General features: G+C 37.7%; 219 protein-coding genes, 15 tRNA genes, 6 rRNA genes, 5 riboswitches and 1 other annotated feature (2 of these 246 running past the window's edge). Of the genes, 59 read left to right on the top strand and 181 right to left on the bottom strand.

The window, feature by feature from the left end:
- Positions 1-600, bottom strand: partial view of an ABC transporter ATP-binding protein gene (locus AAJG31_RS17590; RefSeq protein ID WP_066037077.1) — the 5' portion only. 150 nt of this gene lie to the left of the window's left edge; the window shows 600 of its 750 coding nt (coding positions 1-600); its start codon is at positions 598-600; the stop codon falls past the left edge of the window.
- Between the two features lie 104 nt (positions 601-704).
- Between AAJG31_RS17590 and AAJG31_RS17585 the strand changes: the two genes are divergently transcribed.
- The 6 genes from AAJG31_RS17585 (at position 705) to AAJG31_RS17560 (ending at position 4,058) form a co-directional block, all read left to right on the top strand.
- Positions 705-1,118, top strand: a complete 414-nt coding sequence (locus AAJG31_RS17585; RefSeq protein WP_048391747.1) for an HIT family protein — start codon at positions 705-707, stop codon at positions 1,116-1,118.
- A gap of 148 nt (positions 1,119-1,266) precedes the next feature.
- Complete coding sequence (locus AAJG31_RS17580; protein WP_259949846.1) at positions 1,267-1,803, top strand: tryptophan transporter; 537 nt, start codon at positions 1,267-1,269, stop codon at positions 1,801-1,803.
- 134 nt (positions 1,804-1,937) lie between these two features.
- The gene (locus tag AAJG31_RS17575) at positions 1,938-2,333 is read left to right on the top strand and encodes a YtxH domain-containing protein (protein ID WP_048391751.1); all 396 of its coding nucleotides are present in this window, start codon (positions 1,938-1,940) and stop codon (positions 2,331-2,333) included.
- A gap of 157 nt (positions 2,334-2,490) precedes the next feature.
- On the top strand, positions 2,491-3,051 hold the full coding sequence (locus AAJG31_RS17570) for an HTH-type transcriptional regulator Hpr (RefSeq protein ID WP_004230760.1): 561 nt from the start codon (positions 2,491-2,493) through the stop codon (positions 3,049-3,051).
- Between the two features lie 205 nt (positions 3,052-3,256).
- Positions 3,257-3,802, top strand: coding sequence for a DUF3267 domain-containing protein (locus tag AAJG31_RS17565; RefSeq protein ID WP_016992098.1), 546 nt, complete (start codon positions 3,257-3,259; stop codon positions 3,800-3,802).
- A gap of 70 nt (positions 3,803-3,872) precedes the next feature.
- Positions 3,873-4,058, top strand: coding sequence for a hypothetical protein (locus AAJG31_RS17560; RefSeq protein ID WP_008173337.1), 186 nt, complete (start codon positions 3,873-3,875; stop codon positions 4,056-4,058).
- A gap of 245 nt (positions 4,059-4,303) precedes the next feature.
- Here AAJG31_RS17560 and AAJG31_RS17555 read toward each other — a convergent pair whose 3' ends face one another.
- Complete coding sequence (locus tag AAJG31_RS17555; protein WP_004230765.1) at positions 4,304-4,408, bottom strand: YjcZ family sporulation protein; 105 nt, start codon at positions 4,406-4,408, stop codon at positions 4,304-4,306.
- Positions 4,409-4,551: 143 nt separating this feature from the next.
- Between AAJG31_RS17555 and AAJG31_RS17550 the strand changes: the two genes are divergently transcribed.
- On the top strand, positions 4,552-5,532 hold the full coding sequence (locus AAJG31_RS17550) for a peptidylprolyl isomerase (protein WP_048391754.1): 981 nt from the start codon (positions 4,552-4,554) through the stop codon (positions 5,530-5,532).
- Between the two features lie 62 nt (positions 5,533-5,594).
- On the opposite strand, the gene AAJG31_RS17545 is transcribed toward AAJG31_RS17550, so the two are convergent.
- From AAJG31_RS17545 to AAJG31_RS17530, 4 genes are all read right to left on the bottom strand, one after another.
- The gene (locus AAJG31_RS17545; protein ID WP_279496118.1) at positions 5,595-6,899 is read right to left on the bottom strand and encodes a HAMP domain-containing methyl-accepting chemotaxis protein; all 1,305 of its coding nucleotides are present in this window, start codon (positions 6,897-6,899) and stop codon (positions 5,595-5,597) included.
- A gap of 165 nt (positions 6,900-7,064) precedes the next feature.
- Positions 7,065-8,000 (bottom strand): 3'-5' exoribonuclease YhaM, encoded by a 936-nt coding sequence (yhaM, locus tag AAJG31_RS17540; protein ID WP_048391758.1) that lies wholly within the window; start codon positions 7,998-8,000, stop codon positions 7,065-7,067.
- Positions 7,997-10,885 carry an AAA family ATPase gene (locus tag AAJG31_RS17535; protein WP_279496121.1) on the bottom strand — a complete coding sequence of 963 codons (2,889 nt, stop codon included), beginning with the start codon at positions 10,883-10,885 and terminating at the stop codon, positions 7,997-7,999. The genes yhaM and AAJG31_RS17535 overlap by 4 nt, the downstream gene beginning before the upstream one ends.
- 4 nt (positions 10,886-10,889) lie before the next feature.
- Complete coding sequence (locus tag AAJG31_RS17530; protein WP_066037075.1) at positions 10,890-12,104, bottom strand: DNA repair exonuclease; 1,215 nt, start codon at positions 12,102-12,104, stop codon at positions 10,890-10,892.
- A 259-nt stretch (positions 12,105-12,363) separates the two neighbouring features.
- Here AAJG31_RS17530 and AAJG31_RS17525 point away from each other — a divergent pair, with 259 nt between their 5' ends.
- Complete coding sequence (locus AAJG31_RS17525) at positions 12,364-12,549, top strand: YhzD family protein (protein ID WP_036075853.1); 186 nt, start codon at positions 12,364-12,366, stop codon at positions 12,547-12,549.
- 52 nt (positions 12,550-12,601) lie between these two features.
- On the opposite strand, the gene AAJG31_RS17520 is transcribed toward AAJG31_RS17525, so the two are convergent.
- Complete coding sequence (locus AAJG31_RS17520; protein ID WP_048391764.1) at positions 12,602-13,384, bottom strand: enoyl-CoA hydratase; 783 nt, start codon at positions 13,382-13,384, stop codon at positions 12,602-12,604.
- Between the two features lie 138 nt (positions 13,385-13,522).
- Between AAJG31_RS17520 and AAJG31_RS17515 the strand changes: the two genes are divergently transcribed.
- Positions 13,523-14,494, top strand: a complete 972-nt coding sequence (locus AAJG31_RS17515) for a rhodanese-related sulfurtransferase (RefSeq protein ID WP_066037074.1) — start codon at positions 13,523-13,525, stop codon at positions 14,492-14,494.
- Here AAJG31_RS17515 and AAJG31_RS17510 read toward each other — a convergent pair.
- Both AAJG31_RS17510 and AAJG31_RS17505 read right to left on the bottom strand, forming a co-directional pair.
- Positions 14,483-14,623 (bottom strand): hypothetical protein, encoded by a 141-nt coding sequence (locus tag AAJG31_RS17510; RefSeq protein WP_279496124.1) that lies wholly within the window; start codon positions 14,621-14,623, stop codon positions 14,483-14,485. The two genes, AAJG31_RS17515 and AAJG31_RS17510, sit on opposite strands and share 12 nt — an antisense overlap.
- A 13-nt stretch (positions 14,624-14,636) precedes the next feature.
- On the bottom strand, positions 14,637-16,286 hold the full coding sequence (locus AAJG31_RS17505) for an FAD-binding dehydrogenase (RefSeq protein WP_048391767.1): 1,650 nt from the start codon (positions 16,284-16,286) through the stop codon (positions 14,637-14,639).
- 404 nt (positions 16,287-16,690) lie between these two features.
- Positions 16,691-16,932 (top strand) — a binding site (T-box leader).
- Between the two features lie 159 nt (positions 16,933-17,091).
- Here AAJG31_RS17505 and serA point away from each other — a divergent pair.
- The 3 genes from serA (at position 17,092) to AAJG31_RS17490 (ending at position 20,218) form a co-directional block, all read left to right on the top strand.
- Positions 17,092-18,705 carry a phosphoglycerate dehydrogenase gene (serA, locus tag AAJG31_RS17500; RefSeq protein ID WP_279496126.1) on the top strand — a complete coding sequence of 538 codons (1,614 nt, stop codon included), beginning with the start codon at positions 17,092-17,094 and terminating at the stop codon, positions 18,703-18,705.
- Between the two features lie 105 nt (positions 18,706-18,810).
- Positions 18,811-19,305, top strand: a complete 495-nt coding sequence (locus AAJG31_RS17495) for an RNA polymerase sigma factor (RefSeq protein ID WP_066037072.1) — start codon at positions 18,811-18,813, stop codon at positions 19,303-19,305.
- Entirely contained in the window at positions 19,295-20,218 is a 924-nt protein-coding gene (locus AAJG31_RS17490; RefSeq protein ID WP_115674058.1) for a hypothetical protein, read from the top strand. The genes AAJG31_RS17495 and AAJG31_RS17490 overlap by 11 nt, the downstream gene beginning before the upstream one ends.
- A gap of 44 nt (positions 20,219-20,262) precedes the next feature.
- On the opposite strand, the gene AAJG31_RS17485 is transcribed toward AAJG31_RS17490, so the two are convergent.
- The 5 genes from AAJG31_RS17485 to AAJG31_RS17465 form a co-directional block, all read right to left on the bottom strand.
- The gene (locus AAJG31_RS17485; protein ID WP_048391774.1) at positions 20,263-21,051 is read right to left on the bottom strand and encodes an HAD family hydrolase; all 789 of its coding nucleotides are present in this window, start codon (positions 21,049-21,051) and stop codon (positions 20,263-20,265) included.
- A gap of 132 nt (positions 21,052-21,183) precedes the next feature.
- Positions 21,184-21,432 (bottom strand): DUF3006 domain-containing protein, encoded by a 249-nt coding sequence (locus AAJG31_RS17480; RefSeq protein WP_048391776.1) that lies wholly within the window; start codon positions 21,430-21,432, stop codon positions 21,184-21,186.
- Positions 21,419-22,606 (bottom strand): MBL fold metallo-hydrolase, encoded by a 1,188-nt coding sequence (locus AAJG31_RS17475; RefSeq protein WP_259949872.1) that lies wholly within the window; start codon positions 22,604-22,606, stop codon positions 21,419-21,421. Before AAJG31_RS17475 ends, AAJG31_RS17480 begins: the two co-directional genes overlap by 14 nt.
- A 69-nt stretch (positions 22,607-22,675) precedes the next feature.
- Positions 22,676-24,022 carry a GntP family permease gene (locus AAJG31_RS17470; RefSeq protein WP_259949875.1) on the bottom strand — a complete coding sequence of 449 codons (1,347 nt, stop codon included), beginning with the start codon at positions 24,020-24,022 and terminating at the stop codon, positions 22,676-22,678.
- Complete coding sequence (locus AAJG31_RS17465; RefSeq protein WP_048391783.1) at positions 24,023-25,162, bottom strand: glycerate kinase; 1,140 nt, start codon at positions 25,160-25,162, stop codon at positions 24,023-24,025. It abuts the gene before it with no gap.
- A gap of 165 nt (positions 25,163-25,327) precedes the next feature.
- On the opposite strand from AAJG31_RS17465, the gene AAJG31_RS17460 reads away from it, so the two are divergent.
- Entirely contained in the window at positions 25,328-26,419 is a 1,092-nt protein-coding gene (locus AAJG31_RS17460; RefSeq protein ID WP_279496131.1) for a sugar diacid recognition domain-containing protein, read from the top strand.
- Between the two features lie 22 nt (positions 26,420-26,441).
- On the opposite strand, the gene AAJG31_RS17455 is transcribed toward AAJG31_RS17460, so the two are convergent.
- Positions 26,442-27,947, bottom strand: a complete 1,506-nt coding sequence (locus AAJG31_RS17455) for a coproporphyrinogen III oxidase (RefSeq protein ID WP_279496133.1) — start codon at positions 27,945-27,947, stop codon at positions 26,442-26,444.
- Between the two features lie 165 nt (positions 27,948-28,112).
- Here AAJG31_RS17455 and AAJG31_RS17450 point away from each other — a divergent pair, with 165 nt between their 5' ends.
- Complete coding sequence (locus AAJG31_RS17450; protein WP_279496136.1) at positions 28,113-28,511, top strand: hypothetical protein; 399 nt, start codon at positions 28,113-28,115, stop codon at positions 28,509-28,511.
- Positions 28,512-28,561: 50 nt separating this feature from the next.
- On the opposite strand, the gene AAJG31_RS17445 is transcribed toward AAJG31_RS17450, so the two are convergent.
- From AAJG31_RS17445 to AAJG31_RS17430, 4 genes are all read right to left on the bottom strand, one after another.
- Positions 28,562-29,473 carry a copper amine oxidase N-terminal domain-containing protein gene (locus AAJG31_RS17445; RefSeq protein ID WP_112116643.1) on the bottom strand — a complete coding sequence of 304 codons (912 nt, stop codon included), beginning with the start codon at positions 29,471-29,473 and terminating at the stop codon, positions 28,562-28,564.
- A gap of 119 nt (positions 29,474-29,592) precedes the next feature.
- Positions 29,593-30,255, bottom strand: a complete 663-nt coding sequence (locus AAJG31_RS17440) for a ribonuclease H family protein (protein ID WP_048391789.1) — start codon at positions 30,253-30,255, stop codon at positions 29,593-29,595.
- 141 nt (positions 30,256-30,396) lie between these two features.
- Positions 30,397-30,744 carry a YlbF family regulator gene (locus AAJG31_RS17435; protein ID WP_004230811.1) on the bottom strand — a complete coding sequence of 116 codons (348 nt, stop codon included), beginning with the start codon at positions 30,742-30,744 and terminating at the stop codon, positions 30,397-30,399.
- Between the two features lie 15 nt (positions 30,745-30,759).
- Positions 30,760-31,902, bottom strand: coding sequence for a DUF445 family protein (locus AAJG31_RS17430; protein WP_048391791.1), 1,143 nt, complete (start codon positions 31,900-31,902; stop codon positions 30,760-30,762).
- Between the two features lie 208 nt (positions 31,903-32,110).
- Here AAJG31_RS17430 and AAJG31_RS17425 point away from each other — a divergent pair, with 208 nt between their 5' ends.
- The 4 genes from AAJG31_RS17425 to AAJG31_RS17410 all read left to right on the top strand — a co-directional run bounded on the left by AAJG31_RS17425 (position 32,111) and on the right by AAJG31_RS17410 (position 35,744).
- The gene (locus tag AAJG31_RS17425; protein ID WP_048391848.1) at positions 32,111-32,314 is read left to right on the top strand and encodes a YheE family protein; all 204 of its coding nucleotides are present in this window, start codon (positions 32,111-32,113) and stop codon (positions 32,312-32,314) included.
- A 171-nt stretch (positions 32,315-32,485) separates the two neighbouring features.
- Entirely contained in the window at positions 32,486-32,902 is a 417-nt protein-coding gene (locus tag AAJG31_RS17420; protein ID WP_259949882.1) for a hypothetical protein, read from the top strand.
- 455 nt (positions 32,903-33,357) lie between these two features.
- Positions 33,358-34,650, top strand: coding sequence for a hemolysin family protein (locus tag AAJG31_RS17415; RefSeq protein ID WP_231595601.1), 1,293 nt, complete (start codon positions 33,358-33,360; stop codon positions 34,648-34,650).
- A 191-nt stretch (positions 34,651-34,841) separates the two neighbouring features.
- Positions 34,842-35,744, top strand: coding sequence for a cation diffusion facilitator family transporter (locus tag AAJG31_RS17410; protein ID WP_279496141.1), 903 nt, complete (start codon positions 34,842-34,844; stop codon positions 35,742-35,744).
- A gap of 17 nt (positions 35,745-35,761) precedes the next feature.
- On the opposite strand, the gene AAJG31_RS17405 is transcribed toward AAJG31_RS17410, so the two are convergent.
- A complete protein-coding gene (locus AAJG31_RS17405; protein ID WP_048391797.1) occupies positions 35,762-36,499 on the bottom strand; it encodes an effector binding domain-containing protein in 738 nt (245 codons plus the stop codon).
- A gap of 65 nt (positions 36,500-36,564) precedes the next feature.
- On the bottom strand, positions 36,565-37,491 hold the full coding sequence (locus AAJG31_RS17400; protein WP_279496144.1) for a YafY family protein: 927 nt from the start codon (positions 37,489-37,491) through the stop codon (positions 36,565-36,567).
- Positions 37,492-38,046: 555 nt separating this feature from the next.
- Here AAJG31_RS17400 and AAJG31_RS17395 point away from each other — a divergent pair.
- Complete coding sequence (locus AAJG31_RS17395; RefSeq protein WP_103118812.1) at positions 38,047-39,168, top strand: response regulator; 1,122 nt, start codon at positions 38,047-38,049, stop codon at positions 39,166-39,168.
- A gap of 48 nt (positions 39,169-39,216) precedes the next feature.
- Here the strand turns inward: AAJG31_RS17395 and AAJG31_RS17390 are convergent, their stop codons facing one another.
- Both AAJG31_RS17390 and AAJG31_RS17385 read right to left on the bottom strand, forming a co-directional pair.
- Positions 39,217-39,864, bottom strand: a complete 648-nt coding sequence (locus AAJG31_RS17390) for a response regulator transcription factor (protein WP_054548661.1) — start codon at positions 39,862-39,864, stop codon at positions 39,217-39,219.
- Between the two features lie 12 nt (positions 39,865-39,876).
- On the bottom strand, positions 39,877-40,992 hold the full coding sequence (locus AAJG31_RS17385; protein WP_054548662.1) for a GAF domain-containing sensor histidine kinase: 1,116 nt from the start codon (positions 40,990-40,992) through the stop codon (positions 39,877-39,879).
- A gap of 188 nt (positions 40,993-41,180) precedes the next feature.
- Between AAJG31_RS17385 and AAJG31_RS17380 the strand changes: the two genes are divergently transcribed.
- Positions 41,181-41,606, top strand: a complete 426-nt coding sequence (locus AAJG31_RS17380; protein WP_048391807.1) for a disulfide oxidoreductase — start codon at positions 41,181-41,183, stop codon at positions 41,604-41,606.
- 54 nt (positions 41,607-41,660) lie between these two features.
- Entirely contained in the window at positions 41,661-42,500 is an 840-nt protein-coding gene (locus AAJG31_RS17375) for an RluA family pseudouridine synthase (protein ID WP_054548663.1), read from the top strand.
- Positions 42,501-42,542: 42 nt separating this feature from the next.
- Here AAJG31_RS17375 and AAJG31_RS17370 read toward each other — a convergent pair whose 3' ends face one another.
- A complete protein-coding gene (locus AAJG31_RS17370; protein WP_279496148.1) occupies positions 42,543-43,373 on the bottom strand; it encodes an aldo/keto reductase in 831 nt (276 codons plus the stop codon).
- 79 nt (positions 43,374-43,452) lie between these two features.
- Positions 43,453-43,623, bottom strand: a complete 171-nt coding sequence (locus tag AAJG31_RS17365; protein WP_004230831.1) for a hypothetical protein — start codon at positions 43,621-43,623, stop codon at positions 43,453-43,455.
- Between the two features lie 391 nt (positions 43,624-44,014).
- Between AAJG31_RS17365 and AAJG31_RS17360 the strand changes: the two genes are divergently transcribed.
- Positions 44,015-44,860 (top strand): VOC family protein, encoded by an 846-nt coding sequence (locus AAJG31_RS17360; RefSeq protein WP_054548665.1) that lies wholly within the window; start codon positions 44,015-44,017, stop codon positions 44,858-44,860.
- Positions 44,861-44,897: 37 nt separating this feature from the next.
- On the opposite strand, the gene trmL is transcribed toward AAJG31_RS17360, so the two are convergent.
- Both trmL and queG read right to left on the bottom strand, forming a co-directional pair.
- Positions 44,898-45,371: a tRNA (uridine(34)/cytosine(34)/5-carboxymethylaminomethyluridine(34)-2'-O)-methyltransferase TrmL gene (gene trmL / locus AAJG31_RS17355; RefSeq protein WP_004230835.1), complete on the bottom strand. Its 474-nt coding sequence runs from the start codon at positions 45,369-45,371 to the stop codon at positions 44,898-44,900.
- Positions 45,372-45,555: 184 nt separating this feature from the next.
- On the bottom strand, positions 45,556-46,686 hold the full coding sequence (gene queG / locus AAJG31_RS17350) for a tRNA epoxyqueuosine(34) reductase QueG (protein ID WP_103118816.1): 1,131 nt from the start codon (positions 46,684-46,686) through the stop codon (positions 45,556-45,558).
- A 59-nt stretch (positions 46,687-46,745) separates the two neighbouring features.
- Between queG and AAJG31_RS17345 the strand changes: the two genes are divergently transcribed.
- The 3 genes from AAJG31_RS17345 to AAJG31_RS17335 all read left to right on the top strand — a co-directional run bounded on the left by AAJG31_RS17345 (position 46,746) and on the right by AAJG31_RS17335 (position 49,844).
- Complete coding sequence (locus AAJG31_RS17345; RefSeq protein ID WP_048391818.1) at positions 46,746-47,435, top strand: phenylalanine--tRNA ligase beta subunit-related protein; 690 nt, start codon at positions 46,746-46,748, stop codon at positions 47,433-47,435.
- Between the two features lie 15 nt (positions 47,436-47,450).
- Positions 47,451-47,960 carry a hypothetical protein gene (locus tag AAJG31_RS17340; RefSeq protein ID WP_048391820.1) on the top strand — a complete coding sequence of 170 codons (510 nt, stop codon included), beginning with the start codon at positions 47,451-47,453 and terminating at the stop codon, positions 47,958-47,960.
- Between the two features lie 297 nt (positions 47,961-48,257).
- Entirely contained in the window at positions 48,258-49,844 is a 1,587-nt protein-coding gene (locus AAJG31_RS17335; protein ID WP_259949891.1) for a catalase, read from the top strand.
- Positions 49,845-49,887: 43 nt separating this feature from the next.
- Here the strand turns inward: AAJG31_RS17335 and AAJG31_RS17330 are convergent, their stop codons facing one another.
- Together AAJG31_RS17330 and AAJG31_RS17325 are read right to left on the bottom strand one after the other, a co-directional pair.
- Entirely contained in the window at positions 49,888-50,289 is a 402-nt protein-coding gene (locus AAJG31_RS17330) for a cytidine deaminase (protein ID WP_048391850.1), read from the bottom strand.
- Between the two features lie 14 nt (positions 50,290-50,303).
- A complete protein-coding gene (locus AAJG31_RS17325) occupies positions 50,304-51,209 on the bottom strand; it encodes an LD-carboxypeptidase (protein ID WP_054548667.1) in 906 nt (301 codons plus the stop codon).
- A gap of 121 nt (positions 51,210-51,330) precedes the next feature.
- Between AAJG31_RS17325 and AAJG31_RS17320 the strand changes: the two genes are divergently transcribed.
- Positions 51,331-52,230: a DMT family transporter gene (locus AAJG31_RS17320; protein WP_103118818.1), complete on the top strand. Its 900-nt coding sequence runs from the start codon at positions 51,331-51,333 to the stop codon at positions 52,228-52,230.
- 20 nt (positions 52,231-52,250) lie between these two features.
- On the opposite strand, the gene nagB is transcribed toward AAJG31_RS17320, so the two are convergent.
- The gene (gene nagB, locus AAJG31_RS17315; protein ID WP_279496157.1) at positions 52,251-52,964 is read right to left on the bottom strand and encodes a glucosamine-6-phosphate deaminase; all 714 of its coding nucleotides are present in this window, start codon (positions 52,962-52,964) and stop codon (positions 52,251-52,253) included.
- A gap of 186 nt (positions 52,965-53,150) precedes the next feature.
- Between nagB and AAJG31_RS17310 the strand changes: the two genes are divergently transcribed.
- Positions 53,151-53,897 (top strand): arylamine N-acetyltransferase, encoded by a 747-nt coding sequence (locus AAJG31_RS17310; protein WP_112116655.1) that lies wholly within the window; start codon positions 53,151-53,153, stop codon positions 53,895-53,897.
- Between the two features lie 38 nt (positions 53,898-53,935).
- Here the strand turns inward: AAJG31_RS17310 and AAJG31_RS17305 are convergent, their stop codons facing one another.
- Together AAJG31_RS17305 and AAJG31_RS17300 are read right to left on the bottom strand one after the other, a co-directional pair.
- Complete coding sequence (locus AAJG31_RS17305; RefSeq protein WP_279496160.1) at positions 53,936-55,021, bottom strand: S-layer homology domain-containing protein; 1,086 nt, start codon at positions 55,019-55,021, stop codon at positions 53,936-53,938.
- Between the two features lie 82 nt (positions 55,022-55,103).
- A complete protein-coding gene (locus tag AAJG31_RS17300) occupies positions 55,104-55,463 on the bottom strand; it encodes a VOC family protein (protein WP_048391834.1) in 360 nt (119 codons plus the stop codon).
- 176 nt (positions 55,464-55,639) lie between these two features.
- Here AAJG31_RS17300 and AAJG31_RS17295 point away from each other — a divergent pair, with 176 nt between their 5' ends.
- Genes AAJG31_RS17295 through AAJG31_RS17285 form a run of 3 tightly spaced genes read left to right on the top strand, consistent with a single transcriptional unit; the run spans position 55,640 to position 57,750 of the window.
- On the top strand, positions 55,640-56,236 hold the full coding sequence (locus AAJG31_RS17295; RefSeq protein ID WP_066038296.1) for a TetR/AcrR family transcriptional regulator: 597 nt from the start codon (positions 55,640-55,642) through the stop codon (positions 56,234-56,236).
- A complete protein-coding gene (locus AAJG31_RS17290; protein WP_259420062.1) occupies positions 56,237-56,938 on the top strand; it encodes an SGNH/GDSL hydrolase family protein in 702 nt (233 codons plus the stop codon).
- A 2-nt stretch (positions 56,939-56,940) separates the two neighbouring features.
- A complete protein-coding gene (locus tag AAJG31_RS17285) occupies positions 56,941-57,750 on the top strand; it encodes an SDR family NAD(P)-dependent oxidoreductase (protein WP_279496167.1) in 810 nt (269 codons plus the stop codon).
- 40 nt (positions 57,751-57,790) lie between these two features.
- Here the strand turns inward: AAJG31_RS17285 and AAJG31_RS17280 are convergent, their stop codons facing one another.
- Complete coding sequence (locus AAJG31_RS17280) at positions 57,791-58,465, bottom strand: ABC transporter ATP-binding protein (protein WP_048391842.1); 675 nt, start codon at positions 58,463-58,465, stop codon at positions 57,791-57,793.
- A gap of 2 nt (positions 58,466-58,467) precedes the next feature.
- Positions 58,468-59,499, bottom strand: coding sequence for an ABC transporter permease (locus tag AAJG31_RS17275; protein ID WP_103119109.1), 1,032 nt, complete (start codon positions 59,497-59,499; stop codon positions 58,468-58,470).
- 390 nt (positions 59,500-59,889) lie between these two features.
- Here AAJG31_RS17275 and AAJG31_RS17270 point away from each other — a divergent pair, with 390 nt between their 5' ends.
- Positions 59,890-60,090 (top strand): hypothetical protein, encoded by a 201-nt coding sequence (locus AAJG31_RS17270; protein WP_227744950.1) that lies wholly within the window; start codon positions 59,890-59,892, stop codon positions 60,088-60,090.
- 463 nt (positions 60,091-60,553) lie between these two features.
- On the opposite strand, the gene AAJG31_RS17265 is transcribed toward AAJG31_RS17270, so the two are convergent.
- The 34 genes from AAJG31_RS17265 to AAJG31_RS17100 form a co-directional block, all read right to left on the bottom strand.
- Positions 60,554-61,261, bottom strand: coding sequence for a LytTR family DNA-binding domain-containing protein (locus AAJG31_RS17265; RefSeq protein ID WP_131521058.1), 708 nt, complete (start codon positions 61,259-61,261; stop codon positions 60,554-60,556).
- Between the two features lie 2 nt (positions 61,262-61,263).
- Positions 61,264-62,403, bottom strand: coding sequence for a GHKL domain-containing protein (locus AAJG31_RS17260; protein WP_193767372.1), 1,140 nt, complete (start codon positions 62,401-62,403; stop codon positions 61,264-61,266).
- A 223-nt stretch (positions 62,404-62,626) separates the two neighbouring features.
- Entirely contained in the window at positions 62,627-62,779 is a 153-nt protein-coding gene (locus tag AAJG31_RS17255) for a cyclic lactone autoinducer peptide (RefSeq protein WP_131521057.1), read from the bottom strand.
- Entirely contained in the window at positions 62,779-63,342 is a 564-nt protein-coding gene (locus AAJG31_RS17250; protein ID WP_193767371.1) for an accessory gene regulator B family protein, read from the bottom strand. The genes AAJG31_RS17255 and AAJG31_RS17250 overlap by 1 nt, the downstream gene beginning before the upstream one ends.
- Positions 63,343-63,503: 161 nt before the next feature.
- A complete protein-coding gene (locus AAJG31_RS17245) occupies positions 63,504-64,043 on the bottom strand; it encodes a hypothetical protein (RefSeq protein WP_131521055.1) in 540 nt (179 codons plus the stop codon).
- Positions 64,044-64,102: 59 nt separating this feature from the next.
- Entirely contained in the window at positions 64,103-66,484 is a 2,382-nt protein-coding gene (locus tag AAJG31_RS17240; protein WP_131521054.1) for an ABC transporter permease, read from the bottom strand.
- Positions 66,477-67,244, bottom strand: a complete 768-nt coding sequence (locus AAJG31_RS17235) for an ABC transporter ATP-binding protein (RefSeq protein ID WP_131521234.1) — start codon at positions 67,242-67,244, stop codon at positions 66,477-66,479. The genes AAJG31_RS17240 and AAJG31_RS17235 overlap by 8 nt, the downstream gene beginning before the upstream one ends.
- A gap of 10 nt (positions 67,245-67,254) precedes the next feature.
- Entirely contained in the window at positions 67,255-69,102 is a 1,848-nt protein-coding gene (locus AAJG31_RS17230) for an ABC transporter ATP-binding protein (protein ID WP_193767369.1), read from the bottom strand.
- A complete protein-coding gene (locus AAJG31_RS17225; protein ID WP_131521052.1) occupies positions 69,089-69,601 on the bottom strand; it encodes a hypothetical protein in 513 nt (170 codons plus the stop codon). Before AAJG31_RS17225 ends, AAJG31_RS17230 begins: the two co-directional genes overlap by 14 nt.
- A gap of 2 nt (positions 69,602-69,603) precedes the next feature.
- On the bottom strand, positions 69,604-70,095 hold the full coding sequence (locus AAJG31_RS17220) for a MauE/DoxX family redox-associated membrane protein (protein WP_131521051.1): 492 nt from the start codon (positions 70,093-70,095) through the stop codon (positions 69,604-69,606).
- A 482-nt stretch (positions 70,096-70,577) separates the two neighbouring features.
- Positions 70,578-70,811: a hypothetical protein gene (locus AAJG31_RS17215; protein ID WP_131521050.1), complete on the bottom strand. Its 234-nt coding sequence runs from the start codon at positions 70,809-70,811 to the stop codon at positions 70,578-70,580.
- 394 nt (positions 70,812-71,205) lie between these two features.
- Positions 71,206-71,445: a hypothetical protein gene (locus tag AAJG31_RS17210; RefSeq protein WP_131521049.1), complete on the bottom strand. Its 240-nt coding sequence runs from the start codon at positions 71,443-71,445 to the stop codon at positions 71,206-71,208.
- Between the two features lie 75 nt (positions 71,446-71,520).
- Complete coding sequence (locus AAJG31_RS17205; RefSeq protein WP_279496177.1) at positions 71,521-73,248, bottom strand: asparagine synthase-related protein; 1,728 nt, start codon at positions 73,246-73,248, stop codon at positions 71,521-71,523.
- Entirely contained in the window at positions 73,245-73,667 is a 423-nt protein-coding gene (locus AAJG31_RS17200; RefSeq protein ID WP_227744937.1) for a lasso peptide biosynthesis B2 protein, read from the bottom strand. The genes AAJG31_RS17205 and AAJG31_RS17200 overlap by 4 nt, the downstream gene beginning before the upstream one ends.
- Complete coding sequence (locus AAJG31_RS17195; RefSeq protein WP_145983808.1) at positions 73,660-73,932, bottom strand: PqqD family protein; 273 nt, start codon at positions 73,930-73,932, stop codon at positions 73,660-73,662. The genes AAJG31_RS17200 and AAJG31_RS17195 overlap by 8 nt, the downstream gene beginning before the upstream one ends.
- Before the next feature lie 880 nt (positions 73,933-74,812).
- Positions 74,813-74,893: transfer RNA gene (locus AAJG31_RS17190), tRNA-Leu, on the bottom strand.
- Positions 74,894-74,940: 47 nt separating this feature from the next.
- Positions 74,941-75,014: transfer RNA gene (locus tag AAJG31_RS17185), tRNA-Cys, on the bottom strand.
- Between the two features lie 8 nt (positions 75,015-75,022).
- Positions 75,023-75,097: transfer RNA gene (locus tag AAJG31_RS17180), tRNA-Gly, on the bottom strand.
- A gap of 5 nt (positions 75,098-75,102) precedes the next feature.
- Positions 75,103-75,177: transfer RNA gene (locus AAJG31_RS17175), tRNA-Gln, on the bottom strand.
- A 4-nt stretch (positions 75,178-75,181) separates the two neighbouring features.
- Positions 75,182-75,257 (bottom strand) — tRNA-His (locus AAJG31_RS17170).
- A 12-nt stretch (positions 75,258-75,269) separates the two neighbouring features.
- A tRNA-Trp gene (locus AAJG31_RS17165) sits at positions 75,270-75,343 on the bottom strand.
- Between the two features lie 13 nt (positions 75,344-75,356).
- A tRNA-Tyr gene (locus tag AAJG31_RS17160) sits at positions 75,357-75,440 on the bottom strand.
- A gap of 9 nt (positions 75,441-75,449) precedes the next feature.
- A tRNA-Thr gene (locus AAJG31_RS17155) sits at positions 75,450-75,525 on the bottom strand.
- A 12-nt stretch (positions 75,526-75,537) separates the two neighbouring features.
- Positions 75,538-75,610 (bottom strand) — tRNA-Phe (locus tag AAJG31_RS17150).
- 15 nt (positions 75,611-75,625) lie between these two features.
- Positions 75,626-75,701, bottom strand: a tRNA-Asp gene (locus AAJG31_RS17145).
- A 3-nt stretch (positions 75,702-75,704) separates the two neighbouring features.
- Positions 75,705-75,779 (bottom strand) — tRNA-Met (locus AAJG31_RS17140).
- Between the two features lie 26 nt (positions 75,780-75,805).
- Positions 75,806-75,881, bottom strand: a tRNA-Val gene (locus tag AAJG31_RS17135).
- A gap of 15 nt (positions 75,882-75,896) precedes the next feature.
- Positions 75,897-75,971, bottom strand: a tRNA-Glu gene (locus AAJG31_RS17130).
- 24 nt (positions 75,972-75,995) lie between these two features.
- Positions 75,996-76,087 (bottom strand) — tRNA-Ser (locus AAJG31_RS17125).
- 5 nt (positions 76,088-76,092) lie between these two features.
- Positions 76,093-76,169, bottom strand: a tRNA-Asn gene (locus AAJG31_RS17120).
- Positions 76,170-76,185: 16 nt separating this feature from the next.
- Positions 76,186-76,301, bottom strand: a 5S ribosomal RNA gene (gene rrf, locus AAJG31_RS17115).
- A 112-nt stretch (positions 76,302-76,413) separates the two neighbouring features.
- Positions 76,414-79,341 (bottom strand): 23S ribosomal RNA (locus AAJG31_RS17110).
- Positions 79,342-79,522: 181 nt separating this feature from the next.
- Positions 79,523-81,074 (bottom strand): 16S ribosomal RNA (locus tag AAJG31_RS17105).
- Together the 16S, 23S and 5S rRNA genes with 15 tRNA genes alongside form the textbook arrangement of a ribosomal RNA operon.
- Before the next feature lie 349 nt (positions 81,075-81,423).
- On the bottom strand, positions 81,424-82,311 hold the full coding sequence (locus AAJG31_RS17100; RefSeq protein ID WP_016994017.1) for a nucleotidyltransferase-like protein: 888 nt from the start codon (positions 82,309-82,311) through the stop codon (positions 81,424-81,426).
- A 149-nt stretch (positions 82,312-82,460) separates the two neighbouring features.
- On the opposite strand from AAJG31_RS17100, the gene AAJG31_RS17095 reads away from it, so the two are divergent.
- A complete protein-coding gene (locus AAJG31_RS17095; protein ID WP_048394737.1) occupies positions 82,461-82,811 on the top strand; it encodes a YgzB family protein in 351 nt (116 codons plus the stop codon).
- Between the two features lie 22 nt (positions 82,812-82,833).
- On the opposite strand, the gene perR is transcribed toward AAJG31_RS17095, so the two are convergent.
- From perR to bcp, 3 genes are all read right to left on the bottom strand, one after another.
- Positions 82,834-83,277 (bottom strand): peroxide-responsive transcriptional repressor PerR, encoded by a 444-nt coding sequence (gene perR, locus AAJG31_RS17090; RefSeq protein ID WP_004230508.1) that lies wholly within the window; start codon positions 83,275-83,277, stop codon positions 82,834-82,836.
- A 121-nt stretch (positions 83,278-83,398) separates the two neighbouring features.
- A complete protein-coding gene (locus AAJG31_RS17085) occupies positions 83,399-84,343 on the bottom strand; it encodes a D-2-hydroxyacid dehydrogenase (protein WP_048394740.1) in 945 nt (314 codons plus the stop codon).
- Entirely contained in the window at positions 84,340-84,816 is a 477-nt protein-coding gene (gene bcp, locus AAJG31_RS17080) for a thioredoxin-dependent thiol peroxidase (RefSeq protein ID WP_048394742.1), read from the bottom strand. The genes AAJG31_RS17085 and bcp overlap by 4 nt, the downstream gene beginning before the upstream one ends.
- A gap of 129 nt (positions 84,817-84,945) precedes the next feature.
- On the opposite strand from bcp, the gene AAJG31_RS17075 reads away from it, so the two are divergent.
- The gene (locus tag AAJG31_RS17075) at positions 84,946-86,232 is read left to right on the top strand and encodes a glutamate-1-semialdehyde 2,1-aminomutase (protein WP_259420330.1); all 1,287 of its coding nucleotides are present in this window, start codon (positions 84,946-84,948) and stop codon (positions 86,230-86,232) included.
- A 135-nt stretch (positions 86,233-86,367) separates the two neighbouring features.
- The gene (locus tag AAJG31_RS17070) at positions 86,368-87,456 is read left to right on the top strand and encodes an aromatic acid exporter family protein (protein ID WP_279496182.1); all 1,089 of its coding nucleotides are present in this window, start codon (positions 86,368-86,370) and stop codon (positions 87,454-87,456) included.
- Between the two features lie 124 nt (positions 87,457-87,580).
- Here AAJG31_RS17070 and AAJG31_RS17065 read toward each other — a convergent pair whose 3' ends face one another.
- From AAJG31_RS17065 to mutY, 18 genes are all read right to left on the bottom strand, one after another.
- Positions 87,581-88,615 (bottom strand): toxic anion resistance protein, encoded by a 1,035-nt coding sequence (locus AAJG31_RS17065; RefSeq protein WP_279496184.1) that lies wholly within the window; start codon positions 88,613-88,615, stop codon positions 87,581-87,583.
- 22 nt (positions 88,616-88,637) lie between these two features.
- Positions 88,638-90,269 carry a YceG family protein gene (locus AAJG31_RS17060; RefSeq protein WP_269897855.1) on the bottom strand — a complete coding sequence of 544 codons (1,632 nt, stop codon included), beginning with the start codon at positions 90,267-90,269 and terminating at the stop codon, positions 88,638-88,640.
- A 95-nt stretch (positions 90,270-90,364) separates the two neighbouring features.
- Positions 90,365-91,177, bottom strand: a complete 813-nt coding sequence (locus AAJG31_RS17055) for a hypothetical protein (RefSeq protein WP_279496188.1) — start codon at positions 91,175-91,177, stop codon at positions 90,365-90,367.
- An 11-nt stretch (positions 91,178-91,188) separates the two neighbouring features.
- On the bottom strand, positions 91,189-92,289 hold the full coding sequence (locus AAJG31_RS17050; protein WP_279496190.1) for a cysteine protease StiP family protein: 1,101 nt from the start codon (positions 92,287-92,289) through the stop codon (positions 91,189-91,191).
- Positions 92,286-93,644 carry a phosphoribosyltransferase family protein gene (locus AAJG31_RS17045; protein WP_279496192.1) on the bottom strand — a complete coding sequence of 453 codons (1,359 nt, stop codon included), beginning with the start codon at positions 93,642-93,644 and terminating at the stop codon, positions 92,286-92,288. Before AAJG31_RS17045 ends, AAJG31_RS17050 begins: the two co-directional genes overlap by 4 nt.
- The gene (locus tag AAJG31_RS17040; RefSeq protein WP_279496194.1) at positions 93,625-94,818 is read right to left on the bottom strand and encodes an HpcH/HpaI aldolase/citrate lyase family protein; all 1,194 of its coding nucleotides are present in this window, start codon (positions 94,816-94,818) and stop codon (positions 93,625-93,627) included. Before AAJG31_RS17040 ends, AAJG31_RS17045 begins: the two co-directional genes overlap by 20 nt.
- A 321-nt stretch (positions 94,819-95,139) precedes the next feature.
- A complete protein-coding gene (locus AAJG31_RS17035) occupies positions 95,140-95,715 on the bottom strand; it encodes a TerD family protein (protein WP_016994007.1) in 576 nt (191 codons plus the stop codon).
- A 34-nt stretch (positions 95,716-95,749) separates the two neighbouring features.
- The gene (locus tag AAJG31_RS17030; RefSeq protein ID WP_048394760.1) at positions 95,750-96,331 is read right to left on the bottom strand and encodes a TerD family protein; all 582 of its coding nucleotides are present in this window, start codon (positions 96,329-96,331) and stop codon (positions 95,750-95,752) included.
- 30 nt (positions 96,332-96,361) lie between these two features.
- A complete protein-coding gene (locus tag AAJG31_RS17025; RefSeq protein WP_048394762.1) occupies positions 96,362-96,979 on the bottom strand; it encodes a TerD family protein in 618 nt (205 codons plus the stop codon).
- 277 nt (positions 96,980-97,256) lie between these two features.
- Entirely contained in the window at positions 97,257-98,153 is an 897-nt protein-coding gene (gene nikC, locus AAJG31_RS17020) for a nickel transporter permease (protein ID WP_054549024.1), read from the bottom strand.
- 12 nt (positions 98,154-98,165) lie between these two features.
- A complete protein-coding gene (locus AAJG31_RS17015) occupies positions 98,166-99,170 on the bottom strand; it encodes an ABC transporter permease (protein ID WP_048394767.1) in 1,005 nt (334 codons plus the stop codon).
- Positions 99,171-99,395: 225 nt separating this feature from the next.
- Positions 99,396-101,012 (bottom strand): ABC transporter substrate-binding protein, encoded by a 1,617-nt coding sequence (locus AAJG31_RS17010; RefSeq protein WP_054549023.1) that lies wholly within the window; start codon positions 101,010-101,012, stop codon positions 99,396-99,398.
- Positions 101,013-101,042: 30 nt separating this feature from the next.
- Entirely contained in the window at positions 101,043-102,023 is a 981-nt protein-coding gene (locus AAJG31_RS17005; protein WP_259951033.1) for a dipeptide ABC transporter ATP-binding protein, read from the bottom strand.
- A complete protein-coding gene (locus AAJG31_RS17000; RefSeq protein ID WP_103118833.1) occupies positions 101,998-103,011 on the bottom strand; it encodes an ABC transporter ATP-binding protein in 1,014 nt (337 codons plus the stop codon). The genes AAJG31_RS17005 and AAJG31_RS17000 overlap by 26 nt, the downstream gene beginning before the upstream one ends.
- A gap of 296 nt (positions 103,012-103,307) precedes the next feature.
- Positions 103,308-105,053 carry an ABC transporter ATP-binding protein gene (locus AAJG31_RS16995; protein ID WP_305193654.1) on the bottom strand — a complete coding sequence of 582 codons (1,746 nt, stop codon included), beginning with the start codon at positions 105,051-105,053 and terminating at the stop codon, positions 103,308-103,310.
- Positions 105,054-105,232: 179 nt separating this feature from the next.
- The gene (locus AAJG31_RS16990) at positions 105,233-105,784 is read right to left on the bottom strand and encodes a DUF402 domain-containing protein (RefSeq protein WP_004230486.1); all 552 of its coding nucleotides are present in this window, start codon (positions 105,782-105,784) and stop codon (positions 105,233-105,235) included.
- Between the two features lie 318 nt (positions 105,785-106,102).
- Positions 106,103-106,282, bottom strand: coding sequence for a gamma-type small acid-soluble spore protein (locus AAJG31_RS16985; protein WP_004230485.1), 180 nt, complete (start codon positions 106,280-106,282; stop codon positions 106,103-106,105).
- 77 nt (positions 106,283-106,359) lie between these two features.
- The gene (gene mutY / locus AAJG31_RS16980) at positions 106,360-107,409 is read right to left on the bottom strand and encodes an A/G-specific adenine glycosylase (RefSeq protein WP_048394777.1); all 1,050 of its coding nucleotides are present in this window, start codon (positions 107,407-107,409) and stop codon (positions 106,360-106,362) included.
- Between the two features lie 197 nt (positions 107,410-107,606).
- Between mutY and AAJG31_RS16975 the strand changes: the two genes are divergently transcribed.
- The gene (locus tag AAJG31_RS16975) at positions 107,607-108,593 is read left to right on the top strand and encodes a metal-dependent hydrolase (protein ID WP_054549020.1); all 987 of its coding nucleotides are present in this window, start codon (positions 107,607-107,609) and stop codon (positions 108,591-108,593) included.
- A gap of 36 nt (positions 108,594-108,629) precedes the next feature.
- Here the strand turns inward: AAJG31_RS16975 and AAJG31_RS16970 are convergent, their stop codons facing one another.
- The 3 genes from AAJG31_RS16970 to recX are packed head-to-tail and all read right to left on the bottom strand — an operon-like array spanning position 108,630 to position 110,029.
- Positions 108,630-108,899 carry a YfhJ family protein gene (locus AAJG31_RS16970; RefSeq protein ID WP_048394780.1) on the bottom strand — a complete coding sequence of 90 codons (270 nt, stop codon included), beginning with the start codon at positions 108,897-108,899 and terminating at the stop codon, positions 108,630-108,632.
- Positions 108,900-109,229: a YfhH family protein gene (locus AAJG31_RS16965; protein ID WP_036076977.1), complete on the bottom strand. Its 330-nt coding sequence runs from the start codon at positions 109,227-109,229 to the stop codon at positions 108,900-108,902.
- Positions 109,226-110,029, bottom strand: coding sequence for a recombination regulator RecX (recX, locus tag AAJG31_RS16960; protein ID WP_036219262.1), 804 nt, complete (start codon positions 110,027-110,029; stop codon positions 109,226-109,228). The genes AAJG31_RS16965 and recX overlap by 4 nt, the downstream gene beginning before the upstream one ends.
- A gap of 162 nt (positions 110,030-110,191) precedes the next feature.
- Here recX and AAJG31_RS16955 point away from each other — a divergent pair, with 162 nt between their 5' ends.
- The 3 genes from AAJG31_RS16955 to rlmD (AAJG31_RS16945) all read left to right on the top strand — a co-directional run bounded on the left by AAJG31_RS16955 (position 110,192) and on the right by rlmD (AAJG31_RS16945) (position 113,409).
- A complete protein-coding gene (locus tag AAJG31_RS16955; protein ID WP_103118836.1) occupies positions 110,192-111,100 on the top strand; it encodes a TIGR01777 family oxidoreductase in 909 nt (302 codons plus the stop codon).
- 67 nt (positions 111,101-111,167) lie between these two features.
- Positions 111,168-111,992 (top strand): polysaccharide deacetylase family protein, encoded by an 825-nt coding sequence (locus AAJG31_RS16950; RefSeq protein WP_009371550.1) that lies wholly within the window; start codon positions 111,168-111,170, stop codon positions 111,990-111,992.
- Between the two features lie 37 nt (positions 111,993-112,029).
- On the top strand, positions 112,030-113,409 hold the full coding sequence (rlmD, locus tag AAJG31_RS16945) for a 23S rRNA (uracil(1939)-C(5))-methyltransferase RlmD (protein ID WP_279496211.1): 1,380 nt from the start codon (positions 112,030-112,032) through the stop codon (positions 113,407-113,409).
- Between the two features lie 325 nt (positions 113,410-113,734).
- On the opposite strand, the gene AAJG31_RS16940 is transcribed toward rlmD (AAJG31_RS16945), so the two are convergent.
- Both AAJG31_RS16940 and AAJG31_RS16935 read right to left on the bottom strand, forming a co-directional pair.
- Positions 113,735-114,370, bottom strand: coding sequence for a hypothetical protein (locus AAJG31_RS16940; RefSeq protein WP_048394785.1), 636 nt, complete (start codon positions 114,368-114,370; stop codon positions 113,735-113,737).
- Positions 114,371-114,608: 238 nt separating this feature from the next.
- A complete protein-coding gene (locus AAJG31_RS16935) occupies positions 114,609-115,793 on the bottom strand; it encodes an MFS transporter (protein ID WP_279496212.1) in 1,185 nt (394 codons plus the stop codon).
- Between the two features lie 371 nt (positions 115,794-116,164).
- Between AAJG31_RS16935 and AAJG31_RS16930 the strand changes: the two genes are divergently transcribed.
- Complete coding sequence (locus AAJG31_RS16930) at positions 116,165-116,350, top strand: SE1561 family protein (protein ID WP_016995373.1); 186 nt, start codon at positions 116,165-116,167, stop codon at positions 116,348-116,350.
- A 40-nt stretch (positions 116,351-116,390) separates the two neighbouring features.
- Here the strand turns inward: AAJG31_RS16930 and AAJG31_RS16925 are convergent, their stop codons facing one another.
- The gene (locus AAJG31_RS16925; RefSeq protein ID WP_054549016.1) at positions 116,391-117,191 is read right to left on the bottom strand and encodes a YwqG family protein; all 801 of its coding nucleotides are present in this window, start codon (positions 117,189-117,191) and stop codon (positions 116,391-116,393) included.
- 188 nt (positions 117,192-117,379) lie between these two features.
- On the opposite strand from AAJG31_RS16925, the gene AAJG31_RS16920 reads away from it, so the two are divergent.
- Positions 117,380-118,918 (top strand): fumarate hydratase, encoded by a 1,539-nt coding sequence (locus tag AAJG31_RS16920; RefSeq protein WP_048394791.1) that lies wholly within the window; start codon positions 117,380-117,382, stop codon positions 118,916-118,918.
- Positions 118,919-119,190: 272 nt separating this feature from the next.
- The gene (locus AAJG31_RS16915) at positions 119,191-121,095 is read left to right on the top strand and encodes a heavy metal translocating P-type ATPase (protein ID WP_259951029.1); all 1,905 of its coding nucleotides are present in this window, start codon (positions 119,191-119,193) and stop codon (positions 121,093-121,095) included.
- A gap of 174 nt (positions 121,096-121,269) precedes the next feature.
- Here the strand turns inward: AAJG31_RS16915 and AAJG31_RS16910 are convergent, their stop codons facing one another.
- Together AAJG31_RS16910 and AAJG31_RS16905 are read right to left on the bottom strand one after the other, a co-directional pair.
- Positions 121,270-122,187 (bottom strand): YihY/virulence factor BrkB family protein, encoded by a 918-nt coding sequence (locus AAJG31_RS16910; protein WP_259951028.1) that lies wholly within the window; start codon positions 122,185-122,187, stop codon positions 121,270-121,272.
- 22 nt (positions 122,188-122,209) lie between these two features.
- Positions 122,210-122,536 (bottom strand): YtxH domain-containing protein, encoded by a 327-nt coding sequence (locus tag AAJG31_RS16905; RefSeq protein WP_115674536.1) that lies wholly within the window; start codon positions 122,534-122,536, stop codon positions 122,210-122,212.
- 177 nt (positions 122,537-122,713) lie between these two features.
- On the opposite strand from AAJG31_RS16905, the gene AAJG31_RS16900 reads away from it, so the two are divergent.
- The gene (locus AAJG31_RS16900) at positions 122,714-122,935 is read left to right on the top strand and encodes a DUF1128 domain-containing protein (RefSeq protein ID WP_004225580.1); all 222 of its coding nucleotides are present in this window, start codon (positions 122,714-122,716) and stop codon (positions 122,933-122,935) included.
- A gap of 55 nt (positions 122,936-122,990) precedes the next feature.
- On the opposite strand, the gene motB is transcribed toward AAJG31_RS16900, so the two are convergent.
- Positions 122,991-123,755, bottom strand: coding sequence for a flagellar motor protein MotB (motB, locus tag AAJG31_RS16895; RefSeq protein WP_048394798.1), 765 nt, complete (start codon positions 123,753-123,755; stop codon positions 122,991-122,993).
- Positions 123,739-124,542 (bottom strand): flagellar motor stator protein MotA, encoded by an 804-nt coding sequence (motA, locus tag AAJG31_RS16890; protein ID WP_004225583.1) that lies wholly within the window; start codon positions 124,540-124,542, stop codon positions 123,739-123,741. The genes motB and motA overlap by 17 nt, the downstream gene beginning before the upstream one ends.
- A 191-nt stretch (positions 124,543-124,733) precedes the next feature.
- On the opposite strand from motA, the gene AAJG31_RS16885 reads away from it, so the two are divergent.
- The 3 genes from AAJG31_RS16885 (at position 124,734) to AAJG31_RS16875 (ending at position 126,994) form a co-directional block, all read left to right on the top strand.
- Positions 124,734-125,975, top strand: a complete 1,242-nt coding sequence (locus AAJG31_RS16885; RefSeq protein WP_259951026.1) for an aminopeptidase — start codon at positions 124,734-124,736, stop codon at positions 125,973-125,975.
- A gap of 140 nt (positions 125,976-126,115) precedes the next feature.
- Positions 126,116-126,250, top strand: a complete 135-nt coding sequence (locus AAJG31_RS16880; RefSeq protein WP_004225590.1) for a hypothetical protein — start codon at positions 126,116-126,118, stop codon at positions 126,248-126,250.
- Positions 126,251-126,430: 180 nt separating this feature from the next.
- Entirely contained in the window at positions 126,431-126,994 is a 564-nt protein-coding gene (locus AAJG31_RS16875; protein WP_004225593.1) for a carbonic anhydrase, read from the top strand.
- A 72-nt stretch (positions 126,995-127,066) separates the two neighbouring features.
- Here the strand turns inward: AAJG31_RS16875 and AAJG31_RS16870 are convergent, their stop codons facing one another.
- Together AAJG31_RS16870 and AAJG31_RS16865 are read right to left on the bottom strand one after the other, a co-directional pair.
- Positions 127,067-127,654: a GNAT family protein gene (locus AAJG31_RS16870; RefSeq protein ID WP_054549012.1), complete on the bottom strand. Its 588-nt coding sequence runs from the start codon at positions 127,652-127,654 to the stop codon at positions 127,067-127,069.
- A gap of 159 nt (positions 127,655-127,813) precedes the next feature.
- On the bottom strand, positions 127,814-128,638 hold the full coding sequence (locus AAJG31_RS16865) for a polyphosphate kinase (protein ID WP_048394803.1): 825 nt from the start codon (positions 128,636-128,638) through the stop codon (positions 127,814-127,816).
- Between the two features lie 199 nt (positions 128,639-128,837).
- Here AAJG31_RS16865 and AAJG31_RS16860 point away from each other — a divergent pair, with 199 nt between their 5' ends.
- Positions 128,838-129,551: a hypothetical protein gene (locus tag AAJG31_RS16860; RefSeq protein WP_048394805.1), complete on the top strand. Its 714-nt coding sequence runs from the start codon at positions 128,838-128,840 to the stop codon at positions 129,549-129,551.
- A 29-nt stretch (positions 129,552-129,580) separates the two neighbouring features.
- On the opposite strand, the gene map is transcribed toward AAJG31_RS16860, so the two are convergent.
- Complete coding sequence (map, locus tag AAJG31_RS16855) at positions 129,581-130,336, bottom strand: type I methionyl aminopeptidase (RefSeq protein WP_054549011.1); 756 nt, start codon at positions 130,334-130,336, stop codon at positions 129,581-129,583.
- Between the two features lie 162 nt (positions 130,337-130,498).
- The gene (gene thiT, locus AAJG31_RS16850; RefSeq protein WP_036076950.1) at positions 130,499-131,059 is read right to left on the bottom strand and encodes an energy-coupled thiamine transporter ThiT; all 561 of its coding nucleotides are present in this window, start codon (positions 131,057-131,059) and stop codon (positions 130,499-130,501) included.
- 134 nt (positions 131,060-131,193) lie between these two features.
- Positions 131,194-131,301: riboswitch (TPP riboswitch) on the bottom strand.
- Between the two features lie 125 nt (positions 131,302-131,426).
- Here thiT and AAJG31_RS16845 point away from each other — a divergent pair.
- Both AAJG31_RS16845 and AAJG31_RS16840 read left to right on the top strand, forming a co-directional pair.
- Positions 131,427-131,750 carry a DUF4870 domain-containing protein gene (locus AAJG31_RS16845; protein WP_054549009.1) on the top strand — a complete coding sequence of 108 codons (324 nt, stop codon included), beginning with the start codon at positions 131,427-131,429 and terminating at the stop codon, positions 131,748-131,750.
- Positions 131,751-131,805: 55 nt separating this feature from the next.
- Entirely contained in the window at positions 131,806-131,928 is a 123-nt protein-coding gene (locus AAJG31_RS16840) for a hypothetical protein (protein ID WP_004225603.1), read from the top strand.
- A 40-nt stretch (positions 131,929-131,968) separates the two neighbouring features.
- Here the strand turns inward: AAJG31_RS16840 and AAJG31_RS16835 are convergent, their stop codons facing one another.
- The 9 genes from AAJG31_RS16835 to AAJG31_RS16795 form a co-directional block, all read right to left on the bottom strand.
- Complete coding sequence (locus tag AAJG31_RS16835; protein ID WP_259951023.1) at positions 131,969-135,049, bottom strand: SMC family ATPase; 3,081 nt, start codon at positions 135,047-135,049, stop codon at positions 131,969-131,971.
- Positions 135,046-136,203, bottom strand: a complete 1,158-nt coding sequence (locus tag AAJG31_RS16830; RefSeq protein ID WP_054549007.1) for an exonuclease SbcCD subunit D — start codon at positions 136,201-136,203, stop codon at positions 135,046-135,048. Before AAJG31_RS16830 ends, AAJG31_RS16835 begins: the two co-directional genes overlap by 4 nt.
- A gap of 140 nt (positions 136,204-136,343) precedes the next feature.
- Positions 136,344-137,246 carry a GDSL-type esterase/lipase family protein gene (locus AAJG31_RS16825; RefSeq protein ID WP_259951022.1) on the bottom strand — a complete coding sequence of 301 codons (903 nt, stop codon included), beginning with the start codon at positions 137,244-137,246 and terminating at the stop codon, positions 136,344-136,346.
- 31 nt (positions 137,247-137,277) lie between these two features.
- A complete protein-coding gene (locus AAJG31_RS16820; protein ID WP_004225611.1) occupies positions 137,278-138,507 on the bottom strand; it encodes an aminopeptidase in 1,230 nt (409 codons plus the stop codon).
- A gap of 1 nt (position 138,508) precedes the next feature.
- Positions 138,509-139,657 (bottom strand): DEAD/DEAH box helicase, encoded by a 1,149-nt coding sequence (locus tag AAJG31_RS16815; protein ID WP_004225614.1) that lies wholly within the window; start codon positions 139,655-139,657, stop codon positions 138,509-138,511.
- A 215-nt stretch (positions 139,658-139,872) separates the two neighbouring features.
- Positions 139,873-140,574: an amino acid racemase gene (locus AAJG31_RS16810; RefSeq protein ID WP_066038221.1), complete on the bottom strand. Its 702-nt coding sequence runs from the start codon at positions 140,572-140,574 to the stop codon at positions 139,873-139,875.
- Positions 140,571-141,803, bottom strand: a complete 1,233-nt coding sequence (locus AAJG31_RS16805; protein WP_054549004.1) for a hypothetical protein — start codon at positions 141,801-141,803, stop codon at positions 140,571-140,573. The genes AAJG31_RS16810 and AAJG31_RS16805 overlap by 4 nt, the downstream gene beginning before the upstream one ends.
- Positions 141,804-141,858: 55 nt before the next feature.
- Positions 141,859-142,941, bottom strand: a complete 1,083-nt coding sequence (locus AAJG31_RS16800; protein WP_345803552.1) for a C39 family peptidase — start codon at positions 142,939-142,941, stop codon at positions 141,859-141,861.
- A 117-nt stretch (positions 142,942-143,058) separates the two neighbouring features.
- Positions 143,059-144,555, bottom strand: a complete 1,497-nt coding sequence (locus tag AAJG31_RS16795) for a long-chain fatty acid--CoA ligase (protein WP_066038219.1) — start codon at positions 144,553-144,555, stop codon at positions 143,059-143,061.
- Positions 144,556-144,799: 244 nt separating this feature from the next.
- Between AAJG31_RS16795 and AAJG31_RS16790 the strand changes: the two genes are divergently transcribed.
- Complete coding sequence (locus tag AAJG31_RS16790) at positions 144,800-145,393, top strand: metallophosphoesterase family protein (RefSeq protein ID WP_279496230.1); 594 nt, start codon at positions 144,800-144,802, stop codon at positions 145,391-145,393.
- Between the two features lie 40 nt (positions 145,394-145,433).
- Here AAJG31_RS16790 and AAJG31_RS16785 read toward each other — a convergent pair whose 3' ends face one another.
- The 6 genes from AAJG31_RS16785 to AAJG31_RS16760 all read right to left on the bottom strand — a co-directional run bounded on the left by AAJG31_RS16785 (position 145,434) and on the right by AAJG31_RS16760 (position 149,118).
- Positions 145,434-147,185 carry a methyl-accepting chemotaxis protein gene (locus tag AAJG31_RS16785; protein ID WP_004225627.1) on the bottom strand — a complete coding sequence of 584 codons (1,752 nt, stop codon included), beginning with the start codon at positions 147,183-147,185 and terminating at the stop codon, positions 145,434-145,436.
- Positions 147,186-147,466: 281 nt separating this feature from the next.
- Complete coding sequence (locus tag AAJG31_RS16780; protein ID WP_004225628.1) at positions 147,467-148,051, bottom strand: DUF305 domain-containing protein; 585 nt, start codon at positions 148,049-148,051, stop codon at positions 147,467-147,469.
- Positions 148,052-148,153: 102 nt separating this feature from the next.
- Positions 148,154-148,342: a cysteine-rich CWC family protein gene (locus AAJG31_RS16775; RefSeq protein ID WP_048394824.1), complete on the bottom strand. Its 189-nt coding sequence runs from the start codon at positions 148,340-148,342 to the stop codon at positions 148,154-148,156.
- 78 nt (positions 148,343-148,420) lie between these two features.
- The gene (locus AAJG31_RS16770) at positions 148,421-148,618 is read right to left on the bottom strand and encodes a gamma-type small acid-soluble spore protein (protein ID WP_279496234.1); all 198 of its coding nucleotides are present in this window, start codon (positions 148,616-148,618) and stop codon (positions 148,421-148,423) included.
- A gap of 12 nt (positions 148,619-148,630) precedes the next feature.
- The gene (locus AAJG31_RS16765; protein WP_004225632.1) at positions 148,631-148,840 is read right to left on the bottom strand and encodes a hypothetical protein; all 210 of its coding nucleotides are present in this window, start codon (positions 148,838-148,840) and stop codon (positions 148,631-148,633) included.
- A 44-nt stretch (positions 148,841-148,884) separates the two neighbouring features.
- Complete coding sequence (locus AAJG31_RS16760) at positions 148,885-149,118, bottom strand: hypothetical protein (protein ID WP_048394826.1); 234 nt, start codon at positions 149,116-149,118, stop codon at positions 148,885-148,887.
- Between the two features lie 134 nt (positions 149,119-149,252).
- Here AAJG31_RS16760 and AAJG31_RS16755 point away from each other — a divergent pair, with 134 nt between their 5' ends.
- Positions 149,253-149,747, top strand: a complete 495-nt coding sequence (locus AAJG31_RS16755; RefSeq protein ID WP_048394827.1) for a L,D-transpeptidase family protein — start codon at positions 149,253-149,255, stop codon at positions 149,745-149,747.
- Between the two features lie 39 nt (positions 149,748-149,786).
- Here AAJG31_RS16755 and AAJG31_RS16750 read toward each other — a convergent pair whose 3' ends face one another.
- Positions 149,787-150,554 carry a DUF2935 domain-containing protein gene (locus AAJG31_RS16750; protein WP_054548999.1) on the bottom strand — a complete coding sequence of 256 codons (768 nt, stop codon included), beginning with the start codon at positions 150,552-150,554 and terminating at the stop codon, positions 149,787-149,789.
- 210 nt (positions 150,555-150,764) lie between these two features.
- Between AAJG31_RS16750 and AAJG31_RS16745 the strand changes: the two genes are divergently transcribed.
- On the top strand, positions 150,765-152,438 hold the full coding sequence (locus AAJG31_RS16745) for a ribonuclease J (protein ID WP_103118846.1): 1,674 nt from the start codon (positions 150,765-150,767) through the stop codon (positions 152,436-152,438).
- 44 nt (positions 152,439-152,482) lie between these two features.
- Here the strand turns inward: AAJG31_RS16745 and AAJG31_RS16740 are convergent, their stop codons facing one another.
- A complete protein-coding gene (locus AAJG31_RS16740) occupies positions 152,483-153,136 on the bottom strand; it encodes a hypothetical protein (protein WP_054548997.1) in 654 nt (217 codons plus the stop codon).
- 211 nt (positions 153,137-153,347) lie between these two features.
- Here AAJG31_RS16740 and AAJG31_RS16735 point away from each other — a divergent pair, with 211 nt between their 5' ends.
- Positions 153,348-153,737, top strand: coding sequence for a helix-turn-helix transcriptional regulator (locus AAJG31_RS16735; protein WP_004225641.1), 390 nt, complete (start codon positions 153,348-153,350; stop codon positions 153,735-153,737).
- 41 nt (positions 153,738-153,778) lie between these two features.
- On the opposite strand, the gene AAJG31_RS16730 is transcribed toward AAJG31_RS16735, so the two are convergent.
- Positions 153,779-154,654, bottom strand: coding sequence for a radical SAM/SPASM domain-containing protein (locus AAJG31_RS16730; RefSeq protein ID WP_048394836.1), 876 nt, complete (start codon positions 154,652-154,654; stop codon positions 153,779-153,781).
- Positions 154,655-154,848: 194 nt separating this feature from the next.
- On the opposite strand from AAJG31_RS16730, the gene AAJG31_RS16725 reads away from it, so the two are divergent.
- On the top strand, positions 154,849-155,262 hold the full coding sequence (locus tag AAJG31_RS16725) for a hypothetical protein (protein ID WP_048394838.1): 414 nt from the start codon (positions 154,849-154,851) through the stop codon (positions 155,260-155,262).
- A 201-nt stretch (positions 155,263-155,463) separates the two neighbouring features.
- On the opposite strand, the gene AAJG31_RS16720 is transcribed toward AAJG31_RS16725, so the two are convergent.
- From AAJG31_RS16720 to AAJG31_RS16710, 3 genes are all read right to left on the bottom strand, one after another.
- Positions 155,464-156,867: a SpoVR family protein gene (locus AAJG31_RS16720; protein WP_131521969.1), complete on the bottom strand. Its 1,404-nt coding sequence runs from the start codon at positions 156,865-156,867 to the stop codon at positions 155,464-155,466.
- Between the two features lie 44 nt (positions 156,868-156,911).
- Positions 156,912-158,069 carry a sporulation protein YhbH gene (gene yhbH, locus AAJG31_RS16715; RefSeq protein ID WP_048394843.1) on the bottom strand — a complete coding sequence of 386 codons (1,158 nt, stop codon included), beginning with the start codon at positions 158,067-158,069 and terminating at the stop codon, positions 156,912-156,914.
- Positions 158,070-158,308: 239 nt separating this feature from the next.
- Positions 158,309-160,204: a PrkA family serine protein kinase gene (locus AAJG31_RS16710; RefSeq protein WP_039884612.1), complete on the bottom strand. Its 1,896-nt coding sequence runs from the start codon at positions 160,202-160,204 to the stop codon at positions 158,309-158,311.
- A 212-nt stretch (positions 160,205-160,416) separates the two neighbouring features.
- Here AAJG31_RS16710 and AAJG31_RS16705 point away from each other — a divergent pair, with 212 nt between their 5' ends.
- Both AAJG31_RS16705 and AAJG31_RS16700 read left to right on the top strand, forming a co-directional pair.
- Complete coding sequence (locus AAJG31_RS16705) at positions 160,417-161,412, top strand: M23 family metallopeptidase (RefSeq protein WP_279496241.1); 996 nt, start codon at positions 160,417-160,419, stop codon at positions 161,410-161,412.
- Between the two features lie 262 nt (positions 161,413-161,674).
- Complete coding sequence (locus tag AAJG31_RS16700) at positions 161,675-163,369, top strand: HAMP domain-containing methyl-accepting chemotaxis protein (protein ID WP_279496243.1); 1,695 nt, start codon at positions 161,675-161,677, stop codon at positions 163,367-163,369.
- A gap of 56 nt (positions 163,370-163,425) precedes the next feature.
- On the opposite strand, the gene AAJG31_RS16695 is transcribed toward AAJG31_RS16700, so the two are convergent.
- The 6 genes from AAJG31_RS16695 to AAJG31_RS16670 form a co-directional block, all read right to left on the bottom strand.
- Positions 163,426-164,100, bottom strand: coding sequence for a hypothetical protein (locus AAJG31_RS16695; RefSeq protein ID WP_054548995.1), 675 nt, complete (start codon positions 164,098-164,100; stop codon positions 163,426-163,428).
- Positions 164,101-164,237: 137 nt separating this feature from the next.
- Positions 164,238-165,728: a sodium:solute symporter family protein gene (locus AAJG31_RS16690; RefSeq protein WP_048394850.1), complete on the bottom strand. Its 1,491-nt coding sequence runs from the start codon at positions 165,726-165,728 to the stop codon at positions 164,238-164,240.
- Positions 165,729-165,749: 21 nt separating this feature from the next.
- Positions 165,750-166,502: a 3-oxoacyl-ACP reductase FabG gene (locus AAJG31_RS16685; RefSeq protein ID WP_279496247.1), complete on the bottom strand. Its 753-nt coding sequence runs from the start codon at positions 166,500-166,502 to the stop codon at positions 165,750-165,752.
- Positions 166,492-168,243, bottom strand: coding sequence for a HAMP domain-containing methyl-accepting chemotaxis protein (locus AAJG31_RS16680; RefSeq protein WP_279496248.1), 1,752 nt, complete (start codon positions 168,241-168,243; stop codon positions 166,492-166,494). Before AAJG31_RS16680 ends, AAJG31_RS16685 begins: the two co-directional genes overlap by 11 nt.
- A gap of 105 nt (positions 168,244-168,348) precedes the next feature.
- Positions 168,349-168,434, bottom strand: a riboswitch (cyclic di-GMP riboswitch).
- A gap of 203 nt (positions 168,435-168,637) precedes the next feature.
- Positions 168,638-168,832 (bottom strand): hypothetical protein, encoded by a 195-nt coding sequence (locus AAJG31_RS16675; protein WP_004225659.1) that lies wholly within the window; start codon positions 168,830-168,832, stop codon positions 168,638-168,640.
- Positions 168,833-168,973: 141 nt separating this feature from the next.
- Positions 168,974-169,468 carry a DUF1456 family protein gene (locus AAJG31_RS16670; RefSeq protein WP_103118849.1) on the bottom strand — a complete coding sequence of 165 codons (495 nt, stop codon included), beginning with the start codon at positions 169,466-169,468 and terminating at the stop codon, positions 168,974-168,976.
- A 184-nt stretch (positions 169,469-169,652) separates the two neighbouring features.
- Between AAJG31_RS16670 and AAJG31_RS16665 the strand changes: the two genes are divergently transcribed.
- Positions 169,653-169,856, top strand: a complete 204-nt coding sequence (locus AAJG31_RS16665) for an alpha/beta-type small acid-soluble spore protein (RefSeq protein WP_004225662.1) — start codon at positions 169,653-169,655, stop codon at positions 169,854-169,856.
- Between the two features lie 70 nt (positions 169,857-169,926).
- Here AAJG31_RS16665 and AAJG31_RS16660 read toward each other — a convergent pair whose 3' ends face one another.
- From AAJG31_RS16660 to AAJG31_RS16650, 3 genes are all read right to left on the bottom strand, one after another.
- Positions 169,927-171,123, bottom strand: coding sequence for an MFS transporter (locus tag AAJG31_RS16660; protein ID WP_279496251.1), 1,197 nt, complete (start codon positions 171,121-171,123; stop codon positions 169,927-169,929).
- A gap of 302 nt (positions 171,124-171,425) precedes the next feature.
- A complete protein-coding gene (locus AAJG31_RS16655) occupies positions 171,426-172,487 on the bottom strand; it encodes a trypsin-like peptidase domain-containing protein (RefSeq protein WP_279496253.1) in 1,062 nt (353 codons plus the stop codon).
- Complete coding sequence (locus AAJG31_RS16650) at positions 172,424-172,762, bottom strand: hypothetical protein (RefSeq protein WP_279496254.1); 339 nt, start codon at positions 172,760-172,762, stop codon at positions 172,424-172,426. Before AAJG31_RS16650 ends, AAJG31_RS16655 begins: the two co-directional genes overlap by 64 nt.
- Positions 172,763-173,054: 292 nt before the next feature.
- On the opposite strand from AAJG31_RS16650, the gene AAJG31_RS16645 reads away from it, so the two are divergent.
- A complete protein-coding gene (locus tag AAJG31_RS16645) occupies positions 173,055-173,375 on the top strand; it encodes a general stress protein (RefSeq protein WP_279496255.1) in 321 nt (106 codons plus the stop codon).
- 223 nt (positions 173,376-173,598) lie between these two features.
- Here AAJG31_RS16645 and AAJG31_RS16640 read toward each other — a convergent pair whose 3' ends face one another.
- The 5 genes from AAJG31_RS16640 to AAJG31_RS16620 all read right to left on the bottom strand — a co-directional run bounded on the left by AAJG31_RS16640 (position 173,599) and on the right by AAJG31_RS16620 (position 178,660).
- Entirely contained in the window at positions 173,599-174,258 is a 660-nt protein-coding gene (locus tag AAJG31_RS16640) for a zf-HC2 domain-containing protein (protein ID WP_259951015.1), read from the bottom strand.
- Positions 174,245-174,739, bottom strand: a complete 495-nt coding sequence (locus tag AAJG31_RS16635) for an RNA polymerase sigma factor (protein ID WP_259951014.1) — start codon at positions 174,737-174,739, stop codon at positions 174,245-174,247. The genes AAJG31_RS16640 and AAJG31_RS16635 overlap by 14 nt, the downstream gene beginning before the upstream one ends.
- Before the next feature lie 264 nt (positions 174,740-175,003).
- Positions 175,004-175,972: a tRNA-dihydrouridine synthase gene (locus AAJG31_RS16630; RefSeq protein ID WP_048394862.1), complete on the bottom strand. Its 969-nt coding sequence runs from the start codon at positions 175,970-175,972 to the stop codon at positions 175,004-175,006.
- 307 nt (positions 175,973-176,279) lie between these two features.
- Entirely contained in the window at positions 176,280-177,263 is a 984-nt protein-coding gene (locus AAJG31_RS16625; RefSeq protein WP_048394864.1) for a bile acid:sodium symporter family protein, read from the bottom strand.
- Positions 177,264-177,274: 11 nt separating this feature from the next.
- Positions 177,275-178,660: an FAD-linked oxidase C-terminal domain-containing protein gene (locus AAJG31_RS16620; protein ID WP_048394866.1), complete on the bottom strand. Its 1,386-nt coding sequence runs from the start codon at positions 178,658-178,660 to the stop codon at positions 177,275-177,277.
- A 225-nt stretch (positions 178,661-178,885) separates the two neighbouring features.
- Between AAJG31_RS16620 and AAJG31_RS16615 the strand changes: the two genes are divergently transcribed.
- Positions 178,886-179,611, top strand: a complete 726-nt coding sequence (locus AAJG31_RS16615; RefSeq protein WP_066038209.1) for a FadR/GntR family transcriptional regulator — start codon at positions 178,886-178,888, stop codon at positions 179,609-179,611.
- Between the two features lie 221 nt (positions 179,612-179,832).
- On the opposite strand, the gene rlmD (AAJG31_RS16610) is transcribed toward AAJG31_RS16615, so the two are convergent.
- From rlmD (AAJG31_RS16610) to AAJG31_RS16535, 16 genes are all read right to left on the bottom strand, one after another.
- Positions 179,833-181,200 carry a 23S rRNA (uracil(1939)-C(5))-methyltransferase RlmD gene (gene rlmD, locus AAJG31_RS16610; RefSeq protein ID WP_066038233.1) on the bottom strand — a complete coding sequence of 456 codons (1,368 nt, stop codon included), beginning with the start codon at positions 181,198-181,200 and terminating at the stop codon, positions 179,833-179,835.
- Positions 181,201-181,309: 109 nt separating this feature from the next.
- Positions 181,310-181,432, bottom strand: coding sequence for a hypothetical protein (locus tag AAJG31_RS16605; protein ID WP_004225690.1), 123 nt, complete (start codon positions 181,430-181,432; stop codon positions 181,310-181,312).
- Positions 181,433-181,445: 13 nt separating this feature from the next.
- On the bottom strand, positions 181,446-182,471 hold the full coding sequence (locus AAJG31_RS16600) for a cytochrome d ubiquinol oxidase subunit II (protein ID WP_004225693.1): 1,026 nt from the start codon (positions 182,469-182,471) through the stop codon (positions 181,446-181,448).
- Positions 182,468-183,814: a cytochrome ubiquinol oxidase subunit I gene (locus AAJG31_RS16595; RefSeq protein WP_054548987.1), complete on the bottom strand. Its 1,347-nt coding sequence runs from the start codon at positions 183,812-183,814 to the stop codon at positions 182,468-182,470. The genes AAJG31_RS16600 and AAJG31_RS16595 overlap by 4 nt, the downstream gene beginning before the upstream one ends.
- Positions 183,815-184,243: 429 nt before the next feature.
- Positions 184,244-185,158, bottom strand: coding sequence for a diacylglycerol kinase (locus AAJG31_RS16590; protein ID WP_004225701.1), 915 nt, complete (start codon positions 185,156-185,158; stop codon positions 184,244-184,246).
- A 72-nt stretch (positions 185,159-185,230) separates the two neighbouring features.
- Positions 185,231-185,794 carry a thioredoxin family protein gene (locus AAJG31_RS16585; protein ID WP_048394872.1) on the bottom strand — a complete coding sequence of 188 codons (564 nt, stop codon included), beginning with the start codon at positions 185,792-185,794 and terminating at the stop codon, positions 185,231-185,233.
- Between the two features lie 157 nt (positions 185,795-185,951).
- Positions 185,952-187,379 carry an Asp-tRNA(Asn)/Glu-tRNA(Gln) amidotransferase subunit GatB gene (gene gatB / locus AAJG31_RS16580; RefSeq protein WP_048394874.1) on the bottom strand — a complete coding sequence of 476 codons (1,428 nt, stop codon included), beginning with the start codon at positions 187,377-187,379 and terminating at the stop codon, positions 185,952-185,954.
- Between the two features lies 1 nt (position 187,380).
- Complete coding sequence (gene gatA, locus AAJG31_RS16575; RefSeq protein ID WP_004225706.1) at positions 187,381-188,844, bottom strand: Asp-tRNA(Asn)/Glu-tRNA(Gln) amidotransferase subunit GatA; 1,464 nt, start codon at positions 188,842-188,844, stop codon at positions 187,381-187,383.
- Between the two features lie 24 nt (positions 188,845-188,868).
- Positions 188,869-189,156, bottom strand: a complete 288-nt coding sequence (gatC, locus tag AAJG31_RS16570) for an Asp-tRNA(Asn)/Glu-tRNA(Gln) amidotransferase subunit GatC (protein WP_004225708.1) — start codon at positions 189,154-189,156, stop codon at positions 188,869-188,871.
- A gap of 233 nt (positions 189,157-189,389) precedes the next feature.
- Positions 189,390-190,529, bottom strand: a complete 1,140-nt coding sequence (locus AAJG31_RS16565) for a CamS family sex pheromone protein (RefSeq protein WP_054548985.1) — start codon at positions 190,527-190,529, stop codon at positions 189,390-189,392.
- A 121-nt stretch (positions 190,530-190,650) separates the two neighbouring features.
- Complete coding sequence (gene ligA, locus AAJG31_RS16560) at positions 190,651-192,654, bottom strand: NAD-dependent DNA ligase LigA (RefSeq protein WP_279496261.1); 2,004 nt, start codon at positions 192,652-192,654, stop codon at positions 190,651-190,653.
- A 14-nt stretch (positions 192,655-192,668) separates the two neighbouring features.
- A complete protein-coding gene (gene pcrA, locus AAJG31_RS16555; RefSeq protein ID WP_054548983.1) occupies positions 192,669-194,921 on the bottom strand; it encodes a DNA helicase PcrA in 2,253 nt (750 codons plus the stop codon).
- A 32-nt stretch (positions 194,922-194,953) separates the two neighbouring features.
- Positions 194,954-195,643 (bottom strand): heptaprenylglyceryl phosphate synthase, encoded by a 690-nt coding sequence (locus AAJG31_RS16550; RefSeq protein WP_054548982.1) that lies wholly within the window; start codon positions 195,641-195,643, stop codon positions 194,954-194,956.
- A gap of 111 nt (positions 195,644-195,754) precedes the next feature.
- Entirely contained in the window at positions 195,755-196,075 is a 321-nt protein-coding gene (locus AAJG31_RS16545) for a YerC/YecD family TrpR-related protein (protein ID WP_004225717.1), read from the bottom strand.
- A gap of 15 nt (positions 196,076-196,090) precedes the next feature.
- Positions 196,091-197,146 carry a DUF3048 domain-containing protein gene (locus AAJG31_RS16540; RefSeq protein WP_054548981.1) on the bottom strand — a complete coding sequence of 352 codons (1,056 nt, stop codon included), beginning with the start codon at positions 197,144-197,146 and terminating at the stop codon, positions 196,091-196,093.
- Positions 197,147-197,214: 68 nt separating this feature from the next.
- A complete protein-coding gene (locus AAJG31_RS16535; protein ID WP_054548980.1) occupies positions 197,215-198,936 on the bottom strand; it encodes an adenine deaminase C-terminal domain-containing protein in 1,722 nt (573 codons plus the stop codon).
- 200 nt (positions 198,937-199,136) lie between these two features.
- On the opposite strand from AAJG31_RS16535, the gene AAJG31_RS16530 reads away from it, so the two are divergent.
- Positions 199,137-199,562 carry a YgaP-like transmembrane domain gene (locus AAJG31_RS16530; RefSeq protein WP_053075731.1) on the top strand — a complete coding sequence of 142 codons (426 nt, stop codon included), beginning with the start codon at positions 199,137-199,139 and terminating at the stop codon, positions 199,560-199,562.
- A gap of 106 nt (positions 199,563-199,668) precedes the next feature.
- Here the strand turns inward: AAJG31_RS16530 and purD are convergent, their stop codons facing one another.
- The 27 genes from purD to AAJG31_RS16395 form a co-directional block, all read right to left on the bottom strand.
- Entirely contained in the window at positions 199,669-200,925 is a 1,257-nt protein-coding gene (gene purD, locus AAJG31_RS16525) for a phosphoribosylamine--glycine ligase (RefSeq protein WP_257962133.1), read from the bottom strand.
- Positions 200,926-201,006: 81 nt separating this feature from the next.
- Positions 201,007-202,533, bottom strand: a complete 1,527-nt coding sequence (gene purH, locus AAJG31_RS16520) for a bifunctional phosphoribosylaminoimidazolecarboxamide formyltransferase/IMP cyclohydrolase (RefSeq protein ID WP_066038207.1) — start codon at positions 202,531-202,533, stop codon at positions 201,007-201,009.
- Between the two features lie 112 nt (positions 202,534-202,645).
- Positions 202,646-203,215 (bottom strand): phosphoribosylglycinamide formyltransferase, encoded by a 570-nt coding sequence (gene purN / locus AAJG31_RS16515; RefSeq protein ID WP_004225729.1) that lies wholly within the window; start codon positions 203,213-203,215, stop codon positions 202,646-202,648.
- Entirely contained in the window at positions 203,215-204,270 is a 1,056-nt protein-coding gene (purM, locus tag AAJG31_RS16510) for a phosphoribosylformylglycinamidine cyclo-ligase (RefSeq protein WP_048394892.1), read from the bottom strand. Before purM ends, purN begins: the two co-directional genes overlap by 1 nt.
- A gap of 84 nt (positions 204,271-204,354) precedes the next feature.
- Positions 204,355-205,779 (bottom strand): amidophosphoribosyltransferase, encoded by a 1,425-nt coding sequence (gene purF / locus AAJG31_RS16505; protein WP_054548976.1) that lies wholly within the window; start codon positions 205,777-205,779, stop codon positions 204,355-204,357.
- The gene (gene purL / locus AAJG31_RS16500) at positions 205,755-207,989 is read right to left on the bottom strand and encodes a phosphoribosylformylglycinamidine synthase subunit PurL (protein WP_259951007.1); all 2,235 of its coding nucleotides are present in this window, start codon (positions 207,987-207,989) and stop codon (positions 205,755-205,757) included. Before purL ends, purF begins: the two co-directional genes overlap by 25 nt.
- A complete protein-coding gene (purQ, locus tag AAJG31_RS16495; RefSeq protein ID WP_048394895.1) occupies positions 207,976-208,659 on the bottom strand; it encodes a phosphoribosylformylglycinamidine synthase subunit PurQ in 684 nt (227 codons plus the stop codon). The genes purL and purQ overlap by 14 nt, the downstream gene beginning before the upstream one ends.
- A gap of 2 nt (positions 208,660-208,661) precedes the next feature.
- Positions 208,662-208,910 carry a phosphoribosylformylglycinamidine synthase subunit PurS gene (purS, locus tag AAJG31_RS16490; RefSeq protein WP_004225741.1) on the bottom strand — a complete coding sequence of 83 codons (249 nt, stop codon included), beginning with the start codon at positions 208,908-208,910 and terminating at the stop codon, positions 208,662-208,664.
- A 2-nt stretch (positions 208,911-208,912) separates the two neighbouring features.
- A complete protein-coding gene (gene purC / locus AAJG31_RS16485) occupies positions 208,913-209,623 on the bottom strand; it encodes a phosphoribosylaminoimidazolesuccinocarboxamide synthase (RefSeq protein WP_048394896.1) in 711 nt (236 codons plus the stop codon).
- Between the two features lie 128 nt (positions 209,624-209,751).
- On the bottom strand, positions 209,752-211,047 hold the full coding sequence (purB, locus tag AAJG31_RS16480; RefSeq protein ID WP_004225746.1) for an adenylosuccinate lyase: 1,296 nt from the start codon (positions 211,045-211,047) through the stop codon (positions 209,752-209,754).
- A 13-nt stretch (positions 211,048-211,060) separates the two neighbouring features.
- On the bottom strand, positions 211,061-212,185 hold the full coding sequence (gene purK, locus AAJG31_RS16475) for a 5-(carboxyamino)imidazole ribonucleotide synthase (RefSeq protein ID WP_004225748.1): 1,125 nt from the start codon (positions 212,183-212,185) through the stop codon (positions 211,061-211,063).
- Positions 212,182-212,670 carry a 5-(carboxyamino)imidazole ribonucleotide mutase gene (purE, locus tag AAJG31_RS16470; protein ID WP_004225751.1) on the bottom strand — a complete coding sequence of 163 codons (489 nt, stop codon included), beginning with the start codon at positions 212,668-212,670 and terminating at the stop codon, positions 212,182-212,184. The genes purK and purE overlap by 4 nt, the downstream gene beginning before the upstream one ends.
- A 208-nt stretch (positions 212,671-212,878) precedes the next feature.
- A riboswitch (purine riboswitch) is annotated at positions 212,879-212,977 on the bottom strand.
- Positions 212,978-213,070: 93 nt separating this feature from the next.
- Positions 213,071-213,265, bottom strand: a complete 195-nt coding sequence (locus AAJG31_RS16465) for an NETI motif-containing protein (RefSeq protein ID WP_066038205.1) — start codon at positions 213,263-213,265, stop codon at positions 213,071-213,073.
- A 140-nt stretch (positions 213,266-213,405) separates the two neighbouring features.
- Entirely contained in the window at positions 213,406-213,672 is a 267-nt protein-coding gene (locus AAJG31_RS16460; RefSeq protein WP_066038204.1) for a hypothetical protein, read from the bottom strand.
- A 149-nt stretch (positions 213,673-213,821) separates the two neighbouring features.
- A 5S ribosomal RNA gene (rrf, locus tag AAJG31_RS16455) occupies positions 213,822-213,937 on the bottom strand.
- A 111-nt stretch (positions 213,938-214,048) separates the two neighbouring features.
- Positions 214,049-216,976, bottom strand: a 23S ribosomal RNA gene (locus tag AAJG31_RS16450).
- 180 nt (positions 216,977-217,156) lie between these two features.
- Positions 217,157-218,708 (bottom strand): 16S ribosomal RNA (locus AAJG31_RS16445).
- A 424-nt stretch (positions 218,709-219,132) separates the two neighbouring features.
- Positions 219,133-220,434 carry an NCS2 family permease gene (locus tag AAJG31_RS16440; RefSeq protein WP_279496286.1) on the bottom strand — a complete coding sequence of 434 codons (1,302 nt, stop codon included), beginning with the start codon at positions 220,432-220,434 and terminating at the stop codon, positions 219,133-219,135.
- A gap of 131 nt (positions 220,435-220,565) precedes the next feature.
- Positions 220,566-220,667, bottom strand: a riboswitch (purine riboswitch).
- Positions 220,668-220,876: 209 nt separating this feature from the next.
- Positions 220,877-221,545, bottom strand: a complete 669-nt coding sequence (locus tag AAJG31_RS16435; RefSeq protein ID WP_279496288.1) for an MOSC domain-containing protein — start codon at positions 221,543-221,545, stop codon at positions 220,877-220,879.
- A gap of 174 nt (positions 221,546-221,719) precedes the next feature.
- A complete protein-coding gene (guaA, locus tag AAJG31_RS16430; RefSeq protein ID WP_036076059.1) occupies positions 221,720-223,273 on the bottom strand; it encodes a glutamine-hydrolyzing GMP synthase in 1,554 nt (517 codons plus the stop codon).
- Positions 223,274-223,428: 155 nt separating this feature from the next.
- A riboswitch (purine riboswitch) is annotated at positions 223,429-223,530 on the bottom strand.
- 32 nt (positions 223,531-223,562) lie between these two features.
- Positions 223,563-225,746 (bottom strand): transglutaminase domain-containing protein, encoded by a 2,184-nt coding sequence (locus AAJG31_RS16425; RefSeq protein WP_279496290.1) that lies wholly within the window; start codon positions 225,744-225,746, stop codon positions 223,563-223,565.
- Complete coding sequence (locus AAJG31_RS16420; RefSeq protein ID WP_103118862.1) at positions 225,743-226,924, bottom strand: DUF58 domain-containing protein; 1,182 nt, start codon at positions 226,922-226,924, stop codon at positions 225,743-225,745. Before AAJG31_RS16420 ends, AAJG31_RS16425 begins: the two co-directional genes overlap by 4 nt.
- Positions 226,921-227,865, bottom strand: a complete 945-nt coding sequence (locus AAJG31_RS16415; RefSeq protein ID WP_048395021.1) for a MoxR family ATPase — start codon at positions 227,863-227,865, stop codon at positions 226,921-226,923. The genes AAJG31_RS16420 and AAJG31_RS16415 overlap by 4 nt, the downstream gene beginning before the upstream one ends.
- Before the next feature lie 194 nt (positions 227,866-228,059).
- Positions 228,060-228,740, bottom strand: a complete 681-nt coding sequence (locus tag AAJG31_RS16410; RefSeq protein ID WP_103118863.1) for an ABC transporter ATP-binding protein — start codon at positions 228,738-228,740, stop codon at positions 228,060-228,062.
- Positions 228,737-229,537, bottom strand: coding sequence for an ABC transporter permease subunit (locus AAJG31_RS16405; protein ID WP_279496392.1), 801 nt, complete (start codon positions 229,535-229,537; stop codon positions 228,737-228,739). Before AAJG31_RS16405 ends, AAJG31_RS16410 begins: the two co-directional genes overlap by 4 nt.
- On the bottom strand, positions 229,537-229,989 hold the full coding sequence (locus tag AAJG31_RS16400; RefSeq protein WP_231595734.1) for a nitrous oxide reductase accessory protein NosL: 453 nt from the start codon (positions 229,987-229,989) through the stop codon (positions 229,537-229,539). Before AAJG31_RS16400 ends, AAJG31_RS16405 begins: the two co-directional genes overlap by 1 nt.
- Positions 229,986-230,686: the 3' portion of a NosD domain-containing protein gene (locus tag AAJG31_RS16395; protein WP_279496294.1), read on the bottom strand. Its footprint extends 571 nt past the window's final position; the window shows 701 of its 1,272 coding nt (coding positions 572-1,272); its start codon lies beyond the right edge, outside the window; the stop codon is at positions 229,986-229,988. Before AAJG31_RS16395 ends, AAJG31_RS16400 begins: the two co-directional genes overlap by 4 nt.

Genomic DNA, 230,686 nt, shown 5'->3' with positions numbered 1-230,686 from the left:
ATGCTTTTCAGCTGTTGATAGAATATGTGTAGACATTAATATAGAAGCGCCTTCTTTTTTCTTTTCATCCATTTGATCTAATAACGATTGAATACCTAATGGATCCAATCCCACAAAAGGTTCATCAATAATATATAGACTTGGATTCACTAAAAAGGCACACATAATCATAACTTTTTGACGCATTCCCTTTGAAAAATGTGAAGGGAACCAATTTAATCTTTTCTCCATTCGAAATTCTTTTAACAGTACCTCAGAACGAGCATCGAGTGTTGCTTTGTCAATACCGTAAGCCATTGCAGTTAATTCTAAATGCTCTCTTAATGTTAGCTCATCGTATAATACAGGGGTTTCAGGAATATAGGAAAAGGCTGTACGATACTTGTCCGTATCTTCCTTTAATGTTACACCATTTAGACGAATGTCCCCTTCCTTTGGCAACATTGTTCCTATAATATGTTTAATCGTTGTACTTTTCCCAGCTCCATTTAAGCCGATTAAGCCAACTAGTTCACCTTCTCCAATCGTAAAAGATAGATCTTTAATAACAGGTTTTCTTGTATAACCACCTGTCACATGTTGTACCTCTAATACTGACATATTCTCACTCCTCTTCTTGTATTATATTTTATCAAAAATTAGCAAATGATACAGGTTTGAGTATGATAGAATGTACTTACATATACGTTAAGGGGGAAATTCTTATGAGCGATTGCCTATTTTGCAAAATTATTGATGGTTCCATTCCAAGTACAAAAATTTATGAAGACGATCATGTCTATGCATTCACAGACATTTCACCTGTTGCAAAGGGCCATACACTATTAATTCCAAAGCATCACTGCAAAGATTTATTTGAAATGCCAGAGGAAGTGGCTCGTAATCTATATGCTGTGGCACCAAAAATTGCAAATGCAATTAAAGCAGCATTTCAGCCGATTGGTTTGAATACCATTAATAACAACGGTGCTGCAGCTGGACAAACTGTTTTCCACTACCACTTACATTTTATTCCGCGTTACGATGAAAAAGAAGGGCTAGGCTTAATTTGGCAAACACAAAAGTACTCACCAGAGCAGTTGTCAGAAGTAGCAGAAAGTATTAAAGCCAATCTATAAGCCATTTGTAATATATTAACATCTGAATGTTCAGAATGCTGTATTGCAAATTTTTAAAATTTAGCGTACAATCACAAATAAGTTTCGCTAGCGGTCAAGAGGACACGTTAGGAGACAAATAGATTAGCATAGTCGAGGAGAGATTCAAATGAATACAAAGAATTTAGTATTAATGGCACTGTTAGTAGGTGTCGGTGCTGCACTTTATGTGGTTACACCAGGAATGGTGAATGGAATGAAGCCTGATTTTATGTTAACCATGATGTTTATTGGTATTCTATTATTCCCAACAGTGAAAGAAACGTTCCTACTTTCTCTTTCAACAGGGGTGCTTTCAGGTTTATTTACAACATTCCCAGCAGGTCTAGTTCCAAATATTATTGATAAAGCTGTTACTGGTTTTGTATTTTTAGCTGCTTTAATCATTCTCAAAAAACTGGCAGGTCATTTCGCCGTATCTGCTGTCTTAGTTGGCTTGGGAACAATTCTTTCAGGAACTGTCTTCTTAGTAGTAGCGCTTTTTGTGTTTAATGCAAATGTTGGCGCGACGTTTGCGATGCTATTTATTGGCGTTGTCCTTCCAGCTGTCGTATTTAACGTTGTTGCGTTTGCCGTTATTTATCCAATTGTTTCAAAATTAGTGAAGCGCTCTAAATTCAATACAGCTATTTCTCAAATTTCATAAATAAACACTTTAAATAATCAAAAGAAACTAAACTGTGACGGTCAAATCACTCGTTTAGTTTCTTTTTTCTTTTTGTATTGGTGCATTTCATGGTTTAATAGTAAATAAACATGACTAGAAATGAGGTATCTAATATGAAAGCAAAACCATTTTTACTTGGACTAACGACAGGAATTATCGGTGGGACAATCGCTGTACTTTTCTCCACGCCACAATCTGGGCAACAGCTACGTGCTTCTGTTAAACAAAATGTTGACCAAACAAAGGGTATGCTCCTTGATGTAAAACAACAAGTAGGAACTGTTAAACAATCTGTTAACACATTAACAAATGAAGTAAAAAATAATATCCCACAAATAATAAATGATTTAAAGCAAACAATTACGACTTTTACTGAAGAAATCGAACCAACGAAAAATAATTTACAACAAGAATTAGATGCTTTACAGAATTCGATAAGCGAAATCGAGAAAAACATTGCACAAATTACAGAAAATAAGAAAAAACCTCAAGAAAAAGTTAGCGACTAAAGTCCTTATCAATAGTTAGATAATCTGTATTTTTATCAAAAACTATTGCTATAATATTATTTTTTAGCCACTTTTCAATTTTTTAATTTTTCTAACTTTAAACTTTTTTCCTTTACTGCTATAATATTTTTAAAAATGTGAAAGAAAGCAGTAGGTGATGGCTTTGTCAGAGGAATTATATACACAAAAAGAAGCGATGCTTTATAGTCAAAGAATCGCACAGTTATCAAAAGCGCTGTGGAAAGCGGTTGAAAAGGATTGGCAACAATGGATTAAACCTTATGATTTAAATATTAATGAACACCATATTTTATGGATTTCATACCACTTAAAAGGCGCTTCCATTTCTGATGTTGCTAAATTTGGCGTGATGCATGTTTCTACAGCATTTAATTTCTCCAAAAAATTAGAAGAGCGTGGCTTTCTTAAGTTTTCCAAGCGTGATGACGATAAACGTAATACGTATGTTGAACTTACAGAAGCTGGCACAGAGCTCATTATAGAGATGAATAAAAACTACCATAATACGTATCATTCCGTACTGGAAGGATCATTAGCATTAAAAGATTTATATGGCCGTTTCCCTGATTTTTTAGATGTAATGGCTGTTATTCGTAATATCTATGGTGAAGATTTCATCGATATTTTCGAACGCTCTTTCCAACATTTCCGTGATTCCTTTGACACACTAGAAGAACGCACACCTGTAAAAGGATAAGACGAAGCTTCAAACTGCACATAATTTTTCCTGCAATTATTTATAAGTTGAACATAAATGAGTTATACTACTGTTCATTCAGGAATGAGTCATGTGAAAGGAGGTATTTCAGAAATATTTCTGAAGTACCTCCTTTTTCTTGCATTCTAACATAATTCAATTTACATTAAATAGGACACTTCCTATTCGGAGTTGATAAAAAACCATGCATTGCTGGAAAATTTTAAATTTAGAACATCATTACGGTACTACGCGTATTATTATAATGGGTGTCATTACTTTTTTATTGGTCTTTTCTGTTTCGTATGTAACGTTTAATTTATTTAATGAAGAGCATTATACAGATCGACTATTCTGGCTCTTTGTGATAGCTGTGCTAACACTTTATCCCATTCACAAATTTTTGCACTTTGTGGCCCTATTTGATTTACGCCAACATTTAAAATTACGTGTACGTAGTCAGTTTTATATAATTCCTGTTTTACACATGCGAATTCGAGAGCCATTATCTAAAAATCGATACATCTTAGCATTACTTACGCCTTTTATCGTTCTAAATACTAGTATTATAGTTGGAACATGGCTTTTACCAGCCTATACCCATTATGGGACATTGCTGTTAGCCTATCACTGTAGTCTATGCCTGATTGATATCCTTTACGTAAAGTATCTCTTGAATTCACCTAAAAATTCACAAATAGAGGAAACACCTAAAGGCTATGAAATTTTAGTTCCACCGACCGTTCACTAAATTGCTTGTACTTGTTTTTTATTGACGTTCTTTGTTATGCTATTACTATTGAAAGAGGGGAGGAATAGACTTGCTATTAATGATTGTAGTTCTATTCTCGGTATTCTATTTATTTCAAATTAACCGCATGACATATGCTCTATGCATGCGACGTGAAATTCCCGAAGAAAACCAACCAAAAATATTCCGAACTATAAATATACTTATTACTATCCTACTTGTCTCATTCTACATTGAAATTTTATATGCAGTTTAACAGAAAATTCCATTACGCCAAGGCGTAATGGAATCTAAATTTTTTCGGGCTTTTTTGAAAAGCCCCTTTCAAAACATGTGCACCATCCGCGCCCGTCCGCACGCTTGAAGATAAGTCGAGCCCCCCATGCAACAACTTTTACTAATCAAATAAATTGTTTAGAACCTAAGGCATGCGGCGCGAATGTCTAACATTGTTAAGAAAAGCTAAGAGTTAAAGCTCTTAGCTTTTCGCGGTTTTATTAATTAGTATAGGAACGCTGCACCAACGATAATTAATAAAATAAATAACACAACTAATAAAGCAAAGCCTGAGCCGTAGCCACCGCCACCGTATCCTCCGTTGCCCATAACTTCACCCCCTTTCTTTTCTATATCCTATGCGCTTCAAAATTTGAAATATAGGCAATACTCAAGGGGGAACCATTTTGTTTTTAAAACGTTTATGTTATAGTAAAAAATGGACGAAACCATGTTAGGAGAGAATATCCACTATGAAAAAGACAGTTTTATCTTTAACTTTAGCTGCATCTGTATTAGCGCTTGGTGCTTGTAGCGGCGGAGACAGCAAAGCAATCGTTACTTCTAAAGTGGGCGATATTTCAGTAGCTGATTTTAATGAAAAGGCAAAAGCTTTAACAGGCTCATATGTAATGCAGCAAATGGTGACTGAAAAAGTTTTAGCTGACAAATATGAAGTAACAGATAAAGAAATCAAAGAAGCGTATGACACAACTGCATCACAATTTGGTGATGGCTTTACACAAGCGCTTGCTGAAAGTGGTTTAACAGAACAGGGCTTTAAAGATTCTTTACGTGTTCAACTTCTTCAAGAAAAAGCTTTAAAAGATCAAGCCATTAAAGAAGAAGATGTGAAAAAATACTACGAGCAAATGAAAACAGAATTAAATGGTCGTCATATTTTAGTAGCAGATGAAAAAACAGCAAAAGAAGTAATTGAAAAAATTAAGGGTGGCGCTAAGTTTGAGGACGTTGCAAAAGAGTACTCAACAGATACTGGCTCTGCTCAAAAAGGTGGAGAGCTTGGATGGTTCTCTGTAGGTTCAATGGTAGATGAATTTAACGATGCCGCTTATGCTCTTGAATTAAATACATTAAGTGAACCAGTAAAATCTAGCTTTGGTTACCATGTAATTGAAATTACGGACAAGCGTGATGTAAAAGGTGTTGGTTCATTTAAAGACGAAGAAGAAAACATTCGTTCAACTATGTTAAGTAAACTGAACCAAACTGGTGAAGCTCAAACGATTCTTAAAGATATCGTTGCAAAAATGGCTAAAGATGCCGATGTGAAAACATCTGATAAAGATTTAAAAGAACCGCTTAAATTCTTTACAACAACAAGTGAAGAACAAGCAAAAGCAGCTGAAGAAGCAGCTAAAAAAGCTGAAGAAAATGCGCCAAAAGAGGATTCCGAAGATAAAGCAGAAGATACTGACAAGGAATCTAAATAATTAGAGTCTAGTATATAACAAAAGAGAAGCACCCTGATACATCAGATGCTTCTCTTTTTACTCTATTTTACTTTAAATTGGCTAATTTCAGTTTGTAGGTCATTTGACATTGTCTGAAGAACATTTGCAGCACTTGCTATTTCCTCATTAGAAGCACTTTGTTGCTCGATAGATAAAGCAATATGCTGTATGCCCGAAGATGTGCCATTTGCTATGCCAACGACTTCTTTTACAGCCTCATCTGTTTGACTAGCTTTCTCATTGACACGCAAGACAATATCCTTTACCTCCGTTGTACGATGACTTATCTGTTGCAAATATACGACTATATTTTTAAAGGTATCGCCTGTCTGTTCAACAGACTCACGGCCTTCCTCCACAAACTGTGTACCGCTATTAATAGCATAAACAGCACTGGAGGTTTGGTTTAAGATATCATCCACCAATGTTCGAATATTATCTGCAGCCTTTCCAGATTCCTCTGCTAACTTTCTTACTTCATCTGCCACTACTGCAAAGCCTTTTCCAGCCTCTCCTGCACGAGCTGCTTCAATAGATGCATTTAATGCAAGCAAGTTTGTTTGATCTGTAATACTTGTAATCAACGCTACAATCGTACTGATTTCCTTCGATTTTTCGCCTAAAGCATTTACAACTGCAGTTGACTGATGAACAGATTCATTAATGGTATTCATTTTTGCAATCGTTTGCTCAATTAACTGTAATCCTAAATCAGCCTTTTGGTTCGTTTCATTTGCTATTGAGGCAACTTCCTGAATAGCAGAAGATGCATGATCCATATCTTTAGTAATTAAATGTGCTGATTCAGATAATAAATCCATTTGCCTTAATTGTCCTTCTGCACTGGAGGCAATTTCCCCAATGGCACCCGAAATAGTTTCAACTGTTTGACTGCTTTGTTCGGTAATCGTTGTAAATTCCTTTGTAAAGGTTGATACATCTGTCGATGCTTTATTCGTCTTTTCAATGACCGTCCCAATTTGTACTAGCATATGATTAAATTCAGTCGATAATTGACCAATTTCATCTTTTAATCGATCATCAATACGAACAGTTAAATCGCCATCAGCAGCCTGGGTCATAGCATTTAACACACGCTTTACACGCCTTAAGACAATATACCTTGTACATAACGAAATAATTACTGTGCCAATAAATAACGAAATAAATGTATTAATGGCAACCCCAGCACTTCCATTCAAATGCACTACCTTCTCGAATTGACGACTAACAAATTCTGAAATATGGGAGCTAATAAATAAACTTATGCCGATAGCTAGTATCATTTTGAAAATTAAACTTTTCCAAAACTTAATTTTCCGTGAAAAAAGTCCCTCTGTATCCATTACTTTTCCCCATTCCTATAATTTCTCTCTCTATTCTAAAATAAATATTCACATTGGTACAATAGTTAGGCACTACAATTAAATATATGAATACTTAGACTCAGAGAAATTAATATCGAATAGCTAGACAGCAACGTTAGTTTATGGGACGATTGATATTGCTTTTTAAATAGTAGGCTTATAGAATGAACGATTATCAAGTGGGAAGAGTCTCTCTGTAAATTCACCCGGTGTCGTTTTACCTAATGCCCTTGTTAACATATTCATCTTTGCATCAATGTTATCGATATAATGCAAAATTTCTGCTTCCTGAATCATAGGTTTTTTCGGGCTACCCCACTCTTCTTTCCCATGGTGTGACAATACCATATGCTGCAACAGCATGACTTCTTCACCTTCAATTTCAAGCTCACTAGCAATCTTAGCAATTTCATTTACCATAATCGTAATATGACCTAATAAATTGCCCTCCACTGTATACATTGTGGCAACTGGGCCTGATAACTCTACAACCTTGCCTACATCATGTAAAATAATTCCAGCATATAATAAGTCACGATTTAATGTTGGATATAGGTCAGCAATGGCTTTACCTAGTTTGAGCATGGAGACCATATGATCTAATAAACCTGATGCATAGTCATGATGATTTTTAGTCGCTGCTGGAAAAACTAAAATAGCCTCTTGATGTTTTTTAATTGCTGCTCTTGTAATCCGTGAGATATTAGGGTTTTTAATGTCAAAGAAAAATTGCGTTAATTCTTCATATAGTTGTTCTTTTGGTGTTGCAGAGGATGGCACTAAATCGTGAATAGCAATTCCTTCCTCTGGCTTAGCAACACGGATAGATTTAATACGCAATTGATTCTTTCCTCTATAGTCATGAATCTCTCCGCCAACACGTACAATGGCTTCCGCATGGTACATCTTTTCATGATCCTCATTCGTATCCCATAGCTTTGCCTCTATATCCCCACTCTTATCTTGTAATATTAGCGACATAAATGGCTTCCCAACGGTTGTAACCCCTTTTGTCGCTTGTTTTATTAATAAAAATTGATCAACTACTTCTCCAACTTGGAGCGTCGTAATCCCTTTCATGTTGACGCCACTCCCCTTTCATTTGCTAATGCTCCTATATCGACAATCTGGTTTTTTTGCCAATAGTTGAGCATTGTGTCATGACAAGTAAAATATAAAATTTGACGTTCATATCCTACTTCTTTCATTAATTGTACCATTTTGTCTGTGCGGTTTCGATCAAAATGGACAAAAGGATCGTCCATAATCATTGGAAATGGTGCAGCGCTCACTAGGGTTTTTGCTAGAGCCATTCGCAATGCAATATAAGCTTGCTCTTTGGTAGCCTGGGACAACTCCACCATTTGATAACGTATCCCTGCAGCATCCTGCGCTACAAAATAACCATCCTCATGAATCGAAATTTTGTCATAGTTTCCTCCTGTTAGTAAACGGAATATAGCATTTACCTCTTCAAGGACATGAGGTAATTTTTCTTCACGAAGACGGAATAGTGTTTCATGAATAGCTGTCGCCACAGCTTTTTTAGTTGCCCACTGCTCAATTAACTGCTGCAATTCCGTTTTCTCCTGCTCAAACTGTTGAAGTAATTGACCATACTTTTCATCATTTAATAGCTGTTCTTTTTCCATTAGCAAAGCAGCACGTTGTTCCAGACATTTATCAATTTCTAATTGCAATGATTGCTGCTCTTGTTCTAAAGCACATATGTGTTCGCTAACAGAGTCCTCAATCAGATTTTCCTTCTGTTGAAGATCGAGTGAAGATAATTGAGCCTGGACGGTTTGCAATTCTGTCTCAATTTTTCTTCTCTGTTCAAATTGCTCATGCATTTCATAATAAGCCTGTTCATTTTGGATCTTTGCTTCTTTGAATAGCTCGTACATTTCAGCAGTATAACGATCCATTCTTGATTGTCCACCTTCTATTTTTATTTGGACGCTGGCTAGCTGATCTTTTGCATGCTGTGCTTGCTGCTGTTGCTGTTGTGCTTCAAGGTAGGCTGTTCGTAAATGCATATAAATTTCATGTTCATTATAGGCTCCCTCTAAAACCCGTTGAAGCTGCTCATAAATGTTGTTCTTTTCTACCAGCGTTTCTTGCAACAGACTTGAGGTACTGTTTCTTTTAGCTGCTAATTCTTGTACACCACGAATACGCATAAATAATTCGGGCATTAGCGATCTGGCTATCGTTCCTTGTAAGCGATAACGCTTTAAAAAATGTTGGAGCGTTTGAGTGGCCTCTTCACTCTCTACCTCCGTTAGTTGAATTTTATATTCAAGAGAAGTATATTGCTGCTCCTTCTCTTTCTGCTGTTCATTGATGTGCAACCAGCGATCTTCATATCTTTGCTTCTTTGCAAGAACTGCTTGTACTGTCAATTCCTCTTGCTCTAACTCCCGTAGGAGGATGCTATGCTCTTTATTAGTAGGTTCACTTGCTTGCTTAACATATCGAATAAACAAAAAAGTTAGCAATGATAAAACTGCTCCAATTAGAATTACAACTATGTTTTTTTCAAATACACCATAAGCAAACGACATGAAGCAAATCAGTAGGACAAGCCAGATAAAGTCATGAGGCTGCTTCTGCTTACTGCGTTGCGATTTGGCAGAACGTAGTTGCTCAAGCCTCCGCTTTTGTTGAGGCCATTGTGCTAAAATATGTTCTTCCTCACTTGTTAATGACTCACGCATTAGCTGTTGCTTCTGTTTGGCTATTGCATCTAATTCTAGGTGTACTTGCTCTAGTGAACGTAGATGAAATTTTAGCTCTTCCTCCGCCTCCTCTAATTTACTTAATTGAAGCTGAAATTGTTGCTCCTGTTGGAGTGAAACTGTTTCGTTCAAAAGATTTTCTTGTGCTTCTTTCTCTGTTACACCTAGTAAACGAAACTGTGCTTCAATTTCTTGTTCGAGCAAAAATAGATCATCCTGTAAATTTTGCTCTTTCACCATTAGCTGATGCCACGTTGCCTCTTTTTGCATAAGGTAAGCCATTTCATTGACCTTTTGCTCATCCACTGTTGCAAGTATTTTCTCCTGCAATATTTGATGCTGCTCCTTTAATTGCATCAGTTGCTGACTTTCATGTAACAGACGATCCTTTACCTGCTCATACCGTCTGATACCCTCTGATGGAAACTGAACATGTTGAAAATTGGTCATTGTCTGTTGCAATGTCTGTTGCTGCTTGAGGAGAGGGAGTGCTTGCTTTTGAATAGTTAATTGCTGCCATTGTTGCTGTTGCCGTTTTTGCGTACCAAATAGCTGTTCTAAATTTTGCTCAAGTAATTGTAATTGCTGTAATTTATCCTCAAAGGTTTGAATCTTCACCTGTTCCTGTTTAATTGTCCGCTCAAGCTGCTTTAGTTGTTCAATCTTTTGATTAATCAATGGCACTTTACCTGTCTTTTTAAACAGCTCACTAGCCTCTTTATCCATTTTCTTTTCAAGTGCGGATAAATACTGAATACCTGTTGTACCTGAGGCAAGTAGCAAGTGGGTTAGCTCCTCTTCAGACATTTTTTCAATACCTTGTAGTTCATGCAGCGAAAAAGAAAAAATGGCTTCAAAGGATGCCCTAGAATATCCATATAAAAGCTTTACTAACAACTCATCTTGCCCCGTCGTTCCATCCTCTAGGTAGACAGTAACATCACCAGCAGCCTTTCCTTTCACACGTTCAACTGTACATTGACCATAAATAGGGTGTAAAAGTGTCAGCTGACCTCCATATTTCGTTGAAATTTTCGGCTCATATTTGCGCTGTATCTGCTGCCTTGTTGGGAAACCAAAAAGCATTTGTAGTATAAACTGCTGTATCGTCGTTTTTCCTGCTTCATTTAATCCATAAAAAATAGTGACACCATCATTTAACGAAATGGAGATATTTTCATGCTTACCAAAGCCATAAATTTGGATTTTCTGTATTGTCAGCATGTAATCACGCCCTTTGAATTTCTTCTGCTAATAATGTCTGTGCACGATGGGTTAAGTTCTCAATATCCTTTTCACTAAGTGGCTCTATCAGCCTCGCACCACCAGCATATTGGTACAAATCTTTTAGAATATCCTTCCATTCATTACTGTCCCATTGTTCCATTAAGCTCACAACGGATTGAGTTGTTGCTGTATGCTCATAAAATCTCGCTGCCTTTTGCAACACCATTTTTTGTACCCAACACATTGGGTCAATACCTTCCTCAGCCTCTCGAATAGTCTCTAACCATGCATCTACTGTTGCATGTTCAAATAAAGCTTCCGTTTGTTCGTCAATATTTTGCAAATGAAGCTCTACTACCGATGCGCCATACTTCTTCCTATTAGCTGTAATAGCTTCTGCACATCTCTTCAATAATTCATTGGCGTGTACCACATTCGTACAATCCACCTCAATGGTGCTATAAACAACAGCAGAGGTAGAGATAAAATCAAGCTCAGTCGATGTTTTGGATAGCGTCACATCATAAAAGCCTTTCATTCCTTGTTCTTTACGATGTCGACTTTGAATATTGCCTGGATAAACAATTGGAGGGTTTTGATGTAAAAGCTGTCGTTTATGAATATGGCCAAGCGCCCAATAATGATAGTTCTTTTCAAGTAACTGTTGTTTTGTAAAAGGGGCATACACATCATGTGTTGTATTGCCTGCCTCACTGCCATGAAGCATACCAATATGAATGGCATGCTGATCATGTGCAGTTGGATAGCTTTCAATAACAGATTCCTTTAAATGACGTTCAGGATAGCTAAAACCATATATATTCACTTGTTGACCCCGTATTTTTAATTGAACTACACTCGTTTCAGCTGGTAATTCATAGACATTACTTGGTAAAGAAAAGCGTGTCCATGTACCATTTAAATGATCATGATTTCCGTAGCTCACAATGACAGGGATATTGTGTTGAAAAAGCTTCTCCATTGCATCTTGAAATCTTCGTTGTGCTTGCAAGCTACGATTTTCACCATCATAAATATCCCCAACAATTAGTAAAAAATCAGGTTTTTCCTGAATCGCTTTAAGGATAATTTTATCAAACGCTTCAAAAGTGCTTGACCGTATTTTCTTTAAAATGGGTTCGGGTAGACCAAATAAGCCCTTAAATGGACTATCTAAATGTAAATCTGCCATATGGAAAAAACGAATTGCTGACATCCAATCACCTCAAATAGTAGATAATTCTCTCTTTAGTACAAAACCAAAGTAATAATATGTTGTTTATTCAAAACCGAATATTTGTTCTATTTTATCATAACTCATGTTTGATGAAAAATGCTATTACGGAAAAAAACAACATCGCCTTACTTTTTCCACAATTTTCGTAATTTATCAAAAAATTCACTAGTTTTACCGTGAAGTTTATAAATCTTCTATGTATAATAGAAATATATTCAAGTAAAAGGGTGGGGTCTGTATGGAGAATTATCGTTTTACAGCTTTTGAAAAAACAGGGGAAACATTGTTTGATGAAACTTGGACTTTTGAAAATGATGAGGCTGCTAAACTAAATGGACAACAACAAATTGAGGAAAAAGGTGTTGCCGATAAAACTCATCGTCTTGTAAACGCTTCAGGTAAATTAATTTTATTCCATGTTTAGTGGCTAATAAAAGGCACGTAGTCAATGGTTTGCTACGCGCCTTTTATTATTTTTATTTCCCTACAAAGACAGGCGTTCTTTTCTCTACAAATGCATGAATGCCCTCGACATGATCTGTTGTTTTACGCATTGCAGACTGGCCCTCAGCCTCTAATGCTAAGATATTTTCTAGCTGTGGCATATTTTGTGCATGTAGAATTTTTTTCGTTGTAATCATGGAAGAAATCGGGGATGCAAGCATTTTCCCCACCACTTGATCTGCCATTGCAAATACAGTGCCCTCTGGTGCAATATAATCAATTAACCCTGCATCTAATGCTTCTTTTGCTGTTAATACCTTTCCCTCCCATATCATTTGTTTCGCTTTAACAGTACCTACACGCTCCTTCATGAAGAAATGACCGCCCCCATCTGGAATCAGTCCAATTCCAATGAAATTCATAGCAAGTTTACTATTTTCACAGGCTACAATAATATCTGCCCCTAGTGTTAGACTAAATCCTAAACCTGCTGATGCACCATGAACCGCTGCAATCACAATCATTGGTAGCTGATAATATGCCTTCACGATACGTGTCAGATAAACCATTGCCTCATCAATATTCAGTGGTTTGCTTTCATCTAGCATTGCTTTTATATCACCACCCGCAGAAAAGACCTTTCCTTCTCCACGAATAACAAGCACCTGAATATCTTTTTCCTGCTGTAGAGCCTCAAAGCATTCTGCAAGTTCACGCATCATGACATCATCCATTGCATTCATCGCCTGTGGGCGATTCAATGTTAAGGTTGCTCGACGCTCTAATTTTTCTAATGTAATCGTTGAAAATTCCATCTCTATAACCCCCAAATATGAATAGTCATTCACTATGTATAATTCGTGTTTTTTTTGAAAACTCCTTCTCTCTAAGCAAAATTGCTCCTGTTATGCTATATTAAAGGACGAATATCGAGATAAAGGTGGTAATGTATTTTGACACAAAAAGACTATCGTGTATTACTTTATTATAAATATATTACGATTGAAGATCCTGAAGCGTTCGCAGAAGAACATTTAGCATTGTGTAAAGAGATAGGGCTTCTTGGTCGTATTTTAGTAGGTTACGAAGGTATTAATGGAACTGTATCAGGTACCATTGAGCAAACAGATGCTTACATGAATCATATGAAGGCAGATGCTCGTTTTAGCGATATGATGTGGAAAATTGATGAGACTGAAGGGCATACCTTTAGAAAAATGCATGTACGTCCTCGTCGAGAAATTGTTCACCTCGGTTTAGAACAGGATATCAATCCGTTAGAAATCACAGGTGATTATTTAACACCTAAAGAATTTATGGAACAGATGCAAGATGACAACACCGTGGTTATCGATGCCCGTAATGACTATGAATATGATCTCGGTCATTTCCGAGGGGCTGTTCGACCAGATATTGAAAACTTCCGTGACCTACCTGCTTGGATGGAGGCGCATAAAGAAGATTTTGCAGATAAAAAAATCTTAACTTATTGTACAGGTGGTATTCGCTGCGAAAAATTCTCTGGTTGGCTAAAACGCGAGGGCTATGGTAAGAGCGTAGGTCAATTACACGGCGGTATTGCTACATATGCGAAGGATCCTGAGGTAAAAGGTCAATTATGGGATGGTCAAATGTTTGTTTTTGACCGCCGTCGAAGTGTACCGATTAATCAGGTGGAACATGTTATTGTTGGGAAGGATTATTTCACCGGGGAGCCTTCTGAACGATACACAAACTGTGCAAACCCAGCGTGTCATAAGTTAATGCTTTGTGAAGAAAAACATGAGGCATTTTACATGCGAAGCTGTTCAGATGATTGTCGCCGTGCAGAACGCAACTTTTTCGTGGAGGAAAACGGTTGGACAAAGGAACAGGTTGAAGAACAAATTGCTAAGATTGCAGAGGTCCAACAATCAAATTGTTAATCCATTCCATAATTTAATCCAGGTGCGCATTGCTGTTGGATTTCTGCTCAAAACTTCAGCATAGTGATCTACTCCAACATTATCAATCCATTTAAAAAGAGCATCGTCCATCAAAACGATGCTCTTCATTCATTTATGCACTTTATCCTTGCCCTAAATAACGCCCTACCTGGCGTCCACTAAATAAACAACCACCAACAAATGTCCCTTCTAAAGCGCGGTAGCCATGGACGCCACCGCCACCGAAACCACTTACTTCACCAGCAGCAAATAACCCAGGAATTGGCTGACCGTCCATGCCCAAAACAGCGCCATTTAAATTTGTTTGTAAGCCACCTAAAGTTTTCCTTGTTAGAATGTTTAAGCGAACAGCAATTAAAGGCCAATTTTTGGTATCTAAAATTTTATGTGGCTTGGCAACACGCACCCATTTATCCCCAATATAATTTCTTGCTCCATGAATAGCGTTTACTTGCAAATCCTTTGTAAACTTATTGTCCATTTCCCGATCTCTTGCCAAGATTTGCTCTTTAATCTTCATGAAATCAAGTAGCTCATTTCCAGCAAGTTTATTCATTCCATCTACAAGTTCCTTTAGATCATGTGCAATCACAAAATCCTCTCCGTGATTTTTAAAAGCTTGGATAGGAGCAGGTGGGCCTGGTAAAATGCGTTTTAGAACATCGCCAATGCTTTTGTTTGTTAAATCTGGGTTTTGCTCCGAGCCAGATAAAGCAAATTCTTTCTCAATAATTTTCTCCGTTAAAATAAACCAGGAATAGTCATAACCTGTTTTTTGAATCGCCTCTAACGTACTGAGTGTATCAAACCCTGGAAAGTTGGGTGCATGAAAACGATTCCCCTCTGCGTCAAACCACAGGGAGGAGGGACCAGGCAATATCCGAATTCCATGGTTGGGCCATATTGGATCCCAATTTCTTAAACCCTCTGTGTAATGCCACATGCGATCACGGTTTACAATGCGTCCCCCAGCATGTTCCGTGATCTCTAGCATTCTTCCGTCAACGTAAGCTGGTACACCACATACCATATTTTTTGGAGGGGTTCCTAATCGAGCAGGCCAATTTTTTCTCACTAAATCAAAATTTGCCCCAATACCACCACTTGCCACAATCACAGCTTTAGCTTCGTAGGAAAATTCACCGATTCCTAATCTCGAACTTTTTTCACCTCGATTAATAAAGGTTTCAGCTAGCACCGTTCCGCTAATTCCTATAATCTTCCCTTCTTGCTGCACAAATTCATCCACACGATGTCTTGGCTTGAAGTCAATGAATCCTTCTTTCATAGCCTGTTTTACTTTATCTACAAATGGCTTTACAATGCCAGGGCCTGTTCCCCAGACAATATGAAATCTAGGTACTGAATTGCCATGCCCTCCTGCCAATGAGCCTCCCCGCTCTGCCCATCCAACAACAGGGAAAAACTTTATACCTTTTGACTTTAACCAGTCGTATTTTTCACCTGCAGCAAAATCAACATATGCTCTTGCCCATTTATACGCCCAGGAATCCTCATCTTCTAAACGATCAAAGCCTGCAGTTCCTTGCCAATCCTGCCATGCAAGCTCCTTACTATCTTTAATTCCAAGCCTTCTTTGCTCTGGAGAATTTACTAAAAATATTCCTCCAAAAGACCAATATGCCTGTCCTCCGATTGAATTTTCAGGCTCTTGATCTACTAAAAGAACTTTTTTCTTTGCATCGATTAATTCACAAGCTGCGACTAATCCTGCAAGACCAGCACCGACTATTGCAACATCGTACTTCATTCTTACACCCCCAAATCAATCATCCTTAACTAACATTCTTCTCTCACAGTCTGTTTACCTTCTACTTTTTATATTTTTGTCTAAAATGTGACAAACAAAAACGTTCGCTTTCTTAGAACAAATCCATGGATAATTAGCATAAACCCTCTATTTTATTCCATTTAATTCCCATATAATTTTTCATGCTAAAACTACACAGAAACCTGATACTATCGGACTTTTCAAATATCGTTAGCGCTTTCATTGTATTCCCCAAAAAGACGAACATTACAACGGTATTATATAAATAATATTCGTTTTTAGTTATTTTTCAGACTTTTGAAGTCAGTATTTTTAAAGTTTTTAAGAAATATCGTTGACAAAGGTGAACAATAGGGATTATGATGTTAACAAATTTAATCACAAAAAATATAACGACGGAGACACACTAGTCGCAAGAAAATCCAAAGAGAGCTGATGGTTGGTGCAAATCAGTGATTTCTACGATAATAGTTCCACTCCTGAATAGATAGGCTGAACAACTTAAAAGTATGCTTATCCGTCTCATGCACGTTACGCATATAGCTAAGACTGCCAGAATAAATTTTCCAGCAGTGATTAAGGGTGGTACCGCGAACCAAAGTTTATACAGCCTTTCGCCCCTTACAACACACTAACTGTGTTTGTAAGGCGTGGAAGGCTTTTTATATTGTCTTCGATTTAGAAAGGAGATTGTTTGTATGCTGTAAGATGTTCGAATTTTACAAATTTCAGACTATCGTAGATAAAGCCATAGCCAATAATGATAAAAAAGGAGCTAATTATAATGACTACTGCAACAAAAACAAGAACTATTAACGTATTTATCGCTGATCCACTAAGTGAGGATGGTATTTTCCCATTACGCCAGGAACAAGATTTAGATTTAAACATTATTGTAGACACAGGTTTAGCACCAGAAGAATTAATCGCTAAAATTGCTAATGTAGATGTATTACTTGTTCGTTCTCAAACAACGGTAACACGTGAAGTAATTGAAGCAGCAAAAAGCTTAAAATTAATTGGTCGTGCTGGTGTTGGTGTCGATAATATTGATCTTGCTGCTGCTACAGAACACGGCATTATCGTGGTAAACGCACCAGATGGTAATACTAACTCAGCTGCCGAACATACAATTGCGATGATGACTTCACTTGCCCGTCATATTCCACAAGCTTTTAATACATTAAAAAATGGCAAATGGGATCGCAAATCTTTTGTTGGCGTGGAGCTAAAAAATAAAACTTTAGGCGTTGTAGGTTTTGGTCGAATTGGTGTTGAAGTAGCTTATCGTGCTAAGGGTCAACGTATGAATGTTATGGCATACGATCCTTTCCTAACAGATGAACGTGCCAAAGAATTAGGTGTAACAAAAGCAACGGTTGAAGAAATCTGTGTAGCTGCAGATTTCATTACAGTTCATACACCACTTTTACCTGAAACTCGCAACCTTATTAATAAAGATAAATTTGCGATGATGAAAGATGGCGTACGTATTATTAACTGTGCACGTGGCGGTATCATCAATGAAGACGATTTATATGATGCAATCGTAGCAGGTAAAGTGGCTGGAGCAGCTCTTGATGTATTTGTTTCTGAACCAGCAACAGATCATAAGCTACTGACTTTACCACAAGTTATCGCAACTCCTCACTTAGGAGCATCTACAATCGAGGCACAGGAATCTGTAGCGGTTGACGTATCAAATGACATCATTAAATTTTACAAAACAGGTACTGTAACAAATCCAGTAAACATGCCATCTATACCTAAAGAGCTTCTTGCACAAGTTGAGCCATTCTTTGAATTAGCTGAAAAACTTGGTTCATTCCTATCACAAGTGACAACAGAGCCAGTCAAAGAAATCAATCTATCTTATGCTGGAGAAGTAGCAAACTATGATGTTCGTCCATTAACTTCAAATGCATTAAAAGGTTTACTGTCTAAAAATCACGGTAATCATGTCAATGATGTGAATGCTCGTTACTTATCTGAACGTATTGGTATGAAAATTAATGAGCACAAAACAACAACAGCAAAAGGCTTTACTAGCTTAATTACTATTGAAATTATTACTGCTAACGAAACACATACTGTAGCGGGTACACTATTAAACGGTTTAGGTGCACGTATTGTAAAAGTAGAGGACTATGTTGTAGATGTCATTCCACAAGGTCACCTTCTTTACATTAAAAATACTGACAAACCAGGTGCAATTGGCCGTGTAGCAACAAAGCTTGCAGAAAAAGAAATCAATATTGCAACAATGCAGGTTGGTCGTGCACAGGTTGGTGGTACAGCGGTTATGATGTTAACGGTTGATAATGTTGTAACAGAAGAAGATTTAGTTTTTGTGGCACAGCTTGAAAACATTGATGAGGTAAAAGCCATTAACCTATAATTAATAATAGCAAGAAGCAGGGAGTCTCTACTCTCTGCTTTTTATTTTGGGAAAATGATACTTTTCTATGAGTTCTTCGTCATTAAAGAAAAGGAGGTGTTCAGCTTGAACATAGAAGAAATATTTTACTTACATAATCACACCATTTTTAAATACTTATATTACTTACTAAATGATGAAAAATTAGCGGAGGATTATACACAGGAAACCTTTGTCCGTTATTTGAACCATCACCAAACAATAAAAGAAGGAGCCGATCTCGCTTGGTTGCGGTGCACTGCACGCAACCTTGCCTATGATCATTATCGTCGGAAAAGGATTATTCAGTTTGTCCCTTTTTTACAACAGCATGAAGAACAAGCGTCACCTTCTCCTCATCAATGGCTGATGCAACGAGAAGATGCCAAGATACTGTATCTTGCAATTCGAAAACTAAAAATTACCTATCGTGATGTGATCATTCTGCGCAAAATAGAGGGGCTTTCCATCGAAGAAACCTGCGCTATTCTTGGCTGGAATGAGGGGAAAGTAAAAAACACATTAAAACGAGCACTCATCGCATTAAAAAAACAGTTAGGAGGTGAGATGGATGAAGAATGATAAGAAGACATGGCAACACTTAGATGATTTAATGTTATCTGATCAGCAGCAAAAAAAATTATTACGCAATATGACAGAGCCCTCAGTAATTAGTAAACAAACTACTGGAAATGGATGGAAAATTCCTTCTGTGTCAGTGCTATTTATAGTAGTTCTTTCTTTATTAATTTTAACTTTTGTTCAACGTCCGACTGATTCTCCTATGACAATGGATTCCTCCAAAGCCATCCAACGTGTCTACTTAAAGGAGAATCTGAACAAGGATACCTTTATAGCAAAGGATTCTTGCCTTTATGTTCCTCAGCAATGCTATGCTCATTCAAAGGCTATCACACAGCTACAACAGAATTGGGACAACGCTTCTCCTATAACAATATCCGCTAGTCAATGGAAAAGTGGTACTATCTATGATATTTTGATTCTCTATAATGACCGTACACAAGAGAAATGGAAGGTACTCAATAACAAGATTTTCTTCAATGTTGAAACCCAGCAAGCCTTTCTGATTGAAGAATCAATTGACTCTCTACGCTATTTTTATGATGAGAAGCGGTCGACGAAACTTATTTTAGGGAACATTTTCATCCTACTTATGCATTTCATCCTATGGATTGCTAAAAAAAGAATGCCTTATACAGAACGTCGCTTTTTCGCTGCGACAGTTGAGCATGCTATTGCCAATGCCATCATGCTCGTGTTGTTTGGAGGTATTTCATTTGGTATCTATCTTGTCCACCATACAATTCATGCAACAATTATTTATGGCCTTTTCTCACTCTACTCCTTTATGCAAATCTATTATCGTAAAAAGGCTGGTGAACCTAAGGGTTACTTAATTGCTAGCGCTCTTGTTCAGCTTTGTATAGCGATAGCTTTTACATGTTTATACCTTGGACTGAATGTCTATTTTTAATAAAAAAATGTACTGACTCCATGAAGGGTCAGTACATTTTTATACTATAGCTTATTTACAAGCTCCAACAACGCTGTCAAAGAATCCACCTCATAGGTAGGTGTCACAGCCCCGTTGGCGATATTGCTTTCACGATTAATCCATACATTGCGCATTCCCACACGAGATGATCCTAAAATATCAGTATTAAGATTGTCGCCAACCATAATTGCCTCGTCCGCTGTAATACCTGCTTTCTCCATCACAAACTCAAAAATAGATGCGTCCGGCTTACCTTTACCAAAGTCACCTGAAATAATAATATGATCAAAATATGGGGCAATTTCTGGTGTGATTTCTAGCTTTAAATTTTGCAAACTTGGTGCGCCATTTGTAAGCAATACAAGCTGATATTTTCCTTTTAATTCATCTAACACTGCAAAAGTATCTTCGTATAAAAATGGCGCTACTTTACGCTCGGCTACAAAGCGCTCTCCTAGCTCCTCTCCAAACGCTGTATCTTCAATACCAAGAGCAGCTAACCCTTTTGTCCAAGCCGCTGCACGATAGCTAGGAACAATTTCCTTCATTTTTTGGAAGGAGTCCGTCGAGTCGTCAAACGTTCCCCAAAGTCCTTCAAATGGATTGATACCAATTAATACCGTATAATCATATGTTTCATAACCCTCATATAAAGCACGTGCCTCTCGGCGAACAGCTTCCTCTAGCTCAGTAGGATTCACATTATGTACTGTTGCTGCATAGTCACATGTTTTTTCAAATGCAGTTTTGACTGATTTTTTATCCCATAGTAGTGTATCATCTAAATCAAAAATAATTGTATTTATCGACATTTTTGTCCGCTCCTAGCTCCCGATTAATACTACTATTTTAGCATATTTTCAAAATATTTAGGATAACAATTTAAGTACAATTCATGTATCTAAAAACAAGCTGTACGTCAAATCTTCACAGCTTGTCATGTATTAATTATTTTTATTTCGTAAACGATTCATTAAACTCTGAAGGTCTGCTCTTTTTTGTTGTGTTTCTTCTTTTAAAATTTCAATATGGTAAATACCATCTTTTTCTTCTATCTGAACACGATCACCTACTTGCACAGGCTTGTTCATGGCTGACTGTGAAATAATGAGTTGTTCCTCTTCTGCTGGAAACTTTAAGAAAACCGCATAGCCATCTTCAATACGGTCCAATGTGTATTTACTCAAGCTCACTTACAAGTTCCCCTTTCTCATTCCGTAATTGCGCAGCATCTCCAGCATTTAACCAAATTTGTTTAGTTGTCCATTTCAAATAATTTTGCCCTTCCCGTGCATTGGTCCCACTAGTAATATAAATCGTTTTCCCTGGCTGTAAAGAAAGATTAGGGAAATTATAAACTTGATGCCCTTCAATTGAAATAAGCTGCCAATCTTTTAAAGATACTGCGTGTTGTCCACTATTTTTAATTCCTACAATTTCAGTAACTAGATCCTTACTAACGATTTCAATAGCTGTTGTCGGTTCTTCTTTAGATAGTATATTACCAGTTTCTACACTAGAAGTTTCCTTACCGTTCACCGTATAGTTTACCCCATCTGTGGACACCGTAATCGTTCCTAAATCCGCGGTGGCATATATTTTACTACCAATAGCCTGCAAACGGTCCACAATTTCTGCATGTGGATGTCCATACTTATTATCCTCTCCATAACTTAATATCGTGACCTCTGGTTTTACAGCCTGAATGAACTCCTCTGAGCTACTTGTGTTAGAGCCATGATGTCCAGCTTTTAAAACTGTTGCTTTCACATCATACTGCAACATTTCCTTTTCTAATGCCACTCCCGCATCTCCTGTCAATAAAAAAGAGACATTCCCATAAGTCATTTTTAAAACAATGGAGGCATCGTTATTGTCTGTAGCCTGATCATTGGCATTTAAAACTTTCACATTTACATTCTTATCAAATTCGATATCATCACCGATTTTTGGCACATGATAAGGAATATTTTTTTCATCGATACGTGTCAGCATCTCTTCAAAGGTTTGCGATGTATGTACTTTTCCCGAATCATAAAATTGCTCAATCGTCATGTTATCTAATACAGGAATAAGCCCTCCAATATGATCAGCATCTGGGTGTGTTGCTACTACAATATCAAGCTTATCTATCCCAAGTTCTTTTAAATAAGAGACAATCTGTTGCCCTGCGCCCTTCACTCCCCCATCTATAAGCATCGTTTTACCACTTGGTGATTCGATCAGTATAGAATCCCCCTGTCCTACATCAATAAAATGAACCTGCATTTCATGACCAGCTGTTACAGGAATTTTCTCTGTCTTGACTGCCTCGGTACAGCCGGCTAATAAAAAAATACAAAGGAGTAATACTATTATTTTTTTCATCTACTAACTTCCTTTCTATTCTCCTATTATACAAAAAGAGAGCTAGCCATGGGCTGCTCTCCTTTTACTTTAAACAAATATCCACCATAAAATCATCGTAATAATAATAGTCACAAGCCCTTGGAGTAATGTGGCCACCGTTTGGGCTTTATAGGCTTGTGTTACTTCCATACCACTATACTGCGTAATCACCCAAAAGAAGCTATCATTCACATGGCTAACTGTCATTGCTCCTGCACCTATTGCCATCACCACTAATGCTAATGGTACCGCTCCATCAATCCCCAATGTCACAAGCATTGGGGCTACTAAAGTAGATGTAATCACAAGAGCTGTTGTGGAAGAACCTTGAGCCGTTTTCAACGCTGCTGCTACTATAAACGGCACAAGAAGGAATAATGTACCTGAGGCAAACATACCTAAATCCATTTCTTGAAGCATTTCTCCAACACCAGCATTTTTTATAACAGTTCCAAACGAACCACCAGCCCCTGTTATAAGTAAAATTGGTGCTGCTTCTTTTAGACTTTCGCCAATCCAACCTGTTAATGTCGTTTCATTGACTTCAGGTAATAATAAAAAGGCTGCTGCTACACCTAAAAATAAGGCCACTGTTGGAGAACCTAAGAATTTAAAGATGGTATTGAAAGTCGATTCCGTATCACCAACTAATGCTGCTATAGAACCCAAACCAATTAACACAATCGGCAGAACGATTGGTAAAAATGCTTTAAATGTTGAGGGCATTTTACCAAAGGATTTAATGACTTCCTCATAATCTAATGCCTCTACCTCATCTTCAGGAACGCGAATTTTTGTCGCCACTTTTACTGACCATAGATAACCTACGAATGTTGCTGGTATCGCGACTAGTAAACCAATGACAATGACTGTTCCTAAATAATCAGCTGCGCCAATATTTCCTGCTGCTGCAATAGGCCCTGGAGTTGGTGGTACTAATACATGCGTCGCAAATAAGCCAGTTGCTAAAGCTACTGCCATAGATGCAATCGTAACATTGGCTCGCTTTGCTAATGATTTTTGCAAGCTGGATAAAATAATAAAGCCAGAATCACAAAATACTGGTATGGATACGATATAGCCAATTAAAGACATCGCTAATTGTGGACGTTTAGGTCCTACAATTCTTAACACTACTTCTGCCATTCGATAAGCAGCACCTGATTTTTCTAATATTAAGCCTATAATAGTACCAGCAATAATGACTAAACCAATACTTGTCATTAAGCCTCCAAATCCAGTATTAATGCTTTCCACTACTGTCAATAATGGCATACCTGAAGCAATTCCAACGAAGAAAGCACTAATTAATAAAGCTAAAAACGGATGAAGCTTTAACTTAGCTGTTCCTAAGACAACAAATAATACCCCTATTAATATAATAATGAACAACATCTAGACATCCCCCTTTTGTAAGTAACGCTCTATCATTCTTTTAGTTTTTAACCGAATAAAGTGTGCAGGTTCTTGCATTGCCTGCTGCACATCAATCTCCTCATCTACCAATGACTCAACAACTGTAAAATACGCTTGTAATGCTGCATTTGCCTTGGTATCAATTCCTCCAGACAGCAGCATCGCCTCTACATTCGCTTGCTTTGCAGCTTTTGCTACACCTAATGGTGCCTTACCATGTAATGTTTGAAGATCAGATTTTCCTTCACCCGTTATCACTAACTGTGCTTCTGCTAAATGAGCCTGAAGTTGTACAGCGTCCAGCACAAGGTCAATTCCTGCATGGAAGGTTCCTTTTAAAAAAGCGATTAATGCGCCCCCCATTCCCCCAGCGGCTCCAGCACCTTTATAGTCATGTAATCGTATAGCAAATTGAGCTTCAACAATATCTGCAAAATGCTTTAAACAACGATCAAATTCAGCGACCTGGTGTTTTTGAACACCCTTTTGTGGACCAAAGATGGCAGTGGCTCCTCGTTCACCAATAAGCGGATTATCCACATCACAGGCAATCGTAAATGTTGCTTCTGCTAATCTAGTATCTAGTAGACTCATATCTATGACATCTAATTGCATAAGGTTAGAAACACCAGCCTCAAGTTCCACCCCTTCCGCTGATAATAACCGCACACCTAATGCTTGTAACATACCAGTACCCGCATCATTTGTAGCACTCCCACCAATGCCAATAATAAATTTTCTAAAACCTTGATCAAGTGCAGCTTTAATTAATTGTCCTGTGCCATAAGATGTAGCAAGTTCAGGATTTTTCTCATTTTCTTGTAACAGCATAATACCAGATGCTTGAGCCATCTCTATTACACAGGTTACTTGATCGCCCAGTACACCATATTGAGCCTGGATAGCTCTTCCCAATGGATCAAGCACAGTTGCTGAGCAATATCGACCATCTGTAGAGGCAATAAGTGAGTGCAGTGTACCTTCACCACCATCTGCCACTGGTAGTATAATTGTTTCAATTGAATGATCCACATCTAAGATTCCTTTTTGCATTGCCTTTGCTACTTCAACTGCTGACAGAGTACCCTTGTAGGAATCTGGACTAATGATAACTTTCATGTTATACCTCCACTTATGTCGTCCATTGACATTTACGTAAATTTTCATATCCCTAAGTTAAGCGCTTACAATTTATTATAATGACAATAAATTCAGAAAACATTATAATAGGTGTACAATTTATCTGTCATATAACAGGCTGTTTTTTATGCGAGGTGTATAAACATGTTGACAAAAAAGTTAGCAGAAGACATCGTCCATCAAACGATGTTGCGCTTGCGTCACAATATTAATGTTATCAGCCCAAGTGGAGTCATTTTAGCTTCTGGGGATAAAATGAGGGTGGAAAATATTCATGAAGGTGCACTATACGTAGCACAGACAAAAGAGACTCTAATTATAAATGAGGAAAATATAGCACTTTATCCAAACACAAAACCAGGCATCAATATGCCAATTATGTATCAAGATGAGGTTGTAGGTGTTATAGGTATTACAGGAGATTCAGAGGATATGCTTGAAATTGCTAATCTCGTTCAACTCACAACAGAGATTATGGCCCATCAAGCGATTGTTGAATCTAAAAGCGAATGGCAACGAAAGAATAACGATTACATATTTGAAGCACTCGTTCATGGAAGTAAGCTAGACGGAACCTTAACTGAACGGATTCAGAAATTACCATTTGCTCTTTCGGGCCCTTTTCAGGTGATTTTAGTGAGCTTAAATAAAGCATCCTACGCAGAAAATACAATACCCTTCTTTTTTGAGGATCTATTTTATAAACAGCCTATTCTTGCTGGTCATAGCCAATTACAGGAATACTATATCCTACTAACAAGTTGTATGGAGCAAAATTGCCGTCCTATTATAAAAGCACTGCGTAAGCAGAAACTTCCCTCCCTTCAAATTGGGGTAGGGCCTGTGGTTCAGCATTTATCTCAGCTTCCCTATAGCTACCAAGGTGCCAGAACAGCTCTAAAATTTGCTGCAATCAATAATGAATTGACTTTTTTTGAAGATGTCGAGTTATATTCCCTTTTTAAACCTCGTGAATCGGAAGAGGTACAAGCATTTTACCGTCGTGTACTCAAAAATTTAGACGCTAAACAATTGGAAACATTACAATCGTTTTTTGATTGTAATTTACAGCTAAAGCATTGTGCTCAGCAATTGAATATTCATCGACATACACTTACTTATCGTTTAAATAAAATAAGGGAATTAACAGGCTATGATCCGCAATACTTTGAGGATGCTGTTCTGCTAAAAATGGCCTGTACATTACGAACACTACAAACAATGAAGGCAATCTGAACAGATCAGATTGCCTTCATCATTAAGCCTTATATAATTCATTTAAAAATTCTATTTTCTTCCCAATAGCCTCTTCAAAGGTCATAATATAGGCAGCAGGATCTTTCGGATTATGGAATTGTGTAATTCTCCCTGTTTCGGGATGAACAAATTTTGAGGATGCCCCACAGCCAATTCCTAAGATTGTCTGCACTTCTTCCATAATAACGATATTATAAATACTTTCTTCTCCCGCTTTACTATAGCCCACATTTTCTAAATTACCTAAAATATTTTTCTGACGATATAAATAGTATGGAACATAATCATTTTCTTTTGTCCAAATTTGTGCCATTGCCATCATTTCAGCTACCGTATCACGGTCGGCTACTTTGTATTTATCCTTATTACGCGTCATCTCTGAAGCACGTTTAAATGATAGCGTATGAACAGTTAAAGACTCTGGCTGCATTTTTGCCGATTCCTCTAATGAATGTTGGAATTCTTCAATCCCTTCATTCGGTAGCCCAATTATAAGATCCATATTGATATTGTTCATACCTGATTCTCTTGCAAGCCAAAACTTATCAATGGTTTCCTGGACTGTGTGATGACGACCAATTGCTTTTAATGTTTCATCAGTATAAGATTGTGGATTTACACTAATACGATCAATACCCCATTTTTTTAGTACTTCTAATTTTTCTGGTGTGATGGTATCAGGTCTTCCTGCTTCAACTGTCACCTCTCGAATTGTTTCAGGGTTAGGGAATGATTCATACATCGTTTGATATAAGGCATCCATTTCATCGGCCTCAATTGAAGTCGGTGTACCACCACCCCAATAAATGGAGGTGATTTTCATATCATTGTCCTTCAGCCATTTGCCCATTTCGCGCAATTCAATATGCAAGCCATCTAAAAAAGTCGTAACACGCCCTTGCTTACGATTACTACCAATCGCATAGGCTGGGAAAGTGCAATATGCACATTTGGTAGGGCAGAATGGAATACCAATATAAACACTGATTTCTTGTCCAATGGAATCAAGATCAGGAATGGTCACTAGTTGTCGGTCCACAATTTCCTTTAATAGTCCAACTTTTTCCTTTGATAAGCGGAAATCTCGAATTAATAGATCAGCAATTTCTTGCTCACTTTTACCTTCTTTTCTAAATTTATGATACAGCTTTGTTGGGCGTACACCCGTTAAAATCCCCCATTGCTGATGCACTCCAGTATGCTGTTCAAGAACATCTAAAAATACATGTGACAATGCACGTTTTATGCGAATATTTAGCTCACGATCTGTTGCCGGGGACTCATATTGAATACTGTACTCATTCGTGTATTGCTTACCATCTACAATCAAGTTTGCTTTTGTAGAAATGGAAAAATCGTCTCCAGTCTGATAGTCAAATGAAGCAGACATATCTGCTCCCATTGGTTCAACCTTCAGCTTGGAATCCTCAAAAAATAAATTCGCAATATGATTTAATACGCGAATCCAATCTTCAGGATATTTTTGATCTATATGAATAATTTTCATTTCGTTTCGCTCTCTTCTTTTATATATTGCAGATTTAAGTTTAACAAATTTCTATGACTATAAGCAAAATAACAATTAGAATCTATAAAATAACAGAATATTCAGTTTAAATATAGACAAACTATTTTTTTGTCATTATAATTTTCAGAAAAGGTGGTGTCGAGAATGTTTATTTTAAAAAATGACAATTATACATCTGTTTCGAGCTTTATTCATCAAGTAGAAGTAGCATTCCACCATTTTGATTTAGAGCGCTGTGACGAAAAAACATTATATGTCACGGTAAAACTTAAATACGGCACACATAAAGTACTATGTGATTTTATTTATATTATTGATCAACAAGAAATCTATGGCGCTATTTCAATTAACAAGCATTATGAAAAGACAAGGGTATTTATTCAACAGCATTTTCAGCAATTTTTATTGTATTCAGATGAAATGGTATTAGCTAAAAACTTCATGAATACAATATCCTTTAAACAATGTCTCCAACAATTTGCGAAAAAGTATCCAGCCTTTATTTCCTCAAAGAACCATTACGCTCTAGCAATGGCTGAGTAACCACAAATAAAAATAGTATGCCAAGCATTGTTGGCATACTATTTTCTTAATTATTTTAAATATTCATCCACAAATTCAACAGGTACATATGTCTTTGTATTTTTTAAAGTCGGTGCGACTGTTAGTGTACGTAATGCCTTATTATAGCCAAATGTTTTTTCACCGCGAGTAATTGTGTAAGACATATTCCCTTTTGAAAGGATTGCCCCCTTGCCTGTAGAATCCACTTTGAAGCCAAGCTTTTCAGCGATCACACGTAATGGCACCATTTTTGTACCAGCTACTTCATAAGAATCTGATGCGATAATATTATCAATTTCTTCATTTATTGGATTCTTAGTAGTTGAGGAATCATCGTCCAGTACAATTACTTTAGATGGTGTTGTTTGAGCTGGGATACTTTTAGTAGAGGCCGTATAGAAAACAATCAGATGCTTCTCTGCTAAATCTTTAGCGTCCACCTTTTCACCTTTTTCATTGAATAGCTCTGTTTCTTTCCCAATATTTAATTTTAAAATATCATACGTATTAGTTAAATCTTCAAAGAAATAATCCACTTCTACAAAACCAACTTCTTCTGTTTCAACGATGACAACCTCTGGATTGAATTGTGGTGGATAAATATATTTTTGCGGTTTGTTAGCAAAGGTATAAGCTAATACTTTATCACCCTTTTGTAGCTCCACTTTCTTCCCAGTATTGTCGAACACGAGAGTATCTTTAGTAATTTCTAATACATTTGTTTGCTCGCCTTCTTTTACTGTGTAATATGTAATATTTTCCCCAACACGAACATCTTCCACAGTACCACGAGTATCATTAAAAATGTGTACGGGATCAATTTGTATTTGTGGTACCTCTGCTTCTGTAGATTGCTGCTCATTTGCTGAAGCTACCGGTACAAGGGCACTTCCAAATAATAATGCAGACATAGCTGCAGGTGCTATTTTTTTCATGTTCATAAAATCTCTCCTTATTGTTTGGATTCATAGTAGTAGTAGTTTTAAAATGGAAAAAGTTTCAGTGCAAACCGAGGATTTTATGAGAAAGAGGTGGCAGTATCTACTGCCACCTCTTATTCCTATTCTTTAACAATCTCGCTCAAACCAGTAATATCGATGCCATTTAAAGCTTGAGTAGCAAGGCGATCTGCTTCCGAATTATCCTTACGTGAAACAAGCTGGTATTCGGCTTGAATGTGAAGTTGCTCCAGCTTAGCATCAATTTTATCTGCCCAGCTTGCTAGTTCTTTTTCCAATGCTGGCCATTCCCCATTCAGTTGATTGATGACCACTTGTGAATCTCCTATAATACGCACAGGCAAATGGTGGACATTTAAAAGTTCTAGTTCTACTAAGGCTAAATAAAGCGCTGCATACTCTGCCTCGTTATTTGATTTCAATTCAGACGAAAAGGCATTCCTTCTCAATCGTAAAGGTTTACCATTTTGTTCGTAATAAATGGCGCAGCCTAGTCCTGCTTGCCTTGTCCCACGATCAAAACCTCCATCAAAATAGAGCGTAATATTATGAGGCTCTGTATCAATTTCCTTTAAATATGCTTTTAGCTCTTTAAGTGACCAATTTGTATCTTGCCGATCCATACAATGTAGCGATTTTACCCTTCCCGTTCTTTCCATGTCCTCTGCAAGTAAAAGTGCTTGAGCTGCAGGCATTTCAGCTGAACGTAAAACTGTTGTTGCTCCTTTTGGTGTTTTATAGGTCCATTCAATGATGACATGCATATTCATAACCTCCCATACTCTTTAACTGGTACATAAAGCAAAAACGTGTACCGACCAATAGCGGATACACGTTTTCCTCTCACTTGTTATATGTGCAATTCCTAGAAAATTTATTCCTTTTTAAATTGCGATTATCACCTTTTATTGAATTCCTTCATATAAACCTTGGATAGGTTTTATTAAAATGCGATTTACTTCTTCGATTACTTTACTTACCTTCATTTCTGCCTCAAGCATCGTTGAAATTTTTTCATTTTGCTGTGCAAGCTGTGCCGCTTTTTGTGCATAGACAAGCTCATCCTCCAAAATATCCTCACCAGCTAATTGCTTTTTCTGTAATTCGATTTGAATTTTACGGAAGTTTTTAAAGACATTTAATGCCTCTTCATCATTTTTAACAACTTCAACAGCAGCTTTTAACGCTTCAAATTCTGGAATCTTACGGAAAGTTGCTTCTAGCGCATTAATGTCATTATAAATATTAATCATTCATACAATCTCCTTTTAAATAAAGTAAACAATCAAGCCTTGCACAATCCCAATCAATCCACCAAGCACTGCACCTAATACAGTAATCATTTTAAACTCACGTTTTGAAATACCTAATACAAGCTCCTCTAATTTCTCTACTGGGAATGAGTCAACCTGCTCTCGCACAACCTCTTGTAAGTTTAAACGTTTTAGTACATCCTCAAGTTTTTCCTCTGCCTTCACAAAAGCTTTTTCTATAGCTTGTGGAATCACGGTATACTTCGCCCAGTCATTTCCTTCTGGCCAATAATAAGAAATCGGTTGATTTAAACGTTCAGAGATTGCTAATTGTTCTTTCACGTACACTTGTAATTTCGATAAAATGGGGTCAAATTGAACATCTTGCAAAAAGTCCATAGCGGGTCGATCTTTAAGTTTTTCCCATTCCTGTGAAAATATTTTTGTTAGTAATGTTGTTGTTCCTGGTGCTTGTAAAAACTTCACAAGCTCACGTTGAACTTTCCCAACTAATGAAGAGGAATCACCTAAGAACATATTGATCATGCCGCCTAGAGACCCTTTTGATGATAAAAAGTCATCAATCATTGCCTTAATCGTCATTTCACCTTCTGGTGATAAAAAATAATCCTCGCCTTTTTCTAAAATGTGCTGAACTGCTACTGGAATTTTAGCATCAATTGTATTTTGGATATCATCTGATAGCAGCGTACGAATTGATTTTGTTGATAGTGTATTCTTTACCGACGAAAATTGTCCCTCAACAATTGCTTCAACCTTCTGTTCAATGGTAGTAGGTAGATGAGCAAACCCAGCTAAGTTTAGCCAATCCTGAATTGTTTTGTCGTTTGTAAAGATTGTTTCTTCAACTTTTGTTTGCACAAAGTGTTCTACTTTGTCTTGAATATCCTTAGAGAAAAACTTTTTTCTAAATGTTTCAGGCGTGAGTAAATAATTAACTACTGTAAGACCCAACTGTTTAGCTAATTCATCACGTCGTTTGGGTATAAGGCCTGGTGTAAACGGTACACGCCAATTTTTAATATATATCGCTTTATATGGACGAAAAAGCATTTTAATGGCTAAGTGATTTGTAACGCCCCCAATTGCAGCCCCAATGATAGCCATAAAAAGTAATGTCACTATAAAATTATCCATTAGTATCCTCTCATTTCAATTGTATTCAAGATTGGCGTATTTTGTCGCCTTCTGCACTCATTATAGCAGAGCAATGATTTTCAACGAAAGAAATACCCCTTTAGAATTTCAATCTCATCCTATTTACTTCTATGAAAAGTGAATAGTTGCAAAAATACCTTTATACTTGAATAATATGACTACATACTATAAGAAGCGAGGTTTGATGATGATTCAACATTTCAGTTTTAAACCACTATTTGAAAACACGCAACTACCTGGGTGGTCTATTTCATTTTTTTATCAACGAGAACGATACCAAGCGGAATATTTAAAGGACGGTACGATTGAGTGGATAGGAGCCATTCCATCAGACGAGGAGGTTGTTAAAAAAATGATACATGAACTTATGCTGTTTCATGTATACGATTGAATTTGATAGTCAATTTTTCGTTGTGATCCCGTATAAAAATACCTATATTTACTATTAATAGCACGCCATTTAAGCTAATTATGTTGAATCCTGTTGAAATTTGTATATTTTTCTTATACATTTATGATATCAGCTTAATAGTAAATGTTTTTTATGCAGGGGGCCATTTCAATGAGTAAAGTCACACTTTCGGATGACTTAAATAGCTATAATTCAAAAGCGTTAATTCGTGTAAAAGTAAAAGAATTTTTTTCAGAATTTTCCGCTAAAATATTCGAATTAGTGGATGAAGCGGGTGCTGTTAATAGTAAGAAATTCGAGGAACTTTCTGGCTATAAAAGCGACTTTTACAATGAGTATTGCAGTCAACTAAAGGGCTTCTTTGATTTTTCTACTAGCTCTTTCGGCAAGAAATCGATTAAAACGTTCTATTTAACGTATAATAACAAGAACTATGTTTTAACACAGCAAGGCATAACGGAAAAAGCACCTGTATCTATCGCTCCGTTTACAGGTGAAATACCTTTAAAGGAAACGGTTCATGATGTTGAAAAAGCGTGTTTAAAATTACGCTTCCAGCAAGAATAAATAGGTCAAACATTTAGAAAGGGGGAGTCTCAAATGATGATTGAGACTCCCCCCTTTCTATAAAAAATAATTCATTTAAAAAAATCCGCAAGCTAAAGCACTCTTGAGATTTTTGACGTGTCGTATTATATGAGATGCAAAATGCTTCTTTCCCTAAACAAACTATCTTTGATCTTTCTAAAGTTAGCATATAGCCATGGTAATTACAATCTTTTGGTATTTGAATCTAGTTGCATTTTTTCAAAAGATCCATGAAAAACAAGTGAAAAAGTTGTTGTCAATATTTGTGTTTTTCTTTTAAATAATTTATGATTGAAACATCCAACAATTTTTTAAATCATAGGAGGTGTACACTTTGTTTACTTCCCTCATTCGGGCGGGAACAAAGGAATTATTTGGACGGAGACATATTGGAGATAACCATTAGGTTGGCGGCATTCGCCCTACTAATTATAATGACTGGATTTTTCGTTGCAACTGAATTTGCAATCGTAAAAGTGAGATCTACCCGCATTGATCAATTGCTCGCGGAAGGGCATAAAAAAGCGAAAAATGCAAAACGTGTTGTTTCAGATTTAGATGAGTACTTATCTGCATGCCAGTTAGGTATTACCATCACTGCACTTGGTTTAGGTTGGTTAGGTGAACCTACATTTGAAATCATTTTACACCCAGTGTTTGAATTTCTAAATTTGAATGGTAGTATTACATCTATCCTTTCATTCATACTTGCATTCTCAATCGTTACGTTTATGCATGTTGTTATTGGGGAATTGGCGCCAAAAACATTAGCCATCCAAAAAGCAGAATTTGTCACATTAAACTTTTCTGGCCCATTAATTATCTTCCACAATATTACGTATCCCATCATTAAGCTATTAAATGGCTCTGCCCGTGGTTTAACAGGTCTTTTCGGCTTAAAAATGATGTCAGAATCAGAAGTTGCTCATACAGAGGAAGAGCTGCGTATGATTTTGTCGGATAGTTTAAAAGGTGGAGAAATTAATAACTCAGAATATGAATATGTTAACAGTATTTTCGAGTTCTCTGATCGTCTTGCAAAAGAAATTATGGTTCCTCGAACTGAAATTGTCGGCATAGAAAAAGAGCTAACAATTAAAGAAGTGTTTGATTTAATGGGTGTTGAGCAATATACTCGTTATCCAATTCTGGATGGAGATAAAGATCATATTATTGGATTAGTTAACATGAAGCATTTATTAACCGCTTACATTAAAGATCCTAAAAATGGTGATAAGCCAGTCATTGATTATATGCAACCTATTATTCGAGTGATGGAAACAACGCAAATTAACGATCTATTACTAAAAATTCAACGTGAACGTATTCATATGGCCATTTTAATGGATGAATATGGCGGAACATCTGGTTTAGTGACGATTGAAGATATTATTGAGGAAATTGTCGGCGATATTCAAGATGAATTTGATGAAGACGAAATCCCGGAAGTACAAGAAATTGCAGAAAATCATTTTATTTTAGATGCTAAGATGCTTCTTGAAAATGTGAATGATATGCTTGGTACTGACATAGAAGATGATGATATTGATACTATCGGTGGTTGGTTCATGACGAAGCGTTTTGATGCAGTCGAAGGTGACAGTATTGAAGAGCAAGGTTTTGAATTTATCGCAAAAGAATTAGATGGTCACCATATTTTATACTTAGAAGTTCTGAAATTACCTAACAGTGATTTATCAAATGAATATGACGCAGTCATTGACTAAAATTGAATTGATTTGCCATACTTGTCGTGGTATTATTAGAAGCACGCTTGTATAATCTAGGCTATAAATATGGTCTTTTCTTCACACCTTATATAGGTGGGAGCAACGACCGTAATAAATAGATGAAACGACTCCCTTTTTAAAAGGGGGTCGTTTTCTAATGTCCGAAAGTTTTGCGAGGAGGAAACAAAATGGAGCTCTATACAAATTTACGTCAAGGGGAAAAAGGTGCATGGCTATCCATCGGTACATATCTAATCCTAAGCTCTGCTAAGCTTACAATAGGCTACATTGGTACATCTGAGGCCCTAAAAGCAGATGGTTTAAATAACACAACTGATATCATTGCTTCCATCGCGGTACTGGTTGGTTTACGCATTGCCCAAAGACCACCTGATTCCAACCACCAATACGGACATTTACGAGCTGAGACTGTTGCCTCTTTAGTCGCATCGTTCATTATGCTTGTTGTCGGTCTCCAAGTATTAGTTAGTTCCCTAAAAAGCTTGTGGGAGCCCACTGGTACAACACCTTCACTGTTAACAGCCTATGTAGCAATAGGTAGTGCAGTTGTCATGTATGTGGTTTACCGCTATAATTTAGCACTATCTAAAAAAATAAAAAGTGCCGCTGTTAAAGCTGCTGCCTTTGACAATCGCTCTGATGCACTTGTCAGCATCGGTACAGCCATTGGTATTTTTGGAGCCATTTTCGGCTTTCCGATCATTGATTCACTTACAGCTCTCATTGTTGCCTTTTTAATTATTAAAACAGCAGTAGAAATTTTTTGGGAAGCTGTTCAAAGTCTTACAGATGCATTTGATATTGATGAAGTTGAAACGTTATCGGTCTTAATCCGTAACGTGGACGGGGTAATGGAGCTTTTAGACTTTAAAGGACGTGCCCATGGCAATATGTATTTCATTGACGTAACTGTCACAGTAGATCCTTATTTAAATGTCTTTGAAAGTCATCGCATAACTGAAGAAATCGAACATACCATTATGCGTGAAAATCGCTTTTGTCAGGTTCTTGTGCATATTGAGCCACATATCATTCCTCCACAAAACGAAGAAAAGTCTCCTACCAATTGATTGGTAGGAGACTTTTCTTATTTAATAGCTATATAAATATCCACTTGTGATTCATGTGGATTAGCGCATCGTTCATCATACAGTTCAAAGTCGCCTGTATACGTTCGTTCAATTTTAGAATTTGCAAACCAAGCCCAAATCTCTTGCCAAGTTTGAATGACAACTTCAGGCATCATGCCTTTATCAGATGTAAAAACTAGATACTTAGCTGCTGGAATCTTTTTTACTACTAAATTAGCTTGAATGTCATCATTATTTACTTCTACACCTAGTGTAAGAGTATAATTACCATTCACATCCGTCTCATAGTCTGAATACAAACCATAGACATGACCATTTTTTCGCTCGGCTATTTGGTCCGTAATATTTTGCTGATAAAAGTGATCCCATAATTGCGGAATTTTAGCTTGCTCTGTTATTTCATTGGCATTACTTGTTTGAGTTGAAATACCCACGATGTTAAATGAGTTTAATTCAACTACTTTTGGTTCTCGCCACTCACATTTTCTCCATCGCTTTAAATTTGGCAAAAAGGAAGTCAGCATATTACGTGCTTCATTTTCTGGCATACCACCTTCCATAAGATGCGGTACACAAATTTCAATCATTTCGTCTACTGTTAACTGGGGTTGTTTAAACTCGCCCCCCTCGTAACAATATGTACAATAATCCTGACTTTTTTCCCCTTCTTTTTCAGTACCCAATAATGCCTCTTCTACTAAAGGCATACCGCAGCTTTGACAATAGCTTTGCATCGTCATTCCACCTTTCGCTTTATTTGTACTTACTATAGCAAAGGAAACCTGACAACTGTCTGTCATCAATTATTTAGATTTTTATATAATTGAACAATTTCTAAAGCTCGTTTTTGAATAATATCTCTTATATAAAGTGGTTCCATAATTTTAATGCGATGCCCAAAGCTTAACAAGAAACCATAAAGCCATTCATCTTCGGGTATAGATATATAAATCATGGATTGTTCATGGTCTATATGTTCTGCACCAAAGGATTCCTCCACTAATGTTGTAATGTCTTTATCAAAAGAAATGACTAAATCGACTACGTTTTGTGGTCGATGCCATTCTTTACCCCAAGGGAGTTCACTTAAATTCACTTCCTTATGCTCAAAGGTAGAATCAGCTTGAAGCAAATGTTTCATTCGCGCAAGCTTAAATAAACGAAAGTCCTTTCTTAATGTACAATAGCCATACAAATACCATATCTTCCCTTTTTGAACAATTGTATGTGGTTCGACTATTCGGCTTGTTTGTTCACCATAAGTAGTAGAATAATGAAAGCTTATGCAACGATTATTCTCTATAGCTGTCTTGAGCGTCGTAATAAGCTCTTTAAAGAGAGCGTTTGGTCCCCATGGACTAAGATCAACAAATAGATGGTCCATCGATTGTTTTACATGATCATCAGCAATACTCGTTATTTTCTCGAGCACGGCTTCAGCGTGGGAATCTTCATAGGTAGTCAAAGCACTTTTAATCGCAATAGAAAGTGACGTGAGCTCATCCTTCGTCAACACTTGCCTATCAACACGATAACCATCGATTAAACTAATGCCACCATTTACACCTTGCTGACTAATAACAGGTACACCAGCACAGCTCAATGTTTCAATATCTCGATAAATGGTACGAATCGAAACATTAAATAACTCTGCTAATTCCTGTGCCTTAACCTTTTTACGGTTGATTAATATCATCGTCATGGTTAGAAGTCTTTCTAATTTCATGGTAAAATCTCCTTTCTTGCCATCCCATTTTTCCTATATATACTTCTATTTTAATTAATAACCTATCTTTTTAAGTATTTTTTAAGTACTTTTTGAGTATTTTTTAAGACAAATGTACTATAATAACGCCTAATTATTGTTACAACAATTATACTATTTTAACAATAAAAGAAAAAACAAGGCTTATGCCCATATGCAACTTTCATTAACAATACTATGTTGTTTCATTTTTGTATAAGAATAGTTTGATTTTAACGCCTAAGCAATTATTTCAATTCTCTTAACACAAACTAAAAAACTTTTTTCTTCTATATAATGAACGGCGAAATTTTCTTTGAATGGATTTGACGCGATGTGATAAACACATCGGGATTCATTGACTCTCACCCGTGAAAGAACTACACCATAAATTGCTTTTTTCTGGCATCAAATTTTTAATAGAAAAGTTGAGTGATTTTCACTTTTCTTGCCCTTCACTATATATAGGAAGCCTTTTCACCCAAAATGAACTAGAGTTTAATGTTTTTAATTTAATTGTATAAAGGAGAGTTTGATGTGATTCGAGCCGTTTTAATAGACAATGAACCGTTAGCTTTACACTATTTTCAAAATAAACTACATGCCTTTCAACAAATACAGGTGATGCAAACCTTTACAAGCGTAGAAGTATTTCTGAATGAACTACCAACTATGGAATTTGAGGCTATCTTTTTAGAAGTAAAACTTCAGGAATTATCAGGACTTGAAGTTGCTGATATTATCAAAACGGAACGCCCACAAGTCAGTGTAATTTTCATTACCGCCTATCATGAATTTGCATTACAAGCCTATGAAATTGGCAGTCTCGACTATGTATTAAAGCCTATCAGTCATGCCCGTTTAGAAAAAACTGTAGCCCGTATTGAGCATGAATTTTCCATTCAGCAAATGCTTCAACAGGCTACACAAACTGTCTTAAATGTACAATGCTTCGATCAATTTGCCGTCTATAGTAACAATAGTTTAGTGGCATTTAAAACAGAAAAGACAAAAGAATTGTTTGCTTATTTTATTTTGCATCCAAATATACCGATTCATCGAGATTATTTAATTGAAATTCTATGGCCAGATTTAGATTATGTACGAGCCAAATCAAATCTTCATACAGCTCTATCTTATTTAAGGAAAACTCTAAATACAATTGGCTACGAAAACTGTATTGTCTTTTCAAATAAATACTATATCTTCGAAAAGCCAAATATCGTATGTGATTTATACGATTTTCAAAAACTTCATGAGGATTTTTCAAGACTTGAATTTCCTTCTATTTCTTTGATTAATCAATGTCTTTCTATTTATAAGAATGGCTTATTTGTTTTTGATGATTATGAATGGTCAACTGCCTATAAAGATAAATTAATGAAATCATACATAGAGCTATTAGAAAAAGGGTTTCAAACAACGGTCTTTTCAGATACTGAAAGAGCTATGGAATTTTTACATGCATTAATAGAGTATGATCCCTATAATGAACAAAAACTTGAGCACTATTTATATACGTTAATACAGGCAGGGCTTCATGAACAGGCACTCAAAATTTTCCAAACATATACGCAAAGACTAGAGGAAGATTTAGCACTAACACCTAGCTCTACATTATTAGAGATATCTAAAAAATTATTTGTTCAACATAAATAATGTAAAAAACGGCGAGTGCTTCTAAGTGAGTAGAAGCTCGCCGTTTATTTATATCCCACTACCTTCAGTTAGCCCGTGCTTAACAGCATACAGTGCTGCCTGTGTACGGTCTTGTACCTGTAGCTTTGTAAAAATATTCGAAATATGGGTTTTCACCGTCTTTTCTGTGACAAATAGTGAGGATGCAATTTCCCGATTACTCTTTCCTTTTGTAAGCTCTGCTAGCACATCCTGCTCACGAGGTGTCAGCGGATTTAATAAATGGGGTGCATTCTGAGACTCCTGGCGATCCATTTCAAGCGTTGACGTTGCTTCAGGATGTAGAGTGTTTTCACCACGCATAATACGACGAATGGATAAGACCAATTCATCTGGCTCAATATCTTTTAACTGATAGCCTGCCGCTCCTGCCTCCATTGCTGGAACCACATGATCTCGATCAGAAAAGCTAGTAAGCATTAAAATTTCTATTTGTGGAAACTTCGCTTTGATGCGTTTAGTCGCCTGGATGCCATCCATTTCAGGCATGACTAAATCCATTAAGATAATATCTGGTTGAATGCTTTCTGCTAATGCAACAGCTTCGTGCCCATTTTTGGCCTCTCCAACAACCTCAATATCCTTTTGTGTCTTTAAGAAAAACAGTAGTCCTCTACGCACCACGTGATGATCGTCTGCAATTAATACACGTATCATGTCCTCTCCCCCTTAATATGGCAAGCGGATTAGCAGCTCCGTACCTTTGCCAATTTCACTTACCCAGTCGGCAGTTCCACCAACTGATTTTGCACGATCCTTGATAGATTGTAAGCCCATTGAAAGCAACTTTGTATTGTTGTCAATGACAAAGCCCCGTCCCTCATCACGAATAACCAACAAAATATCTGTTGACGTAACAGTAATATACAATGCTGCCTCTAATACACCTGCATGGCGACGTACATTATTTAACGCCTCTTGGGCTACGCGAAATAATGTTTCTTCAATACGTGAGGGAAATTGCAATACGCCTGAAACCGTAACATGTAGTTTTAAGCCAAGCATTTCAGCGTATACTTTCATGGCCTCAAGTAAACCATTTTCCAATCCTTTAGGTCGCAATTGCCAAATTAACGCACGCATCTCTGTAAGTGCATCTTGTGTTAAATGCTGAATCTCTTTAAATGTTTCTTTCACTTCGCAATCATCCGTCATTTCAATGCCAGCCCTAGCTGTTAACGTAACCGAGAATAGTAGTTGATTAACTGAATCGTGTAAATCACGAGCTAGGCGATTACGTTCCTTCACAAGCGCCATTTCCTGCTCCTGCTTTGTCAGTAAAATTCGCTTAATAGCTGAACCCATCTGAAAGGCAACTGATTCTAATAAAGCAAGCTCCTCCTCTGAAAAGCGTACTGTATCCTTAGATGCAACATTTAATACGCCAAAACGTTCTTGTCCAGATTGAAGAGGTACTGTCGCATGATGCGTGATTCCTTCATGATCCCCAACATTTGCAGCTATGGCACTTTCAATACGCTGACACTCGATAATATTGGAGGCTTTTTTTAGCTCTTCATTACGATAACGCGATACACACCAACAACCGCCCTTTTTTAAATAATGGCAATTGTTATATTCCAATGCCTCTGGTAGATTTTCATGGACAACTAGTTCTGAACGCCCCTTTGCATCAATAAAAAAAATCCAGCCTGTTTCAAAATTGGTGCCATTTAAAAATTTGATGAGCGCACCTTTTAGCATTGTGACAATTTCAGTTTCTTCATTTAATAGTTCAGCAATCTCTTTTAAAATACTGATATTGGAATGCTCATTCTCCCTCACGAAAACACCTCTTCTTTAGCATTACTATTGTTAATGATACCATTAAGCTATTGAAAGCGTCTGCTTCCACCGTTCATACTTTAGACTGAAATTCATCACATACCTTATTTTGTGTAAGTTGATTTACATATAAAACTAGAACCACTATAATCGAACAAGGACATGGTTTTATGAAGGGAAGATTGAATATGTCTAAAAAAGAAGAAAATGGCTTATTATTTATTTGGATTGTTTCTGCTATAGCAACACTAGGTTCGTTATATTTTTCTGAGATTCGTCATTATGAACCTTGTAAATTATGTTGGATTCAACGTATTTTTATGTACCCAATTGTTATAATGACGACAGTAGCATTTATACAAAAAAATGCACGTATTGCTGTCACAACAGCTGTATTTTCTGTGGTTGGCGGCTGTATTTCACTTTACCATTACGGAATTCAAAAGCTTAGCTTTTTAGCTGAAAATGCCCCCTCCTGTGGCGCAGTTTCTTGTACAGGACAATATATTAATTGGTTAGGCTTTATTACTATTCCGTTTTTAGCATTAACTGCATTTATTTTAATCGCAGGGGCAAGCTTTTATTTAATCAAAGCTTCTAAAGCTGCAAAATAATCGAAAGACCGTGTTCTACCTTTGGAATACGGTTTTTTCTACGGAGGAAGATCTATGTTTCATTATGAAATTGCTGAAGATAACTTAAGTGTGGAAGAATTGCTACGTAATCATTGGCGACTCGGTAAAAAACTCGTTCATGAATTGCGTATGGCCAAAGCCATCACATTGGTAAATGATGAGCTGATTCAATGGAATACACCATTACAAACTGGAACAATAATCAAATTTACGTTTCCTGTTCCAACTTCTAGCTACAAACCAACACCTGTATGTGCTATTGATGTAGTCTATGAGGATGACCATTGTTTAATCGTATCAAAGCCAAAAGGTATGGCAACACATCCTAATGATGCTCGTGATACACATACATGTATGAACCATGTCATGGCACATATCAAAGAACAGGGTGGCATTTATGCTGAACATGTTCATCGTCTTGATAAAGGGACACAGGGCTTATTACTAGTAGCAAAGCACCCTTTAGCAAAGTCCATTTTCGATCGAATGATTGAGGAAAAAACCATTATTCGTACGTATGCAGCAGAGGTGCAAGGTAACTTACGAACGTCTTCTGGAACGATTGCTGAACCAATTGGCAAAGACAGACACCATGCCACAAGACGTGTTGTGTCCAAAACTGGACAGCATGCTGTAACACACTATGAAGTGGTGGCGCGTTACAAAAATTCCTGTGTCGTTCATCTCATACTTGAGACTGGGCGAACACATCAGATCCGTGTGCATTTAGCCTATATTGGCCATCCAATTATTGGGGATACAATGTATGGTGCACGAGAAACAGTAAGTGATGACTACGAACTACATGCCATTCAATTAGAATTTGACCATCCTTTTTTAAATAAACGTATTATCGTCAAGGACGAGCAATAAGAAAAATCCCGCCTCTATAGGAGTGCGGGATTTATTCTTTTTTTAAAAATCAAATTTAAAATGATCAGGATCTTGTCCAAATCGTTGGTTACGATTTAATGTTGCCATTTTCTCCATTTGATCTTGGGTTAATTCAAAATCAAAAATCTGTGCGTTTTCCTCAATTCGGCTCGGTGTTACGGATTTGGGAATAACGAGTGTATCATTTTGTAAATGCCAACGCAGTACTACCTGAGCAGGGGTTTTATCGATTTCTTTCCCAATCTCCATAATGGTAGGATCAGCAAGTACACCACCACGTCCTAGTGGAGACCATGCAGTAACAGCAATTTGGTGTTCACTACAAAATGCGCTTAATGACTGCTGTTGTAAATATGGATGTACCTCCACTTGATTAACCATCGGTGCAGTATTTGCCTTAGCCAATATTTTTTCCAAATGATGCTCATGATGATTCGATACACCTGTTGAGCGAATTAATTTTTCATCGTAAAGGCGCTCAATAGCTCGATATGTTTCTTCAAATGTTTCAGGGACAGCCCAATGTGTTAAATATAAATCTAGGTAATCCATATTTAAATTCTTTAGCGAAACCTCAAAAGCACGTAATGTTGCATCATATCCTTGGTCATTATTCCATACTTTTGTTGTAACAAAAATATCTTCACGACGAATGCCTGAATGACGAATAGCTTCTCCTACTTCTACCTCATTCCCATATAAGGATGCTGTATCAATAGCTCGATAACCGTATTGAAGTGCTTTATCAATAGCCTGTAATGTTTCCTCACGTTCTGTCATTTTGTAAACACCTAAGCCAAAACGAGGCATTTCTACACCATTTGATAATGTTTTCGTTGATTGTAAATTCAAAAAGCACAACCCCTTTCTTATCCTCGTTCCATTATACAAAAAATTGGATTTAAGAAAAATAAAGCGGCTGGTTTATATACTACTTTTTCTTCTGTTCAACATCTTCCAATTGAATTGGATCAGCGATTCGCTCATCCTCCGCAAGCTCTAGACCATCACGTAAATGCTCCATCTGCTTGCCCAAATCTTTTAATTCTTTCATATCTCTCACCATTGTCCCATTTTCAATATTTGGCACCTTTTTTTCCATACTAATCACCTCACTTTTAGTTTTCCCGATATCAAGCTGTTTGAACCATTTCTGACATATTTTATTCTGCTATGTCGTTTCATTTTTAAAGTAGATAGGCTATACTAAAAAGAGATTTCTTTATAACATGAGGAGGGTTACTTCCATGAAATTATTATTAATCATTGGTGTAACAGTTGCTTTCTTAACAGCTATTTTCACTGCTGGATACGAAGGCGACTACAAAGCTGACAAATAATATCTCAAGAAAATCACTAAGCTTTTCGAAAAGCTTAGTGATTTTCTTTTTTTGTGGAACAATAGAAATACTTGACTTTCCTTTATTTTTAAAATAAACTAACTTACATAAAGTAACTTAATGAAAAAAGATAACTATTTGGAGGTATTCAAAATGCATTTTCATGAAAAACCAAACACCTATGTAACGAATGTTGAAATAAAAGTGAGTGATTTACACCGCTCTTTAACCTTTTATCAAGAAATTATTGGCTTTAAAGTGTTACAACAAGATTCACATAAAGCTATGTTAACTGCCGATGGAGAAACAGCTCTATTAACTCTTGTTCAGCCTAAAACCGTAGAAGATAAGCTTAGCATGACGACAGGACTTTATCACTTCGCCCTATTATTACCTAGTCGACGTGACTTAGCTAATGTTATTTCTCATTTTCACGAAAAAGGTGTGTACCTTGGGGCTTCTGATCATGCTGTAAGTGAAGCACTCTATTTAAATGATCCTGATCATAATGGAATCGAGATTTATGCAGATCGTCCTGAAAGTGAATGGACATGGCATAACAATCAGGTGCATATGGTGACAGAACCACTCAATATTCGTTCTATTTTAGAAGAGGGCGATGGCAACTGGCTTGGTCTGCCTGCTGGCACAGTAATGGGCCATATTCATTTATCGGTCTCTAACTTGGCTGAAGCCGAGCAATTTTATACAAAGGGATTAGGTTATGATATTGTCACACGCTACGGGTCCCAAGCATTATTTATTTCTACAGGCCGTTACCATCATCATATCGGCTTAAATACTTGGCACTCAGAGAATGCACCAAAGCTTGGAAAAAATCAAGTTGGCTTAAAAACGTTCTCATTGCGTTTAGATAACGAAGAACAAGCGGCAACTATGAAAGATAATCTTCGTGGTATAGGTGCACCCGTTACGGAAATCGTCGGAGGGTTCCAAACAGAGGATCCTGCGGGGAATGTTGTGTTATTAAAGTTTTAATATTAAAAAGCAGTTCTCACAAGCGGAGAACTGCTTTTTAATGTAACCCTGGATATCCTTGTTGACGTAATGCCTCATAAATAACAATTGCAGCCGTATTGGACAAATTAAGTGATCGCACATGATCACTTTGTGGAATACGTAAACACATATCTCGGCGTTCATAAGCAAAGTCCTTCGGCAAACCTGTAGTTTCTTTTCCGAACATAAAATAAATATCTCGGTCTTGATCACTAAAATCATTTTTCGTAAACGGCTCATCACTGTATGTTTCGATTAAATAAACATCTCCATTTTTAGAGTACTCTATAAAATCCTCAAGTGAATCATGATAGACAATATTTACACTATGCCAATAATCTAAGCCCGCCCGTTTCAGCATTTTATCATCCGTTGAAAAACCTAGCGGACGAATTAAATGGAGCGATGTATTAGTACCCGCACAGGTACGTGCAATATTCCCCGTATTGGCTGGTATTTCTGGTTGATATAAAACGATATGCAATGGCATAACGACACACTTCCTTATTAAAAAATTCTTTAAGATGACTCTTTAAAAAGTTAACGAAGCCTTCCTCTTTTGGAGCGACTCTTCTCACAATTAGAGCGGATCCGCTCTCAATCATAGGAACTCCAAGCAATTGATTTCATCCCTACATTAAACTGTAGTTAGTCAATTGCTTCTACATCCAATACTACTTAAAAAACTGCAACCCTTTATAAATTTCACTTCGCACTTCTTCGTCCTGCTCTGTAGCTTCTGCTTCATGTAAGGCAGTTTGTGCAGTATCTCCGCCAATCTTACCCAAAGCCCATGCGGCTGTGCCTCGAATGACAGGACGGTCATCTTTATGAAGTAGAGCAATCAAATCTGGTATGGCGGCTTCCTCTTTAAAATGAGCAAGTGCCAAGATGGCATTACGCTGGATAGGCTTTTTTCCACGCCATGAGCCTGAAACATGACCAAATCTCCCCTTAAACTCTCGATTAGTAATCGTTAAAAGCGGTGTCAATAATGGTTTGGCTAGCTCTGGATCTGGTATAAATTCTTCATGTATCCAATTAATTTTCCCTTTATTTTTAGGACATACTGTCTGGCATGTATCACAGCCATAGAGTCGATTACCGATATGACTACGAAACTCATCTGGTAATGTACCCTTCGTTTGAGTCAGAAAAGCAATACAACGCTGTGCATCCAATTGTCCACCTTGAATTAAGGCTCCCGTTGGACAAACATCCAAGCACAGTCGACAATCTCCGCATTCATCCTCCATTGGCTTATCTGGCGCAAATGGAATATTTGTAATGAGCTCTCCTAAATACACATAGGAACCAAATTCAGGCGTTATAATCGAGCAATTTTTTCCGCTCCACCCAATGCCTGCACGTTCAGCTACCGCCCGATCTACAAGGGCTCCTGTATCAACCATTGATTCAATACGTACACCTTTGACATGTTCCTCAAGCCAAGTGGATAATAGCTTTAAACGCTCACGTAATGCTGTATGATAATCGACACCCCATGAAGCACGGCAGAAAATTCCACGTCGCGCACCCCTTTTACCAATTGGTGCATTTTGCATACGTGAAGGGTAAGCCACAGCTATCGCTACAATACTCTCTGCTTCATCTAGTAATTGAAGGGGTTCTGTACGTTTTTGAATATCACTTTCTTCAAATCCAGACTGATAGCCAAGCTCCTGCTGGCGACGCAATCTGTTTTTTAATTCTGTAAAGGGAGCTGCTGTTGTAAAACCTATTTTATCAACACCAATGGACATCGCATATGCCACAAAATCACGTTGCAGGTCGTGTATGTTCATTTTATTTCCAACTCCTTACATGGTACAATATTAGAAATAGATAAAGTAGGTGATGTTCATTGGAAATTTCCATTAACCCAACTCTATTAACACAACATCCCGAGCTAAAAATCGGCATTATTCATTATACCAAAATTGTTGTAGCAGAATCCCCTCAAATGATTAAAGGGCGTATGCAATTGTATCAGGAAAATCTTTTTCTTGAAATGCAGGAACTTCCTGTAACACAGCGTGAGGGGATCGCAGAATGGCGACAAATTTGGAAAAAGCTTGGTGCTGATCCAAACCGCTATCGTCACTCAGCAGAAAGCCTTATGCGTCGAATTAGTAAGCAGAACTATTTAACGCCAATTCATTCAGGTGTTGATTTAAATAATTTCTTTTCACTTCAATATGAAATGCCAATTGGGCTATATGATGTTGCTCAAATCAAAGGGTTTGTAACAATTGATCTTGGTCATGACGAGATTGGTTATGAAGGTTTGAATGGGCGCTTTAACACATTAGAAAATATTCTGTATAGTCGTGATGAGGTAGGAGCATTTGGCTCACCTTTTGTTGATTCTAAACGCACAGCTGTCACAGAGGAAACAACTGATGCGTTACATATTTTTTATTTCCGCCCTTCCTTAACAAATGATGCAGCGAATGAACTGCTAGCGTCAGCTGGGAAAATGTTTAATCAAATTCATGGAGGACATTATCAAATCGCAATTATATCAAATGATGTACCCTCTATAACACTATAAAAAGGACGTGTTTTCGTGATTAATCTTGCAGAAGCTGTTAAACTAAAAAGTATTTTAGGAAAGAAAACTCAAGAGCTAGTAAACGAACTACATCGCAGTGCCTTTGTAACAGTTGAAAAGGGACAAGCCCCTAAAACAAGTAATCGAGCACTCCCCCTTATTGAAGCTGACTTAGCCCAAGTTCGTCTAGATACTCGTACATTAGACCGCCTCGTTTACGAAGCAAACATCCAAAACACGGTAGACTTTAAAGGTCAAAAGCTAGCACTAGTAGAGGCCATCGAACTAGCAACACAACTTCGTGCCGAGGCTGATATGTGTAAAGATTTCAGTATGCGAGAAAAAGAGAGTGTAAGATTTGGCTATGGCGAAAATACAATGTTATATGAAATTGCTTTGTATGAGCCAGATGAATATAGAGAACGAGCTACAAAGCTTGAAAAAGATGCACATAAGCTATCTAATCTTATTAATTCAAAAAATTACAGTATTCAAATTAACTTTGACGATTCCCGTTATTTCTAGACTCGGGACGGTGAGACTCCAACCCGAGTTGGATGTGCTGTTTTCAAATCTAGCTTTTCAGCTAATTAGTTAAAAACCAATAACAAGTTACCTGTTACTGTATGACCGATGACTAATGACCAACTATAAGCAATGGCCATACTCAAAACAACTTGATTCCATTTGAAAACGCCATCCAGGGCTCTCCTACATTTATGTATGGAGAGCTTTTTTAAGTAGTTCAAAGGGATAATTTGGATGACTAGTTTGCCCCTTTCAAGGACAAAATGGAAGTATCTATAGGAAAGGGGTCATACTATGACACAGCAAGATGATGCAACACATGAGCAAGATATGACATTGACCAACAGACAGGGACATCCAATTACCAACAATCAAAATTTGCGAACAGTCGGTAATCGAGGTCCTGCAACATTGGAAAATTATGATTTTCTAGAAAAAATGAGTCATTTTGACAGAGAGCGAGTTCCAGAACGGGTTGTGCATGCTCGTGGAGCTGGAGCACATGGGTATTTTGAAACCTATGGTGTTGTTGGCAATGAACCTATCTCTAAGTATACACGTGCAAAAGTCTTTCAGGATAAAGGGAAAAAAACACCTGTCTTTGTGCGTTTTTCAACTGTTATACATGGTGGTCACTCCCCAGAAACATTGCGTGATCCCCGCGGTTTTGCAGTAAAGTTTTATACAGAGGATGGCAATTGGGATTTAGTGGGCAATAATTTAAAGATCTTCTTTATTCGTGATGCGCTCAAATTTCCAGATATGATTCATGCTTTTAAGCCTGATCCCATTACTAATATTCAAAACGTTGAACGTTTTTTTGATTTTTGTGCTAGCTCACCAGAAACCTTCCATATGGTAACATTCGTTTACTCTCCTTGGGGGATTCCAGCAAATTATCGTATGATGCAGGGCTCTGGGGTTAATACGTACAAGTGGGTGAATAGTGAAGGCAAGGCAGTCCTTGTCAAATATCATTGGGAACCGCTACAAGGTATTAAAAATTTAACACAAAAAGAAGCAGAGGAAATCCAACAGAAAAATTTCAATCATGCTACACAAGATTTATATGATGCTATCGAACGTGGAGACTTCCCCGAATGGGAGCTACATGTTCAAATTATGGAGGATGGTTCACACCCTGAGCTTGATTTTGATCCATTGGATGATACAAAGCTTTGGCCAAACGATCAATTTCCATGGTATCCAGTTGGCAAAATGGTGTTAAACAAAAACCCTGAAGACTATTTTGCTGAGGTGGAACAGGCTACTTTCGGGACAGGGGTGCTTGTTGATGGCTTAGACTTCTCTGATGATAAAATGTTGCAAGGTCGTACTTTCTCTTATTCTGATACACAACGCCATCGTGTAGGCGCCAACTACTTACAGCTTCCAATTAATGCACCAAAAAAACGTGTAGCGACCAATCAACATGGTGGACAAATGATGTATAAGCGTGATTTGGCACCTGGACAAAATCCACATATTAATTATGAGCCATCCATGCTGAATGGATTAAAGGAAGCAACACAAGCTGGTAAAGAATATACACCATACATTGAAGGGAACCTTGTTCGTGAATCGATTGATCGTCAAAGTAATACGAAACAGGCTGGTGAAACCTATCGTAACTTTGAACAGTGGGAACGCGAAGAACTTCTTAAAAATTTAATACGTGATCTATCGGTCTGTCATGAGGATATTCAAAATGCCATGATTGCTTTGGCACAAGAAGCCGACGAAGAATATGGTCGCTTACTCAAGGAAGGTTTGCACAACGCTAAAAAAGATTCCTCTGCATCAAAACCACTTGGCAATATCAATGGTGATCAAGCACCTCAAGATGCCATGAATAAAGGACACGATGCTGAGCCTTATTAACGAAGCTAAAAAAGACATTACATTTTTTGTAATGTCTTTTACTTTATTGTTCATATGCCTTATACCAATGATAAGGTTGAATTTCCTTTAATGATTTAAATACCAATTCTCCATCTGCATTCGTAATCGCTGCCTTTACATTTTCTCCCCAATAAAAAAGTCTTTCCTGACAGACTCCACAGGGTGTCAGCACTACAAATTTAGATGTTTCATCTTCCCTAGCAACACAAATCGAATGCGTTACTTTTGTATTCAATTTATGTGCCTCTAAAATAGCACCTGTTTCCATACATAATTCAGTAGCAGCATTCATTACCTCGGGTGCGACACTTGTTAAAATTTGCCCATCCGCGGTATATAAGGCTGCAGCTCCTCCCCATCCAGTGGGATATCTTTTTTCTGCTAGTGCAACCGCAGCTTCATACAGTACTTTTTCAATATCCATATTTCCTCTCCCTATCATACATGCACACCTGGTAATATTTTCAACACCTTTTCCTGTGCGTCTAAAATTGCCTCTGTTCCTAATGGAATGGCTATATTCGTTGTTTCATGTCCGAACTTAAAACCTGCCACGACTGGTATTCCTAAATCTGTAAAATACTCCTTCATTAACGAATGAAGTGCTTCTTCATCAGATCCTGTCTGTGTAAATGAACCAATGACGACTCCTGCTAATTGCTCAAATTTCCTTGCTTGTTTTAAATGCTGAAGCATTGAGTCAATAACTGGAATTGTTTCATTTACATCCTCTATTAATAAAATCCTACCTTCAGTTCTTACTTCAAATTTGGTACCTAGTGTGCTGACAAGACGATAAAGATTTCCTCCGATCATTTCACCACGTGTGATGCCCCCAGCAATCGTTGTTAGCGGAGAAATTGCCTCTGTATACTGAATTTCCATAGGGGAAAATAGCTGTAAAAACATTTTTTTTGATAAATCATCCATCTTATTAGCTGACATCAGCATTGGCCCATGAAATGTCACCATATTGGCATACTCATTAATCGCACAATGTAAATATGTAACATCAGAAAAGCCCCAGAAAATCTTAGGATTTTCTTCTATTAAAGCATAATCAATTTTATCAGCAATTCTGGCAGAGCCATAGCCTCCCTTTACACAAAAGATTGCTTTCACTTCTGGGTTTTTTACCATCTCATGAAAATCAGCTAGTCTGATTTCATCACTTCCTGCCAAATATTCATGTTTTGCATGAATCGTATCACCCACAATATAGCGAAGACCCAATTCGTCCAAAAAAGCTACTGCTTCTCCTAGTTTTTCAGGCTCTACAAGACTTGAAAGTGCAACAACACCGACTAAATCTCCCTTTTGTAAACATGGTACGGTACTTTTCACAGTTATTCCTCCTCTTGTTGTCCTTATTTTAGCATAGCAAAACTTCAGAGGCATTGATTATTGCTATACTGACTGCCTATAATTAACTTTACTATTCAATTAATAAAGGGGTTAAAGCATCTTGAAAATTCCACCATATATATTATTAGTACTCGCAACTCTTTTATGGGGTGGTAATTTTGTTATTGGACGTGCCGTTAGTGAAGATATTCCTCCCCTAACACTTGCCTTTTTACGCTGGTGCGTCGCATTTATTATCTTTTTTCCCATTGCATTTCACCAATTAAAACGTGAATGGCGGTTACTGAAAAGACATTGGTTTATTGTCATCATTCTTTCATTAACAGGTGTTACAGCATTTAACACACTTGTTTACATTGGATTACATTACACAACGTCCATTAATGCATCTTTAATGAACTCTTCTACGCCCATAATGATTTACATACTTTCCTTTATTTTTTTGAAGGAAAAACTATCAAAATATCAGTTAATAGGGACCGTTCTATCACTGAGTGGAGTTGCCTTTATTATAATGGGTGGCTCTTTTACAAGGATTGTCCATTTTACTTTCAACAAAGGGGATTTAATTGTAATCGCAGCAGTATTATGTTGGAGCATATATTCATTGCTCATTAAACAATATGCAACTCGCTTACCAGGGCAGTCTACCTTTCTAGTGACGATTGGACTTGGGGCTATGATGTTATTTCCTTTTTCTCTCTATGAAACACTGTCTAGTGCAACAGCAATTCATTGGGAATGGTCAACCTTTGCTGCTATTTTATATGTTGGTATTTTTGCCTCTATCATTGCTTTTCTCTGCTGGAACAGTGGTGTTATACAGCTGGGAGCGAACAAAGCAAGTATTTATTTAAATTTCATTCCTGTTTTTGCCTCCATTTTCGCTGTTCTTTTTCTAAGTGAAAGATTGCACTCTTTTCAGCTTATAGGTGGACTAGCCGTTGTAGCAGGGGTTATTTTATCAGGAAAAATAAATAAGCAAAGACTTCAATCCTAAGAAGTCTTTGCTTATTTTTGCTAATTCGTACCACCATAAATTACTGTAACATTAGGATGGTTTAATAATTGGCTTGCTGGGAATTCTTCTGTAATATGACCACTTTTCAATTTCTCAATCGCCGCGAGCTTTTTTTCACCAAAGGCAATGAGAACGATTTCCTTTGCTTTCATTATGGAGTGGATGCCCATTGTAATGGCATGTGTTGGTACTTCAGATGGATCATCAAAATAAATAGCATTTTCTGTTCTTGTTGACTCTGTTAGCTCCACAATATTCGTCTTGGCATCAAACGATGCGCCTGGTTCATTAAAAGCAATATGTCCATTTACACCGATTCCTAGAAGCTGTAAATCAATGCCTCCTGCTTCTTCAATGCGCTTATCATATGCAGCACATTCTTCAGCTAAATTGGCTGCCTGTCCATTTGGCAAATAGACATTTTTCGGCTGTATATCCACAAAATTAAATAAATTCTCATGCATAAATGTAAAGTAGCTTGCTGGACTTGATTGCTCAATGCCAACATACTCATCCAAGTTAAAAGTTTGTACTTCCTTAAAAGATAAATGGCCAGCTTGGTGTCGTGCCACTAATTCTTTATACATGCCTACAGGTGATCCACCAGTTGCTAAACCTAAAACACTATCAGGTTTCTCTTGTATTTGTTTTGAGAAAATAGTAGCTGCCACTTCACTCATTTCCTCATATGTATTCACTTCTATCCATTTCATTCTTTATACGATACCTACCTTACCATTAATATTATTAACTAATATGTAAAATATTTCACTTTATAGTAGCTAATATATTAATCTTACTAGTTATTTAGCTATTTTTCTATCATTTCCTACTTCAGTTTATGCGTGTAATCTAAGACTATTTCGGTTATGTTATTAATAAGGAAGTGAGGCGATTTTATGAATGAACAGATTCAGCACTATTTACAGTATATTCAATTTCAAGGAACGTTAGAGCCATCTATTCAACTACTTGGACAACTACAAACTAAACATCTATTAACCATTCCCTATGAAAATTTAGATGTTGCCTTGAATCGTGGTATCTCCTTCGCTATTCCTGATATATTTAAGAAAATAATTATTGATAAACGTGGTGGCAATTGTTTTGAATTAAATATCTTATTCAGCTGGCTTCTACGAGAGCTTGGCTTTTCTGTCACCAATCGTTATGCCCAGTTTTGGCGCAACGTAGCGGAAAATACCCCTCCAGAGGAAATTCCTATGCATCAATTATTACTAGTAAATATGAGTGGACAATACTATATCTCGGATGTAGGTGTCGGTGCATTAGCACCCTGTAAACCAGTGCCACTGATTGCTGGCTATCAACACCGTGAAGGTAAAGAGTTATATAAAATAGATTATGATGAAGCGAATGGTTGGATGCTGTTGGAACAAGCTAAACATAGTTGGCGTTTGCTTTATAGTTTTCACGACGATGCCAATGATGCAAAATTTGCACCACGACTTTCCAAGCAAAAAAATAAAATTGCTATGATTCGAACCATTGGTGGCCGTCATACCATGATGAACAACGAATTTAGAATTTATGAAGGACAATCTTTAACTACCTATACAACAAACACTGAGAAGGAATGGCTGCAAGCTCTACAGCGTTTTTTTCATATCTCTGTACAACAATAAGGAAAGCAAGTCCATCGGTGGCTTGCTTTCCTTTCACATTATTTCATTGTCCTATTGAGCAATTCAAACACAACTATGTCATTGTGTAGCTCTTTAACTAAACCTATATCATCTACAAAGTAATAAGTTTTCACTACATCACTAAATTCTGACCTTTTCTCGACTATAACCACGCCCGTATATTGCACATCACCAGCTTGTACCGTACCATCAGTAGATTTTACAGTTACTCGTTCCCCTGCAGAAACCCCTGGATCATCTTCATGTAAAACAACACCTATTCTAAGTGGAAGTTCTATATATAAATCATAATGTGTGTTAGCTTCACTAGCAATGGCTTGTCCGTATGCACGATCATGACCATATAAAAGCTCATCAGAGATAGTTTGTCCTGTACTTACATTTTTGACTGTCCATACATCATTTTTACCGTCGTGTTGCTGATATTGATAGTTTAAAGTATAACGCTTATTGTCACTTAAAGAATAATAGGCATACGTATATTCAAATGCGGGGTCCCTTAGCAAGTTAGGTTTAGAAAGAGTCATTGCTCTCGCTAAAAACGCTGAGAAATGGGCGCGTGTAACAGGGTCATTAGGTTTAAACGAACCATTCTCATAGCCCCTTACTAAATGATTATGGGCCAGTGTTAAAATTTCTTTATAACCTGGTGTCTGCTTACTCACATCTGTAAAATAATAAGGATCTGAACCTTTTAATTGAAAGGCCCTATTTAGCACAATCGCCATTTCCCCCCTAGTAAGCGGTGCATCTGGATGAAATTTATGGGCAGTATCAAATATACCTTTATTTTGCACAGCCGCAATTTCTTTATAAAATTTATGAGTGGTTGTTACATCTTGAAAGTTTGGATTTTGCACATGGATCGTGTTTAATCCTAAAGCACGTGTTAGCATTACAGCTACTTGTGCTTTCGTAATAAAATCATTCGGCTTGAACAAGTTAGTCGAATACCCTTTCGCAATATCCTGTTCTACTAAATAATGAATTTCCGTCGTTAATGTATCATCCGTTAGATCGATAAAGCTGGCTGCCTGCACTTCCTTCGGTAATATACCAATCGTTATCAGGATCAAACATACTAGCTTCAATATGTTCTTCACATTATCCCTCCTCCTTCGATTCTATACCCATAAAGACGTACCCATATGCTTAAAATGAAAAAAGCCTCTATTAAAAGAGACTTTATTCGTTATTTTTATATTGAATTAATCCAATTCCTATTCCAGTCGGATCGACCAAATAAGCTAGATAGAAATCATCAAACGCCATTTTGTCACGCAAAATAGTAGCACCATTGTGTTTTGCCTGTGCAATGACTTCGTCAATTGCCTCCACTTCAATTTGAATTCTTGTACCATGCGGAAAATCGCTTGGTCCTTTACCAATGCCACCATTAATTCCAGCTTTGTCTTCATTCCCAGTCATAACTGCCCAATAATCCCACTTTGGAGCTGCCACCTCCCAGCCAAACACTTTACTATAAAAAGCTGCCGCTTTCTCCGGTTCCTGACTATTTAATTCAAAGCCAATCACTTTTCCCATACATATACCCCCTCATTTTTAGCATAACAAATAATTCAATAATTAATTGGAATTCCCTTCCTGCAACTTTAGAAATTTGACAATATTCCAAATAAAAAATTTATGTATTTAATTAGTTAGAAAATTATGTATAATTAAATTAGAACGATTGTTCAAAACATTAAAGGAGTACAACATTGAGTAAAAGACGCTATGACAGTGACAAGGCAAAGATTGAGATTATCAAACATGCCATCCAATTATTTTCTCAACATGGCTATAATCAGACATCTGTTGGTGATATTTCAAAAGCCTCTGGTTATAGTAAAGGACATATTTATTATCATTTCGAAAATAAAGAAAAGTTATTTGTGCTTTTGGCGCAGCAATCGATGAAAAATTGGCATGACAAATGGTTGCAACAAGAATCTTCATACACCACATCAACAGATAAATTGTATGGTATGGCCATGCATGTCCTCTATGAGTATCAAACACCCTTACTAAAGTCCGGTCAGGAACTGGCATCTAATCCCAAATCAAGTCCTGATTCAATACAACAGTTATTCAATTTAGCTATTACGCCAATGAATGCTTATCGAGCAATTCTTCAAGAGGGCATCGACCAAAACGAATTTGTTCATGGCAATGTAGATACATGGACCGTCTTACTTGGCACATGGCTAGGTGGATTATGTCAGCTGACCAATACTCATAACTTGAAATCATTAGAACCACTCTTTCAACAGGCAATAACGATTTTCTTAAAAGAAATTAAAAAAGGTGGGGTTTAAATGAAAGTAGGTTTAATAGGTGATAGCTTAACAGAAGGTCGTCCAGGCGTTTCATTTTATGATCTCTTGAAACATCAATATCCTCATATTTCATTCGATAATCTTGGAAATCCAGGCGAGACGATTAAAAGTTTATTTACTCGCTTGGAAAAAATGCCGCTCCAATCTTCCTATGATCTCCTTATTCTTTGGATAGGCGTCAATGACGTCTATTCAAAATTATTAAAGGTGCAAGCACAGCCTGTGGCGAAGGATCACATTGAATTCGAAGAGTACTGCCTCAAGGTATTAGAGAAAGCACATGACGCTTCCAAAAATGTTGTATTAGTATCTCCAGCATTAGTAGGAGAAGATCTTCAAAATCCCTCTAACAAAGAAATAACACAATTAACGTCTGTTATGGAGTCTATTTCAATGAAATCTGGCAATGTTTATTTTGTAAATATGCAAAATCTCTTTAAAGATCATTTAGAACATTTGGAGTGCTCAGGCTTTATTAATACGAATGTAATAAGAGTCCTACTGGATGTTTTATTTTACAAAAGTCCTTTACGTATCGATAAATTATCTCAAAAAAGAGGGCTACATGTAACTTTAGATGGTGTTCATTTGAATAGTAAAGGTGCTGATTTAGTGGCACAGCAATATAGCTCTATCATTGAACTTTATAAAGTCGAAGGAGACAAAATCGGGAGGTCCTAAAGATGAGAAAGATTGCTGTTGTTACTGGCGGTGTTTCAGGGATAGGAAAGGCTATTTGCCAAGAATTAATTGCTCGACATATATTTGTCATTATTGCTGATATTCAAGATCATGAGGGTCGTGTGTTAGAAGCAGAGTTAAATAAGGATATCGCCAATGTAAAATTTGTACATTTAAATGTAACCGATTACAAAAATGTAACTTCTGTCATTCATGATGTATTTGAAGAATTTCACCGTATAGATTATCTGTTTAATAATGCTGGTATCGCTATGTATGGGGAGATGGGTGAAATGACTATTGAGGATTGGAAGGAAATTATGGCCATTAATTTATGGGGTGTCATTTATGGGACTCAAATAGGCTACCCACTTATGAAAAAACAAGGTTTTGGTCATATCGTCAATACCTCCTCTGCTGCAGGGTTAGGACCTTCTCCTTTTTCTACTGCATACGCTACTACCAAACATGCTGTTATAGGACTAACAACCTCTCTACACTATGAGGCTGAGGAATTCGGGATTAAGGTGAGCACTCTATGTCCAACGTTTGTGGATACACCAATTTTCGATAATGCAAAGGCGATTCATATGGATAAATCCATTATCACCAAACAATTAAAGCAGCAAAAAATGATCTCACCTCAGCGAATTGCAAAAATGGCTATAGAGGGTGTTCATCAAAATAAGCCTATCATTTGTCCAATGCCAATGCGCAAAACACTGGATGTTGTTTTTACTATTTTTCCTTTTTTACACAAAGCGTTAATGAGAATGGTTTGTAAAGTGAGTCGTAATGCACGTTTAACCTAATGTTTCACAAGGCTCCCTTCTAATGGGAGCCTTGCTTATTTTATAATACGACACCATCGCTCATTTTAATAATACGATCTGTATATGCCAACATTTCTTCGTCATGCGTCACTAATAATGTTGTTATATTTAAAGTTTTTGTTAATGTTCTTAATAACAACATAATCTCTTTAGAGCGCTGTGAATCTAAACTAGCCGTTGGTTCATCAGCAAACAATACTTTCGGTTGATGAATAATAGCACGTGCAATTGCTACACGTTGCTTCTCTCCCCCTGACAAGGAGGAAGGATAGGCAGTTTTACGATGTTCCATTCCAACTAACTCCAATAGCCGATTGACTTCATATTTCTGTTCATTCTTTTTTAATGGAGATTCAGCTACATCTAGCATTAATAGCAATTGTTCCTCCACTGTCAAAAAGGGAACGAGATGTGCAAATTGAAAAACAAAACCGAATTTACTTGCACGTAATTTTCGTACCTGGTCGGTTTTCATCGTCGTAAGATTCTGCTCTTCAAATAACACTTGCCCATCTGTTGCTGGTTGTAGTCCTGCAGCGATCGTTAATAATGTACTTTTCCCAGAGCCAGAAGCACCTACCAATGCTGTAATCTCTCCTTCATTTAAAGAAAGATTGATGCCCTTTAAGATCTCTTCCTCGACTTCACCATTCTTAAACGTTTTTCGTACTTCATCAATTGTAAATAACGTCATGATTAAGCCTCCCCTTGCTGTATTGCTTGTAACGGTTCAATTTTTTTAATTTGCATTCCTGACAAGGTCGCACCAATAAAGCCTATGAGGAGGAATACAACGGATAACTGTGTTGTAGTGCCTATTGTTAAAGTGAATGGCATCCCCTTAGGAGCAACTATATTAAATAGCTGGCTAAGACTGACAGATACCACAAGTGAAAAGATTGTAATAATAGCCATCTGTGTCCAGATCATTTTAAATAGCTTACTTGTTTTTAATCCAATCGCTTTTAAAATGCCATACAAGCCAATTTTTTGCACATTCATCATATAGAAGAAAATAGCAAACAACATCCCACTAATGACAACTAAGAACCATATAATCATATTTAAAGATAATTGTTCCGCATTATAACTAGGGATAGTATTGAGAAACTCTTTATTGCTATATGCTTGCAATCCCTTAATATCATTTGGCTCACTATTTGGTACAAAAATTAATTGTTTATCAGCTACCCGATACATCTCCTGATAAGCCTCTTCACTAATATAAGCAACGGGAGCATGGCTATATTTTTTTTGCTCTACAAAACCTTTTACAATGAACTTTCCACTGTATTGATTATTCGTTAATATATCTCCAACTTGTATTCCTTTATCTTGTAGTGAGCTATCCAAAAGCAACTCGTCTTGATGCACATTGCTAAAAAGTGTAGATTCCGTTGATGTCACAAAGGCTACACTTTGTTGTTTATCATCCTGATCATTTAAAAAGCCCATCTGGATCGAAAAAGCTACTGCCTCTTTTTCTTTACTTATGACTTTCTGCTGCAGATCGCTATCGATTCTTGAAAGATTAAATGTGCCATCTGCATCCTCAGCCATGTAAAATTGTCCCTTCGGTAAATCCTTAATTAAAGCTGCATTATCCTGTGACAGACCATTTGCTAAACCCGAGATAATAAACGTTAAAAAACTAACTAGGAAGATAATGGAGCCCAAGATTAAAAACCGTACTTTATTCTTCTTCATTTCTTTCCAGGCAAGATTCATCACTAACCCCTCCATTTCTTTGATTACTCATAGCTTAAAATTGTTAAATGAACAGAGCATGAACTAATCGTAAAAATTTAGAGATTATATAAAAAGCCGCTCTATAAAGACATTTTTATCTCATAGAGTGGCTTCTTTTTTGAATCTTATTTATCTTTACTTGCTAAAATCTTTTTTGCTAACAAAATTTCTCCTACTATAAATGAGTTGATATTTTTAATAACAATTATATATTTTGTAAAACTTATAATAAGGTTTGTTTAACAGATTACATAAATCAAAAGTTATATACACGAAAAATTTCCAAGAATTTCTTTATTTCTACCCTTGTTATTGTCATAGTGTCTATAGTAATTTTGGACGTAATAATCATAGTAATCTATTGGAAGTATGGCTGAAAAAATCGATCAATACTTAAAAAATAAAAAATTTCAAGGTATCGTTCTTATTGCAAAGAAAGGTAAAATTTTATTTACAAAAGGTTACGGTTTGGCAGACACTGATTTACCTAATAGCCCAACCACACTCAGAAACATTCACTGCTGTAGCGATCATGCAACTAGAAGAAAAAGGACTTTTAAACCTAGATAATCCAATTTCACAATACTTTCCAGACTTTCCGAATGGAGGGTCTATTCAAATAAGTCATCTCCTATCTAAGTCGTTTCCGTCATAGCACGGCTCAATGACGAGAAGTTAACAGTGATTGTTCTTAGCAACGAGATGACAGTGAATTCTAAAAGAATCAACCCTCATTTTACTTCCATCGTTCTTCAGCAGCCAATTTGGATATGGGAAGAATAATAGAACTATTTCATTATTATAATACAGTGTTTAATGGTGATTAGAATAGTATCTTTAAACATTTCTTATCCGTAGTAGTATAGATTGAAGCAACAGAGTATATAGCACATTTAACAAAGGTTGTTTCACACATTTATAAGGAACGTCTAAAGCAAAAGGATTGCGAGTTCAGTCATACAAAATAAACTCACAATCCTTGTTATATCGATGAAAAAGTAAGCATAAGTTTTTTTACTAGGTGGATGTCTAACTATTTTAACCCCTTTATAAGTCGTGCAGAGGCAAAGCAAGTTTCACCATTTTTGAAATATACAACTCGTTCCTTATGATCTACAAATTCAATGTTTTGTTTATTCACAATAAAAGCCTTATGACATTGATACATCGATGTATGTGCTTCCTTAAAATCCTTTAAGCGACCATAAAACTCAATATGCTCATTTTCTAAATGTAATATAATTTTATGTAATTTTGGGGATGCCGCAAAAAAGTATATATCCTGAATAGCAATATTCCTTGTATAACCATTTGCTCTTATTTGAATCTGTGAAGGTGATTGTTGTTGGCCAATTTGTATATACTTTTCATATGCAACTTTTAGTGTTGTTAATATTTTTTGCTGTAACATACCTGTGTGATCCTTAATAATAAAATCTAACGCAGCAATTTTATACATAAACGTTAAATAGGTCATTTCTGCATGGGTTGTGACAAATATAATACTGCACAATGGGTCACGTTGGCGAATCATATCCCCTAACATAAGCCCTGTCACCTCATGGTTCAAATCAATATCCAAAAAATAACAATCTGCTTTTTCATATGTAATGACTTCATTAGGGTTTGTAGTTGTAAGTACAATTTCAATCCCGTTCCCTTCCATCATAGCATAGTTTTTAATGGTTTTTTTGATATGCTCTAATTGTACAACATTATCTTCACAAATAATCACTTTCATATTTACACCCCCTCCTCCTCAATAAACAACTCTTGTATAAATAAATTGCCATTTATTTTTGTATTTAAACGAAGTTTTGGAGATGCATCTACCATTTGACGTAATATAGATAAGCCCAAGCCTCGCTCCTCTCCTTTTGTCGAGAAGCCTTCTTTGAAAATTTCATGCACTTTTAACTCATAACTTTTATTGGATGAAAATGTATTCATACATGCAATTAACACAGCTTTTTCCATTCGAATAAATGCTAATCGAATCCAAGGCTCTGTAGCATGTTTACTGGCTTCAAGCGCATTGTCCAATAGTATGCCGCACATACGATTTAATTGAATCTCATCCAATGCTATTCTATCGATTTTTTCGACAATCTCAATGTACATTGGAACGTGAAACGTTTGCGCTTGAATAAGTTTTGTTGTTAAAAGTCCTTTTAAACTAGCTATATTTAAACAGTTAAGCATCGAAAAGGATATTTCATGCGCTTGCTCTTTCTTTTCAGTTTGTAAAATATGTCGATAAAAATAGGTTTCTAGTTCTGAGTAACTTTTAGAATCTATAAAATGACGCATTGATGTTAAAATATTCATATAATCATGTTTAAATTGACGCATATCTCTATTAATTTCTTCAAGCGAAGACACATATGAATTAAATTCTTCTAATTCCATTTCCTTTTGTTTAATATGTATGTTCTTAATAGCTAAGTAAACAAAGAAACCAATAATAATGATAAAGATCATCAAATAAATCACAAAAAAGAACAAATTATGTTGGACACTTTTGATAAACGATGTACCATCCATCAACACAATATCAGTATACATAAAGACAATCGTCATAAGCATCAAGGGAATCATTGCAGGTATAATGTATTGCTTAAACACATACCATCTAACAAAATAATCGAATAACTTTATGTAGACAAGCACCAATATAAATAGGATACTCATCGAAAAAATGAGTTGTACCAATGGAGAAGTGATGATAGCATCCATGCCATTCGATAAATGATACACGACAAGCGAAGAAATATGATCTGCCAAAACAACTAAAACAATCGTAAACAGCACATGGGCCACATTCCGCCAACGCTTTGTTTGCCGGTAGACGAAGAAACTTTCCACTAATAGGATGTACGCCATAGCATAGACACCTATAAAAGCAAAAAACACTACTGATGGCGAAACTATTAATAAAGAAATCTTCAATATCATTTTTTTTGTTATTGCAATTTTGCTAAAATATAACGGTAAAATACTTAATATCAAAAATTGATAAATAATCAAAGTTAAATAGGATATACTCCACATACGAATAACATGATCCTTCCAAAATAACATATAATCAATATCTATCTTAGAATATTTATGTATTTTTTTCAAATTTATTGAAATTTAATTCTTGTGGCAACTCCTCTTCTCCTAAAGCTCCCCAACACATATAAACAGAGCTAAAGTCAGCCAATTTAACGAATAAATTATATAAATAATCAATAATATTGTCGATAATAAATTTCATTAATGAGATCCTCCTATTTTTGCAATAACCACTAAAACAATCCCCTTCAAAAATCCTGCTAAGAAAAATACACTTATGGATGTTGGAAAAATAACGAGTAGTCCCCCCAACACAATAAGTCTGCTATACAGTTTTTTAAACAAAAATGTTCGATGAGCTTCACCCTGTACTTTTGTTTTTTTAGAACTCACTGGACCAATAAACAATAAGATGACAGCTCCTAGCAAAAACGCCCCCCAAACAACGAGTGAAGTGATAGGCAATGCTACAGCTAGCCATGTGATGAACGGAAATGAAATACAACTAACAATAAGACACGTTTTAAATGATGAACAATGCGCACCATATGCTACTTGACGCACCAATAGAAATCCAATTTGAACCAGTAACATTCTCCAAAATAAACCGAACGCTATAGCTATACCGTAAATAATCAAAAATTTTTTTAACTCGCTTGTAACAACACGAAATCCATACACTAATTTAATTTTATCTAACTGTGTTAACGGTCTTCTATGTTCAAAAAAATCTACTAGCATTTCCTCTTTTGCAGTAAATTCCATCTCATCACCTCCTTGATCACTAGTATAAAACATGTAACATCAAAATAGTTAAAAATATCCTAAAAAGTATATTTTTAAAGATAATCGCCTATTTTCAATCTTCTCTTTTACATAAACGTTCAAAAAAAGAACGTAAGCGTAAAGTGCCACTTAACGTTCCCTTAAATAAGTTTTTCTGTATATGCTTTATAAACTGCTTCTAAATAATGAGATGTTCCAAAATATGCATTAATATGTCTAATCGATTGCTCTATCTCTGTATTTGTAAATTTTTGAGAGTTACAAAGAAAGTCAATGGAGTGACCCTTTGCCAATTCCATGAGCACACTCATTTCTAACATATTCAATCCGCCCAATCGTCTTGTATCAACTATTTCTATTGAGTCTCCTTCAATGATATGAACTAGTTGTTCTATCGTCATATTTTTATTTATTACCTTACAATTCAAGATATTATTTGTGTAGTAATGAATCTCTCCAATATTTTCATCTGTCATAAAAACAATTTGGCATTTCATTGTTTCGAGGTTTTTTAAATATGGTATATAGTGAACAAAATGCTTATAAGATGTGTCAATTAACACAACATCATATTTTTTATTGGCATTTATCCTTATGACAACCTCACTCAACAAGTTAATGGTATCAACTACCCAAGACGGTCTATACATAGTGAACATATTTTTTAAAAGCTCTTGCATAAGCGTGTAATCTGAATGTACTAAGATATACATTATTCTGTTATCTGACACGAACATTTCTATATAACACTCCGTTTTACAAATCGAGCAATATATAGTCGACAACATACTAAAATAATCATCGCTGTACCTATACTTGAACTAAATATAAATAAGAAATCCCATTCTATTGGCCCATCTGCGTCAATTTGCATGATTAACTTTGTTAAAAACATGCCACTTGTTAATCCAAGTAGTAAACCGATAGTGACAATAAAGAGAACTTCAGACCAAATAACCTGTTTTAATTCTTTTGGGGCAAGCCCGATTAAACGTTGTGTATTGTATTGGTCTCTTCTTTTAAAGATTATATGAAAAATCGTTTGCACTAGACCAGTACAACTCGCTACTACTAAAGCAGTCAAAATGAGCATGAACATTGCCCATCGTTGATAAAACCATTCCGAGGCTTGCTCTAAAAGAACAGCTCGCTCCACAATTTTTAACGTTGGCCAATCATGAATCGTCTGTTGGAGATCGTCTAATGTTGTGCCATTACCTAAAGTTAAATGGATTTTATCAATTGTTACAACATCTTTAATCAAAGGGGAATTCCAATCAACAAAAAGTTGTTTATATTTGTTTTCAGTTGGAACAATTCCAGTAATTCTTAAACGAATGACTTTTTCATTTGACCGTCTATCTAAGTAATCGCCTTCTAAAACATCGCCTATTTTTAAATCATACTTATCAGCTACATCATCTGTAATTTCAACTCTATCTGCTCCACCAAAATCTTTGGCAAAATAATTCAGATTAACACCATTATTAGTGAGAAAAGAACTACCCTTACTATCTAATTGTATTTCTTTTATTGAAATTTTTTTTCGCAATAACTCTATATCATTATAAGAAATATTTTCAAAATAAGGATTATCAATCGCTACTTCATACGGATAGGTTTTTTCAATCGTTGTTTCCTCGGATTGTACAATAGATTTCAAAAATGTACCATTAAACGTAATAATCATAATCAAAATCGCTAATATACAAACAACAGGAACATAGTTACTTAAATTAGGGATGAATTGAATTTTTACATAGTGCGCTTTGTTTCCTAAATAGCGATGAATCCAGGAAGAATATTTTTTCAATGTGTATACTATCATATATGGGAATAAAAAGAATAGACAACCTATGATACATACACTTCCAGTAAAAATGAGAATAATTGATTGAATTGCATCATTTTGCAAAATACCTTGTGCAAGAATAAGTAAGGACATCACACCTACTATAAAAGTAAGTACGGTCTTCCATTTCGTCCAATGATATGATTTAAACTCATAATTTCTTTTCATTGCTAAAGGTAATATTTTAGTTACCCTCGCTACTTGAACAAACACAAACATGTAGAGTAAGAAATAAATAGCAAGTAAAATTGCTGAAAAATAGACAACAGGAATGTTAAAATGGGCTTGTGGTAAGCCAACCATCTCAACCAAAGATGGGACAACGAATTTTAGCAACAAAAGGCTACTGATTGTGCCTGTCCCCACACCTATTAGTAATATGATAGTCGATTGATAGTTGACAATCTTTTTTAGTTGCCCTGTCGTTGCTCCCATTGTTCTTAAAACGAAAAATTGGGCTTGTAAACGACTAAATAATAATGAAAAAGTGGACTTCAATAATAGACCACTAATAATGATAATACTAAACACTAACATCATGATGAAAACGAGTAAGGAATTTAAATTTGCTTGTACCCAGTCCGTTTCTTTCGTTATATCTACACGTATATTTGGGAAAAATTGATGTAATACAGTAGCTGTCTGCCACACATCCGTTGTTTTAATCATGACAAACAAGCCTTTTACATCCGATGGAATACTACTTACAATTTTCAAAGAATCAATGTCCATATAGAGAATAGGCGCATCTTCTCCATATTCATTAGGAGATAGCACTCCTTTTATAAGAAACGGCTTACCATTTACCATAATTGAATCTGAAACAGACTTATTTAATGTTTTTGATAACGAATGTGAAATAATAACTTCATTATCTTTCGGTATGTCGTTCAAATGATAAAATCCTTTTGTTAAATGCCCATTTGTAACACCTAATGTATAGGCTCCTTCAATCTTATCAATAGATGTAAATTGTAGTAAAATCGGTTCCACAAGCTCGACTTCTTCTAAAGTTTTAATCTGATTAAAACTTTCTTTCGTAATCCATTGACTAGACTCTTGACTAGATGAAAGGTTATAACCAGCAGAAATATCCACATCCCCATACAAGTTACGAATATTGTCTTCCATTTCTGTTCGTGCATTTTCAACATAGATCAACATTGTTGCAATTAAACAAACAGCGAGTGCTACAACTTGTATGGCAATGATTACTTGTATTTTAGCAGCTCTACAAAGTTTCCAAGCAATATTCTTTAAATCATACATTGAGATAACTCCTCTGTATGTTTTTAAATTTGTCAAAAATCATCGATAAATTATCGCTATTTACTTGATTGATATAACTATCTACTAATTTCCCTTTATGAAAGAATAGTACACGATCAGCATAAGTCGATACATGTGGATCATGTGTTACCAATATAATTGTTTGATTTGTTAGATTTTTCAATTGAACAAGTGTTGTTAAAATATCATTAGTTGTATTCACATCTAAGGCCCCTGTTGGCTCATCTGCCAGTAATAATAGCGGATTGGCAATAATCGCTCGTGATATAGCCACTCGTTGTTTTTGCCCACCAGATAATTCATGTGGTTTCTTCACAGCTAAATCACTAATTGACATTTTTGTTAAAACATCTTTCACCTTTTGCGCAATTTTTTTAGAGTCCTCATCTAGCAAAATTAAAGGCAGAGCCACATTATCTGATACCGTCAATTCATCTAATAAGTTAAAATTTTGAAATATAAAACCTATATTTCGTTTTCTAAATTCCGATGCTATCGGTTCTTGAAATTGCTCAATCATTGGTACACCTTGAAACATTAATTCCCCATGTGTAGGTTTGTCTAAAGCAGCTAAAATATTAAGTAATGTACTTTTCCCTGAACCACTCGTACCCATTATTGCTACGATTTCGTTTTGGTAAATTTCACAATTGATTGTATCTAGTGCTTGTACAATAAAATCCTTTGACTGAAATTCCTTTGACACATTTTTCATCACTACTAATGGGGTTTCTTTCATATTTTGTGTCTCATGTAGTTTCAACGGTTTCATGAAAATGCTCCTTTCGCTCATACCATTTGGATTGGGCTTGATGCATACGATAAAATAATCCTTTATTATTTATTAATTCATCAAAAGTACCAATTTCTTCAATTTTCCCCTTATCCATTACGATAATCTTATCTGATAATTTCGTGGGTCCGATTCTATGTGTAATCGTAATCGTTGTTTTATCATCTGTCATGCTATCAAATAATTCAAGTGTTTTTAATTCTGAATGAGGATCTAATGACGCTGTAGGTTCATCCAACAAAATCAAACTAACATCCTTCATTAGCGCTCGTCCTAAAGCTATTTTTTGCCATTCTCCCCCAGATAGATCAATTCCGCCATCCATTTCTTTAGATAAATAAGTATCTAAGTCAACATTATGGATTGATAATTTATGTCCCAATCCTACTTTTCTTATGACATCCCATATTTTCTGGTCATTCTCCATGTCATCTACATTGCCAAAACCAATATTTTCTCTTAAGGAATACATATATTTAGGGAATGTTTGAAAAACAACAGCAACTTGTTTATGTAAACTAGATTTATCAATGTCGGTCATATTTTCTCCATTTACTAAAATCGTTCCTTCTGTCAAATTGAATAATCCTACTAAACAATGGGCGAGTGTTGTTTTCCCTGAACCGTTTCCACCTACAATCGAAATTTTTTCTCCTCTTCGTATTGAAAAGTTCAATTTTGAAAAAGCTGAAATATCAGAATAAGGATAGTTGAAAGTGCCATTTTTAATATCAATCGTTTCAATAGAATTAATTTCTTCTCTCTTTTCGTCATCAAAATGTTCTATTTTCAACAACTTGATTAATGCATTATTATAAATAGCTGCTTCAAAAATAGAAGCTATATGTGCACCAATTTGAGCAAAAATGCCCTGTAAAGTAATTATAGCTGCAGTTAACGCCACATAACTCCCTATTGTTAAAGCGTTCTCTACTAGTTGATAAACAAAGAATACAGATACACCTGTATTGATAACTCCTACAAATAGTATCATCACTGCACTATTTTTCAGTTCCCACTTTGTCACTTCAAGTCTCTTGTTCATCGTATAAAAATAAAGTTTTTTCCATTTTTCCAGTAAATAATCACTCAATGTATACACTTTAATTTCCTTTAAATAGCTTTTGTCAAAAAAAAGGGATTCTGTATAAGAAAGCTCTCTTTCTTTAAATACAACGTTTTTTTCAACTTTATAATTTTTAAGTTTGCTAAAAAAAACAATGACAACCCCGGGAATTGTTGATAAAAGCACAGTTAAAGGTAATGTCCAATGAATAGCCATTAAAATCGCAAAAACTGAAAATAACGAAAATACACTTGTAATGATCTGCAAAAAAGAATATGTTGTACCTAACCCATTTCCTTCCAATGCTTTGGCTGCCAGATTCACTTGATTGTAAAAAAAGCTAGACTCAAAGTTTTCTAAAGAAACGCTAGTTACTTTTTTGTTTAACATCGCTTTAAATAAATAATTCACTCTTAAAGAAATTTTTCGAAATAGATAATCTTGAATTTTTCCAGATAGTTGTCCAAATAGACTAAGAAACGTTATTGCTACAAGGAGAACTAACACAAACCCCAATTCATTAGGAATTTTCTGCACCACCGTTAGTTGATCTATCAACCTTTTCTGTAGCAAAATTTCTAAAGGTAACATAATAGAAGTTATTATGCTTAAAATAGTTAAAAAAAGAAATATGCTCTTTTGTTCTCTCCAAATATTTTTCAAATAAAAATACTGTGAATAGAAAAAGTCTCTAACAGGTCGATCTTTCTCATGGAATTTTAATTCATTCAACTTCATAGTCATTCACATCCAAAAGATTTTCTAAACTTGCGATTCCTTTCTTCTCTACTACAAAATTATTAGTATTCAAAACTAGATACATTGGAAAGACATCTATTTTTAACTGATTAGAAAGAATTTCTTCTTCTATAAAATAAATATATTCATCCTCTAAATAGCTCAGGTTATCCCGATTTTCTATCGTATCCGTTGCTATAAAAATATACTTTTCTTTTTTAACAGGAATTAAAAAATTGAGTTTTTTTAATGTTGCTTTACAAGCAGAACACTGACTATCAATAAATACTAAAGTCTGCACATTAATCTCATTCATAATATCTTGAACTTTAACAGATTCAAATTGTTTATTCTTCAATGGAATCAACGGAAAAACGTTTTTTTCCATCGGTCCCCATTTTTCTACATTTAGCACTCGTCTAGTTCTTAATGAAATCAAAATGCTAAGCATTAATACACAAGAAATGATGACGAAAGCATAATAAATTTCCATGTCCATCGTTACACCACCTCTACGTTTCTTCTAATAATTATTAAAGTGATGAACCATAAAAGAACAGGTACGAGATAAAATATATTGCCAAAGTCAAGTATATTCATATTACCTTTATCAAAATAGAGTAGTGGCACTATACTGAAAAACATGCATAGACTTTGTATTAAGCCACCCAGTCCTGTCTTAGTTGGAATTAAATTGCCGAAACATTTACAGTCCTCTTCTATCTTATTAATAAGTGCATACGAATTAATAATTATAAAGAGTAAAATTAAAGATAAGGCACTAATATAAAGTATAGGGTGAGCATAAATAAACAAACTGACACCTATTACAATTTCAAATAATGGGAATAACAATGCCAAAAATGTAATTAAAATATCATTGATAGGAATATACTTTAAAAAAAACTGCTTTGTATTTGAATGTGAGATTAATTTAGAAATCCCAGAAAGTATCAATACTAAAGCAGAACCATAACAAAAAATATAAATCATAGTATCTCTCCTAAAAAAATTAAGAAAGTTAATGTGAATTTCACATAATTGTATCCTAAATTTTTTATATTTATATTGATAGGTATGTTTTCAAAACAACCACAGTTACGTGTCTTTCCTCCTTTAGAAGGTTTAAACAGTAAAAAAAGATTGAACAATTGCAACATTACAGCGGTCATACATATGTAAACATTCACAAATTGAATTAATAAGGAGATACCTACAAGCACATCTAAACTCACTAAAATGCTTACGAATATCGGAGATATTGTTATTTTTTCATTTATCGCCACGTAATAATGATAAATTTTAAAAACTTTATTGAATCCGTTTTTTAGAAAAATAATTGCTACAACCAGATAAACAATAATGATATTCAGTCAACTCCTTTTCTTTCAAGCCACTATTAAAATCCTTTAATATACAAGGATTTTAATAGTAAAATACACACAAAATTTTATATTGTTTCAAAGAGATTTACCTTATGAAGAAAAATTCATTATATCTTCCCAATAATATTTTTCACCCATATATAGTAATACTGGAATTTCTTCAATTTGCAATTGATTTAATTTCATCAAATGTTCGACTTTTATCTCGTTATCGTTTTCAAATAACACTTTTATCAAAATAACTTCTCTCTTTTTTGAAATTCTACGATAAAAAGCATTCAAAACATATAAGTTATCAAAAATGTTATTTTCATCCGAAATCAAATATGTTCTTCCCTTTTCCAGGAAATCTATTTGCTCAATCTGTATAAATCTCCGCTGAAAATCAATGCAGTTTCTTAATTTTGTCAAATTGTAAAAAAAGAAAATCAAAAATACAATCCCGAAAATTAGTGTCATACTTTATTTATCAGTTAGAAAAATATGAAAACGTTCATTTCACATTTTGTAGGAGTATTGTGCTATTACTATAGGGCAAATTTAGTTTTTGTATTTATTTTCTGCTATAGAACCATAACGATTCATCGTAGACTCTTCACCAAAACCTGTTCTTGACTATACATTCCTGTTACAACTTTTATGTAATAAAAAAGTAGAACATTAATTACAGTTAACATCGAAATAAATAAAATAGTTTTGGTATTAACCTATTTATAAGTTAGCAGTCATCTTTTTCTGCAGAACAACTAACCGTTTCAGTCTTACAAACGTAACATATATTTACAACTCCAGGACCATAACATGGTTCGGTTCTATATTTACGTCTTCTATAACTACCTTTTACAGCACCTGTTTCATCAAAAAATGGCAATTCTTTACCCCAGCCACATTGACCTTTAATGATTTCCGAACTATTTCCACTATCTAAAAGCATTGGTTTGCTATATGTCATTAACATAATTATTTCCTCCTGCAACCCTTAGAAATAGCACAATACACCTACACTAACAGCCTCCTTATTAATATTGATTCATTACACTTCTTGCATAATCCATACTTCAATGGAGAACAGTAATAAAAAAGCCTCATCTATCAACAAACCATTTCTCCACTTATATAAATTTTCTTCCCAAAACTTTTCGGAACAAAGACCTAACTTTGAGACAACTAAAGGTGACTTTACATTAGAATAAATTGAATTCCAATTTTTCCTTATACTCTTTAATGTATGAGCAATGTGTGATGTTTTATTTATACGCAGTCGAATACTGTCAGGTAACTTATTTTTCTGAGAGTCTCTTAAAATTTTTTTCGTGTAGAAAGGATCAAAGAGAATATGACTAGGGATTTTAATCATAAAAGAAATTAACTCCCTATCTAAAAAAGGATGTTTTATATCCGCACCATAAAAGCCACCTATCGCCCTATCCATATAATGATTGGCTTTTGCATTTAACATTTGATGCAATAAATTTCTAGCATGATTCCGTTTATTTTTAGTTGTTCTACTAAAAGGATGTGGTTGAATGATGTACTCACGTAATCCTTTAAAAGCAGACATATTTGTATACATACAATATTTAGTTAAATCGCCGAACATATCCTTTATTTTTCCTTCTCTAACGTAATCTCTTAATAAATACGGCGGATTCGTTAAAAGTTGGTCACCACCATAACCTGTTAGGATACTATATGTATTATTGTTCACACTTGACTCTATTAAGGGAGAAATAAATTCACATGTAGGAGCAGTAGCATACGGTTCGTCAAAACGTAATATATTATTCCGAAGATCTTCATACATCAATACTGAATCATAATTTAGAAAAGTACCTTTAGAATTATATTGTTCTAATAATTCCGTTATATATGCACTTTCATCGCATTCCTTTAATTCATCAAAAACAACGCTTACCGAATTAATTTCTCCGTATCTATGCCCCAATCGTTTTGACACATTAAAAATAGTAGTTGAGTCTAAGCCACCGCTTAATAACACCGTATTTCGCTCGCTTTTCCGTACTCTCCTCAAAACTGCTTTGTTCAAAATACTTTCGAATTCTTCAATTAACGCTTCCCGATTTATAGTTGTCTCCTTCATCATCCATTTATCAGAAAATAATTCATCATAATTCACATAGTTTATTAGGTTAATTTCCTTATTTTCATAAACAAACATATTCCCACTCGGTAAACGCAAGATCTCTTTATATGGCGTTAAATAGGAATCAACAATTCCTTTTGCATTTAGATATTCTTGAAAGTAAACACCGTTCAACTCAGGTGTATTTAGATAACTTTTCAATAGAAAGATATCGCTCGCAACTACTAATTTTGTATCGGTTTTTAAATAAAAGAGCCTTTTTACCCCCAAGGTATCTCTACAGGCCATTAATGTTAAATTCTTTTTATCAAATAGAACAAATGAAAACTCGCCATCTAAACGCTTCACAAAATCCAAACCAAATGTGTTATAAAGGGAAATTAAATTAGTGAGTAATTCTTGCTCAGTCCAATCAACATTTTCATATACACCATGATTCAAAATATTGTATATCACAATGTCTCCCACTATTAACACATCATTATTTTCAAAAAACACATATGGGGTCGTATTTTGAGCATATGCTGCTTTCAAAACAAAGTTCTGTGAGGATGTGTTGAAATAATTTACTTTTGATTTACTGTTGATCTTAAGATGTCCATTTTTATCCACTTCTCCCTCCGAATTATCCATAAATTCAAACACATACCAATTCACCTAAGTTCAACTCCCTTCATATACGAGTTTGAATCTATAATCACTTTCAACGAATCAAGATTTTCCATTTCTTCAAATAGATTGTGGCCCTGATATTGAATCCAGGCATGTGCCTCTAAGGGAAATTTTTTTATCCCTATTACCATGTTTACTGGTATACCATACTTAGATTGAAGTATCTTATAACCAATTAACGTTTTGTGTATACAATCTGCTTTCCTAGGATACCAACAGCAAACTTGGTCTAAAAGAATAAACCACTCCAAAATCTCTTCAGAATTCTCCTCAGTAAAAATCTCTTTAGAACCCTCTATAGTATATTTTTTTATATAGCGTCTAAAGACTTCATCAAAACCTTTTCTCCGTATTTGGAAATCTAAAAATATTAATTCTTTGTATAAATATAAAATATTATACAAATTTAATTAAACCTCCTTTTGACAACGAATTTAAAAATCCATCTAAATCCTTTTGAATAATTAAAATATCTTCATTTGTCCTTTTAGCTATTAATTTGGAAATATCAGAGACTATTGGTGTTTTATCAAACTCTTCCCAAATAAATGAACTAAATTTATCTAGTGCGTAAATTTGATTCGTATAAATATTAATAATTAGATATTCATCCTCTTCTTTATAGGAAAGAAGATACTTTGATTTTTTTACACGCATCCCTTTTACCACTTCCTCCTCTTTTACATTGTGAACAATCCTTTAATACTGTTCCTGTATTACTACTATACACAGTCATAAGCTCTAACAGTCTCTTTACTCTTATCATCTTCTTTCTTCCACATAACCGTATTTTTTCTACTTACTCCATTACGTTTATGATTATATAAATGTAGTGGAGTAAAATGACAACTCTTGTGCTATCGATTACATCCACATCAAGTCCATCACTCAACACATATATAAAAACTGCACCTTCTAGTTGATTGTTAACTTTCAATCAACTAGAAGATGCAACTCGTAGGGTTTTATTGGTCCATGAAAGATCTTAAAAATAGAAATCTAAAAATCAATGTATAAAAGAAAATATTCTCTCTCCACCAAAGTTCAAAAAATTATTGATGTTGAAACAGATGTCTTTGTCTTTTACCTAAAATCTATAGGATAAACCTATTCTTTTCAGGCGTCTAAAATGGCACAACCTTTATAGAAAAATATTGTAAAGATATTTATTACCCTCTAAAGCCCTGTAAAATTTGTAAAACAAATTTACCTGTTTTACATAAACATAACTGCTTAGTCTATCATAGCGAACGTTCTGACACACAATGTTTTATCACATAAAAAAACAAGAATGCTAATATAAACATTCTTGTTTTAATTATGTTTCTAATGATTCCTTTGGAGATTCAAACCCATGAGTAACTTCTATGTTAAAACTCATACTATTCTCTTCCAATGAATTTTCTATACTTTTTTTATTCTCGTTGACCTTTTCTTCAAAAAGAATCCTTCTCTTTCTAAACCTGTTGCAATTCCCCTAATATAAAAAGCTCATAAACCCTGTTATATCAAGATTTATGAGCTTTCTTAATTTTTATTAATTTGATGATACCGGTGGTCGGGGTCGAACCGACACTCCAAAGGAACACGATTTTGAGTCGTGCGCGTCTGCCAATTCCGCCACACCGGCATAATGGAGATAAAAAAAATCGGATAAACCGATTAACAGTTAAAATATGGAGGCGGCAACCGGATTTGAACCGGTGATAAGGGTGTTGCAGACCCGTGCCTTACCACTTGGCTATGCCGCCGTCATACATGGAGCGGAAGACGAGGTTCGAACTCGCGACCCCCACCTTGGCAAGGTGGTGTTCTACCACTGAACTACTTCCGCAAAAATGGCTGGGGTACTAGGATTCGAACCTAGGCATGACGGAATCAAAATCCGTTGCCTTACCGCTTGGCTATACCCCAACAATGGGGCGACTGATGGGAATCGAACCCACGAATGCCGGAACCACAATCCGGTGCGTTAACCACTTCGCCACAATCGCCATAAAATTAATTGGCAGGGGCAGTAGGAATCGAACCCACACCAAAGGTTTTGGAGACCTCTATTCTACCGTTGAACTATGCCCCTAAAATAATAAAACTGGTGGAGGGGGACGGATTCGAACCGCCGAACCCTAAGGAGCGGATTTACAGTCCGCCGCGTTTAGCCACTTCGCTACCCCTCCGGGAATATCTGGTGCCGGCTATAGGAATCGAACCCACGACCTACTGATTACAAGTCAGTTGCTCTACCTGCTGAGCTAAACCGGCAAAAAAATAAGATGGGTCAGGACGGAATCGAACCGCCGACACTTAGAGCTTCAATCTAATGCTCTACCAACTGAGCTACTGACCCATATTTTAAAATAAATGGCGGTCCCGACCGGGATCGAACCGGCGATCTCCTGCGTGACAGGCAGGCATGTTAACCGCTACACCACGGGACCATTTGGTTGCGGGGGCTGGATTTGAACCAACGACCTTCGGGTTATGAGCCCGACGAGCTACCACTGCTCCACCCCGCGATAATACTATAATATTGTTAAAATAATGGTGGAGGATGACGGGCTCGAACCGCCGACCCTCTGCTTGTAAGGCAGATGCTCTCCCAGCTGAGCTAATCCTCCATCTGGGTATTGAATTGGTGACCCCTACGGGATTCGAACCCGTGTTACCGCCGTGAAAGGGCGGTGTCTTAACCACTTGACCAAGGGGCCATCGTTTGGAACACATCAAAGTGCTGGCGGAGAGTAAGGGATTTGAACCCTTGAGACAGTGTTAACCGCCTACACGATTTCCAATCGTGCTCCTTCGGCCACTCGGACAACTCTCCAAGAATGGCTCCGAAGGCAGGACTCGAACCTGCGACAACCTGATTAACAGTCAGGTGCTACTACCAACTGAGCTACTTCGGAATAATTTTAGTATATAGCCTAGCGACGTCCTACTCTCACAGGGGGAAGCCCCCAACTACCATCGGCGCTAAAGAGCTTAACTTCCGTGTTCGGTATGGGAACGGGTGTGACCTCTTTGCCATCATCACTAGACTATTTGAAAGACAATACTTATTATAACATATCTTATAAAAATTACAAGTATATTCTAATATTTTATTCTTTCAAAACTGGATAAACGGTGCATTGAATGTTTCAAACTTTTTTGGTTAAGTCCTCGATCGATTAGTATTCGTCAGCTCCATGTGTCACCACACTTCCACCTCGAACCTATCTACCTCATCGTCTTTGAGGGATCTTACTTACTTGCGTAATGGGAAATCTCATCTTGAGGGGGGCTTCATGCTTAGATGCTTTCAGCACTTATCCCGTCCACACATAGCTACCCAGCGATGCCTTTGGCAAGACAACTGGTACACCAGCGGTGTGTCCATCCCGGTCCTCTCGTACTAAGGACAGCTCCTCTCAAATTTCCTACGCCCACGACGGATAGGGACCGAACTGTCTCACGACGTTCTGAACCCAGCTCGCGTACCGCTTTAATGGGCGAACAGCCCAACCCTTGGGACCGACTACAGCCCCAGGATGCGATGAGCCGACATCGAGGTGCCAAACCTCCCCGTCGATGTGGACTCTTGGGGGAGATAAGCCTGTTATCCCCGGGGTAGCTTTTATCCGTTGAGCGATGGCCCTTCCATGCGGAACCACCGGATCACTAAGCCCGTCTTTCGACCCTGCTCGACTTGTAGGTCTCGCAGTCAAGCTCCCTTGTGCCTTTACACTCTACGAATGATTTCCAACCATTCTGAGGGAACCTTTGGGCGCCTCCGTTACCTTTTAGGAGGCGACCGCCCCAGTCAAACTGTCCGCCTGACACTGTCTCCTGCCCCGCTAAGGGGCATGGGTTAGAATTTCAATACAACCAGGGTAGTATCCCACCGACGCCTCCTTCGAAGCTGGCGCTCCGAGATCTCTGGCTCCTACCTATCCTGTACAAGTTGTACCAAAATTCAATATCAGGCTACAGTAAAGCTCCACGGGGTCTTTCCGTCCTGTCGCGGGTAACCTGCATCTTCACAGGTACTATAATTTCACCGAGTCTCTCGTTGAGACAGTGCCCAGATCGTTACGCCTTTCGTGCGGGTCGGAACTTACCCGACAAGGAATTTCGCTACCTTAGGACCGTTATAGTTACGGCCGCCGTTTACTGGGGCTTCAATTCGCAGCTTCGCTTGCGCTAACCACTCCTCTTAACCTTCCAGCACCGGGCAGGCGTCAGCCCCTATACGTCACCTTACGGTTTTGCAGAGACCTGTGTTTTTGCTAAACAGTCGCCTGGGCCTATTCACTGCGGCTCTCATGCGCTTGCACGCTCAAGAGCACCCCTTCTCCCGAAGTTACGGGGTCATTTTGCCGAGTTCCTTAACGAGAGTTCTCTCGCACACCTTAGGATTCTCTCCTCGACTACCTGTGTCGGTTTGCGGTACGGGCACCTCTCACCTCGATAGAGGCTTTTCTTGGCAGTGTGAAATCAGGAACTTCGTCCATACGGACTCGCCATCACAGCTCAACGTTACAGTGTGCGGATTTGCCTACACACACGCCTTACTGCTTGGACGCGCACAACCAACGGCGCGCTTACCCTATCCTACTGCGTCCCCCCATTTCTCAAACGGTGAGGAGGTGGTACAGGAATATCAACCTGTTGTCCATCGCCTACGCCTATCGGCCTCGGCTTAGGTCCCGACTAACCCTGAGCGGACGAGCCTTCCTCAGGAAACCTTAGTCATACGGTGGACGGGATTCTCACCCGTCTTTCGCTACTCATACCGGCATTCTCACTTCTAAGCGCTCCACCAGTCCTTCCGATCTGACTTCAACGCACTTAGAACGCTCTCCTACCACTGACATCGTAGATGTCAATCCACAGCTTCGGTGAATCGTTTAGCCCCGATACATTTTCGGCGCAGCGTCACTCGACCAGTGAGCTATTACGCACTCTTTAAATGATGGCTGCTTCTAAGCCAACATCCTGGTTGTCTGTGCAACGCCACATCCTTTTCCACTTAACGATTACTTTGGGACCTTAGCTGGTGGTCTGGGCTGTTTCCCTTTTGACTACGGATCTTATCACTCGCAGTCTGACTCCCGTGTATAAATATCTGGCATTCGGAGTTTGTCTGAATTCGGTAAACCGGGATGGCCCCCTAGTCCAAACAGTGCTCTACCTCCAGTATTCTCATCACGAGGCTAGCCCTAAAGCTATTTCGGAGAGAACCAGCTATCTCCAAGTTCGATTGGAATTTCTCCGCTACCCACACCTCATCCCCGCACTTTTCAACGTGCGTGGGTTCGGGCCTCCAGTAAGTGTTACCTCACCTTCACCCTGGACATGGGTAGATCACCTGGTTTCGGGTCTACGACCACGTACTATTTCGCCCTATTCAGACTCGCTTTCGCTGCGGCTCCGCCTTCTAAAGCTTAACCTCGCACGTAATCGTAACTCGCCGGTTCATTCTACAAAAGGCACGCTATCACCCATTAACGGGCTCTAACTACTTGTAGGCACACGGTTTCAGGATCTCTTTCACTCCCCTTCCGGGGTGCTTTTCACCTTTCCCTCACGGTACTGGTTCACTATCGGTCACTAGGTAGTATTTAGCCTTGGGAGATGGTCCTCCCGGATTCCGACGGAATTTCACGTGTTCCGCCGTACTCAGGATCCACTCAGGAGAGAACGAACTTTCGACTACAGGGCTTTTACCTGCTCTGGCGGACCTTTCCAAGTCGCTTCATCTAACTCGCTCTTTTGTAACTCCGTATAGAGTGTCCTACAACCCCAAGAGGCAAGCCTCTTGGTTTGGGCTCTTCCCGTTTCGCTCGCCGCTACTCAGGGAATCGATTTTTCTTTCTCTTCCTCCAGGTACTTAGATGTTTCAGTTCCCTGGGTCTGCCTTCAAGACGCTATGTATTCACGTCAAGATACTACGCGATTAAACGTAGTGGGTTCCCCCATTCGGAAATCTCCGGATCAAAGCTCACTTACAGCTCCCCGAAGCATATCGGTGTTAGTGCCGTCCTTCTTCGGCTCCTAGTGCCAAGGCATTCGCCGTGCGCCCTTAATAACTTAACCAAGTTATTAAGCCTATAAAAAACTTAAAAAAATAAATGTGTTTGTTACAATTTCAATGTCGTTTTATCCAGTTTTCAAAGAACAAGTTTTGAAGTGTTTCATTCAGAAGAATGAACCTTCAAAACTGAACGCAAAACGTAATCTTACAAACCTAAGGTTTGTATTCCGAAATAATCCTTAGAAAGGAGGTGATCCAGCCGCACCTTCCGATACGGCTACCTTGTTACGACTTCACCCCAATCATCTATCCCACCTTCGGCGGCTGGCTCCAAAAGGTTACCTCACCGACTTCGGGTGTTACAAACTCTCGTGGTGTGACGGGCGGTGTGTACAAGGCCCGGGAACGTATTCACCGCGGCATGCTGATCCGCGATTACTAGCGATTCCGGCTTCATGTAGGCGAGTTGCAGCCTACAATCCGAACTGAGAACGACTTTATCGGATTAGCTCCCTCTCGCGAGTTGGCAACCGTTTGTATCGTCCATTGTAGCACGTGTGTAGCCCAGGTCATAAGGGGCATGATGATTTGACGTCATCCCCACCTTCCTCCGGTTTGTCACCGGCAGTCACCTTAGAGTGCCCAACTAAATGATGGCAACTAAGATCAAGGGTTGCGCTCGTTGCGGGACTTAACCCAACATCTCACGACACGAGCTGACGACAACCATGCACCACCTGTCACCGTTGCCCCCGAAGGGGAAACTATATCTCTACAGTGGTCAACGGGATGTCAAGACCTGGTAAGGTTCTTCGCGTTGCTTCGAATTAAACCACATGCTCCACCGCTTGTGCGGGCCCCCGTCAATTCCTTTGAGTTTCAGTCTTGCGACCGTACTCCCCAGGCGGAGTGCTTAATGCGTTAGCTGCAGCACTAAGGGGCGGAAACCCCCTAACACTTAGCACTCATCGTTTACGGCGTGGACTACCAGGGTATCTAATCCTGTTTGCTCCCCACGCTTTCGCGCCTCAGCGTCAGTTACAGACCAGAAAGTCGCCTTCGCCACTGGTGTTCCTCCAAATCTCTACGCATTTCACCGCTACACTTGGAATTCCACTTTCCTCTTCTGCACTCAAGTCCCCCAGTTTCCAATGACCCTCCACGGTTGAGCCGTGGGCTTTCACATCAGACTTAAAGGACCGCCTGCGCGCGCTTTACGCCCAATAATTCCGGACAACGCTTGCCACCTACGTATTACCGCGGCTGCTGGCACGTAGTTAGCCGTGGCTTTCTAATAAGGTACCGTCAAGGTACAGCCAGTTACTACTGTACTTGTTCTTCCCTTACAACAGAGTTTTACGATCCGAAAACCTTCTTCACTCACGCGGCGTTGCTCCATCAGGCTTTCGCCCATTGTGGAAGATTCCCTACTGCTGCCTCCCGTAGGAGTCTGGGCCGTGTCTCAGTCCCAGTGTGGCCGATCACCCTCTCAGGTCGGCTACGCATCGTCGCCTTGGTGAGCCGTTACCTCACCAACTAGCTAATGCGCCGCGGGCCCATCCTATAGCGACAGCCGAAACCGTCTTTCAGTCTTTCACCATGAAGCAAAAGAGATTATTCGGTATTAGCCCCGGTTTCCCGGAGTTATCCCAAACTATAGGGTAGGTTGCCCACGTGTTACTCACCCGTCCGCCGCTAACGTCAAAGGAGCAAGCTCCTTTTCTGTTCGCTCGACTTGCATGTATTAGGCACGCCGCCAGCGTTCGTCCTGAGCCAGGATCAAACTCTCCATAAAAGAAATTTGATTAGCTCAAATTGTTTTGCTGGCATCATGTTTGATGTCCAAAATTTTTGTTTTGTTCACTAACCGAAGCTAGCTACTTAAAACTTTATTGATTACGTTTTGCTTGTTCAGTTTTCAAGGTTCATTATTTAAGTCGTTTTTCAGCGACTTCTTTATATTAACATCTCATTCAAAACATGTCAACAACTTTTTTAAAAAAGTTTTTTGTGTTTTTCTGAGTTATTCGTTTATGTCTTAGCGACAATTAATATAATACAATACTAAGATATTATTCGTCAACTACTTTTCTAAAAAAATATCGAGGTATTTTTTAGATACCTCGATTACAAGCATACTACAGTCATTGCCCCATTTCTAGAGCATCTTTATTTACCTTGTAATGACGGTGAAATATCCTATCATTTTTCGCTGCAATGGGTTCAATTTGAATATAGCCTTTATCCACTAGATACTCAACAAACACTTCTAAATCCACTGAGTAGTTAACAAGTTCATGATGATCATGTAATTCCTGAATAGTCCACATTTCTTTTGTTTGCATGACTTCTAATATATGCTGTGCCCCATCTCGTGTACGAGAGTGGATTAAAAACTCACTTGCTAAAAACAATAATTCTAAGCGCTTTTCTATTGGCTCATTACTTGTCACTAGCTCTTCATACAGCTTATAGATGGCTGGCTCGATTTTTTTCACCTGTGCCCAAACAGTTACTTCAGGATACAGGCCACTATCGATAATAGATAGGCGGCCTAGATGATGTAGCGAATCCACAACATGATTATAAGCATCTAAGTAACTTCCTTTATCAAAGTATTCTTTCCCCTCCAAATAGCGACGAATTAACTTTGAAAATTGAATACCTGTTTTAATTTTACGACCACTATACGGAAATTCCTGCAATTCTATTTTTAGTTTATGCAGAAATTCATTCCGATCAAATAATACTCTACCGAAGAATATCCAATCAACAACCTTTCTATTTGAACCGATGAGTAACCATTTTCGAATTAATTTCTCCGTAACAGTATGTAGAGCGATTTTATTTCCTTCATATAAGTAATGTTTTGAAAAGACTGGTTGCTCTGCTTCTTTTACGATAATGAGTAAAACCGTATCAAATGTATCTGTAACGTTACTTTGTTCTTCACGCTTTTCCACTAAAATTACGCCTAATGTATTCGACTGACTCGCACGTTCTTGATATATCGGACGCAGTACTTGCTCCATGTTCAGCCCTCCTTTATTCATATAGGTTGTTTTGTTCCGTTAAAAATTCGACATACTCTAAAAGTATTCCTTCTTTCATTCAGTTCAAAGCTAAAATACTTTGCCCTTATATGTTATAGTAGATTTTAGATTGGGAGGCAAGATGAAATATGAAACCTTATAAAAGTAAAATTAATAAAATTCGTTCATTCGCATTAGCACTAATCTTTTTTGGTTTTATTGTCATGTACGGAGGCATTTTCTTTAAAAACAGCCCGATATTAGTTTTAATTTTCATGTCACTAGGTGTTCTTTGTATTATCGGTAGCACAGTTGTATATGCGTGGATCGGATTACTGTCAACAAGAGCTATTCAAGTAGAGTGTCCTAATTGCCATAAACATACAAAGGTTTTAGGCCGAGTAGATATGTGCATGTACTGCAATGAGCCATTAACACTTGATCCTACTCTAGAAGGTAAAGAGTTCGATCAATCCTATAATAAAACAAAAAAATCCTAGCCCTTTTTAAGAGCTAGGATTTTTATTGTACTTTAGCAGTAGCAACTTTACATGATGGACAAGTGCCGTATATCTCTAAGCGATGCGAATGCACATCAAAGCCTGTTACCTGTGATGCAAAATGCTCTATTTCGTCGAGTCCAGGATAATGGAAATCGACGATCTTACCACAGCATTCACAAATCATATGGTAATGATCGTTTGTCACGAAATCAAAGCGACTTGAAGCATCCCCGTAAGTTAGCTCTTTCACAAGACCTACTTCACGAAATACACGCAGGTTGTTATAAACAGTCGCTACACTCATATTAGGGAACTTACCCTCAAGAGCTTTATAAATTTCATCGGCAGTAGGATGTGCCATTGATTGAATTAGATATTCCAAAATAGCATGACGCTGAGGAGTAATACGTACACCAGTTGTTTTCAACGTGTCCAGTGCATCTTGTAAATGCGTTGCAGACATCGTCATGCACCTCTTCCATAAGTATTATTAATTTATAATTGTTATAAATAGTGTATCCAATTCGTACTACTTCGTCAACAATCACACATTGCTTATCCTCAATAAATCAATGGTTTTTTCCTTAATATCCTCTTGATAAATCCATAACATTTTCTAAATCCGTGTCACCCTTTAGCCATTTTGTTAGGCTTGGCTTGAAAATTTCTAAGCTACGCTCAACATAACGAGAAGAATGACTGGATACATGAGGTGATACTATAACATTTGGTAATGTCCATAATGGATTGTCGGATGTCAGAGGCTCCTCTTCAAATACATCTAAAACTGCGTGTCCTATTTGCTTTCTTTCAATCGCTTGAATGAGTACGTTTTCATCAACTAAATTACCTCGACCAAAATTCATGAAGATCGCATTGTTTTTCATCGCAACAAAATGCTCTTCTTTTAATAAATGGGTCGTTTCTGTTGTTTTTGGTAATACAGAAATAACGATATCTGCAAGAGGTAGTGCTTCTTTCAAATTGGTAAAACTAATCATCGTATTCATATAGGCCGCTTCTTTACCAGAGCGGTTACACCCAATTGTTGTAACACCAAAAGCTTGCAATAAACGCCCAACTTCCGAACCAATGGCACCTGGCCCCAAAATAAGTGCCGTACTATCTCGTAATTCCGTTTGTTGTGTTTTTTTCGACCATTCATTTTTCTTTTGCTGCTCATACATCCAAGGCAAAGCTCGTTTAATGGCTAAAATATGAGCAAGAATCGATTCAGCCATAGGCGTTTTATGAATGCCACGAACATTTGAAACTAGAATCCTGCGTTCAATAATAGCCTGAGCTGGCATTTTTTCTATACCTGCCGATGCAACAAAAATCCATTTTAGCTTTGTAGCAGATTGAATACTCTCTTCTGTTAAATCTTCACCATATGTAACTAATACATCCGCTTGTTGAAGCTCTTCATTTGATATGCTCTTTTCAAAGATAAATTCAAGCTGTGGAAATTCTGCTACTAATGGTTCTCGTAAATCTGGTCTAGGTTCAAATGTAAAATAGATTCTCATTGTTTTGCCTCCTGTTCTGCTAAATAAGCATATACTTCTTCAATATGATTTTTCACTCGAACTTTGCGCCAAGCTTTTACAAGCTTCCCCTCAGCATCAATTAAAAACGTTGAACGCTCTATGCCCATATATTCACGTCCATACATTTTCTTTAAAACCCATACATCATAAGCTTCAGCAATAGCATGGTCCTCATCCACTAATAATGAAAATGGCAAACCATGCTTATCAATAAATTTTGTATGCTTGCTTGCGTTATCTGGGCTAACACCCAGAACAACAGCATTTAAATGACTGAAGTCCTCAAACTTATCGCGAAAATCACATGCCTCCGTCGTGCAGCCTGGTGTCATATCCTTTGGGTAAAAGTATAAAATAACATTTTTTCCTTTAAAATCAGCTAAATGCACCATCTCGCCCTTTTCGTTCAATAGAGAAAAATCCGGCGCTTTTTGTCCTTCTAGTAATGTCATACAATCTCCTCCTCTGTAGGTCCTATTTTACTCTAAGTAACAAATCAAGTCATATCTCTTAATTTCTTTGGATTTCTTACACCGATAGGTCTACAATAGATTACGTATAAAAAGTTAGGAGGCAATTCTATGAATCATGCAAAATCTGAAGCAATACATGAAGAGGCATTACAGCATATTGTTGGTGGTGTAAACAGCCCTTCTCGTTCATATAAAGCAGTAGGTGGCGGTTCTCCTGTAGCCATGGCGCGAGGAAAAGGCGCTTATTTTTGGGATGTAGATGGCAATCGTTATATCGACTATCTAGCAGCATATGGTCCAATCGTTACTGGTCATGGTCATCCTCATATTGCAAAGGCCATTACGCACGCAGCTGAAAATGGTACATTGTTTGGGACGCCGACTGAGTATGAAGTTACTTTCGCAAAAATGTTAAAGGAAGCCATTCCGTCGATGGATAAAGTACGTTTTAACAACTCTGGTACAGAAGCTGTTATGACAACGATTCGTGTGGCACGTGCCTATACAGGACGTACAAAAATCATGAAATTTGCTGGTTGCTACCACGGGCACTTTGATTTAGTATTAGTGGCTGCCGGATCAGGTCCAGCAACATTAGGAACACCAGATTCAGCGGGCGTGACAACTTCGACTGCTGAAGAAGTTATTACTGTACCTTTTAATAACCCTGAAGCCTTTACAGAAGCCATGGATAAATGGGGCGAGGAGATTGCAGCTATTTTAATCGAGCCAATAGTAGGAAACTTCGGTATCGTTGAACCAAAGCCAGGCTTTCTTGAATTAGTACATGCTACAGCAAAGGAAAAAGGGGCCCTAACGATTTATGATGAGGTCATCACGGCCTTCCGCTTCCACTATGGTGGCGCTCAAAATTTACTTGGCCTAACACCTGATCTAACTGCACTTGGTAAAGTTATTGGTGGTGGTTTACCAATCGGTGCTTATGGCGGACGTAAAGAGATTATGGATACTGTGGCACCCCTCGGCCCAGCATACCAAGCGGGTACGATGGCTGGAAATCCTGCATCTATGCAAGCTGGTATTGCTTGCCTAGAAGTTCTACAAACACCAGGTATATACGAGGAAATGGATAGATTAGGCGCAATTTTAGAAGAAGGTGTTTTAGCTGCTGCTAAAAAACATGGCGTAACCATCACGTTAAATCGTCTTAAAGGAGCGCTTACTATTTACTTTACAGATGTGAAGGTAGAAAACTATGAGCAAGCTGAAAGCTCTGATGGTGAAATATTTGGACGCTTCTTTAAACACATGCTTGAGCAAGGTATTAATCTAGCTCCTTCTAAATATGAAGCATGGTTCTTAACAACTGAGCATACAGAAGCAGACATTCAGGAAACAATTGAAGCAGTAGATATTGCGTTTTCTCAATTGTAATCTTGACAAGAAAAAGGCGACTTGCAAGTAGAAGTCGCCTTTTTCTTATTCATCCATGCAAATCTATGTATTTTATGAGCACTTCCTTCTATAATGTAAAGAAGCTAAAAAATATTAGACAGAAAGGACATCTTTATGAAATTAGGTGCCCGTGTATTTAAAACTGGTGTAGCTATCGTATTTGCATTATTTATTGCAGAGTTGTTAAAACTACCTTCACCTGTTTTTGCTGGAATTGCAGCTATTTTTGCTATTCAGCCTTCTATTTATCGTTCTTACCAAACCATTGTGGAGCAAGTACAAGCGAATATTATAGGTGCGACAATTGCCGTCATTTTCGGCTTGCTTTTTGGACACCATGTCGTTGCCATTGGTATAGCTGTCATAATAGCTATTGGTTTAATGTTAAAGTTTAGACTCGAAAAATCACTTTCGCTAGCGTTGGTTTCAGTTGTAGCTATTATGGAATTTCAAGGGGATGACTTTTTAACATTTAGTTTGATACGCTTTGTTACGATATTAGTTGGGGTATTAGCAGCATTTGTCGTAAATCTTGTGTTCTTACCACCTAAATACGAGGTAAAACTATTTCGCAAAATTTATATTTTACAAGATGATATTATTCGTTGGACACGACTGGCTGTACGGCAAGCTTCTGAGCATACATCCACAAAAACAGCATTAAGTAAGTTTAAAAACCGTATGCTACGAGTGGATACGCTGTATGATTTATATAAGGAAGAGCGTAATTACTTTAAAAATAAAAAATATGTCAAAGCTCGCAAACTAGTAGTCTATCGTCAAATGATTTTAACTTCCAAGAAAAGCTTGGAATTGCTACAGCGTTTGCATAATCACGAAAATGAATTAGCTCAGCTCCCTACCCAATTTCATTTAATGATTCAGGAGAGACTTGATTCCTTGCTAACGTACCATGAGCAATTGCTCTTAAAATATACAGGGAAGCTTAAGCCTGAGCATTCGGAGTGGAGTAAAAGCATTGACTATGTCCAACGTAATGAGCTGATGGAAATTTTCATCAAGCAAATCAACTTTGCTCGTGAAGAAGGCGATACGGAGTTTTCTAGCTATCACCTACTCTATATTTTATCGCGTATTTTAGATTATGAGGAAAACTTAGAACATCTTGATACACTTATTGTTTCTTACCAAAGCTATCATGGACATGAAATCAATGTAGAATTTGAAGAAGAATTCATATAGCTAACATTTTGGCGACAGATTACCTTGATTCAGTGGGATTTTGATCACCCATTGAATAAGATAAGTCTGTCGGCTTTTTTTATACAAAAAACCTCCAAGTAGTAATCTACTTAGAGGAAAGGAGCTAAGAACGCAATGTTAGCAATTGTTGCTCTGCTTGTTGGCGTTTGACCGTTTGTTCAGCACGTAAATGCTGATAATTGGCAATGCCTGATACAATAGTATCCCACATTTCTTCAGGAGTCTTGGTAGTGTTGGATTGTTGAGCCATGGCAGTACTTAATTGCACCGCTTCCTTGCTAGCTCCCCCAAATTGCCTCATACGATCTTCAAAGGCAGAGGCTGATTGACTTTGTAATTGTTGACGTCTTTCATTAACTGCATTCATCAAACCCATTTTAAAAACAGGAATGGTTTTAACAAAAGCCCCATTAATTTGTTCCATCAATTCACTGTTACCATTACGTAGCATATCGATTTGAGGGGCTGTGATAATAGCCACCATACGCGATTTTTCTAAGTCATCTATTTTTTGCTGGAGCATCTCTGCAATACCTTGCAAACGATTTAGCTCCATTTTCGCCAGCTGATTACCTGCTTCACTCTGTTTTTCATACATCGGAATCAATGTTGTTTGGACCTCATGAAGCTTCATGTCAGTTGCTACGATATACTTTTCTAGCTCAAGATAGTACATGAGGTCTTCTTGATATAAGCGTGCAAGTACTCGGTTATCCTTCGCTAATTCCTCTTCCATCAGTACAAATTGATAATGGATTTTCTCAATATCTCTCCCCAGTCCATTATATTTCGTAAATAAATCGCCATCATTTTTGGTCTTACGTGCAAACAGCTTTTTAAAAAAGCCCTTTTGCTCTGTAAAATCTTGTTTGTCGAATGTCTGCATAAGGGCTTCAAGCTGCTTAAATAATTCATTTGATTCGAAAGTTGTTGACTGGGTGATGATGGCTAAAATTTGATCTGCAAAAGTAGCTAATTTTGTAGACGGTTCTTTTCCTAAAGCTAATAGCTCTATCTGATTTTTTATATTGATTTGATTGGCAATTTGCCGTACCTCTGCATGATCCCTTAACTGTTCTTTGAAGGCTTCTGCTGTTTCCAGTGTCAGCTGCTTCAGCGTCAACGAGTTATTCGACATTCGTGCCGCCTCCTTCCTATCATCAGAAAAAACGATTAAAGAGTTTTTTTATGATTTTGTCGGGTGCAGTTTTCTGTGGCTTTGGTTCTTCATAGTGCAAGTCAAACAGCATATGCTCTAAACGGTGTACATCATAACTATCCTCTTGCAAATGCTTTTCTAAATCTAGTTGTCCTGTCGGATTATAAAAAACAATATCCACACCAAATCGATTTAAAAAGGCCAATAACGCTATATCTTCACGTGATAAAGCTGGTTGTTGAGGTGCTTGGTATAATACCAGCTTCGGTACCTCTTGGGAATAGTCAAAGCTTTGTAGTAATCTTAGGATCTCCTGTGGAATCATCGACATTTGTTTAAATAAAAATAACTGTAAATCATATAAGGTCTCATTTGGCTGCTGTTTCAACATGGGCTGCTCACAGGAAGTTTTTATCGTGTGTGCAATCGCACGTTGTAGCTCCAATGTTAACTCACCGTATTGCCACCAATCACTTTGCATAATACGCTCTACTGATAGTTCTCCATTTACTAGGCAATGCTTATAGTGAAAGTGGAAATTCGCTCTACTCGTTGGTGCATAGGGGAATTTCTGGACAAAAACAGTTTGCGGATTTGCTAATAACTGATGCATATAATACCAGTATTCTTCCCGTCTGCTCGAAACCCCACTAATTTTGGCAAATATGACTGGAATGACAATCTCATCCCCAATTACTTCAAACTGTGGTCGAACCAAAGCTTTCTCTTTTGCATAAATAAAAATATCATCATATGTCATCCGTAATGTTAAGGAGCGTGGCATAAAATCTTTAAACTGCCAAGGCTTATAGACACCTGATTGCTGATCATGCATTAATTGCTCAAAATGCTGACTAGATCGATATCCAACCGTTGCCTGCCGGTCACGCAACTTATCAGGAAATGGCTGTAAAGTTGTTTGATTGGCATACGCATATGTGATAGAGAAAGTATCATTAGGATCAATCTCAGCAAATTCATCTATTTTAGCTGGATGAAAAATTAACACATCACAACCGAGCTCCATTAATAACAATAAGAAATAGCGCTGACTTAGAGTTGCTTCCCCATACCAAACTACTTTAGGAAAATCGTCTGTTGGTTTCATGGATTTTGTCCATAGAATCCAATGGTTTTTTAGCCATTTCACCATATCAATTAAAAAACGGCGAAAGTCATTTGCTAGTAAACCTAATGATTGCTGTTTTTGAAAGAGCTCTACTACTTTAATGGTTGCTAACTGTAAATGGCGATTCATTACACTGTCATCATGCTTAGGAATTAATTGATAACCATACATCATTGCCACTAAACGATTAATAGATAGACCTTGTGGAGTTTGTTGATGCTGCGAAAGGATTGTTTGTATTGCCTGAAAGTCTTTTGGTTCAATATGTTTATTTAATTCTTCACTTAAAATATGGATGTTAGTGTTCTGTGATAATGTAAATAATGAATTGAAATAATCATCTTCTTCGATTGGTACGCCCAATACACGAACAGCAATTCTACTAAAGCTCACTTGCTGCTCTGTTGTTTCATAAAATGCACGATCCTTTGGTGAATCTTGAAACGCCTGTAGCCAATCATCAGGATGACGCTCCAACACTGATTTAATTGTGATTGTTTGCATACAAACGCACCTCCTAAAAATCATCCTCAGCCTATGCTAAAGCATTCATTTGTCATAGGACGTCTCACCTAATGACAACAAAAATATTTGAACATCTATACGATCGTTTGTTGTGATGTCATCTGTAAAACTGTTTCCAATAAATTCTTTGTAAATGCTTCACCATTGTGAGACGAGTAAGTTGTATTTTGTAAAAACTTTGGCTGTTTATCCTTTAAGTCTCCATGATTTGGTGTAAAACCTAAATCAGCCATTGCAAGCATGCCATAATCCATAATAGAATCACCTGCTGCTATATGCACATCGTATGTACAGAACTCTTTTATATATTCTATAGCCGCTTCCTTTGTCAGCACCTTGGGCATAAAATACAATTTTTTCCCTTGTAGCAGAACATGCCAACCATGCATATCAAACTCTTGAATCATCGCTTGTAATTCATCGTATGGTAAAATATCAATATCTACATGATGTACATAAAAAAGATCATCTATATAAAGAGATTGTTGTAGCCATGTATCAGATTTAATCGTCTGAAATAGCTTTAGCATATCCATACGAGGGATCGAGGAATCTTCAATACGTCTAGATAATGTTTGTGTCCATTTTTCATATGGCTGACCCTTTTCTACTATTGTACCCCCATTGCTTGTAATTGCAAAAGCAGGGCATAAATCATGAATAAAATGGATTCTTTGATATTGATGTAAAGCTCTTGTCGTAACAGGTACAAATAAAGTATGTTGGTGTACCTGTTGCAATAGGGGTGCTGTTGCCTGTGTCATCATACTCATTGCTGTTTCGTCCTTGTGTTCAACGACGATTGTCTCTGTAGCTGGCGGAAACATCTCCATCATGCGTTTAGAATAAATAAGGGTTCTATCTAAATCAGATGTAAATAATATCATCATATTCTCCTCTATAATTCTTTGATCAAACCACAACATGCATAGGACATATTCGAATACTCTTCAATCAATACATTTTTTTCCTGCGCTAATAATAAAATATGTTTCAATTCATGCATGTACTGTGGATTAATTAAAATCTTCCAAGGTATCCTTCTCAGCAAAACTCTTGTCGTTTCCCCAACACCTGGCTTAATGAAATGAATATTATCAATACCAAAATCTCGTTGAATTATTTGCACGGACTTCATACCCTCCCATGTAATTGGAGAGATTTCTTGCTCTTGAATTTGTTGCACAATTTTACTCTGTACTTGTTCAAAACATGTGACGATACGCTCTATGTACAGATTGGAGACATCTATTGCCTCTAATTCTTTGTAGTATTTTGCACCATGAAAATCGTTTGCATCCATAAACTGCAAATTTAATACCGTTCTACTTACTAATCCAGATACAGTGGAATTTAAACAAGCAGATGGTATTAAAAAATCCTCACGAGTTCCATAAATAGCTGCACAATGGCCAGGATCAGCCAAAACAGCTAAATCGCCACTTAACTGTTCTTGATATCGTAAATTAAACTTTTGGCAGGATTGAATTAATTCATTGGTAATTGCCCCTTTTCCTGTCCAACCATCAATAAATTGCAGACTTCCTAGAGGATGCTGTGTCAAAATATAACGAATTGCCGTTTCATCAAACCCACGACCTCGCAGTATAGAAATGGAGTAATGTGGAACATTCACATGATAATGCATGGCTATATACCGTTTGATTAAAATACCAATGGGTGTACCTGCACGAGCTAAACTCACAAGAATTAAATTTTCTAATCCTCTATTTTCAATGATTTGTTCTGCCACTACTCCAACGGCGATTGCTATTCTTTCTGCATGAACATCTAGCGCTTTATAAAAAAGATTCATGTAGGTATCCGATGGTTGCTTCTCCACTGGCAGCATTTCCGAATAATGTATACCCGATTGAATGAGTTGTTCACGTTTCTCATTATCCATTTCAAGGAATGCACTTCCAATATCACGCAATAAAAAAATAACGTCCTCTGGTGCATAACTCCCCATTTTATCTGGCTGCAAAGTCGATATCATCGTTCTACCTCCAATTCATGCATACTAATTACATATACTTTGGCGTTAGTGGCTTCTTGTAATGCCTTTACCACACGAGCAACTACCTCTTTACTTGCTATACGTTCCACTATGAAAAAAAGTTCCGTGTAAGACTGGCTTTGAAGATTATATAAAAAATTAGTGACCCCGTTATTTTCTGGACTTTCAAAGGCTATTTTATCGTTAATCGTATATACTAAATCATCCGTACAATAGATTGGACTACGAGTAGTTGACTGAAAATAAACATCATTTCCTAAATAAGAGGCAATTTGCATAGGAACATACATGAACTCACCCGAGCCAATAACAAGCGCTGGTCCATTTGTTCTTAGCTCTTGTAATTGCATAGCAATAGCTTGTATCGTTTGCTTTTGGTCAACATGCTGTTTTGACGTGAGCATAAATCTCCCTGTTGCTAGTAAATAGGGGTACTTATTTATTAATCCATTCTCCGCAACAGAACGATAGAATTTGCGATCAACAGATACTTGAATCGGACAAATGTCCATATCTCGTGCAACCTGTGTTAGTAAGTTTGGTTGTGTACTGGTTAAGCTTGGAATGCCTGAACAGCTAAAATTCCCACACATAATGGAGATGAATTCTATAGAGATACCCCATTGTACTTCTAATTGCTTAAAGATTGTTTGCTGCTGTTGGGAACGCCAATCTAAAATAGATAGTACCGCATATTGTCTCACTAAAGGAAATTTCTGTATTAAAGTCTCAATAATATTAATGACCGTATTTCCAGTAGTAATCTCATCATCAATTAACACAATGCGCTTAGCTTGCAGTAAAAATTCTGGTTCCTCCGTATAAATTCTATGGCTTGTCGCATGTGAATGTTCTTCTTCAAACGTAACAAATGGCTCAAAATCGGGCAACACTTCACGTGTTGTGTGGATATACATAGCATTCGAGTGAAAGGCATTAAATACTGCGTGTCCAAGTGCTGTTGCTGTCTCAGCAAAGCCAATAAACAATGTTTCATCCGTTAATTCTAGGGTTCCTTCTATGGATTTTTGTACTTCATCCAAATTAGCTCCGTCTTTTAAAGCTGTAACGACAGACGAAGCCATTACCTTTTGTCCCGTAAGATGCTGCTGATACATCATTGCTAAAAGAGTTCCTGTCAGTAAAGGGATTTGCGGACGGACAGCCAAATGTTTGCCTAGTACCGTGCTTACAAACAAAAATTGTCTCTTCTTATTAATCCGAGCCGCCATTCTAAACAAATCGGTTAGCGCAAAATTATGCGGATTGTAGGTAATTTCAATATCAATTGAATAATTCGGTAAAATGTTTAATTTACTCATTTGTTGTTGCATATACACTACCACCTATTTCAGACTGTAATAAAAGTGAGGCAAAATCGACAGATTCATGATAAACACCATAGACATGAGCCTGTTTTAAAATCCGTTGTGCCCATCTCATATGTGGCTTAATTTCATTCATTTTATTAGCATAGTGACTTTTCATAACACCTTTTTGTCCATCATTATTTTCTATAATACTTAGCGCATCTAAGTATTCCTCATACGAAATAGCATACAGGGCATGCACAACACGGATATGGCTCGGATGAATAATTGTTTTTCCCACTATGCCATTTTGTTTATCCATTAAAACTTCTTTCATTAATCCATCTAAACAATCGTCTAATAACGCTTTCCTTGTATCAAGCGCGCCTTTCTCACTAAATGGTGTCACTCTAAGTGCGGGCTTTAATACACGCTGATTATTAAAATACTCCCACACAGGCCCAGAAATAATAAAACCATCTTCCTCACGACCTAAGATATTTACAATATCTGCAATACAATCTCGTATGACACTAATATCATAAATGGTAGAATCCATACGCCGGCGAATTCCGTAAATACCACAAAAATCGGTAGCACCAATTCGTACATTTAATACACGGGCTTTGTATTGATGTAGAACCGCTTTAATGTCTAATAACGCTTCCATGCGAGATTCCTTATATAGTACCTCACGACTTTCTAAAATTGGCATACCATATAAAATTAAATCATTTTCTAAAATGGTTTGTTCAAGCAACTCGAAATAACGGGCACCCTGTTCTGCTGTAAACTTCGGAAAGACATAGCCAGTTAATATTTCTTGCTTTTTCCCTAAAACAGTTGTTAGCCTTTGAAATTGCTCAACATGACGTACTCGAACAAAAAGTAAAGGGAGCTCCTGAAGTAATAGCTGTTTTTGCTGATAGAGTGCATATAATTCACTAATATCCTCTATCAGCTTAGCTTCACAATCTACTAACTCTGCATCTCCAACTGCATCCTCCAAATCAATGACAAGTGATGTGAGTTCCTTATATTTTTGTGATCGGATCAAGCTCACAATCGTAGGCATGGAAGCTGGCATATACAAAGTCGCACCTAGGGCATATGACAAAATATCCGCCGTTTCCCATTTCGTAAACGGCTGTGGCTTCTTATAAAAAATCATCTCTGCATCTGTTGCAAAATGTTGCATCTAATCCTCTCCCCAGTAACTATGCCTTTTGTGAAAAAAGCACTGTATCAGCCTGTTCCATACAGACTAATACAGTGCCTTGTTTACACTGCTGTTTTCTTCTTCAACTTGTAAATAACAAATGTCAATAAGAATGCAGCTATTAAAATAATAACGAAAATTTCATGCGAAGGATGGTAGCCCCAATATACTAACACACATTTTCAGTGTATTACGATAAGCCCCTGTTACATCTGCTAGTTTAAAAACTGTGCATATGTATTTAATATCTCATTTAATACATCCACATCAGATCCTCCACCATACACCTACGTCTCATAGTTACTGTAGGCCATATGCATTGATTAAAGCAGCTAGTCCACCCTGGTAACCTGAACCTACTGCAGCAAATTTCCACTCACCATTATGTCGGTACAGCTCACAAAATACTACAGCCGTTTCAATACTGAAATCTTCACCTAAATCGTAACGCAATACCTCTGATCCCGACTCTTCGTTCGTCAATCGTACATAGGCATTTAAGACTTGCCCGAAGTTTTGATGACGTCCCTCGGCATCGTAAATAGTAACCGTCACTACAATTTTTTCTATTTGAGGTGATACTTGCTTTAAGTTGACAAGAATTTTTTCATCATCCCCATCCCCTGCACCTGTACGATTATCTCCCGTATGGACAACAGACTGGTCTGGGCTGGCTAGATTATTATAGAAAATAAAGTCCTGTTCATTACGACATTTACCTGAAGCATCTAGTAAAAATACAGATGCATCCAGGTCAAAGTCTTGTCCACCATCAAATTGCTTTACATCCCAGCCTAAACCAATGCCAATGCTATTTAAGCCTGGATCCTGCTTTGTTAAATCAATACGTTGCCCTTTACTTAATTGTATAGCCATTCAAAAATCTCCCTTTCTGTCCAAAGATGAAATTTTAGTTTACACTTAAGCCATAATCATTACATAAAGCAGCTAAGCCACCTTGATAGCCTGCACCAATCGCATTAAATTTCCATTCTCCGTTATGACGATATAATTCCCCTACAACAATAGCTGTTTCAATACTGAAGTCCTCGCCTAAATCATAGCGAATAATTTCTTCGTTGGAAGCAGCATTCATAATACGAATATAGGCATTAGACACCATACCGAAGTTTTGACTGCGAGACTCTGCATCATGAATGGTTACTGTGAAGGCTAGTCGCTGAACATGAGCAGGTACTTGAGTTAATGCCACTTTCACCACTTCATCGTCACCTTCGCCTACACCTGTTAAATTATCGCCTGAATGCTCAACTGAACCATTGCCACCTGTAGTGTTGTTATAAAAAATAAAATCATTTTGATCTGCAACTTTACCTGTATCAGCAAGTAAAAACACAGAGGAGTCTAAGTCAAAATCATGACCACCATCATATTTATTTGTATCCCAGCCTAAACCTACAACCACATTCGTTAATCCTGGATTTGTTTTAGTTAAATCTACCTTTTGACCTTTTTGTAGTGAAATGCCCATAATTTTTATTCCTCCTATTTAGTCAATTATTTATTGATATCTTCGAACAACGTCGCCAAGCTTTATGTCATTTGTTCCCGTACCAACCGCAGCAAATTTCCATTCGTTATTATGACGGTAAATTTCTCCACATACTAACGTCGTTAAATTCGAATAATTATCAGTTAAATTATAGCGAATTAGTTCGCTTCCTGTCCTGTCATCATACACACGAATATATGCATTATGAATCATACCAAAGTGTTGATTGCGACCTGCCGCATCATAAATGTTTACAACAAACACAAGCTTGTTATATTGCGAAGGTACAGACGATAATTCAATTGTAATTACCTCATCATCACCATCACCATCACCTGTTAAATTATCACCTGAATGTCGAACAGAACCACAGCTACTTGTTAATTTTCCGAAATAAACAACATCGTCACCCGCTACAACCTTATCATCTTGTAACATTAATACCGAAGCATCACAGTCGATACTTCTGCCACTGCCACTATTTCTGCTAGAAAATAAACCACCTAAAAAGCCGCCACTTTTCTCTTGGCCTACAGGGTCCCACCCTAAACCAACTTTAATTTTATTTAATCCTGCGTTACCCTTTGTTAAATCAACTCTTTGTCCTTTTTGTAAATTAATCCCCAATTCTAACACCCTCCTAAAATATGTATTTCAGTCGAAAGATTTTATGGTAAGCAATAATCTACTAAGCTAAAAGATTTCTACTTAAATTAAGTCTAAAATAACGTGACAAAAAATTCAATTAATGGCTCCGAAAAGGTGTTTTCACTTATTTTTGAAAGCCCCTCACGTCTTTTTCTATACTATAGAACGTTTTTGTAGTAAAAATGTTCCTTTTATATCCAATGGTCCAAGCAGCTAAAAAAACCTTCTAACTTGTAGAAGGCTATTGTCTTATTTACTAGCTTTTCATTTTTGGATCCAGTGCATCTCGTAGTCCATCACCCATTAGATTAAAGCCTAAAACTGTTAACATAATAGCTAAACCAGGGAAAATCATCGTCCACGGAGCATTTAATAAAAACTTCCGTGCATCCGCTAACATTTTTCCCCATTCTGGTGCTGGAGCTTGAGCCCCTAGCCCAAGGAAACCTAATGCTGCCGCTTCAATAATGGCTGTCGCAATTGCTAGTGTTCCCTGTACAATTATTGGGGTTATGGAATTCGGCAAAATATGGGAAAATAGAATTCGTGCATCACGCATACCAATTGCTTTTGCCGCTACTATATATTCCTCTTCCTTGACACTTAAAACCTTAGAACGGATTAAGCGCCCAAAATTCGGTACGTTAATAATAGCAATGGCGATTAATGCATTTTGTAAAGATGGACCAAGCACTGATACTACTGCAATCGCTAGTAGCATACTAGGGAAAGCTAGCATAATATCAAAAATACGTGAAATTATCGTATCGATCCATTTTCCATAATAACCTGCAATGATGCCAAGTAAACTACCAATTATCACGGACAAAATAACAGAGAAAAAGCCTACCCACAGCGAAATCCTTGCACCGTGAATGATCCTCGAAAAAATATCCCGTCCAAAATCATCCGTTCCAAACCAATGATCAGCGGATGGTGCCAGTAAACGCTTCGTTAAATCTTGTTCATTGATGCCCTGTGGTGCAATGAACGGACCAATGACAGCTAGTATAATAAAAAATATAACAATTCCTGCTCCAACAAGGGATACTTTACTCTTTTTAAAACTACGCCACCCTTCGAGCCATGGACCTACTGCCTTTTCTCGAACTGGTGATACTTCTTTTTTTATATCGATTGCTCCAGTCATCATTGCAACTCCCTTCTATTTGTATTTAATCCGTGGGTCGACTACTGTGTACAGTAAATCCACGATTAAGTTAATCATGATGAAAATAAATGCAACGACGAGAATACCTGATTGAATAACGGGATAATCCCTGAAGCCAATCGCATCATAAATATAACGACCAATTCCTGGCCAACTAAAAATCGTCTCTGTTAAAATGGCACCACCTAGCAGTAATCCAGTTTGTAGACCAATTACCGTTAACACAGGAATAACTGCATTCTTTAATGCATGCTTATAAACAACAATAAACATTTTTTGTCCTTTTGCTCTTGCAGTCCTTACATAATCTGAACGCATAACTTCCAGCATGGAGGACCTTGTGATTCTGGCAATGATAGCCATCGGAATCGTTGCAAGTGCTACTCCTGGTAATATTAATCGTTTTATAACTTCGATGAATTGATCAAAGCGGCCTTGAATAAGCGTATCCAATAAATAGAAATGGGTTATGGCGGTAATTGGATTTCGCACATCTTCTCGACCAGATGTAGGCAGCCATCCAAGCTTACTACTAAATGTCCATTGCTCCATCAATCCAAGCCAGAACACGGGTACAGATACACCGATTAACGCTATAATCATTGCTGTATAATCAAACCAAGAATTTTGGAACCACGCAGAAATAATGCCCGCATTCACACCAATAACAATCGCAATGATCATCGCAAATAGTGCAAGTTCGGCTGTTGCTGCTAAGTATGGGAAAATTTCTTCTGATACAGGTAGTTTCGTACGTAGGGAAACCCCTAAATCTCCCTGAAAAATACCTGCTAAGTAACTAAAATATTGTGTATACCACGGCTTATCTAATCCTAAACTTGCGTTTAACGCCTCGACCGCCTCTTTTGTTGCCTGTTGTCCTAAAATAACTTGTGCTGGATTTCCAGGAATTGCCCGTATCAACATAAAGACGATAAAAGTCATTCCAAGCAAAACTGGGATTAGTTGAAGTAAACGTCTCCCCATATAGTGAAGCATTTTCATCACCTCTCTATGATTTTCATAATCTACTGTGAAGTCTTTATATACTGTTGAAAGGTTGAGCCTTCACTAAACGGTTTTGAATGTTTAGTTGAATTCTTTCATACAGGAAATAATCATTATCTTTACTTGAAAAGAATCTGCGAGATTTCCACGGCTTACCCGCAGAAAAGCAAGCAGATTCTTCACATTCCTTTGTTCAATTAAAAATGATGAAATTTACTATTGAATATCTACTGCATCTAAACGGTCAGAACCAGTAGGATGCGCAATGTAATTTGTAACTTTCTTGTTAGCAGCTAAAATTGGAATAGAGTGAGCAAGTGGAACCCATGGAGCATCCTCAGAAATAATTACTTGAGCTTGCTTATAAAGTTCATTACGCTTGTCTTCATCAATCTCAGTTTGAGCAGCTGTTAATATCTTGTGTAATTCTGGATTATCATAGAACGTGTAGTTATTAGAACCAATATTATCGCCGTCTAATAACGTGTATAGGAAGTTATCCGCATCCCCATTATCGCCTGTCCAGCCAAGTAGGAATGCATCCGCTTCACCGTTTTGAGCTTTTTCTAAATACGTAGCCCATTCAAATGACACAATTTTAGATTTAATACCCACGTCTTCTAAGTTCTTTTGAATCGCTTCAGCCACTTTTTGTCCGTCTGGCATGTATGGACGTGGTACTGGCATTGCCCATAGCTCAATTTCCTTGCCATCGTAGCCTGCTTCAGCAAGTAATGCTTTCGCTTTTTCTGGATCATACGTATAGCCTGTCACTTCATCGTTATAACCAGAAATTACTGGTGGCATTGGGTTTTTCGCTGGCTCAGCTAGCCCTTCATAAAATGCATCTACTAATGCTTGTTTATCAATTGCATAGTTGACTGCTTGACGCACTTTTACATTATCAAAAGGAGGACGTGTAACAGTTAAACCAAGGTAACCAACGTTCATAGATGGACGTTCGATTAACTGTAAATTAGCATCACCTTCGATTGTTGCTTTATCAGATGGGCTTAAGCCATCAGCTACATCAATATTGCCTGCTAATAAATCATTTAAACGTGCTGAGTTTTCTGGAATAGAACGATAAATTACTTTATCTAATTTAGGATAGCCATCAATATAGTAATCCGGGTTTTTCTCAATTGTGATTGAATCATTACGTACCCAGCTAACAAATTTGAATGGACCTGTTCCTACAGGATTTGCAGATAAACTTTCTTCATCTGCTTCAAATGCTGTTGGAGAAGCAATCGCAAATGGAGACATTGCTAAATTTTTCAGGAATGGTGCTTGAGGTTGACTTAACTTAAAGACAACTGTGTAGTCTCCCTCTGCAGTTACTGATTCAATTACTTGCTTATCACCAACGACAAATTGCGAGCTAAAGTAAGGGTGTTTATCTGCACCTGTTTTCCAACGTTCAATATTTTTAACAACAGCCTCAGCATTGAAATCTGTGCCATCATGGAATTTCACACCTTCTTGTAGCTGGAAAGTATACGTTAAACCATCCTCTGATGCCTCCCATGATTTAGCTAAGCCTGGTTGAATTGTTACATCTCGCTCTCCAAAGTTTACAAGTGTTTCATAAATATTAGCTGTCACCGTGAAGGATTCACCGTCTGTAACAACAGCAGGGTCAAGTGCTACAGAATCTCCACCACGACCATACACTAAAATTTTTGGTTCTCCACTGCTAGCTGTATCGCCACCAGTTGAAGTATCTTTACTACCCGTATCCTTAGTATCTGAGCCGCCACATGCTGCTAAGATTGTCGAGAGAATAAGGAGTAGCATTACACCTAAAGTCCAAAACTTCTTTTTCTTCATCGAATTTCCCCCTATGAGTTTTTATATCATTTAATGTTGGAGTGCCTCGTAAAGATGGCAAGCAACATAATGACCTGGTTTCACTTCTTGCATTTTAGGTACTACCTGTGAGCACTGATCCATTTTAAACGGACATCTCGTATGGAAAGTACAACCGCTTGGCGGGTTTGAGGCACTTGGAATATCTCCAGAAATGATGATCTGTTCCCGTTCAAACGTAGGATCTGGAACAGGAACCGAAGATAAAAGTGCTTGTGTATATGGATGAAGCGGTTCAGCATATAAATCCTCACTCGCTGTCAGCTCAACTAATTTACCTAAATACATAACGCCAACTCGATTACTAATATGACGCACAACCCCTAAATCATGGGAAATAAAAATATAAGTTAGCCTTAAATCCTTTTGCAGCTTTTGCAATAAATTCAAAACCTGTGCCTGGATGGATACATCAAGTGCAGATACGGGCTCGTCCGCAATAATTAAGCGTGGATTGGTCATCAGGGCTCTAGCAATGCCAATACGTTGCCTTTGCCCTCCACTAAATTGATGCGGATAGCGTTTGATATGATATTCATTCAATCCAACAATCTCAAGTAGCTCCAACACTTTTTGTTTTCGCTCTTTGGCATTACCTATCCCATGAACAATAAGAGGCTCCTCTAAAATTTTGCCGATGTTATGGCGAGGATTTAGTGAGGCATAGGGATCCTGAAAAATCATTTGAATATCTCTACGTGCCTTCCTCATTTCATTGTTGGATAATTCTGAAATCATTTTGCCTGCGAATTCTATCCTGCCTCCAGTTGGCTCTAGTAAACGCATTAATAATCGACCCGTTGTGGATTTACCACAGCCTGATTCGCCAACAATTCCTAATGTTTCTCCTTCAAATACTTCAAAGGAAACATCATCTACAGCCTTTACATCCCCGGCATGTGAATTAAGGACTCCTTTTCGAATCGGAAAATATTTTTTTAACCCCTCAACCTTTAATAACGCTTTCGACACGTTGCTCCACCTCCTGTTTTTCTAGTAAAAAACATCTCGATTTATGATTCTCTGCTGCTTCAAATAAAGGTGGTGTTTCCTGTAAACAACGTTCCATTGCATATTGACATCGTGCTGCAAAACGACAGCCTACTTGAATACTTCCTGGTTTCGGTACACTTCCAGGAATGGAGTATAAATTTTCCTTTTTATAACGCATGTCAGGTACTGATTGAATGAGTCCTTGTGTATAGGGATGTTTAGGATTAGTGAAAATTTCATGAATCGGCGCCTCTTCCACTATTTGTCCTGCATACATAACAATCACTCGCTCACAGGTTTCCGCGACAACCCCCAGATCATGTGTAATTAACAACACAGCTGTATTCAATCGTTTATTTAAGTCTTTCATAAGCTGTAAAATTTGGGCTTGTATTGTAACATCCAATGCAGTTGTAGGCTCATCCGCAATCAATACTTGAGGGTCACAGACAAGTGCCATAGCAATCATCACACGTTGACGCATACCGCCAGACAGCTGATGTGGGTAGTCCTTTAGCAAATCCTCAGCACGTGGTAGACCTACCAATTTCATAATTTCAACCGCTCTTGCAAACGCTTCCTTTTTTGACCATTTTGGATTATGGATTAATATAGCTTCCTTTAACTGGTCACCAATCGTGAACAAGGGGTTTAGCGAAGTCATCGGCTCTTGGAAAATCATTGCAATGTCTTTTCCACGTATTTTTTGCATTTGTTTGTCCGTACATTTAGCAATATTTTTGCCATCTAGCAAAATTTCTCCACCCGTTATCTTACCTGGTGGTGATGGAATTAATCCCATGATGGACAGCGACGTAACACTTTTACCACTTCCCGATTCTCCTACAATCCCTAAAATTTCCCCTTCATGGACAGAAAAATCGATATCGTCTACAGCAGGAATTTGCCCATTATCTGTGAAAAAGGTTGTTTTCAAACCTTTTATTTCTAGTAGTTTTTTCCTCATGTGTAACGCCCCACCCTACCTATATTTTACTTAAATGTATAATAATATTAATAGAATACTATAACTTTCGTTAAATTCCTTATTTTCAGATAATTCTAACTAAAAACCCTTACTCTTTCAATCATTAATATTCTGCAAATTACATAGAATTTCTACAATAATCGCCTTCCATAATAATAAAATCTTATAAAGAGATAATTTTTTACTTTTTTCAAAAAAAAATAGCCTTCCATTTTCGAATAAATGAAAGACTTTTTTTGAAAAAATTTCTTAAACCGTTTAATTTTCGGAAAATTTTAATCTAAGTGCTGTACTTGGAATAAATTATAATATGTCCCTTGACTGTCCATTAACTGTTCATGTGTTCCACTTTCAATTAATTGACCATGATCGATGACGAATATCTTGTCAGCATGGGTAATTGTAGAAAGACGGTGCGCAATAATAATAGTTGTTCGTTCATGGGCAAGCTTGTCTAATGATTCTTGAATCAGTGCTTCACTTTCTAGATCTAATGCAGAAGTAGCCTCGTCCAGGATTAAAATTGGTGGATTTTTTAAAAACACACGCGCAATGGCAACTCGTTGTTTTTGTCCGCCAGAGAGCTTTACTCCTCTTTCCCCAACCTTTGTGTCATAACCATTAGGCAGACTCATAATAAAGTCATGGGCATTTGCCGCTTTGGCTGCTTCGATGACCTGTGCATCTGTTGCATCTGGTTTCCCCATTAATATATTCTCTTTGACAGAGTCACTAAAAAGTATATTGTCTTGCAAGACAATACCAATTTGAGATCGTAAGGAATGTAAAGTAACATCCCGTACATCTTTTCCATCAATGGTCACTTTCCCGCTTGTTGTATCATAAAAGCGAGGAATTAAACTGATAATCGTTGACTTACCACCACCACTCATCCCTACAAAGGCAACAGTCTCCCCAGGATTTATCGTTAAATCGATAGCATCTATAATAGGTGAGCCAGTTTCTTCATATTGGAAGGATACATTGTGAAAGCGAACCTGCCCATTTGCATGTGGTAGTTCACCAGCATAGTCCTTATCATTGACTTCATAAGGCTCATCTATTAAATCGAACATTCGATCCATTGAAGCGATTGACTGTGTTAAAGTTGTGGACGAGCTAACAAGTCGACGAAGTGGGCCATATAAACGTTCAATATAAGCAATAAAAGCAACCATTGTTCCAACTGAAAGTGACCCATTTATTACTTGATAGCCCGCATAGGCTATAACTAGTAATGGCGCTACATCTGTAATGGTATTCACGACAGCAAATGATTTTGCGTTCCACTTTGTTTGATCAAGCGCTTTTTCTAAAAACTCACCGTTTGCTGAATCGAACAATTTTTGCTCATGCTTTTCTAAAGTAAAGCTTTTAATAATGCTCATACCAGCTACACGTTCATGTAAATAGCTTTGTACACCTGCAAGTGCTTGAGAACGTTTCCGTGTCAAATCTCTCAATTTGCCAAAAAAGTATTTCACACTGAAAGCATAAAATGGAAATGCGACCAACGCTACTAGTGTTAGCTTCACATCCATGGTTAGCATAATGGCAATCGCAATTACAATCGTCGCCAAATCTAACCAAACATTCATTAACCCCGTCATGACAAAGGTTTTTGTTTGTTCAACGTCATTAATTACCCTTGAAATAACATCCCCTGCCCGTGTATTGGCATAATACCTTAAGCTTAAACGCTGTAAATGTGCATAAATTTCCTTACGAATATCAAATAGTACCTTGTTGCTTACGTGTTGTGCAAAATATTGTCGATAATACTCAATAGGTGGACGGATAATAAAGAACACAATAATAGTTCCACCTAGCCAATAAAATAGTTCTTTTGTTTTTTCTACATCTGTTAAGTCATCTGCTGCAATAATATCGTCTAGCACAATCTTAATGAGCAGTGGAATAAATAGTGGAATAGCAAATTTTACTATACCAATGATAATCGTTAAAATAATTTCCCATGTATATGGTTTAACAAAGCGCATATATCGCTTAATGCTTCCCAATTTATCATCACATCCTTACAAAAAGAAACAGACATTCGAAGATGAATGCCCTAAGTATTATAGCAATATTTTGATTAAAATACAGTTATGATGACTTTATAGCGAACTATTTTACCTTTACCTTAACAACACTCTGTCCCCTCCAATAAAAAAACACCTATTAGTTAAACTAATAGGTGTCATGATTGATCATCTGACTGCATATCAAGCTGGAACTTGTAACGATTTGTCCAGACATCGATGAAATCGGGTGCAAATGGTCCTCTTTTTTGTTGAATCCAGCTTATTAATTTATCGACATTGCGCTTTAAAATCTTATCTATGACATCAGGATAAGACATTTCCTTACGATGGAGCTCATATTCATCCTCGTCTAAAAGGGTATAAGACATGTCAGGAAAAACTTTAATATCTAAATCATAGTCGATATATTTAATGGCATTATTATCGAAAACAAATGGTGAGCTTAGATTGCAATAATAATACACACCGTCTTCACGTAGCATACAGATGATGTTAAACCAGTGTTCCGCATGGAAGTAGCAAATAGAGGGCTCTCTCGTTAGCCATGTACGACCATCGGATTCTGTCACAAGTGTCCGTTCATTCGCACCGATTACGATATTTTTCGTTCCTTTTAAAACCATCGTTTCTTGCCAAACACGGTGGATACGGCCATTGTGCTTATAACTATGTATTTGTATCGTTTCTCCTTCTACCGGTAATGCCATTTTGTTAGCCCACCTTTTCGTCTATGCTACCTAAATCTAGCAGTCTCTAGTATATTATAGCAATGTGTACGCGAAAGGTGTAGTTAGAAAACCACAAATTTCACTACGCTATTTTGAATTTGTATAAAATTTAGTCAATTATAAGCGAATTTTATTATAATGTCAGCTTTGATGGGATTTTTTAGTTAATGCCATAGAGAATTTCCTTTTAAGCTGACGATTTACTTACCTAAACAATTTGAAAGGGGCTGTCTTTTTCATCTTTTCGGATTTAAGACAGCCCCTTAGAGGTAAATGCAATTATGCAGTTACAAAGTGTTACTCACCTAAATCTTGGTTAGTTTTTGAGAAACGGCCAGAAGCTGGAGCTTTCTTTTGCTCTGCTTTCGCATTTTGCTTTTGCACTTCGTTTACGTCCGTTTCATAACCAAACTCTTCACTTTGACGTTGCATGTTTTTATTCGGTTGGAAATTTTGGTTGTTTTGTTTTTTCATCATTCATTCACCTCCACGCTAGTTATTGTGTACGGAGGTGATGACTTTTATGCTCATGTATCAATGATTTTAAGAAGGTTTTATTTTCCTGCCGTTTGCTTTTTTACTTCATCCCAAATTTTTAGCATAGGCACAGGCATCGGTAAAAGTTCTATTTGCTCACGATTTAGCCAATCACCTAGCTCAGTCGATTCGCATTTTATATAATAGCTATTTAAATGCCAAGTTAAATGTGAAAAAACATGTTTAAATGTAAGTAATTCATGTTTGGCTTGGACAATTACTTTATATTCCATTGTAAAGTTTTCTACCGAAGATTGGCTTGTATCAATCATTGGAAATTGCCATAGATTAGCTAGCAGGCCTTGCTCAGGACGTTGTTGCATTAAAAATTGTCCTTTGTCATTTTCATATACGAGAACATCATATGTGAGATGCTTCATTTTTATCTTTTTTGATTTGACAGGTAATTTTTCTGGTTCTCCCTCATTAAAAGCTGTGCAATACTCTCTGACTGGGCATAATAAACATTTTGGAGAGGTAGGTGTACAAATAAGTGCACCTAGCTCCATTAAGCCCTGGTTAAACGATGAAGCATGATCAGGATCAATTAGTTCCTCAACCGCACTTTCGAAAATTTTCTTCGTTTTGGGAATAGCTATATCTTCATGTATATCAAGCACTCTACTTAGAACCCGCATAACATTACCGTCAACTGCATGTTCAGGCTTATTATAGGCAATACTTAAAATAGCACCTGCAGTATAGGGACCAACACCTTTTAATTTAGATATTTCATGGCGATTGTCAGGTACTATACCACCGTAATTTTCTATAACCTCACGAGCACCTGCTTGTAAATTGCGAGCACGAGAATAATAGCCAAGACCTTCCCAATGCTTTAATAAGTATTCTTGGGGTGCTTCTGCAAGCAAATCTAATGTTGGAAAACTTTCCATAAAGCGATTGTAATAAGGAATAACTGTGTCGACACGTGTCTGTTGTAGCATCACTTCAGATACCCAAATTTTATAAGGATCTGTTGTGTGTCTCCACGGTAAATCACGCTTCTCTGTGTTAAACCAGTCAACTAATGATTGTCGAAATTCTGTTACATATGGGTAATTCACAGTGACCTCCGTTGTTTTTACGATTTAATTTATGATGAAAAGGGTATACAATGAAGAAAAGAATATTCGTGGAAGATCGACAATAATCGTCGCTTTCGCACGAGTGTCAGAATATTTCAATATACCTTTTATTATGTTCGAAATAAAGTTGTATGCACATTGTACTCGATTTTAATGCATACTAGGAGTGGATATTTTTGGATTCAGGTACACATTTCGTTATGGGTATTGCCCTTGGCGGTCTTGCATTAGCTGACCCTGTAGTAGCCAATCATTCAATGACTTTTACAGCAGTAATGGCAGGTACAATTATTGGCTCACAAGCTCCAGATGTCGACACTGTGTTAAAACTACGTAATAACGCCATCTATATCAGACATCATCGAGGAATTACACACTCACTACCAGCTGTAGCTATATGGCCTATTTTAATTACAATTGTTTTATCACTGATTTTGCAAGATGTGAATGTGTTACATTTATGGCTTTGGACATTTTTAGCTGTTGCACTTCATGTTTTTGTCGATATTTTTAACGCGTATGGTACACAAGCAATTCGACCTTTCTCTCGAAAATGGGTTGCGTTAGGTGTCATTAATACCTTCGATCCCATCATTTTTACCTTACATTGTGTAGGTATTGTGTTATGGGCATTTGGCACAAATCCAGTATGGACATTCAGTATCATGTACGTGGTTATCGTGATTTACTATATTTTACGATTTGCTGTGCAAAAAGCAGTAAAAAACGCGGTGCATCATACTATTCAAGATGAAGAATATGTCATTGTAGCACCTACTATGCGCTTCTTCCACTGGCGAATCGCAGCAAAGTCCAAAACTCATTATTATGTTGGCCGTGCTTATGGAAGGACTGTTAATATTTACGATAAATTCGAAATTAAGCCTTTGCCTAAAACTGCGCTTGTAGATGCTGCAATGAAAGATCCTAACTTAGCTGCATTTGTGTCTTTCTCTCCTATGTATCGATGGGAGATTTCCGAGCTTGAAAACGGCCTAATAGAAGTAAGGTTAATCGACTTGCGTTACCGTAGTGACAATCGCTATCCTTTCGTTGCCGTAGCACATTTAAATGATGCGAATGACATTATTACGTCTTACACAGGCTGGATCTTTACAGAAGATAAGCTACAGAAAAAACTACAAATTGGTGCGAGTAATTAAGCAGTAAACCCTGACCAATATTGGTCAGGGTTTTTATTATTGTACCATATCATCACTAGCATCTAGTAAATGTATATACTTCGGATTGCGCCCTGCAAAAGCATGTAGTTTATCACCATAGCTAGCAATTAATTGACGAACAAGATTTTCTGTATACTCTGCCCCACGATAATCATACCCTGCTTTCGCGGCAGTTGATTCAAAGTCACTCCATAACAACTCCACCCAAACCTGTGCCCGTCCAACAGACATCTGAGGATTCTTTGCAAGTAACTCTTGTGTTAGTTTCTCAATTTTTTCATCCATTTATTTGCCCACCTTTACTGGTGAAAGGATAGATACTGGTAGTGCCTCTTGGTACTTGTCTCCGCCTAAACGATGACCCCAAGCAAAGCGTCCCTTCAAATAATCTACTTGGAAAAACTCATTATCTGAACCATCAATACGATACATTTCTCCTGGAACGATTGTATCAAGATCCACTAAATAAGCCGCAGCCATTAAAGCTTTGCGTTCATAAACAGCAAACTCATTGATGATCCCTAGCTGTTCTGCCTTTCGAGCTTTCTCTTTTAGAAAAGCAATTTCCTCTCGCAATTCATGTTCAGACATAGCTGCATAATTTTTTTCACTCATTCTTCATTCTCCTTCTCTTCTATAAAACGATCTATTACTTCTATAGGAAAACCCTTTTGATAGAGCGCCTGTTTAACCTTCATTTTTAGCTCATAACCAGTATACTTCGATACGTACTTTTTCCAAACTTTTTCGCCTTGAGCATCAAGTAGCTGCTGCCAGTTGTCATCATCCTGCCCTATCTCAACTTGGCTAAGCACCTCTTCTACAATCGAGAAAGCATACCCTTTTCTTAATAAGTAATCCTGAATTTTGGTCTTAATCTGTGTTGGGGTCTTCTTGCTCTCCGCTCGAACAATTTTCTCTGCCAGTTGCTTCGCCAGTTTTACTTGTTCCTCAAAACTATATGTAGCAAGCACCTCATCCTGCAAGTTTTTCTCAATGCCTTTTTTGATCATGTCTTGTCTAATGGCTCTTGGTCCTTTTTTCATAGTAGCTTTCTTTGTATCAAGCAGAGCCTTTGAATAGTTTTCATCATTAATAAAGCCATAGGATTTTAACTTTTGGATTGCCTCTAACACTACAGCTTCTCCAAATTCTAAGTTGAGCAGTTTTTTCTTAACCTCATGCTCACTTCGCATTTGATATGAAAGGAAGTTTAACCCCTTATTAAATGCCTTACGTATCTCATCTTCATAGGCAATCTCTTGAATTTCGAATTCATCGAGCACCTTTCCCTTTGTTAAACCAAATTGAATGAGAATGGCTTCATCAACCGGAAAAGCATACTCTTCATTTAAATAGATATTATAGCGTTCAGGATTGTTTTTTTGACGTGCAATTTTTGTAATCATACGCATAGCAAACACCTCACTATTATCATTATAGCATTTCTTTATGGTGGATCTGACAATTAGCACGGTTAATTTCCCTCTCTGCAATTAATGCCTAAAGATGTTTACTTTTTGGTTACATGATAAACTTAAAAGTAAGCGTTTTATTCGAGAAAAGAGGTGCTTGTTATGAAAATAGTGATTGCAGGTGGCACTGGCTTTGTTGGAAATGCTCTTATACAGCTATTGCAGCACAACGGACACGACATTTTTGTCTTAACGCGTCATGAGTCAAAGCTAGAAAATGGCGTTCACTATGTTCAATGGCTACATCAGCAGGAGCAAGCTTTGGAAATCTTTGAAGGTGTAGATGCCTTTGTGAATTTAGCAGGTGTTTCATTAAATAATGGTCGTTGGACAAAAAAGCAAAAGAAAGCTATCTATTGGAGCAGAATGAATGCCACATTAGAGATTATACGTATAATGGACATGCTCACGATAAAACCAAAAGTCCTTGTCAATGCTAGTGCAGTTGGTATATACCCAACTTCCACACAAGCCATCTATGATGAAGATTTTACGGATTACGCAACTGATTTTTTAGGCACTACAGTCCACGATTGGGAGCGACATGCGAAACGAGCAGAAGCATTAGGTATTCGTGTGGCTCTTGCACGCTTTGGTGTCATTTTAGGTAGAAATAGTGGCGCACTTCCACCAATGCTATTGCCCTATCAAATGCATATAGGTGGAACGATTGGCTCTGGAGAGCAATGGCTTTCGTGGGTACATATTGAAGATGTAGCACGTGCTATTTATTTCGCTATTACAAATGAAAATATTCATGGACCATTTAATATAACAGCCCCGCATCCTATGAGAATGAAGGAATTTGGTCAAACGATTGCCGAAGTCATGGGCAGACGTCATTGGCTGCCTGTTCCTAGCTTTGCGATGCGTTTAGCTCTCGGCGAACAAAGCACACTTGTTTTAGAAGGACAACAAGTGCTACCAACCCTATTAGAACAACAACATTTTATATTTAAATACCCTTATTTAAAGCAAGCACTTGAAAATTTGTTAAAGGCTCAAAATTAGAAAAAATTAAGTTGGATAATTTTTTTAGTAATTACGCATTCTAATGAAAAAGAAAGGATGCGTTTTTATGTGGAAACAACATATTGTTGGTGCGGTAATTGCTACTTTTATTATTGCCGCAGGAATTAGCTTTAATCCATTTTTTGCTGCTGGTTCTGATGAACACCATTGGGGCTTTAAACGTGCTAAAAACGGTGAGCAGGCAGAGGCAGGAGCACAGCTCGATCAGTTACTTGACAAATATGGTGCGATTTATAAAGGGAAGGCAGATAAAAAAATTGCCTATTTAACATTTGATAATGGCTATGAAAACGGCTTTACTGAAAGTATTTTGGATACATTGAAAAAAGAAAATGTACCTGCTACTTTCTTTTTAACAGGCCATTACTTAGACAGTGCAAGCGACTTAGTGAAACGCATGGTGAAGGATGGTCATACTATCGGGAATCACTCATATGGTCACCCAAATATGGCTCGACTTTCACCAGATGGCATGCGTGCAGAATGGCAAAAGTTCGATGGCAAGTTACGTGAATTGACAGGCATCGATCGTACAACATATGCTCGTCCACCTGAAGGAATTTTTAATGCAAAAGTGCTAGAGGTGGGTAATGCAGAAGGTTATCGTCATATTTTCTGGTCTGTGGCCTTTAAGGATTGGATGAAGGATGAGCGTCGTGGTGCAGATTATGCTTATAATGCACTTATGGAACAACTGCATCCTGGTGCCGTTATTTTAATGCATACCGTAGCACAGGATAATGCCGAAGCATTACCAATGTTTATTGCAGAAGCTAAAAAGCAAGGTTATACGTTCTTATCGCTTGACGATTTAGTATTAGAATATGAAGATTTCCCTGTTGCTTTGCAATCGCCTGCTCCTTCGCTATAATGGGGAGATGACAATATAGAGCAGGGACGTGGAACGTTTGACGCAGCAAACAACAATGACCGTGGGACAAAAATTCCCACTAACAATAAAAAGGCTAGGCATAAATGGTGAAGGTGTAGGTTTTTATAAACGTAATGTGATATTTGTAAAAGGAGCCATTCCTGGTGAAGAGATCACAGCTCAAGTAACAAAAACACAACGTAATTTTGCTGAAGCAGAGATTTTAGCCATTCGTAAAGCTTCAAAACATCGTCAGGAAGCACCTTGCCCAGTGTACAATGAGTGCGGGGGCTGCCAGCTTCAGCATATGACCTATGAAAAACAGCTAATAGAAAAGCGAGACATTGTTATACAAGCATTAGAGCGTTATGCCAAACCTTTACTCGAAACAATTGAAGTGAGAAAAACACTTGGCATGGATGATCCTTGGCATTATCGTAATAAAAGCCAATTCCAAGTACGTAAAGAAGGCAAGCGTGTTTACGCAGGTTTATTTGCTGAAGGAAGTAATAAGCTGTTAAACATTAATGATTGCCTTGTTCAGCACCCAATTACTTCCAAAATCACCGTTGCCACTCGAAAAATTTTGCAAAAGCTAAATATCACTATTTACGATGGTCGTACGCTAGATGGTTTAGTGCGTACGATTGTTGTACGTACAGGTATTCGTACCGGGGAGACACAAGTCGTTCTTGTCACAACAAGGAAAGAAATCCCTCATTTAGCTGAATTGATTACACGTATTAAAAAAATTGATCCGAGTATTGTATCCATTGCACAAAATATTAACCGTGAAAAAACATCATTAATCTTCGGTGATGAAACTGTTGTACTTGATGGCAAAGAAACCATTCATGAAGAGCTTGGCGAATTGGCCTTTGATTTATCTGCCCGCGCCTTCTTCCAACTAAATCCAAAGCAAACAGTTCATCTTTATAATGAAATTAAAAAGGCTGCTGCTTTAACGGGAAAAGAAACGGTGGTTGATGCATACTGTGGCGTTGGCACAATTGGATTATGGTTAGCGGATAAAGCGAAGGAAGTTCGTGGAATGGATGTCATTCCTGAAAGCATTCAGGATGCTCGTAAAAATGCTCGAAATCACGGCTTCAAGCATACGAAATATGCGGTCGGTACAGCGGAAAGTGTCCTAGCGAAATGGCGCAAGGAAGGATTTACTCCTGATGTGATTACGGTAGATCCACCACGTACAGGACTAGCACCTGAATTTATTCGAACAGTCCTTAAACTAAAACCTAAACGTTTTGTTTATACCTCCTGTAACCCATCCACTTTGGCAAAGGACTTACAACAATTATCTAAGCTTTATCTTGTTGAGTATATTCAGCCTGTCGATATGTTCGCACAAACGGCGCAGGTGGAATGCGTTGCAAAACTTGTTTTAAAAAACAAATAGTATGAAAAGGACGTTTCCCTAGGAGACGTCCTTTTTCTAATGCACAGCACAAGCTGCCTGGTGGATGATGGATGGTCCAGAAAAGTCGATACCTTAACCAATAACCCAGGATTTAAATGATTATTAAATGTTAAATTTTCAGCTTTTATTCAAAGAACTTTCAAACGTAAGATTTGTACTTTCACCTTTTACCTTTGAACTTTCAAATCAGTTTAGTTGAAAATTACCATTGGAGTAAGGCATGTTTTACGTTTTAACTCGCACACATGCCTTGAAGCGCGAGCGACTTTTCGTTTTCCATTTTCGCTAGGACATGCAAATCTTTTTAAACTTGTACTTCAATAAAGGTTGTGGCATTCGACTCTGATAAGACAGCGTCCACCTCTGATTCAAATTCTTCAATCCGATTGCTCAATTTCTCAATTTGTTGTTTAACATTTAGGGGATCAATGATTTCAAACTCATTTCTTTTCATAAATGTTTCGGTATGTAATTTGACTTCCTCTGGTGATTGTTTATCTTTATTGCCCAATATGTTAATTAAATAGGTTTCCAGCTTTGCAGGTAATGCATCATTTTCTTTGGCAATCGTATTGATAGCTGAACGATGCTGATGCTGTATAACTTCTAGCAAATTCTTTTCGTATTGAATGGATTGTTTCCGTTCAATTGCCTCCGCTACAGTCATTTCCTCTTTGCCCACCAACACCTTTGTGTTTGCATTGGACTGCACAACTAGTGCTTTTATTTTATTTCGATAGGAAATTAAACCTAGCACTTTATCATAGGATGCTTGCATTTGTTTTTCATATTCAGGAATGTCTACACCATTAATTTTACGATTGCTTTTTCGATTAGCTACGACTGCACTAACCTCATTTGTTGCTGCTTCAATTCGCAGAGTCAGCATTTTTAATTCTGTTAAAGCACGGTGGATAGATAGTTTTTTCATTTCTGTCATGATAAAAACCTCCTTTTTAAGCAAGTGTTCTTTTATTATAAATAGAAAGATGGATAATGTCCAAAAATACCCATTTTCTTTTTTATTGCTTTCATTAGAACATGTCTGTATAATAATTTTCTAGGTGCCAAACCTATGTAACTTGGACGGAACATCCTTGTTACGCAAAAAACGCCATAACAGCACGGATTTGCTGGGCGTTTTTTGTTTTTTGAGCGGGAGATGAGCCCCGCTCTTTTTATTTTGCCATCCTTGGTTGTTGATGCTTGCGGCGTCCAAATATAAATAAAACGATTGCAACGGCTAGCAAAAGCATAGCCACAAGTAAAAGGAAGCTATAATTTTTTACATATTCTAAATAAACTCCACCTAAAAATGGACCTGTTAAGCTACCAATACTTAAAGCAATTCCGCAAAGTAAATTCCCCGTAGGCAGTAGCTCCTTTGGTGTCAAATCAGCCATAAATGTAATCCCTAAAGAAAACATCGAGCCAACCAGCGTACCCGTTAAGAAAAATGCGACAGCCACAGCGAATTGTGAATGCTCTAAAAAGCTTGCAATCGCAAAAATAATTGCGCCACCAAATGACCCAATCATCAAAATATTCCTTCTCCCTACTTTATCTCCTAGTGCACCAAGCGGTACTTGCGTTAAAATACCACCAAATGTAAACACAGATAAAATGATAGGAATCATGCCGACTTCAAAGCCCTTGCGTAGTGCATAGACAGGAAACAAGGCATTTAGTGAAGACTCCAGAAAACCATAAACAAATGGACCTAAAAAGGCAATCCACCCAAATACAATAGCCATTTTATACCGTTGCCATCCTCTGGCATTTAAATCACCTGTTAAACGCTCAGGCTTTTCATTTTGTAAGAGAAATACAAAGGACCATGCAAAGAGGCACATTATTGAAGATACGATAAACGGTAGCGCTTCAGCAATTTCAATGAGCTTCACCATAAGTGGCCCAACAGCAAAACCTATGCTAAATGATAAGCCATAAATGGCCATCCCCTTCCCTAAGCTTTTATGATCTGCAGTACTAGTAATCCATGTTTGTGTGGCATAATGCAAGGCATGATCACCTACGCCAATTAATAAACGAAGGACAAACCAAAAGGTCACACTTTTCCATAGAGGAAATACAAGTAAAGACGCAAAAACTAGTGCTCCACCAATTAAAATAATCGGTTTATAGCCCCACCTGCGTAAGGGCTGCTCGATAAATGGTGAAATCAGTAATGTTCCTATGTATAAGCCTGTTGCATTCAAGCCATTCAATGCAGAGGATACCCCATCACGTTCAAATATTATCGAAATAAGCGGTAATAGCATCCCTTGTGAAAAGCCTGATATGGATACAATTACTACTAAAATGGTAAATCTTTTTTTGCTGTAATCTGAGAAGTACGTCATTTTTCCCTCCACTATCTAGTCATTCTTCCAAAGAACAGCATACCAAAAAGCCTTAGCGCTCACCACATGTGATTTTACGCTAAGGCTTAACTAATACTTATCCTCATTTAATTGTATAAACACGATTTTCGGCTTTTGAATATTACCGATTACTTGTTTAAACTCCCTCCTTTTCGAGTTAGCGTTGCAGATGACTTTTTCCAATCAGCTCCTTTACTTTATCTTAAAACAACTTTAACATACATCCTCAATATTGTAAATATTCTGTTTATTGTTTTTTAAAATTAATCTCTTAGTCCTAGGTGTTTCCCTAAACATTGAAATTTAAGCTCAAATCGGCTACGATGAAAGGGATGAAATGAGGTGTACGAATGTCAAAGCCAATCACTGATAAAGAGCAACAAGTAACCTATTTAAAAGAGCGTCTGGAGATGTTTTTAGAAGTATTAGATGCCCTTGATCCTGAAACAGCTGAGTTAGAAGATATTGATCGCTTAATCCAAATGATGGATGATTTAGAGGACAAAATGGAGCAATTTCATGCTCGTGAACAATAATGAATAAAAAACAAGCGAGCATCGTGTGCTCGCTTGTTTTTTAATGGCAATCCCAATTATAAAGTACCTTGCTAAAATCTTTATTCATTAACTCTTCCTCTGTGATAAAGAAATTGCCAACGCCACAATCGCCCCAAAGAATATTGTCGCCGACACTATCAATCTGTAACAGCAAAATGATTGAATCTTTATAATCACCATATGCTCGAGGATCCTCTTGCGTAAAGAATGGATACCCTCCAATTTTATGACCATCACCAGTCATAGCATCATAGAAGCTGTCTTCTAATGCTTCGTCATCCTCCAAAGCTGTTAAGATGCTAGCATACTTTTCATTGCTTCTAAAATCATCAATCGACATCGGCTCAACGCCTGTAATAAAGGATAATGCCATTTCACGCTCGACAGGAAAATATAATTCCTCATCATCTATTTCTATAAAAGAAAAGTCTTGAATAAGCTGTGCTTCATCTTGCATAACTTGTTCATGAAATATTACACGAAAGCCTTCTTGATTTTGTCCATTATCAAAATCCATTCCTAAAACATCGTCATAACCATCAATATAAAACTGCAATATTCCCTCTTCTGGGAAATTGGGTAAATGCATAGGAACCTCTGCAAAGTTAATTTGAGCTAATAGCTTTAACGGTTGTCCCTTCATGTTTTTTGGATAGTCCATTCCCAATGGGAAATAAGGATCTCCTGCAAACTTACTTTGAAATAAAGTTGTTTTACTTATTTCCGTATTAACCAATACAACAGGCTTCATTGTCCCTTCTATTAATGGTCTATATTGCTCGAATGCTTCGGGTAATTCAAGTAAAGTTTTAGCAGTCATGCAAGTTCCTCCTAATATTGGATTTATTCTATTTTAGAACAAACGTTCTATAAAATCAATACTCTCCTTCTATATTATTAAAATATGTTTTAATTTAGCGGTCTCAGATAAGGACTCTTTTTTTCATTAGTTGAAAAGAGTATAATGTAACGTGGAAATAATCAATTTTTCTATGGGGGGCAATACCAATGAATCTACAAAATTTGGAGAAGAGTCTTTACGATTTAATTACTGAAACATCTACGAATTTACCTAAGGATGTACGTCGTGCTATTAAAAAAGCAAAAGAAGCTGAGAATGCTGGTACTCGTGCAGCAATGAGCTTAGACACAATTGCAAATAATATTATTATGGCAGAAGATAACGTGTCACCAATTTGTCAGGATACAGGGCTACCAACTTTCAAAATTTATACTCCTGTTGGCGTAAACCAATTAGAAATTAAAGCTGCAATCAAAAAAGCAATCAACGATACAACTGCAGATGCTAAATTACGTCCTAATGCGGTGGATTCATTATCTGGTGCAAACAGTGGTAATAATCTTGGTGATGGTTTGCCAGTAATGAAATTTGAGCAATGGGAAAAAGATTACATTACAATAAAGTTAATTCTCAAAGGTGGCGGCTGTGAAAATAAAAACATTCAATACAGTCTACCATGTGAACTAGAAGGTCTTGGTCGTGCAGGGCGTGACTTAGATGGTATTCGTAAATGTATTTTACACTCTGTATACCAAGCACAAGGTCAAGGGTGTTCTGCTGGTTTCATTGGTGTAGGTATTGGTGGAGACCGTTCTTCGGGCTATGATTTAGCAAAAGAGCAATTATTCCGCCATGTTGAAGATACAAATCCAAATGCAGATCTTGCTAAGTTAGAAGAGTATGTTGTTAAAACGGCTAACACATTTGGTATCGGTACAATGGGCTTTGGTGGTGAAGCAACATTATTAGGCTGTAAAATTGGCGTAATGCATCGTATACCTGCCTCTTTCTATGTATCAGTAGCATATAATTGTTGGGCTTACCGACGTATGGCTGTGGACATCGATCCTCAAACTGGCGAAATTTTGAATTGGCACTATCAAGAAGGTGAAAAAATTACCTTCAAAGAGAATGAAGTAGCTGCTACAACAGAAGATACAACTACAGATGTAGTAGAACTTACTGCGCCAATTACTGAAGAACAAATTCGTTCATTAAAAGTTGGAGATGTCGTTTCTATTACTGGTCGTATGTATACTGGCCGTGACGCAATCCACCATCATTTAATGAGCCACGATGCACCAGTTGATTTAAATGGACAAGTTATTTATCACTGCGGACCTGTAATGGCTAAGGATGAAGAAGGCAATTGGACAGTGAAAGCTGCTGGCCCAACTACTTCAATTCGTGAGGAGCCTTATCAAGGCGATATCATGAAAAAATTCGGTATCCGTGCTGTTATTGGTAAAGGTGGAATGGGACCAAAAACATTAAAAGCGCTTAATGAGCATGGTGGCGTTTACTTGAATGCAATTGGTGGAGCAGCACAATACTATGCGGACTGTATTAAAGGCGTTGATGGTGTTGATTTAATGGAATTCGGTATTCCTGAAGCTATGTGGCACTTAAATGTAGAAAAATTTACAGCAGTTGTAACAATGGATTCACATGGTAACTCACTACATGCAGATGTGGATAAATCATCATTAGAAAAACTTGCTCTGCATGCAGAAAGAGTCTTCTAATTAAATAATAGATAGCAGTAGTAACTCATTTTATTGCACAATTTTGTAGGGCACAGAATATTCCTAGTGAATAGACTGTGCCTTTTTCAATCCTTTCGCATATTGTTTAAAAATCTCCATCAAACTTCCTACTTTATTTTTATAAATTCCTTTGTTATAATAATTCTAAACAAAAGAGATGGTAATTGAAATCCATTTTCAATTGAATAGCTCAATACAACGCTAATTTATAAAGGTTTTGATATTGATTTTCATTATCAGGAGGGATAAAGATGGAATACTCTAATCGAGAAAAGATAAACATAATTGAGAAAATAAAAGAACATGCAGAATTAATTGCTGCATTAATGGCTGGAATTTTCATCTTACTAGCATGGCGTTTAGACACAAGTGGACAAACAACAGCTTCTGTTCTACTATATTTAATTGCCTTTTGTGTAGGTGGTTTCGCGAAAGCAAAAGAAGGCATTGAAGAAACCATAGAAGAGCGAAAGCTAAATGTTGAGCTCTTGATGGTATTAGCTGCAATTGGCTCAGCTGCAATTGGCTATTGGACAGAGGGGGCCATCCTAATATTTATTTTTGCAGTAAGTGGTGCACTTGAAACTTATGCGATGAATAAAAGTCATCGCGAAATTTCTGCACTTATGAATTTACAGCCAGAAGAAGCTTGGTTAGTGCGTGGCGGATTTGAGCCTATGAAAGTATCAGTTTCCACATTACAAATCGGGGATCATTTATTGATTAAACCGGGCGAACGAATTCCAGCAGACGGCATTATTTTTAAAGGCCAATCTTCTATTGATGAGTCAGCTATTAGCGGTGAGCCACTGCCAATCTCAAAAAGCGAAGGAGACGAAGTTTTTGCAGGCACAGTCAACTTAAATGGTGCTATTACTATGGAAATGACAAAGGCGAATTCAGAGACCCTTTTCCAAAAAATTATACAGCTCGTTCAAAGTGCCCAAAGTGAAAAATCTCCCTCTCAACAATTCATCGAAAAGTTTGAAGGGACTTATGTAAAATTTGTTTTACTTGGTGTTGCCATTATGATGGTTCTTCCCCACTTCTTACTCGGCTGGGACTGGACAACAACCTTTTACCGAGCAATGGTGTTATTAGTGGTTGCTTCACCTTGTGCACTCGTTGCCTCCATTATGCCTGCAACACTCGCTACTATATCAAATGGTGCAAAAAATGGTGTGCTATTTAAAGGTGGTTTACATTTAGAGCATCTTAGTGTGTTACGTGCATTGGCGGTCGATAAAACAGGTACTTTAACGCAAGGAAAACCAGTTGTTACAGATTTTATTGTCCGTGATGGAGTAGAACGTGAGACGGCTCTAGCAATTCTTGCAGGAATTGAATCTCAATCCAATCATCCCCTTGCCCAAGCGATTACCTCCTACGCTAAGGCTGAAGGAATCGACATACTGCCACAAGCAACAATTGAAGATATTCCTGGCTGGGGTATTAAAGGAACGATTCAAAACAAGGAGTATCAAGTAGGCAAACCAGAGTTTGTTGATGTACAACTTGCTAACAGTTTTGCAAATAGTGCTGTAACTAAACTTGCAGCAGAGGGAAAAACAGTTATTTTCATTCGCGATCAACATGGTATTGTTGCATTAACAGCATTAAAAGATACTGTGCGCTCTGAAGCTAAGAAAGCTGTTACATTATTAAAAGAGCTTGGTATTCAAGTGGTGATGCTTACAGGTGACAACGAAAAAACAGCGAAAGTTATCGCGAAAGAGGCTGGCGTTACTGAATACGTCGCAGAATGTCTGCCAGAAACGAAGGTAACTGAAATGAAACGCCTACTTACACAACATCAATTTGTTGGCATGGTCGGCGACGGTATTAATGATGCACCTGCATTGGCTACCGCAACTACTGGCATTGCTATGGGTGAAGGTACAGATGTGGCGCTTGAAACAGCGGATGTCGTGCTAATGAAAAATGACTTATCAAAAATCGCCTATGCTGTTCGTTTATCACGTAAAATGCAACGTATTGTGAAACAAAATATTTTCTTTTCTATCGGGGTTATTATCTTATTAATCGCCTCTAACTTTTTACAAGTTGTCGACTTGCCATTAGGCGTAATCGGGCATGAAGGTAGTACAATTCTAGTTATTCTAAATGGTTTACGTATGCTCAATAAAAATGTTTAACATCAAGTAAGCCTCAGCATAATTGAGTCCAGCTTGCTTGAAGCTACTCTTCCTGTGACATGCGCTGTGGCTTTCATTGAATAATTGATGCATTTAATCAGGTAAAATCAAGTAAAATAGCCTCGCTACTCTTTATGAGTTTAGCGAGGCTCTTGTTAATAAATGATCATTTCCTTATCGACGAATTTCCTTTTGAAGTGCTCTTTTCTGCATTGTAGCATTTAATACGCCACCAAAGATTAAAATGATTCCCGTAAAATATAACCAGAGCATTAAAATAATGACGCCACCAATACTACCGTATGTAGCAGAATAATTTGCAAAATTATTAATATAAAAAGAGAAACCATATGTGACTGCTAACCAAGCAAGCGTGGCAAATAACGCTCCTGGCCATACGCCCATTATTTTCAAACGAGGACTTGTATTTGGCACAAACCAGTAGATGCCCATTAATACGATGAAAATCAATAATGGCGGGATTGACCATCTTAATCTATGCCAAACTGATTCAAATTGCTCCTCTATTCCGACGATTGAGAATAGGAAATGTCCAATTTGCTGACCAAAGACCGGTAATAAGAGCGCAACGGCAATAACAATAACGAGAGCGATTGTAAAAACAAGTGATAAACCCCTATCTAATAGGCCTGCTCTCCCTTCTGTATCATAGGCTTTATTTAAAGCACGAAGTAATGCATTAATGCCTTTAGATGCAGACCAAATAGTACCTAAAACCCCAATGGACAGTAAACTACTGTTGCGATTTGTTAAAATCTCATTCAGTGTATTTTCAATCAGCTTATACACTTCATCAGGTAAGATATTCACTAAAAATGAATAGACCTGAGTGGTTTCTAAGTTAAGATATGGTAATAGCGTCACCAAGAAAATAAGTAAGGGGAAGAACGATAGTAAAAAGAAATAAGCCAATTGTGCAGCAAGCGCAGATATTTCAACTCGCTTGAGCCGACCTATTAAATCTTGGATAAAGCCTTTGGATGTCATAATATCAATCGCTCCCTCCTCTGGAGAAACAAACGATTTTACAAACCCAAAAGCGTTATGCCATGTTGCTTTATTCTTTTCCATACAATTCCTCCTAAAACGACCTTTACTCCTTATGAGGTAAAGTAAAGGCTGATTTCGTATCTTCAATCATTCCCTGTATCGTGGAAGGTAAATCCTTAAATTCATCCACCTTTTCAGCAATTGTGTTGACATTATCTGACACACTTTCACAAAGCACCTTTGCCGCGAGTACTTTTTCCTCTACCAAAACCTGCAATTCTTCTCGATTTGCTGCATAGTATGAGATGGCTTCCTTCATCTTTTTTGTTGAGGCAATTGTTTTTTCTCGTGTAGCCCGATCTAACATACTTAATGCTGCTCCTACTGCTGCTCCTGCTACAATAGATGCTAATAATTTACTTTGACCCATATTAAAACCCCCTGCTTGTATAGTTGCATATTCCCTATTATTTCATAAATAAACAGTCTTCTGCACTTATTCTACCCAATAACAGTCTATTTTTAAAGCAATGCCCAAATACGGAGTTGACATTTTTTTTATTCAATGAAATGATATGTGCGAGGATGACGAAAGGTAGGGTAAAAAATGGATTTATCAGTTCCATCTAAAGAAAACGTTATGTATATGGTTGATCAAATGAAGGACAAGCTTCGTATGGTGAATGTCGATGCAATGAAATCAGAAAACTTCGATGAAGCAAATTATGAAGATTTAGTGTATCTATATGAAATGGTTATGAAGAGAGAAACTTTTAGTCCAAGCGAAATGCAAGCGATTGTTGCTGAATTAGGATCTTTACGTAAATAGGTAAAACAAAAAGCTATTAGCTCAAGACATTTGTCTGCTGCTAATAGCTCTTTTATTACGGTGTAGTCTTTGTTTCTGAACCATCCTCTGTAACTAATGGTTGAATTAAAACTTCTACACGACGATTCTTTGCGCGTCCTTCGGCTGTGTCATTTGGTGCAATTGCACGATACTCACCGTTTCCTTTTGCACTAAAGCGCGTAGGATCTAACTGGTCATTACTTTCAATAAGAAGATTTAAAAAATTCGTTGCACGCAAAACAGATAGTTCAAAGTTTGATGAGAAATTCGGACCTGCTGGTACATTATCTGTATGACCTGTGATGACAATATTTCGAGCTGGATCAGATACCAGCATAGTTGATAGCTCTTTGGCAATAGGGACATACTCAGGTTTAACTTTTGCCTGCCCTGGGTCAAATAAAATACTATCGCGGATTGTCACTAGTAATCCCTCATCCGTCATTTCTGTGGCAAACTGATCTTCCATTTCATTGACTGCAATAAAATTATCCACACTATCTTTTATTTCAGCTAACTCCTGTTGATCCTTTAAATAGGCAGAGTTTTGCTGTGGCGTTTGGTCGCTATCCGCATTCGGAGTAGGGACTGGTGCAGGTTGCTCTAGAAAACTAGTTCCACCATCAAAGACTTGACTAAAAACTGCCGACATTCTTTCTAGCTTTTCTTGATCGACTGAACTTGAGGCAAACAAAATAATGAACACGGCTAGCAGCAAAGTTAAAATATCTGCGTATGGCACTAACCAAGATTCATCAATATGTTCATCATGCTTTTTCTTCTTAGCTTTCTTTGCCAAGGCCACCCGCCCCGCTTTCACCAGAAATTTGACGACGTTCTTCCATCGTTAAGTATGATGATAGTTTCTGTTCAATTACACGTGGAGCCTCCCCTTCTAATACTGAAAGGATACCCTCAATCATCATTCTCTTTTGTTTTACCTCTAAAGCAGATTTACGTTTTAGCTTGTTCGCAAATGGATGCCATAAAACATACCCTGTAAAGATACCGAGTAATGTAGCCATGAAGGCAGCTGAGATAGCATGTCCTAGCTTTTCGATATCATTCATATCAGCCAATGCGGCGATTAACCCTACTACTGCACCAAGAACCCCTAAAGTAGGTGCATATGTACCTGCTTGTGTAAAAATAGCTGCTCCACTAGTATGTCGCTCTTCCATCGCTTCTACTTCTTCTGTTAAGACATCACGTATGTAATCAGCATTTTGACCATCAATTGCTAATGTAAGGCCATTTTTCAAAAATGGATCTTCAATCTCTGAGGCCTTACTTTCAAGTGCTAATAGCCCTTCGCGACGAGCTAAGTCAGCCCATTGTGAAAACATTTTAATAATCTCTATATCATTTGCTAATTTTGTTTCTTTAAAAAGAATCTTAAATAGCTTCGGCACACGCTTTAACTCCTGCATAGGAAAGGCAATTGTTACTGCGGAAATAGTACCAAAAATGATAATTAGGATAGCTGCTGGGTTATAAAATGCAGATAAACTTACACCCTTCATTACCATCCCTGTTAATAGTGCTACTAAAGCAAGTATTAACCCTATAATCGACGACTTATCCATTCTAGAACCTCCAAATCTACTATCTAATGTTATTTCGTCTTTTTTTCCATATTTTAAATATATATATTCCTAGTATAAATGTATTTCATATATTTTTCGATGTAATTAATGCTTTTTATTCACATTTCGACCATTTTTGATTATATTGAATTAAGAATATTACACTTAACTGTCTTAAATTGAAAGGGGATATGATTTTGTTATTATCGTTTGACACAAAATTACTAAAATATGCCGAGTTAGCGGTGAAAGTAGGAGTAAATATCCAAAAAGATCAGTATCTTTATATAAGCTGTTCGACTGATAACCTAAAACTCGCACAAATAATTACTAAAATTGCCTATAAAAATGGTGCAAAACAAGTTTTTGTCGATATATCCGATGATGAACTTGTACGTGCTCGCTATGAAGGGGCACCAAAAGACTCATTTGATTTCTTCCCACCTTGGAAAGTGCAGGAACGTGAATGGTTAGCTGAACATGGTGCTGCTTTCTTAAGCATTAGCTCACAAAATCCAGATTTATTAAAAGGTATTGAGCGTGATAGAATCATGGCATTCCAAAAAGCATCTGGCCAAGCACTTGCCAACTATTATCAATGGTTACAAGCAGATAAGTTTAGCTGGTCTGTCATTGCTGCTCCATCTAAAGCTTGGGCAGCAAAGGTCTTTCCTCACCTTCCAGAAGAACAGCAAATGGATGCATTATGGGAAGCTATCTTTGCAGCCACACGTATAGACGTTGAAAATCCTGTTGAAGCTTGGCATACACATGATCAGGAATTACATAGCAAAGCTGATTATTTAAATGCAAAGCAATTTAAGTCACTACACTATACTGCACCAGGCACAGATCTAACAATTGAGCTGCCTCCACACCATGTGTGGACAGGGGGTAGTAGTATAAGTACACAAGGCCAAACATTTATGGCCAATATGCCTACTGAAGAGATTTTTACAGCACCGTTAAAAACAGGTGTTAATGGTTATGTATCAAGCACTAAGCCTTTAAGCTATGGCGGCAATATTATAGATAATTTCACACTAACATTTAAAGATGGTCGAATCATTGACGTCAAGGCACAGCAAGGCCAAGAAATTTTAGCTTCTCTTATTGAAACAGATGAAGGTGCTCATTACCTTGGTGAAATAGCATTAGTACCACATCAATCACCTATTTCACAATCCGACCTATTATTTTACAATACATTGTTTGATGAAAATGCATCCAATCATTTTGCCATTGGTAGTGCATATGCTTTTTGCATTGAGGGCGGCAAAGAAATGACTTCTGAGGAACTAAGCGCGCATGGTCTCAATCAAAGCTTGACACATGTAGACTTTATGATTGGCTCTACCAAAATGAATATAGATGGAATAACACATGATGATCAAATAGACCCAATATTCCGTGATGGAAATTGGGCATTCTAAATAATCCATTCCTACTAATAGTATTCTAGGCTAAGTATGTTAAGGTTGTCATAAATTATCCTTAGATTTTCCTAGTAACCTATTGTATAATTGTTTTAGGGAATTTTAGTAGATCATTTAAGTAGAGAGGAGCTCTAATAATGTTCATTACAACTGTTCTTGGCTTTTCAGCAGTTTTATTAATTTCAACGGGATTCTTCATCCACTACCTACAAGTTGGTTTAGATAGCAAGTCTTCAGTAACTGTAGATCCAAAGCCAAACGAAAAATTTTAATGTGTAAAAAACAGCTACTATTTATAGGTAGCTGTTTTTTTATAGCTTACATGTTATTTCATCTACTAAATCGTATGAAACTGCTCCTTTATTGTAAAAATTATCTGAATAAAGTCTTTATTGTTTGCATATTGAAAATTTTGCTCTACAATATTTTTTGTAAGGAAGGGAGCAATATTCATGACAATGTTACAAGATATTCTAGAATTTAACAAAGAGTTTGTACAAGAAAAAAAATATGAGCCATTCATCACTACGAAATATCCTGATAAACGTATTGTTGTTTTATCTTGTATGGATACTCGTCTTGTAGAGCTTTTACCAAAAGCGATGAATTTGCGTAATGGCGATGTAAAAATAGTGAAAAGTGCTGGTGCGTTAGTGAGCCATCCTTTCGGTGCAGTTATGCGTAGTTTATTAGTTGCTGTCTACGGCCTACAAGCTGATGAAGTGTATGTTGTTGGACATTATGACTGTGGTATGAGTGCGGTTGATCCTGACGCCATGCTTAGCGAAATGGTACAACGAGGCATCGATCCAGAAACAATCAAAATGTTGGAATATTCTGGTTTTGATTTGAAAGAATTTTTACGAGGTTTCGGTGATGTAGCAACAAGTGTTAAGAAAAGTGTCGATACAATTCGTAATCATCCATTAATGGTAAAAGACGTACCTGTTCATGGTTTAATAATTGATCCAAATACAGGTCATCTAGATTTAATTGAAGATGGAAATAAACAATAAAATTATTTCTTCATACATTAATAAAAGAGCAAGTGCCTATCCTCTCTATGTGGAAGATAGGCACTTATTTTTCTATTCATCCTCTAAACGTGCATACATATAGTGATCTACCCAATGACCATTGATATACAGTAGCTTTCTTAGCAGACCCTCCTGCTGAAATCCAGCCTTCTCTAATACACGCATGGAGGCATTATTTTGTGTCGATACGTAGGCCTCTACACGATGTAGACCAATTTGTTCAAATGCAAATCGGACCACCATATTCACAGCTTCTGTGACAATGCCCTTTCCAACATAAATCTCATCCATCGCATAGCCAACAAATGCACTCGAGTACGGTAAGCGTTTGACAGCATAAAGTGCAATATGCCCTATTAGATTATTTGTACTATGCTCAAAAATACCAAAAGTAAATTCACGCTTAGACTCCATTAAATAGAGACTTTCTTGAATTTTTTTGTATTGAGCATCGACTGTATAGTATTCAGGTCTTTGCAGTGGCTCGTATATAGACCAAAAGTATTTATTACGGCTTACGAGACCCGTTAAACTTCGTGCATCTTTTTCTTGGAATGTGCGGATGTAGCATTTTTCCCCCTTTATTGTTACCACATTCCCACCCTTTTTTCTTAATAGATTCCAAATTTTAAGCACCATTTCTCCACACTAGCCTTCCAATAAAAATCAATACGTTTCTCTTTGTTTCATTGGCTACAAGCCATAATTGCAAACCCTATTTAATTTCATTGTATGTAAAAAAACAGGCTGCTACAACCAAAACAGCTTATGTCTTATTGTCATAGCAGCACAATTCAATTATTTAGTTTTTTGTTCTTTCTTTTTCTCGTTTACTATTTCTAAGCTGGAGGAATCAGCATCCTCTAGTTGAGTATTGTCTAACACATTTGTTAAATGAAGACCACGTCTTTGAGCCTCTCGTTCAATGTGTGCAATAGTTTCCTGTAGCACCTGAACACGTGCATACTTTTTGTCATCTCCAGCGACTAAGACCCATGGTGCATCTTTTTTATCTGTCTTTTCAAACATCGCATTTGCTGCTTCAATATACTGAGGTGTTTTATCTCGATTGCGCCAATCCTCGGCTGTTAACTTCCAAGATTTATAAGGGTTTTGTTCACGTTCTTTGAAGCGTTTTAATTGCTCCTCATCTGAAACATGAAGCCAGAACTTAATAATTATGTAATCTCCAGCAGTTAAAATCTTCTCGAAATTATTAATTTCTTCATAAGCACGAGACCATTCATCCTTTGTTGCGAATCCTTCGATGCGTTCTACTAGTACGCGGCCATACCACGAGCGATCAAAAATAGCGATTTGCCCATGTTGAGGCAATTTTCTCCAAAATCGTTGTAAATAATTGTAGCGTAATTCATGAGCTTGAGGAGCAGAAATAGGATGTACAACATAACCGCGGGGATCGACACGTTCGATTAATCGTTTAATAGCGCCACCTTTACCAGCTGCATCCATTCCTTCAAATACCAAGATCAAGCCAATCTTGTTTTTTAATAAAAATTGTTGTGCGTTCAACATTTCATATTGGAGTACTTTTAATTTCTTTTTATACATCTTTTTGTCTAGTTCAACAGTTAGATCTAGATTTTTCAAATTTTGTGTCATGAAACTTCACTCCTTTTATTTGGCTATTCTTATTGTACTAAAGAAATATATGGATGCCTATCAGACATGGTAAATTGTAGGTATTAATGGTAAAACAACACGATACATTGTTGGAAATTTCCGTTATAATAAAAAAAGTGACAGTACTATACTTATTTGTCTTTTCCCTATACAATCTAACACGAAGGGAGAGGAAAACATGCCTCGGTTTATCTTGATGACAATCTCTTATCTTGTCTCAATCATCCTAACCTTTTCATCCTTTTTCGTGAACATCAACGGTCAATCTTCGCTAGAAATCGCTAATCGTTTTTCTGTTGTATTTGCACCAGTTAGTGTAAGTCATGTAATTTGGATTATCATTTATTTTTTACTCGGTTATTGGTTAGTTATGAACATGAAAAAGACAACTTTGAAACAGTCTGCGCTTTTTAGTTGCATAAATATATTACAAGCATTGACGATATATGTCTGGCACCATGAGTTATTTATTGTTTCTCTTGGCATTACATTACTCTTAGTCTTGTATTTGTTTATGTTGTATAATACGTACCCTCTTCAGGACAAATCCTTGTTTGGTCGTATTCCTTTCTCTATTTATTTAGCATGGATGACATTTATTTTTATCACAAATACAAGCTTTACGTTAACGGCTTATGGTTGGAACGGCTTTGGTCTTAGTACGCCTCTTTGGGCAGTGATTTTACTTACTTTAGGAGGAGCCATTGCGCTACATATCCGTTTCCATCACTTTGATGTTATGTATCCAAGTGTTTTTATTTGGGCTTATATTGGAATCGCCATACATAATGGTTTTGATGAGCTACTTGTTACTACAGCCGCTTTATTTTTATGCGGTGTTCTCTTTGTTGGCATTTTATTTATTAAAAAAAATCCTGCCTACCAAAAATAAATTGGTTAGCAGGATTTTTTCATTACATCCTATTCTTCGTCTAATGACGTTAAGATAATTGGTTTATCTTTTGTTACAATGACTGAATGTTCGATTTGAGCTACAAGTGATTTATCAGGCGTCACGAATGTCCAGCCATCACCTGCTTCTACGATATGCTCTGCCTTTGCTGAGATAAATGGCTCAACCGCAAGGACCATACCTTCTTTCATAATAGTAGAATCCCATGCATCGTAATAATTTAAAATATGGTTTGGTTCATCATGTAAAGATTGACCTAAGCCATGACCTGTTAAATTCATAATAACAGTTAACCCATTAGCATTTGCCTCGCGTTCAACAGCTTTACCAATTTGATTTAATTTAGATCCAGCCTTTACCTTTGTCATTGCTCGATCAAAGGCACTTTTAGCAACACGGCAAAGCTTTTCTTTGTCCTCATAGCCATCACCCACAACAAATGAAATACCTGTGTCAGCAAAATAGCCATTTAAAGAGCCTGAAACATCAATATTTACGATATCTCCCTCTTGAATAACACGCTTTCCTGGAATACCATGTGCTACTTCTTCATTGACGCTAATACATGTATACCCTGGAAAATCATATTCTCCCTTTGGTCCTGAAATAGCGCCAGCCTCTGCAAACATGCGACCAGCAATTTCATCAAGCTCAAGTGTTGTAACACCTGGTTTTGTGGCAGCTTTCATTGCTTCGCGAATTTCAGCACAAATGCGTCCTATTTTTTTAAAAGCTTCAATCTCTTCTTGCGTTTTTACAATCATGTATAACGTCCCTTTCATCTAATATCTATTCTTTAATATAACATAACTTTTTATGCGTATAACGATAAACGCTTTAAATATTGTATGCTTTCCTACTTTGCAAAGTGCTAAAAGAGTTATTCACGACAAAAAAGTCCCTCCACTCATGTGAAGGGACTAGCATTAAGCTTTTCTTTGCATTAATTGGGGAGCGGCTGTAAATAAAAGAACACCAACGATAGCCGTTAAAATGGTTGCTGGTAGCATATATGTACCATTGTAGATGATGGAATAGATCCATGCATTTTGGTCACCCGCATATTCGGCAAAAAATACAGCACCAGCGATTGTATGTGCTGTGTATCGTAAGAAGCCTGCGAAAACGGTACCTATGATTATATAAAGTGCCATTTTTGTTTTGTTCATATGTTTAGCAGCGTCTAACACTGGTCCACGTACAACCGCCGCTAATCCTACAACAGTAAAAGCAACACCATAATCTAGTAATCCTTGTAGCCAGTGCACGATATAAGAACCAAACATTGTTTGCATAACACCCACAAGTAGTCCCGTAGTAAGACCAGCTACTAAGCCCCAGCGAAATGCTATTAACATAATCGGTACCATAACAAGACTAACTGAGCCGCCTTGTGCCCATACTTTAAAGGAAACCTGATCCAGTACGAGACCTATCGCTGCAAAAATCGCAATCTCCACTAGCATTAATAGTCTTTTTTTGTCCATACATATTCTCTCCTTTGTTCCGATGTAGGATACAAGAGCAGGAATAGAAAAGCGCTGATATGTCTCTTTCTGACACCTTTTTTCCTTTACGGACGAAAAAACGATGTCAGGACAGAGCCTCACATCGTACAAGTGTCGGTTTCTATCCACATCCCTACGCAAGCGTTAACTTACAGGTTCGAAGAGTCAAGGCATTACGTGCCCAGTCTCAGCTGACATCATCAGCTCCCCTTGTGGTCGTTACATCTGAATTTATTTGAACACTCTCATTGTACGCAAAGGATTGAAGGATTACAACCTTCCATACATCATTTTTTTGAAACTTTGCTGTTTTTCATGCGTAAATATTTAAAAAGGAGGTACAACTATGGAGAATCAAAAAATTTTAGCTGCCTTTAGTTATCTTAGTATTTTCTTCGCCCCTTTTATCGTTCCATTAATTGTATATTTCGTGACTAAAGATAGTGATGTAAAAAAACATTCGATTCGTGCACTTGTCTCTCATTTAGTTCCTTTTGTTTTTGGCATCCTGTTCTTTATTGTCTTTGTTTTTTCCACATTTAGTTTAGATCCAACCTCCAGTAATAATACAGTGATGATTATTTGGTTTGTTTCATTCGCCATCTATGCTCTCGTCTCACTAGGTATTGTGATTTGGAATATAATTCAGGCTGTTCGTGTTATCCGTTAATGTTTTATTTTTAAGTGAAACAGGTAGTAGTAATTGTAAAAGGAGCTGTTTTGGGATGAAAGTATCAAACGTTGTAAAAACTGCCGTTAAGTTAGCACCTATTGTTATTCCTATCGTAAAAAAAGTAATGGCTGCAAAAAAGGGCACAACGCCTACAACCACAACTCGAAAAAAATAAAACGGAGGCGTATTCCTTTTAGAGGAAATACGCCTTCGTTTTATTTCACTTCAAAATGGGTTTGACTATGGCCATTTAATGTTTTTTCCACATGTAAAACTGCTGGCATCGCAGATTTCAATTCAGGCACATGCGAAATAACGCCAATCATACGACCAGAATCCTGCAAATCAATTAATGTATCGATTGCTTTATTTAGTGATTCCTCATCGAGCGAGCCAAAGCCCTCATCAATAAACATCGTTTCAATATGAATATTACCTTGGTAGCTTTGAATCACATCTGCCATCCCCAATGCAAGGCTCAACGAAGCATTAAACTTTTCGCCACCTGATAAAGTTTTGACATCTCGTAATTGATCTGTATAAGCATCATAAACATCAAGACCAAGGCCACTTTGCTTCGCATGCTTTTCTAATCTATCTGAACGTCTAAGCTCAAATTGACCGTTTGATAAATGATACAGACGTATATTGGCAGCTTCTGTAATTTGATCTAAGTAGTTAATTTGTATATAACGCTCAAAGGATAGCTTTTTCGAATTTTGTCCATTTAATAATCCATAGAGCTCCTTTACTCGTCCTGCTTCTTGTTCAAGTAAATGAAGCTCTTTCGCTATTTCTTCCACCCTTTCACTAAAGCCTTGGCATGCTTGTATAAAGCCATTCATCTGTTGCAAACGTTTAAATGCTTCCTCATAGGAAATTCGCTGCTGTTCTACTCTTGCTTCCATCGCCTCTAAATCTTGCTTCTCTTTTCCTTGAAGGTATGTAGCCCCTTCGGTAATCTGAATTTGCAACGTGTGTACTTGTAAAGCATAGTCGCTACATGCTTTTCGAAGTGCATCCAATTGTATGGCACTCCGTTTAGCAGTTGCATAAGCCTCATAGCTTTCGAAACCTATTTCTTGCATATCTGCTGAAAATTGCTGAAGCTTTTCATTCATTTTAAGCTGTAATTCCTCAAAGGACTGTTTGGCAATTTCTACAGTTAGTGTTGCATTGCTAGCTGCTTCCTTTGCTGCATGCAAATTTTCTTGACTCACTTGCCAACTTTTTTGAAGCTCTTCTTTCTGTTTACTAACTTCATTTAGTTGTTGCTTTAATTGCTGTAAAGTTGGTAAATTAGGGGGCATCTGCTTAAGTTGTTCGTCTACAACCGCTTGTAATTTTGTCCATTCTTTTATCTGCTCTGCTAAATATTGCTCTAGCTTCATATGCTTATTTCGTAGCTGCTCTATTCGGTCATGCTGATGCTTTATTTTTAATCGCACATCAGCTAATTGATGTTGAATAATTTTTAATGCAGCAAGCTCTTGTTCCACTTCATGTAGAGTAGCGGTGATCTGTGGTTGGTCTTCTTGTTTAATATGCTGAGCCTCGAGTTGTCGCCATGTATCTTGAAGAAGTTGCTGCGCTGATGCTAAAAATGCCTCTTTCTCTAAATACTTACGCTCGTCTGATGATGCCTTCGCTCTTAATGCTTCCACTTGAGCAAGCTCAATAACTTCCAGTTGCTCATTGTGTGCTTTCTGATGTGTCATACTACCACAAACAGGACAGGGTTCTCCTTCCTTCAGTTGTTCTGCTAAAATACTAGCTTGACTCGTCAGCCATCGTTGCTGCAAAAGTTGAAGTGCCTCTTTACTTTCTTGATAGAGACTTTCTGAAGCAACTACATCCTGCTTAGCTAAATCTACGGCATGTTTATATTTATCCGCTTGCTTGATTAAAGCAACCTGTTCCCGTAGTTTCGGTAATTGTTCTAAATAGCTTTCATAGGGTTCAACCTGTTTTTCATAGCCTTCTAATGATTGAGAAAAATGCTGTAATTGCTCTTGTTCATTTTCCAAAAGTTTGACGTTATCATTTACTGCTCGTTTTGCATTTTCAGCATATTGCTCCGCTATTTGCAGCTGCTGTATATTGTTTTCATAGGCTTCAAATTTCGGTAAAAGCGCTATCATCTGCATTTCCTGCTGTAAGATTTGCTGTCGTTCAGATTCTTTAGCCTGCTCTATCTCATATTTTTCTTGCGCTTCTTGCAACTTTTCTTGTGACTGCTGTTGCTTAACCTTTGCTTGTTGAAATGCTATCTCTTTAACATTCAGTTCAGCACGTAAATCCTTGCATTGTTGTTCGAGCAGCACCAGTCGCTCTGCTTGTTCTGCTAAAGCAATCTCCTTCTCCTTTGCTTGGTATAAATCCTGCTGTTGTAAAAGCATTTGTAGCCGTTGCTGTCGATTAGCTTGTTCATCAAATTGCTCATTTAGCGTTTTTGCTAAGCGATAATATTCCTGCTCTTTTTGATGAAGGCTATACGCTTCTTCATAGTATGACTGTTCATCTTCTCCACATTTCTTATAGTAGCTAAGCTCCTCATCAAGTGCCTCTGTCAGTTGATGTAAATTTTCCGTATTATCAGCAATCACTGTGAATAAAGTGGAAGAACGTTGTGGTAAGGCGCCCACAATTTGACCAAGTAAATGTTCTTTTAATTGTTTGGCACGCTCAAGATCACTTTCTGCTTCTTTACGCTTGGCATCAAGCTTTTTTGCCATGACACCGAAACGATCTGTTTTAAAGATTTTCCGTAAAATTACTTCTTTATTTGTTGAATCAGAGGTTAATAGTTTTCTAAATTCACCTTGAGGTAGCATGACAATTTGGCTAAATTGATCTTTTGTGAGACCTATGATTTCCTGCACTTTCTTATCGACTTCAAGCGTTTGCTGTTTCTCTACAATGCTATAATCTAGCTTTCCGTCTTTTACTTCTGCTAGCTCTATTTTCTTTCCAGTAACCGTTTTATTTTTTTCTTTAATATGACCTGGCTGTCGTACTATTTGATAGACTTTTCCATGCATTTCAAAGACGAGTTCTACAGCTGTATAAACTTCATCATGTGCAAAGCCGCTTCTTAGTAAAGCTGTATCCTGCCGGTCCTCCCCACTACCTGATCCGTAAAGAGCATAGCAAATAGCATCGAAAATGGTTGTTTTACCAGCACCAGTTTTTCCAGAAATGGCAAACAATCGATGCTCCCCTAGCTCTTGAAAATCAATTACTTCCGTGTCTTTATATGGACCAAACGCTGTAATTGTTAACTTTAAAGGCTTCATTTTACAGTCTCTCGCTCCTCATCTAATAACTCCTGTAACATCTCTGTGAATAGGCGTTCCGTATCTTCATCAGGCTGAATGCCAATAATATTGGTGAAGAATGAACGGAATAAATCAATATCTTCTAGTTTTTCAGCTTCTACTACTTGTAGTTCACGTGGCATATCTTGTCTTAGTACCTTCCGCTCCACATGCATAGCGTGCGGAAATACACTACGAATACGTTCCATCGGTGAAGTCACAGATATTTTATCCGTCAATCTAACAAATACATAATCCTCACTTGGTGTGAGCGTTAATAACTCCTCTAATTGACCTTCTACTACTCGTAGATCTCTTCTTGGCACAAGCTTTCTTTTACTTACTATGGTGTTACCTTGCTCATCTAATTCGATGATTAAAAATCCTTTCTCATGTAAATGCTCAGATAACGAGTACTTTAAGATAGAACCTGCATAGCGTATGGTTTCGTTTAAAACAAAATGTGCCTTATGTAAGTGCCCAAGCGCCGTATAGTGAAAAGGTTTGAATAAAGCTGCATTCACACAATCTGAGCCTCCAATGGAAAGGGGTCGCTCGGAATCACTAGTATTTGCTTCCTCCTCACCATACTTCGTCACAAAGGCATGTCCAACAAAAACATGACGCTTACTTGTGTCCATGTCTTCTGTAATATGCTCAATAATTTTTTGCATGGCTTCTTGATGAGAACGGATTGATTCATCTTCAAAGATGTTGCGAATAGCAGCTGGCTCTGCATAGGGCACTAGGTGAAAATGTACTTCACCATGTTGATCATTCAAAACAATAGGTGCATGATTTTTTGTAAATTGGCCCTTAATATATAAACCACTATCACTCATTAAACGGCTACCAAAATTTAAACGACCTGCACTATCATGATTTCCTGCCACTGCTAGAACAGGAATCTTCTTCTCTAATACTATTTTCGCTAATACATCATTTAGTAAATTAACTGCCTCAATAGGAGGCATCGAACGATCGTATAAATCACCTGCGATGATAATTACATCTGGTTTTTCCTCATCAATCGCTTGTATAAATTGTTGAAGAATATAATGTTGATCTTCTGTCATATAGACACCTTGAACAAGCTTTCCTAAATGCCAATCTGCTGTATGAAATATTTTCATTCTAGTACCTCCTAGTCTTCTCTATATTTTAGCATGACTATTCCCAATCTAGTGAACACTAAAGGTTTAGTAGTTCTAGCCAAAATTGGTTTTCATAGAAAAAAGCATCTTATAAGTAAGATGCCTTAGATACCTGTTATTTAGATGTATTTGATAAATGCCTTATATCCCGGGAATCCCTGAATTACGTAAGTCATACGAGGAGATTGATGTTGTGTCACATTTTGCTTCTGAGGCTTTGCTGATGATTGTTGCTTTAGGATTTCCTCAAATGACTTGGGATTTGGCTTTGGCAATTCTGCTGAAGAGATGTTTAAAGCATCACTACCACTATAAACTTGTAAAAATGAGTTAGCCATTTGTCGATAGCCTTCAATATTTGGATGAACATCAGCACTATTTGGTAAGTAGTTGGTTGCATTCAATCCAAAGGCATCATAGACATTTATATAAGCTGCGCCAGCTTGCTCTGCTTGTTGTTGTAAAATCGTATTTAATCTAACTAGCTGGGCATTGGTTCCTTCTTTTTGCGTCGGATGAACTGTTGGATAAGCAAAATAATACCCTATAACATAGATTTTTGCTTTAGGCGCACGTTCTTCTAATTCATCCAAAATCGATAGCATATTTTTTCTTGCCAAATTTAAAGCGTAATCTGCCTGAAGCTGTGAAAAAGCTAAGGTCCCTGCATTTGGGTTTACCTGGACAAGACGTAATAAATCATTAGCCCCTGCTGAAATTGTAATAAGCGTCGCATTTGCTAATAAATTTTGCGCTTCCTCAGATCGTATTCGTTCTAATACATCTGCCGTAGTAAAGCCAGGAAAAGCAAGTTCTTTTGTGTAAAATGATAATTGATCAATCGAACTTAATTTCATGGCAATCAAATCACTATACCCTACATCAATTTCTTTGTAGGGTGTTTGACCTGCTGCTAAGGAATCGCCAATAGCCACATAGGTTTCTGTTTGAGCAAAAGCAGATGAAACACAAATTGTCATGAATAATACTGTCATACCTAGCAAGCTACATAATCGTTTCATCTGCTTCCCTCTTTTCTTATTGACTAAAAATTTAAAATGCCCAGCTACCCTTGCGGAAAATTGGCTCAACTGTACCATCTGGTAAAATACCATCGATGTCCATTTCTCCACTGCCAATCATGAAGTCTTCGTGTGTCACAGAAATATTGGCACCCAATGCTTCAAGTTGACCGTTTTCTAGGTCTCTACCACCCTCTAAGCAAGTCGGATATGCCTCACCAATAGCTAAATGGTTTGAAGCATTTTCATCAAACAGCGTATTAAAATATAAAATTTCCGACGCTGAAATTGGTGACTCGTGAGGGACAAGTGCTACTTCACCTAAGTAGCTTGAGCCTTCATCCACTTGAATAAGCTCTTGCAATAAATCATGTCCTACTTCTGCCTCTGCCTTAATAATTTTGCCCTCTTCAAATGTTAATTTAAAGCCATCGATGATATTGCCCTGATAGACTAATGGCTTCGTATTACTAACATAACCGTTTACACCTTGTTTCATTGGCAGTGTATAAACTTCTTCTGTTGGCATATTGGCCACAAAGACATTATCTTCTGGTGTTTTACTACCACCAGTTAGCCATTTATGTTGTGGTGCTAAAGCGATTGTTAAATCTGTACCAGGTGCTGTATAGTGAAGCTTTGCATACTTTTTATTATTTAAAAGCTGTGCACGAGATTCTAAATTAGCTACATGCTGACGCCAATTATCAACTGCATTGCCTTCTCCAATATGAACCGTTTTAAAGATAGCTTCCCATAATGCAGGTACTTGCTGCTCCTCTGTTAATTGAGGGAAAACCTTTGCTGCCCATTTAGCTGAAGGAACTGCTACGATGGACCAAGCAATTAAATCCTTCATGACTGCATTGCGATAGTTTTTCAATGCTGCCCCTGATACTTTTTGATGTGTTGCTAGTCTGTCTGCTGGAATTCCTGTTAGCTTATCAGGATCTGCTGCATCAATCCATAATAGAGCTCCTTTACGTTCAATCAGTTCATCACGCATTTTCACAACCCATTCAGGGAAGCGATTAAATTCCTCATCGGATGCATGCTCAAAATAAGCACGATCCAATTCATCATCGGAAAAGTTTACATGAACACGGCCTGCCCCAGCCTTGTAAGCCTCTTTTACAACTAAACGGGCAAAATCTAAAGCATCCACAGATGTATTGACTAATAAGTACTGGCCTGGTTGGATATTCACCCCCACTTTTACTGCAAGCTCTGCATATGCCTGTAATTTCTCTTCAAATGTCATACTATTTCCCTCGCTTCTGTCCAATTGTTTTAGAATTACCTTCAATCAGCTCGCCATCATGCCATATTTTTTGCACAGGCTTGCCCGGAATTTCCCTTGTCCATTTTTTATAGGTTTTTTCATCACGATAAGATAATAAGGTTAATACTTCACCATCAGCTCCAGCACGCCCAGTACGACCAGAACGATGCAAATACTGTTCAATTGTTCGTGGGACATCAACATGAATAACATGTGTTAAACCTGCAATATCTAAACCACGAGCTGCAATATCTGTTGCAATTAAAATACGTGCATCTCCTTTACGGAATGCATCTAACGCTTTTTTACGTTCTTCTTTCTTCATATCAGAATGGAGCGTGACAATCGGTGCTGAACGGTATTGTAGTTTTGTTTCCTTCATTAATAATTGATCGATATTATTAACAAAAGCCAACGCTCTTAAACCCTCTGTATGGGAAAGTCGGCGCAGGAAATCCGTTTTATCACGTTCTTCTACCTTCACAAAAGAATGGACAACTTTACCGACCTTTAACATGTCCTCAGGCTTTATTTTAAAACGCAGTGGCTCAAACATCATACGACTTGCCACTAATTCAATTTCCTCTGTAATCGTAGCCGACACAACAACAACTTGTCGGCCATAGGCAGAACCTTCGATAAAGGATTTGATTACAACACGGTATTCACGACTTAGTAATTGATCACATTCATCTAAAATAACTGTTTCGACTTCTTTGAGTTTTAATTTTCCTGCTCGTGCTAATTCGTTTAAACGCCCAGGTGTGCCAACAACAATCGTTGGCTTTTTCTTCAACTTTTCAATTTGACGAGCAGAATTGGCACCACCAATCAGCTGTTGAACAGTGATGTCTGTTCCAGCTGTCCACTCACGAATAACTTCTACGATTTGCATAGCGAGCTCTTGCGAGGGAGCTACAATCAGTCCTTGTGTTTGCTTTTTTGCCCCATTCACTTTATTTAATAATGGTAAGACATATGCTAACGTTTTACCTGATCCTGTTGGTGATTCCGCCACAATATCTTTGCCTTCAAGCATAGCTGGTATCATTTCATCTTGAATTTTCATGGGTGTTTCAAAGTTCCATTTTGCTTGTAGTTCTTCTTTTAATAAATTTATGACTGACATGTTATTTCCCACCTTCTATCTACTTGACACTAGTTTAACACACTCCGTAGGTTCCTACTTTATATGTACGTAAGCAATTGTCTAATCGTTTCAAGAGAACATTGCTTCCTTTCATAAAAAATCTGCTTCACTCAACACGGAAAGTAAGCCTGTCCACAACTCTTTCAAGAATTGTAGCTTACCCGTGAAAAGCAAGCAGATTCTTTTCAATTCAACTAATCGACTAATTCATAACCACAAGCTAAAATGGCACATTCAGCTAAAACGATTAATGAATCAATATAAATGTCACTTAGCTTTAAATCTCTGTTTACAACAGATAGCTCTGTACAACCTAATACAATTCGATCACAATTTAGTGCTAGCATCGCCTCTTCTATCGGTTGCCAATCTTCTAGCGTAACATCCTTCCCAGCCTTGACATAATCATAAATGATCGACATCACATAGGATCTCATTTCATTATCTGGAACAACTGGTGTAATACCAAACTCCTCAAGTGCTTCCTGATACATCCGTGATGTTAACGTGCCTGTTGTTGCTAAAATACCTACTCGCTTTGCTCCTAAATCAGCAGCACGCTTCGCTGTTTCGCGAATCATATGCAAGACAGGTATAGGAGAACCCTCTTCAATTTCTTGATAAAACGTATGCGCCGTATTACATGGGATCGCTATTATGTCTGCTCCTACCGAAGCTAGTTTTTTTGCATCCTCAATAATGACTGGAACTGGATTATCCTTTGTATTATCTAAAATAAAGGCCGTACGGTCAGGAATATTTGTATCATTATCAATAATGGTATGTAAATGATCCTGATCTTTTTGTGCTTTCGTACGTCTTACAATCATTTCTCCTATAAACATTGTTGCAAGTGGACCAACGCCACCAATTATACCTAAAGTTTGTTTTTTCATGTGTTAGACAGACCTTTGTTATTAAAATATTTCTTATAGCTACGATAAAAGCTTAAATTATCAAGCGTGACATTCAACCAACGTTTTGCATTCATATCCTTATAATTAAAAATAGAATCTGTAGCCATACCTTGACGAATTAAACTTTTCGCCTCCATTACTAGTTGTTCATTTTGAACATATTTGAAAAGCACACCATTCGGTACAATTGTCCAAAGATGCTTGTTCCTCACATATGTTAGTTGTTGTTTACTTCCTCGAACATAATCGTTCGCTACATACTGCATTAAATTAAAGCCACTGGCCGTCACATAATAATTGGAAAGTTCATTATGTAATTCAATACTCAACAATTTATATTGACCATCACGATCATCATATTTCATATCAAATGTGGCAAAGCCTTGGAATTGTATCGCTTCAAGGAATAGCTTAACATTATCCATTAATTCCTGATGATAGGTTGTCATAATCGCTACATAACGTCCTATCCCTTCTGGAGAATGTTCTTCTAAAATAGGGTTTCCTACGGCAAGAAGTTTTGCCTTCCCATCTTGTCCTATATATGCATTAACAACACGCATGTTAGCGTCTTCACCTGGTATATATTGTTGAATCATCAGATCATCACGATAAGCTGATTCTTTATAGATAGCACGTAATATACTGTCCTTTTCATCCTTATCATATGCAATATATACTTTTTTCTTACCAGGAAAAATACAAGTAGCATATTTTGTCATATTCATGGGCTTAATGACAACTGGATAATCAAATGGCATGTTGTAGTCTTCATAATCATTCACCGTGCATACATGTGTAGCAGGGTATTGAAAACCAAATTGTGCACATAGCTCATACATGCTTTCACGAGTTAAAAGTTGATGCGCAAGTGTGGCGTCTACATAGGGAACTAGAAAATCCTCTGCTAACTCTTCTTTGTGTTCTACGATTCTTTTGACATAAAATTCATCACAGGCTAATAGCAGTAATTTTTTGTCTCGGAACTCCTCCGCTATGGCTTTTAGGGCGGTTACAAATCTTTCTTCGATATGAAGTCGCGGTATCTCGCGAAAAGTCCATAAATCACTTTGTTGAATTTTTTCCATGTTCGTATGGTTTAGTGCAAGTGGCTTCACACCATAGGCTTCGTAAAATGCTCTGGCCATGCCATAAGCATTCATTTCATCTCCAAGTAAAACAGGTAAAAAAACGTGCTCAATGGCCATTCTACTCAACTCACTTTTACTTTTTTATTAGTGTAACATACTAATGATTTATAGCTTATTTATGAACAGCTACAGCTTGTTTGCCTAATTCCTGATAACTTTTGAAAAATTGATCGACATTGTAAGTAACATACCCTTTTAAAGGATCCATTACGACTACCTTATCACCTAAATGTCCCGTTAAGACGACTGCATGTAAGTTCATAAAAGCATCATGTCGAGTCGTTTCCCCTGTATAAATCCAGCCTCTTTCTGCTTTTCGTTTAGGCTTTGATAAATCTAGCGTTACCCATGTCACGACAGGAATACCTTCACGCACAAGCTGTAAAATATCATCCTGTGAGGCGTTACTCATATTTTTGACATGTAAGCCAGCTTGTTTATCTGTAATAACTGCCTCAGCCGCTTTGACAATTGGAGCAGCAAAAACATACATGCCACGAGCTTTATCACGAGGATTACCTGCAAAAGCATCATTGGGATTTGGTCCAAAACGTTGATTGCCTACTGTTCGTATTTCTTGCTTTGGTAAATACTTGTCAGTCATTTCGAGCTTCGACACATTCATTCCAAAATAATTTAATACGGCTGTAAGTGAAGTAATTTCACAGCCATGTGGCAGCTCGGGGTTTTGCATGACAACAGGGACATCTAACTCCTGATCGTCTCTTAAAAAGTGTGTTTGCAATCGATAATAGGGCTTTGTTGTATCGTAAGTGAAATTCTCGATTGTTGTATACCCATTATTTGTCGTACTATTTTCAAGTGTTGTTGCCGCAATTGCATATTCTCTCCCTGCCTTGAGCTTCGAAAATATAGCTTCTCCTTCTTCTGAACCAATCGCTTCTTCCACTACTTCACCTGTTTGTACATCTGTAACCGTAAGGAAGAGATTTGGAATAGGTGCCCCGCTATTAAATTCTACTGTTAAAACCGTTAATTGATTTTTTTGTTCAGCATCTTGCCAAGAAAATGGCTGACAGCCTGAAAGTAACATAATAATCAAAATGCCAATAAGTAAAAGGCGTTTATACCCCGTCCACAAGACAAATTCCGCTCCTATTCTAAGGCGAAGAGCAGCCCCTTCGCCATTCTCATTATTCAATTTGTCGTAGACTCTATTATACGATACTTTCATAGCCGTTCCTATTTTATCTTGATTTAGTAACTATTTTTTGTACTAATAACGAGTTACACAAGACAGTGAACCCCAAAAATCTGGATAGCAATTATGCCAAAGGATAATTGAACTGTCTTAAATTGTTGTCACTTTCGGCCGTAATGTATGCTTTAGTACCTTCCCAGAGGCATTTCGTGGCAATTCTATTAAAAATTCAATTTCATAAGGTACTTTGTATTTGGCAAGTCGTGTTTGACAATAGGATAGTATCGAATTTTCATCAAGAGACTTCCCTTCCTTTAACACAACAAATGCTTTTGGTACTTCTCCATATACTTCATGTGGCAATCCAACCACTGCTGCTTCTAAAATTTCCGGCATTTGATATAGAACTTCTTCTATTTCGATTGGGTAAATATTTTCTCCACCACGAATAATCATATCTTTTTTTCGATCTACAATATATAAATAGCCTTCCTCATCAAAGCGTCCTAAATCGCCTGAGTACAGCCAGCCATCCCTCATCGCTCTTGCTGTTTCCTCTGGATTGCGTAAATAGCCCTTCATTACTTGTGGTCCTCTTACGCATATTTCGCCCACCTCTCCAGCTGGTACGGTCTTTCCTTCACTATTAACTACGCAAACCTCTGTCTGTGCTAATGGTTTTCCAACTGAGCCAATTTTCGTCAATGCATCCGTATCTAATAAAGAGGTAGCTGCAGGTGAATTTTCAGTTTGACCATAAAGATTTTGAACCTTTACATTTGGAAATGCTTCTTTCACTTGCTTTACAAGCTCATAAGGCATCGGGGCAGCACCGTAACATAATAAACGTAAATGATTAAAGCTATGTTCCTTGAATCCAGGAGTATTTAATATAATGGTATACATAGATGGAACACCAAAGAAAATTGTCGCCTCAGTAGCTACAATTTGAGCTAACGTTTTAGTTGGTGAAAATGCTTCTTCAATGACCACTGTTCCCCCTCTATAAAACATAGGCATAGCAAATACATGAAGACCTGCACAATGAAACAAAGGCGTACAAATAAACATTTTGTCCTTGCTAGACATATTCATAGAAGAAGACCAAATATCTGCTGTAGCCACGATATTCTGATGCGTTAGCATGACGCCTTTGGGTTTACCTGTTGTTCCCGACGTATACATGACCACTGCCGTATCGTCAGCCTCTAATTGCACAATTTTTCTAGCACGATTATCATATTCAATTATGTTTTTCATTTCTTGAAATCCGATTGTATGTTGGAATGAATAAGAAACGTCCTCTAATACCTCTGTTAATCTTTCATCAAAAATTAAGCCCCTTGCTTGTGAATGATTAAAAATAAAATCAACCTCAGGAGCAGCTAATTTAGTGTTAATTGGCATCACAATAAATCCAGCTAATTGGACACCTAAATATGCGATTAAAAATAAATCTGAATTGAGCGTATATAGGGCAATCACATCATCCTTTTTAAAATCTTGTTCCTGCAAGTAAGTCGCAAATCTTTCTACACGTTGGTAAAAATCATGATAGCTTATTGCCTTTCCATCATACAATGTTGCAATTGCATTTGGTTGCTGCCCTGCATAGTCTTCCAGAATATCTGTCATAAACTTCGTCATTATAAGCCCTCCATACTTTCATTTTATTATTATTGAATAAACAAGAATGGGAAACTATTAAACTTCTTAAAATTCTGAAAATTACGATTATATTTTATCAAGCAATGTATTTCTTGGCAATTTTTCCACACATTCAAAATATGTAGCTGAAGTAACGAAATATTCATAGACATTTTACTTTTCTAGTAATTTCTATTAGGTGTATGATACTTGTACGATTATTATTAGGAAAGGCCGGGTTTAAATGCTTTATGCACTTTTAGGAGATTTACATTCTAATATAGAAGACACTAAAGCTGTTCTAGCTCATATTCAACAAACAGCAGAGGAAGCAACAATCATTGGGTTAGGGGATTTATATGAATGCACTGTTAGTAAGAAAAAGGCACAAACCATATCTGACTTACCTTTGCAAAAGGCGGCCATAGTAGAAAGTGAATTTGAAAAACTGCTAACCTTCCCCTCTATTCGAGGCAATCAAGAAGAGCGTATTACTCAGGTCACTGGCATTGAACGTTTTAAAGCTTTACCAGAGACAATAGAGATTGATGGAGCCACGCTTATGCACGGACATCAATTTAGGTGGAATGTAAGCTGGCAACCGACTTTCCCACACTTTCAAAAACCATTATTTTTCTTCGGGCATAGTCACGAATCAGGTCTTTATCATCAACAAAAAAAGCTGCCGATTCGTATTCGCTACGGGCAACCAATTGCGTTACAAGACAAACAATATGGTGTGAATGTAGGCTCTGTTATCAATCACCGTGAATGGTGTCTTTATGATAGCCAAAAGCGTACAGTGACATTTATGTGTGTTCCACCTATTAATCTATAAAAGAGCAAGCTAGTATGTAGACTAGCTTGCTTTCCATTTTTTAATGAATATATTGCTTTTTCTCACTCAATAAAATTTCCTTTAACTCTTTTAATTTTTCAATTACAACATACGATTCATCCGTAATTTCTTTCAGGTATTTTTCAGCGCCCGTTTTATTGCCTACATTGTACTCACGCACTGCTTTTTTTGCTATATCATGCACGTGAATAAATGGTTGTTCTAACTCTGCGTAGACACGCTCATCACCTAAGAGTTTCTTTCCTGTGCCGTAGTACCATTCGCCAAGGCGTGATTCTTTTGGAGACCCTACATCCTGCTCCGTCATCGTTTCAAAGCCTAGTAGCAAATTGTAGATTTTCCATCTCCACAATAGGTGATCGGTAATAGCTAATTCAATAATATCCTCTTGGCTAATAATAAAGTTTTTAGAAATTGTTGTGGATCGGTATCCATCAATCATTTTACTTAATTTATAAATGGCGGAGCCCATATCAAAAACGATTACCTTACTTTTTTGCATGCTCTCTGTAATTGTATGGTTACGTTCAGAAATAGTAGTAGCAGATTGTGCCTGTACCTTTGTCGTTGTAGCTATTTCCTCAAAGCGCGCCCCCTGCTGCTGTAAGTTTTTATTTAGCTCAGCTAGCGTCTGTGATATATATAAGGTATCTGTAACACCTTGATGTAAATCTTGGGAAAATTGAGTCGTTAATGAACTAATATTATGGGTAATATGAAGTAGCTCCTGTATATCTGTATGTATAGATTTGACAGATGTACTTGTATCATCAGCAAGTTTCCGAACTTCCTCTGCAACAACCGCAAAACCTTTTCCTGCTTCTCCAGCACGAGCGGCCTCTATTGATGCATTTAAAGCCAACAAATTTGTTTGATCTGCTATTTTTTTTATTAATTCCATTAATTTCGCTACACTATTTACACGCTCAACTAAACGCCTAATATCTTCCTGCATTGATTTATGGCCTTCATCGGTTGTCTGTAAAATAGATGATACTTGTTGTAATGATTCCAAATCCTGATTTAATTTTTTAAAGGCATGCTTTGTTTGCTCTGAAATATCACCCACTGATGTGGCAATTTCTTCAATACTTTCGTCTAACTCATGCATTAATTGATCTGCTGCAACAATCTCCTGTTGCTGAATCTCCTGAAATTCAATCAGTTCCTTAATGGTGTCTAACTGTGTATTATAAGTAATTATTTCACCTAATCCATTTACTACAGATCCTGCTTGAATTTCAATATAGGTCTCCAAAATAATTTGTTGATCAATTGTTACTAAGCTATCGTAAGACAATAAAACATCCAGCATTTTTTCTTCATCACGAGATAGTTCTTTGACAATAAGTGGAATGATTAATTGATTAATCAGTGTATAGGCAGATATCATCCAATTCGGTAGTACACCAATTCTTGCATGAACATAAGCAATTTTACGACGCTTAAAGACATAATCTAAATCTAATTCATCATCAAATAAGCTAATAAAATGTGTATCAAATAATCCTTTTAAGCGCTCTACTGTCGAATGTGTATTGATGACATGATTAAACTCTGGGATTTCCAGTAGACGAGCATAAAAATTATCGAGTATATGCTGTCGATTATTCTCATAAATTTTACGTAAAAACCCAACAGATTCTCTTCTAATTCTAGATAAAGCAAGGAAATCCAATTTTTCTTTAAAGCGTTCATTTGTTTCGATGTCTGAATTTTTCGTAGCCGAAAAATAATCATAACTTTGATTAATCTTCTTCCTTTTGAACATAGCTCCCACTCCTAGTTGTATTCAAGTAAAATAAAATTACCAATATTTTAAAGCCAATTATAGATTTCTCTTCATTACCTTCAACTAATAAAACATATATATTTTACCAACAATAGAATAACAAAAATAGATTCTCATTTAATTCTTTACACTTTATTATTTTTCCGTCCACTTTATTGACAATTTCTTATTTTCTTAGTTAAACACTGTCTTTACGCAGAAAAAGCGCTAAAATCCAGATTGATTTAGCGCCTTCTTCCCATATAAACTTCTCGTTAGTGCTAGCACTCGCAATCGCAATTTTGTAAGCTATCCAGTAGCTTTTCCATGGCTTCTAGTTGCTCACACAGCGTTTGAATCATGCAACGTAGGATTGGAATTAACTCTTGACAGATGCAGAATCTAAGCACATTTTGTGCCAGTCGTATACCACCCTGATGATGGACGATCATTTCCCGAAGATAATTGATATTAATGCTATTAGAGACTGGTGGAGCACACATTGCGTTGAACATAGCTTCTGTAATTTCTTTGTAAGCACACATATACTCGTATAATTCATACTCTGAATTTTGTACGACACAACATCGATTTTGTATCGCTTCAAGACTCTCAACCATTTCTGTATGTGTGCGAATGATTTCTAAGGCGAGATTTTGCACAGGTATATTCGTTGTATAACGTAAAACATTTTCAGACATTTGTATTGCTGCAACTTGATGAGGGATGATTTGCTTAATAAAATTTTCTGAGATACTACAAGTAATGGTTACATAGGTCATACCCTGCATCATTTTTTTGAGGATTCGCTGATATTCCTCTAAATATGCCTTTGTCACATTACTGAGTTCAATTGGTTTAGCCATTAGACACACTCCTTTCAGAGTAATGTATGCCTGCTAGGTTGTTGTGCGATAGACAATTGTACCAATTGCTCAATTTTTACTAACCTTTATCATCGTAAAAAACTATACTTGCTCTTTCTTATATGTAGCTATGCATGTTGAACAAATGCATAGATTTGGCTCTCTTTGCACTGTAGTTAACAGGGTTTCTGGAATGCTAACTGTCATACACCAGCACTCTTTTTCACCTTTTGCCACGCCACAATGGTTTTCGCCTCCGCATAATGGACATTTTATTTCTCCAGTTGACATGCTTTTACAACTCCTTTATTTTTCATCATTGTAAAATAAAAAGGGAAGAGCGCTCAATACCTTGCTCCTCCCAAAACTTTAATGTTGATGCTTGTGTATATCTTGTTTTACTTCTTCAATGTCAGTGTCACTATAAATAGATGTTCCACGTCCGCCACTTTTTGCTAACAGGGCCTTCACTTCATTATAGGATAATCCTGCCTCTGCATTTTTTTTCTTCACTTCGTTAATATTTGTGCCTGCAGATGTAAACTGGATGTCTTTTTCACGATTCATCATTTTTACCTCCTATAATTCATCTGGCTGCATTTCAATTAATTCGTCGCCTTCTCTTTTTACACGCTTATTGAGTTCCTCTATCGGAATGGCATCTACAGTTTGCATATCCTCATGCAGATCGAAAAGACTAATCGTATCTGATTCAACCATGTCAGGCTTGTCCTTACTATTTAAATTCATGAACATTTTCTTTTCATGTGGTATTTTTTCGATGTCCATTCTGTCACACTCCTTTTCCTATAATGTGTGTAATGCTGAACAGATTATGTGTCTTTCTCTTTCGTACTTTTATCAATTCGATGATACTCAGCTATTTGAATAACTCGTACATGTTTTGTGTGCAGTTCATGGTATATCCCCCTACTATCCGTAAAGGAGATATATTGATCACGTTCATTTTTCACTAATTTTTCTGCCTCTTGTTGCGATTCAATAAAAATGAATCTTCGTACATAATGTACCTCATCAAAAAAATACGTAATTTTAAATTCCTTCATCTTTATGCCCCTTAATCCTGCAATGTCACCGCTTATTCTGTCCAGAAACTGAAAAACCTTGCATTCCTAAAATTACATAAAACATCTAATGCATATAGTAGAGCAATAAACCTTTGCATTGGAGGGAACAATAATTGATTCATACTGTCAAAGCTGGTGAAACCCTTACTCAAATTTCTCAAGATTACCGTACATCTTTGGCATCCATTCTCGCTGCTAATCCAGGAATTCAGCCTGATCATCTTTTCATGGGTCAACAAATCGTCATCCCTGGCTTGCCTGAGCCCGACACAATTCCTTACCGTATTGAGATATCTACCAACAATCGCTGGCTCCGTTTATATAGAGATAATATCCTTCAAAAACAATACCCAATTGCAGTTGGACGCATGCTTCACGAAACACCAGTAGGTAGTTTTATGATCATCAATAAAGCACCAAACCCTGGTGGTCCTTTTGGCACGATGTGGATGAGTCTTTCTAAACAACACTACGGAATTCATGGCACAAATGATCCTAGCTCTATTGGGCATGCTGTTTCACATGGGTGTATCCGCATGCAAAATCGAGATGTTGAAGAGCTAGCCAGTATTGTGCCAATAGGTACAGAAGTAGTGATTCATCCCTAACTTAAAAGGCTATCTAGTTAGTTTAGATAGCCTCTTGTTTTACTTATCTTGTTCTCTAGCCTGTGCGAGCTTCGTTAAATAGTATTGCTCCTCACGCCACATATGGTCCGCCATAGGAGCTGTAAATGAACCTAGCACCTCTGCACTTAGCTCCATTTCTTCTAGCTCTCTTAAAAATGTTTTAAATAATGTCATTTCAAGCTCAACATCTTTACTAAAGCGTTTTAAAGCAGGAAAGGAATTCATATTTGTACGTAAATAGCCTGTTAATTCAACAGCCTTTAAATAAAATTGCTCAAAGTGTTGAGCAAACTCATGGCTCTTTTGCTTCAAACGCTTCTCAACACCGTCTAAATCATCATTAATAATGCCTGCATGTCCAGACGCATCTAAAAGCCAAACTAAATGATGATGAAGCTCATGAAAAATAGGTGGTGCTTCTCCTTTTTTTAAATAACCCAGCACATTTTGATATTCTTCTAATTCATTAACCATATGATTGACAAAAGTAGGCGTTAAATGAATCCCAATATCCCCCAATAGTTGATGTCTGAGTAGATGAAGCTTGAACTGCTTAAATTGCTCAACATTGTCGTCCACGGACACTGAAAAGGATACAGCATTTGAATCATCGAGTGAAGGGACATAGGTAAGTAACTGCGAGAATTGATAAATATACATATGGGCTCTTTGAATGTCTTCTTCTTCTGAGGGATAAAGGGCGTCATGAATAAATTGAGCGTGGTTTTGCATGATTTCTAGCCAAAATCTATGCTCGAAAATGGCATGTTGCACAAAATTTGACAAAGGTCTACCTCCTCTTATCTTGATTTTAGAGAAATAAACTAAAAAACTTCCCTCGAGCTGTCTTTGCTTTCTGTTATCTCCCCATTCTATTCTTCGTGCTATACAATTAGTCTTACTGTAAATTTCGTATAGGATGAAATGCTAAAAGCTATACTACCTATGGCAAAACCATTTAGATGGCTTTATTGAAAACTATAGGAGGGAAATACGTTGTCAACAAGTAAACAGCTATTATCCATATTCGCCCTAGGTGGGATAAATGAAATTGGTAAAAATATGTATGTAGTACAATATGCAGATGACATAATTATTATTGATTGTGGAGCAAAATTTCCGGATGAAACCCTGCTCGGAATTGATTTAATCATTCCTGATATTACGTTTTTACTTGATAATAAGGAGAAAATTAAGGCATTAATTGTCACACATGGACATGAGGATCATATTGGTGGAATTCCCTATTTATTAAAAAAATTAAACGTCCCTGTGTATGCTACCCGATTCACCCTCGGACTTATTGAGTTAAAGCTTAAGGAACATAAACTTTTAAGAGAAACGGATTTAATTGAAATTCATGCTGATTCAGCACTACATTTAGGACAAATCGATATTAGTTTCTTTAGAACCAATCATAGTATACCCGATTGTTTAGGAATCGTTTTAGCTACCCCTGAAGGAAATGTTGTCCATACGGGAGACTTTAAATTTGATCTAACGCCCGTTAACAATCAGTTTGCTGATATTCATAAAATGGCTGAAATCGGTTCAAAGGGTGTGCTTGTCCTTATTTCAGAAAGTACAAATGCAGAAAGACCAGGTTTGACCCCTTCTGAGCAACTTGTAGGGCATCATATCGAGGAAGCCTTTTTACATGCTGAACGAAAAGTAATCATCTCAACCTTTGCTTCAAATGTTAATCGCATCCAACAAATCGTACATGCTGCAATTGCCACCAATAGGAAGCTAGCTTTAGTAGGGCGTAGCATGGTCAATGTCGTTGATGTCGCGATTGAACGAGGCTATTTATTTGTACCAGAAGATCTGTTAATTGATGCACGAGAGGTCAAATACCTCCCACCAGAAGAGGTCGTGGTCCTCTGCACAGGTAGCCAAGGTGAGCCTCTAGCTGCACTAGCAAGAATAGCAAATGGTAATCATCGTGAAATTAAGGTTTTACCAGACGATACAGTCATTCTTGCGGCTTCACCAATCCCAGGTAATGAAAAGGGCGTTTCTCGCATTGTAGACAATTTATTTCAGCTTGGTGCTAAGGTTATTTATGGTTCTTCCAGTCATACAGGTATGCATGTATCAGGACATGGTCATCAAGAGGACTTGAAACTTATGCTGACGTTTATGAAGCCTAAATTCTTCATCCCTATTCATGGTGAGTTTCGTATGTTACATCAACATCGTTTATTAGCAGAATCTATTGGCGTTCAAAAGGGACATACATTTATTATGAAAAATGGTGATGTAGTTGATATTGAAAATTCAAAGGCAAGGCAGACACGGAAAATTCCTGCTGGGGATACCTATGTTGATGGGATAGGCATTGGTGAGGTGGAAGGTATTGTCCTCCGTGATCGCAAGCAACTTTCAGAAGACGGAATGCTTGTTATTGTGTTGACACTCAATAAAGCTGACGGAGCTTTTATTTCAGAACCCGATACCATTTCACGTGGTTTTGTTTATGCTAAAGATTTCGAGGCACTGTTAACTAAAGTCAATGTGCTTACCAAAGAAATCGTCAATGAGCTTCAAGAAGAGGGCAGACAGCAAATACATGTCCTTCGCCGAGAAATTAAAAGAGCTGTTGGACAATATTTATTTACCCAAACAAAAAGAAAGCCCATGATTTTACCAATTATTATTGAAATTTAACAAGTCGGTGCAAGGATTGCCCAATCCATTTGCACCGACTTATGTTAATTGCTCAACCTTTGAAAGGAATCATTTAAGAAATCTCCATTATAAACCTTATGTAACATATCAGCATATAAATATTGGAGCTGTTCAAAGCTATGATGTAAGTTTTTTGAATGCTGATTTACTTGTTTTGATACATTATCGAAATACTGTGGAAGTTTTTCTACCGCTGTGACTAAAGAATCTTTATTCATTAATAAATGTTGAATAGCGTTTAATAGTTGAGCTGCTCTATGCTGTATATCAAGAGGAGGTAATTCAATTATTAAACGAAGGATATGACGCCTCTCTTTATTTATTTGATACCATTTAAAAAAGTGAAATAAATAGTCACTAACAACAATGGATTCATTTGGAATAATGGCAATGATATCATGACCGATGCACACAGCTTTTTTACATTGATAAATAATGGTTTCCTTTAAATTTAATTTGTTGAGAAGAATGCTTTTTGCAGGTACCAGTGACAAATTTAATGAATCAACCGTGTGATCAATCTTTGGCACTTGACTAGCATCATCATCTACCAATAATTTCAATAGTGTTGCTTTGGTGATAAAAGGAGTACCTTCCCTAGTAAAACATTGATCGTTCAAAATTAAATGACCAATTTGGACTTTTGCTATTTCTTCTAAAAAAAACTGCTTCACCATGTATGAACCCTCCAATCCTCTGTCCCAATTAATACCCTAAATACAATCTTCATTAACGCATACCTAGTTATTTATTTAGGTCATTTGTCTGGATAAAAGTATTACTCTAAAGATTGTACCATTTTAATGTAACTTTTTCTCTATTATACCACTATAATAGTATAGTCATTTCCATTGTTTTTCACTAGCTTTTAACATAGAGGTGAATCATATGTCAGATTTTTTAAAGCTAGTAGGTGAACAACTTCGGATTATTCGATTATCTAAAGGACTTAGCCAAGAAGAAGTGGCTGAAAGAACAGGGAAGTTAGGTTTCAGTAAAGGAAGAGTTTCCAATATTGAGCATGGACAATCTAATATTACCTTAAGTACTTTGGAAACAATCATGAAGGCATTAGACATTACCCCTGAGGAGCTATTTAATTTTCAAAAATTATCTGGCGTTACTGATATTGAGGAGAAAAACCTCATGCTAGACATTCATCGCTCATTATTAAGAGAACGAAATTTAGACGAGGTAAAATATGTAGTTCGTATAACGAAGGATTTTTTAGATACGATTGATTCTCAATCAAAGAAAAACAGCTCTAACGGTCAATGACCATTGGAGCTGCTTTTTTATTTCAAAGTAACTTTTAGTAGCTACATACCAAACTTTTGACGATAGCCACATTTTCTACATAATTCTTCCACAGCTTCTCTTCTTGAGAAGCCTTCAACAATCTTATTGGCACGCTCCCCTTCTACAATGTCGGAGAAGGATTTTTCATGTACATTTCCTAAATTAATGACACCTTCCCCATCCAAACAGCAAGGTACTACGGTACCATCCACCAATATAGCTGCTTGACTACGCAGTGCATGGCAAAAACCCTTACCTTCATCCTCTGGCTCTAGGAGACTTGGCCATCTAAACTCATGATCCTGATTTAAATATACATGAGGCGCAATTTTTACCCCTTTACCAGGTTCTACTTTTTCTTCTATACGATAATCAAGATGATACTCATTTTCTAATATTTCTAAAGTCTCGCGGTTGCGACGAGCTGCAACATCCGAAACATGATCCTGTTGTAGATTCCATAAACGATAGGAAATAATCGTATTGTATTCCCTAGAATCTCGCACAAAATCCAATATATCCTCTAAATATTTTTCACGATTTTCAGAGCCTTCATGCCCATCAAAGCTATGCAACGAGAAATTAATTTGACGTAATGCTGGCTTTCCTAATATTTTCTCGCGATTTTTTTTGATTAGCGTACCATTCGTTGTAATATTGACTTTGAATCCTTTTGCATGGGCAGCGTCTAATAGCTGATCAATTCTTGGATGTAGTAATGGCTCTCCTTTCACATGCAAATAAATATATTTTGTATGTGGACGAATTTCATCTAATATTTTATTAAATTGTTCGACTTTTATAAGCCCCTTTGCACGCGCTGTAGGTGGACAAAAACTACATGCTAAATTACAAACACTCGTAATTTCTATATAAACCTTTTTAAATGTTCTCAATGTTGCTTCTCCGTTCCCATTCACTAAATAATCAAATCTCATTCATTTTAACAAATTTATTGGATAGATAGCAAAAATCGTTGAGCTTTCCCTAGACACACCTACCTTTTCTCTAGGTAACATGGCTACACGTACAGGTGGGTTCAAGAAGCGCTAATATCTTAATAGTAATAGGAAAGGAAGGAGGAGAAACGATGTCTGGTTTTAATTCTAAAAAATTTTATGGACCTGACGAACCTGAGCAGGAATCCTCTAACAAGCAAGGGAAAAATCATATAACAATAAATTTCACATTCAATATAGGAAATACTGATTTTCACTTTGAGCAACGTGCAGAAGGCGGAGGCCAAATCAATCATGATGTAGGCACAAATGCCAACCAAGGTGGACAAAATGCTAGTAACGGTAGTCATACACGCAACGTCAATTCGCAATTTGCTGACGGTAATGGAAGAAGTGGTATTGCTGGTAATAATAATGACGAGGCTGGTGGGCAACAAGGCATTAAAGTACGAGATAGTCTTGTCATTGAAAGTGATATTCATTCATCCTCTAACCATAGTGAAAGTAATGAAGAAACTGATGTATTAACTGAAGAAGATGAGTAGGTTGGTTTCAAAAAGATCATGTCAGTAGCAAAAAAAAGGCCATTTTACACGAAGAGGCTCTGTGCTCTGCCACTGGAAAGCAAGTAGCCTGCAACCGATTGTTGACCTTTCACAAAAATACTATTGATGGTTTTGTTTTTCAACACGATGAAAAAACTTCTATCTGCTTGATGGTACCCTCAACAGATAGAAGTTTTTTTATTATACATTGCGTTTATAATTTTTTGTGCCGTCATATGAATAGAGCATCGGCTTTTTATCGACATAGGTTTCTAAATGAACAGGACGTCCCCATAGCTGGTAAATATAAGGTAATACATTTTCTAAATAGTGTGGATCTAACTCCATCCCTTCATAGCCATGAACTAAATATAGCTCGCCATTCCGCAAATAATCACCATTTTTTACCACAATATATGGGAATCCTCCGTTTACACGCATGGATACAAGTTGATCGCGAACCATCTCGTGATCCTTATCCGTTATACGGTATTCATTCCCTTTCTTTTGGAACAAGTATAAATCTTCACGCTTCGCTAAATCCTTTGTTAAATAGTTTCGAATAAAGGAAATATCTGATTCTACCTCTCTTACCTCAAAAATCTTTTCACGTCCCGTATTTGGCAAAACACCTAACCGTTTCATTTCCTCGGTAGGATTATTATAGCGATTTTCAATATCCTCGAAAATTTTAATCCCAAGATAATATGGATTAATCGATGTTTTGGAGGGTTGCACAACCCCCGCATTTAATTTGGCATATTCGATAGTTTCAGCAGTAGTTAACTTTAGCTCCCGCATGATTCGTTGATGCCAGAATGAGGCCCAACCCTCGTTCATTATTTTAGTCTCTAATTGAGGCCAAAAATAAAGCATTTCCTCTCGCATCATTGTTAATATATCTCGTTGCCAGTCTTCCAATTCACGGCTATGTTCCTCTAAGAATAACAACAGGTCCTTTTCTGGCTGAGGAGGAAATTGCTTTAATCTGCGTCGAATTGGTTTATAAACTTTTTCTTTTTCTTCTATACTCCATAAATCATCATACGGTGATTTTGTTGGTGGTTTTTCCTCCTCAAGCTCATCCTCCTCACTCCAGGATAGCTTCGGTCTTAAAATTGATGGATCAATATGTTCTTGAATAGCTAAAACAGCATCTAAAAACTGCTCCACCTCATCCTTGCCATACTCTCTCTCATAGCCAGCTATTCGCTCCGCAGTTGCGGTCATACTTTCTACCATATCTCTTCTTGTATTAGAAAAACGTATATTATTTTTGAAGAAATCGCAGTGTGCTAGAACATGGGCAATAATCAATTTATTTTGGGTTAAAGTATTGGTATCGAGTAAAAATGCATAGCAAGGATTTGAATTAATGACAAGCTCATAAATCTGACTAAGTCCTAAATCATATTGAAGCTTCATTTTATGAAATTGTTTTCCAAAGCTCCAATGGGAAAAGCGCGTGGGCATACCGTAGGCGCCAAATGTATAAATAATATCTGCTGGACAAATTTCATAACGCATTGGATAAAAATCTAAGCCAAAGCTTGAGGCAATTTCGGTAATTTCATCTATTGCACGATGAAGCTCTTTTGTGTCCATTTTACGCCCCCTCCTTTGAACGTGGTGCTGAGGATATTTCCATGTTACTCTTCACTTTTCTTGAAAAAGCTCTTTAAGGCGTCATACACATCGCCTTTTTTTCTCAGAATATGGTATCTGAATTTAGGATCATCAATTTTTTTATACGTATACATAAGCGTTGAGAAACGGTTATGCTGATTCACCTCACCATAGCCAAACATGCTGGATACATCCATTAACTCTCCTACTAACTTCAAGCACTTTTCATTGTCCATCGATATATTTTCACCATCTGAAAAATGGACAGGATAAATATTGTAGCGAGACGGATGATATTTATCCTGAATTAATTCCAATGCCTTTTTATAAGCTGAAGAACAAATGGTTCCACCACTTTCGCCCTTTGTAAAAAACTCCTCTTCTGTGACAACCTTTGCCTCAGTATGATGAGCAATAAATTCAATTTCTACTGTTTCATATTTTGACCGTAAAAACTTCGTCATCCAAAAGAAGAAGCTTCTCGCACAATATTTTTCAAATGCGCCCATTGAGCCACTTGTATCCATCATGGCGAGCACTACTGCTTTGGATTCTGGCTTCTCCACTTCATCCCATGTTTTAAAACGTAAATCGTCATTGTGGATTGGCGTTATTTCTGCTTTCCCATGCATCGCATTGCGCTTTAATGCATTTAAAATGGTACGCTTTTTATCGACATTACCCATGAGTCCTTTTTTACGAATATCATTAAACTCTATTTTTTCTGTTTTAATATCTGCCTTTTCTTTTTGCTGTAAGTTAGGTAACTCTAGTTCATGAAATAAAACATTTTGAATTTCCTCAATACTGACTTCCGCTTCATAATAATCTTGGCCAGGCTTGTCACCCGCTTCTTTTCCTTTACCTGGAGCCTGATTGGCCTTACTGCCATCCCGCGCTACTACATCTCCAACACTACTATCCCCTTGTCCCTGCCCTACATGCTTAGAGTTATCATAGTTATATCGAATTTTATATTCATCAAGTGACCGAATTGGTATCTTAATAACCTCGCGACCATTGGACATCACAATACTTTCTTCGCTAACTAAATCAGGTAAATTATTTTTAATCGCATCTTTCACTTTTTCCATATGGCGTTGTTGGTCCTGGTGCCCTTTACGATGGAGGGACCAATTTTCCTGAGAAATGACAAAGCGTTTATTTTCGTGTTCAGTCATTTTTATCCTCACCCATCTATCAAATTCGCTTTTTCTATACTATGCTTGTGAGCTAAATTTTTGAACTTTTTTCATAAAATCAATTGTATATTTATCAATCACGCCTAAAACGTCCAGATTTTTTTCGACCATGCTCTAAAGTATCTCTTCAAAGTCTCGGACATCTTCTCCTCCTGATAATAAAAGGAGTGCCCTAAAAATGGGACACTCCTATCTTAATTGGAACAATGAACATCAAGTTATCGATTGAGCAAACTTCCTACATACTGTAGCAACTCATTTGCTGATGTTGTATTATAGCCATGTTCATCAACAAGCCTTGCCACAACCTCATTAATCTTCTTCAGTTGAGATTCATCTGGCATTTTAGAAGAAGTAGTAATTTTAACGATATCTTTTAAATCTGCAAATAATTTCTTCTGAATGGCCTCTCGCAATCTTTCATGAGAATTATAATCAAAACGTTTACCTTTTCGTGCATAGGCAGAAATTCGAATGAGAATCTCTTCACGGAATGCCTTTTTAGCATTTTCTGAAATGCCAATTTGCTCCTCAATCGAGCGCATTAATTTTTCATCTGGATTCATTTCTTCCCCAGTAAGTGGATCATAAATTTTATTTTTATTACAGAATGCCTCTACATTATCAAGGTAGTTATTCATCAATGTTTTTGCCGATTCCTCATAGGAGTACACAAAAGCCTTTTGTACTTCATTTTTAGCAATCTCATCATATTCTCTACGAGCAACCGCAATGTAATTCATGTATTTTTCACGATCCTCTTGAGAAATCGATGCATGCTGATCTAACCCATCCTTCAATGCTCGTAAAACGTCTAATGCATTTATCGATGGTATCTCTTTGCGGATAATAGCAGAAGAAATACGGTTAATAATATAGCGTGGATCAATACCGTTCATGCCTTCATTCGGGAACTCTTTCTTCAGCTCCTCTAAGTCAACGGAATTAAATCCCTCCACATTTTCTCCGTCGTACAAGCGCATTTTTTTAATTAGATCCACACCTTGTTTTTTCGGAACTTCCAAACGAGTGAGAACCGAAAAGATTGCTGCGGCCTTTAAAGCATGCGGTGCAATATGGACATGGGACATATCGCTCTCTTTTATCATCTTTTCATAAATATGCTCTTCCTGACTAACTTTGAGGTTGTAGGGAATTGGCATAACGATAATTCGAGAATGTAATGCCTCATTCTTTTTGTTCGAAATAAATGAACGATACTCTGTTTCATTTGTATGAGCAACGATTAACTCATCTGCACTAATTAAAGCAAATCTTCCTGCTTTGAAATTTCCTTCCTGCGTTAATGATAATAAATTCCATAAGAATTTTTCATCTAGTTTTAGCATCTCCTGGAATTCCATCATTCCTCTATTAGCCTTATTCAGCTCCCCATCAAAGCGGTAAGCACGAGGATCCGACTCTGAACCAAATTCACCAATTGTAGAAAAATCAATACTTCCTGTTAAATCTGCAATATCCTGTGATTTAGGGTCTGATGGTGTAAATGTCCCTATACCCACACGTTTATCTTCTGAAAAAGTAATACGTTCAATCATTACATTTTCAATGCGTCCATCGTATTCCTTTTCAAGACGCATTGTATTTAAAGGCGATAAACTTCCTTCAATTCTAATCCCATATTCCTCAAAGAACTCATTACGCAAATGATGTGGAATTAAATGGAGCGGATCTTCATGCATTGGACATCCCTTAATTGCGTAAACTGCACCTTCATCTGTTCGCGAATATTGCTCTAATCCGCGTTTTAGTAAGGTAACGATAGTTGATTTACCACCACTAACTGGTCCCATTAATAATAAAATACGTTTTCTAACATCTAACCTGCGTGCTGCTGGATGGAAATATTCCTCCACCAGTCTTTCAATTGCTGTTTCAAGCCCAAAAATTTCTTGTCCGAAAAATTTGTACATTTTTTGCCCATCGCGTTCCTCTACACCAGAACTTTTTATCATATTGTAGACGCGTGAATGGGCTGTTTGAGCAACTTCAGGTCTTTCCCTAATGATGTTTAAATAATCTGCAAATGTCCCTTCCCACTTCAGCCTGTTTTCTTCTTCGCGATAGTTTTTCACTTTATCTAAAATGTTAATAGCCTTCCCTCCATTCAGGGCTTGATTTATAACATAGTATGAAGTTAATGGCATGATGATACCATTACTTTTTCTTTGATGAAGTTTCTTCTTATTATTTCTATTTTTTGGGGCAAAAAAATTGCGGATATATCAACTGTTTTCATACATAGAACCTTACTGAATGAAGATAAAAATTTCGGTTATTCTAACGTTAGAAAGGAGGTCCATCATTGCATCGCCATTTTATATTTCTTTTCACATTTTTATTTTTAGGGATTATGCTGTACCCTTCTGTCTCTTTTGCAAAGGAGGATCTTACAGAAGAAGAAATTTTACAGCAGCGTATGTCCTATTATGTACAATTCGATGAATTACTCATTCCATGGCATTTTTTAGCCGCTATCGATCAATATGAAAGAAACCTACAATCAGTTCGTAAAGACATCCCTAAACGAGAAGGCTATTTGGCTATCCAATTTTCTGATGAATACTGGTCAGGTGCATTAAATCCTGTAAAGGAAGACACTTCTCCTGAGACAATTAGCTATTTCGGAGGAATGGGCCTTGATGGTAATCATGATGGAATCGCTAGTCCAAAGGATGATGAGGATGTCATATTTTCGATGGCTAGTTATTTAGGGAAATTTGGAACGACTGATGAGGATTTTAAATTAGCTTTATGGGAATATTACGGAAGCGAAGAAGCCGTCAATCAAGTATTTACCATCTCCACATTGTACAGACATTTTAAAACCATTGAACTTGATGCACATACCTTCCCGCTAAATATTCGCTCTGATTACAGTTACCGGGGCACTTGGGGCGCCAATCGTGGTTGGGGTGGACGCCGTATTCATGAGGGAACTGATATTTTTGCCAGCTATGGAACGCCTGTATTATCTACCTCTTTTGGAATTGTTGAGGTAAAAGGATGGAATCAATTTGGTGGCTGGCGTATTGGTATTCGCGACAATCATAATTCCTACCACTATTATGCCCACCTCGGTAGCTATCATAAGGAAATTGAAGTAGGTACAATTGTAAAACCTGGTACTGTTCTTGGCTATGTTGGAAGCTCTGGCTATGGAAAAGAAGGTACATCGGGCAAATTCCCTCCACATCTTCATTATGGTATTTATAAATTTAATGGAAAAACGGAATGGGCTTTTGACCCTTATCCTTCCCTTCTACAGTGGGAACGCCAGGCGAAAAATCAAAAACAATAGAGAATCCTTTACTTATGGCACTTGAAGCATTTTGCTTCAGGTGTATTTTCTTTCTATATAGGAAATTTTACATAAATATATAAATTGGTTGTTAGACATCTGTATATATTTAACTATTAAGAAAAGGAAAATAATTATATCATTGTACTAAAAAACTATTTTTAAATATTTCTATCGAAAGGCTTATTAATACGCATAATTAGTTATAAAATAATACTTGTGTTGAAAAAATTTCTCAATGAGATAGTAAAGGGATGGGAAAATGAAAGGCATTATCAAGTTTAAAACACTTAAAACACGAATTTTAAGTGCATTTATTCTTTTGTTAGTTTTAGTAGTTAGCTTTACAACCTACACTTACAATTCCAATACAAATATGGAAAAACAGGCAAAAGATTTAGTAAAAGAAGATTTAGTTGTTTTAAATGCAAGTAAAAATTTAGCACTCTCTATGAGTGTCCGTCTATCTGCAGCGTTAAATTATGTGTTGACAGGCGACGAAAAATACAAAGAATCATTTGATGAGTATCGCAAAATGGCTGAGGAAAATAATGCTATTCTAGACAAATATGAAAAATCAGATGAACGCGATCAACTTGTAGTAATCGCTCGTGATTGGAGTACCCTTGTCAATACAGAGGTATTTGATATCTACCAAAAGGGCAATAAAGAATTAGCTTTAGAAAATTTAATGGATACACATGAACTCGTAACGAAAGTGCGATATGGTTACGAAAAACTGGCAGATGAACGAGCTAAAGCCATTACAGATGTCGGTAATGATGTTGTATCAACTAGCTCTGAGAATCGAACAATTGGTATCGTCTTTAGCTTGATTCTAACTATAGCTGGTATTCTAATTGCCATTATCACAGCCAGTACCATCTCTAAACCTGTTACAGTAGTAGCCGACCGGATGAAAGAATTAGCAGATGGAAATTTGCAACTAGAGCCTCTGCCTGTAAAAGCCCGAGATGAAATTGGAACATTAATGGTAGCAGCCAATGACATGAACGAAAAATTAAAACAAACGATCCAGTCTATCTACTCGGTTTCTGAAACAGTAGCAGCTAGTAGTGAAGAACTTGCTCAATCATCGAATGAGGTACAAGCAGGTACTGAGCAAATTACAGTAACGATGCAAGAGCTGGCATCTGGTACAGAAACACAAGCATCTACCACAGGTGATTTGGCAGAAACAATGACAGCATTTAAGCGTAGCATTCATGAAACTACACAAGAGGGCATTGAATTAAGCGAACATTCTAGTCATGTTCAAAAATTAACGGTTTCAGGGAAAAGTTTAATGGTGCAATCTACCAAACAAATGGCTACAATCAATGAAATTGTATTAGACTCTGTGAAAAAGGTAGAAAATTTAAATGAACAGTCTGCTGAAATATCCAAGCTTGTGTCAGTTATCGATGATATTTCAAACCAAACAAATTTACTTGCATTAAATGCAGCCATCGAAGCAGCACGAGCAGGTGAGCATGGCAAGGGCTTTGCTGTTGTGGCAGATGAAGTCCGAAAGCTTGCTGAGCAAGTACAGTTCTCTGTCACGGATATTGCAACAATTGTCCAGCGTATTCAAGGTGAGACTGGCAATGTAACATCTGCCCTTCAGACTGGCTATGAGGAAGTAAAAAGAGGAACAGCACAGCTCGATGAAACAAATGAAACATTTGAAAAAATTTCTGATGCTGTTGGGGATATGATTGTTAATATTTCAACGATTTCAACGAATTTAAATCAGCTTGCTCAAAATTCGGAAACCATTAATGCTTCTATTGATGATATGGCCTCCATTTCACAGGAATCCGCTGCTGGCGTTGAGCAAACAACAGCAACTGTGGAGGAAACCGCCGCTACAATGGATGAAATCGCTAGAAGTGCAAATCAGCTTGCTGGAATGGCCGAAGAGTTAAATACGCAGCTACAGCAATTTAAAATTTAATCATCTAAACAACAAAGGCTATCTCAAATTTTTCTATTTTGAGATAGCCTTCTCTCTTATTGCCAATGACTTATTGGCACTCGTTCCAGTTCATGACGTTTAATAATAACACTTATCTTTTGAAACCATTTCTCACAAAGCTCTATGGCTTCTTTATAGTCATCCTCCTCTTTTGATATGGGATCTTCACTATTATCCATGAACATATATTCTTGAATAGGCTCTGATAAATGATCTACTACTAACTTTAGCGATAGCTGTGAAATTGTATCTTCTTCTACCTCCTCTTCTTCTATTTCATCTGCTTCAGCAAGTAAGGAACCACTCATTAGATGATTCTTTGTTCTAACCGTAAATACTTCATCTTCCATGATGGCAACCTCATATATTCTGTTAAATGGAACCTCTATAATTTTTAGTTCTTCGTCTAAAGCTTCTCTTCGGGCAAAAATAAGCATGTTTGTCTGTTCATTTAACAGTAAAGCATTTAAAGCATCATTGGAAACTGTACATTGTGTATGAGGAATAGCCATTATCTCCTCCTCACTAGCTTCCGTCATGGCTGTCAAAGTTTGTATGGCAATATAACGCTCTTTTAAATAACGGATACTCCCTAGACCGACTAAAGCCAGCCCGATTAAAAAAAATAGTTGCTTAATAATGACTAATTCAATGGCATTTGCTAGATAAAGATAGACAATCCCTAATAAAATGAAGAAAATATTTTTCATCCAATTCCCGCCTTTATCAAGATAATCACTAGAAAAATTCAGATGATGTACTAGCAATAGTATTCTTGATTCTATCTTTTCATTCTAATAAAAAACACGAATTCATTAAACTTTACAATGAATCCGTGCTTTTGCTTTTAACGACCAATTAGCTCTTCTTTACTACTTACGTCGTCTAATGTTTTATCTTTTTCTATTTTATGCATCTCAAGAACATGCTCAGATGGCGGAACGAGTATGCTCACCACGACAATTGTGATACCAGTTATAACAACACCTGAAAATACAGGAGCCTGCCATAATTCATTTAATAGACCTATGAAGCCTTCTGATTGGATTGTCAGACTAGGTACGAATGTTAGTGATGTCACAATGTAATAAACTAAGCCAACGGAAATACTTGCCCAAACTGCTGGTGTACTGACACGTTTCCAAAATGGTCCTAAAACGATTGGCCAGAATATTGTTACGAATATAATATCCCAAGCTAAATAAGCTAAATCAATTACTTTTTGGAAGCTTACAGCTAGCACTAAACCTAATAAAGCACTAGCTAGAATAATAGATCGCGAAAATCTTAATAGCTTCTTAGGATCAGGATTGTGATTAATAAAATCTAAATAAATATTCTTTGTGACAATCCCTGAAGTCGCTACATAACATGCAGCTACTGTAGACATCCCCATGGCTGCCATGGCTGTTAAGAAAATAGCTGCTAATAAAGGAGGAAAATAACCTTGTGCAAAGGTAAGCATCAATGTTTCTGGGTTTGTGCTTTCAGGATAAATAGACTTAAAGGCTTCCCCTAGCATCCCTGGAATCCAGCTAATTGCAATGACAATAATACCAGCAATAATCATGCTTCGTTGTGCCACCCGTGGACTTTTTGCAGCAGCTACCCTCTGCCCAAGGTCAACTGCAGGGATATCTCCAAGTGCTAGTACAAGATACAAAGTCCAGAATTCTGCTCCTGCCTTCTCAAATAATGTACTGATATTCCACCACTCGGGATTAAATGTAACGTCTGGATAGTAAAACAAAATAAAAATGGTAATACCCAAAATACCTGCCACTGCAAGCGCACCTTGTACGATTTCAGTATAGGCAACTGCCCATAAACCACCAATAACTGAATAAATAGCCGTTAGCGATACAAATAGAAGCGCCGCAGGTATAAAATCAATTTGCAACAATTGCTGAATAATATACGTTCCACCAACTGTTAACGCCGCTGCATTAAAAACTCCAAAAGCAATTGCCATAACAACCCCTGTATAGGCTCCTAGCTTTTTACTGCCATAGCGTAAACCGTAGTAATCTGCTAATGTCCAGCCCTTTAAACGTCGTAATGGCTTTGTCCAAATGAGTGCTCCAAGAATCATACAAGTCCCTAAACCACCCATTGTTGCCGAACCTTCAAAGCCACCACTTGTATAGCCAGAGCCTACCGCTGCAAAAAAGAAGGGAGCTGCTAATAATGCAGCGACTAAACTACCCGTGACAACGGATAAAGGCATGCTCCAACCAGCAACAATCAAATCCTCGGCTGTGTTGACACGCTTATAGCCTTTATAGCCAATATAATAGATAAATAATAAGTATAAGCAAAAGATAATAATATTTAACATTATTTACTCCTTCGTTTTCCATTAACCGTTCATTACGACCCCACCATTTGGCGTTAAAATTTGACCTGTATAGAAGTCAGCATGATTAGAGGCTAAAAATAATACACTTTTCGCAATTTCTTCTGGTTGCGCTAAACGTTTTAATGGATATTTTGCGGATTCTTCCTCCACATAGTTATCGCCAAACTCTTGTAGAATGTCCGTAAATGTTCCACTAGGAGCAACTGCATTGACAAGTATAGAAGGTGCTAATTCTCTTGCTAAAGCCTTTGTAAAAGCATTAATAGCACCCTTTGCAGCTGAATAATGCGTGAATTCTTCACAACCCAAGCTACCAATATCAGATGAAATATTAATGATTTTTCCTGTATTACGTTCCTTCATTCTTTTAGCTGCTTCACGGCAATTATAGAAACAGCCATATAAATGAACTTTAATCATACGATCCCACTGCTCATCCGTTAAATCTGTAATGCTGGAACCCTGTGCAAATCCTGCGTTATTTACAAGAATATCAAGATTCCCGAGATGCTCGTCCATAAATTGATGCATCGCTTGTACTTCTTGAGAGTTAGAAACATCTGCGAGGAATATAAAAGCTTTCACACCCAACTTTTCTGCTTCTGTACGTACAGCTTCTGCCTCTTGTTCATCCCCAATATAATTAATTAGAATATTGGCTCCATGTTGCGCAAAGCCTAAAGCAATTGCTTTACCGATTCCTTTACTAGAGCCTGTAATTAAAACATTTTTTCCTGTAAAATTAATGTCCATTATGATCATTCTCCAATTTGAATTTTGCCACTAGACCTTGCAGCTCTTCTGCTGTTTTGCCTAGTGATGAAGAAGCATCCTTTACTTCCTGCATGGTAGATAATTGCTCTTGTGTAGAATTCGAGACATTTGAAGAGAACTCTGCTGACTGCTCTGCAGATTGTTTAATATTATTAACAGATGCCGCCACTTCTTCTGAGGATGCAGAAATTTGTTGTGAGGCTGCTGAAATTTCACGTATTTGGCTAGCTACTTCTTCTGAGGAAGTAAGAATTTCTTTAAAGATTTCGCCTACTTCATTGGTAAATGCCATCCCTACCTTAACATCCTCTTTGCCTTTTTCCATAACTGTGATAGAAGCGTTTGAATCAGACTGAATAGAACTAATTAAATTATAAATTTCTGTTGCTGATTGAGAGGATTGTTCAGCTAAGCGTCTCACTTCATCCGCAACAACGGCAAAGCCTTTACCATGTTCACCTGCTCGTGCCGCTTCGATCGCAGCATTTAATGCTAATAGATTTGTTTGATCAGCTATAGCAGTAATTAAGCTAACAATTTCACTTATTTTTTTTGTATTAACATGTAGTCCATTAATGGTTGTCCCTATTTGTTCAACAGAATCATTAATTAACTCCATTTGAGCAATAACTTGTTGTACAACTTCATTGCCTCGTTCAGAAGCCTGTGATGCTGAAATAGAGGATTCCGCAGCTACATTTGCAGAATCAGCAATTTGCTGAATACCTGTTGCAGTTTCTTCCATAGCAGCAGCTGTTTCCTCTGTCATGGTCATCGAGGCCTCAGCATTTTGTGTAATTTGATTCATGTCTAGTGCAATATTTGTTGAGCTGTTATAAGTTTCACCAGCATGTACCGTTAATTGATTGGCTGCTGAAGAAACGTGATTGGATGTATTGCGTATGTTTAAAATAATATGTTGCAAATTAGCCACCATTGTACGAATGGATTCAGATAATTTACCAATTTCATCCTTCGATGTCTCTAAATCCACATCTATTAATTCACCATTTGCCACTTGATTGGCAACGTTCACTACTTTTTTCAGTGGCTTTAATAGTCGATCTATAATTATGTAAACTAAAACTAATAAAATTAAAATGCCGATAATGGCAATGACAATTTGCTTAATCACACTTGTTTTAATAATCGTATTGATATAACCAGCGGAGTAATCAATCCCTAATAGGGCAATCAGTTGGCCATTATCATCTTTAATAGGACTAAAAACTGTTCTCCAAGAACCAAAAGGATCCTCGAATATATCAGTTACCTCTGTACTATTATTTTCAATAGCTAATTTTGCTGTTTCTACATGTTCATCCGCTAAATCAGTAAAAATTTCACCGGCTTCATATACTTCATTTAGATTAGAGGTATAGCCAATTGGATTGACGCCACCCTCATCCTTGACATCCCAAATATAACTCCAGCTCATAATACCTTGCTGTTCCTGAATCATATCAAGTTGCTTTTGGATCTTTGTAAACTTTGCGTTTGTTTCCCCTTTTTCGGACAGCAAATCTTTTACTTCATCACTGTCTAAGTTCATAGCTGTTAATAAACCAACACTTTTTAATTCTTGCTTCAAATCCACATTCATCCGATTATTTAATTCACTAATACTTTGCGTCGTAATAATAGCGATAAGCAGTAATACAACGATAGAGACTGTTAGTAAAAGCTTATTTTTTAATGATGTGTTTTTTAACAACTTCATTTCCCCTTTTCCTCCTTTGAACTTTACTTGCAAAAAAATGCCTATTTCAAAAGAAATAGGCATAAAAGAACAAAAACTAGAATGAGAATGATACAACTAGCACTCTTTTGCAACCCAGCCGCCATAGCATTTATTGCCTTAGACCTGTAGCTTTGCGTCTTTACTTTTCAGTAAATTTACCTATATTTCCCTACCAAAATTAACACAGTAGGTAAAAGTAGTCAATGCTCTCTACTTAAAACATACATATTTTATACTAGCTGTTCCTTCATTAATAATTATATAAATTACTTAATTATGATTCATCTATTGAACAAAATAAAAACAGCTACAACCTCAATTAGCGTTGTAGCTGTCCACTTTCAATTCACTTACCCCTAAGTGTTTGAATAAATTATACGTTTTGTGTGACAAGTAATACGGATGGTATAAAGGATAATGCAAACATAGCGATATACCATACGGAAGTACGTCGTAATGAAAAGCGTACTTTTTTTCGTTCCGCATAAAAAATATCTAACATAACTGCAACAATAAAAGGCATTGTAATACATGCAATAGCTACTAATAAGATGTCAAAATAAATCATACAAGCACCCCTTTGTCTGTGAACATTTTTCATCTTTTTTGTGAACATTTTGTGATAATTTTATTGTACACAATTTCATCACAAATTGTCAACGAGTTTTAAAGAAAAAAATGGCACTTTATGATTGATATCCATTGTGCATTATGCTCTATATTTATATGTTAGGCCCCTTAAAAAATTTCGTACGAATGAATCGCCACACTCTTTATAATTACGATGACTTGGATTTCTTAAAATAGCACCTAATTCACCTTTTGTAACTTTAATGCCGCCGTCATATAAAATCTCAAGCATCTCCTCAGTTGTTAAAGCTAAAGCAATTTTTACTTTCTTTAGCAGCATATTATTTGGGCTTTCTTTACCTGACACAGGTAAAGGTCCAACAGCCTGTCCTTCTCTTGGTTTCTGAGGCCCGCGTTTAAAAGTAATTAATCCATTTAAAAATGCCTCTAACATTTTATTATTACATTTGATGTATTCCTCTGGCGCTTCTTCCTCATCATTAATCTTAATCAGCATATTTAATACTTCTTCCTTTGTATAATCCATGCCACCAAGTTTAAAAATTTCTACCATATCTACATTTTTTATATCGAACGCATAGCGTAAACGAATTAAGATATCATTATTTGTCATTATATTTCCTCCTTTAATTAACCTTATATAGTAAAGAGCCAGGCTTAATTATAACAGAGAGTTTGCTGATTATTGCTAGCTTTCCACAAGTTGTTGTTGTTAGCAAATAGCGTGTGCATTTCCTACTTTTTAAATGTATGAAAAATTTAATCGCAACCATTCTAAGGTCAAGGAGGTGAGAACAATGGCTAACAATAACCGCAGTTCAAATAAACTTCTAGTACCTGGAGTACATGAGGCTGTCAATCAAATGAAATATGAAATTGCACAAGAGTTTGGCGTTCAGCTTGGGCCAGAAGCATCTTCTCGCGCAAATGGTTCAGTTGGAGGAGAGATTACAAAACGCCTTGTTGAAATCGCTGAAAAACGTTCAAAAGGTTTATTATAATTAAATACTAATAAGAAAAGAACGAATCCCATTTACATAATTGGAATTCGTTCTTTCGTGCTCTATAAAATTATGCTGTTTGCAATTCCTTCCCTGAGCTCTTAAGCGTTAGCATAACGATAAAGGAAATACAATACAGTGCTGCTAAGTAAATCATCACGACAGTCATATCGTAGCTTTGTAAAATAAAGCCTACAAAGATTGGTGAAAACCCACCTATAGCTCGTCCAAAGTTAAAAATGGTGTTTGTTGCTGTACTGCGAATTTGTACTGGATAAAAGCTACTAATTAATGCACCATACCCTGCAAACATTCCATTAGAGAAGAATCCTACAACCGCACCGCCTACTAATATCGCTACTGCACCTGTTGCAAACGAGTAAAAGAATACAGCACATGCAGAGGCTACTAAAAATATCCCGAATGTTAGCTTTGCACCAAAACGATCCATAAATCTGCCAAACGTCAGCATTCCAATGATCATGCCAACTGCGGTACTAATTGTCCACAATGCTGAGCTTGAAACCGATAAACCTTGCGATTTCTGTAACATCGAAGGTAGCCAAATCATTAGACCATTATAGCCTGCGATTTGAACAGTAGCCATTAGAATTAGGGAGAGTGTTGTCATGGTGATACGAGGTGAAGCAAATAATTGTGCTAATTTCCCGTTCTCTTGCTTATTATTTTGTTGTTTCTGCGCTGCTAACCATTCTGGTGATTCATCAATATTTTTACGTACGATAAAGGCGAAAATAACTGGTAGTAATCCTACAAAGAATAATGCACGCCACCCTAAAGTTGGTAAAATAATAGCACTTAATAAAGCGGCTAAAATTACTCCATATTGTGCACCTACACTGACATAAGAGGATGCTCTGCCTTGTTTATTCTTTGGCCAAGCCTCCGCCACAAGCGCCATCCCAATACCATATTCTCCGCCAGCACCTAAACCAGCGATAAATCTATAAACATAAACTTGTTCAATACTTGTTGCTACTCCTGTTAAGGCCGTTCCGATGGCAAACAAAATAATCGTATACGTAAACACTTTTACTCGACCATATTTATCTGCTAATACTCCGAAAATAATACCACCCAGTAGCATCCCAATATTCGTGATGGATGAAATCAATCCACCTGTTGCAAGATCAATATTAAATTCTGCAATAATCATTGTCATAGCAAAGGAAATAAACATAATGTCCATTCCTTCTAGCGTTAGCCCCGCCACTGAAGCAACCACGGTTTTTTTACGATAATCCATTCTTTTTAGCCTCCATTTTCTAGTTGTCGATCTCTTTTAGTGAATGGATTATAGCTGTCTTGTCCATTCTCTTTTGAAGCCTCACGGGACTTCCTTTAAAAGAGGAGTACGGAACAATAATAAAAGCCCTTCCGTCACAGAGGACAAAAGGGCATGACAAAGCAAAGATATTAGCTTAAAAATATCACATAGCCCTTTTCAGCCTCTCTGGACCGTATTAAAGGATTTATATATCGTTCATTTATACCGTTCTACATTCTATAAGATTACTGAAGAAAAAGCAATGGTCGAATAGTGGAAATTCAACACGGTATTTCTATAAAGTTTTGAGCAAACTGATAAATTAGATTGGCAGGTACAGCCAAATTAAGGTTTTGACCATCATCGAAGCCTGCTGTAATCAGACCAACCAATCGCCCATGCATATCCAATAAAGCACCACCTGAACTGCCATTTGATATAGCGGCTGTAAATTGAATCATAGACATTTGCCGAATATCACGAAAACCCGAAACAATCCCATCAGAAACTGAGTTAAACAATCCTAACGGACTGCCAATCGCCACAATTTTTTGCCCTCGAACTAATTGTCCATCCATTTTTACAGGTAAAGGATGGCTTATTCTGTCTACCTTCAAAATAGCCAAATCATGCATATCATGATATTTCACAAATTGATGGGTAATATACTCGTTGGTATCATTTTCATAGAGCACAGAATAATATTTTCCACCACCCTCAACATGCAGGTTTGTTAAAATATATCCATCTTGGTGGAGAACGACACCAGAGCCATAGCATAAAACCTTATCATCCTCCCCGAAGGTCTTAATCATCACAACAGATGTGGCTAAGGAGGCTAATTGCTCATAGCTCAACTCCTCCGTCGCATTCGTTTTTTGAGCAGGAATGTTCAATTGTCTTGAAGTACTTTTAATAGGCAATGTTATTTCTTTTTCATAGAAATGTCGACACATATGTAAGGTAGATGACGCTTCTATTATAGGGTACAAATTGGCAATATCTCCTTTGGGATTCATGTAACAAATATCGCACCCCAGTGACGATAAAAAATATAAAAATAGTAATTCATGCTGCGTAATGTCACCTATAAAAACAATTTTGGGGGACGTTGAATTTTCCCCCGAAAAAATTTGTGGTAAATAATAATCCATCCAATACAAAAATTTAACTGCAAAATTTTTTAACAACGTTTCATTAGGATAAGGCTGATTTTCTTTAAATAGTTGAATCATCTGTTTAAAGCTTAGCTTTTTTGTCCATTCAAGTTGATCACTCACTAATTTACTGCACAAAGATAGCTTATACAGTAATTGCGGGTTTTCAGCAGCAGTCTGCCACATTCTCCAGCTTCCGACAATCTATCTACATCTTCCTTATTACGAATGACCTCAAGCTTATGCAGTCGTAAATAAAAAATGCTTTGCTTGGAGAAATAGTCCTCCATTTTTAGAATCTCATCTTTATAAAAATCTACAGAATCAGGTATACCGATATATCGTAGAAAAACAACTTCCTTCGTAAGAGAATGTTTGTTGTGATTAATTTGCATAAACTCCTGAAAAGTATTTGCTGATTTATTGTATTTAATTTTTAACGGTCTAGTTGTCACAATCATCTTCATACAACTCCTATAAGCTCTTCATTACATATAATGGTACTTATATACAATTCTCTGATGTTGCTCTAAATCCTCTATTGATGCAAACAAAAAAGCCCAACTCTATAAAGAATTGGACGTAGCTTTGGAATAAAGATTTAGAATAACCACTTCCAATGTTTTTGAGTTGTTCATTAGTATTCCATTATTTGTTAATGCCACTCTAACATAATTAAAAACTAAAAAGATGTTTTATCCATTCAATATAGTGGAATAGATTGAATGTGAACATATATAGGAGGGATCAATAATGACAGTCAAATTGACAGTAGAAAACGTAGTACAGGCGAAACAAGAAGTGGAGAAATTAGAAGCACAAGGATATCTTCGAGATAACATTTACATCTTTGCGCACTATGAAGAACGTGAAGATGATATTAACGAAGCACTCGGGACTGAAGAAGCTGGTATTAGCGAGCAAGGGTTCCTGACTTCTATGAAGAACCTGGTGAATTCCCGTGGAGATGAACTCCGCAACGAGTTAGCTTCTGTCGGATTAAGTGAATCGGAAGCTGCTCAATTCGAGAAGGAACTGGATACAGGTAAATTGGTCATAGTTGCCAATAAGTAAAAACAAACCCGGGAATCCAATCCTGGGTTTGTTTCATTTTAACCTTCGTCTCTGTATTCAAGATAGCCTTTCAACTATTGTCAATGATCTGCTCGAGGAAATTTTCTTCTTCTTCATTAAAGAGTCTTCTTTAACAATATGGTCCTATTCATAAAGAATGATAATTTTCCTTATTACGGAAAAGCACCCGATAATAGAATAACTAAATATGATTTCCATCAGATTATTTCTCCCAAATTAATACTGCACGTTCTAAAACGGAATCCCAAGAATCCTTTCCTCCAGGAACCATCTCTTCTGAATCAAATTCCACATAATATACCGCATCGTTATTTCCACTTTCAGGTAGAACAAAGGTATCTTCTTGTCCAAGTCTCTTTTCATCATCAATCAGGTTTCTCGAAGGCGAATCAGCCACTGTTTTTGTATAATAAATAAAACTCACAATCTTTTTCTCTCCATCAATTTCAATTCCCATAGGAAACGTTCCGTGAACACCTGCACGGCTTTTGCCATAATATCGGGAAACCAACTGATGATCATTTTGTCTTTCGATTTTGATCAAATCTTCCGAATAAGGAATAACCGTTTCAAAATAGAAAACAGACAAATAGGTCCCCAATAAAATAAGTGCCGTTATGAAAACCGAAGTAATGGAAATGATCACTTTTTTCTTACGCCATTTTTTACTGATCTCTTTAAATTGAAAAGCCTTATTTTCTGCCGGGATATAAAGTTCCTGTTTCATGGTTTCATATTCTTTTTGACATTTTTCACAATGCTGTAAATGTTCGTCTACCATTTCTTTTGTATCTTCACTAACTACCTCATCAACATACAGAGGTAAAACATCTTGAATAATTGTGCATTTAATCTCTTTCATAATTCATCGCCTCCATATACTCGATAATTTGTTTTCTCGCCCTGTAAAAGGTAACCCTTGCCCACCCTGCACTTTTTCCAAAAAGACGTCCTATCTTTTCAAAAGGTAATTCTCCAAAAGTACGTAATGAAAAGACCTCCTTATATGGCTCATTCATCGAGTGAAGAAACTGATGAACCATGAAGGCATCTTCTTCATTCATCAAATGCTTTACAATTTGCACTTCCATACTTGATTCTTCTACTGCACCTGAATCTACTTGTCGTTTCTTTCTTTTGTAGTGTGAGAAATATGTATTTTTCGCAATTGTAAAAAGCCATGCTCGAATATCCTTAGAATCATCAAATTTTTTTATTGCTTTTAATGCCTTAAAAAATGCTTCTTGTGTTATTTCCTCGGCTATGCGCTCATCGTGACTTAATGATAGGATATATAAATAAACTTCTTTAAAGTATTCCTGATAGATTTCCTCAAAGTCCACCTATTTTCACCCCTTTCACTTATATAACTCTTAGAATTTAATTACGTTACAAAAATATGTTATTTTCGATTACCAATCTACAAATGATTCAGGGGCGATATTGTTATTTTCACAAACATAAAAACAAGAGCCCCCTAGCATCTGACAAAACCTCAATAGCGATAAATTGAAAGGAGCAAAGAAAGGGAAATCTCATCCTCAAATCTTTGCTCCTACTTCTACTGTTATTTACTTGACTTTATTGGTAGTTCCATCATTTCATTGTCATTCAATATTGTTTGATTCAAAGTTGTCTAGCAATACACGCACTTCATCCGTTGATTTTGTGTTCATCAATTGACTTCTTAATTCACCAGCTCCTCTGAATCCTTTGACATAAATTTTGAAGAAGCGATGAAGTCCTGTGATGGAACGTGGTAGTTCTTCCGCGTATTGATCTTGAAGATCGAGCTGCAGTCTTAAAAGATTAAGATACTCTTTACTGCTATGCTCTTTTGGCTCTTTTTCAAAAGCAAAAGGATTTTTAAAAATACCTCGTCCAATCATCACGCCATCAATCCCGTATTGTTCAGCTAGTTGGAGTCCCGTTTGACGGTCAGGAATATCTCCATTGATCGTCAGTAGCGTATTAGGTGCAATACGGTCACGAAGTTTTTTGATTTCCGGAATAAGCTCCCAATGCGCATCTACTAGGCTCATTTCCTTTCTTGTTCGTAGATGAATCGAAAGGTTCGCAATATCCTGCTTTAATATATGCGTTAGCCAATCCTCCCACTCATTTACATCCTTGTAGCCAAGCCGTGTTTTCACGCTAACAGGCAGTCCGCCCGCTTTTGCTGCTTGAATTAATTCTGCGGCCACATCTGGTCGGAGAATAAGGCCACTCCCCTTCCCTCTTGATGCTACATTCGGTACAGGGCAGCCCATGTTAATATCAATGCCTTTAAAACCTAGCTCTGCCATCCCAATACTCATTTCACGGAAATATTCGGGATTATCTCCCCAAATATGTGCCACCATTGGCTGCTCATCTTCTGTAAAGAGCAAACGACCGTGCACACTTTTCTTTCCCTCTGGATGACAGTAGCTATCCGAATTTGTAAACTCAGTAAAAAACACATCTGGTCGACCTGCTTCACTTACAACGTGACGAAAAACAACATCCGTTACATCTTCCATCGGTGCAAGCACGAAAAAAGGCCGTGGTAAATCGCGCCAAAAATTATCTATCATGTTAATTCCAAATCCTCTCACTATGGACATATTGATATATTTACCTCATTACCTAATAGAGGTAGAAGCATTATTTATCAAGAGCTAATGTAAAAATCAACAATGTTTATTTTAACGAAAATCAGTCCTAAATGGTATTTTAACAAACAAAAAAGTAGATGGTATAGATTATTTCTACCTCATCTACTTTTATTATACCTAATTTTCATTTCTATATTTTTTCGAATGGATCCATTTGTGAGGTGGATTTAAACAAAATAGATAATATGACTGCAATACTATCGGGTGGAACTCAAATATTTACTTTCTATATTTGAGTTCTGCCGTTATCTTCTTGCATCTGTTTATTATACTGTACCTCTGGTTTCTCTGGTTTTTTCGACCAATAGGTAGCGAGAATCGGACCAGAAATATTATGCCAAACAGCCCCAAGTACACTAGGTAGGGCCGCTAAGGGACCGAAGTGGGCAGTGGCTAACGCTACACCCAGACCAGAGTTCTGCATTCCAACTTCAATTGAAATAGCTCTTCGATTGCTTTCATCAAGGCCTAATACACGGGCTGTTATATAACCAAATAACAATCCGAATGCGTTATGAAGCACTACAGCTGCAAAAATAATGGAGCCTGCCGAAGCGATGGTATCGACATTACCAGCAACAACAGCAGATACAATAATCATAATAGCAACTACTGAAATAAGAGGAATCACATTAATACTTTTTTCTACGATTTGAGGAACAACTCTTCTGATAATAATCCCTAGGATAATAGGGATAATAATTACTTGAATAATTGAAGTAAACATTGCTATTGGATCAACTGGCATCCATTTACCTGCAAGTAATAATAGGATGATTGGTGTGGCAATTGGAGCTAATAATGTCGAAAAGGATGTCATTGTGATGGACAAAGGTACATTTCCTTTAGCTAAATACACCATGACGTTTGAAGCAGTTCCACCAGGTACAGATCCAAGAAGGACTAGCCCTGCAGCTAATTCTGCTGGCAAGTTCATTATATAAGCAATTAAAAAAGCGGAAAGTGGCATGATAACATATTGAGCACATACACCAATAATGACTGGTACTGGATTCGTGATAACCAATTTAAAATCAACTGCTTTTAACGTCAGACCCATGCCAAACATAACAATGCCTAGCAAAATCGTGATATACCCGCCAAATATTAAAAAGGGTTCTGGAGCTATAAAGGCAATAACAGCAATACAAATAACCCATATAGCAAAGTATTTTCCAGCAATCGTACTAATCGCTTCTAAAATTTTCATATTTCCACTCCCTATATTTTTATTTTCAATATTTTATTCGGATTGAAAAGTGTGTCAGGGTCAAGTGCTTGTTTAATCTTTTCCATCACTAGAAGTGCTTTACCGTGTTCTTTCTCTTGATATTTCTGCTTACCAATGCCCACACCATGTTCTCCTGTGCAAGTTCCTCCTCGTTCCAGTGCATACATCACAATCAACTCATTTAATTCATCAGCTTTCTTTATTTCCTTTGGATCATTCATATCAATCATTAATAGTACATGGAAATTTCCATCACCAACATGTCCAACAACCCCACCTGTAAGCGCTAACATATCAAGTGCTTCTCTTGCATGTTCAATAGCACCTGCTAACTCGGATATCGGTAAGCAAACATCGGTTACCATTAGTTTTTTTCCTGGATGTCCATGGACATAGGCGTAAGCTAAATTATGGCGAGCTTCCCATAGTTGATTTCGGGCTGCATTATCCATCTCAAATTCAATATTTTTGCAATTATGAGCCGCTACAATCTCTTTCATAAATTCTACATCCTGCCTTAAGCCAGCCTCATTTCCCTCAAATTCCAAAAATAAGGTTGGTTGTTCTTCATAAGCTGTTTGACTATACAAGTTCACTTGTTTCATTGAAGGTTCATCTACAAGTTCAACTCTTGCAATGGGAATTGCCGCTTGTAGAATACTCACAACTCCTTCCACAGCATCATTCACTGTTTCGAAGGACGCTCTAGCAGCCATGACACATTCAGGAATACCATAAACTCTTAACGTCAACTCAGTAAAACAACCAAGTGTTCCCTCTGACCCAACAAATAGACCGTTTAAATGATAGCCCGATGAAGATTTCTCTGCTAAATTCCCTGTATGAATCACTGTTCCATCTGACAGAACAACCTCTAAATCTCGAACTTGATCGCGCATAGTACCATATTTAACAGATGTTGTCCCACTAGCATTTGTTGCGGCCATTCCTCCAATTGTCGCATCTGCTCCTGGGTCTACGGAGAAAAATAATCCATATTTCTTCAACTCTTTATTCAATTGAGAACGTGTCACCCCTGGTTGAACTTTCACAAGAAAGTCCTTCTCTCTAACTTCTACTATTCTGTTCATGAGTGAAAAATCAATTGTTATCCCATGATTATAAGGAATCACATGTCCTTCTAAGCTTGTTCCTCTTCCAAATGGCACTATTGGTACTTTGTATTGATTTGCTATGTTCATTATCTTACTCACTTCTTCTGTCTTTGTCGGAAATACCACAATATCGGGTAGACAGGCACTATGATAGGATTCATCACTGCTATGCTGTTCTAAAATCGTTTGATTGATTGTCACTTCAATTTCTGGAAGAACACTTCGTAGGGCCATCACTAATTCTTCATTTGTAGTAATCATTTTTTCCTTCCCCTTTTGCTCTCATAGTATTTGGATGGTTTAATTATTAATTTTATATGTCATACCAATTTTCTATATTCTTAAAATTGGTCCAACCTTTTTACATTGTACTAAATATTCAGAAAATATCAACTATTATTTTTTTTCGTAAATTGATAAACATGCTGTATTTCTGTATGATTAAAGCGTTTATAGTACTATGTATTTAAGGTGGTGAGATAGGTAATGCCTCAACCAAAGAAAAAAGCGTATCAAGTAATTGTTGATCAAATAAAGGAATATTTTTTAAATGGTGAATTACAGCCTGGGGATAAACTCCCGACAGAAAGAGAATTAGCGAGTCGTTTTAATGTCAGTCGAACATCGGTAAGAGAGGCACTTCGAAAGCTTGAAATAAAGGGATTTATTGAAATTAAACAAGGCAGTGGTAGCTTTATTAAAACAGCAGAGTCCCATACTTTAGGTGAAGAACTCTCCTCTACAATTATTAATACTGAAAAAAAATTAATTTATGAAATGTTGGAGCTTCGCCAAGCACTTGAAGTAGAGTGTGCCTTTTTAGCTTCACGACGAGCTACTTCTGTAGACTTAGAGCGAATTAGCCAAGCATTAGACATGATGGATCAAGGTAAAAATGATGTAGAATTAGGAATTCAAGCAGACCTAAGTTTCCATCATAATATTGTACTCGCTTCACATAACTCTATATTTTTACAACTGTTCCAAACCCTTAGTGAGCATATGCAAGACACAATCCGAGCTACCCGCAGACAACGCTTGGAAGATCCAGAACGAACGCAAGAGACTATCGATGAACATAAAAAAATTTACTTAGCCATCGCCTCTGGAGATGCGAACCAAGCTAAGCAACTCATGGAAAACCATATCACGCAAATAAGACGAGAATTAACAGAGTCTCTTTTAAGTCATATTGGAGAAAAAAACAATTAAAACTAGAGATACACAATTATATATAGTTTATAAGTGATGGGATGTTCTGAATGGTTTTTGTCAGTGGGAATTGGCTCAATTAGTGAATGTTACAGATGGAAGAAATTACATCGAAAAAAACTCGGATTCGTATTTGATCGAATCCGAGTTTTTATTGATTTTAACTAAATTCCGTCCTAAAACGGTAATTTTTATATTGTATAGATGAGTTTAGTAATGTGTTACACATTTAACTTAAGCCATGCCACGGCTTCACAATGTGTGGAGTGCGGGAACATATCCACTGGCTGGATTTCCTGCGTTTGATAGCCGCCATCCTCTAAAATGCGAAGATCGCGTGCTAGTGTGGCTGGGTTACAGGATACGTAGACCACTCGTTTTGGTCGTTGCTCTAGAATAGTAGTTAGCAGTGCTTCATCGCAGCCTTTGCGCGGTGGATCAACTACTAGTACGTCTGCTTCCTTGCCTTCTTTATACCATCTTGGGATAACTTCCTCTGCTGGGCCTGCCTCAAAATAAGTATTTGTAAAACCATTAAGCACTGCGTTGCGTTTGGCATCTTCAATCGCTTGTGGGACAATTTCCACGCCCATGACAGTCTTTGCTTTTTGAGCAAGGAATAAAGAAATCGTACCAATTCCACAATACGCATCAATGACACGTTCATCTCCCTGTAAGTCAGCATAATCTAGTGCTTGCTTGTAGAGGACCTCTGTTTGCTCTGGGTTGACTTGATAGAAAGAACGAGCAGAGATTTCAAAACGTACATTACCGATAGTATCAATAATAACGTCTTTACCCCAAAGGTTGATTGTGTCATCACCAAAAATAACATTGGTTTTCTCACTATTCACATTTTGCATAATTGATGTAACGTTTGGCACTAGCTTTTGGATTACTGCAATAGCTGCCTCTTTTTGTGGTAACTTTTTCTTTTTCGTTACAAGGACAACCATGACTTCTCCTGTTGCTCGTGCTTTACGGATAACGACATGACGCAACATGCCTTCATGTGTATGCTCATTGTAAGAGCGAACACCTAACGTTGCTAATTCCTTTTTCAAGCCTGCAAGAATAGCATCTGCTTCTCCTGTTTGAATTAAACAGCGATCCATATCCACAATGCTATGCGTTTTTGTTTTATAAAAGCCGGCAATCGCTTGTCCTGCTTCATTTTCAGAGAAAGGAATTTGTGCTTTATTACGGTAGTGCCAAGGTTCTTTCATACCTTTTACTGGGTGAACAGGTGCATGAATTTTACCAATCCGCTGCATCACATTGCGCACCATATTTTCTTTCCATTTTAGCTGCCCCTCATAGGATAAATGCTGTAATTGACAGCCGCCACACTGCTTGAAGTAATCACATGGAGCTTCAACACGGTCTGGAGATGGCTTGATAATATCTATTACCTTTGCAAAGCCATAGTTTTTTAATGTTTTTAACACATGGATTTCGGCCGTTTCGTTTGGCAGTGCGCCTTGTATGAATAGTGGATAACCTTCAACCTTTGCGACACCATTGCCATCATGCGTTAGATCTTCTATATAAACTGAAAGTCGTTCATTTTTTTTCACGGGTGCTGACATTCGTACATCCTCCATTTCAATCTCCTTATTGTAGCATGTGTTGGCGAATGAAAAAAGAACAAGACTTGGCTGTTGCGCGTCTCTGCTAATTAACTTGAAAAAAGAGTCGCTATTCGCGACTCTTTTCCTGCTCTTTTGTAATATGATAATCCCTTGGTGCCCACCAAAATGCACACAAGATCCCAAGAATGACGACAATAAAAGGTGCATAAAAAATTAAAAAACTTTGCATATGTGCTTTCCTCCTATGCGTGATTGTCTTCTTTTCCTGTCACATATTTTTTATTGAATAAGAATAGTTTCATCAATAAATAAAGTGAAGGAAGAAGAAGACACAGTCCTAAAATAAATGCGATAACTAAAGCGATCGCCATTTGTGTGCTTGTAAAGCTATCGTAAATGGTTAAATACGGATACAGTAGATATGGATATTGAGCAATTCCATAAGCAAAGAAGGCTACGGCAAATTGAGCAATCAGGAGCCCAACTGCAAGTCCGTACTTTTTACGCATGGCAATGAGTACGACTGTGACAATAAATAAGACAGCTGAAATCGCAAACATCCACCATAAATTTACCATATGACTGTAGCTCTCTGGGTTGATGGATTTCATTTCATACATAATGCCAAGCGCACTAATCATTAGCGGTGCTGCCCACACAAGAGCATATTTTCTCATTAGTTTCGTTGCTTCGCTATCATTTGCTTTATGCGCGTACCATGTTAAAAATACGGCTGAAATATACAATACCGCAGCGATACTTAGTACCACAATGCTCCAAGCAAATGGACTTGTATATAAAGTCCAGTAGTTCAGCACAGGCTGCCCATCAATTACATCAACATAGCCTCCACCAGCAATGGCAAAGACAACGGATAAAGAAGCGGGAATTAATAAACCTGCTACACCATATGTCAGTGTATATCCGATATGGCCTCGTGTACCATACGATTCAAAGGCATAGTAGGAGCCTCGAATTGCCAATAGTACAAGCGAAATACTAACGGGCACAAGTAAAATCGTTCCGTAATAAAAAGCGGTTTGCGGGAAAAAACCTACGATTCCTACAAAGAAGAATACTAAAAAGACATTGGTAACTTCCCAAACAGGCGATAAATAACGTTTAATAATATTTGTTAAAATATGATTTTTTCCAATAAGTAGGCTGTATGCATTAAAGAAGCCAGCACCAAAATCGATTGATGCGACTATGACATAGCCAAATAGGAATATCCATAATACTGAAATACCTAAAATCTCTAACGTCATAGGATGTCACCGCCTTTTTCAGAGTGGCGATCTTCAATCTCGCGTTCGATTGGGTTCTTTTTAAACATTCTTACCAATACGACAATACTTCCCACTGCTAATACTGCATAGACTCCTGCGAATAAAAGCAGCATTAAATCCACATGGTCGCTCGTCGTAGCTCCCTCAGGTGTACGCATTAGTCCATAAAGTATCCATGGTTGACGTCCAACTTCGGCAAGCCACCAACCTGCTTCAATAGCGATAATTGATAGTGGTCCTCCCGCTACGATAATCCATCTATACCATCGTGAATGAATAAACTGCCAGCACCGTGCTTTCCCTACAACATAAAGTAATGAAACTAGCATCATAAACATACCAATGGAAACCATGATATCAAAGAGATAGTGAATATAGAGTGGTGGTAGATCCTCTTCCTCAAATTGATCTAAGCCGATTACCTCTGCATTAGGATTAAAATGTGCAAGAATGCTTAAAGCATACGGAATTTTGATAGCATATTTAACTTCTTCTCCATCTAAGACACCAAATAATACAAGAGACGCCTTACCTTCTGTTTCAAAATGCCATTCTGCTGCTGCTAGTTTTTCGGGTTGATATTCGGCTAAGTATTTTCCTGAAAAATCTCCAATCACAGCGGCTGCTATGGAGAAAATCAAGCCAATTTTCATTAGTAAAAGTAGTGATTTTTTATGGTATACATGCTTCGAGCCTTTTAACATTCTAAATCCTGCAATAGCTGCTAGCACAAATGCCGATGTCATGTACGCTGTCACAAGTACATGTGCAACCTTCGTTGGCATGGCGGGGTTAAACATTGCAAGAAAAGGTTGAATATTAACAAGTTCTCCGTCTACGATATCAAATCCTCTTGGTGCGTTCATAAAAGCATTAACGATTGTGATAAAGACTGCCGACATCGATGCTCCGACAGCAACAGGGATTAACAGAAGCATATGCTTTTTCTGACTATCAAAGCGATCCCAAGTATATAAATAGATGCCCAAGAAAATCGCCTCAAAGAAAAATGCAAACGTTTCCATAAAAAGTGGTAACGCAATTGTTTGACCAGCGAGTTGCATAAAATTAGGCCATAATAATGATAGTTGTAAGCCGATTGCGGTTCCAGTTACCACACCGACTGCTACAGTAATGACAAAACCACGGGCCCAACGTCTTGCCATTAAGATATAATGTTCATCATTCTTTTTATACCCAGTCCATTGAGCAATCATAATCATTAACGGGACACCCACACCAATTGTTGCATAAATAATATGGAACGATAATGTTAACTCCGTTAATGCTCGGCTCCAATAGACCGCTGATTCATTAATCATCTCATTGCCCCCTTAACTTCCAAATATTCTTCCAAGAATAGAAAGTAGCATAATGATTGCAACACCAAAGCTTAGCCATATAAGCTTCTTTTCTTGTGACTTATACAAAGGCAACACTTCCTTTCCCTTATCCATACCCCCATTTTCCACTATTCCAACGAAAAAAACCTTAATAACGGACCGAAACTTCAGTCTATTATTAAGGTTTCAAATTTTGTTCAAGTAATATACGCACATTTGCCAAACATTTTTCTAATTTCATTCACATTCTTACTTCTAAAGCTTAGTTTATGGGATTTAGCCAGTTTTATTCTAATGATGGAATTTTAATTTGGAGCGGCCTCTCCTTCTTTGAGAGCACTTCAAGCAATCAAAAAAATACAAAATAAAGCTCATCCACAATAAAATCGGATGAGCTTTTCGGGTTCATTAAATACGGTCTTCCTCTCGAATATCTGCGAGTGGAACAAAGATTTCGATGTGACGCTTTAGGTTTTCAAATGTAGCAGGAGCGTCTCCGCCATATTCGCCATCGAGGTTAAGGTGGACCTCATTTTCTGTAGTAACTTTGACAACGCTAGCTTTTTTGTAGATGACACGATCATCATTTAAATGTTCGCCTCTTAGTGCCATGGCTGCTAGTTGAATAAATTCAGGAAGACTTACCTTCTTTAGCACTATTAAAGTAAAGTAACCATCATTAATGCTTGCATCAGGAGCTAGTTTTTCAAAGCCGCCTACTGAATTCGTTAACCCACATAGGAACATCATAGCGTCGCCATCAAATACTTCGCCATCATATTCAATGCGCATATGTGAGGCTTTGATGGATGGAATCATCTCAACTGCCTTTACATAATAGGCTAACTGACCAAGCATTGTTTTCATTTTGCTTGGTACTTCGTATGTTAGCTCTGTAATACGTCCGCCAGCAGCAATATTGATGAAATAGCGTTCGCCATTTAAGAGACCAACATCCACTGGCAATGTGTCGCCTTGAATAATAATGTCTACTGCCTCTTCAATATTTCGAGGGATATGCACGGCACGGGCAAAATCATTTGTAGTGCCCATTGGAATTAGACCAACTTTCGGACGGTTTTCAAATGGACTTACACCTGAAACAACTTCATTTAATGTGCCATCTCCACCAACAGCGATGATGATATCAAAACCGCGTTCTACCGCATTTTTTGCTGCAAGGGTTGCATCGCCTTCACATGTTGTTGCGTGACAGGATGTCTCATAGCCTGCTACCTCTAGTTTTTCCAACACCTCTGGTAGATGTTTCTTAAACACTTCGCGTCCAGATGTAGGATTATAAATGATTCTTGCTCGTTTCATAACATACCTTCCTGCTTCATAAGATTCTACTTCATTCAACGATTTGTACGTTGAAATGTTGCAACACTCTTGTTATTTTTGTAATGCTTCTGTTACTTGCTTCTTAAAGTCCTCATAAACAAATGTCCAATATGTTTGATTGGAGATATTTTCTTCACGAATTTCTGCATAAAGAGCCTTTTGTGCCTCTTCAAATGTTGGATCTTCTTTATCTGGTAAGCTTGCTCGTTTCGTTACGACGAACTCTTGTAATTCTGGTGCGCGTGGTCCCCATTTTCCAATCACTTCTCCAGCATCATCTAATAATAGATAAACTGGAATTGCACGACCACCGTTTGTTAAATAACGATCAATTAGTTCTGTATCAGCATCACGGAAAACGGTACGCATATCTAATCCTGCCGCTTCAGCAATACGGCGAATAATTGGATTATTTAACATTGCGTCTCCGCACCAATCCTCTGTAATCGTTAAAATTTTAGGTTGTTTTTCTTTTAATAACTCAATAAAATCATCGTTTGTTGGTACTTCAAAGCCATCATAAATACGAAAGCTTTCTTCTTTTAACGTCGTCATGTTCTCCATATATTGCTGTATTGATATAGCTTCATTAAAATACTGTTGTTCTGTTTTCATCGGCTCGTCCCCCTTATTACTGTCTATTCTATATTTTGCTATGAATACTCTTTTTAAACAACTATTAAGTTTCGCAAAATGCAAATTTGTTACATTTTTGAAAATTAATAGCCGAGGGAGCAATGAAGCTCTCTCGGCTATTATGTTACAACGAGTATTATCGTTTGGCAATTTCTTGTTGTAATAATTTATTAACCATTGGAGGGTTAGCTTGACCTTTTGTTGCCTTCATAATTTGACCAACTAAGAAGCCAATCGCACGGTCTTTACCATTTTTGAAGTCCTCGATAGATTGAGCATTGTTATCTAAAACTTCTGTTACGATTGCTAGTAATGCACCTTCATCAGAAATTTGCACTAAGCCTTTTGCTTTCACAATATCCTGTGCAGAACCGCCATTTTCTACCAATTCAGCAAATACTTTTTTACCGATCTTAGAAGAAATTGTACCGTCTGTGATTAATTTCACCATTTCAGCAAGGTTTTCTGGTGTTAATGCAGTATCTTTTAGATCTTTTTGCTCTGCGTTTAAATAAGCAGAAACATCTCCCATTAACCAGTTAGCAGAAAGCTTAGCATCTGCCCCATTTGCTACCATTGCCTCAAAGAAGTCTGAGATCTCTTTAGAGATAACAAGAACTCCAGCATCATAAGGTGTTAAGCCTAGTTCTTCAACATAGCGTTTTTTACGAGCATCTGGAAGCTCAGGAATTTCAGATTTCACACGCTCTAACCATGCATCATCAATTGAAAGACGAACTAAGTCTGGCTCTGGGAAGTAACGGTAATCGTCTGTTCCCTCTTTAACACGCATTAAAATTGTTTTACCTGTTTTTTCATCAAAACGACGTGTTTCTTGCTCAATCACGCCACCAGATAATAATACATCTGCTTGACGTAATTCTTCATGCTCTAAACCACGACGAACATAGTTGAAGGAGTTCAGGTTTTTAAGCTCTGTTTTTGTACCAAATTCTTCTTGACCATAAGGGCGAATAGAAATATTGGCATCACAACGTAATGAGCCTTCTTCCATCTTACAATCAGATACGTCAGTATATTGAATAATCGATTTTAATTTTTCGAGATATGCATATGCTTCGTTTGGTGTACGAATATCTGGCTCAGAAACGATTTCAACAAGCGGTGTTCCTTGACGGTTAAAGTCAACTAGTGAATGGTCACCAGCATGTGAAAGTTTACCAGCATCTTCTTCCATATGAAGACGTGTGATACCGATACGTTTTGTATAGCCGTCTACTTCAATATCAATCCAACCATTTTTACCGATTGGTTTATCGAATTGTGAAATTTGATAAGCTTTCGGATTATCTGGATAGAAGTAGTTTTTACGGTCAAACTTTGTTTCTTGTTCGATTTCCATATTGAGTGCAAGTGCTGCACGCATAGCGAAATCTACTACATTTTTGTTCAGGACTGGTAGGACCCCAGGATAGCCTAAATCGATTACTGTTGTATTTGTATTTGGTTCAGCACCAAAGTGAGCTGGTGCTGGTGAGAAGATTTTTGAGTTAGTCTTCAACTCAACGTGTACTTCTAAACCAATGACTGTTTCAAAGTTCATGTTATTTTCCCTCCCACATTTGAGGAACTTCTTTATGGAACTCAGTTGCTTGTTCAAAAGCATGAGCCACACGGTAAATAGTTGCTTCATCGAAATATTTACCAATTATTTGTAAACCTAATGGTAGGCCGTTTTCAAAGCCACAAGGAATTGAAATCGCTGGTACACCTGCTAAGTTCATCGGGATTGTTAAAATATCGTTTGCATACATTGTCATTGGATCATCAACATTTTCACCAATCTTGAATGCTGGTGTTGGAGCTGTTGGTCCAATGATAACATCAAAGTCTTCAAATACTTTATCGTAGTCTGCTTTGATCAATGTACGTGCTTGTTGTGCTTTTTTGTAGTACGCATCATACGTACCTGCACTTAGTGAATAAGTACCTAGCATGATACGTCGTTTTACTTCATCACCAAAGCCTTGTGCACGTGTTTCTTTATAAAGGTCCATTAAATTTGTAACGTTTTCTGCACGGAAACCATAGCGGATACCATCGAAACGAGATAAGTTAGAAGACGCTTCAGATGAAGAAAGGATATAGTACGCAGCTAGTGCATATTTCGAGTGAGGAAGTGATACCTCTTCTACAGTAGCACCTAAGCCTTTTAATACCTCTAATGCCGCAAGCACTGATTGACGAGCTGCTTCACCAACTCCTTCACCAAGGAATTCTTTTGGCACAGCGATACGTAAGCCCTTAACATCACCAGTAAGAGCTGCAGCGTAATTTGGCACCTCAACATTCGCAGAAGTCGAATCATTTGGATCTAATCCAGCGATAGCTTCTAGTAATAGCGCATTATCTTCAACATTGCGTGTAATTGGTCCAATTTGATCTAGAGAAGATGCGAATGCAACGAGACCAAAACGAGATACACGACCATATGTAGGTTTCATCCCTACAACACCACAGTAAGCTGCAGGTTGACGGATTGAACCACCTGTATCTGATCCAAGAGAGAAGGGTACTTCACCAGCTGCTACAGCTGCTGCAGATGCACCTGAAGAACCTCCTGGTACGTGGTTTAAGTTCCATGGATTTTTTGTTGTTTTATAGTATGAGTTTTCGTTTGAAGAACCCATTGCAAATTCATCCATGTTTAATTTACCAACTGTAATCATGCCAGCTTCACGTAGCTTGTTGACAACAGTTGCATCATAGATCGGCATAAAGCCTTCTAGAATTTTAGAGGCACATGTTGTTTCTAAGCCTTCTGTTACGATGTTGTCTTTCACACCGATCGGTAGACCGAATAATGGTCCACGCTTTTCAAATGGTACTTTATCCATTTCAGCAGCTTGAGCAGTTGCTTTTTCTTCGTTTGAAGCAAGGAATGCTTGTACATCGCCATCAAGCTTTGCAATACGCTCGTATGCTTCTTTCGTTAAGTCAGCGATTGATAAGTTACCCGCTTTAATTTCTGCTTGTAACTCCTTAGCTGAACGTTCAAATAGCGTCATGAGGAATCCTCCTATGTTTTAGTATTACATGATAGCTGGTACTTTTACTTGACCATCTTCTTGTTCTTTTACGTTTAACATCATTACTTCGCGGTCTAAACCTTTTACTGCTACGTCTTCACGCATTACATTCACTAATGGTAAAACGTGCGTTGTTGGTTCAACATTTGTTGTATCCAGTTCATTTAACTGCTCCGCAAAGTCTGTAATTTTACCAAGCTGTTCAGCAAATTTCTCTGCTTCTTCTTCTGTAATTGCAAGACGTGCTAAATTTGCCACGTGCTTTACTTCTTCTTTTGTTAATTTAGCCATTTTTCACACCTCCGAATACTTGTTCAATTCATTGTTTTTATTGATAACAATAGGGTTGAATAAAGTTAACCATGCCAATAATCATAACATTTTTCATTTTAAAAATCACAACTTTCACTAAAAATATAGAAACTTTCACTACTATAACAAAGTGTTGTCTCTATCATCCTGTTGTGTTCCTCTATTTCAATCCATTACCATAAAAAATATAGTCAGCACAAAGGCTGACTATATTAATCATAGACATGCACGTAAGGGTCCTTGTCATTGGCCTTTTTGATGATTAATGCCTCAGGACCATTCACTGAAGTAACACTCACTTCCACATGAATATTATCAAATTGATTGATTAAAATCCCTGTTAAATATTGCGTAAATCCTATTATCTCTGCTTTGCCGAAAAATTGGATTGGGATTTCAATCGAAAGGTTTTGTATTTGTTTATTACGATAGAAACCAGTTCCGATCACACTTGTATAGTTAGAAAAATATTTATCAACATCTTGCTTGAAGTTCTTGAAGTTATTGTTGACATCTCGGTATACATCTTGTGAATCATCTGTTGGGAACAAGACGTAATTTTCATCTATACCTTCCCAATCAGCGATGCTGTTCTGCCCAGCTTTTGCTACACCATAGCTAAAGTATGTCCCTGGAATAATTTGATTACGGGCTTGCTGCTTAAACAGACCGACTACAATCGGTACATCCTTTAACTCTTCACGTGAACGTAAACGAGAAACGATTTCAGTAGCCATTTTTTTGCCCTGCTCAATAAGAGTAGACTCTGAAATTGGTTCCTCGTAATATTCGCCATACTGTTCTTTTTGATAGTAATAGATAGAATTTAAAGCAAGACCGATTGAAATCCCGCCTAGTTTCACTTTATTATCCTTCGTTTTTGTTAAGTAGTTTTGCTCTACAATATGGGATAAATAAACTGGAGCCTTTGTTGCTCGCTCCTCAGGTGTCATTGTGTCTGTTGTCGGTGGATTTAATCCATCCTCTGTTTGTGAACTACGAGCAAGCCAAGAGCTTACTGTACTTTCAGCTAAATATTGACCTTCTTGGAAGTAGTAGTTTTCTGTGTCGAACTCGTTTTGAGATAAACGCATTAAACCTGATTCAACTTCCTTCATATCATATTTCGTATAAATGTTAGATACCACTAGACCTCTACTTGCACTCTCTTTATAAGGGATAAGCGTCTTATAATAAGATTCATCAATTTGTATGCTTGGGATAATTGTTGTTTCAGCTTTTTCTTTCTGTTGCGTTTCCTGTGTAAGCTCTGTCTCCTTCTTGTCAGAAGGCACACAGCCGACTAGCATTGCAGCAGCTACGATTGCTGGAATGAGTCGAAAAGACTTCATTATTTAGTGCTCCTTTACTAATAGTCAATTTTAGGTCGACGAATCTACTCGACGCCTTGTTGTAACGGTTGTGCACTCAACATTGCCTTTTATTCATAAAAGGCAGGATATCATGCACTTATTAAATGAGGTTAAGTTGTTCAATTAAGTTATCTTCAGTCCAAACTTCGATACCCAATTGCTCAGCCTTTGTTAGTTTAGAGCCTGCATCCGCACCTGCGATCACTAGATCTGTTTTTTTGCTGACACTACCCGTGACTGTACCACCTAACTCTTCTATTTTCGCTTTTGCTTCGTTGCGTGTCAATTGCTCAAGTTTACCAGTTAAGACAATTGTTTTACCTGCAAAAGGACTATCACCTATCGCTACTTCTACTTTTTTACCTTTGTATGTCATATTCACGCCTGCTTCAGCAAGACGCTTAATGACTGCTCGTGCATCTTCATTTGAGAAATACTCCACTAACGATGAAGCCATTTTATCTCCAATTTCATAAATTGCCACAAGCTGCTCCTCTGTTGCAGCCATCACTGCTTCCATTGAACCAAATTCCTCTGATACGATTTTGGCTGCTTTTTCACCAACATGACGAATTCCTAGTCCAATTAATAAACGCTCCATCGAATTTTCCTTCGATGCTTGAATGGCATTTACTAAATTAGTTGCTGATTTTTCGCCCATACGCTCCAATTCCACAAGCTGCTCTACCGTTAAATGATACAGGTCAGAAACATCATGTATTAAATCTGCACGTAATAATTGCTCCACTACTTTATCCCCAAGACCGTCAATATTCATCGCGTTTCGAGAAACAAAATATTTTATGCTTTCTGCAATTTGCGCAAAGCAGGCAGGATTTACACAGCGCAGGGCAACTTCGCCTTCAATCCGAATCAATTCACTATCACAAACAGGGCAATTTTTTGGCATGACAAAAGGGACTGAATCCTCAGGACGTTGTTCTATTAGCACACCCACAACTTGAGGAATAATGTCACCAGCTTTTCGAATAATAACTGTATCACCAAGACGAATATCCTTATCTCGAATTAAATCTTCATTGTGTAAAGAAGCACGTTGAACCGTCGTTCCCGCTACTTGTACGGGGGTTAAAATCGCTGTAGGAGTAACAACACCTGTACGACCTACTGTTAAATCAATATCAAGTAACGTTGTAACAACTTCCTCTGCGGGAAATTTATAGGCAATCGCCCAGCGTGGACTCTTTGCTGTATAACCTAGTTCATCTTGCTGAGCATAACGGTCAACTTTAATAACAATTCCGTCAATCTCGTAAGCTAATTTTGGACGATTTTCTGTCCAATGTTCTATAAAGGCCATTACCTCTTCAATAGTAGAGCATCGTTGGCGTTCTTTATTGGAAGGGAAGCCTAAGCCTTCTAAATAATCAAGCATTTCTGCATGACCGTCGATACCATATACTTCACCGTCTCCGCCAATGGCATAGATAAACGTTGATAATTGGCGACTGGCCGCAATTTTAGGGTCTAACTGACGTAATGAGCCAGCAGCAGCATTCCGTGGATTAGCAAACAACTCCTCACCATTGTCTGCACGTTGGGCATTTAAGTTTTCAAAGGATTTTTTTGGCATATACGCCTCACCACGTACTTCAATCGTAATAGGTTCCTTTAAACGAAGGGGAATCGCACGGATTGTCTTTAAATTGGCGGTAATATCTTCTCCTACCACACCATCTCCTCTTGTAGCCCCTTGTACAAACATGCCATTTTCATATTTTAATGAAATAGCTAAACCATCTATTTTCAGCTCACATACATATGAAAATTGATCTCCGATAGCCTGACGCACTTTACGATCGAATTCTCGTAAATCCGCTTCATGAAAAGCATTTGAAAGACTAAGCATTGGGTAATCATGCGTCACTTTTTTAAAACCCTCTACCACTGCTCCACCAACACGCTGCGTAGGAGAATCGGGGTAAGTAAGGGATGGGTTCGCTTCTTCTAATGCAATCAGTTCCTGTAATAGCTGGTCATAGACACTATCTGCTACGACAGGTTTATCTAACACATAATAGGCATAACCATATTCATGCAGTAATTTATTTAACTCCGCTATACGCTGTTCTATTTCGTTCATTTACGTTCCTCCGCTTACGCTTTTTCAATCGGTGCAAATTGAGCAAGTAATCGCTTTATACCAATTGGTTGTGGGAATGCGATATCAAGCTCTGTACTATCACCTTCACCTTTTACACTAACAACCATACCTGTTCCCCATTTTTTATGAATCGCCTTATCTCCAGCTTTCCATCCAAATTGATCTCCCCCCGTTGCTTGTAAACGTGCTGTGGCAGGTTGTGTTTGCTGAATAGCACCCAGCGTACGCTTTTGATGGCCACCGATTGAACGATTGTTAGTAGCAAATGGTACTGTTGATGTTGTCCCTGCCTTAGAAATTGACTCTGTAATATCTTGAGAAATTTCACCTAAAAATCGGGATGCATTATTAAAGCTTGAACGACCAAAAATCGTTCGGCTTTGGGCACATGTTAAATATAGACGTTCCTCAGCACGGGTCACACCTACGTACATAAGGCGGCGTTCCTCTTCCATTTCTTCTTGATCGTCTAGTGAGCGTGAATGTGGGAAGATGTTTTCCTCCATACCGATAATAAAGACAACTGGGAACTCTAAGCCTTTAGCTGCATGCATCGTCATTAAAATAATATTGCCTTTAGATGCATCCTCTTTGTCAAGTGCATCAATATCAGCTATAAGGGCTAAATCTGTTAAAAAGGCAATTAAGCTTTTATCATCACTGCGCTCTTCAAAAGCCTTTGTGACAGATAAAAACTCTTCAATATTTTCTAAACGGCTTTCTGCTTCAATTGTTTTTTCGTTTTGTAACATTGCTCGATAACCCGATTTATCAATAACTTGCTCCACAATTTCAGTGACAGATAGATATTCCTGCATTTGTGTAAAGCCTTTAATCATGGCATAAAATTGCTCAGCCGAATTTGCTGCTTTCCCTGATAATCCCATGAAAACAAGATCATTCATCGCGTCAAAAATCGAACGATCCTGATCTATCGCATAACGTGCCATTTTTTCAAAGGAAGTTGCACCAATACTGCGCTTTGGCTCATTAATAATACGTGCTAGTGATAAATCATCATCATTATTAGCAATAAGTCGTAAATATGCTAGTAAGTCCTTTATCTCTTTTCGATCATAGAACTTTGTTCCGCCTACTATTTGATAGGCCATATTGGACTTAACAAGTACTTCCTCCATTACACGAGATTGAGCGTTTGTACGATATAAAATAGCAAAGTCATCAAATGAACGATTTTCTTTTTCAATTAACTGTTGAATCGTTTGTACAACAAATTGCGCTTCCTCCTGCTCGTTATAAGCTTTATATAGTGCAATCTTTTCACCTTCTGAATTTTCTGTGCGTAATTCTTTTGGGTAACGTGTTGTATTATTTTGAATGACGTCATTGGCTGCCTGTAGGATGCGTTTAGTTGAACGATAATTTTGCTCTAGCATAATCACCTTTGCAGTTGGATAATCCTTTTCGAAGGATAGGATATTCCCAATATCTGCACCACGCCAACGATAGATAGACTGATCGGAATCACCTACAACACAAATATTTTTAAATTTCTTTGCTAGTAATTGTACAAGTAAATACTGAGATTTATTGGTATCTTGATATTCATCGACATGAATATATTGAAATTTATTTTGATAATATTCAAGCACTTCAGGTACACGTTTAAACAACGTAATCGTCGTCATAATCAAATCATCAAAATCAAGGGATTGGTTGCGGCGTAATCTTTTCTCATAGCCTTTATAGACACGTGCAACTGTTTGTTCATAAGGATTCTTATCATTCATTTGGCCTGCGTAATCATCCGCTGCTATACACTCGTTTTTTGCTGCACTAATAGCATTTAAAATTGCTCGTGGCTCAAAACGTTTTGGATCAATATTTTCTTCCTTCATCACATTTTTGATGACTGAAAGCTGATCCGTAGAATCTAAAATAGAGAAATTACGAGAAATGCCTAGTTGATCGATATTACGACGTAAAATTCTTACACACATAGAGTGGAAAGTAGAAACCCACATACTATCGCCCGTACCATTACCAAGAATGCCATCAATACGTTCACGCATTTCTCGTGCTGCTTTATTTGTAAATGTAATCGCTAAAATTTTAGAAGGATATACTTCCTTTTCGATAACTAGGTAAGCAATACGATGTGTTAAAACTCGTGTTTTTCCTGACCCAGCGCCTGCCATAATGAGTAATGGTCCTTCAGTTGTTTTAACTGCTCTTTCTTGTTCAGGATTCATGCCTGCTAGTAAATTTTTTGTTAACTGTTCCATTTCGCACCGCCTTACAAACATTTGTTCTAAAATTATAACGTATTTTTAACAGCCTTAACAGTCGCAAGTGCAGCTTTTAAATCTTCGTAAATAATATTTCCAACTACTACCGTATCTGCAACGCGTGCCATTTCCTCTGCTTGCTTTACAGATGTTATGCCACCACCGTAAAAGAGTTTGGTATGCTTCAGTTCGTTTTTCACAGCACTAACTACCTCTAGATTGCCATACATTCCACTGTACTCTAAATAAAAAACAGGCAGTTTAAAGAAATTCTCTGCCATGCGTGCATAAGCTACCACGTCATCAATCGTTAAATCTGTTTTCGCACCCGTTACATGGGCTACTTTACAATCAGGATTTAAAATACAATATCCTTCCGCTACTAATTCATCCCATACCATAATATCGCCGTATTCTTTAATAGCCTCATGATGTAAATTTTTAATCCATTTTGGATCATCACTATTTAATACCGTTGGGATGAAATAATAGTCGTAACCTGGTGTTACCGCATCGATCGTAGAAATTTCAAGTGCTATCGGCACCTCAAAACGACGCACTCGAACAAGTAAATCTAATACCCCATCCAACGTTACATTATCTGTTCCCCCGACCAAAATAACATCTGTCCCAGACTCGCAAATTTTTTCTAATGCTTCATCGGAAATGTCCTTCGCTGGATCTAGCTTGAACACATGTCTCCATTCTAAATAATCCATCTATGTTTACCACCTATCATTTTCTATCTATTCGTTTACAAGTATAGCTTATGATACACGACAAAAAAATGAAAAAGACCGAGTAGAACTTCTACTCAGCCTTTTTTCTGACTATTCTTTTGGTGCTTGGAATGGTTTTTCATCTGGATACAAACGACCTAACATTTCATCATATGTATCATTCCCATAATCGAAGCAGCGACGCACGCGCGAAATAGTTGCAGTACTTGCCCCTGTTTCCTTTTTAATGGATTCGTAGGTTTTCTTTAATCGTAATAAATGTGCAACCTCAAAGCGTTGTGCCAACGATTGAATTTCACTAATCGTACATAAATCATCAAAAAACTTATAGCATTCCTCGATGTCCTTCAACTCTAACACTGCTTTAAATAATTGATCTGTTTGATGCCCCCGAATTTTTTCGATTTGCATACAATTTTCCTCCCTTTAAGGCTGCGTTTTCACCATTGCTTGTAACCCTGGCGAAGATGGTACGAAATGAACCCACGACTTTCCTGGTACAAGCTTTACAGGATCCCCTGTTTGCTCTACAGCCATTGGTATTCCATTAACATTAGCCCATTTGACTTCCCTCAAATAGCCATTTTGAAATACATACGCATTTCCACCAGACGTTAAATCAATTGCTTGGCGACCAATATCATCAATTGTTTGGTGATCCATTTCGAAAAATAGAACATTTGCTAATGACACTGTTTCGCCTGTTAACATATCTTTTGTGTCCACGCTAGCCGATTGTCGTTCATAGTGATTCGTTTGATGATTATACACATACGCGTTATGGAAATCTTCATTATTTCCGTAATAAATGTCAACTTGACTTGTTTCAATACCTATTTTACCACGTTCATCTGGTTCATAAAAAGCCTGAAGTACTTTTTCACTGTAATTCATTGAAGCGCCTACCATTTCAGCACCTTTTAGAATGTTTTCTGATGTAATATAGGAATTGTGTGGCGCAACGCGGTCGTTAGAACGTTTAAACAGAATACCATCATAAGCCATACCGTTGATATTGTCGACGATACGATGATCAAGCATTGTTTTCGCCTCAGGACTATAGCCATGTGCTACATAAAAGGCATCAAATCCCTTGGCCATATCGATAAAATAAGAGCGTGCACTACGAACTGGCCCAATATTTTCAGGCAGTTCACTTTGGTATACTGCTAAAAAGCGTGTCACATTACCTTCTGCAAGCATTTCATAAGTGATATCCGCCGCAGCTAAGCCTGATTGTGGACGTGCCGCTGGATGATTATTAATGGTTACGATAATTGGTCGCTGTGTAATTTCTTCTTGTACAGCCTCCCCAGTAAGTGGTGCAACAAATGCTGGTTGTTGCACAGGCTCCTCCACTACTGCTTCTTCCTCTACAATTGGTTCATCATCCTCTTTGACTTTTGGTGTATCCTTTGAACATCCCCCGATTACCAAAGCACTAAATGCAAAAGCAATCCATAATTTTTTCGATTTGAACACAAGCATATCTCTCCTTTGAACAATTACAATATTTGTAATTGTTTAAACAACTGAAACACTTTCATGAATTAGCGCATAACAGCAGGTAATAATAACTTATTCTTCATCACATCGAAAATTCCTTGTGGTGTTATACGAATATATGGTAAATGAGTAGATTGTAAAAATAATAATGTATAAATGGCATCTCCTAATTGATAGCCTCTATCTGCTAAAGCTTGTTTTAAAGCCTTTTCTTTCTCTGTTAAAGTGAATACATCTCCATCATATAAAAGTCCACCAATTGTTAATGGTATGTCCGCTATAACTTCTCCTTTTTCGACGAGAACAATACCACCATTCATTGCCTTCATTTCTTCGAAGGCTTTAATCATATCGTCTTTATTTTTTCCAATTAACAATATGTCACCAGTGTTGGAATAAGAGGATGCAAAGCCTTGGACATCCGTTGCAAATCCTTTAATCATTGTATTTACATGCCAGTTGCCTTTTCGGTTAATGAGCATTAAATAGCACTCATCATGATTTGCCAATGGCCCTTCTTTCGTAATTAAAGAATTATAAGGCTTTGTAATCACATCATTAACTAATTGAATCCCAAACGGCATAGAAAACTGGAAATCCTGTGAATCTAATGAGAAATCTAAATCTAAAGCTGGGATGGCAGAATAATCAATTGTCGCCATTCTATGCACACGATCCCCATTACGCTTCAACCAGACACCCTTTGATAAAACACTTTCTGGAACAGGATGATATTCATCTTGTAAAATATTGAGTGAAGCAAAACGCCCTGTTGCGATAAAACCATGTAAATTAGACATGTTGTAATAACGTGCTACATTATAGGAAGCCATTTGATAAGCATCAATAGGAGATACCCCTGCATCTAAAGCTACTTGAATGCATTTATCCATCACACCATCCTCATGGAATGAAGGAGTTGAACCGTCTGTTGTCATCATTAAATGATCAAAGATTGGAAGCTCTTTTTCTACTATTCCTTTTAGTAGATGTGGTAAATCTGGTCGTATGGAAGAATGACGTAAAGTTACAGCATAGCCCTGCATAATACGACGCTCTACCTCTTCTACTGTCATTGCCTCATGATCACCATCAGCACCAAGCAGTTTCATTCGTGCCAATGTTCTTTCTGAAGCTCCAGGGAAATGACCTTCAATTTTTTTTCCCAGTCCCTTAGCCATTTGCATACGATAAAGCATTTGATCGTCGCCATGCAACAGCTTAGGCCAGCCTGTCAACTCTCCACCAAGTAAGACATCACTTCGCTCTAACCACTCTAATATAGAAGTATTAGAGAAAACCTCTTCTTCTTGCTCCAATTCAGTTTGTGAGTCAAAGCGAGTCCACCAATAAAAAGAAAAAGGTAGCTTTTTCAAACTCTCTAAAATTGAAAACGCTTTCTTATTTTCTAAATTTAAAACAAAGCTTAAATTATCCGAAATAAAAGTTGTTGTCCCAAGCTGACCACAAAAATCTGCAAATGACTGTGGATGATAAAGCTGGAATGGGTGTACATGTGGCTCAATATAGCCAGGTACGATTGTTTTTCCTGTACAATCCACCACTTCTGTTCCTTCTAATAAAGGAGGCATTCTGTCACCAGCATAGACAATGCGATCTCCCAAAATCCAAATGTTCCCTACTATGAATTGCTTTAACATACTATGCAAATAACGTGCATTCTTCAGCACGATATCTGGTGCCTTTTTCCCATCGATTACTGCTAATTGTTGACGTATTTTTGTTATTTTCCATACTGGATCCATGCTATTCGCTCCTTCCTAAATTACGTAATTTTTCATTGTGTAAATCCAACTTGAAATCACATACTACTACTGCATAATCGCATATTTTCATAAAAATTATGCTTTATGCAATCATCTTGTTTCAATCGTAACACAGCACTTTCATAAAGCAAAGTGCACCTCGCTTATTTTTTCCACAATGACTAAAGGAGGAAGTAATGATGATGCAGCAAGCAAATTTAAGCGAAAAGAACGCATTTTGTCGTTTTGCCATGGGGACAAGTTTAACCGCATTTGGTATCGCTAAAGTTTCTAGAAATCCTAATTGTACAAAAGGTCGATTAATGATTGCATTAGGTGCCATGAAAATGGCTGAGGGACTTTTTAAATATTGTCCAACGAAAGCAGTTTTAAGCTCCAATATGCAGAATGCCATGAACACCTCTATGCAAAGTATGTTCAGCGGGCAAAATTCTATGTCTACTGAACAAATCGATAAGCTCATGAAGGATTTTTCCTCTGCTATAGCTGGTAATTCTTCAGGTTCACAAGCTACTGCTTCAAAACAATCTAACACCAGCACTTCAACTCAAAATTCCTCAAATAGTAGCGATTCTTCAACGAATAAAGCTCAGAATCCTTCTTAGTCAAAGGAGCCGTCCCAATCTATTATTGAGACGGCTCTTACCTCTTACGTTTTGAAACAACAAGAGGTTTCAAAAGACGATAAAAAATATTTAGTGAAAATAATAATTACTTAAACGTACGCCAGCCAATATCTTTACGGAAGAAAAAGTGATCCCATGTTTCCGTTGCAATACCTTCATAAACCTTTTCCTGTGCTTCTTGTAAAGTAGCTGCTTTTGCACCAACTAACAGTACACGTCCTCCATTACCAACGAATTGACCGTCTACTAATTTTGTACCTGCATGGAAAACTGCATGTGATGTCGAAAGTGCCTCTAAATTCGGTAATACCTTACCTTTTTCAACGTCTCCTGGGTAACCCTCTGCTGCAATGACTACACCAAGCATTGCTTCTTCTGACCATTGTAAATCAAAAGGCTGTTCATCCATTAACGCCATCATAAATGCACCAAAATCTGAAACCATACGTGGCAATACAACTTGCGTTTCAGGATCACCAAAACGAGCATTAAACTCTATGACCTGAGGACCTTTATTCGTTAAAATTAACCCTGCGTATAAAATACCTGTAAAGGAAGCACCATCTGCCTCCATCCCTTTAACAGTTGGTTCTACAATAGTTTGAAATGCAATATCTACTACCTCTTGTGGGATTTGTGGTACTGGTGAATAAGCACCCATACCTCCTGTGTTTGGTCCTTTATCACCGTCATAAGCTCGTTTATGATCTTGTGCAATAACCATTGGATAAATTTGTCCTTTGTGCACAAAAGACATAAAGGAGAATTCTTCACCGTCTAAAAATTCCTCAACGACAACACGTGAAGAGGATTCACCAAAACGTTGGTTTCCAATCATATCCTCTACAGCTTCAATCGCTTCTTCCTCTGTCATTGCCACAACGACGCCCTTACCAGCCGCTAAACCATCAGCCTTAATGACAATAGGCGCCCCTTGTTCTTTAATATACGCTATTGCTTTTTCTGCTTCAGTAAATGTTTCATGTGCTGCTGTAGGAATATTGTATTTATTCATAATTTCTTTCGCATAGGATTTACTGCTTTCTATTTGAGCAGCAACTTTTGTAGGACCAAAAATACGTAAACCTCTAGCTGTAAAGAAATCGACAATGCCTTCAGCAAGCGGCTGTTCTGGGCCAACAAATGTTAATGCAATATCATTTTCCTTGGCAAATTGAGCGAGACCTGCGAAATCCATTGTATCAATAGCAACAACTTCTACTTCGCCTCGCATCCCATCATTTCCTGGCGCTACGAATACGTTGTTCACTGATGGAGAGATGCTAAATTGTTTAGCGATTGCATGCTCACGGCCACCGCTTCCGATTACTAATACATTCATTTTAGAGAATCCTCCTCTTTGTAAGTAAAACCGAGATGAACCAACATCTCGGTCTGTTTAGATTTCTATATAATTCTACAATTAATGTTTAAAATGACGTACGCCTGTGAATACCATCGCAATGCCGTATTCATTTGCTTTATCAATGGAATCTTGATCTTTAATGGAACCACCTGGTTGAATAATTGCTGTAATTCCTGCAGCTGCTGCCGCCTCCACAGTATCGCTCATTGGGAAAAATGCATCCGATGCTAATGCAGCACCTTTCGCTTTTTCTCCAGCTTGTTCAAAGGCAATTTTAGCTGCACCTACACGATTCATTTGCCCTGCACCAACCCCAAGTGTCATTTGAGAATCTGTTACAACAATCGCATTGGATTTCACATGTTTGACAACAGACCAACCAAGTTGCAATGCTTCCCATTCTTGCTCTGTTGGTTCACGATCTGTCACCACTTTAATATCCGCATTGCCAAAGCCATAACGATCTGGCTCCTGTACAAGAAGGCCACCCTCAACTGATACTACATTGAATGAATCTTGTTTCGCTTGCTCGAAAGGAATTGTTAGTAAGCGGATATTTTTCTTTTTCGTTAAAATATCTAATGCTTCTTGTGAGAAAGCAGGTGCAATAATAATCTCTAGGAAAATATGACTTAGCTTCTCAGCAGTTGCTGCATCCACTTCCATATTTAATGCGATAATACCGCCAAAAATAGATGTTGGATCTGCTTCATATGCTTTATCGAATGCTGCCTCTAACGTGACACCAGTGCCAACACCACATGGATTCATATGTTTCACCGCTACAGCAGCTGGCATTTCAAATTCTTTTACAATTTGCAATGCTGCATTACCATCTTGAATATTATTGTAGGATAACTCTTTACCATGTAATTGTGTAGCATAAGCTAATGAAAAGTCAGAGCCAAGACGCTTTTGGTAGAAGGCCGCTTTTTGGTGAGGGTTTTCGCCATAGCGTAAATTTTGCTTTAATTCATATGTCATCGTTAAGCTCTCTGGGAACTCTTCTTCAGTCAGGTAGTTCGAAATATAAGAATCATAAGCGGCTGTGTGACGGAAAACTTTCGCAGCTAGTTTACGACGTGTTTCAATTGTTGTGGCACCGTCTGCTTTAAGTTCCTCTAATACTGTTGCATAGTCATTGCTGTCCACGATTACTGTTACATATTGATGGTTTTTTGCAGCAGAACGTAACATTGTTGGACCACCGATATCAATGTTTTCAATTGCATCATCCCAAGTTACATTAGGCTTTGAAATTGTTTCAACAAACGGATAGAGATTCACACAAACAATTTCAATTGGTTCAATTCCATGCTCATTCATCTGTGCTTGATGAGAGACATCATCAAACTTTCCTAATAGACCACCGTGAATCATTGGGTTTAAAGTTTTCACACGACCATCTAAAATTTCAGGAAACTTCGTTACTTCATCTACTGCTGTTACAGCTACCGCATTATCCTGTAACATTTTTTTTGTACCGCCAGTTGATAAAATTTCATAACCTAATGCTACTAATTCCTTTGCAAATTCTAAAATACCATCTTTATTGGAAACACTGATTAATGCACGTTTTGTCACAACAATATCCTCCTAATTTTTATCGTGCTGTCCACGACTGACTTGCTTCAATAGATTAATAGAGTTAGGTCTTACTTGTTGAGTAGGATTCTCGACCTAACTCCCTCTTCAGTTACTGTAATAATTGCTGTAATGCCTTTGTATATAATAAATGCTCTTGTTTGTGAATTTCAGCTTCTGTTGCCTCGCGATTTCCTTCAATGACAGGTACCGCTGCCTGAGCGATAATTGGTCCAGTATCCATTCCTTCATCAACAAAATGCACTGTTACACCTGTTATTTTCACACCATGATTAATGGCTTGTCCAATAGCGTCCTTTCCAGGAAAGGCAGGCAATAGGGACGGGTGAATATTAACAATTCGCTGTGGAAAGGCTGCTAATAATACGTCACTGATTAAACGCATATACCCAGCAAGCACAATCCATTTCACATCGCACTCATGTAAAGCTTCGATAATAGCTGTCTCATATGCTGACTTCGAGACAAACTCTTTTGGATTCAATGCTAACACTGGAATCCCAAAGTTTTCAGCACGTGTTACTACAAATGCTCCAGGCTTATCTGTGACCACTAGTGCGACCTTTGCATGGAGTTCACCACGTTCAATGGCCTCTTGAATGGCTTGAAAATTGCTACCGCTACCTGACGCGAACACGGCTATTTTTGTTGGTGCAGTCATTACACTAAACTCCCATCATGTGAGCCATTAAATACTACTCCGTCACCTTTAATAACACGTCCGATTGTATAAGCCTTTTCACCATTTGCTTCAACTGCAGCAATTACTTTATCAGCTTCAGTTTCTGGCACAGCTATTACAAAGCCAATACCCATGTTAAACACATTATATAAATCTTTATCTTCTAGCTGACCTTTCTCTTTTAGGAATTCAAAGATACGTAATACAGGCCAAGAACCTAAGTCGATTTCCGTTGCTAGTCCCTCTGGCATCATGCGTGGTAGATTTTCATAGAAACCGCCACCTGTAACATGTGCACAGCCATGTACATCTGCTGCCTTTAAAGCTGCTAGCACAGGTTTAGCATATAGCTTTGTTGGCACTAGAAGCGCCTCACCGATTGGGCCTAGATCTTCATAGCCTTCTACAATAGCATCCACAGCATATTGATGATCTGCAAAGACAATTTTACGCACTAAAGAATAACCGTTTGAATGTACACCACTTGATGCAATTCCAATAAGTACATCGCCTTCTACGATTTCTTCACCTGTCACGATAGCAGACTTTTCACACGCGCCTACTGCAAAGCCAGCTAGATCATATTCATCTTCTTCATAAAGACCAGGCATTTCCGCAGTTTCTCCACCTATTAGAGCCGCACCTGATTGCACACAGCCATCTGCAACACCTTTGACAATTTGTTCGATTTTTGCAGGCTCTGCTTTTCCAAGAGCTACGTAATCTAAAAAGTACAGCGGTTCTGCTCCTTGAGCAACAATATCATTTACACACATTGCTACACAGTCCACACCGATTGTATCGTGCTTGTCTACCATGAAGGCTAGCTTTAGCTTTGTTCCAACACCATCTGTCCCCGAAATAAGAACAGGTTCTTTAAGATTCAGTTCTGACAAGTCAAACATGCCACCAAAACCACCAAATGTCCCCATTACACCTAGACGGTTCGTACGTTCAACATGAGACTTCATTCGTTTTACGGCTTCATAGCCCGCTTCAATATTTACACCTGCTTGTTCATATGCCTTTGACACGCAGAGTTCCTCCTTATCATCCAAGTCGCCTAAGTTTCCTAGATAGAAATGACTGTAAGACACTAATTTGTTGCGATGTTGTTCTTAACGTAATAATTCTTTTTCATGTGGCAAAATCGTATCCGGGAAAATCTCTGTTGGATATTTGCCTGTAAAGCATGCAAGACAAAGTCCTCGGTTTTCATCTTCGTATGGTCGTGCAATTGTTTCTACCATCCCCTCAACAGAAAGGAATGTCAGAGAATCTGCACCAATTGCTTCACGAATTTCATCTACATTATGACTAGAAGCAATTAGTTCTTCATGCGTTGATGTATCAATGCCATAATAACAAGGGTTTGTCATCGGCGGTGATGAAATCACAACATGAACTTCCGCTGCGCCAGCATCTTTTAGCATTTTGACAATGCGACGAGATGTTGTACCACGAACGATAGAATCATCAACCATTACTACTTTTTTTCCTTTTACGACTTGAACAACAGGTGAAAGTTTCATTTTCACACCACGTTCACGTAGCTCCTGTGTCGGCTGAATAAACGTACGACCAACATAACGGTTTTTAATAAGACCTAATTCATAAGGGATTCCACTTTCTTCTGCAAAACCAATCGCTGCGGAAATACTTGAATCAGGAACACCTGTTACAACATCTGCTTCAATATGCGCACACTCACGAGCAAGCTGTTTACCCATACGTTTTCGTGCCATATGAACGTTAATACCATCAATATCCGAATCAGGACGTGCTAAATAAACATATTCCATCGCACACATCGAACGTTTCTCCATATCAGCAAAACGATCTGATTTTACGCCCTCATCATTAATAATGATTAATTCACCTGGTTCTACCGAACGAACGAATTCTGCACCAATTAAATCGAATGCACAAGTTTCAGAAGCTACCACCCAGCCATCTCCTAGTTTTCCAAGAGATAATGGACGTAAACCATGTGGATCACGTGCAACAAGCATTTCATCCTTTGTCATAATTAAGAAAGAATAGGCACCCTTTAAAAGAGATAGGGCATTTTTCACCTTCGCACGGAATGGTGAATGCGAACTTTTCTTAATAAGATGCGCCAACACTTCTGTATCAGAGCTAGAGTGGAAAATGCTACCTTGTCGCTCTAGATATTGCTTTAAATGTGTCGCATTGACTAAGTTACCGTTATGGGCAATTGAAAGGCTACCAGTTGAGGAGTGGAATAATAATGGCTGTACATTTTCAATACCGCCACCACCAGCAGTCGTATAACGAACATGCGCAATAGCTGCTTTGCCGTTCACTGCTTTTAATTTATCTTCGTTGAAAACATCATTAACTAGTCCTTCGCCTTTCACCGCGCGAAGATGCTGTCCGTCTGAAACGACAATTCCAGCGCCTTCTTGTCCACGGTGTTGAAGAGCATGAAGCCCGTAATAGCTAAGGTGCGCTGGACTTGGGTTACCCCAAATACCAAACACCCCACATTCTTCGTTTAAGCCTCTGAGTTCAGCAAGCATGGGATTGCTCCTTTCCAATTAGAACGGAATTCCTCCACTGTACCTTCTACAAGCACACCTTTGTCCCCGTTGATTTTCACAAGTGCATCGTTTGTTACGACACCAATTTTTTGAGCATCTTTCATGATTTCTACAAATGCTGCAGCATTTTCTTCTTTAACTGTAACAACAAAACGAGATTGACTCTCACTGAATAGCGCGGTTGTTGCAGAGCCTGTTAATGTTACATCCACACCAAGACCTTTAGCGCCAAATGTTGTTTCAGCAATCGCCACAGCTAGACCTCCCTCTGCTACATCATGCGCAGATTGAACAAGGCCTGCTTTAATCGCCTTTAATAAAGATTGCTGACGTGTCGCTTCAACCTCTAAATCAATAGCTGGCGCTTTCCCTGAAATAACACCATTATTTAAAAGTTTTTGAAGCTCTGAACCGCCAAATTCTGTTTTTGTCTCACCAATAACAAAGACAAGATCTCCTGCTGCCTTTACATCCTGTGTCGTTACATGTGCTAAGTCTTCAATAAGACCAACCATACCAATTGTTGGCGTTGGATACACCGCTTCGCCTGAACGCTCATTATAAAGAGAAACGTTACCTCCGATTACTGGAGCATTTAATGCCGTACAAGCTGCCGAAATACCATCTGCAGATTTTTCAATTTGCCAGAAGATTTCTGGTTTCTCTGGATTACCGAAGTTTAAGCAGTCTGTAATCGCAAGTGGCGTGCCACCAGTTGCCACGATATTACGAGCTGCTTCGGCTACTGCGATAGCACCACCCACTTCTGGATCTAAATAGATATAACGTGAGTTACAGTCTGTTGTCATTGCCAACCCTTTATTTGTGCCACGTACTCGAATAACAGCAGCGTCAGAGCCTGGTTTAACAACTGTTGATGTACGTACCTGATAATCATATTGATCGTATACCCATTCTTTAGAAGCAATTGTCGGTGCTTTTAATAAAGCAATGAGTGTTTCTTTGTAATCAGTCACAGCAGGTTCAGTGTTTTCGATTGCTTGGAACTGAGCATAGTATGCAGGTTCTGCAGATGGTTTATGATAAACAGGTGCATCTTCTGCTAATGCGTCTGCAGGTACCTCTGCAACTACTTGTCCTTTGTGTAGCAGACGAAGCATTTTATCATCTGTAACGCGACCAATCGCTACTGCATCTAAATCGTATTTATCGAAAATCGCTTTAATTTCATCTTCGCGACCTTTTTTCACAACTAAAAGCATACGTTCTTGAGACTCAGACAACATCATTTCATACGCTGACATTCCTGTTTCACGCTGAGGCACTAAGTCTAAGTTCATTTCTACACCAGAACCAGCCTTTGAAGCCATTTCTGCTGAAGAAGAAGTAAGACCAGCTGCACCCATATCTTGAATACCAACTAGAGCATCCGATTTTACAACCTCTAAACAAGCTTCAAGTAAAAGCTTCTCCATAAATGGATCTCCAACTTGTACCGCTGGACGTTGGTTTTCTGATTCCTCAGTTAATTCCTCAGAGGCGAATGTTGCACCATGAATACCATCACGGCCTGTTTTCGCTCCAACATACATCACTGTATTACCTACACCAGCAGCAATGCCTCGTTGAATATCTTTATGATCAATTAAACCGACACACATAGCATTCACTAGAGGATTACCTTCATAGCAAGGATCAAATTGAATTTCGCCACCTACTGTTGGGATTCCGATACAGTTACCATATCCTGCGATTCCCGCTACTACTTCTTCAAATAGATATTTACCACGTGCTGACTTTAATTCACCAAAGCGTAACGAGTTTAACATAGCGATTGGACGTGCACCCATTGAGAAAACGTCACGGATAATACCACCGACACCCGTTGCAGCCCCTTGATAAGGTTCAATTGCAGATGGATGGTTATGCGATTCCATTTTAAACACTACTGCTTGTTCGTCACCAATATCAACAATACCTGCACCTTCACCTGGTCCTTGTAATACCTGTGGACCTTTAGTAGGGAATTTACGTAGTACTGGCTTTGAATTTTTGTACGAGCAGTGTTCAGACCACATTACTGAGAAAAGACCTGTCTCTGTCCAGTTAGGTAGACGTCCTAAAATACCTTCTACCATTGCAAATTCTTCGTCTGACATCCCCATTCCAGCGTATAGCTTCTCATCTTTAATCTGCTGTGCTGTTGGCTCAAACTTAGTTGTTGACATGATTTTCCCTCCACTGCTTCACGATTGATTTAAATACTGCTAGACCGTCTGCGCCGCCCACCAGTGCATCAACAGCTCGCTCTGGGTGTGGCATCATCCCTAATACATTGCCGCGCTCGTTTATAATCCCTGCGATATCTTCTAAAGAACCGTTTGGATTGTCACCTGAGTATGTGAATACGATTTGATTATTATCTTTTAGTGATTGTAAAGTTTCCTCGTCACAGTAGTAGTTACCTTCACCATGTGCGATTGGAATATTGATGATTTGACCTTGCTCATATTGATTTGTGAATAATGTATTGTTGTTTTCAACTTTAAGCTGCACTGTACGGCACATAAATTTTAAGTTTTTATTGCGCAATAAAGCTCCTGGCAATAAACCTGCTTCCGTTAGGATTTGGAAGCCATTACATACACCTAATACAGGTTTACCAGCATCTGCTGCCTTCTTAACTTCTGTCATAATGTTAGATTGATTAGCCATTGCACCACAACGAAGATAATCCCCATAGGAGAATCCTCCAGGTACTAATACACCATCAAAACCACTTAGATCTGTTGCTGTATGCCATACATATTCTACTTCTTCACCTAGCTCGTCTTTAATCGCATGATACATATCGATGTCACAGTTTGACCCAGGGAATACGAGTACTGCGAATTTCATGATTAAATAGCCTCCTCGACTTCGTAACGGTAGTCTTCAATTACAACGTTCGTTAAAACCTTTTCACACATTTCTTTTACTAGAGTATCAATGTCACGTTCTGAATCTTTAATTGATAGTTCAAGATATTTACCGATACGTAAATCTTCTACTTCACCGTAGCCCATCTTAGCTAAAGAACCTTGTACTGCAGAGCCTTGAGGATCAAGAATACTCTCACGTAATGTTACATAGATTTTTACTTTTTTCATTGTTATTTGCCTCCGAGTCTAGAAAGTATAATAGTATAAACTTCAGTTAAATTACCAAGGTCACGACGAAAAACATCTTTGTCTAACTTTTGCTTCGTTGTTGCATCCCAAAGTCGGCATGTATCTGGTGAAATTTCATCTGCCAATAATACATGACCATCCATATCACGGCCGAACTCTAATTTAAAATCAATCAATGTCACATTGACATCTGCAAAGATCGGCTGTAGCACTTTGTTAACGGCTAATGCACCATCATAAATAGCTGTTACTTCAGTTGGTGTGGCAAGTTCAAGAACATCAATATGTTCTGTCGTAATAAGTGGGTCGCCTAAATCATCGTCTTTATAATAAAATTCAACGATTGGTCGTTTTAAAGGTGTCCCTTCTTCAAGACCTAGACGCTTTGCTAAACTTCCAGCAGCAATATTACGAACAACTACCTCAATCGGAATAATTTCTACTTTTTTTACAAGTTGTTGTGTATCGGATAATCGTTTTACGAAATGTGACGCAATTCCGTTAGCTTGTAATTTTTCGAAAATTAATGAAGTAATGCGATTATTTAAAATGCCCTTACCTTCAATTTCCTCTTTCTTTTCACCATTGAATGCTGTTGCACTATCCTTGTACTCAACAAGTAGCACATTTGGCTCCTCTGTTGTGAACAATTTTTTTGCTTTACCTTCATACAAAAGTTGACCTTTAGTCATTTCGTTTTCCCCCTGATATTATGAGATACGCTTGTAATAATGTTCAGAATTGAACCGTATCTCTACGATTCAACTCTGAAACTTTTACTGGTGGCTCTAACATTTATTATTAGATGGCTAAATAAATATTAGTTAAGTCCTAGTCGTTCAAAAATCATATCAACATGCTGTAAGTGGTAGTTGTAATCAAAACAATCATCCAACTCTTCTTTTGTTAAATAAGATGTGATTTTTTCACTTGCATCGACTAATGTACGGAACTGAACTTGCTCGTCCCAAGCCTGCATTGCTAAAGGTTGTACTGTATCATAAGCTTCTTCACGTACTAGTCCTTTATCAATCAATGCTAGTAAGATGCGTTGAGAATAAATAAGACCAAATGTACGATCCATATTACGTTTCATGTTCTCAGGGAATACTGTTAAGTTTTTCACAATATTACCGAAGCGATTTAGCATATAGTTAAGAGTAATTGTTGCATCCGGTAAAATAACACGCTCTGCAGATGAATGTGAAATATCACGCTCATGCCATAAAGCTACATTTTCATAAGCAGTCACCATATAACCTCGCATTAAACGAGACATACCAACCATGTTTTCAGAACCGATTGGATTACGCTTATGTGGCATTGCAGATGATCCTTTTTGTCCTTTTGCAAAAGCTTCCTCCACTTCACGTGTTTCAGATTTCTGTAGTCCACGAATTTCTGTTGCGAATTTTTCAATTGAAGTAGCGATTAAAGCTAATGCACCTAAATACTGAGCATGGCGATCACGCTGTAAAGTTTGTGTGGAGATCGGTGATGCTGCAAGTCCTAATTTATCGCAAACATATTGCTCAACACGAGGATCGATATTGGCATATGTTCCAACAGCTCCAGACATTTTTCCTGTTTCAATTACTTTGGCAGCTGCTTCAAAACGTTCAAGGTTACGCTTCATTTCCTCATACCATAAACCAAGTTTCAAACCGAAAGTTGTTGGTTCAGCATGAACACCATGTGTGCGTCCCATCATAACTGTATGTTTATGTTCTTTTGCCTTAGTAGCAATAATATCAATGAAATTTACTATATCTTTTCGTAAAATATCATTTGCTTGTTTGATTAAATAAGAAAGTGCTGTATCTACTACGTCCGTAGAAGTTAAACCATAATGTACCCATTTGCGCTCTTCTCCAAGTGTTTCAGAAACAGCACGAGTAAAGGCTACAACGTCATGACGAGTTTCTTGTTCAATTTCTAATATACGATTCACATCAAATGAAGCATTTTCGCGAATTTTAGCAACATCCTCTTTAGGGATATCTCCTAACTCTGCCCATGCTTCACAAGCTAAAATTTCAACCTCTAGCCAAGCTTGGTATTTATTTTGTTCTGTCCAAATTGCACCCATTTCGGGTCTTGTGTAACGTTCAATCATCGCGTATCTCCTTCTATTCTGACCAAATGCCAGAACTCTCGATTTGTTGTAGTGTAGCTTCTAAGTCTTTTGTCATAATCGTCACATGGCCCATTTTACGGTTGACCTTAGCTTCAGCTTTCCCATAAAGATGTATGGACCATTCAGGATATTTAGCAATTGAGTTACTGAGTGGCACGACATGCTGCCCTAATACATTGACCATAATGGATGGTGCCCATAGTTGTGGCTTACGTAACGGCCAGCCACAAACAGCACGAATATGCTGATGGAATTGTGAAACATTACATGCTTCAATTGAATAATGACCAGAATTATGAGGTCTTGGTGCTAATTCATTGATAACAATACTACCATCTTCTAATACAAACATTTCTACCGCTAGCGTTCCTACTAAATGTAAATAATCTGCAATTTTCAAAGCTTCTCGTTCTGCAGCTTGAGCTGTGCTTTCAGTTATGCGAGCAGGTACTATTGTCTCGTGAAGAATATGATGAACATGAATGTTCTCTCCAACTGGCTGACAATACGATTCACCATGACCATTTCTTTGAACAATGACCGATACTTCCTTTACGAAAGGAACAAATCCTTCTGCAATACATTGCGAATGCGTGAATAATTCTTTCGCTAAAGGCAAATCTTCAGTTGATTTTAAAAGCTGCTGTCCCTTGCCATCATAACCACCTCTTGCTGTTTTGACTATACAAGGATAACCAATCGAATCAATATTGGCTACTAATTCTTCATAAGTTTTTGCAACAATATATGGTGCTACTGGGCAACCAGCTTTCACAATAGCTTCTTTCTCTGTTATACGGTTTTGTGTAATACGTACCAACTCTGCTCCTTGAGGAACATAAGCCATTTGTGATAAACGCTTTAAGCCTTCATAATCAATATTTTCAAATTCATATGTGATAATATCACTTACTTCTGCAAGTTCTTCTAAAGCAGCTTCATCATCATATGGAGCTACAATGCGAATATCTGCTACCTGCCCACAAGGTGAGTCCATTGCTGGTTCAAGAACAGCCACTTTAAAACCTGACTCCTTTGCAGCAAGTGCCATCATTCGACCAAGTTGCCCTCCGCCTATAATGCCTATCGTTTGTCCAGGATAAATAATCTTCGTCACACTAAGTCACCTGTACTTTCTAATACTTGCTGCTTTGTTGCTTCACGTCTAGCATCTAATTTATTAGCAAGCTCCGCATCTGTTGTTGACAAAATTTGAGCTGCAAGTAACCCTGCATTAGTCGCTCCTGCTTTGCCAATCGCAACAGTAGCTACAGGTACACCACCAGGCATTTGAACGATGGATAATAGTGAGTCAAGTCCATTAAGTGCACGTGATTGAACTGGTACACCGATGACAGGTAATGTTGTTTTAGCTGCCACCATTCCTGGTAAATGTGCAGCACCGCCTGCTCCAGCAATAATTACTTGTATTCCTCGCTCGCGAGCTGCCTCTGCATATTCAAACATTAAATCAGGTGTACGATGTGCAGATACAACTTTCTTTTCGTACGGTACTTGTAATTCATCTAAAATATCACATGCATGTTTCATTGTTTCCCAGTCACTTGAACTACCCATAATGACACCGATTTTCGGATTCATAAATTGTCGCTCCTTTTAAACGATAGAAAAATGATCAATTATTTATTGTGCTAGCCTCTATTTTGAATAGCTACTGCAATTCTTATTTACAAAGAAAATCCCCAAATAAACTACTCTCTACCAGTACACGTGAAAGCAGTTTACTTGAGGATTATTCGGACAAGATCGTCTCCATGTACATAGCTGTACAAAGACCTTCTCACCTTACGCCAAAAGTGCTTTCCCGCATAGTCCAGCATTTACGGTGCCGGGTAGAGACACTAGAGCCAATCCTCTAGCATATATGTGGGATCTATTTGTTTTTCCTTCTCACATTTTAACAAGGGATTGTCTTATCGTCAATCCAAAAATGCGAACATTTTTTATTAGGTGAAAAAAAACGTTCGGTTTTTAGTCAAAATCATTCGATATCTTGAGCAAGTATACCTTTAAACTGAATTTTTTGGCGCAAATAAGCTGGCTCACCATCTACGATATGAAAAAGTGGCTCTTCTTTTCGTCCTATGACCATAAAGCCATCTTTCCGCATTCTTGCCAAGCAATCCTCGATTGACTCGTTTTCCTGTACCTCATACCAAATTTGCTTTTTTCCCAACTTTTTCTTCCTTTCCATTGTACATATTCATTCACAACCAATTTGTAATTCATTATACCTTTTGTTGCTTACAGAAGTATGTAAGAACTTAAATAAATAGAAAAAACTGCAGAATTCCTCTCCGCAGTTTTGATGAATGCTCATGGAACAAAAAATGCCTTTAAATAGATACAAAAAAATAATAGCAGTAGGAACAAATGAAGGACAACAAGAACCATACGATATCCTTTGATACCAAATAGGGCACTGGTGATGCCTAAACCACCTAAAATAAACGGCATAAACATATTTACACGATAGAGAAATGTAAAAAAGTTTCCATACCATTTGGTTGAATCATAGCCAAACATAAAGAATATAAGTAGTAGACTTGAGATCGAAATCGCAGAAAAAATGTTCTGCCTCATTTTGATTCCTCCATTATTAAATCCAGAATGTATCTAGGCGAAAGAAATTTCCTTTAAATCCACTTGTAAATATTAAATATATTATAGCATTTTATGAATAGTTCACAAAATAAAAAAAAGCCATGGAATACATCCATGACTTTTTAATTGCCTAGCGACGTCCTACTCTCACAGGGGGAAGCCCCCAACTACCATCGGCGCTAAAGAGCTTAACTTCCGTGTTCGGTATGGGAACGGGTGTGACATCTTTGCCATCATCACTAGACTATGGTCGACCTTCCATACACGGCGTATTGCTGTGTCTAGAAGCTCTCTTTTTAGAAAGATTTGCTCTTTCAAAACTGGATAAACGGTGCATTGAATGTTTCAAACTTTTTTGGTTAAGTCCTCGATCGATTAGTATTCGTCAGCTCCATGTGTCACCACACTTCCACCTCGAACCTATCTACCTCATCGTCTTTGAGGGATCTTACTTACTTGCGTAATGGGAAATCTCATCTTGAGGGGGGCTTCATGCTTAGATGCTTTCAGCACTTATCCCGTCCACACATAGCTACCCAGCGATGCCTTTGGCAAGACAACTGGTACACCAGCGGTGTGTCCATCCCGGTCCTCTCGTACTAAGGACAGCTCCTCTCAAATTTCCTACGCCCACGACGGATAGGGACCGAACTGTCTCACGACGTTCTGAACCCAGCTCGCGTACCGCTTTAATGGGCGAACAGCCCAACCCTTGGGACCGACTACAGCCCCAGGATGCGATGAGCCGACATCGAGGTGCCAAACCTCCCCGTCGATGTGGACTCTTGGGGGAGATAAGCCTGTTATCCCCGGGGTAGCTTTTATCCGTTGAGCGATGGCCCTTCCATGCGGAACCACCGGATCACTAAGCCCGTCTTTCGACCCTGCTCGACTTGTAGGTCTCGCAGTCAAGCTCCCTTGTGCCTTTACACTCTACGAATGATTTCCAACCATTCTGAGGGAACCTTTGGGCGCCTCCGTTACCTTTTAGGAGGCGACCGCCCCAGTCAAACTGTCCGCCTGACACTGTCTCCTGCCCCGCTAAGGGGCATGGGTTAGAATTTCAATACAACCAGGGTAGTATCCCACCGACGCCTCCTTCGAAGCTGGCGCTCCGAGATCTCTGGCTCCTACCTATCCTGTACAAGTTGTACCAAAATTCAATATCAGGCTACAGTAAAGCTCCACGGGGTCTTTCCGTCCTGTCGCGGGTAACCTGCATCTTCACAGGTACTATAATTTCACCGAGTCTCTCGTTGAGACAGTGCCCAGATCGTTACGCCTTTCGTGCGGGTCGGAACTTACCCGACAAGGAATTTCGCTACCTTAGGACCGTTATAGTTACGGCCGCCGTTTACTGGGGCTTCAATTCGCAGCTTCGCTTGCGCTAACCACTCCTCTTAACCTTCCAGCACCGGGCAGGCGTCAGCCCCTATACGTCACCTTACGGTTTTGCAGAGACCTGTGTTTTTGCTAAACAGTCGCCTGGGCCTATTCACTGCGGCTCTCATGCGCTTGCACGCTCAAGAGCACCCCTTCTCCCGAAGTTACGGGGTCATTTTGCCGAGTTCCTTAACGAGAGTTCTCTCGCACACCTTAGGATTCTCTCCTCGACTACCTGTGTCGGTTTGCGGTACGGGCACCTCTCACCTCGATAGAGGCTTTTCTTGGCAGTGTGAAATCAGGAACTTCGTCCATACGGACTCGCCATCACAGCTCAACGTTACAGTGTGCGGATTTGCCTACACACACGCCTTACTGCTTGGACGCGCACAACCAACGGCGCGCTTACCCTATCCTACTGCGTCCCCCCATTTCTCAAACGGTGAGGAGGTGGTACAGGAATATCAACCTGTTGTCCATCGCCTACGCCTATCGGCCTCGGCTTAGGTCCCGACTAACCCTGAGCGGACGAGCCTTCCTCAGGAAACCTTAGTCATACGGTGGACGGGATTCTCACCCGTCTTTCGCTACTCATACCGGCATTCTCACTTCTAAGCGCTCCACCAGTCCTTCCGATCTGACTTCAACGCACTTAGAACGCTCTCCTACCACTGACATCGTAGATGTCAATCCACAGCTTCGGTGAATCGTTTAGCCCCGATACATTTTCGGCGCAGCGTCACTCGACCAGTGAGCTATTACGCACTCTTTAAATGATGGCTGCTTCTAAGCCAACATCCTGGTTGTCTGTGCAACGCCACATCCTTTTCCACTTAACGATTACTTTGGGACCTTAGCTGGTGGTCTGGGCTGTTTCCCTTTTGACTACGGATCTTATCACTCGCAGTCTGACTCCCGTGTATAAATATCTGGCATTCGGAGTTTGTCTGAATTCGGTAAACCGGGATGGCCCCCTAGTCCAAACAGTGCTCTACCTCCAGTATTCTCATCACGAGGCTAGCCCTAAAGCTATTTCGGAGAGAACCAGCTATCTCCAAGTTCGATTGGAATTTCTCCGCTACCCACACCTCATCCCCGCACTTTTCAACGTGCGTGGGTTCGGGCCTCCAGTAAGTGTTACCTCACCTTCACCCTGGACATGGGTAGATCACCTGGTTTCGGGTCTACGACCACGTACTATTTCGCCCTATTCAGACTCGCTTTCGCTGCGGCTCCGCCTTCTAAAGCTTAACCTCGCACGTAATCGTAACTCGCCGGTTCATTCTACAAAAGGCACGCTATCACCCATTAACGGGCTCTAACTACTTGTAGGCACACGGTTTCAGGATCTCTTTCACTCCCCTTCCGGGGTGCTTTTCACCTTTCCCTCACGGTACTGGTTCACTATCGGTCACTAGGTAGTATTTAGCCTTGGGAGATGGTCCTCCCGGATTCCGACGGAATTTCACGTGTTCCGCCGTACTCAGGATCCACTCAGGAGAGAACGAACTTTCGACTACAGGGCTTTTACCTGCTCTGGCGGACCTTTCCAAGTCGCTTCATCTAACTCGCTCTTTTGTAACTCCGTATAGAGTGTCCTACAACCCCAAGAGGCAAGCCTCTTGGTTTGGGCTCTTCCCGTTTCGCTCGCCGCTACTCAGGGAATCGATTTTTCTTTCTCTTCCTCCAGGTACTTAGATGTTTCAGTTCCCTGGGTCTGCCTTCAAGACGCTATGTATTCACGTCAAGATACTACGCGATTAAACGTAGTGGGTTCCCCCATTCGGAAATCTCCGGATCAAAGCTCACTTACAGCTCCCCGAAGCATATCGGTGTTAGTGCCGTCCTTCTTCGGCTCCTAGTGCCAAGGCATTCGCCGTGCGCCCTTAATAACTTAACCAAGTTATTAAGCCTATAAAAAACTTAAAAAATAAATGTGTTTGTTACAATTTCAATGTCGTTTTATCCAGTTTTCAAAGAACAAGTTTTGAAGTGTTTCATTCAGAAGAATGAACCTTCAAAACTGAACGCAAAACGTAATCTTACAAACCCAAGGTTTGTATTCCGAAATAATCCTTAGAAAGGAGGTGATCCAGCCGCACCTTCCGATACGGCTACCTTGTTACGACTTCACCCCAATCATCTATCCCACCTTCGGCGGCTGGCTCCAAAAGGTTACCTCACCGACTTCGGGTGTTACAAACTCTCGTGGTGTGACGGGCGGTGTGTACAAGGCCCGGGAACGTATTCACCGCGGCATGCTGATCCGCGATTACTAGCGATTCCGGCTTCATGTAGGCGAGTTGCAGCCTACAATCCGAACTGAGAACGACTTTATCGGATTAGCTCCCTCTCGCGAGTTGGCAACCGTTTGTATCGTCCATTGTAGCACGTGTGTAGCCCAGGTCATAAGGGGCATGATGATTTGACGTCATCCCCACCTTCCTCCGGTTTGTCACCGGCAGTCACCTTAGAGTGCCCAACTAAATGATGGCAACTAAGATCAAGGGTTGCGCTCGTTGCGGGACTTAACCCAACATCTCACGACACGAGCTGACGACAACCATGCACCACCTGTCACCGTTGCCCCCGAAGGGGAAACTATATCTCTACAGTGGTCAACGGGATGTCAAGACCTGGTAAGGTTCTTCGCGTTGCTTCGAATTAAACCACATGCTCCACCGCTTGTGCGGGCCCCCGTCAATTCCTTTGAGTTTCAGTCTTGCGACCGTACTCCCCAGGCGGAGTGCTTAATGCGTTAGCTGCAGCACTAAGGGGCGGAAACCCCCTAACACTTAGCACTCATCGTTTACGGCGTGGACTACCAGGGTATCTAATCCTGTTTGCTCCCCACGCTTTCGCGCCTCAGCGTCAGTTACAGACCAGAAAGTCGCCTTCGCCACTGGTGTTCCTCCAAATCTCTACGCATTTCACCGCTACACTTGGAATTCCACTTTCCTCTTCTGCACTCAAGTCCCCCAGTTTCCAATGACCCTCCACGGTTGAGCCGTGGGCTTTCACATCAGACTTAAAGGACCGCCTGCGCGCGCTTTACGCCCAATAATTCCGGACAACGCTTGCCACCTACGTATTACCGCGGCTGCTGGCACGTAGTTAGCCGTGGCTTTCTAATAAGGTACCGTCAAGGTACAGCCAGTTACTACTGTACTTGTTCTTCCCTTACAACAGAGTTTTACGATCCGAAAACCTTCTTCACTCACGCGGCGTTGCTCCATCAGGCTTTCGCCCATTGTGGAAGATTCCCTACTGCTGCCTCCCGTAGGAGTCTGGGCCGTGTCTCAGTCCCAGTGTGGCCGATCACCCTCTCAGGTCGGCTACGCATCGTCGCCTTGGTGAGCCGTTACCTCACCAACTAGCTAATGCGCCGCGGGCCCATCCTATAGCGACAGCCGAAACCGTCTTTCAGTCTTTTACCATGAAGCAAAAGAGATTATTCGGTATTAGCCCCGGTTTCCCGGAGTTATCCCAAACTATAGGGTAGGTTGCCCACGTGTTACTCACCCGTCCGCCGCTAACGTCAAAGGAGCAAGCTCCTTTTCTGTTCGCTCGACTTGCATGTATTAGGCACGCCGCCAGCGTTCGTCCTGAGCCAGGATCAAACTCTCCATAAAAAGAAATTTGATTAGCTCAAATTGTTTTGCTGGCATCATGTTTGATGTCCAAAATTGTGTTCGTTCACTAGTAAAACTAGCTACTTAAAACTTTATTGATTACGTTTTGCTTGTTCAGTTTTCAAGGTTCATTTACTAGTTACACTAAGTAACTTTTTATAATTTAACATAATGTTAACTCGTTGTCAACTGTTTATGTTAATATTTTTTAAGTTGTTCGTTTATTTCGTAACAACGTGTTTAAATATATCATCATAAATTTAAGTTTGCAAGTGTTTCATTAAAGTAAAACTATTCGCATTATTTAAAACCGAGTTTCTTCTATATAAATGTAAAAATAATACCTTCTTTTATTTTGGATCAACTCAATAAAAAACACCTTTAATTGTTAGCAACTTACTAACAATTAAAGGTGTCTGTTTAACTAACGTACCCAAATGAAGTATGCAAGGAAAACAAAGAATAGACCATACATCATTGGGTGAATTTCTTTTTTACGACCTGCTAATAACATTGTAATTGGGTAGAATACAAAGCCGATTGCAATACCAGTAGCAATTGAATAACCAAGTGGCATCATTAATACTGTAAAGAATGCAGGTACTGCTATTTCGAATTTGTCCCAATCAATTAAGCGTAAGGACGATACCATTAGTACCCCTACGATTACTAAAGCTGGAGCAGTAACTGCTGGTGTTACCACTGAAAGTAATGGTGAGAAGAATAATGCAACTAAGAACAGTACTGCTGTTACGACTGCTGAAAATCCTGAACGAGCGCCTGCAGCAACTCCAGAAGTTGACTCTACGTACGCTGTTGTTGTTGACGTACCAAATAAAGAACCGATAGTTGTTGCTAGTGCATCTGCCATTAAGGCACGTCCTGCACGCGGTAATTTATTATCTTTTACTAAACCTGCTTGTGTCGCTACAGCCATTAAAGTACCAGCTGTATCAAAGAAATCAACAAACAAGAATGTTAACACTACTACTAAAAACTTCACGTTAAATAATGTACCGAAGTCACCAAGTGGTTCTAGTGCTACCATGAATGTAGAATCTACACTTGGAATAGCTGATACAACGGCTGTCGGAGGATCAATGATACCTGTGATCATCCCAATAACTGCAGTAATCACCATTCCTAAGAAAATACCGATACTGCGCAATTTAATAATAAGAATAACTGAAAGAATAATTCCGAATACCGCTAATAATGTAGCGCCTGTGAAACTTCCTAAAGTGACTAAAGTAGCTGGGCTATCGACAATGATCCCTGCTCCTTGTAAACCAACAAAAGTTATAAATAAACCAATACCTGCAGAAACTGCATATTTAAGTTGTACTGGTATAGCATTAATAACAGTTTCGCGGATACCAGTTAAAGATAAAATAATAAAGATAATCCCTGAGAAGAACACGCCTGTTAAACCAGTTTGCCACGGAATACCGTATGCTCCGACTACAGTAAATGCAAAGAATGCATTTAACCCCATCCCAGGAGCAAGTGAAATCGGAAACTTCGCGAAAATCCCCATAATCAAAGAACCGACTGCTGCTGCTAAAGCTGTTGCTACGAAAACAGCACCTTTATCCATCCCTGCATTTTCTAGAATACCTGGGTTAACAGCTAGAATATATGCCATTGCAAGGAAGGTTGTAATACCGCCTATTATTTCGCGGCGATAATTAGTTCCTAATTCATCGAACATGAAATATTTTTTCATTATCAAAAAATCCTCCGTGTGGTCGTCTTCAATATCGAAAACAAAAAAGACACGCTGACTACTCTACTAGTCGCATGTCTACGATATATTTCATCACAATTAGTGTGTGAAACAAATTAGTGTTTATACATTTATGTATAAACCTAAATCGTAGTCAAGTTATTTACGGTAACTTGGTAGAAACTCACGGGCCTTATCCCCGACATTATACGACGACGTATTTAATTTACATTCGTAATATATCATTTCGTTTTTTAGATTTCAACCCTATTTCCGAACATTTTTCTAAAAAGAAATACGAAAGTTCGTGTAAAATTCTTATTTAATGTTCAGGTTCTATTAAATGTATTACTAAAGAGGCTTTGTACTGAACATTTCAGCAATTAGTTTAAAGAAAAAATCCCCTAGAAATTCTAGAGGATCCTTCTTTTGAACGTATGTTTTAACTCATCACTTTTCTTTGCAAGACTTGAATTCTTTTTTCTAATTTTTCTTTCCAATCTTCTGCTAATGCATCTACTGCTTGTATTTGTTTCATAGCGATTGCATCATTGTTTTTGAAGTACACTTCATTGCAATACAAAACAGAGATACGTGCAGGATGCTTTTCTACAAGCTCAATTGTTGAATCTGCACAGATTGTCCCTTCTTCAAGTACACGCGCAAGGAAACCTGTATAGCCTGTTTCGATTAAACGTTTGAGTAATGTGTTTGCCTCGGTATATCTATCAATCGTACTACATGGAATACGTCCCTGTGTAATTTGAATGACAGCATCTCCAATTTTATAAATATCACCAATACAAACATCTGATTCTAACATATTTGTTACGGTTAAATTTTCGCCAAATGCAGGAACGGGTAACGTTTTTCCAAGTTCCTGTTCCCATTGTATGTAATGCTCCGTAGGATATAAACAAACTGCTCGATCAGGGCCACCGTGATGTTTTTTATCTGCCACATCATCCCCTTCAAAGCCTTGAGAGGACAAATAAACTTCTTGCACTCGTTGCTTTTCAATCCCTGTAATCATTGAACGTCCTTTACTATCAACTAATTCTTTTGGCATCCCAACCGTTAATGTATGAATCAGTGGTTTATTTTTCTCCATTTAAATCCCCCCTAATCTGAATAGTATAATTTCTTGTGCATTCATTTAGTTTACTACATACAACACTTTACCAGCAATTTTTGCAGTTGAGATACTTCATTAAGCCATAAATTCAGAAGGAAATAAATCAAAAAAAGCCCTAAAAACCTCTCAGGGCTTTTAGGGCTTTTGCTATTATTCCCACTCAATCGTTGCTGGTGGCTTAGATGTAATATCATACAGCACGCGGTTCACGTGTTTTACTTCGTTTACAAGGCGGACGGAGATTTTCTCTAGTACATCCCAAGGAATACGTGCCCAGTCAGAAGTCATACCGTCGATAGATGTAACGGCACGGATACCGATTGCATAGTCATACGTACGAGCATCGCCCATTACACCTACTGAACGGATATCAGGTAATACCGTAAAATATTGCCAAATATCACGATCAAGGCCAGCTTTTGCGATTTCTTCACGTAGAATGAAATCAGATTCGCGAACGATTTCTAATTTTTCTTCTGTTACTTCACCAAGCACACGGATACCTAATCCAGGACCTGGGAACGGTTGACGCCAAACGATTTTTTCGTCTAGTCCAAGCTCTAAGCCTAGCGCACGTACTTCATCTTTAAATAAAGTTTTCAGTGGCTCAATTAGTTGGAATTGCATATCTTCAGGAAGACCACCAACATTATGGTGTGATTTGATTGTTTGTGCAGTTGAAGTACCAGATTCAATAATATCTGTGTAAAGAGTTCCTTGTGCTAAGAAATCCATACCTTCAAGCTTAGATGCCTCTTCATCAAATACATAAATGAATTCATTACCGATAATTTTACGTTTTTTCTCTGGATCAGAAACCCCAGCAAGTTTGTCCATGAATCGTTTACGTGCATCAATTTTAATAAGATTCATGTCAAAGTCTTCTGTGAATGTTTTCATTACTTGTTCAACTTCGCCTTTACGGTTTAAGTTGTGGTCTACGAACATACAAGTTAATTGATCGCCTATTGCTTTATGGATTAACACCGCTACCACTGATGAGTCTACACCACCAGAAAGTGCACATAATACTTTTTTATCGCCAACGATTTCACGAATTTTTGCAATTTCAAGCTCAATGAAGTTTGCCATTGACCAATCGCCTTTCGCTTCACAGATGTCGAATACGAATTGACGTAATAGATCATTACCATATACAGAGTGACGTACTTCTGGATGGAATTGTACAGCATATAGTTTACGTTCAACGTTTGCCATTGCAGCAATCGGACAAGATGCACTAGTTGCGATGACTTCAAATCCAGCTGGAACTTCTGTTACATGGTCACCATGGCTCATCCAAACGATTTGTTCTGTAGGTAATTCACCAAATAATTTGTTTGGTGTTGTTACTTGAATTTCGGCTTTACCATACTCGCGTGTTTCAGCACCTTCAACTTTACCGCCGTTTGTATGGGCCATTAATTGCATACCATAGCAAATACCTAAAATCGGTAAACCTAATTCGAAGATAGCTGGATCCACATGAAAGGCATTTTCATCATAAACAGAGTTTGGACCACCTGAGAAAATAATACCTGTTGCGTTCATATCTTTAATTTCTTCTGCAGTTACCGTATGTGGATGTAATTCACTGAAAACACCAAATTCACGAATACGACGTGTAATTAATTGGTTAAATTGGCTACCGAAGTCTAGTACAACGATTTTTTCTTGCTCTTTTAATAAAGGGCTAGCTGTCAAAATTTCCACCTCTTCTATTATTTTTAAAGGATTTTTCATGTGTTCAAAGAAAAACGCGAAGAAAGTAAAAAAACTTTCTACGCGTTCATAAGCTCTAGAATATTGATAAAGGCGAATGCGTAGCAAAGTAAAGTGATTTACTATACTTTTCACCTAACGAAAACATCCGCCTTCATAGAGAAATCATTTAAGGTGATTTCGTAGAAACATCCGAACCCTATTATCGAACTTATATGAAAGCAATCCTTGCATTTAATTTTTTTCATTTTACTCTTTGTCTACGTTAAAATCAACTGATAGTGCGATTGATTAAATATTCCCAACTTTCTTTCAGCTTCGCAAAATCAACATCTTCTTTGTCTTTCCCATAAATATGTTGCTCGTAAACTACCGTCAGCTTTTGCATTTCATCTGTTTCTAATGCTGAATCTACACGCTCTGCGAATGCACTTAATGTTTCTCCATCTTTTCTGCGCAAACCAATACGGGATAATTGCTTCAGTAAAACATGGTAGGAAGAATCGAAATTTGACCAATCCGCTACTTTTTTACGGTATGCTCGAACATGCATCTTAGGAATCCACGTTTTACGCTGTAAGAATAAAGAAATACCTGTGATTATTAATAATACAACAATTATCACCCAAACATAGGCAAACTTTTTCATCCATAACCACATTGCATCAAAGCTAAATGTTGATTTTGTCTGTTCCTTCTCGGTTACCTGTTCTTGTGGTTGTGGCTGCTCGGGTTTTCGTTCTGGCTGCGCCACTTCCTCCTCATCAGACGTATCTAACGGAATATCATAATCGATGTTAACATTCCCAGAAAAGCCGATTGTAGGCTCAAACTCCATCCATCCCGTTCCAGGTATAAAAGCTTCTACCCATGAGTGCGCATTGTCATTCGTGATGCGATATTCGCGTAATCCATCTGACACAGGTCCTGCAGTTCCAGGTGCAAAGCCTTTCACCCATCGAGCTGGGATTCCTACTGAGCGTAAAAGTACCACCATTGAAGTGGAGAAATTATCACAATACCCAACTTTTGTATCGAACAAAAATTGATCGACATAATCCTGATTTTCACCAGGAATGGCAGCTTGCGTTTTATCGTACTTAAAACCATTTGTTCTAAAATAACTTTCTACAGCCTTAATTTGTTCATAAACCGTATCTTTCTTTTGCGTTATTTCAGACGCTAAGTCCCTTACACGCTGAGGAAGTTGGTTAGGTAACTGCAAAAATCGATCAAAGGAAGAATCCATTGTTTCAAGTGTTGCTGGATATGACAATTGGAGCTGCTCCATACTATAAACAGGCTCACTATAAGACAATGAATAGTTTGATAATGATTTCGATTCCCCTACCTGTTGTTCTATATTCATTTTTTCAGTCTGCTCATCTTGAATAAATAAAGTGGAATCTTGAGCCGAAACAGAAAGCATACCATATGTTTGAATTAAAAATGGCATTGGAACAGCAATATCTAATTGAATCTGACGTTCACTTTCGGGCGGCCCTACTTGTAAAGAAGTCAGAATGGGTGTATTTGACTCATAAACATTTTTCCCAAAGTTCCCCTCTGAAACAATCCAACCTTTTGACGTATACGTATCTTTTGTTTCAATACGCCAATAATGACGATCACGGGAAGAGGCAGTGAATATTAAAGTATTATCTCCTTGGAACGGACCACCTAACTGACTATCATCCTGGCTATAACCAACTGATTTTTGACCATTTCCATTTCCGTCTTGTCCAGTAACCCCTTGGATAAACGGCACCGGATCTGCCCATGTTGGCCCAGTCTTTGGTAAAAAGTATGCTACAGAACTAACGAGTAATACAGATACTAGCATGGGAATAACAATTTTCCATTTCTCCATTACCGTACTTGTAGTTTCTACTTGAAGCCATAGGCGCTTGACAAAAAGAACACCTGTCATGATTAATCCTAAAACAACAACTTTTACAATTGCCGCTTTACCGTCATAGTCACTAAATGTATCCAAAGTAGCAATAAAGAATACGGTCATGGCAAAGAAGTAGAATATATTTTTTCGCACCGAAACCCAATGGTGAATTAAATAGACCAGCATCCAAATCAATACAAGAAATAACACTGTTCTGAAAACATCTGAAACCTGTCCAAAGTCACCTGTTAGAATCGTGGCCATGTTCCCTCTCCATTCAGCCAATAAAAAAGGCAATGTATCACCAGATAATACAGGACTAGGGCTATAGATAAAAACGACAAACCAGGTAATATAACCAAACTTCACTAATCCTGATAATAAAGGATGTACGCGGAAAAGACTTAGCGCTAAAGACATACCGATAAACACTAAGAAAAGATGCATCCCACCTGTATTCGTTAATTGCATAATGGGAATAAGCCATTCACGCAAAATGAAAAATACAATAACATAAGCTATGGCTAATTCTAAAAATTCTCCTAATGATTGCTTCACGGTCTTATCACCTCCGTGAATAAATGATAGAAATCTGCTGGATTTACATAAATAACTTGTATATGTTTATACCGCATCGCAAGCTCAGATTGCACTGGTTGCTGCTTTGCCACTACAAAACAAATACAGCTTTTCACTATATTCGCAAGAGTATGTAGGAATTCATCTGAAACATCACTTGTCACATAAAGCAGTGTTGCAACTTGTTTAAAGGCTTGTTGGTCATGAAATCGAAACTTGACATTCTCTGTAGGTTTTATCGCAGCTAAATGATACATGACTTGATCTAAATGCTTGTCACCCTGTATAGCTGGGAATACTTTCGTCATTGCTCCAGCAGAAATAAATGATAAATCTCCTCGTTCCTGAACGATCATTTGTAGCATTGAAGCTACTAACTCTACTTTTTCTTCAAACATCGAGGATTTTGTAGCGTCTAGCACTAACATTAGTTCAGATGATTGTCGATCCTCAAATTCCTTAGACTGTAACTTTTGTGTACGTGCAAATGATTTCCAATGAATCCACGAAAAACGATCTCCTGGAACGTACTCTCGTAATCCAACAGCCATCGATGTGTCCTTCACAATAGAGTATGGAGACATCATCAAGCCAACATCATATTTTGTTTGAAGCGCAGCATATTTCATCTCTTGTACTCTTGGGTAAACTAAAATAGTTTGGTCCTTTTCTGCTACGACAACCTTTTTAGCCCAGCCAAAAAAATCATAGAAAACAATTGTAACACCTAGGTAACGATGTTCACCACGTGGCATATTTTCCAATTCATATTGCCAGCTAAAGGTTTTTTTAAATCCAACGAACTTAATGGCATTCGCATTTTGTATTTTAGCTTGCACTAATCCCTCACTATCCACAAGTTCCTCCATTACGATATAGGCAAATGGAAAACGTGTTTTACGTTCTATCGTAATAAGCACCTTCGCTGATTGACCTCGTTCTATATGAATCGGGTCAATCTTGCGTTCGATTAGTAAAATATCTTCTCTAACGACAAAGAAAATGAATGCATATACTAAAAATGGGCTAACCGTAAAAAATACAAACCAGCTCACAAACCCACCTTGGAACATTGCATAACAAAATGTTATGATCATCAAGAAAGCGATTAATAGGAAATGTTTACTTTTTTCTACAAAAGCTTTCCATTGCCTCATTGTTCTGCAAACCTCTTTGTCGGAACTGGTGTTTTAGCAATGATCCGCTGGATAATTTCGTCTGCTGTCACGTTATCATAGCGTGCATCTGGTTTTAAAACTAAACGATGATTAAAAACAAATGGCACTAAATATTGAACATCATCAGGGGTAACATAGCTTCGTCCTTTTAAAAATGCGTAAGCTTGAGAAGCTTTCATTAGCGCTATTGTGGCACGTGGACTCACACCTAAATAGACATAATTATTTTCTCTTGTTAGGGTAGCAAGCTCCACCATATAATTTTTAACAGAATCTTCTACATACACACCTTGAACAAGTTCCTGTAATTCGATTAATTGCGCTACCGATAATACTGCTTCGATTTTTTCAATGGCTTTACCATTCTCAGCTCTTCGTAAAATTTCAACCTCTTGCCCCCTAGATGGATAGCCCATTTTTATCTTTAAGAGAAATCGATCTAGTTGTGCTTCAGGTAAAGGATAGGTACCTTCATGTTCAATCGGGTTTTGTGTAGCCATCACAAAAAATGGCTGATTGATCATCAGCGTTTTCCCATCAATTGTAACAGAAGCCTCTTCCATCCCCTCTAACAACGCTGATTGAGTTTTCGGTGACGTTCGGTTAATTTCATCGGCTAATACAACATCCCCCATGATTGGCCCTGGACGAAATTCAAACTCCATTGTTTTGGGATTATAAATAGAAATACCGACTACATCTGATGGCAATAGATCTGGCGTAAATTGAATACGCTTAAATTGTGCATCAAACGATTTTGCAAGTGCTCGCACCATCATTGTCTTTCCTACTCCAGGTACATCCTCCAATAAAACATGTCCCCTTGCTAATAATGCGACAATACTGAGCTCAGCAACTTCTCTTTTACCAATCATTACCTTTTCTATATTTTCTAAAACATTCTGTATTTGAGCATTCATTAATCGAAAAGCCTCCCATTCCATCAAGCAATTGTGTGAATTGCAAGCAAACTTAATCTAAGCATAGCGAAATCTGTCTTGTAAAACAATTATCTGAAACTTCTACTTCCTACGAACATTCATAAAAAAGGCTTGTTTGATAACATCCAAACAAGCCTAATCCTTATTATATAACGTCATTAACCATTAGAATGTTACAAATTCAATCTTTTTAACCATATTTCTTCTAAAGATGTAGAATTTTCTTGCAAGAAAATTTCAGATATCGCCCCAGAAATGATAATTTCACCTTCATGTAAAACTAATACATCATCTGCTATTTCTTCAGCAAAAGATAGCAAATGAGTAGAGAAGATAACGGTATTGCCTTTTTTCTTCTCCTCCAACATCATGTTTTTCAACTGTGCTATCCAAAAGGGATCTAGACCATTCGTTGGCTCATCTAAAATTAACAATGACCCGTTACCAAGTAAGCTCTGGGCTAGGTTTAGCCGTTGGAGCATCCCTTTGGAAAAGTGTTTAGCTCTTTGCTTCCGAACATCCCACAAGGAAACACGCTTCAGTACATTCTCTTGCTCATATTTATCTACTTGTTTTAAAGATGCCAACAGCTCTAATATTTCAGCTGCAGTTAGCATAGTTGGAAAGTTTACATCATCAGGCATAAAACGGATTGTTTGTGGTTGATGCCATATTATTTCACCAGATTGCTGTTTCTCTTGACCCGTTAACAAACGAATCAAAGTACTCTTTCCAGCCCCGTTTCCTCCAACCAATGCAAGAATTCGACCAGCTTGCAGCTGAAAGGAGGCTTCTTTTAATCCTCTATCATTTTCATAAACCTTAGCTACATTTTTTCCCTCTAACAGAATCATCGCCGCTCCCCCTCCTTTAACAGCTTCGTAGCAAGCATTAACGGTAGTACAATCCAGAGTATTGTTATTATTCCATACCCCACCTGACCAAGCGGTGATAAGTAAAACCTCGTTACATCATAAAAGGCTGGACCAAGCACACTAGCTTGATTACTAAATATAAAATAGCCGAAGCGCAGCCATTCTACTGGATTAATATGTATCGTTATGATGATGAGCTTTTGTAAAAGATGCCCTGAAACAACTGCACCTATCGCCATTAAAGCATAAGAAATGAGCAATAAAAGAAAGGACCATACTACAAGTGATAATGCAAGTGCAAATAATCTTGTTTTTGCAAATACCCCTAGCAAGATTCCTAAAGACACAAAGATAATAATACATAATAGCGTAAGAATAACTAAAACAATTGGTAACCGTACCCCACCTAGTAACCCACCTACGGTTAATACAAAACCAAATGCCACTACTATTACTAATAAAAACGCAAGTACCGTAGCTACATATTTGCCTGTAATATATTGCTTCCGCTTCATAGGGTATGTTTTTAATAACGATAACCAACCTGATTCTATATCACCAGCTATACTCATACTACCAATGGTGAGGATAAATAGCGGCAGCAGAAATAATAACACACTTAAAAATGATGCAGTTTGACGTGTAAAGCCTTCAATATCTGGTAAAGCCATTTGTTGAATGACGACTATGGCAACGAAAACAAACGTAAACAGAAAGGCTACTAGTTGCATCCATCGACTTCTTAAAATCTGCTTCAACTCTATTTTTACAAACATCACTCATGAATCCCCCAATTCAATGTCAGCAAATCACGATAGGCAAATAGTTGACCTTCTTCTTCATCATTCATCCATTCTTTGGCTTCGTCTTTTGTAGCAAATGCAATAACACCATAGTTCATCGGCGTCCAATAATTTTTGTTGTACACATAAATCGCTTTATAAACGTCAATCCATTCATTCGTTGCTTTATTTTTAATATAGGCTGCTCCCACTTCACCATCGCCATTTAGCTCAATGTAATCCATTAAGCATCCAATATCATCAAAAATCTCATAGTCTCCATTTTTCAAAACAATTTGCCCTGCGTATTCATTATGAACAATACTCATATTACAAACTTCACAAACATCTGTTTCACTATTAATTTCACGTGGAAGGTATGTTTTTTCACCACAGCCTACTAAAATAACGCCACATATAATTACTATCATTATCCATCTAGTCACACTCGTATCCCCCTTTTCCAAAGCCATAAACTTCCCATAAACACGATAAAACCAATCACTAATTGTAAGATATTGAATGAAAACTCTATCTCTTTCATATTGCTCAGTAATTTTGGTTCATTATCTACCAGTAGATTTCGTTCTGTTTTATTAATCTGTTGATCTAGTGACGTCAGGATAACAACGCTTGGTGATGCCACAAAAAATTGATAAACCGGCTGTCTCACCATCCATTGTCCAAAACTTGACACAGCCACATATGGAACATCTCCAAAACCATCACCTGTAACATCTAGCCCTGTATAATCATCATAAAAATTATGAATTAAACGTAACCCCCGATTGTCTGACCTTGCTGTTAATATATTGCCTGTAAACTGATTATCCATAATGATCGAACGCTCATCGACTTTTGTACCTTCTAATGCAGTTTGATTCATCTGAAAGCGATTTTCTTGTATTTGAATCACTGAACTCTTCTGCAACGCTACCCCTACACGATTATGTAGAAAGCTATTTTCTCTTACCATTGCCTCCTGTGTGTCATACATCATAAGTCCATAACTATTGAAGCCATTATGAGCACTAATTGTATTACTACTTATTTCTAAATTAGTAGTCATCATCACCATAAGACCTGTAACATTCTGTAAATATGTATTGAACAACACCTTCACATTACTTGAATACATAAAAT

The sequence above is a fragment of the Lysinibacillus sp. BS3 genome (assembly GCF_039614735.1).
GTDB lineage: Bacteria > Bacillota > Bacilli > Bacillales_A > Planococcaceae > Lysinibacillus > Lysinibacillus capsici.
This window is presented reverse-complemented; position numbering and strand designations above follow the sequence as displayed.

Coding starts and splice junctions, on each gene's coding strand:
- gatC (WP_004225708.1), bottom strand. CDS start 189,156: ATGGCTAAATTAACAAAAGAAGAAGTAAAGCACGTGGCAAATTTAGCA.
- AAJG31_RS16700 (WP_279496243.1), top strand. CDS start 161,675: ATGAAAGGCATTATCAAGTTTAAAACACTTAAAACACGAATTTTAAGT.
- AAJG31_RS17335 (WP_259949891.1), top strand. CDS start 48,258: ATGACACAGCAAGATGATGCAACACATGAGCAAGATATGACATTGACC.
- AAJG31_RS17405 (WP_048391797.1), bottom strand. CDS start 36,499: ATGCAAAGCTATTGTCAAAGCTGCGGTATGCCTTTAGTAGAAGAGGCA.
- AAJG31_RS17225 (WP_131521052.1), bottom strand. CDS start 69,601: ATGGACATGGAAATTTATTATGCTTTCGTCATCATTTCTTGTGTATTA.
- AAJG31_RS17070 (WP_279496182.1), top strand. CDS start 86,368: ATGAAATTAGGTGCCCGTGTATTTAAAACTGGTGTAGCTATCGTATTT.
- AAJG31_RS16535 (WP_054548980.1), bottom strand. CDS start 198,936: ATGGATCCAGTATGGAAAATAACAAAAATACGTCAACAATTAGCAGTA.
- AAJG31_RS16735 (WP_004225641.1), top strand. CDS start 153,348: ATGTCAGATTTTTTAAAGCTAGTAGGTGAACAACTTCGGATTATTCGA.
- purL (WP_259951007.1), bottom strand. CDS start 207,989: ATGTCAACAACTAAGTTTGAGCCAACAGCACAGCAGATTAAAGATGAG.
- AAJG31_RS17565 (WP_016992098.1), top strand. CDS start 3,257: ATGCATTGCTGGAAAATTTTAAATTTAGAACATCATTACGGTACTACG.
- AAJG31_RS17065 (WP_279496184.1), bottom strand. CDS start 88,615: ATGTCGAATAACTCGTTGACGCTGAAGCAGCTGACACTGGAAACAGCA.
- AAJG31_RS16695 (WP_054548995.1), bottom strand. CDS start 164,100: ATGAAAAATATTTTCTTCATTTTATTAGGGATTGTCTATCTTTATCTA.
- AAJG31_RS17505 (WP_048391767.1), bottom strand. CDS start 16,286: ATGAAGTACGATGTTGCAATAGTCGGTGCTGGTCTTGCAGGATTAGTC.
- AAJG31_RS16770 (WP_279496234.1), bottom strand. CDS start 148,618: ATGAATCGTGAAAAAGACATCCAGTTTACATCTGCAGGCACAAATATT.
- AAJG31_RS17270 (WP_227744950.1), top strand. CDS start 59,890: ATGGCTGAAAAAATCGATCAATACTTAAAAAATAAAAAATTTCAAGGT.
- AAJG31_RS16925 (WP_054549016.1), bottom strand. CDS start 117,191: ATGACTGCTAAAACTTTACTTGAATTACCCGAAGCATTCGAGCAATAT.
- AAJG31_RS16435 (WP_279496288.1), bottom strand. CDS start 221,545: ATGGAGAAAAATAAACCACTGATTCATACATTAACGGTTGGGATGCCA.
- AAJG31_RS17230 (WP_193767369.1), bottom strand. CDS start 69,102: ATGAAGTTGAATGAATTAAAATTCCATGAGAAAGATCGACCTGTTAGA.
- AAJG31_RS17545 (WP_279496118.1), bottom strand. CDS start 6,899: ATGGATACAGAGGGACTTTTTTCACGGAAAATTAAGTTTTGGAAAAGT.
- AAJG31_RS16775 (WP_048394824.1), bottom strand. CDS start 148,342: ATGTCAACTGGAGAAATAAAATGTCCATTATGCGGAGGCGAAAACCAT.
- AAJG31_RS16590 (WP_004225701.1), bottom strand. CDS start 185,158: ATGAAACGAGCAAGAATCATTTATAATCCTACATCTGGACGCGAAGTG.
- nikC (WP_054549024.1), bottom strand. CDS start 98,153: ATGATGACTGGAGCAATCGATATAAAAAAAGAAGTATCACCAGTTCGA.
- AAJG31_RS17585 (WP_048391747.1), top strand. CDS start 705: ATGAGCGATTGCCTATTTTGCAAAATTATTGATGGTTCCATTCCAAGT.
- motA (WP_004225583.1), bottom strand. CDS start 124,542: ATGGATAAGTCGTCGATTATAGGGTTAATACTTGCTTTAGTAGCACTA.
- AAJG31_RS16780 (WP_004225628.1), bottom strand. CDS start 148,051: ATGGCTAAACCAATTGAACTCAGTAATGTGACAAAGGCATATTTAGAG.
- AAJG31_RS16915 (WP_259951029.1), top strand. CDS start 119,191: ATGGAATACTCTAATCGAGAAAAGATAAACATAATTGAGAAAATAAAA.
- AAJG31_RS17240 (WP_131521054.1), bottom strand. CDS start 66,484: ATGTATGATTTAAAGAATATTGCTTGGAAACTTTGTAGAGCTGCTAAA.
- AAJG31_RS16530 (WP_053075731.1), top strand. CDS start 199,137: ATGATGCAGCAAGCAAATTTAAGCGAAAAGAACGCATTTTGTCGTTTT.
- AAJG31_RS17575 (WP_048391751.1), top strand. CDS start 1,938: ATGAAAGCAAAACCATTTTTACTTGGACTAACGACAGGAATTATCGGT.
- AAJG31_RS17050 (WP_279496190.1), bottom strand. CDS start 92,289: ATGATATCGACTTTGCAGCCAGATAAAATGGGGAGTTATGCACCAGAG.
- AAJG31_RS17450 (WP_279496136.1), top strand. CDS start 28,113: ATGTTTATTTTAAAAAATGACAATTATACATCTGTTTCGAGCTTTATT.
- AAJG31_RS16860 (WP_048394805.1), top strand. CDS start 128,838: ATGCCTCGGTTTATCTTGATGACAATCTCTTATCTTGTCTCAATCATC.
- nagB (WP_279496157.1), bottom strand. CDS start 52,964: ATGAAATGGATAGAAGTGAATACATATGAGGAAATGAGTGAAGTGGCA.
- AAJG31_RS16690 (WP_048394850.1), bottom strand. CDS start 165,728: ATGTTAAATATTATTATCTTTTGCTTATACTTATTATTTATCTATTAT.
- AAJG31_RS17280 (WP_048391842.1), bottom strand. CDS start 58,465: ATGACGTTATTTACAATTGATGAAGTACGAAAAACGTTTAAGAATGGT.
- AAJG31_RS16830 (WP_054549007.1), bottom strand. CDS start 136,203: ATGAAAATATTTCATACAGCAGATTGGCATTTAGGAAAGCTTGTTCAA.
- AAJG31_RS16725 (WP_048394838.1), top strand. CDS start 154,849: ATGTCTGGTTTTAATTCTAAAAAATTTTATGGACCTGACGAACCTGAG.
- thiT (WP_036076950.1), bottom strand. CDS start 131,059: ATGGACAAAAAAAGACTATTAATGCTAGTGGAGATTGCGATTTTTGCA.
- AAJG31_RS17485 (WP_048391774.1), bottom strand. CDS start 21,051: ATGTCGATAAATACAATTATTTTTGATTTAGATGATACACTACTATGG.
- AAJG31_RS17430 (WP_048391791.1), bottom strand. CDS start 31,902: ATGGATAATTTTATAGTGACATTACTTTTTATGGCTATCATTGGGGCT.
- AAJG31_RS17060 (WP_269897855.1), bottom strand. CDS start 90,269: ATGCAAACAATCACAATTAAATCAGTGTTGGAGCGTCATCCTGATGAT.
- AAJG31_RS16805 (WP_054549004.1), bottom strand. CDS start 141,803: ATGGCCATTGAGCACGTTTTTTTACCTGTTTTACTTGGAGATGAAATG.
- AAJG31_RS17550 (WP_048391754.1), top strand. CDS start 4,552: ATGAAAAAGACAGTTTTATCTTTAACTTTAGCTGCATCTGTATTAGCG.
- AAJG31_RS16810 (WP_066038221.1), bottom strand. CDS start 140,574: ATGAAAAAACAAACTTTAGGTATAATTGGTGGCGTTGGTCCACTTGCA.
- AAJG31_RS16970 (WP_048394780.1), bottom strand. CDS start 108,899: ATGGATGAAAAAATTGAGAAACTAACACAAGAGTTACTTGCAAAGAAT.
- AAJG31_RS17055 (WP_279496188.1), bottom strand. CDS start 91,177: ATGATATTATTTACATCTGATTTAGATAGAACCCTTATTTATTCTAAA.
- purC (WP_048394896.1), bottom strand. CDS start 209,623: ATGACTAAAGGTCAACTTTTGTATGAAGGTAAAGCAAAAAAATTGTTC.
- AAJG31_RS17460 (WP_279496131.1), top strand. CDS start 25,328: ATGTTGACAAAAAAGTTAGCAGAAGACATCGTCCATCAAACGATGTTG.
- perR (WP_004230508.1), bottom strand. CDS start 83,277: ATGTCTGCAACGCATTTACAAGATGCACTGGACACGTTGAAAACAACT.
- AAJG31_RS16795 (WP_066038219.1), bottom strand. CDS start 144,555: ATGACGAAGTTTATGACAGATATTCTGGAAGACTATGCAGGGCAGCAA.
- AAJG31_RS17525 (WP_036075853.1), top strand. CDS start 12,364: ATGGAGAATTATCGTTTTACAGCTTTTGAAAAAACAGGGGAAACATTG.
- AAJG31_RS17415 (WP_231595601.1), top strand. CDS start 33,358: ATGACTGGATTTTTCGTTGCAACTGAATTTGCAATCGTAAAAGTGAGA.
- AAJG31_RS16885 (WP_259951026.1), top strand. CDS start 124,734: ATGATTTTGTTATTATCGTTTGACACAAAATTACTAAAATATGCCGAG.
- AAJG31_RS16565 (WP_054548985.1), bottom strand. CDS start 190,529: ATGAAGTCTTTTCGACTCATTCCAGCAATCGTAGCTGCTGCAATGCTA.
- AAJG31_RS17365 (WP_004230831.1), bottom strand. CDS start 43,623: ATGGAAAAAAAGGTGCCAAATATTGAAAATGGGACAATGGTGAGAGAT.
- AAJG31_RS17420 (WP_259949882.1), top strand. CDS start 32,486: ATGAGTAAAGTCACACTTTCGGATGACTTAAATAGCTATAATTCAAAA.
- AAJG31_RS16630 (WP_048394862.1), bottom strand. CDS start 175,972: ATGATAGATAATTTTTGGCGCGATTTACCACGGCCTTTTTTCGTGCTT.
- AAJG31_RS17330 (WP_048391850.1), bottom strand. CDS start 50,289: ATGGATATTGAAAAAGTACTGTATGAAGCTGCGGTTGCACTAGCAGAA.
- AAJG31_RS16825 (WP_259951022.1), bottom strand. CDS start 137,246: ATGAAACGATTATGTAGCTTGCTAGGTATGACAGTATTATTCATGACA.
- AAJG31_RS16685 (WP_279496247.1), bottom strand. CDS start 166,502: ATGGACATTAATTTTACAGGAAAAAATGTTTTAATTACAGGCTCTAGT.
- AAJG31_RS17555 (WP_004230765.1), bottom strand. CDS start 4,408: ATGGGCAACGGAGGATACGGTGGCGGTGGCTACGGCTCAGGCTTTGCT.
- AAJG31_RS17400 (WP_279496144.1), bottom strand. CDS start 37,491: ATGAAATTAGAAAGACTTCTAACCATGACGATGATATTAATCAACCGT.
- AAJG31_RS16410 (WP_103118863.1), bottom strand. CDS start 228,740: ATGATTCTGTTAGAGGGAAAAAATGTAGCTAAGGTTTATGAAAATGAT.
- AAJG31_RS17275 (WP_103119109.1), bottom strand. CDS start 59,499: ATGAATCTTGCCTGGAAAGAAATGAAGAAGAATAAAGTACGGTTTTTA.
- AAJG31_RS16920 (WP_048394791.1), top strand. CDS start 117,380: ATGAATCTACAAAATTTGGAGAAGAGTCTTTACGATTTAATTACTGAA.
- AAJG31_RS17310 (WP_112116655.1), top strand. CDS start 53,151: ATGAATGAACAGATTCAGCACTATTTACAGTATATTCAATTTCAAGGA.
- AAJG31_RS16405 (WP_279496392.1), bottom strand. CDS start 229,537: ATGTTTGTAAAAATAGAGTTGAAGCAGATTTTAAGAAGTCGATGGATG.
- AAJG31_RS16820 (WP_004225611.1), bottom strand. CDS start 138,507: ATGACATTTGAAGAGAAATTACAGGCATATGCAGAGCTTGCAGTAAAA.
- AAJG31_RS17100 (WP_016994017.1), bottom strand. CDS start 82,311: ATGGAGCAAGTACTGCGTCCGATATATCAAGAACGTGCGAGTCAGTCG.
- purD (WP_257962133.1), bottom strand. CDS start 200,925: ATGAATGTATTAGTAATCGGAAGCGGTGGCCGTGAGCATGCAATCGCT.
- AAJG31_RS17440 (WP_048391789.1), bottom strand. CDS start 30,255: ATGCATGTCATCATTGAATGGACCTATAAAACACCAAAAGGAGCAACA.
- AAJG31_RS17445 (WP_112116643.1), bottom strand. CDS start 29,473: ATGAACATGAAAAAAATAGCACCTGCAGCTATGTCTGCATTATTATTT.
- yhbH (WP_048394843.1), bottom strand. CDS start 158,069: ATGACTGAACACGAAAATAAACGCTTTGTCATTTCTCAGGAAAATTGG.
- AAJG31_RS16930 (WP_016995373.1), top strand. CDS start 116,165: ATGTCAAAGCCAATCACTGATAAAGAGCAACAAGTAACCTATTTAAAA.
- gatA (WP_004225706.1), bottom strand. CDS start 188,844: ATGACGCTATTTGAACGTTCAGCTAAGGAGTTACAAGCAGAAATTAAA.
- AAJG31_RS16835 (WP_259951023.1), bottom strand. CDS start 135,049: ATGAAGCCTTTAAAGTTAACAATTACAGCGTTTGGTCCATATAAAGAC.
- AAJG31_RS16760 (WP_048394826.1), bottom strand. CDS start 149,118: ATGAAGGAATTTAAAATTACGTATTTTTTTGATGAGGTACATTATGTA.
- AAJG31_RS16875 (WP_004225593.1), top strand. CDS start 126,431: ATGACAATGTTACAAGATATTCTAGAATTTAACAAAGAGTTTGTACAA.
- ligA (WP_279496261.1), bottom strand. CDS start 192,654: ATGAACGAAATAGAACAGCGTATAGCGGAGTTAAATAAATTACTGCAT.
- AAJG31_RS16585 (WP_048394872.1), bottom strand. CDS start 185,794: ATGAAAACAGAACAACAGTATTTTAATGAAGCTATATCAATACAGCAA.
- AAJG31_RS16420 (WP_103118862.1), bottom strand. CDS start 226,924: ATGAGGCAATGGAAAGCTTTTGTAGAAAAAAGTAAACATTTCCTATTA.
- AAJG31_RS16645 (WP_279496255.1), top strand. CDS start 173,055: ATGACAGTCAAATTGACAGTAGAAAACGTAGTACAGGCGAAACAAGAA.
- bcp (WP_048394742.1), bottom strand. CDS start 84,816: ATGACATTACTAGAAGGACAAAAAGCGCCGGATTTTTCTCTATTGAAC.
- AAJG31_RS17040 (WP_279496194.1), bottom strand. CDS start 94,818: ATGCAACATTTTGCAACAGATGCAGAGATGATTTTTTATAAGAAGCCA.
- AAJG31_RS16965 (WP_036076977.1), bottom strand. CDS start 109,229: ATGAGTGAAAAAAATTATGCAGCTATGTCTGAACATGAATTGCGAGAG.
- AAJG31_RS17045 (WP_279496192.1), bottom strand. CDS start 93,644: ATGCAACAACAAATGAGTAAATTAAACATTTTACCGAATTATTCAATT.
- AAJG31_RS17085 (WP_048394740.1), bottom strand. CDS start 84,343: ATGAGAATCTATTTTACATTTGAACCTAGACCAGATTTACGAGAACCA.
- purS (WP_004225741.1), bottom strand. CDS start 208,910: ATGAAAAAAGTAAAAATCTATGTAACATTACGTGAGAGTATTCTTGAT.
- AAJG31_RS17290 (WP_259420062.1), top strand. CDS start 56,237: ATGAAAGTAGGTTTAATAGGTGATAGCTTAACAGAAGGTCGTCCAGGC.
- AAJG31_RS17035 (WP_016994007.1), bottom strand. CDS start 95,715: ATGGCTATACAATTAAGTAAAGGGCAACGTATTGATTTAACAAAGCAG.
- AAJG31_RS16815 (WP_004225614.1), bottom strand. CDS start 139,657: ATGTCAGTCATAAATTTATTAAAAGAAGAACTACAAGCAAAATGGAAC.
- AAJG31_RS16545 (WP_004225717.1), bottom strand. CDS start 196,075: ATGCAAATCGAAAAAATTCGGGGGCATCAAACAGATCAATTATTTAAA.
- AAJG31_RS17265 (WP_131521058.1), bottom strand. CDS start 61,261: ATGAAAGTGATTATTTGTGAAGATAATGTTGTACAATTAGAGCATATC.
- AAJG31_RS16955 (WP_103118836.1), top strand. CDS start 110,192: ATGAAAATAGTGATTGCAGGTGGCACTGGCTTTGTTGGAAATGCTCTT.
- AAJG31_RS17285 (WP_279496167.1), top strand. CDS start 56,941: ATGAGAAAGATTGCTGTTGTTACTGGCGGTGTTTCAGGGATAGGAAAG.
- AAJG31_RS16550 (WP_054548982.1), bottom strand. CDS start 195,643: ATGGATTATTTAGAATGGAGACATGTGTTCAAGCTAGATCCAGCGAAG.
- AAJG31_RS17300 (WP_048391834.1), bottom strand. CDS start 55,463: ATGGGAAAAGTGATTGGCTTTGAATTAAATAGTCAGGAACCGGAGAAA.
- AAJG31_RS16950 (WP_009371550.1), top strand. CDS start 111,168: ATGTGGAAACAACATATTGTTGGTGCGGTAATTGCTACTTTTATTATT.
- AAJG31_RS16785 (WP_004225627.1), bottom strand. CDS start 147,185: ATGTTCAAAAGGAAGAAGATTAATCAAAGTTATGATTATTTTTCGGCT.
- purF (WP_054548976.1), bottom strand. CDS start 205,779: ATGCTTGCTGAACTCAGAGGCTTAAACGAAGAATGTGGGGTGTTTGGT.
- AAJG31_RS16670 (WP_103118849.1), bottom strand. CDS start 169,468: ATGACAAATAATGATATCTTAATTCGTTTACGCTATGCGTTCGATATA.
- AAJG31_RS16595 (WP_054548987.1), bottom strand. CDS start 183,814: ATGATTAATGAATCAGCGGTCTATTGGAGCCGAGCATTAACGGAGTTA.
- AAJG31_RS16870 (WP_054549012.1), bottom strand. CDS start 127,654: ATGGTGCTTAAAATTTGGAATCTATTAAGAAAAAAGGGTGGGAATGTG.
- AAJG31_RS17570 (WP_004230760.1), top strand. CDS start 2,491: ATGGCTTTGTCAGAGGAATTATATACACAAAAAGAAGCGATGCTTTAT.
- purQ (WP_048394895.1), bottom strand. CDS start 208,659: ATGAAATTCGCAGTACTCGTATTCCCTGGGTCAAACTGTGACATCGAT.
- purE (WP_004225751.1), bottom strand. CDS start 212,670: ATGAATCCGAAAATCGGTGTCATTATGGGTAGTTCAAGTGACTGGGAA.
- AAJG31_RS16790 (WP_279496230.1), top strand. CDS start 144,800: ATGCTTTATGCACTTTTAGGAGATTTACATTCTAATATAGAAGACACT.
- AAJG31_RS17380 (WP_048391807.1), top strand. CDS start 41,181: ATGTCTAAAAAAGAAGAAAATGGCTTATTATTTATTTGGATTGTTTCT.
- AAJG31_RS16940 (WP_048394785.1), bottom strand. CDS start 114,370: ATGACAGAAATGAAAAAACTATCTATCCACCGTGCTTTAACAGAATTA.
- AAJG31_RS17490 (WP_115674058.1), top strand. CDS start 19,295: ATGAAGAATGATAAGAAGACATGGCAACACTTAGATGATTTAATGTTA.
- yhaM (WP_048391758.1), bottom strand. CDS start 8,000: ATGAAAGGGATTACGACGCTCCAAGTTGGAGAAGTAGTTGATCAATTT.
- AAJG31_RS17435 (WP_004230811.1), bottom strand. CDS start 30,744: ATGATTAATATTTATAATGACATTAATGCGCTAGAAGCAACTTTCCGT.
- serA (WP_279496126.1), top strand. CDS start 17,092: ATGACTACTGCAACAAAAACAAGAACTATTAACGTATTTATCGCTGAT.
- AAJG31_RS17410 (WP_279496141.1), top strand. CDS start 34,842: ATGGAGCTCTATACAAATTTACGTCAAGGGGAAAAAGGTGCATGGCTA.
- AAJG31_RS16865 (WP_048394803.1), bottom strand. CDS start 128,638: ATGACACAAAATTTGAAAAATCTAGATCTAACTGTTGAACTAGACAAA.
- AAJG31_RS16460 (WP_066038204.1), bottom strand. CDS start 213,672: ATGAGGCAGAACATTTTTTCTGCGATTTCGATCTCAAGTCTACTACTT.
- AAJG31_RS16910 (WP_259951028.1), bottom strand. CDS start 122,187: ATGGAAAAGAATAAAGCAACATGGCATAACGCTTTTGGGTTTGTAAAA.
- AAJG31_RS16660 (WP_279496251.1), bottom strand. CDS start 171,123: ATGGATTATCGTAAAAAAACCGTGGTTGCTTCAGTGGCGGGGCTAACG.
- AAJG31_RS16600 (WP_004225693.1), bottom strand. CDS start 182,471: ATGACGTTAGAGATTTTAGGTATTTCAGTATTATGGATATTCCTATTT.
- AAJG31_RS16985 (WP_004230485.1), bottom strand. CDS start 106,282: ATGATGAAAAAACAAAACAACCAAAATTTCCAACCGAATAAAAACATG.
- AAJG31_RS16655 (WP_279496253.1), bottom strand. CDS start 172,487: ATGTGGCAGACTGCTGCTGAAAACCCGCAATTACTGTATAAGCTATCT.
- AAJG31_RS17470 (WP_259949875.1), bottom strand. CDS start 24,022: ATGTTGTTCATTATTATATTAATAGGGGTATTATTTGTTGTCTTAGGA.
- rlmD (WP_066038233.1), bottom strand. CDS start 181,200: ATGTCAGCACCCGTGAAAAAAAATGAACGACTTTCAGTTTATATAGAA.
- AAJG31_RS17455 (WP_279496133.1), bottom strand. CDS start 27,947: ATGAAAATTATTCATATAGATCAAAAATATCCTGAAGATTGGATTCGC.
- AAJG31_RS16740 (WP_054548997.1), bottom strand. CDS start 153,136: ATGGTGAAGCAGTTTTTTTTAGAAGAAATAGCAAAAGTCCAAATTGGT.
- AAJG31_RS17095 (WP_048394737.1), top strand. CDS start 82,461: ATGAAACCTTATAAAAGTAAAATTAATAAAATTCGTTCATTCGCATTA.
- AAJG31_RS16615 (WP_066038209.1), top strand. CDS start 178,886: ATGCCTCAACCAAAGAAAAAAGCGTATCAAGTAATTGTTGATCAAATA.
- AAJG31_RS16900 (WP_004225580.1), top strand. CDS start 122,714: ATGGATTTATCAGTTCCATCTAAAGAAAACGTTATGTATATGGTTGAT.
- AAJG31_RS17580 (WP_259949846.1), top strand. CDS start 1,267: ATGAATACAAAGAATTTAGTATTAATGGCACTGTTAGTAGGTGTCGGT.
- AAJG31_RS16720 (WP_131521969.1), bottom strand. CDS start 156,867: ATGGACACAAAAGAGCTTCATCGTGCAATAGATGAAATTACCGAAATT.
- AAJG31_RS16625 (WP_048394864.1), bottom strand. CDS start 177,263: ATGAAAATTTTAGAAGCGATTAGTACGATTGCTGGAAAATACTTTGCT.
- AAJG31_RS17030 (WP_048394760.1), bottom strand. CDS start 96,331: ATGGGCATTTCACTACAAAAAGGTCAAAAGGTAGATTTAACTAAAACA.
- AAJG31_RS17475 (WP_259949872.1), bottom strand. CDS start 22,606: ATGAAAAAAATAATAGTATTACTCCTTTGTATTTTTTTATTAGCCGGC.
- AAJG31_RS17235 (WP_131521234.1), bottom strand. CDS start 67,244: ATGAAAGAAACCCCATTAGTAGTGATGAAAAATGTGTCAAAGGAATTT.
- AAJG31_RS17535 (WP_279496121.1), bottom strand. CDS start 10,885: ATGCTGACAATACAGAAAATCCAAATTTATGGCTTTGGTAAGCATGAA.
- AAJG31_RS16935 (WP_279496212.1), bottom strand. CDS start 115,793: ATGACGTACTTCTCAGATTACAGCAAAAAAAGATTTACCATTTTAGTA.
- AAJG31_RS16650 (WP_279496254.1), bottom strand. CDS start 172,762: ATGATTGTGACAACTAGACCGTTAAAAATTAAATACAATAAATCAGCA.
- AAJG31_RS17425 (WP_048391848.1), top strand. CDS start 32,111: ATGATTCAACATTTCAGTTTTAAACCACTATTTGAAAACACGCAACTA.
- AAJG31_RS16845 (WP_054549009.1), top strand. CDS start 131,427: ATGGAGAATCAAAAAATTTTAGCTGCCTTTAGTTATCTTAGTATTTTC.
- AAJG31_RS17375 (WP_054548663.1), top strand. CDS start 41,661: ATGTTTCATTATGAAATTGCTGAAGATAACTTAAGTGTGGAAGAATTG.
- AAJG31_RS17465 (WP_048391783.1), bottom strand. CDS start 25,162: ATGAAAGTTATCATTAGTCCAGATTCCTACAAGGGTACTCTGTCAGCA.
- AAJG31_RS16880 (WP_004225590.1), top strand. CDS start 126,116: ATGTTCATTACAACTGTTCTTGGCTTTTCAGCAGTTTTATTAATTTCA.
- AAJG31_RS17220 (WP_131521051.1), bottom strand. CDS start 70,095: ATGATTTATATTTTTTGTTATGGTTCTGCTTTAGTATTGATACTTTCT.
- AAJG31_RS16640 (WP_259951015.1), bottom strand. CDS start 174,258: ATGAAAGAGATTAAATGCACAATTATTCAAGATGTTTTACCTCTGTAT.
- AAJG31_RS16800 (WP_345803552.1), bottom strand. CDS start 142,941: ATGAAAGTATCGTATAATAGAGTCTACGACAAATTGAATAATGAGAAT.
- AAJG31_RS16840 (WP_004225603.1), top strand. CDS start 131,806: ATGAAAGTATCAAACGTTGTAAAAACTGCCGTTAAGTTAGCACCTATT.
- AAJG31_RS17075 (WP_259420330.1), top strand. CDS start 84,946: ATGAATCATGCAAAATCTGAAGCAATACATGAAGAGGCATTACAGCAT.
- AAJG31_RS17390 (WP_054548661.1), bottom strand. CDS start 39,864: ATGATACGTGTATTAATTGCAGACGATCATCACGTGGTGCGTAGAGGA.
- AAJG31_RS16680 (WP_279496248.1), bottom strand. CDS start 168,243: ATGAAGTTGTTAAAAAACACATCATTAAAAAATAAGCTTTTACTAACA.
- AAJG31_RS16990 (WP_004230486.1), bottom strand. CDS start 105,784: ATGGCATTACCGGTAGAAGGAGAAACGATACAAATACATAGTTATAAG.
- AAJG31_RS17010 (WP_054549023.1), bottom strand. CDS start 101,012: ATGAAGAAAAAGAAGTTTTGGACTTTAGGTGTAATGCTACTCCTTATT.
- purN (WP_004225729.1), bottom strand. CDS start 203,215: ATGACTGCACCAACAAAAATAGCCGTGTTCGCGTCAGGTAGCGGTAGC.
- AAJG31_RS17510 (WP_279496124.1), bottom strand. CDS start 14,623: ATGAAGAGCATCGTTTTGATGGACGATGCTCTTTTTAAATGGATTGAT.
- AAJG31_RS16765 (WP_004225632.1), bottom strand. CDS start 148,840: ATGGACATCGAAAAAATACCACATGAAAAGAAAATGTTCATGAATTTA.
- AAJG31_RS17530 (WP_066037075.1), bottom strand. CDS start 12,104: ATGTCAGCAATTCGTTTTTTCCATATGGCAGATTTACATTTAGATAGT.
- trmL (WP_004230835.1), bottom strand. CDS start 45,371: ATGCCATTGCATATCGTTTTATATCAACCAGAAATACCAGCCAATACG.
- queG (WP_103118816.1), bottom strand. CDS start 46,686: ATGAACATACACGACCTGCAACGTGATTTTGTGGCATATGCGATGTCC.
- AAJG31_RS17520 (WP_048391764.1), bottom strand. CDS start 13,384: ATGGAATTTTCAACGATTACATTAGAAAAATTAGAGCGTCGAGCAACC.
- AAJG31_RS17260 (WP_193767372.1), bottom strand. CDS start 62,403: ATGGCGTACATCCTATTAGTGGAAAGTTTCTTCGTCTACCGGCAAACA.
- pcrA (WP_054548983.1), bottom strand. CDS start 194,921: ATGGAACAGTTAACAAAAAATTTACTAGCAGGCATGAATCCTGAACAA.
- purB (WP_004225746.1), bottom strand. CDS start 211,047: ATGATTGAACGTTACACAAGACCCGAAATGGGTGCAATTTGGACAGAA.
- AAJG31_RS16605 (WP_004225690.1), bottom strand. CDS start 181,432: ATGCAAAGTTTTTTAATTTTTTATGCACCTTTTATTGTCGTCATTCTT.
- AAJG31_RS17255 (WP_131521057.1), bottom strand. CDS start 62,779: ATGAAATTTATTATCGACAATATTATTGATTATTTATATAATTTATTC.
- AAJG31_RS17210 (WP_131521049.1), bottom strand. CDS start 71,445: ATGTTAATGACATATAGCAAACCAATGCTTTTAGATAGTGGAAATAGT.
- AAJG31_RS16415 (WP_048395021.1), bottom strand. CDS start 227,865: ATGAATGCTCAAATACAGAATGTTTTAGAAAATATAGAAAAGGTAATG.
- AAJG31_RS17250 (WP_193767371.1), bottom strand. CDS start 63,342: ATGGAATTTACTGCAAAAGAGGAAATGCTAGTAGATTTTTTTGAACAT.
- AAJG31_RS17015 (WP_048394767.1), bottom strand. CDS start 99,170: ATGCTTCACTATATGGGGAGACGTTTACTTCAACTAATCCCAGTTTTG.
- gatB (WP_048394874.1), bottom strand. CDS start 187,379: ATGAACTTTGAAACAGTCATTGGTTTAGAAGTACACGTTGAGTTGAAG.
- AAJG31_RS16675 (WP_004225659.1), bottom strand. CDS start 168,832: ATGATTTATTTTGACATCTTATTAGTAGCTATTGCATGTATTACAATG.
- AAJG31_RS17245 (WP_131521055.1), bottom strand. CDS start 64,043: ATGCAAGAGCTTTTAAAAAATATGTTCACTATGTATAGACCGTCTTGG.
- AAJG31_RS16620 (WP_048394866.1), bottom strand. CDS start 178,660: ATGATTACTACAAATGAAGAATTAGTGATGGCCCTACGAAGTGTTCTT.
- AAJG31_RS16665 (WP_004225662.1), top strand. CDS start 169,653: ATGGCTAACAATAACCGCAGTTCAAATAAACTTCTAGTACCTGGAGTA.
- AAJG31_RS16440 (WP_279496286.1), bottom strand. CDS start 220,434: ATGAAAAAATATTTCATGTTCGATGAATTAGGAACTAATTATCGCCGC.
- map (WP_054549011.1), bottom strand. CDS start 130,336: ATGATTGTAAAAACGCAAGAAGAGATTGAAGCTTTTAAAAAAATAGGA.
- AAJG31_RS16905 (WP_115674536.1), bottom strand. CDS start 122,536: ATGGGTCAAAGTAAATTATTAGCATCTATTGTAGCAGGAGCAGCAGTA.
- AAJG31_RS17360 (WP_054548665.1), top strand. CDS start 44,015: ATGCATTTTCATGAAAAACCAAACACCTATGTAACGAATGTTGAAATA.
- AAJG31_RS17000 (WP_103118833.1), bottom strand. CDS start 103,011: ATGAGGAAAAAACTACTAGAAATAAAAGGTTTGAAAACAACCTTTTTC.
- recX (WP_036219262.1), bottom strand. CDS start 110,029: ATGCGTATGATTACAAAAATTGCACGTCAAAAAAACAATCCTGAACGC.